This window comes from Nocardia sp. A7, from assembly GCF_046549215.1.
In the GTDB taxonomy this organism is placed as follows: Bacteria; Actinomycetota; Actinomycetes; order Mycobacteriales; family Mycobacteriaceae; genus Nocardia.
Genome location: NZ_JAJPWE010000002.1, coordinates 346,030 through 576,041 on the forward strand (window position 1 = coordinate 346,030; position 230,012 = coordinate 576,041).

Here is a 230,012-nt window from a genome sequence, read left to right on the forward strand (position 1 = left end):
TCGACCGTCACGATGGCGCGCGAGGTCGGGATCACCGTCGCCGACGGGTACTCGGTGCTCGCCCTGTCGATCGGGGTCCATCCCGACGAGCGTGATCCGCGGGTGAACGGTGCCGTGGTGGCCCGGCGCAAGCTGCGCAGGGTGCAGACGGCGTTGGCGCACCGGTGTGGTGAGCAGGTGCTGTCCCTGCTGTCGGTCGACGGCGGCACCCTGCTGATCCCGGCCGATCTGCTGGTCGGCGAGCAGCTCGACGCACTGGTCGAGGCGCTGTCGCGGGCCGCGCACGTCGACATCACCGCCGCCCTGGTGCCCGCCGCCACCGACGAGATCCCCGACGCGGCCCAGCGCGCCCACGAACTCCTCGACATGGTGGAGCGACTCGGTAGCGCCCCCGGCCTGTACCGCTTCGGCGACCTGGCCCTGGAATACCAGCTCACCCGCCCCGGCCCCGGCCGCGCCCGCCTCGGCGAGCTCCTCGCTCCCCTCGACAACCACCCCGAGCTCTACGAAACCCTGCGCGTGCACATCGCCAACAACATGAACCGCCAGCGCACCGCCCGTCTCCTACACATCCACACCAACACCGTTGACTACCGCCTCCGCCGAGTAGCCCAACTCACCGGCCTCGACCCAGCTCAATCCTCAGGCCTGTGGCAACTCCGCTCCTCGATGATCGCCCGCAGCTTCCACACCGGCCCCGCCCCCCGATCGAACGCCGCAACCGAGACCAGAATCCCCCACCACACCTACCCCGCCCTGGACGGCGCCCGCTCGGCCTGACATCTGGCGTCACCGCATCGGCACCGCTACGCAAGAGGGTGCCGATGCGCGTGCCCACGAACGCCGACTACCCAGTCCGCCAAGCGAATGAGCCGGGCTCATCGCAGCGTCGGGCGCACCTCTTTCCTGTCTATGGTTAGATAGACCAAAACTAGGAGGGGTGATGGCTTTCGCATCGGTGGATCAGTTGTGCCAGGCGATCTCGCAGGGTGCTACGCCGAAGTACCTGGCGTTCTGGGGGCACAGTCCACGTCGTGACGCAACGATCGGGTCGAGCTGCCTGAGTCAGTGGTGGCCAGCGGCATTCCGGGTCGACGGGGTGGAATTCGCCAGTGCCGAGCACTACATGATGTGGCGCAAGGCGTTGCTGTTCGGTGACGCGGTCACGGCGGCGAAGGTGCTCGAGGTCGGCCATCCGAGCCAGGCGAAGAAGCTCGGCAGGCAGATCCGGGATTTCGACGAAAACGTATGGGTGGGTGCGCGTTTCGGCATTGTGGTCGCGGGGAGTGTGGCGAAGTTCGGGCAGGACGATGCGCTGCGGAAGTACTTGGTCGGGACAGGTTCGCGTGTGCTTGTCGAGGCCAGTCCGGTCGACCGGATCTGGGGGATCGGGATGGCCGCCGACGATCCCGATGCCACGGATCCTGTGCGCTGGAAGGGGCTCAACCTACTCGGGTTCGCACTGATGCGGGCTCGCGATGAACTGGTTGGTCAGTGATCGGCTCGCAGCTACTTGTCAGAGGGTGTTGTTAGTCTGTGGCGGACGAACGGTTCGGGAGGAATCGGGCGTTGAATTAGGCGAATGCTGTTGTCGGCACTGATGTTTCAGCGCTATGACGGGTTCGTCGGACGGCCGTTGCTTCGAGGTCGGAAAACTGTTTCCGGGGGAGTGGGCGGCCGTTCATGATGGGTTCGGCTTCGAGGCGCGGAGTCGGTATTGCGACGGGGAGAATCTCTGATGTCTGTTGTGGGCAAATACGCCCTGGGTGTGGCCACCATGTCGGCGGTGGCCGCGTTCACCGTGGTGACCGCGGGGCCTGCCGCCGCGGGGGCCAGTGGGGTGGCGATCGCGCAGGCGCCGGGGTACACCGCTGTGTCGCGCGATGGTGGATTCCAGGCCGCGGCCGGGGATCTCTATGGGGCGCTGGCGTTGTCGTCGAGCCGTGCCGTGGTCGCCTCGGCGGTGAATTACGGCAGCTGGGCGGCGGCGAGCCGGGCCGCGCTCGATGAGTGCGGGGTACGGGACTGTCAGGTGGTCGTCGAGTTCCGCAATGCGTGTGGCGCGGTGGCGCAGGGTGCGGACTACCGCTTCGGCTGGGCGTGGGATCACGACCTGGCCGCGGCCGAGCGCGCCGCGGTGGACGTGCTCGGCTTCAGCGCCCCGCCCTTCCCGGATCTGGGTTCGGCGTCGCCGCGTGCGGCGAGCGTCATCCTGTCGGCGTGCACGGCCAGCGTCTGACCGACCCTGAACCGGCAGGGGCACGAATCACTGTGTGCCCCTGCCGTATTCAGCGGCGCAGCACTTTCCTCGCCAGCCAGTTGCCGAAGAACTGCACACCCTGCACACCGACGATGATGATGAGCACCGCCACGATCGTCACCTGCCACTGGAACTGCTGATACCCGTAGACGATCGCGAAATCACCGAGCCCACCACCGCCGACAGTGCCCGCCATCGCGGAGATGTCGACGATCGAGATCACCACGAAGGTGTAGCCGAGGATCAACGGCCCCAACGCTTCCGGAATGAGCAGCGTGAGAATTATCCGCAGCGGTCCCGCACCGACCGCACGCGCGGCCTCGATCACGCCGGGATCGACGGTCACCAGATTCTGCTCCACGATCCGCGCGATCCCGAACGAGGCCGCGACGATCATCACGAACAGCGCCGCCTCGGAGCCGATCGTGGTGCCGACCACCTCCAGCGTGACCGGACCCAACGCGGCCAGCAGAATGATGAACGGAATCGGGCGCACCACATTGACGAACACATTGAGCACGAAATAGATCGGCCCGTTCGCCAGCAGTCCACCCCTGCGGGTGGTGTAGAGCGCGGTCCCGAGCGCCAGCCCGATCACTCCGGCGACCACGAACGTCACGCCGACCAGGTAGATCGTGGTGCCGATCGCCTCGAACAGCGTGGGCCGCAGCTTCTCCCAGTTGGTTTCCATCAGCCCGCCTTCCGCTCCAGGTCGGCGACAACACGATCCAGTGCGGCGTCGGGCCCGTGCAGCGAGAGGGTGATGCTGCCGAATGTCTTGTCCTGCAACGTGCTCACCCCGCCGTAAACGATCTCGAAACGCACGTCGGCGGCCGTCGCGGCGGCCAAGGCGGCGCCGAGCCCACTGCGGTCGTCGATATCGACAGTGACCAACCGTCCGCCGTGCAATTCCCGCAGACGCTCGAGTTCGACCTGATCGGGCCGATTGTGCAGCACGGTCGCCACGAACGACCGAGTGGGCGCGGCTTGCGGAGCGGCGAAAACATCGAAGGTGGACGCCAATTCGACGATCCGTCCCTCGGCGAGCACCGCCACCCGGTCGGCAACCGCCCGGATCACATCCATTTCGTGGGTGATCACCACAATGGTCACCCCGAGTTCGGCATTGATCTTCTTCAGCAGTCGCAACACCTCGCCCGTGGTTTCCGGGTCGAGCGCGGAGGTGGCCTCGTCTGCGAGCAACAGCGAGGGTGAGGTCGCCAGCGCCCTGGCGATACCGACCCGCTGCTTCTGCCCACCGGAGAGCTGATCGGGGTAGGCGCGCGCCTTGTCGGTGAGCCCGACGAAGTCGAGCAGCTCGGCCACGCGGGCCTTGCGCGCGGCCCGCTGCCAGCCCGCCACCTTCAGCGGATACTCGATATTGCCTGCGGCTGTGCGTGATCGGAACAGGTTGAACTGCTGGAACACCATGCCGATATCGCGGCGCAGCGTGCGCACCGCCGACTCCGGCACCCCGGTGATGGGGGTGCCGGAAATCGTGACGGTGCCCGAAGTCGGCGTGTCCAGGGCGTTGATCAGCCGCACCAGCGTGGACTTGCCCGCTCCGGAATAGCCGATGACGCCGAAGATCTCACCCGGTTCGATCCGCAGATCGATACCATCGAGCGCGGTGTGCCGATCGTCGCCGCTACCGAAAATCTTGGTGACGGAACGGAACTCGACCGCAGCGTTCACTTGGCCGTGCGGATGCCCTGCTGCACCCGGTCCAGAATCTGTTCGAGCTCGGGCCCCGGCCGACTCACCGCCACCGCGGTGTCCTTGGTGGCCTCGGCATGCGCGGTGGCCACCGCCGGGTCCTTCCAGATCTCGACCAGCTTCAGATATGTCGGATTCGTCTTGTCCTCGGCGCGGCTGACGATCACGTTGATATACGGCTCGGCGGCCGGATTCTTCGGATCATCCTTGTACAGCGCCGATTTCGGGTCGACTCCCGACCGCTCGAGGAAGGTGTTGTTGATCACCGAGCCATCGACGGAGGGCAGCGACAACGCGGTCTGAGCGGCGTCGACCGGAGTCACCCGCACCTTGGAGGCGCCCTTGTCGATATCGGCGGGTGTCGGCTGGACCGAGTTGCCGGTGATCTTCAGCAACCCCGCCGCCTGCAGCACGAACAGTGCCCGGGCCTGGTTGGTCGGATCGTTGGGTATCGCGATCTCCCCGCCGGCCGGGATATCGGTCAGCGCCTTGTGCTTCTTCGAGTAAAGGCCAAGCGGCACAATGTAAGTCGAGCCGATCGGGGTCAATGTATCCGAACTCGCCACGTTGTACTGGCCGAGGAACTGCAGATGCTGGAACAGATTGAGGTCGATCTGTTTCTGCGACAGCGCCGTATTCGGCTGCTTGTAATCGGAGAAATTGGTGACCTTCAGCGTGATGCCCTGCTCTTTCGCCTTCTGCTCGAAGACCTCGAATGCCTTGTCCTTGTCGGTGGTGCCGATCCGCACCACCGTGCCCGACGCGTCGTCGGAACCGCACGCGGTCAGGGTGAGGGCCGCGGTTGCTATCAGCACCGGGATCGCCAGTGTCCGACGGAATTTCACTTGTACTCCCGAATGACTCGCAGAAAAGGAACTCGGTCATCCAAGTCGTCCCCACCGACCCTCGACAATGGTTTAGCTTGCCGCGAGCGAAACCCTCGCGAATACTGGGACGGCCGTCTAACTTGCGGACAGTGCGGTATTCGACGAACGGTCGGGGCGCGATCAGCGCAGCGGGTGTTCGACCGACAGTCTGCCGCGGCGGGCGAGGTCGCGTCTGGTGATCGGCGGCAGCGTGGCATCGTCGTCCGTGGCCGCGGGGTTGGGGCGTACCAGCAGGGTGACGGTCGCGGCGGGCACGAATCCGCTGCTGGTCATCAGCGCGGCCGAGGCGCTGTTGCGGTCTTCGACATCGGTGACGATATGGCGGGCGCCGCGGGCGAACAGTGCCTCCGAGCACACGTTCACGAGTCGGCGCGCGATGCCGTGGCCTTGCATATCGGGGGCGACCGCGATCCATTCGAGGTATCCCCAGTCGTCGCGATGCTCGAACTCCATCGACCCGAGCACGAATCCGACCACCCGGTCGGAATCCAGGGCCACCCAGCAGGCGTTGTCGGGGCTGTCGAGGTGCTCGGCGACGGCCGTGAGCGACCACGACGTGTACGGCTTGATGGTGGTGTCGAAGACCTGATGGCCGAGGTCGAGGACTTGACGCAGATGTCCCAGGCCCATCGGCACGACTGCGATGGCGGTGTCCATGGCCGCCAGTGTGCCCTACGCGCCCTTGCGAGTCTTGGATGCTGTGGACTTACTCGCGGCTTTGCGCGGTGCGGCTTTCTTGGCCGCGGACTTCTTGGCGGCGGCCTTTTTCGCCGGCTTCGCCGGGGCACCATCGCGGCGACCGCTGGCCTCGAGACTGCGCTGCAACGCGGCAACCAGATCCACCACTTCGGCGTCGGCCTGTTCGGCGGGCTCGGTCTCCGCGGCGGGTTCGATCTTTCCGTTGCCGCTGGCGATCGCCTCGTCGAGCAGTTTCTGCAGTTCGATCTGGTATTCGTCGGTGTATTCGGACGGGTCGAAATCGCCCGACATGGACTCGACCAGTGTTTCCGCCATCTTCAGTTCCTGCGGACGCGGGGCGGGCGCGTCCTCTAGTGACGGGAATTCGACGGCCCGCACCTCGTCGGGCCACAGCAGCGTCTGCAGAACCAGCACGCCGTCGCGCACTCGCAGCGCGGCCAGCCGGGTCTTCTGCCGCAGCGTGAAGTGCACCAGCGCGGTCTTGTCGATCCGTTCCAGCGTCGCCGCCAGCAACTGATAGGCCTTCGGTGTCGTGGAATCGGGTTCGAGGTAGTAGCTCTTCTCGAACAACACCGGGTCGATCTGATCCAACGGCACGAACTCCAGCACCGGAATCTCGTGCTTCTCCGCCGCGGGCAGCTTCGAGAAATCGGCGTCGGTCAACACCACCTGCTCACCGTCGGGCGAGGTATAGGCCTTGTCGATGTCGGCGAACTGCACAGAATTCCCACACACCTGACAGACCCGGTCATATTTGATCCGGCCCCCGTCCTTGGCGTGGACCTGATGGAACCGAATGTCGTGGTCGTCGGTCGCGGTGTAAACCTTGACCGGCACATTGACCAGCCCGAAAGCGATCGAGCCCTTCCAGATCGATCTCATGTTCCCCATCATGGTCGATATGGTGCGCCGGGGCGAGGAAGCGATCTCGAATAGGTGCGGGCCCGTGATCCGGCGGTGCTTGAAATCGTTGCGCCAAGTCGTCGGAAAATGAGTCGCGCCGTCTGGAAATGGTTGATAGACACCTCACGTGACCGATATGTCTGCCGCGACGCTGTTGGTGTTCGCCGGGCTCTGTCTGCTGCTCGCGATGACGCCGGGACCGGATACCTTTCTCGTACTCCGGTACTCCTTGTCCGGCGCGCGCCGCGGCATCGCCGCGGCCGCTGGTTCGGGCCTCGGCTCACTCGCCTGGGCGGGTGCGGTCGCCGTGGGCTTGGCCGCGCTTCTCGCCGCCTATCCGACCGCATTGCAGATCCTGAAGGTTATCGGCGGTATCTACCTGATCTACCTGGGCATCAGTGGGTTCTTACACCGCGACACGATCACGCCTGTCGACGCTGAAACCGGCGAGCGATCGGGGACAAGACTGTGGGCCGCCTTCCGTGACGGCATCGTTTCCTGTCTGCTGAACCCGAAAGTGGGCCTCTTCTTCCTCGCTGTCGTCCCGCAGTTCGCACCGGCGGACTCCTCACCGGCGACTGCGACGCTGATCCTGGGCGCTATCGACGGCGTCGTCGCCTTCGTCTGGCTGCTCGTGGTGTCGGTCGTCGCGGCCGCGGCGGTGCAGTGGCTTCGCCGACCCAGAGTCGGCCGGATCCTCGGCAACCTGAGCTCCGCCGCGCTGACCGCACTCGGAGTCGCCACGCTGTCGGCCCGCACCGGGACCTGACTCGGCGGCCACACCACGCGGCATCCGTGATGCGGCGGTGCTCGGCCTTCGCGCGTCTGATCGAATTGTGCGGTGCGCGCTGACCTGATCATCTGTGGACTCGGCCCGGCGGGGCGGGCCGTCGCTCATCGTGGGTTGGCGGCTGGACGGAAGGTCACGGTGATCGATCCGCGACCGGAGCGGGTGTGGACGCCGACTTACGCGGCGTGGGCTGATGAGTTGCCGGGCTGGATCGATCGGGGCGCGGTGGCGGCGACGGTGGACGGACCGTCGGCCTGGGGAACGCGGGAGCACAGGGTCGAGCGGGTCTATCAAGTTTTCGATACTGCGGGGCTTCAGGCCTCGCTGACACTCGAGGGGGCGACGGTAGTCGCCGATCGGGTGGTCGAGGTGGATGCGCGAGCCGGAGTGGTGCGCACGGCTGGTGGGCAGACCTGGACCGGGCGGGTGGTGGATGCGCGCGGGTTGACGCGGTCACCACGTCGCGCCGAGCAGACCGCCTACGGCGTGATCCTCGCCCGCGACGAGGTCGAGCCGACGTTCTTCATGGACTGGCGGGCCGACAACGGGGCGGATCCGGATCAGACGCCGTCGTTCCTCTATGTCGTCCCTCTCGGCGGTGACACTGTGCTGTTCGAGGAAACGTGCCTCGCCGGTCGACCCGCCCTCACTCCGGATGTGCTGCGGCACAGGCTGGAACACCGGCTGAGTGCGCGGGGAATTCCCATCTCGGGGACCGAACCTGTTGAGCGAGTGCGGTTTCCGGTGGAAGGCGGCAAGCCTGGTCGCGGTCGATTCGGTGCGGCCGGAGGACTGACGCATCCCGCGACCGGCTACAGCGTCGCCGCCGCACTCGCCGCCGCGGACACCGTCGTCGCGGGTGACACGGTGTGGACTCCGCAAGCCCGTGCCGTCGCCGCACTGCGTCGCGCCGGATTGCGAGCGCTCCTCGACTTCCCACCCCGCGATGTCGGTGTCTTCTTCGATGCCTTCTTCCGGTTGCCCGCCCCGCTGCAGCGTTCGTACCTGTCGGGGCACGACGACCTGCGCGGCACCCTGGCCGCGATGCGCGCGCTCTTCGCCGAGCTGCCCCCGGACCTGCGTCGCGGCCTCGTCACCGCTGTCCTCGGCGTCAACCGTTAACGGCTGCGACCCTCGTGCGAACGTCGACACCGTCATCCTGACGCGGATGGGTCAGGGCGGTTGCTGACCGGGCTCGACAGCGGTCCGGCCGAGGCCCGGCGGCACCGCCACGAAGTTGCTACGATCGCCACGCGAACGCGCCGCCCCGCCAACAGGATCGGGCGAGACGAGGCGGGACGGCCGGAACTGTTCCCAGCCCCGCACGTCGACATGCGGTCGCGTCACAGCATGATCAGTTAGGGGTTTCGGTGTTCGAATTCACCAGGCGGCGCAGTCGCTGGGTGCTCGGCGTTTTCGCGGTGCTCGCGGTGGTGCTCGGCGCACTGGGTGCCACGTTGTTCGAGCGGGTGGAGGGCGGCGGATACACCGACCCCGGCAGCGAATCCAGCCGTGCGCTCGAGGTGCTGCGTGAGGAGTTCGGGCAGGCGCCGCCGAACCTGCTGCTGCTGGTCGAAACCGAGTCTTCGGTCGAAGATCCCGAATCGACCGCGGCGGCCACGGCATTGGTCGCCAACCTGCAGGAACGCGACGGTGTCACCGAGGTGATGTCGTACTGGACCACCCACCTGCCCGCGCTGCGCAGCGTCGACGGCAAGCAGGGACTGATCGTCGCGAGTGTGCTCGGCAGCGAACGCGAGATCGACGAACGCGTCACCGCCATTTCCGAGGAGCTGACCGGCGAGCAGGGATCGTTGCAGGTCAGGGCGGGCGGGTTCGCCATGCTCATGCACGAGACCGTGGAGCAGAGCAAAACCGACATCGCCAAGGGCGAGGCCATCGCGTTCCCGCTCACCCTGATCGCGCTGATGTTCGTCTTCGGCGGCCTGGTCGCCGCGAGCCTGCCACTGCTCGTCGCGATCGGCACCGTGGTCACCACCATGGGCGCACTGTGGTTGCTCGCCCTGTTCACCCCGCTGTCGGTCACCGCGACCAATGTGGCGACGCTGCTGGGCCTCGGCCTGGCCATCGACTACAGCCTGCTGATCGTCAACCGCTATCGCGACGAACTCACCGAAGGCCGCACCCCGGCAGGCGCGGTGGCCACCACCCTGCGCACCGCGGGCCGCACCGTCGCGTTCTCCGCGCTCACCGTCGCGGTGGCGCTGGCGGGGTTGCTGTTCTTCCCGCTGCTGGCGATCCGGTCGATGGGCTTCGCGGGCATCGTCGTCGCGGCACTGGCCGCGCTCGTGTCGCTCACCGTGTTGCCCGCCGCGCTGCTGCTGATCGGCACGCGCATCGACAAGGGCCAGCTCGGCTGGTGGTTCCTGCGCGCGCCGCGCCCCGCTCCCGGCGAGGGTGCCTGGCACAAGCTGGCCACCGCGGTGATGCGCAAACCGATCTCGATCGGACTGGCCGTCACCGCACTGCTGCTCCTGCTCGGCGCACCCTTCCTCGGCGTGAAACTCGGTTTCCCGGACGAACGCACCCTGCCCGCATCGATGAACTCGCGGCAGGTCGCCGAGCTCGTCGCCCGCGACTTCGGTGAAAGCGACCAGCACACCCTCGTCGCCGTACTGCCCGAAAGCGCTTACAGCGCAGCGGGACTCGACACCATCGCCCGTGCCATGTCCGACCTGGACGATGTCCGCCGCGTCGACACCGCCACCGGCAGCTACGCCCAGGGCGGACTGCTCGTCGAACCCACCGCGGTCAACGCGCGATTCCGGGTCGAGAAGGCCGTGTACCTGTCGATCGTGCCGACCACCGGCGACAGCGACGCGCTGGCGAGCCTGGTCGAGCAGGTGCGCGCGGTGCGCACACCCAGCGAATTGCTGGTCGGTGGCGTAGCGGCGGCCAACGCCGACTCGGTCGCCGCCATCGAGAACGAACTACCGTGGGCGCTCGGCTTCGTGGTGCTCATGATGCTGATCGTGCTGTTCGCGCTCACCGGCAGTGTGGTGCTGCCGGTGCTGGCGGTGATCCTCAGCGCGCTGAGCCTGACCGCGACCTTCGGTGCGCTGGTGTGGATCTTCCAGGACGGGCACCTGTCCGGGGTGCTCGGCTTCACCGTCACCGGGGAGCTGTCCGCCACCGTCCCGGTGATGCTGTTCGCCGCCGCCTTCGGGCTCGCGATGGACTACCAGGTGTTCCTGCTCTCGCGGATCCGCGAGGAATACGACCGCACCGGCAAGAACGAGACCGCGGTCGCGCTCGGCCTGGAACGAGTCGGGCGCATCGTCACCGCCGCCGCGATCTTGATCTCGCTGGTGTTCCTCGGCTTCCTCGCCTCCGACATCACCTTCATGAAGGCCTTCGGCATCGGCCTGCCACTGGCCGTGATCGTCGACGCCACCCTGGTGCGCGGGTTCCTGCTGCCCGCCGCGATGAAGGTACTCGGCGACGCCAACTGGTACGCACCGGAATTCCTGCACCGCCTGCACGACCGGTGGGGCCTGGACGACAGCGGCGCGGTGCGATCGTCGAAACGTGCAGTGGTGGTGCGTGATCCGCTCGCCGCCAGGCCGGAGGAGATCGTCGTCGTGGATCCACTAGCGCGGGCCGAGGCGGCACGAGCCGAAGCGGCCCGGGCCGAGGCGGAGCGGGGCGAGGACGGTGCCCGGGAGAATTCACGGGCGCAGGAGAGTATCTCGGCCTCGACGGGAAGCCGCGAGACCTCGGACTGACGAAACATCGCAGGGGCGGGCAACGCGCAAACGTGGCCCGCCCCTGCGAGTTCCAGCGGCCGTGCGTGTCAGATGCCGCCGGTGGACAGGAACCCGCCGTCGACCCGCACGCAATCGCCGGTGATCCACGCGGCCTCGTCGGAAACCAGGAACGCGATCAGCCGAGCCACATCCTCGGGCACACCGAGCCGCTTCATCGGGTACACACTCGCGGCGCGCTCCTCGTCGTCGGCGTACAGCGCGTCGGCGAACTTGGTCTTGACCACGCCCGGCGCCACCGCGTTGACGCGGATCTTGGGGCCCAGCTGCCAGGCCAGCTCCTCGGTGAGCCGGATCAGCGCGGCCTTCGACGCGCCGTAGGCCGAGATCACCCCGGACGAGCGGATGCCCGCGACGCTGGCCACGTTCACCACGGCGCCGCCGTGCTCGGCCATCCACGCGCGATAGGCCTGCTGCACGAAGCCGAGCGCCGCCACCACGTTCACATCGAAGATCTTGCTGACCGCACCCAGATCGGCGTCCATCAGCGCGCCGTAGACGGGGTTGATGCCGGTGTTGTTGATCAGGATGTCGAGCGAGCCGTACTCGGTGACGGCCCTGGCGACGGCTTCCGCGCGCGCGTCGGCATCACCGGCGTTGCCTGCGATAAAGCTCACCTGGCCCGGGTGGCCCAGCGCGCGCAGCTCGGTAGCCGCGGCTTCCAGCGGTTCCGGTTTACGGGCGGTGATCAGCACGTTCGCACCCCGGCGCAGGAGTTCGGCGGCGGTCGCGAGACCGATGCCACGACTGGCTCCCGTGACGAGGGCGGTGCGGCCGAGTAGATCGGTAGTCATGCCAAGAGAGTAACCACGCTCACATCGGGCAACGCCGGGTGCGTCCTCCGGCGGCATCGACGGTAAAATAAGTGGTTCTTGCCGATATACCTTTCCCGATTGTCCTACTCTGAGGAGAACTCTGTGATCACGGCGACCGACCTGGAGGTTCGGGCCGGAGTCCGCACCCTGCTCTCGGCCCCTGGGCCGGCGCTGCGGGTGCAGTCCGGCGACCGGATCGGACTGGTCGGTCGCAACGGTGCGGGTAAGACCACCACCCTGCGCATCCTCGCGGGCGAAGGTGAGCCGTACGCCGGAAAGATCACGCGTTCCACCGACATCGGCTACCTGCCGCAGGACCCGAAGGAAGGCGATCTCGATGTGATCGCCAAGGACCGGGTGCTCTCGGCGCGCGGCCTCGACGTGTTGCTGCGCGACATGGAGAAGGCCCAGGTCGAGATGGCCGAGGTGGCCGATGATGCCGCCCGTGACAAGGCGATTCGCCGATACGGGCGCCTCGAGGACCAGTTCTCCTCGCTCGGTGGCTACGTCGCCGAGAGCGAAGCGGCACGCATCTGCAACAGCCTCGGCCTGCCCGACCGCGTCCTCGACCAGCAGTTGCGTACCCTTTCCGGTGGTCAGCGTCGTCGCATCGAGCTGGCCCGCATTCTCTTCTCCGCCTCCGACGGCTCCGGTGGGCGCTCGGATCGCATCCTGCTGCTCGATGAGCCGACCAACCACCTCGACGCCGACTCCATCACCTGGCTGCGCGGGTTCCTGCAGAGCCACGACGGCGGCCTGATCGTGATCAGCCACGATGTGGAACTGCTCGGCGACGTGGTGAACAAGGTGTGGTTCCTCGACGCCGTGCGCGGCGAGCCCGACGTCTACAACATGGGCTGGAAGAAGTACCTCGACGCCCGCGCCACCGACGAGCAGCGTCGCGTGCGCGAGCGCGCCAATGCCGAGAAGAAGGCGGGCGCGCTGCGTCAGCAGGCCGCCAAGCTCGGCGCGAAGGCCACCAAAGCCGCTGCGGCACACCAGATGGTGCGTCGCGCCGAGCGGTTGATCAACGACCTCGACGACGTGCGGGTGAGCGACAAGGTCGCCCGCATCCGGTTCCCCGAGCCCGCGGCCTGCAGCAAGACTCCACTGATGGTGAAGGACCTGACCAAGCTCTACGGTTCGCTGGAGATCTTCACCGGCGTGAACTTCGCCGTCGACAAGGGCAGTCGGGTGGTGGTGCTCGGGCTCAACGGTGCGGGCAAGACGACCATGCTGAAACTGCTCGCCGGTGTCGAGACACCGACCGCCGGTGGCGTCGAACAGGGCCGCGGACTCAAGGTGGGCTACTTCGCCCAGGAGCACGACACCCTCGACGATCAAGCCTCGGTGTGGGAGAACATCCGCCAAGCCTCCCCGGATGCGGGCGAGCAGGAGCTGCGCAGCCTGCTCGGCGCGTTCATGTTCACCGGCCCGCAGCTCGACCAGCCCGCGGGCACGCTGTCCGGCGGTGAGAAGACGCGTCTGGCGCTGGCCGGGCTGGTCTCCTCGGCGGCCAACGTGCTGCTGCTCGACGAGCCGACCAACAACCTCGACCCGGTTTCGCGCGAGCAGGTGCTAGAGGCGCTGCGCACCTACGCGGGCGCCGTGGTGCTGGTAACGCACGATCCCGGCGCGGCCGAGGCGCTCAACCCGGAGCGGGTCATTCTGCTCCCGGACGGCACCGAGGACCACTGGTCGGCGGAGTACGCGGAGCTCATCGATCTCGCCTGACCCGTGTCGGAGCGGAACTCGCCGGGATCGCGTGAGTTTGATCACTGTTTTCGTTGATCACCGAGTGCAGAGTGTCTAGCCTGGAAGAAGTGCTCGGCGACTCGGAGGAAGCCATGAGCGACAGTGCCAGACAGGCCGCTAGGTCGGCCAAGGGTAAATCGACGATCGGCAAGGCAGCCCTGGGCAAGGGCACCCGGGTCACGGGCAAGTCCCGCGACCGGTTGCAGTCCCAGTTGAAGAAGCAGTACGAGGCGGGCGCGTCCATTCGCACCCTGGCCAGGTCCACCGGCCGCTCGTACGGCTTCATCCACAATGTGCTGGTCGAGTCACATGTCGAACTGCGTGGACGCGGCGGCGCCAATCGGCGCAAGAATCCGGCCGACTGAGCGGCGCGCACAGTCGCCGGCCGCTACCAGCCTGCGACGGCTCCGTCGCCGCGGACCAGCAGATTCGCCAGGCTGGCGAACAGCGGCAGTCCCGTCTTGATCTCGAGGTAGGCGAACTGGCCCTGCGGGTTCACTTCGAGGAAGTAGTACTCGCCGTCGCTGCCGAGGCGTAGGTCGACGACGCCGAAGCTGAGCCCGAGCGCGCCCATCAGGGTCGCGAGGGACTTACTGACGGAGGCGGGCAGCCGATCCGGCGCGAACGCGACCGAGGTGTCGAGGCGGGAGTCGATGCGGCCCACGCCCGCTTGGGAGTCGATGCGCACACTCCACTCGACTCCGTCGACCCATACCACCCGCAGATCGCAGCTGGCCGCCACATAGTCCTGGAACGTGGTGGGCGTCGAGCGGATCGACTCGAGCCTGCTCAGGTCGGGCCCGGTGATGATCCTGGTCTCGGAGAACTCACCACGCCCGGTGCCGGTTCGTTTGTACACCACTGGGCCGCACCGGGATTCGATGAAACTACGCGCCTCGTCCGGATCGTTGGTGATCAGCGTTTCCGGGATCGTGAAGCCCGCCCGCTGCGCGGTTTCGAGCTGCACGATCTTGCGCGAAGCGGTGCGTTCGGCGGCTGGGTCGTTGACCCAGTACGCCGGGATCGACCAGAGCATGCCCTGGAGGAACCCGTCGCACTCGGCTTGGCGGAACTCGTCGTCGGCGACGCGCACGCCGGAGGGAACCTGGCACGGGTGCGGCCTGCGCCACCACACCGCGCGCACGTCGTCGAGACCGTGGACATGCGACAGTGCGCGGTTGGTGCCCGCCTTGTCCAGCCGGAAACTACCTGTCTCCCTGGGGAAGTCGCGCAGATCGAGTCGAATCGGGTCGAGCCCGTGGTGTTCTCGCAGGGTGGACGCCAGCGCATCGGCGTGCAGGTCGTCGGTTTCGGAGACGATGAGCACGGCGTCGGTAGCGCCTTCCATGACCGCTGCGCCGCTTCAGTCGAGGCTGTCGCAGTTGATGCCGTCGCGGAAACTGAACGTCGCTCCGGTGACACCACCTCGTTCGGCGATGCGCAGTTTCGTCGCCCAGCTGCGGGTGGCGCGGGCCAGCTGCTCGTCGCCGAGCGACTCCGACGGTTCCGGCGCGAGGGTGATCGGCCTGTCGACGAGCTCGACGCGCATGCGCCGGGTGAAATCGGCGGTCGCGCCGGGGCGGATGTCGACCCGCACCTGCCGTTCCCCCGTGCCAACGCGATCTTCGGTGAGTCGCACGATGTCGCTGCGATCGAAGGTCCAGGTACCACCGTCGACGCGCACCGAGATGTCACGATCGGACTCGGCCACCAGCAGTCCGCGCAAGGCGGGGCCCCGATCTCGGGACGACGCGGTAGCGGGGAGGTGGATGGCGTCGGTCATGGGCACTTGCTCCGATCTTCTCGTCTGCTCGCGATTTGCCAGAACCCCAAAAGGTGCTTCGGATCATAGCGTGAACCCCTGGTCCGCCGAGCGGGTTCGCGAGATTTGCGCAGCGCCGGGCAAACCGCCGAGCGGCGCGTGATCGCCTTGCGGCGAAAGAATTTCGGACAACTCGGATGCGTGAACTTTGTTTGCACCGGCAATCCCACAGCAAACGTCTACGACAGCGGCGCGGCGGGCAGCTCCGGGCGCATGCCGGGAGCTGCCCGCCGCGCCGTGTGCTCGCTACAGGCCGAGCAGTTCGGGATTCTCGGCGAGCCCGCGGAAGTGTTCGGCCGGTTCGGGGACGAGCCTGCGGGTGGTCAGATCCATCGCACCCGCCACGACGGTGATCTCCGCGGAGACGGTGCCGTCGAGCTTGATGATCTGCTGGTGGAAGCGAAAGACCTTCTCGCCTTCCTGCCAGTCGAAGACGCAGGTTACCGTGACCTCGTCGCCGCCGCGCAGCTCGCGCTTGTATTTGATGGTCGACTCGAGTACCACCGCGCCGACGCCGCTGGCGATGAACTTGTCCTGCGAGATGCCCGCGGCACGCATCAGCTCCCACCGGGCGTGCTCGCCGTACTGGTGGTAGACGGCGTGATTGAGATGGCCCTGGGTGTCGAGCTCGTAGCCGCGGACGCGGACCGGTACGGAGAACGTCATACGGTGTACAGCCGCTCGCTTCGGCCGCGTTGTTCCCGATCGGAGTGCAATCTCCGCCACAGTGTGCGGGGGAGTGTATGGCGGATCAGCCGCGGTGCGCGTTGCGTTCGGCCCACCAGGCGGGCGCGTCGACGAAGTGATTGTCGAATTCCTCTTGGGCGGCGACGAATTCGTCGTGGGCCGCCTCGCCGCGGATCAGCCGGTCGAGCAGGCGGAAGTACTCGAAGCGCTGAACGCCCGGCATCAGGGCGATCAGGATGCGCGCGCCGCTGTCGGGGGTGGCGCCGAAGGCGTGCGGCATCTGCCGCGGCACGACCAGCGAGCCACCCGCGCCGACGGTGAGGATGCGGTCCCCGGCCATGACCTGCAGTTCGCCGTCGGCGACGTAGAACAGCTCGTCGGAGCGAGTGTGGAAGTGCGGTGCGGCGCCGTCGGCGCCCTGAGCCATGGTGACTTCGAGGGTGCTGACCGTGCCGTCGCTGGCGTTCGCGTCGACGAGCAGGCGCATCCGCACATTCTCGGTGCCCAGGGTCTCGGCGTCTTCGGGCAGGCAGAGGGCGATGTCGCGGGTGTTCGTCATGGGCATTCCATTCGCCGGTTGATAATTCGTCACCGAACTATATCCCAGCGAATAGAATGGTGTCCATGGATGAACGCGAATCGGACGTCGTCGACGTGATCACGGCGCAGTGGCAGCGGGAGCGACCAGATCTGGAGCTCGAGGCGATGGCGGTGCTCGGCAGGCTCGGCAGACTGATGGTCATCGGCACCGCGCGCATCGAATCCGTCTTCGCCGCACACGGATTGCAGCGCGGTGAGTTCGATGTGCTTGCGGCACTGCGCCGTTCGGGAGCGCCGTTCGAACTCAACCCCTCGGTTCTCGCCGACACGCTGATGCTCTCGCGCGCGGGCATGACCGGCCGCATCGACCGCCTCGAAGCCGCGGGCCTGGTCCGCCGCATCGCCGACCGTGAGGACCGGCGCGCCGTACGGGTCGCGCTCACCGAGGAAGGTCGCGAACTCATCGACACAGTGGTCGTGGCGCACACCGAGAACGAGACGGCGATGCTGTCGGTGCTCGATCCCGCGGATCGGGCCGCCCTGGACCGCATCTCGCGAAAACTGCTCACCGGATGGGCGGACTGACCTCCCGATCCCGATCAGAAAAATGGCTCACCACGACGATCCCGCCGTGCGCAATCAGTCACGATTTGGCGGCCGCGGCAACTCAGGATTCCTTGCGGCGCACCGAAGCTTCGACGAGATCCAGTACGGCGGAAAGGTTTTCGTTGGTGTGGCCTGAGGCGATGCGGGCGATGAGGCCGTCGAGGACGAGGTCGAGGTAGCCGAGCAGGACGTCGGTGGGAACGTCGTCGCGCAGGGCACCCGCGGCCTTACGGCGCTCCAGGCGGGCCAGGGTCGCCGCGGTGAGTTCGGCGGAGCGTTGGGTCCAGCCCGCGCGGAACTCGGGGTCGGTGCGGACTCGGCGCGCGATCTCGAGGCGGGTGCCGAGCCAGTTGAATTCTTCGGGGCGGGCGAGCATGTCGCGCATCACCTGCACAAGGCCCTGGTTGGCCGCGACATCGGCCATGCGCTCGGCGTCGTCCTTGGCCAGGGCGAAGAACAGGGCGTCCTTGTCGCGGAAGTGATGAAAGATGGCACCGCGGGACAGGCCGATGGCTTCTTCCAGGCGGCGCACGGTGGCGCCGTCGTAGCCGTATTCGGCGAAGCAGCGTCGTGCACCGTCGAGGATCTGGCTGCGGCGGGCGGCGAGGTGGTCGTCGCTGACCTTGGGCATGATTCCTCCAGCTAGCGGATACACGGACCCCCGCCCCGGCGAACCGAGACGGGGGCTGTCGCATTATTCATGAGCAAACGAATGCCCTTGTGGCGCAACACCTTACGGTGTCGCGCCACCGGGTCGAACAATCAGCCGCGGATCATGTTGCGCAGCACGTACTGCAGGATGCCGCCGTTGCGGTAGTAGTCGGCCTCACCGGGGGTGTCGATGCGGACGACCGCGTCGAACTCGGTGACCTTGCCGTCTTCGGCGGTGGCGGTGACCTTGACGGTCTTGGGGGTGACACCCTCGTTGAGGGCGGTGATCCCCGCGATGTCGAAGGTCTCGGTGCCGGTCAGGCCCAGCGACGCGGCGGACTGCCCGGCCGGGAACTGCAGCGGCACAACGCCCATGCCGATCAGGTTGGAGCGGTGGATGCGCTCGAACGACTCGGTGATGACGGCCTTCACGCCCAGCAGGCTGGTGCCCTTGGCGGCCCAGTCACGCGAGGAGCCCGAACCGTATTCCTTGCCACCGAGCACGACCAGCGGGATACCCGCGGCCTGGTAGTTCTGCGAGGCGTCGTAGATGAACGCCTGCGGGCCACCATCCTGGGTGAAGTCGCGGGTGTATCCACCCGAGACGTCGTCGAGCAGCTGGTTGCGCAGCCGGATGTTGGCGAAGGTGCCACGGATCATGACCTCGTGGTTACCGCGACGCGAGCCCAGCGAGTTGTAGTCCTTGCGGGCCACACCGTTGGCGTCGAGGTACTGCGCGGCCGGGGTGCCGGGCTTGATCGGGCCCGCCGGGGAGATGTGGTCGGTGGTGACCGAGTCGCCCAGCAGCGCCAGCACGCGAGCGCCGGAGATGTCGGTGACGGGGGAGGGATCCATCGACATGCCGTCGAAGTACGGCGCCTTGCGCACGTAGGTCGACTTCTCGTCCCACGCGAAGGTGTCACCCTCCGGGGTGGACAGACCCTGCCAACGCTTGTCACCGTCGAAGATGGTGGCGTAGGAGTTGCGGAACATGTCCTGGCTGATCGACGACTTGATGGTGTCGTCGATCTCCTGGGCCGAGGGCCAGATGTCCTTCAGGAAGACATCGTTGCCGTCGGAGTCCTGGCCGAGCGCGTCGGTCTCGAAGTCGAAGTCCATCGTGCCCGCGAGCGCGTAGGCGATGACCAGCGGCGGGGAGGCCAGGTAGTTCATCTTCACGTCGGGGGAGATGCGACCCTCGAAGTTGCGGTTACCGGAGAGCACGGCGGTGACCGAGAGGTCGTTGTCGTTGATCGCGGCCGAGATCGCCTCGGGCAGCGGACCGGTGTTACCGATGCAGGTGGTGCAGCCGTAGCCACCGACGAAGAAGCCCAGCTTCTCCAGGTAGGGCCACAGACCGGCCTTCTCGTAGTAATCGGTGACGACCTGCGAACCCGGCGCCATGTTGGTCTTCACCCACGGCTTGGTCGAAAGACCCTTCTCCACCGCGTTGCGGGCGAGCAGGGCGGCGCCGAGCATGACCGACGGGTTGGAGGTGTTGGTGCAGGAGGTGATACCCGCGACGACGACGGCACCGTGATCGAGGACGAACTTGTTGCCGTCCTCGCCGACGACCTCGACCGGCTTGGACGGACGGCCGTTGGCGCCCTTGGCGGCCGAGTGGGCCGGGGCATAGTCGTCGTTGGCACCGTTGGCCGACACGGAGACGGGGTCCGACGCCGGGAAGGTCTCGTCGACGCCCTCGTCGAGCATGGTGAAGTCACCTTCGCCGACGTAGGTCAGGATGTCGGAGCGGAAGGCGGGCTTGGACTCCGACAGCAGGATGCGGTCCTGCGGGCGCTTCGGGCCTGCGATCGAGGGCACCACGGTGCTCAGGTCGAGCTCGAGGTACTCCGAGTAGACCGGCTCGCGCTCGGGGTCGTGCCACATGCCCTGTTCCTTGGCGTACGCCTCGACGAGCGCGAGCTGCTCGTCGCTGCGGCCGGTCAGGCGCAGGTAGTTGATGGTCTCGCCGTCGATCGGGAAGATCGCCGCGGTGGAACCGAATTCGGGGCTCATGTTGCCCAGGGTCGCGCGGTTCGCCAGCGGCACCTCGGTGACGCCCTTGCCGTAGAACTCGACGAACTTGCCGACGACGCCGTGCTTGCGCAGCTGCTCGGTGACGGTGAGCACCACGTCGGTGGCGGTCACGCCGGGCTTGATCTCACCGGTCAGCTTGAAGCCGACCACGCGCGGGATCAGCATGGAGACCGGCTGGCCGAGCATCGCGGCCTCGGCCTCGATGCCGCCGACGCCCCAGCCGAGCACGCCGAGGCCGTTGACCATGGTGGTGTGCGAGTCGGTGCCGACACAGGTGTCGGGGTAGGCCTGGCCGTTGCGGACCATGACGGTGGGGGCCAGGTATTCGATGTTGACCTGGTGGACGATGCCCATGCCGGGGGGGACGACCTTGAAGTCGTCGAAGGCGCCCTGGCCCCAGCGCAGGAACTGGTAACGCTCGCCGTTGCGCTCGTATTCGAGGTCGACGTTGCGCTCCAGCGCGTCGGCGCGGCCGAAGACGTCCAGGATCACCGAGTGGTCGATGACCATGTCAGCGGGGGAGAGCGGGTTCACCTTGCTGGGATCGCCACCGAGGGTGGTGACGGCCTCACGCATGGTGGCCAGGTCGACGATGCAGGGCACGCCGGTGAAGTCCTGCATGATCACGCGCGCGGGGGTGAACTGGATCTCGACGCTCGGCTGCGCCGAGGGGTCCCAGTTCGCGATCTCGCGGATGTGGTCGGCGGTGATGTTCGCGCCGTCCTCGGTGCGCAGCAGGTTTTCTGCCAGCACCTTCAGGGCGTAGGGCAGCTTCTCGGTGCCGGGAACAGCCGAGAGACGGAAGATCTCGTAGGAGTTGCTTCCGACCTCTAGCGTGCCTTTGGCGCCGAAGGTATCAATCTTCGTCACGTCAGCTCCACTCATGTGTGAGGGTGTGCCGCCGGCGGGGCTGTGCCGGCGACTCGCGTCTTCGGAGGGGGTATCCGGCGCCGTGATATGCCGGTTTCCTCGCCGTACGAGCCTAACAGTACGCTTGTCCTATGAAATACGCGGGGGCCGTCGGTGGTGCCGTGTGGACGTAGTACAGCGCCACGTCGCGTACTGTGCCTGACGAGCGAAGTCGGGGAAGACGCAGTGACGCTCACCTTGGCAGTGTTGGACGCCCGTCGCGACACCGGCGATCGTGGCTCGACAGACCGGATGGAAGATGACCACTTTTGCGCCGATGGCGGCCGAACTGCCGCCGAACACCGTGCTGAGCAGCGTCGCGTCCGACCTCGCCGACAATCACGTCGCGGCCCCCAAAGGTCAGGATCAGGAGAAACTGGCGGCGATCGTCGCGCAGGCGCGATCCGAGGGGATCCCGCTCAGCGTCGTCATCGTTCCCGGTAATCCCGGCCACGACTCGAGCCTACGTGACCTGGCCACCGAGGTCGGCGAGAGCACCCACGGCACCGTCGCGGTCTTCAGCGACGACTGGCTCGGCACCTACAGCGACAGCATCAGCCGGGTTCGCCTGGAATGGGCCGAGGACGCGGCCAAGTACAAGGGCAACCATCCCGAAGAGGCCGTGCAGGTCTTCGTCGACCGGCTGGAGCAGCCGGAAGGCGTCTCCTGGAGTGTCATCACCGGTGTGTTGCTCGGCCTGATGGCGCTGGCGATCGCCGGGCTGTATCTGGTGAAGGTCCGCCGCGGGCCCGAGGTCCCGGCCGTCAGTGAGTCGCCGCGCGTCGATGCGGGCTCCACCAACTAACTGGTTTCACTCCAGTCACATTTCCAGACCGACGGTCTGTTTCATGGCGTAGAAAACTGTCTCCTGTCAGGCTAATTCCGAGCAATCGATGAATTGTTGCCGCGCGCCACTGTGGCAGTTGTTTCCTTTGGGAACTATGTGTCGTACGGTTGCGGTGATTGCGAGCGTGAATGCAGTGGTACAGGGGGCATTGGTCGACTCTTGTGGTCGGTGTTTCGGCTGATGTGCCGGTGGCGTATGTCGAGTCGAGATACTCGGAGGTGCCGTGCGCGGTGCGGGCAGGCAGGACGAACCAGGTCTATTACGAATAGCGATCGGTTTGCTGGCGGTGCTGGTGGTACTCGGCACCGCAGGACCGGTCGCGGCGGTACCACCCCCGCCCCCCAATCCGTCCGACGGTGAGATCGCCGGAGCGGGCGCCCAGGTCGACGCGCGGGTCAGCGAGATCGGCCTGTTGATCAATCGCGTCGCCGCGGCCGATCAACAATTACGCGAACTCGACGACGAACTCGCAGGCAAACGCGAAGCGGTCAACCAGGCACTCGTCGACCTGCAGACCGCACGCGACGCCGCCGACACGGCCGCCGCCGCCGTCGCCGACAGTCGGACCCAACTGGCGGACGCGGGCGCGAAAGTCGGTGTGGCACGCCAGGATTTCGATCAGGTCGCCACCCAGGCCTACGTGCGCCCCGCCACCAGTTCGGTCGTCACCTACCTCGCCTCCTCGACCCCCGACGCCGCGATGGATCGCGCGCAGGTGCTCGCCATGGTGTCGAAGAACCAGCGGCAGGTCCTGGACGGGTTGCGGCGCGCCCAGATCGACCAGGCCAACCAGAACTCAGCCGCCCGGCAAGCGAAGGCCGATGCCGATACGGCCGCGGCGGGCGCGGAGCAGAAGCGTGACGCCGCCCAGACCGCGGTGAACATCGCCAAAAACGAGTTCGACACCCAGAGCGTGGCCCGCGAGAATCTGCGCCGCGATCGCAGCGCCGCCCAGTCCGCCCTCGATGTCGCCCGCTCGACCGTCGCCGGGCTACAGAGCCAGCGCGAGATCTTCCTGAACTGGGACGACCAACGCGAAGCCGAGGTGCTCGCCCTGCTGGCCGCCGCCAACGCCGCCGCCTCCCGCGCCGCCGCCGACAAAGCCGCCCGCGACCGCGCCGCCCAGCTCAACGAGGGCCAGCGCCCACACACCGACCTCGAGTCGACCCCGGCCTCCCCGCGCCGAACCGAACCGCGCCCCTCGCGACCCCAGGTCACCGGTTCGGCCGCGATCGAAACAGTGGTCGACCGCGCGATGTCGCAACTCGGCGTCACCTACGCCTGGGGTGGCGGCGACGAGGACGGCCCCACCCTCGGTATCCGCGACGGCGGCACCGGCGACGCCCACGGCGACTTCAACAAGGTCGGCTTCGACTGCTCGGGCCTGATGCTCTACGCCTTCGCCGGCATCGGCGTCTCCCTGCCGCACTACAGCGGCTACCAGTACAACGCGGGCACCCGAGTCGACGTCGACGACCGCGAACGCGGCGACATGCTCTTCTGGGGCCCCGGCGGCAGCGTGCACGTGGCGATGTATCTGGGCAACGGCACGATGATCGAGGCCCCTGAATCCGGGGACATCGTGAAGATTTCCCCGGTCCGCGAAGACGGCATCATGCCGTACGCGGTCCGCATCGTCACCGACTGAGTGCGTATCGCTGCTGGTAGGGGCCGGATCGGTGCAGTGTGCCCCACCTCGGCCGAGTCGCGTGAGCGGCGTCACGAGGATGACGAATCCCCGTCTAGTACTGGCCGGTTGCGGCGCACCGGGCGATTCAATGGAATAGTTGGTGCCGCACGCACAGGACCAAAGCGAAAGCGGGGATGTTGGTGACTTCGACGGAAGGTGTGAGCGGGCCGAAGCTGGCGAAGGACGCCGGTACGGCTGCGCCGAGCACCCTGGAGCGTGACGTCCAGACTCTCGAGAAGGCGATTTACGAGGTCAAGCGGGTTATCGTCGGTCAGGATCGGCTCGTCGAGCGTTTGCTCGTCGCCGTGCTGGCGCGCGGACACGTGCTCCTCGAAGGTGTGCCTGGCGTCGCGAAGACTCTTGCGGTGGAAACCTTCGCCAAGGTCATCGGCGGCTCGTTCTCCCGGGTGCAGTTCACCCCGGACCTCGTGCCAACCGACCTGATCGGTACCCGCATCTACCGGCAGGGCCGCGAGGAATTCGACACCGAGCTCGGCCCGGTCGTCGCGAACTTCGTGCTCGCCGACGAGATCAACCGCGCACCGGCCAAGGTGCAGTCGGCACTGCTCGAGGTGATGGCCGAGCGCAAGCTGTCGATCGGCGGCAAGACCTACCCGATGCCCGATCCGTTCCTGGTCATGGCGACCCAGAACCCGATCGAGAGCGAGGGCGTGTACCCGCTGCCCGAGGCGCAGCGCGACCGCTTCCTGTTCAAGGTGGTCGTGGACTACCCCTCGGTCGAGGAAGAGCGCGAGATCATCTACCGGATGGGTGTGAGCGCGCCCGAGCCGAATCAGATTCTCGACCCCGAAGACATCATTCGCCTGCAGAAGGTGGCCGCCAACGTCTTCGTGCACCACGCGCTCGTCGACTACGTGGTCCGCGTGATCACCGCGACCCGCACGCCCGCCGAATTCGGCATGGACGATGTGGCGAGCTGGATCTCCTACGGCGCGTCCCCGCGCGCGAGCCTCGGCATCATCGCCGCGGCCCGCTCGGTCGCGCTGATCCGTGGTCGTGACTACGTGGTGCCGCAGGACGTCGTCGAGGTGATCCCGGACGTGCTGCGTCACCGCCTGGTGCTGTCGTATGACGCACTGGCCGACGAGGTTTCGCCCGAGGACGTCATCAAGCGTGTGCTGCAGACGGTCGGTCTCCCGCAGGTCGCCCCGCAGGCCAACGGTCAAGCTGCCCAGCAGCAGCCGCCGGTGCCCCAGCCGCCCCAGCCCCAGCCCGCGCCGCAGCCGGTGAACGGGCAGCAGTCCCAGCCCGCCGGCTCCGTCGCGCCCCAGTGAGTGCGCCGGAACCCGTTGTCCGCGTGCCCGTGTCGTCGCACGCGCCGCCGTCGTTCCGCGCCGGTGAACTGACCGATCCGAAGCTGGCCGCCGCGCTCAAGACCCTCGAGTTGACCGTGCGGCGCCGCCTCGACGGTGTGCTGCACGGCGACCACCAGGGTCTGATCCCCGGACCCGGTTCGGAACCGGGGGAGGCGCGGCTGTACCAGCCGGGTGACGATGTGCGACAGATGGACTGGTCGGTCACCGCCCGGACCACCCATCCGCACGTGCGGCAGATGATCGCCGATCGCGAGCTGGAGACCTGGCTCGTCGTCGACCTGTCGTCGAGCCTGGACTTCGGCACCGGCCGGGTACACAAACGCGATCTCGCGATCGCGGCCGCCGCGGCGATCACCCACCTCACCTCCGGCGGCGGCAACCGCATCGGCGCCGTAGTGGCGACCGGTCAGGATCTGGTACGCATCCCCGCCCGCAGCGGGCGCATGCACGCCCAGACCCTGCTGCGCGGCATCGCGACCACCCCGCACGCCCGCGACGGTGTACGCGGTGACCTCAAGGCCGGGATCGAATCGCTGCGCCGCCCGCAACGCAAACGCGGTCTGGCCGTGGTGATCAGCGACTTCCTCGGCGACGTCGACTGGCAGCGTTCGCTTCGCGCGATCTCGGCCCGCCACGACCTCCTCGCCGTTGAGGTGCTCGACCCACTCGACATCGCGCTGCCCGACGGCGGCGACGTGGTGCTGCACGATCCCGAATCGGGCCGCACCCGCGAGTTCAGCGTCACTCCCACGCTGCGCGCCGATTTCGCCGCCGCGGCCGGAGCCCAGCGTGCGCAGGTGGCGCAGGCGCTGCGCAGCTGTGGCGCGCCGGTGCTCACCCTGCAGACCGATCGGGACTGGATCGCCGACGTGGTCCGGTTCGTGTCCACCCGGCGCCACAGCCTCGGCGCCCCGAGCGGGCGGGTGCCTCGCCAGTGAGTATTTCGCATTTCACGGCCGTCGTCTGGCTCGGTTTCCTCGCGGTCGTCGCCCTGCTCGTGCTCGGCTACGTGCTGGTGCAGCGCGCCCGGCACAAGCGGATGCTGCAGTTCGGCAACATGGCGATCCTGGAGCGCGTCGCCCCGTCGCGACCGAGTCCGATGCGCCACGCGCCGATCGCGCTCATCCTGGTCGGCCTTGTGCTGCTGACCATCGCCGCCGCGGGCCCGACCGCCGTGCAGAAGGTGCCGCGTAACCGCGCGACTGTTGTTCTGGTGATGGATGTTTCGCTGTCGATGGAAGCCACCGACGTGGAGCCGGACCGACTGCAGGTCGCGCAGAAGGCGGGCAAGGACTTCGTCGACGGGCTGACGCCGGGCATCAACCTCGGTTTCGTCACCTTCGCGGGCACGGCCTCGGTGATGGTGTCGCCGACGACCAACCGCGAAGCCGTCAAGCACTCGATCGACAACATCAAGCTGGCCGAGCGCACCGCCACCGGCGAGGGCGTCCTCACAGCTCTGCAGTCGATCGATACCCTGGCGGCCGTGCTCGGCGGCGCCGAGACGCCCCCGCCCGCGCGGGTGGTGCTGATGTCGGACGGCAAGCAGACCGTGCCCGACGACAAGGACGTCGACAATCCCCGGCACGGTTTCACCGCCGCGCGCCTGGCCAAGAACAAGGGCATCCCGGTCTCGACGATCTCCTTCGGCACCGAATGGGGCACCGTCGAGATCCCGGATTCCGACGGCAAGGGTTCACAGCGGGTGAAGGTACCCGTCGACAACGACTCGCTGCGCGAGATCGCCGAGCTGTCCGGCGGCGACTTCTACACCGCCTCGTCGCTGGCCGAACTCACCGCGGTCTACGACACCCTCGAGGAACAGATCGGCTACGAGACCACCCGTGGCGATGCGAGCAGGCCGTGGCTGTTGCTCGGCATGCTGGCCATCGCGGCGGGAGTCGTCGTCAGTTTGCTCTATCGTCAACGCCTGCCCTAGCTCCCCACGCCCCGCGTTGTGAGCTGTCGCAACGGCGCGACCCTGACGCGGGGCGCACGAATCGGAACAGATAGGTTGGACCCTATGTCGAACGTCACATCACGATCGGTCCTGGTCACCGGCGGTAACCGCGGTATCGGTCTCGCGGTCGCGCAGCGGCTGCAGGCCGACGGCCACAAGGTCGCCGTCACCCATCGTGGATCAGGGGTGCCCGAGGGTCTGTTCGGTGTGAAATGCGATGTCACCGACAGTGATTCGGTCGATCGTGCGTTCACCGAGGTCGAGGAGCACCAGGGTCCGGTCGAGGTGCTGGTCGCCAACGCGGGCATCACCGACGACACCCTGCTGATGCGCATGACCGAAGAGCAGTTCACGAAGGTCATCGACGCCAACCTGACCGGTGCGTTCCGCTGTGCCAAGCGCGCCAACCGAAATATGCTGCGGGGTCGCTGGGGCCGGATGATCTTCCTCGGTTCCGTGGTCGGCCTGAGCGGTCAGGCCGGGCAGATCAACTACGCCTCCTCCAAAGCCGGCGTCATCGGTATGGCCCGCTCGATCAGCCGTGAGCTGGGTTCGCGCTCGATCACCGCCAACGTGGTCGCGCCCGGTTTCATCGAAACCGACATGACAAAAGATTTGCCCGACGATCTGAAGGACATGGCGAAGAAGTTCATTCCGCTGCAGCGTCTCGGCCAGCCGGAAGACATCGCGGCCGTCGTCAGCTTCCTCGCCTCCGAGGACTCCCGCTATGTCACCGGCGCCGTTATCCCGGTCGACGGCGGCATGGGCATGGGGCATTAACTGTCTTTGCAGGGGGCCACTGATTCGCTGACCGGATCACCATTCAACTGATTTCAGGAGAACCGAAAACTCATGGGCGGACTGCTCGAAGGTAAGACCATCCTGGTCACCGGCATCATCACCGACTCGTCGATCGCGTTCCACGCGGCCGCGATCGCGCAGGAGCAGGGCGCGAGGGTGATCATCACCGGTATCCCCGACCGCCTGCGGCTGATCGACCGCATCGCCAAGCGGCTGCCGCAGGAGGTGCCGCCCGCCATCGGTCTCGACGTGACCAACGAAGACGATCTGGCCGCGCTCACCGAGAAGCTGCGTGAGATCGCGCCCGAGGGCGTCGACGGCGTGCTGCACTCCATCGCGTTCGCGCCGCGTTCGATCATGGGCCCCGGCGCGCTGCCGTTCCTCGAGGGCCCCGGCCCCGATGTCTCCAAGTCGTTCGAGATCTCGGCCTGGAGCTACGCCTCGCTGGCGCGCGCCGTGCTCCCCGTCATGAACGAGGGTGGCTCGATCGTCGGCATGGACTTCGATCCGCGCGTGGCCATGCCGTACTACAACTGGATGGGCGTGTCCAAGGCCGCGCTCGAGTCGGTGAACCGCTACGTGGCGCGCGAGGTGGGCGCCGCCAAGAAGATTCGCTCCAACCTCATCGCCGCCGGCCCGATCAAGACCCTCGCGGCCAAGGCCATCGCGGGTACCGCGACCGACGATGCCAAGCAGCTCGTCCAGCTCGACGAGTACTGGGACGGCGCGTCGCCGATCGGCTGGGACGGCAACGACCCGCGCGCGGTCGGCAAGTCGATCGTGGCGCTGCTCTCGGATTGGCTGCCCGCCACCACCGGTTCGATCATCTACGTCGACGGCGGCGCCAGCCACAACATGTGGTTCCCGGAGAACATGTCGCTGAGCTGATGCCGGACGCCCTGCTGCTGCTGTCCTTCGGTGGCCCCGAAGGCCCCGAGGACGTGCTCCCCTTCCTGGAGAACGTCACTCGGGGCCGCGGGGTGCCTCCAGAACGGCTCGCTGAAGTCGCGCAGCATTACCTGCATTTCGGCGGGGTCTCGCCGATCAACGCGTTGAATCGGCAGCTCATCGCCGCGCTCGAGGCCGACCTCGCCGAGGCCGGAATGGATCTGCCGGTCTATTTCGGCAATCGCAACTGGCATCCCATGGTCGAGGACACCGTCGCGCGGATGACCGCCGACGGTGTGCGATCGGCGCTGGTCTTTCCGACCTCGGCGTGGGGTGGGTATTCCGGTTGTCGCCAGTACCACGAGGACATCAACCGTGCCCGCACGGCCGCCGGTGACGGTGCCCCCGAACTGGTGAAACTGCGCCAGTACTTCGATCATCCGCTGCTGATCGAGTCCTTCGCCGACGCGATCACCGCTGCGGTGCAGCACCTTCCAGCCGATCGCCGCGTCGGCGCGCGCCTGGTGTTCACCGCGCATTCCATCCCCGTCGCCGCCGACATCGCCGCCGGGCCGCCCGCCGACGGTGGCCGCCTCTACAGTCGACAGGTCGCCGAGGCGGCCCGATTGTGTGCCGCGGCAACAGGTTTCGCCGATTACGATGTGGTGTGGCAGTCACGTTCGGGCCCTCCGCAGGTGCCGTGGCTCGAACCCGACATCGTCGACCACCTGGATGTGTTGCACGGCAAGGGAATCGACGCCGTGGTGGTGTGCCCGGTCGGTTTCGTCTCTGATCATCTCGAAGTGATCTGGGACCTCGACAACGAAGCATCGGTCCGCGCCGCCGAACTCGGCATGGCGTTCGCCCGCGTCGCGACCCCCGGCACCGATCCGCGGTTCTCCCGGATGATCGTCGAACTGATCGCCGAACGTGTGAGTGCTGGTCCGGTGCGTGAACTCGGCACGGTACCCGGTTACGGCTGCACCGTCGACGGTGCCCTGTGCGCCCCCGGTTGCTGCGAACCGCCCGCGCGCCCGGTCCGTCGCTGAACACAACCGGATAACCATTCGCCGGTGGTCGCGCACTCGCGGGGTAGCCTTTGCACAGTTGCGCTCGACTGATCGGAGGATTTCCGATGATTTCGACACCGCCGCGCCGCCTCGGCGGGTTCGCCATGGCATTGGTCGCCGCTACGCTCGGTCTGTCCGGGTGTGGCAAGGAATCCGGCTACCAAACCCAGCCCCCACAGCCCACCGAGCCCACGATTTCGCAAGCCTCGGTGCAAGATCTGTGCGGGATCCTCGACGGGCAGAAGGGGACGTGGAAGGCGCTGGGCCCACGGGTCGCGCGGGTGGCGTTCACCGGCGCGGTGAGGCTGTGGACAGTGAACGACACCGTCGCCAATGCCGCCATCTCCTACAACCGCCGCATTGTCGACACCGTCACCATCCGCACCTGCCCGCAGGTTCGCGACGCCACCGTCAAGGCGCTCGACGTCCCGGATTTGAAGGCCGCCCTCGGCGGATTCTGAACTGGCACTTCCCACTCGGCGCCGCTGGTCTACACCGCTGGATTTCGGCCAAGACCCGCCACCCGGTCTAGGTGTCGCGGCGGGCGGCGGCGTGGACCGCGACGAGGCGGGCTTCGCGGATCGTGTTCCACAGCGGGCGCAGCAGGGATTCGTGCGCGCCGATCGCGGTGGCCGAGGTGGGCGAGGAGGCCGGCTCGTGCTGGGCGACGGTGAGGATCGCGGCCACATGATCGGCGGTGTCGAGAATTCGCTTGGCGCGCAACGGAATCGAGTCCGGGTAGGCGTGGCGCGAGTAGGCCGCGAGCTGTGCCTCGATCTGCTCGCGTGGATCGTCGTCGCCGTTGCCGACCGCGGTGGTGTGCAGTTGCATCAGGGCGTCGGCGGCGTCGCGGACCGATTCGCGCATGGTGTATTCGGCCTCACCGAGCGACATGTCGTGCCCGGCGAGGTGGGGAAGGTCGACGCCGTAGACGGTCCACTGCAGCGTGTCGTCGTCGTCCCACTGCGGGATCAGGCCGGTGCCCGGTTCGCCGGGAACACCGAGCAGCAGGCCTTCCTCGGCGTCGATCGCGTCGGCCGCGAAGGCGGAACCGACGGGCAGCCCGCGCACGTCACCCGCCGCGGGCAGGACCAGACGCAGGTGCGTACCGGCCGGGGCCATCGCCTCGCGGATCACCTTGAGCAGTGGCATGGCGCCGGTGCCGGCGTCGCCGCGTGAGGTCCACGGCAGATCCGTGCGTCCGCCGGTCACCGGGTCGCCCGCCGCGATGGTGTGGCGCGGCGCCCAGGCGTGCAGTGCCTCCAGCACGTCGTCGGGCGCGCTGGTACCGGCCAGCCAGGAGCCGGCCCACAACGTCAGCGTGGCACTGGGAGAGCACATAATCATCGAGCATAAAGGTTCGCCCGGCTTCGCGTGCGGGCACTGAGACGCTCGATCATGGCCCACCTGACCTGCTGTGGGTTCAGTCCGGCTCGGTCACGAAGTCGATGAGCCGTTCCACGGCGCCGATGAGCGGGGGTTCCAGATCCCGGAACGAGTCGACCGCATCGTAGACACGGCGCCAGCCCTGCTGCGGTGTTCCCCAGCCCAGCCGCGCGCAGATTCCGGTCTTCCAATCCTCACCGCGGGGGACGGTCGGCCAGGCGTCGATGCCGACTGCGGCGGGCCGCACCGCCTGCCAGACATCGATGTAGGGATGGCCGGTCACCAGCACGTGCGGGCCGAGGCCGGTGGTCAGGTGCGTCTCCTTCGAGCCGGTCACCAGGTGGTCGACGAGCACCCCCACGCGCGCGCCGGGGCCGGGTTCGAATTCGGTGAGCCGGGCGCCGAGATTGTCGAGCCCTTCCAGATGTTCGACGACCACGCCCTCCACCCGCAGGTCGTGGCCCCACACCCGCTCGACGAGTGCCGCGTCGTGCACGCCTTCCACCCAGATCCGGCTGGTACGCGCGACTCGTGCGCGCAGGCCATCGACGCGAGTGGAGCCCGACGCCGACCGTGTCGGCTGCTTCGGCGTGGACGCGGTGGGCTTGGTCAGCGTGACCGGTTTTCCGTCGATCAGGAACGCGGCCTCACGCATCGCGAACAACCGCACCGTCCCGCGCGCATCCTCGAGTTTCACGAACTCGCCGTCGTAACTGCGGTCGAAACCGACTACGGCACCGCAGAATCCGCTCGCCGCGTCCTCCACCACCAGATCGCGTTCGGCACTCACTGTCGGCACCGGCTTCTTCTTGGTCCGATCATGTCCGGAATAAATGTCGCCGTAGCTGTCTCGTGCACTCACGCCCCGAAACTACCGCGCGCAGAAGACAGTGCGCCGCACCGCCGCACCGCGACCGATGATCAGGTGAGGCCCGCCCGTAAACCGGTTATCGAGGCTAGGCTGGCAGTGTGGCCGCAATAGTCTGGCTGATCGCGGGCATCGTTCTCGCGGCGGCGGAAATGCTCACCGGGGATCTGATGCTGCTCACGCTCGGCGTGGCGGCACTGGGCACGGCGGGTGTGAGCGCCGCGACCGAGCTGCCGATCTGGGGCGACGCGTTGGTGTTCGCCGCGATGGCCGGGGTGCTGTTCGTCGGGGTGCGGCCGCTGCTGCGCCGCAAGTTCGGTACTCCGCCGCCCACTCCGACCAATGCCGATGCGCTGCCGGGGAAGTCGGCGCTGGTGCTCGAGCCGGTCGCGGAGTATTCGGGTCAGGTCAAGCTCAATGGTGAGGTCTGGACGGCGCGTCCGCTCGACCCGACCGAAGTGTACGAAGCCGGTGTGACTGTCTATGTGATGAAGATCGATGGCGCTACCGCCGTCGTCTGGAAGGGTCCCTAGCAATGGTTGCCTTGATCGTGGCCGCTGTCCTCGTCCTGCTGGTCGTGGTGGTGGTTTTCAAATCGATCGCGCTCGTTCCGCAGGCCGAGGCGGCGGTGATCGAACGGCTCGGGCGTTATTCGCGCACCGTGTCCGGTCAGCTGACGTTCCTCGTCCCGTTCGCCGATCGCATCCGCGCGAAGGTGGATCTGCGCGAGCGGGTCGTGTCGTTCCCGCCGCAGCCGGTGATCACCCAGGACAACCTCACGCTGCAGATCGACTCGGTGGTGTATTTCCAGGTCACCAGCCCGCAGGCCGCGGTCTACGAGATCAGCAACTACATCGCCGCGGTCGAGCAGCTCACCGTCACCACCCTGCGCAATGTGGTCGGTGGCATGACCCTGGAAGAGACGCTGACCTCGCGCGATCAGATCAACAACCAGCTGCGCGGTGTGCTCGACGAGGCCACCGGTCGTTGGGGCCTTCGGGTGGCCCGAGTGGAGCTCAAGTCCATCGATCCGCCGCCGTCGATCCAGGAATCGATGGAGAAGCAGATGAAGGCCGATCGGGAGAAGCGCGCGACGATCCTCACCGCCGAAGGTAACCGCGAAGCGCAGATCAAGACCGCCGAGGGTGCCAAGCAGGCGGCGATCCTGACCGCAGAGGGTGGCAAACAGTCCTCGATCCTGTCGGCGGAGGGCGAACGCCAGAGCCGCATCCTGCGCGCCCAGGGTGAACGTGCCGCCTCCTACCTGCAGGCGCAGGGCCAGGCGAAGGCGATCGAGAAGGTCTTCGCCGCCATCAAGAACGGCAAGCCGACCCCGGAACTGCTTGCCTACCAGTACATGCAGACGCTCCCGATGGTGGCCAAGGGTGACGCGAACAAGGTGTGGCTGGTGCCTTCCGATTTCGGCAAGGCCCTCGAAGGTTTCGCCCAGAACTTCGCCACCAAGGGCGAGGACGGTGTGTTCCGTTACGAGCCGTCCGTCGATGAGGCGCCGGTGAAGATCGAAGACGATTCCGACGTGGCCGACTGGTTCGAAACCGCCTCGGACCCGAAAATCGCCGAGGCCGTCCGCGCCGCCGAGGCCACCGCCCGCACCCCGGTCGAAGGTTTCGACTCAACGATACCGCGCCCGAAAACCTCTGTGGCCAAGGGCGATCCGGAACTCCCGGCCCCACCCCCCATCGCCCCGCAGGAACAGCCCACCCCTCGCCCCGACGACCCGTACGGTCGCCCCTGGCAGCCGCCCCAACACGGCTGACCATAGCGAATTCGCGCCCAGGTACGGCCCCGACGCAACCACAGCGTCGGGGCCGTTTCCTGTTGCCTGCGCGAATTCAGTGGGGGAGGGGGAGGAGTTCGACGAGGGAGCCTCGGCCGGTGCCGGGCGGGAGGATGGCCAGGGCTTGGGCGGGGATGAGGCCGGCCAGGTGGGGAGTGTGGGCGGGGCCGGTGCTGCGCCAGACGCCGCCGGGGTGTTGTTGGACGCCGACCAGGCGGGTGGCTTCGCCTGCCATGACGCCCGCGTCGGAGAGGCGGCCCCAGAGGGCGGGGCCGGGGGTGCGCAGGGTGAGGGCGTCGACGATGGCGGGGCCGACGGCCAGCAGGGCTGCGACGGCGGCGAAAGGGTTACCGGGCAGGCCGAGGAGGACTCGGCCGTCGGGGAGTTGGGCGACGAGAGTGGAGCCACCGGGGCGGATCGCGATGCGTTCGACGATGATGCGGGCGCCGAGGTCGGCGAGCAGGGTGCGCAGGTGGTCGGCGGCGCCGCGGCCGGTGGCCCCGACCATGACGACCAGGTCGGCGTGGGATTTCAGGGTGAGCCAGGAACGCAGGAGGTCTTTGCTGTCGGCGAGGTGCCAGAGGCCGGTGCTCTCGATGTCGCAGGAGCGCAGGAACTCTGGCATGACGGGGCCGAGCGAGTCGCGGGTTTCGCCGGGGTCGAGCGGGCCGACGGCGCGGATTTCGTCGCCGGTCATCACCACATCGGCACGCAAAGGCCCACGCACGGTGACGGTTTCGGCTTCGGCACTGAGTGCTGCCGAGGCCAGTGCCGCCGAGACCCGGGCACCGGCGCCGGCCAGTTCCGTTCCGCTGCTCCAGTGCTCGCCTTGGCGGCGGGTGTCATCGCGGACGGGCGCGCCGGGCGCCCGCATCACCACCTGCTTGCCGGACACGGTTGTCCGCACGCTGTGTTCGTCGCGCAGGGTGGCCGTGGTGCCCAACGGGGTAGCCGCGCCGGTCGCGATCCGCACTGCTTCGCCGGGCGCCAGCACCACTGAGCAGCCGCGGCCGGCGTAGCTGACCTGCTGGTGCAGGCGCCACCACGGTCCAGGCCCCGCTACCGCGTAGCCGTCCATGGCGGCACTGTCCACGCGCGGCAGGGGAGTGCCCGCGCAGAGCCCGACGGCCAGGGTCGCCCCGACGGCCTCGGCAACGGGGCGCTCACGCACCGCGATCGGCTCGAGGTCCGCGGCTATCTGCGCCCGCACCAGAGCCAGCCCACATTGCACCGCCGGAACTACGCCCACCCGTGCGCTCGTCACCACGTCTCGCCTTCTGCAGGACCCATCACCGACACTGCGACTCATGGTGCGCACCACCGATTGCCTGCGATTTTCTTGGCAGTTGCCTCGCGATGACGTTGTGCTCACGGACGAGCGGGTCCGGTGGTGCGTAGTTCGGCGCTGGGCCGCACTGCGAGCACCTCCGGTCCTCGGTTCACGCTTCGGCGAGCGAATTCGCGAGGTCCGCCGCGCGGTCGGCGATGGCGGTGCCGAGTTCGGCGGTGGTGGCGGTACCGCCCAGATCTGGCGTGAGCACCGTGCCCGCGGCGAGGACATCGCAGACCGCCCGGTCGACGGCGGCGGCCGCGGCGTGCTCGCCGAGGTGGGACAGCAGCATGGCGCCCGCCAGGATCTGGGCGACGGGGTCGGCGATGCCCATGCCCGCGATGTCGGGCGCGCTGCCGTGCACGGCCTCGAACATCGACGGCGCGTCCGCCGCGGGGTTGATGTTGCCCGAGGGCGCGAGGCCGAGTCCGCCGGTGACGGCCGCGGCGAGGTCGGAGAGGATGTCGCCGAACAGGTTCGAGCCGACGATCACGTCGAGGCGGTCGGGGTGCAGCACGATTTCGGCGGCCAACGCATCGACGTGCATCTGCCGCGTCCGCACCGACGGGTATTCGGCGGCGATGCGTTCGAAGACGCTGTCCCAGTACGGCATCGAGTGGATCAGTCCGTTGGACTTCGTCGCCGAACAGAGCTTGCCCGAGCGTTCGGCCGCGCGGTCGAAGGCGTAGCGGATGATCCGTTCGCAGCCGGTGCGGGTGAACACCGACTCCTGCAGCACGAATTCGTCCGGCCTGCCGGGATTGTGGATACCGCCGATCTCGGAGTACTCGCCCTCGGAGTTCTCCCGCACGATGAGAATGTCGAGGTCGTCGGCGGTGCGGTCGCGCAGCGCCGATTCCGTACCGGGCAGCAGCCGCACCGGCCGGAGATTGACGTACTGGCCGAAGGCGCGCCGCAGCGGAATCAGCAAGCCCCACAGCGAAATATGATCGGGCACCCCGGGAAATCCCACGGCGCCCAACAGGATCGCATCGAACTCGGCAAGCCGCGAAGGTCCGTCGGCCGGCATCATCGCACCGGTCCGTAGATAGTTCTCACACGAGTAGTCGAACTCGGTCCAGCTGATTGCCGGCAGGACCCGGTCGAGCACCTTCACCGCCTCGACGGTGACATCGACGCCGATTCCGTCGCCCGGAATGGTCGCGATCCGGTATGTGCGCACGCTGTCTCCCTAAACCTTGACGCCGATGTATTTGGTCTCGAGGAATTCGTCGATCCCGGTGAACCCGCCCTCGCGACCGAGTCCCGATTCCTTCACCCCGCCGAACGGCGCGGCCGGATTGGAGACCACGCCCTGATTCAGGCCGACCATTCCCGTCTCGAGAGCTTCGCAGACGCGCAGTCCACGCCGCAGGTTCTCGGTGAACACGTACGCGACCAGCCCGTAGGGGGTGTCATTGGCCCGGGTGATCGCTTCGTCCTCGGTCTCGAACGTGGCGATCGCGGCAACCGGACCGAAGATCTCGGTGTGGCACAGCTCGGCGTCGTCGGGGACGCCGGTGAGCACGGTCGCCGGGTAGAACGTGCCCGGTCCGTCGACCGCCGTGCCGCCGAGCAGCACCTCGGCACCACGTCGGCGGGCGTCGGCCACGAGCTGCTCGACCTTGGAGACGGCATCGGCGTCGATGAGCGGTCCGACCACAACGCCCGGCTCGGTGCCACGGCCCATCGGCAGCGCGGCCATCCGCGCGGCCAGCCGTTCGGCGAACTCGTCAGCGATGCCGCGCTGCACCAGAATTCGATTCGCGGCCGTGCACGCCTGGCCGATATTGCGCATCTTGGCGGCCAGCGCACCCTCGACCGCTTCGTCGAGATCGGCATCGTCGAACACCAGCAGCGGCGCGTTGCCGCCGAGTTCCATGGAGGTCCGCATGACGGTGCGGGCGCACTGCTCGAGGAGCAGTTTCCCGATCGCGGTCGACCCGGTGAAGGAGAGTTTGCGGGAGCGGGGATCGGCGATGAGCGGTGTCATCAGTGCGCCGGGGTCAGCGGTGGTCACCACGTTGACCACACCGGCAGGCACACCGGCATCGGCCAGGATCGCCGCGAGTGCCAGCATCGAAAGTGGCGTCTGCTCAGCGGGTTTCACGACACAGGTGCACCCGGCGGCCAGCGCGGGCGCGATCTTGCGGGCACCCATCGCCATCGGGAAGTTCCACGGCGTGATGAGCAGGCTCGGCCCCACCGGCTGCTTGGTCACCAGAAACCGCGAACCACCCGTCGGCGCCGGCATGTACCCGCCGTCGAGGCGAACGGCTTCCTCGGCGAACCAGCGGAAGAACTCTGCGGCATAGGCGATTTCGCCACGCGCCTCCGTCAGCGGTTTGCCCATCTCGAGGGTCATGATCAGTGCGAGGCGTTCGGTATCGGCGAGCAGCGCGTGGTGCGCGCGCAGCAAAATGTCGCTGCGGGTGCGTGCCGGGGTGTTCGCCCAGTCCGCCTGGGCAGCCGCGGCGGCGGTGAGCGCGTCGAGTCCGTCGGCCGCGGTCGCGTCCGCCACCGCGCACAACCGCGCGCCGGTCGCGGGATCGAGGACGGGCAGCGCCGCGGGGGAGTCGCGCCATCGACCACCGATGAACAATCCCTTCGGCACGCTGTCGATCGCGGCGCGCTCGGCGGCGCTCAGGTTGTCGAGCGGCTGTTCACTGCTCCCGGACTCGGCTGTGAGGAGCCCTTGTGCCTCGTTCATGCGGTGCCTGCCTCCCGACGCGGTGGATCACCCATTGCTGTGAACCCTGCCGCCATGTTATGCATATTGTCAACAATCCGACAATAGACAATTCTGGGGAGTCCTTGATGACCGAGCTGTCTCCCGTCCTGAAGCAGGCCACGCCCGTCCAGGTCGACCACGGCGCAGGCTGCTACCTCTACGACACCGACGGTCGCCGCTACCTGGATTTCACCGCCGGGATCGGCGTCACGAGCACCGGGCACTGTCATCCCACCGTGGTCGCCGCCGCACAGGCCCAGGTCGGCAAGCTGATCCACGGGCAGTACACGACAGTGATGCATCGGCCGCTGCTGGAACTCACCGAACGCCTCGGCGCGGTCCTGCCCGAAGGACTGGATGCGCTGTTCTTCGCAAATTCCGGCAGCGAGGCGGTGGAGGCGGCGTTGCGCCTGGTCCGGCAAGCCACCGGGCGTCCGAACGTGATCGTCTTCCACGGCGGTTTTCACGGCCGCACCGTGGCCGCCGCGACCATGACCACCTCCGGGACCCGGTTCTCGGCGGGTTTCAGCCCGCTGATGTCGGGTGTGCACGTGGCCCCGTTCCCGACCGCGTTCCGCTACGGCTGGAGCGAGGAGGAAGCCACCGACTTCGCGCTGCGTGAGCTCGACTATCTGTTCGCCACCCTCACCTCGCCCGCGGAGACCGCCGCGTTCATCGTCGAACCGGTACTCGGCGAGGGCGGGTACATCCCCGGCAACACCCGGTTCTTCCAAGGACTGCGCGAGCGTGCCGACCGGCACGGCATCCTGCTGGTCTTCGACGAGATCCAAACCGGCTTCGGCCGGACCGGAAGGTTCTTCGGCCACCAGCACTTCGACGTTCGACCCGACGTGATCACCATCGCCAAGGGGTTGGCCAGCGGCTTCCCGCTGTCGGGCATCGCGGCGTCGCGGGAGTTGATGGCGAAGGCTTGGCCGGGATCCCAGGGCGGGACATACGGCGGAAACGCGGTGGCCTGTGCCGCCGCCGTGGCGACTCTCGAGGTCATCGAGACCGAGGGGTTGGTCGACAATGCCGCCATGCGCGGCACGCAGCTGCTCGTCGGCGTCCGAGGGCTCGCAACCAAGGCGATCGGCGACGTTCGCGGCCTCGGCCTGCTCGTCGGCGCCGAATTCACCACGGCGACAGGTGAACCCGATACTGCGACCGCGACAGCCGCGCAGAAGTCGGCCGTGGACAAGGGGCTGCTGCTGCTCACCTGTGGAGCGCACATGAATGTCGTGCGCATGATCCCGCCGCTGATCGTCACCGCCAGGCAAGTCGAGGACGCCCTGGCCATCTGGTCGGAGGTCCTCGCCGAGCTGTAGTCCGCCCGTGGTCCCGCTCGGGCATCGAGTGGGACCACGCACCGACGCAGCTCCGCGCACCGCACAGGAAGCAGGATCGATGGCCCGCTACATGAGCATCACCCTCACCAAATCCGGCGTCACCTGCCGCGCTCGCCTCCTCGACGACGAAGCCCCGCTCACGTGTGCCGCCCTGTGGGATGCGCTCCCACAGGAGGGCGACGCCTTCCACGCCAAATACGCCCGCAACGAGGTCTACGCCCTGGTGCCTCGCATCACCGCGGCGCCGCATCGTGAAAACCCCACCGTCACACCGATTCCCGGTGACGTCTGCCTCTTCGACTTCGAACCGTGGGAAATCGGCAACCCCGCCTACGGCTACGAACCGGGCTCGGCCGCGCACCACGCCCAGGGCGCCACCGACCTGGCCCTGTTCTATGGCCGCAACAATCTCCTGATCAACGGCGACCTCGGCTGGGTACCCGGCAGCGTCTTCGCCACCATCGAGGAGGGGCTCGCGGACTTGGCGACGGCCTGCAACGCGCTGTGGTTGCGCGGGGTCGAGGGGGAGACCCTGGCATTCGCCCGCGCATGAGATAACGACCTCTTCGACGCCGCCGAATCTCTCGGCGGCGTCGAAACAGGTGTGCGCTCTGACTGCTTCAGGAATTGAGCACGAACTCGGCGTGCCGGGCGACCGCGAGAATCAGGTCGTCGGAGTGCCGTGGTCCGACGATCTGCATGCCCACCGGCATCCCGGCGCGCGTCGTGCCGACGGGAATGCTGATGGCGGGTTGCTGGGTCATGTTGAACGGGTAGGTGAACGGGGTCCAGTCGGGCCAGCCGTTCAGCCCGCTGCCCGGCGGCACGTCGTGTCCGGCCTCGAAGGCGGTGATCGGCATGGTCGGGGTGATCAGGACGTCGTAGGCGGAGTGGAAGTTGCCCATCGTGATGCCGACTTCAGCGGCGACGTGGCGGGCGTCGAGATAGTCGATGGCGCTGACGGATTCACCGCGAGCCCATGCCGCACCCAGACCGGCGTCCACCTTCTCCCTGGACCCGGCGGGGAACTTCGACAGCATCGTCGCCGCACCCGCGGCCCACAGCGTCTCGAAAGCCGCACGCGGATCAGTGAATCCGGGATCGACCGCGTCGATGGTCAGATCGGCCTCGGCCAAACGCGCAACCGCGCCGTCGACGATCTCGGCGACCTCGGGGTCGACCTGCGCGTACCCGAGCGTGGCGGAATAGCCGACCGAGAGCCCGCGCACATCGCGCTGCATCTGACTGCGGAAGGTCGTGAGAGTGGGCGCCAGCGCGGTCGGGTCGCGCGGGTCGGGCAGCGAGAGGATGTCCATCAGCAGCGCCGCGTCCTCGACGGTGCGCGTCATCGGCCCGGCATGCGCGAGCGGCCCGAACGGGCTGGCCGGGAAGAGCGGAATCCGCCCGTGCGTCGGTTTGAACCCGACGATCCCGCAGAACGAGGCCGGAATCCGGATGCTGCCGCCACCGTCGGTCCCGACCGACACCGGTGTCATCCCGCCCGCCACCGCCGCGGCGCTGCCGCCGGACGACCCGCCTGCCGTAGTTGCGGGATCGGCGGGATTGCGGGTGATCCCGGTCAGCGAACTGTCGGTGACACCCTTCCAGGCGATCTCCGGTGTGGTCGTCTTGCCGACGAACACCAACCCGTCCTCGCGCAGCCGCGCGGCGACCGGGCTGTCCACCAACCACGGCCCACCCGCGTCCACACTGGTGGAACCGCGCAGAGTCGGCCACCCCTCGGTCAGGAAGATGTCCTTGATGGATATCGGGACGCCGTCGAGTAACCCGCGCGGATTGCCCGACTGCCAGCGCGCTTCGGAATCCTTGGCCTGCACCAGTGCCCGATCCGGGTCGACCAGGCAGAAGGCATTGAGCGCGCCGTCGCGGGCGGCGATGGCGTCCAAGCAGGCCTGCGTCGCCTCGACGGGGGAGAGCTGCCCGGCCGCGTAGGCCGAAACCAGCTGAACCGCCGTCAGCGCGGTGGGATCGGTGGGGAGATCGGGCTGCGTCATGGCGGGGCTCCTTCAGCCGGGCACGTACCCGAGCGTCTTGTCGACAACGTTGTCCAGCGGCAGACCGGCTGCCCACCTGTCGAAATTGTCGGTGAACGCGCGAACGATCTCGGCGCGCCAGCCGTGGAAATCGCCCGAATTGTGGGGTGTGAGCACCACATTCGGCAGATCCCAGAGCGAATGATCGGCAGGTAGCGGCTCCGGGTCGACCACATCCAGTGCGGCCCCGGCGATCGAGCCGTTGCCGAGTGCGGCGACGAGATCGTCGGTAACCACTAGTTCCCCGCGCCCGACATTGACAAACCTGGCATGCGGTTTCATCGCCGCGAACGCGGCGGCGTCGAACATGTGCCTGGTCTGCGCGGTGAGTGGCGCGATGGCGATCACATAGTCGGCGCCGGGCAGTTCGGCGTGCAGATCGTCGCTGACGGTGCCGAAGTCCGGGTCGCCGGTGCGGGCGCGTCGCCCGACTGCGTGCACCGTCATCCCCGCGGCGCGCAACAGTCGCGCGGTGCTCCGGCCGATAGAGCCGGTCCCGACGATCAACGCGGTCGCCCCGGCTACGCGTTCGGATTCCCGGTGCCGCCACTCGTGTCGCTGCTGCAGGCGGATCGAGCCCGGCAGGTCCTTGGCGAACGAGATGACCTGTCCGAGCACATATTCGGCGATGGCGGCGTCGAAGACATTGCGGGTATTGGTGACCACCACATCGGAGGCGCGCAGCTCCGGGAACATCACCGGATCTACCCCGACGCCGCCCATGTGCAACCAGCGCAAGCGATCAGCGTTGTGCCATGCACCGGGCACCGCGCGGGACTGGAAGTCGTACACGAACAGCACATCGGCGCCGCGTAGCGCGTCGGCGAGCCCGTCGGCCTCGGTGTAGCGCACGTCGGCGCGCTGGGCGACCGGGGCCATGAGGTCGGATTCGGGCACACTGTCACGATGTAAGACGGTGACAATCGGCCCGTTTTCCACATTGACACCGTAAATTCAGATCGTATGATTGTCAACAATCCGATCGTGTTCGGAGGTCTGCCCGGCTGAGCGCGAGAGGGGCCGCAGTGGAGTTCAGCTTCCCGGACATCGACGGGCCGGTAGCCCAACGGGGCATCGGCGTGATCGCGCCGTTCGACCTCGCTCTCGAGCGGGAACTGTGGCGGTGGGCGCCCCTGGAGGTGAGCTTGCACCTGGCCCGCACCCCCTATGAACCCGTGCCGGTATCCCTGGCGATGGCCGAACTGGTGTCCAACCCGCTGCATCTCACGGCGGCCACCCACGACGTGCTGCACGTGGAACCGGAAGTCGTTGCCTACCTGTGTACTTCGGGCAGTTTCATCAACGGCCTCGCCTATGAACGATCCCTGCGGGAAACGATCTGCCTGGCGGGCGCACCGGACGCGGTGACCACCTCCGGTGCCCTGGTGGAAGCGATCAAGCACCTCAACATCACCCGCATGTCGGTGATCACCCCCTACGACGAGATCCTCACCGGCAAACTGCACGACTTTCTCGACGAAGCGGGCTGCGCCACGATCAAGTCCGATCACCTCGGGCTCGGTGGTGGCATCTGGAAGGTCAATTACCGCACCATCGCCGAACGGATACTCGGCGCCGACGATCCTCGCTCGGAGGCGATCTTCGTCAGCTGCACCAACCTGCCGACCTACGACGTGATCGAGCCACTCGAACAGGCACTCGGCAAACCCGTCCTCACCGCCAACCAACTGACCATGTGGGCCTGCCTCGGCCGAATGAAACTGCCGATGATGGGCCCAGGTAAGTGGCTGGTAAATGTCTTCTGAAGGGAGCGAGATGCGCACGCCGACAATCGGATTCATCTACCCCGACCACGCCGCCGAGGACGACTATCCCCGGGCGGCGGCGCTGCTGGATGCCGCACTGCCGGTTGCCCACATCTACGGCACCGACCTGCACGCGATCGCTGAACTGCTCGACCTGGGCAGCCCGGAGAAGCTGAGCCACGGTGCGTCACTGTTGGCTCCCGAGAAGCCAGACGTAGTGATCTGGGCATGTACTTCGGGCAGTTTCGTCTATGGCTCCGAGGGTGCTCGCGGTCAGGTCGAGAGCCTCGCCGAGGCGGCAGGCGTGCCCGCCTCGAGCACGAGTTTCGCGTTCGTCGCAGCGGCGCGCGCACTCGATGTGCGGCGGGTGGCCGTCGTCGCGAGCTATCCCGAGGAGGTGGCGCGGTTGTTCGTCGATTTCCTCGCCGACGCCGACATCGAGGTGGTGTCGATGTCGAGCGCGGGCATCGACACCGCTGCCGAGGTCGGCACCCTCACGCCCGAGCAGGTCATGGCACTGGCCGTCACCAACGACCACGCCGACGCGCAGGCGCTGCTCATCCCCGATACCGCCATGCATACTCTCGAGGTGCTCCCGAGACTCGAAGCCGCGCTCGGCAAGCCGGTGCTCACCGCGAACCAGGTCACCATCTGGGAAGGTCTGCGGTTGGCCGGGGTCACCCCGTTCGCCCCCGAGCTCGGCATGTTGTTCGCGGAAGGGAGTCGAGATGTCGATCATTGATTTCGAACCCGTCAACCAGCAGTCCACCGCGGAGATGATCGCCGGCCGACTGCGCGAGGCGATCATGCGCGGTGCGCTCGCGCCCGGCGCCCAGCTCGGGGAAGCCGACCTGGCAACCAGTTTCGGTGTCTCCCGTGGACCCGTGCGCGAGGCCATGCAGCGCCTCGTCCAGGAGGGTCTGCTGTTCAGCATCCGCAACCGCGGCATCTTCGTCATCGAACTCACCACCGACGACGTCATCGACATCTACCGCGCCCGCACCGCCCTGGAAGGCGGCGCACTCGACCTCATTCTCGACGGCCGCCGCGAGATCGCCTACGCCGCACTGCAACCCAGTGTCACCGCGATGCGACTCGCCGCCGAAGCGGGCGACGCGCCCGGTGTCTCCGACGCCGACCAGGCCTTCCACGAAGCCCTCGTCACCGCCACCGACAGCCCCCGCCTCGTCCGCGCCGCCCGCACCCTGCTCATCGAAACCCGCATGTGCCTCGGTGCGCTCCAAACCGCCTACTCCGACCTGCGTGAACAAGCCCGCGAACACGTAGAACTGCACGAAGCGATCGGCACCGGTTCGCCCGAGCGGGCGCGTGCGTTACTTGTCGAGCACATGGACGACGCGGTGCGCCGGCTGGGTGAGCGCTAGGTCAGCCGGGTCGTCGGCGAAGTCCGCTCGGGGCGGGGCAGGGCAGAATGGGCACGGTAAGGACACCCCGACTCCCAGCAGGAGCTCTCGTGGACAGCGAACAGCGAGTACGCGCGCAGGCTTTCGTCGATCTGCACCGCGAAGGTTGCTTTCTGCTACCGAATGCCTGGGATGCGGGGAGTGCGCGGATTCTGGAGTCGGTGGGATTTCCGGCGATCGCGACCACCAGCGCGGGCGTCGCGTTTTCCTTCGGTCGTCCCGATCACGACTTCTTCACCGAGCACGGTGCGCAGGGTCGGTTGGATCGGCCGACGATGATGCGGCGGGTCCACGAGATCACCAGCGCTGTGCGGGTGCCGGTCAGCGCCGACCTCGAGGAGGGGTACGGACCGGACGCGCAGGAAGTGGCGACCACGATCTCGCTCGCTCTCGACGCCGGTGCGGCGGGCGGCAACATCGAGGATTTCACCGGTGATCGGACCACCCCGCTGTTCGACGAGGTGCATGCCGTGGACCGGGTGCGGGCAGCGCGCGCGGCGGTGGCTGCCAGTGGTGAGCCGTTCGTGCTGGTCGGGCGCACCGACGCGTTGCTGGTCGATGCGGGACTCGACGAAGCGATTCGCCGCGGCAACTCCTACCTCGCCGCCGGCGCCGACTGCGTCTTCGTCCCCGGCGCTGCCGACGCCACCACGATCGCAGCCCTGGTCGAAGCCCTCGACGGCCCGCTCAACGTGGTCATGGGCCTGACCGGTGGTGCGCTGTCGATGGCCGAACTGGCCGACCTCGGCGTCCGCCGTGTCACCGTCGGCGGCAGTATCGCCCGCCTGCTCTATCGGCACCTCCTCGACGCGGCCACCGAGCTCGCCGAGCACGGAACCTTCACCTACGGCAACACTCAACTCACCCAATCGGCCCTCAACCTGCACTTCGCCGACCGCACCTGATGGCCCCACCCACCTGGACGATCGATCACCAGGCCTTCAGGGAGGCATCGCCCGAGTGGCGGAATCCACCATGGCCTGTTGATCTTGATCAGGAGGTGGGTCTGGCGCCGCGGAGGTCGAGGAGCATGCCGAGGTAGCCGAGCTCTTGGCTTTGGGATTGGGCCATGGCCCGGGCGGCTTGTTTGACGGGGCCCGAGGTGAGGAGGGTGTCGGCGGCGCGGGCCATGGTGATTCCGCCTGCGTGGTGGCGATACATCAGTTGCAGGAACAGTGTTTCGGCGTCGGGCGCGCGGGCCGCGGCGAGGGTGTCGAGGTCGGCGAGGGTGGCCATGCCGGGCATGGTGGTCGGCGCGGTGGGCGCGTGCTGGTGGGTTTCCGCCATCCAGGTCATCGGGACGGGCGAGGTCGGGGCGGCGCCGACCAGTTGGGTCCAGCCGAGCAGGGTGCCGATCTCGACTCGCTGGGTGTCGGCGATCTGGTCGGCCAGCCTGCGCACGGTGGGATCGGCGGCGGGGTCGAGGCGCTCGGTGAGGATCAGCGCCTGCTGGTGGTGGGCGGTCATGTCCTGGACGAAACCCAGCTCCGTCGCCATGAGAATGGTTGCGGGAGATGATGTTTCGCTGATCAGCAGTGGGCGGAGCGCCGCGCCGAGGACCAGGAGGAACGCGACGGTGGCGCCCCCGAAAACCACGCGGAGGACCCGATTCACGCTCACGACCCGACCGTGGACTGCTGATCGGCGGGCGGCGCGTACACCTCGTTGTCGAGCTGCAACACCATGAACCCGTTGTCGGAGCAGGTGACGTACAGCTGATCGCCACGCCATTCCGGCGGCGACAGGCACCAGTCCGTAGACAGGTCACCGAACGCGATATCGCCTGCCCGAGAGGTCAGTACCTGCGCCGGATCGAACAGCCCCTCGGCCATCGACCGCAGCGCGGCCGGGGCACTCATCACCGGGATGCCGATGATCGAGGCCAGAGCGTGTGGCGAGTTCCAGATCTCGAGGTTGCGACCCGTGCGGGCAGGCGGATTGAAGTAGGCGATCTCGCGGATCGCGCCGGGATCGCGGACATCGAAGACCCGGATACCGGAGGAGATCCAGCCGCAGGCCAGTGCGGTCGGATTGTCGGGACGGTCGGCGGTGCAGTAGTGCGATTCGTAGGAGAACGCCGAACCGCCCATGGAGGACCCGACATTGGCATCGATGTTCTGGGGCAGGTTGATCTCGAGTTTGATCTTCGCGGTGATCCGGGGCGCGCTGTCGTCGGACACATCGATGAGCTTCACCCCACCGGAACCGCCCTCGTCGACGGTGAACAGGTGCGCCACACCGTCATAGGTCACGGGCACGCTGTGTTGGGTGGCCCAGCCGTCGGTCCAGAACGTTCGGCCCAGATGCGGTACGTGTGGGTTCGGGTCGCGTCGCTGCACCGCGCTCACGTCGAGCACGGTGAATCCGCCCAGCGCGGAGATGTAGAGCCGGTTCCCGTCAGGACTCACGCCGAGCCCGTGTGCCTCGATCCCCGTCAGTCCCTGCCAGATCACCCGCGGATTCGCCGGATCTGTGAGATCGACCGCGCTGAGAAAACCGGGTACCACGCCCGACGCCCAGTACGTGCGACCATCGGGGGAGAAGCCGCCCTCGTGCGTCGTGATCGGCAGTGGCATCAGCAGATTCGAGCCGGTCCCCGGATTGAGCAGACGAGGATGCGCGCAATCGGAGATGTCGTACACCGACAGATATCCGGCGCCGAGGCCCACCGGCACACCTGTCCCGACGAGCAGTTTGCGAGTCGTGTTGACCTTCAACGTCTCCCACGTCCCGGCCAGCATGGCGGGCTCGGCGAGCGTCGCGGTGAGCCGTGGGTTCGCTGGATCGGAGACATCGAGGACCTGCACGCCCTGATGTTCGCTGAGCATGTTCCCGGGGAAGAAGGTGCCCATATAGGCGCAGTGCTCGAAACTGGTGGAGGTGATGCCCGCCCCGCGCCCGGCGTAACCGCCGATCATCGACATATTGCAGCGATAACCCTGCGTGCTGCGTCCACTGTCTCGGTCACCCGCGGGCACATCGCCCTGCAATCCGGTTTCCGGCAGTGAGCCGGGCCCACAGTCGGCGCGCGGCGCCGCCGTTCGTCCCACGTCGAGGAATTCCTGCACCGCGCCGGTCGGGTCGGTGCCGAAATCCGCCGACGCGCCCGATGGCAGGCCGATCGCCACCAGTGCGGTGATCGCGGCCAACGCCACGTACCGCATCAGCCGGTGGACTCCCGGTGAGGTGCCTGCGCTCGGCTCGGCCGACCGGATCAGATGCTCGACGGTCGACGGTGTGTACGGACGTGGTGGCATCGTTGCCCTCCCCAATCAATGATGCTGACAACACAACTGGCTCAGACAGTTGTGCGGTATCACGAATAGTAAGCCGCACGAATGGTTGCCGAGTGGCGTTTCGGGGAACAGGGTGTGGGGCGAGGTCGCGCTTACCTCGGGACATCGCCCGTACGCTGTACGGTTGCTCTGCACGACAAGCACGTCTGTGAAGGCGGGGAGTTTCCGCGATCGGAGAGGACTCGGATCCATGTCGAACGATGTCGTAAGAAGTTCCGGCGACGCACCGCCACCCGGCGGAGCGGTAGCCGGGGGATCGCCGGGTAAGCCCAGGCTCGATCTGCTCATCTTCTGCGCCACCGCGATCGGTGCACTCGCCTTCGTCGCCTGGGGTGTGCTCGATGACGAGAGCCTCGCGTCCGCGGCGAGCACTGCCCAGAAATGGGTCATCACCAATACCGGCTGGTTGTTCGTGCTCACCGCGACAGCGTTCGTGGTCTTCGTGATCTGGCTGGCCGTCAGCCGCTACGGCCGGATCCCGCTGGGCGCCGACGACGAGAAACCCGAATTCCGCACCGTGTCGTGGATCGCGATGATGTTCAGCGCGGGCATGGGCATCGGGCTGATGTTCTGGGGTGTGGCCGAACCGCTGTCGCACTTCGTGAATCCGCCGCCGCACACCGCCGAAGCGGGCACGCCGGCCGCCGCGGAGGTCGCGATGGCCACCACGCTGTTCCACTGGACGTTGCACCCGTGGGCGATCTACGCCGTCGCCGGCCTGGCCATCGCCTACGGTACGTTCCGAAAAGGCCGCTCGCAGCTGATCTCCGCGGTGTTCCGGCCACTGCTCGGCCACCACGCCGACGGCATCGGCGGCCGTGTCATCGACATGATGGCGATCTTCGCGACCCTGTTCGGCTCGGCTGCCTCCCTCGGCCTCGGCGCGCTGCAGATCGGCGCGGGCATGGAGTTCAACGGCTGGATCGACAGCATCGGCAAGATCGGCCTTGTCGCGATCATCGCGGGCCTGTGCGTGGCCTTCGTGCTGTCGGCGGTCTCCGGTGTCGCGCGCGGCATCCAGTGGCTGTCCAACATCAATATGGTGCTGGCCCTGTTCATCGCGGCGTTCGTGTTCATCGCGGGGCCGACGCTGTTCATCCTGAACATGCTGCCGACCTCGCTCGGCGACTACATCGAGAGCCTGCCCACCATGGCCTCGCGCACCGGCGCGGGTGACGAGGCGATGAAGGCGTGGCTGTCGAGTTGGACGATCTTCTACTGGGCCTGGTGGATCTCGTGGACGCCGTTCGTCGGCATGTTCATCGCGCGGATCAGCCGCGGCCGCACCATCCGCCAGTTCGTCACCGGCGTGCTGCTGGTGCCGAGTGTGGTGAGCCTGCTGTGGTTCGCGATCTTCGGCGGCGCGGGCATCGCCGAACAGACCGAAGACGGTGGGCTCACCGAACCCGACGGCTCGGTCGACTCCAACTTCGCGCTGTTCCACCTGCTCGACCAGTACCCGATCGCCTCGGTGACCACGGTGGTCGTGATGATCCTCGTCGCGATCTTCTTCGTCTCCGGCGCCGACGCGGCCTCGATCGTGATGGGCACCCTGTCCGAACGCGGCAGCATCGAACCGTCGAAGTGGGTCGTCATCTTCTGGGGTGCGGCCACCGGTGCCGTCGCCGCGATCATGCTGGTCATCGCCGATTCCGACAATCTCGGGGGTGCGCTCACCGGGCTGCAAGCCCTGACCACCGTGGTATCGCTGCCGTTCCTGGTGGTGATGGTGGCGATGTGCGTGTCGCTGTACAAGGATCTCAGCGACGATCCGCTGATCCTGCGCATGGACCGTGGCGTCGAACTGGTCGAGATCGCTGTCGATCAGGGCACCGAACTGCACGAGGGCGACTTCGCTCTCGTCACGGAGCCATCGCCGGACAAGGTCGACGTCATCGACGATCCCACGATCGCCGATACCGAAGAACGCCGCTAGCCCACAGCGTCGATCCTGGCCTGTGCCGACGACAACTCGGCGCAGGCCAGACGCAGGCGATCACGCAGTGCGTCCGCGGATTCGGCGATCGTGGCCTGGGCGCGGACGTAATCGGCTCGCCCGGTGGGTGTTTCGATACGCACCGGTGCATAGCCGAATTCGGACAGATCATAGGGGCTGGCCCGCATGTCGAGTTCGCGTGCGGTGCAGGCGAGTTCGAAGCAATCGAGGAGCAGGTCCGAGGAGATCAGCGGGGCGAGCTTGAAACCCCACTTGTAGAGATCCATGTTCGCGTGCAGGCACCCGGGCTGTTCGCGCGCCACTTGGTCCGCGCGAGTGAGTGGTTCGACATTGCGCCCCACCGCTTCCGGGGTGAAGAACCGAAACGCGTCGAAGTGCGTGCAGCGCAACGACATCGACTCCACCACTTCGTCGGTGCCTGCCGATCCGAGCCGTAACGGCACCTGCTGATGGCGCACCTCGTCCGTGCGGTAGACCATCGCCCACTCGTGCAGCCCGAAGCACGACAACTGTGCCGGGCGCCGCGCGGTCGCGGTGAGCAGTCCGGACACGAACTCGATGGTGTCGCGCCGCTTGGCCAGGTAGGCCGAGTCGGCTGTGAATACACCCTGCTCGTGCGGAACCTCGTGATACCCCCGCGCACCCTTGTATTCGCCCGCATCACGCAGCCCGATCCCGAACCCTGGGTGCCAGCGGCGCAACTGCGCAGGCTTGTTTCCGTAGTAAGTGAACAAGAAATCCACGACCGGATGGGTGGTTCCCGCCGCCCGGCGTTCGAGATAGGGACCGACCAGGCGATCGAGTCGCTCCCGATGCGCCCGAGCCGCGGACCTCCACTCGACCGCGGGTAATACCCGCAGGTCAAGAGAGTGGACGAGGTCGCCGTGCGTGCTCACCTGACCATTCTCCCGCACCGATTCGCGGTGGCAGATCCGCCCCGGATCACGACGTCCTGGTCCACTCCTGTCGGACGGGCCTCAGTACCTCTTCTTCATCCGCGCAGGGGGTGGGCCTGGAAGAAGTCCCAGATGAGCTGGTTGGTGTCGAGCGAGTTCGTGTTGTCGCCGACCAGTGCGGTCGGATACAGCAGCGATGTGCTTCCCGGCCAGATGTGACCACCCCCGACGATGGTGTAGAGGCGGACCGATCCGTTCGCGGGACACGGGTAGCTGGACACGATGACGTCGACGGCGAGTTGCTGCTGTGCCGGGTCCGATTCGCAGCCGTTGCGGCGGGCCCACGCGGCGGCGTTGTCCGGAATGCTCTGCAGCCCTGGCCCATTGGTGACGGGGCCGTCCTGGCGCGGCTGTCCGGCCGAACCGCTGCCGTCGCTCGAGGGCAACAGCCGGGCTTGGGGGCCGAGGCCGCCGGTGTAGGCGACGATCGGGTCAGCCGTGCCGTGGAACGCGATGACCGGAACGGGTCGGTCCGGGCGGCACCAGGTGAAGTCCTGTAGGCCCGCTACGGCGGCGATGGCCGCGACTCGGTCGGCGAGTTGACACGCGAGTGATGAGGTAGTGAAGGCGCCCATCGACAGACCGGCGACGTAGATCCGCCGCGGGTCCACGCACAGCGTCGATTCCAGGTGCGTGATCAGTTCCGACAGATAGGCGATATCGGTGCTCCCCTCACCGAAATCCCAACGCGGAAAACCGGGTTCGATGAGTTGAGGGGTGACCGTCAGGTAGCCGTGGCGCTGACCGAACTCCGCGAGCCCGCTGCCATACCGTGCGATGGCAGCCGGCTCCAGGTAGCCGTGCAGGTTCAGCACCAGGGCCAGCGGCCGGTCGGCGCCCGGGGGGATGTCCCGGATGTAGTTGCCTGCTTTGCCCGCGGCCGCGAAATCGAGCGTGGCTTCGCCCGGCGGTGGTGTGGGTGCCTCGCAGCCGATGGAGGCGACCGGATCGGCGGGCTGTCCGTAGGCGGCAGCGTCGATCGTGGTGCCCGCGGCGGCGAGGGCGATGGTTGAGGCGACCACACCGAGGACTCGTGACAATCGACTCGGCGATCGGGGGGCGGAGCGAGAAAGAGACAGGAAACCTTCGAGCATGCCGGAAACATTCGCACACGCGTCGACAGCCATGCCTGCTTTCGGCAGACCCGCTCGCTCAGTGGAGTGGAAAATATTTCACTTCTATCTACCGCTGATACAATTTTCTCGCTGATCATCTTGTGAGGTAACACAATTCAATTCCCGCGTCGCACGAATCGGGCGGGTCCTGCCTAGGCTTCATAGCGGGCAAGGTCGCCTTCGACCGTTTGTGAGATGAGGTCTGTGGACCTGGGCTCCGATATCGCACAGCTCGTTTATCGAACCCAGGAAGACCCGTGAAATCGTGTCAGTTACTGATCATTCGACGGGGCCGAGAACCGCAGGATCGCAGCGGGATGTCCCGCAGCTACCCTCTCTCGACCCCTTCATGCGCTGTCCCGCCGATATCGCCACCTACGCACCGGGCTCGCTGATCCGGAGCAGGCGTGTCGAACTGTCACTGTTCGGATCGGTCCGGCAACAGGTCCAAGCCTGGCAGTTGGCCTACCGCAGCAACGACCTGTTCGGCCGGGCGGAGATCGCGATCACCACCGTCGTGCTCCCCGCCGGGGCGGTACCGAATCAGGACCGCCCGCTGTTGTTGTTCCAGTCCGCGATCGACTCGGTGACCGAGCGTTGCGCGCCGTCCTTCGTCCTGCGCCACCATACGCGGGCGCCGGGTTCGATAACCCGCCTCGAATGGCCACTGATCGCGAATGCGCTCCGTCGTGGCTGGGCGGTCAGTATCGCCGATCACGGTGGTTTGAAGGGCAGTTTCGGCGCGCCACGGGAGCCGGGCTATCGCAGCTTGGACGGGGCAAGGGCCGCACTGTCGTTCGCGCCGCTCGGGTTGCATCCGGGAACGTCGATCGCGTTGTGGGGGTACTCGGGTGGTGGCATGGCCAGCGCGTGGGCCGCCGAGATGGCTCCGAGTTACGCGCCCGAGCTGAACCTGGTCGGTGCGGTGCTCGGAGCACCGGTCGGCGATCCCGGTGAGGTGTTCCTTCGCCTGCACGGAAGCCGATTCTCCGGTTTTCCGCTGATGGTCGTGGCGGCATTGCGTCGGCTCTATCCGGACCTCGACGCTGCCCTCGCCGCGGATATCCTGCCCGAGGGGCAGGCAGTGCTGGCAGCCGTCGAGAAGCTACCGCCGATAATCGCGGTGCTGCGGATGTCGGGGCAGAGTTTCGACGACCATCTACGACGCCCGCTCGACGAGATTCTCGCCGAGCCGAAGGTTCGAGCGGTGCTCGATGATCTGCGGTTGGGGTTGTCCGCCCCGGCCTGCCCATTGCTGGTGCTGCAGCCGGTCAACGATCAGGTGATCCATTGCGGCAGTGTGGACGAGCAGGTCCAACGGTACCGGGACGCGGGCACGCACGTCACCTACATACGCGACCGCATGAGTGACCACTTCACCTTGCTGCCGCTGTCGACCCCGCTGAGTCTGGGCTGGTTGTCCGACCGCATCGCTGCCGAGCCCCTCGCGCCACCGAGCACGCGAACCGTGCTGTCGTCGAGCATCTCGGCGTCGAGTCGGCGCGGACTGATCGGTGTTGTCGGTACCGCGCTGGCGGTCGCAACCGGGCGGCCGCTGATCGGTGCGCCGATCGCTGCGGTCAGACGTCACCCCCTGGGGAAGGCCGCTTAGTTTCTGCCCGCTGGTGAGCGACGGTGAAGTCAAAGGTTGCGAGCACTCGCTATCTAAGTTAGCGTGCAGGAAATCTATGACGGAGGTCACATGGACGCTCACCTCTACGACGTGATCATCAGCGGCGGCACGGTATATGACGGGAGTGGCGGCCCCGGCGTTGTGCGCCATGTGGGGATTCGCGACGGTGTCGTCTGTGCCCTCTCCGTGGAACCGCTCGATTCCTCCGCTGCGGGGGAAGTGATCGATGCGACGGGCCAGTGGGTGACGCCCGGCTTCGTGGACGTCCACACGCACTACGACGCCGAGGTTCTCGTCAGCCCCGGACTCACAGAGTCTGTCCGACACGGTGTCACCACCGTCATGCTCGGCAACTGCTCGCTGTCGACCATCTACAGCACTGCCGTCGACATCGCCGATCTGTTTTCGCGCGTGGAGGCGTTGCCGCGAGATCATGTCCTCAAAGCCGTCGATACCGCGAAAACATGGTCGGGGCCGCAGGAGTACATCGACAGCCTCGAGCGTCTACCGTTGGGGCCGAATGTCGCCTTGCTCGTGGGGCATTCCGACTTGCGGGCGCACGTCATGGGACTCGATCGGTCGACCGATCGTCGCCAGAAGCCCACCGATGCGGAATCTCGGGCCATGGCCGAGGCATTGAGCGAAGCCCTGGACGCGGGAATGCTCGGTATGTCGACGATGACCAATCCGTGGGACAAGCTGGATGGTGATCGATATCGTTCGAGGTCGCTCCCGTCGGCCTATGCCAGATGGAGCGAGTTTCGTCGGTTGCACAAGATCCTGCGCGAGCGCGGACGACTGTTGCAGAGCATCCCGAATCTCAACACCAAATACGACATGGTCTTCTTCCTCGGTGCCGCGACAGGTCTCGGACGCAAGTCGTTGAAGGTGTCGTTGTTGGCTGCGGCCGACCCCAAGGCGTCGCCGTGGATCAATCGGATCTTCGGACCGATCGCGGCCATGGTGAACGGCCCGGGCCGAGGCCAGTTCCGATGGCAGCATCTACCCACGCCGTTCGACGTCTACTCCGACGGCATCGATCTGGTGGTGTTCGAAGAGTTCGGCTCCGGCCGGGCGGCACTGCACCTGCGCGACGAGTTGGAGCGCAACGAACTTCTGTCCGACGAAGCGTATCGACGGTGGTTCCGCGCCGACTTCGAAAAGAAGTTCAGCTCACGGGTCTGGCACCGCGACTTCGCGGATGTGCAGATCACCGAATGCCCCGACAGTTCGCTCGTGGGCAAGACGGTCGCCGACATCGCGAAATCTCGCGATATCCACGTCGTGGATGCCTTCCTCGATCTGGTCGTCGAGCACGGACGCGCATTGCGCTGGCACACCACCATCGCCAACTATCGTCCCCGAACCATGGACCGACTGATCAATTCACCCGGAGTAACCGTCGGATTCTCCGACGCGGGCGCGCATCTGCGCAATATGGCGTTCTACAACTTCGGTATCCGGCTGCTCCATCGCGTGAACAGTGCGCGAGGCGAACGGACACCGTTCATGAGCGTGGAGAAGGCGGTACACAAGCTCACCGGTGAGCTCGGGGATTTCTACGGCGTCGACGCCGGGCATCTGCGGCTCGGTGGACGCGCCGATGTGGTGGTCATCGATCCCGCGGGCCTCGACGACGACGTCACCGCCTATCACGAGGAGATCATGCCCGAGTTCGGCGGTCTCAGCCGGATGGTCAACCGAAATGATCGAGCGGTGACTGCGACGCTGATAGCAGGCAAGATCGCCTATCGCCATGGGCAGTTCGCGTCGTGGTTCGGCGTGTCCGAACGTGCCGGTCGATTCCTGCGGGCCAGCGCTGAGGACCCCCTCGCCGCCACGGTGAACGCGTGAGTCGAACCCAGCAGCAACGCCGTACCGAAACCATCCGCAGTCTGATCGACGCCACGATCGAATCGCTGTGCGAAAAAGGTTATGCCGCAACCACGATCAGTGAGATCGTCGCACGGGCCGGACTGTCCTCCGGGGCACTGTTCCGTCATTTTCCCACGCGACTCGACCTGGTGGTGGCAGCGGCAGAAGAGGTCCGTGCTCGGCAGTTCACCGAATTCCGAGCCGGACTGAGCGGGCTCGGCACCGACTCCATCGACCACTGCCTCACACTGCTGCGAGCGGCATGCCGTGCCCCGATCAACGGGGCCTGGTATGAGCTGCTCATCGCCGCCCGCAGCGACCCCGCGCTCCGTGAACGGCTCACGCCGTTCACGATTCAGTACCACGACCAGATCGCCCAGCTGGCGAGGACATTGCCGTTCGCGGCCACCATCGCCGCCGAGCGATTGGATACCGTCATTTTCAGCGTGGTCTATCTCCTCGACGGAGAAGCCCTCGCCGCCGTGGTCCATCCCGACCCCGAGCAAGACGATCTGCGGCTCACGATGATCGCGAATCTGCTCCGAGCCGAGGCTGCGCATCCGAGATTCGTCAGCGCGTGACACGGTGGACGGTGCGAACCGATGGCGCCACGATCGCCGTGTTCGAATACGGGAATCCGGACGCGGAGAACACCGTGCTGCTCGTGCACGGATACCCGGATGATCATTCCCTGTTCCTGCCCATGATCGATGCGCTCGGCGACCGGGTGCGAATCATCGCCTACGACACGCGGGGCGGTGCCGATACCGTGGTCGACGATCCCGATTCCCTCCGCTCGTTCACCCTGTCGCGGCTGACCGAAGATGTGTTCGCTGTGGTGGATTCGATTCCGGCCCCCCGAACTCCGATCCACGTCTTCGCTCACGACTGGGGCTCGGTGCAGATGTGGGAGGCGATGTCGGCACCTCGAGCGGCATCGACGTTCGCTTCGTATACCTCGGTCTCCGGGCCCAGCCTGGATCATCTCCGTCAGGTGGCCAGGACGCGAGCAGTCAAGCTGTCCCGCTGGCCGTCGATGATTTCGCAGTTGGCGCGTTCCTGGTATATCTGGGGCTTCCATGTCCCCGTTCTTTCGCGGCATGTGCCCAGGCTGCTCTCGGCCGCCGGGTACTTCGAAGACGCGCCGCCGCTCTCATCGGAGAATCGGCGACGTGGCATCGCGCTCTATCGCGCGAACGTCGTCGCACGGCTGGTCGGCGGGCCCGCGGCGATCTGCGGTGTCCCCACCACGATCGTGGCCCCACGCGGGGATCGATTCCTGGCCCCCGATCTCAATGACGCTGTGCGCGATTGGGTCAGCGACGTGGAGGTCGTCGCTGTGGATGCAGGACATTGGTGGCCCTACTCCCACCCGGACGAAGCGGCGCAATTGCTGCTGTCGCGCCTATGACGCCTTCTCTCCGCGCACAGTAGTGCCAGCCTCCCACGCGTGCTTCGCTCAGGGAGTACCGGTTTCGTGGGCGTGGGCTACCAGGGCCGACTGCAAATACCACAACCCGTCGACATGAGTGGGGTCCATTCCGGTGATCTGGGCGACGCGCTGGAGCCGGTAGTCCAGGGTGTTCGGGTGAATGTGCAGGGTCTTCGCGGCGCGTCTGCGATTGCGGCTGAAGCGCAGGTATTCCGTCAGCGTCTCGACCAGATCGGGCTGATCGCGCAGGGGAGCCAGAATCGTTGCCAGTTGCTGTCGGCCGGGACCGGGACGGGTGATCTGGTACTCCACCACCAGATCCCGCATGCGATACAGGCCTGCGGGCCGGTGCAACCTTTCGGCGAGGTCGAGCAGTTCGTGGGCTTCCGTTGCCGCGCTGGGGATTTGGTGGGTGGGGGCGTGCACGAGCGCCGCCCGCAGCGGTGTCGCGGTCGCGGCCTGCAGGCGGTTGAAAAGGTCCACCGCGGCGGTGCCGTCGTCGTTGTCCTCGGGGATCAGTACTGTTCCGCCGCCTTCGCTCAGCTGGGCCAGTGGCGAGATGCTCGCGCAGGACGCCAGTTCCTCGTGCAGTCGGCGCAACCACCGACGAGCCTCGATCTGGCTGAGGTCGGCATCGTCGGGCCGTGCGGGTGCGGCGGCCAGCGCGAGCACGGCGTAGGCCGCACCGATCTCGAACCCGCGGCCCCGAGCCCACGCGGGCGTCGGTGACCCGGCCATCAGAGCTGCGCTCAGCGCCCCGGCGGCATCGGTGCGCCCGCTCGCTTCGGCGCGGACGTGACGCAGATAAACACTGGTGAAGATGGTCGTCACTTGTTCGAGGACCTCGGCCACCCGCTGTCCGGCCACTGTGACAGCCCTGCTGTCGGCGCTGGTGGCACGTCGGGTCAGTTGATCGAGCACGAACCGGAAACCGGCGTGGGTGGCTTGTTGCACAGACTCGAGCGGCACACCCTCCGCGGCCCAATCACTGATTCGCGCGCCGAGCTGAGCAGGTGGCTCGTCGAGCGGTCGATCTTGCATCGCGGCGACGAGCAGATCCAGACAACCCTGCACAACCTCGTCGGCTTCCCGCCATGACACCCCGCACGGCAAGACGGTTCGCCGCCTGTCGTCCTGACCACCCCACTGCGCCAGCAACCGCTGGGAAAGGCTGTGATCGTGGCGCAAACGCAGAGCCACGGACAGCCCGGCGATCTGAAGCTCATCTCCGCACGGAACGCTCGTCAGCATCGGTTCCGACCTCCTGTGGCGTGGCCATCGACGTTCCCGCTTGCCGACCCCTGGCGCCGCGAACTATTACAGTGAATACTGTAACTGTCGGTTTACGCTTTGGCCATAGATTTGCCGATCTGCCTGCTCATGGCGACAAACTCTGCTCTTCTCGCACGCTACCGCCCCAGCAGTTTCTGAGACAGTTGGATAGAATCGCTCTCGCTATCGGTGGACGGGAGGTGGGAATGATGGACAGTGGGCAGGAGTATCGGGTCGCGGAGTTGGCTCAGGCCGCTGAGGTTCCGGTGCGCACGGTGCGCTACTACCAGGAGCGAGGTCTGCTCTCGCCGCCGGTGCGGCGCGGTCGGAACGCGTACTACGACGACAGTCATCTGGAGCGGCTGACCTTGATCGGCGATCTGCTCGCTCGCGGTCACAGCCTCGAAGGGATCGCGGACCTGCTTGCCAGCGCCGAGATGGGCGGCGGAGTCTCCGAGCTGCTCGGGTTCGAATCGGCAGCCGCGGCGGCGTGGAGTGACGGTGAGATCGATATTGATCTCACCGAACTGATAGACCGCTTCGGGGACCAGGTCACGCCGGAAATAATGACTGAAGCGATCGCGCTGGGACACCTGCGCGTCGAGGGGGATCGTCTCGTCTACTACAGCGGGCGCCTGCTCGACACGGCCACGGCACTGGTGGCGGCGGGGATTCCGCTGCGTGCGTTGCTCGCGCTGAGCTGGGAACTGGAGGCGGCCTTCGATCGGATGGCCTTCGCTTTCGTGCAGGAGTTCCGCACGCACCTTGTCCAGCCTGTTCTCGATCGGCCATCGCCTGCCCAGTTGCAGCACCTGTCGCGCACCCTGGCCGAGCTGCGACCGGTGGTTCGTCAGGTTGCCGACGAACAACTCGCCCGGGCGATGGATCGCCGGATCCGAATCGACCTGCCGGAAATGTCCCAACAACTCAGCCACGCCGCGGACGCCGTCCCAGCAAGTTCCCCGGCGGACCACCGCCGGGAAACCTCGGAGTCATGAGGACCGCCGACCCGCGGTCGGCGGCGGCGCGCGATCTGCTCGCATCGAGTTTCTAGAACACGTTATAGTTCGACTGGAACACGTTACAGTCGGGCGACGACGCGGTCGGCCACTGCTCGGAAGGTGGTACACGTGCGGGCCTGGGACGATGCAGCTGATGTCGTGGTCGTCGGATACGGCGGTGCGGGGGCGAGCGCGGCGCTGGCGGCGCGGGAGGTCGGCGTCGATGTCTTGGCCATAGACCGGTACCTGGGTGGCGGGGCGACGGCGCTGTCCGGTGGCATCGTGTACGCGGGTGGCGGCACTTCGGTGCAGCGGGACGCGGGGATCGACGACGACGTCGACAACATGCTCGCGTATCTGCGGGCCGAGGTCGGTGACGCGGTGAGCGCTGCGACACTGCGCCGATTCTGCGAAGAGTCGCCGGCGATGATCGACTGGCTGACCGGGCACGGCGTGCCCTTCCAGCCGTCGGTGTGCCCGTACAAGACGTCCTACCCGACCGACGACTACTACCTGTACTTCTCGGGCAGCGAAAACTCCGGCCGCTACCGGGAACTCGCGAAGCCGCGCCAGCGTGGCCACCGCGTCCACGGCCCCGGTGTCTCGGGCAAGGCGCTGTTCGCGCCGCTGGCCGAGTCGGCGGCCCGGCACGGCGTCCGCGTCCGGACCGGCACCAGGGCGACCCGGCTCGTCGTCGAGCACGGGCGCGTGACCGGCATCGAGGCGATCACGATCGATCGCGCGCCCGCGGCAGTGCGCCGCCGATTCGCCGCGCTCGCTCGCATTTCGGCCAAACCTGGTGTGTACCACCAGGGTCTGCGCCAGTCGATGGAAGCGCTGCTGACCAGGATCGAGCGTAGATTCGGGCAGTCGATCCGAATCCAGGCGAAAACCGGAGTCGTGCTCACCACCGGCGGGTTCATCGCGAACGGGGAGATGGTCGCGCGGCACGCGCCGGGATATCCGTGGTCGCAGGGGCTGCCGCTTGGCAGCGCGGGCGACGACGGTAGCGGCATCACCATGGCGCTCGACATCGGCGCGGCGAGCGGCAAGATGGACGCGATGTCGACGTGGCGCTTCATCGCGCCGCCCAGCGCCTTCTTCGGTGCTCTCGCGGTGAATGCCCTCGGCCGGCGCATGATCGACGAGTCTCGCTACGGTGCGGCGCTGGGCGCGGCCATCGCCGCCAGTCCAGGTCACCGCGCATGGCTGCTCGTCGACGCGCAGCTGGAGGCCGAAGCCCGTCGCCAGATCGGCACACAGTCGGTGTGGTTCCAGCGGATGCAGACCGAGCGTCTGCTTCGCGTCGGCCGGTTCTCCGGTAGCACCGTCGAGGAGGTTGCCGCCCGCGCCGGCATCGACCGGTCCGCGCTGCGGGAAACCGTGGACGCACACAATCGAGCGATCGAAGACAATCGACCGGACCCGTTCGGTAAGCCCGACGATCTCCGTCGTCCGCTGCGCACCGGACCGTTCGCCCTGCTGGATATCTCGTTCAAGGCACGCGTCACCTATCCCATGCCGATGCTCACCCTCGGTGGTCTACTGGTGGACGAAGACACCGGCGCGGTCCGCGCGGAGAACGGGGACCTCGTCGCGGGACTCTTCGCCGCGGGGCGCGCGGCGGTCGGTGTCTGTTCGAACTCCTACGTCAGCGGATTGTCACTGGCCGACTGCGTTTTCTCCGGGCGGCGAGCGGGCAAACACAGCGCCCAGCCGCTGCTGCACCGGTGAGAACGAGGGCGAACTTTCACGACAGCAGCGGCAGGATGACATCGTCGACGATTCCGGTGATCGTCGTGTCGGGCAGAGGCGTTCCCTCGGTCAGGAATCGGAACACGACCAACTCTGGGCCGAGGGTGGCCGCCGGTGAGTCCACGGCGTCGGCGCGGATCTCGCCGGCGGCGGCCGCGGCGCGCAACATCGTCCGCATCTCGGCGGCGCGTGGGTCGAAGATCGATGCGTGGAGTGCATCCATCAGCGCGGGGCGTCGATGGGTCTCGCTGAGGACGGCGCGCAGGATGCCGCCGAACGGGCCTGCGAGGCCGGCTGCCATGCCGCGCAGGGTCAGCAGCAGATCGTCGCGGAGGTTTCCGGTATAGGCCGGTCCCTGACGTAACGAAAAACCATGGCGCACAGCGTCGAGCACCATGTCGTCCTTGGTTTTCCACCGTCGATACAGGGGAGCCTTGCCGCAACCGGCTCTGGTCGCGACACCCTCCATCGTGAGGTTGCCGTAGCCCACCTCGGCGAGTTCGCCGAGCACCGCGGCATGGATCGCGCGCAAAAGATCCTCGCCCCGGCGCCGGGTGCGGACTGGCCGCGCGGACTCCACCCGACCAGCCTAACCGCGCCCGGCCTCGTGACCCTCAGGCGTCGACCACCAGCAACGGCCCCCGGGACCGGGACACGCACGGATGGAAGATATCCGCCGAGTCCTTCGCGACCTCGGTGCGATGGTCGGGTTGCCCGGCTTCGACCCGAAGTGCGCAGCTGCCGCACAGTCCGTTCTCGCATGAGCCGGGGGCGGTCGGCAGTGCCACCCGAATGGCGTCGAGCGCGCTGACCTCAGGGGCAACACTGACGGTGCGGCGGGTGCGCGACAGATAGAGGTCGAAGGCGGTCGCCGGTGCGTCGTTGCGCTCGGAGGGCGTGAAACGTTCGAGATGCACTGTGGGTCCGGCACATTCGGACACGGCGCGTAGCAAACTCTCGGGCCCACAGCAGTAGACGGCGACATCGTCGGGCTGTGCGTCGAGCACGGCGGACAGATCGGGGCGCGGGGTCGTGTCCGAGGGCAGGATGCTCACCCGGTTGGCGTAGCGCTGCTCGAGCTCGTCGACGAAGGGCATTTCCGCACGCGATCGGCCGCGATAGATCATCCGCCATGGTCGGTCCTCGGCGGTCAGGCGAGCGATCATAGGGAGGAACGGGGTCACCCCGATGCCGCCCGCGACGAACAGGTACGCGGGCGCCTCGACCAGTGGGAAGTTGTTGCGCGGGAGACTGATTCGCACGGCCTCGCCCACAGTCAGTGCGTGGATCTCGCGCGAGGCGCCCCGTCCGCGGTCTTCGCGAAGGACCGCGATGTCATAGCCGGTCCGGTCGGTGGGGTCGCCGCACAGTGAATACTGCCGGGTCTTGCCCGAGGGCAGGACGAGATCGATGTGTGCCCCGGGTTCCCACGGCGCCGCCTCGCAGGCGATGCGCAGCGCCGTGACGGTGGGTGTGAGCACCGTGACGGCTTCGATCGCGCCGGGCTCGACACGCTGTTCGCGCGCGGGGGCGGGCGTGGCCGCCTTCCGTGCGCGCAGCGCTCGCATGACGAGAGCGAGAATCAGCGTCGACAGCGACACCAGCGGCGTCGGATTGCCCAGCGTGACACCGAAACCCAGGTCGACGAGCGGTGCGAGGACGCCGAGCGCGTACAGCCAGCTCGGCGCGGAACCCGGACGCGCGCGAGCGCGTTCACCCCACGGCGTCCGTCCCCACGGCTTGGCCACCGACAGCCACACCTGAAACCCCAGCACACCGGCCATCGCGGCGCCGGTGGCCGCCAGTGCGACCGCCGGGCCGTCGGCACCCTGCCCGGTGGCCGCCACGGTCTCGTGCATCGCCGAGGAGAGGATGAAGATGCCGATGTAGAGCTGACCGAGGGTGAGGACGAACTTCACACACACCCACCAGTAGTGGAAGTACCCCCACGCCGTGACCGCCGCCAGGATCAGACCCGTGAAGGCGGCGGTATTGGCCGAGTACACCAGGACGGTCTGATCGAGCAGCTCGGCCGCGCCCGCGGTGGCGGCCTTGCGCTCGCCCGGCGGTGAGAGAGCACTGACCGACAGCAGCACGGTCAGGGCGGCCGCCTGACTGAGCCAGCTGACCGACGAGATCACGTGCAGCCACACCAGCAGGTGACGAACACTTCGCGACATGAAGTCCCCTTAAGATACGGTTTCGTATCTTAAGTGTGGAACGGCCGACCCTTCGCGCACATCAGGGCAATCCCTGATTCACACGGGAAAATAGTTGAGCCACCGCGGCGGACAGCACCTTTCGATACGGAGCCGGCTCAGTCGTTGCGCCCGAATTCCTTCCGGTAGTGCTCGGACAGTGCGGGGTAGTAGTCGTCGAAGCTCACGGTGGCTGGGTCGCGGTCGCCTTCGGCGGCGACCAGGCGGTCGAGGTAGTAGTCCCAGCCCGGTCCGACGTTCTCCGCCATGGTGGGGTCGGGCAAGTTCTGGGCGAAGGTCAAGGTGGTGATGCCGCCTTCCTCGGCGAGGTCGAGGCGTAGCTGCCAGTGTTCGGGGTTCTCCCCGTCGTAAGGCATCGACGTGGTGACCCGCAGCCGGTGCGGGGGTTCGCAATCGTCGATCCGGAATCGCTCGGCGGGCATCTCGTCTTCGAAGAGCATCTGGAACTTCACTTCGCCGGACGACGGGTCACCGGTCCAGGTGCCGAGCCAGCGGGCGAGTCGCTGCGGGTCGGTGACGGCGGCCCAGACATCCTCGATCGGTGCGCGAAAGGTTCGGGTCCATTCGCAGTAGATGCCGTCGGTGTGGTCGCGGCGGCGTCCGCTCGCTGTGGGGGTGGTCATGCGGTCTGCTCCTTGTCGGTGCTGGTGGTGGCTCGGCGTTCCCGGGTGGTGCGGCGGACCTCGAGGTCGAGACCGTCGAACGCGTGCTCCGGAATCGGCAGCCGGGTCGGCTGCAGCTGCTCCAGATAGTTGTGCAAGGGGGCCAGCCCCGCGGGGGCCAGCTGATAGTGGCGTTCGCGGCCGTGCGTTTCGGCGCAGACGAGGCCCGCATCGGCGAGGACCCGCAGATGCTTGCTGATCGCCGGCCTACTGATGGGATATTCCGCGGCGAGATCGACGACCCTGGCCGGTGCGTCGGCCAGGCGGCAGAGTAGGTCGCGGCGCACGGGGTCGGCTAATGCCTCGAAAACGTCCACTCACTATTGGTAACCGATTGGTTACCAATAGTCAAGCGTTAACCGCTGGTGATGGCCGACGCAGCGCACGGGTCACCGCCCGACCGACTGGTCGAGTGGTAACCCCTGCGCGTGCGCACCGGCCCGCCACCGCGTGGCGTCGAGCGCGAGATCGGCTGCCGGAGGGCCTATTCGGCGAGGCGGTGGGTGCCGTCGCGGACGGTGCCGACGAACTCCTCGATGAGGTCTTCCAAGGCGACCACGCCGACGGTGTTGCCGCGGCTGTCGACCACCCGTCCCAGGTGACTGCTGGTTCGGCGCAGGCGGGTCAACGCCTCGTACAGCGGGGTGCCGGTGCTCACGGTGGGGAGTGGGCGGATATCGGTGCGGGGGATGACGGTGTCGGGGCCCGCGTTGTCGTCGGCTACCTCGTCGAGGACGTCCTTGATGTGCAGGTAGCCGACCAGGGAGCCGTCGGACGCGGCTACCGGGTAGCGGGAGAATCCGGTTTCCGACACTGCCGCTTCGACCTCGCCGAGGGTGGTCCCGTTGCCGATCAGCGGTACCGATCGGGCCTGGGCCAACGGCACCATGACGTCGCCGACGATCTGGTCGGAGGTGCCGAGGGCCTGGGTGAGCCTGCGGTGTTCCTCCTCATCGAGCAGTCCCTCGGACCGGGATTCGCCGATCATCTCGGCCAGTTCCACTGTCGACACGGTGGCGTCGAGTTCGTCCTTCGGCTCGATCCGCATCATCCGCAGCGTCATGTTCGCGGCGAGGTTGTACAGCGCGATCAGCGGTCGGGCGATCCGCAACCACATCAGGTGGATCGGGACCAGCAGCAGCGCCGAGCGTTCCGGACCGGCGAGCGCGATGTTCTTGGGCACCATCTCGCCGAGCAGGATGTGCAGGATCACCACGATGGTGAGCGCGATCGTGAAACCGACGGGATGCAGCAGCTGATCCGGCAGGCCGAGCAGTTCGAACGGGCGCTCGATCAGGTGCGCGATCGCGGGCTCGCCGACGCGGCCGAGCAGGATCGAGCAGATCGTGATGCCGAGCTGGGCCGCGGCCAGCATAATCGACAGGTTCTCACCTGCCTCGATCACGATTTGCGCCTTCTTCTTCCCTTGGGCGACAAGGGCTTCCAAGCGGTCGCGGCGGGCGGAGATGAGTGCGAACTCGGCGGCGACGAAGAACGCGTTGCCTGCCAGGAGTACGACGGTGAGCAAGAGTCCGAAAAGGTCACCCATGAGTCTGCTCCCGTGCCGAGAGGTTGGCCGAGTCGACGGGGATCAACCGCACCCGGTCGATACGCCGTCCGTCCATCCGTTCCACCCTGGCGATCCAGCCGCCACCGGAACCCCGGGATTCGGGCAGCACCACCTCGTCGGCGGTCACCGGGATGCGGCCGAGTTGGGCCAGCACCAGCCCGCCGAGGGTTTCGTATTCGCCTTCCGGCGCGTCGTAGCCGGTCGCGCGCGACACCTCGTCGATGCGCAGCAGGCCCGAGCAGTCCCAGCCGTCGGAGACCCGGCGGACATCGCGTTCCTCCTCGTCGTGCTCGTCGCGCACGTCGCCGAGGATCTCCTCGATGAGGTCCTCCATGGTCACCATGCCCGCGGTGCCGCCGTATTCGTCGACGACCAGTGCCACCTGCATGCCGTCGGCGCGCACCCGCTCCAGGACCTCGTCGCCGTCCAGGCTCGCGGGCACGATCGGCACCGCGACGGCCAGCGCGCTCAACGGGATCTGCTTGCGCAGCTCGCCCGGGTGGGTGAATGCCTGCTTGACGTGCACCACGCCGAGCGTGTTGTCGAGGTCGCCGTCGACCACCGGGAACCGGGAGTAGCCGGTGCGGGCGGCGGCGGCGATGAGGTCGGCGATGGTGTCGTGGCGGTCGAGCGATTCGACCTTCACGCGCGGTGTCATCAGGTCCTCGGCGCTGCGCTCACCGAATTCGAGCGAGCGGTCCATCACCTGCGCGGTGCGCTGATCCATCGCGCCACGCATAGCGGAGGTGCGCACGAGCGAACCGAGTTCCTGCGGCGAGCGCGCCGATCGCAATTCCTCGGCGGGTTCGATGCCGAGCCTGCGCACGATCCGGTTGGCGGAACCGTTGAGGAAGCGGATGAGCCACTTGAACAGGGCGGAGAACCCGATCATCGGGCCGGAGGTCAGGCGGGCGACCTTCATCGGCTCGGCGATCGCGATGTTCTTCGGTACCAGTTCGCCGTAGATCATCGACAGCGAGGTCGCGATGATCAGGGCCAGCGCCAAGGCGACAGCGTGCGAGACGGTTTCGCTCAGGCCGATGCCGCTCAGCAGCGGATCGAGCAATCTGGCCAGGACGGGTTCGGCGATGTAGCCGGTGATCAGCGTGGTGATCGTGATGCCGAGCTGGGCACCGGAGAGCTGGAACGACAGGGTGTGGTGAGCCTGTTTCACCAGCCGGGACCGGGTGTCACCGTCGCGGGCCGCCGCTTCGACGGTGCTGCGTTCCAATGCGGTGAGGGAGAACTCGGCGGCGACGAACAGTGCCGTTCCGAGGGTGAGGGCGGCGAAGCCGAGCAGGCTGAGCACGGTGATAACGATGGACATCCTCAGCACCACCCGAGTGATGCCGTAGGGAAACCGGAAGGTCGAACGGACGCTGCGAAAAGGAGGACGCCGGGTTTGTCACCCGGCTCCGTAGAGGAGCCCTCCTGTGTGGCGCCCTTGGACGCGGGTGACAACTGGATCCTTTCGAGGCGGGGAAAAGCATGTGCCGTGATCGGCAACTACATAGTAATCCGTGCCCACCCATGATGTGTCAGCGGCGCGGTGCCGGACACGGCGACGGCGGCCGATAGAGGGTTCGATCGGCCGCCGTGCGCGCAGATCACCAGCCGCTCGGCAGCGGCCTTCCCTCGGCGAAGCCGGCGGCGGACTGCACGCCGAGCACGGCCTTGTCGTGGAATTCCGGCAGCGAGCGGGCACCGGCGTAGGTGCAGGAGCTGCGCACGCCCGAGCAGATGTGGTCGATGAGGTCCTCGACGCCGGGGCGCTCGGGGTCAAGACGCATCCGCGAGCTGGAGATGCCCTCTTCGAACAGTGCCTTGCGGGCGCGGTCGAAGGAGCTGTCCGCGGCGGTGCGGGCGGCGACGGCGCGCTTGGACGCCATGCCGAAGCTCTCCTTGTACTTGTTGCCGTCGCGGTCGATGCGCAGGTCGCCGGGGGACTCGTAGGTGCCGGCGAACCACGAACCGATCATCACGTTCGACGCGCCCGCGGCGAGCGCCAGGGCCACGTCGCGGGGGTGCCGCACGCCACCGTCGGCCCACACGTGCACGCCGAGTTCCTTTGCAGCAGTGGCACATTCGGCCACGGCGGAGAACTGCGGGCGACCGACGCCGGTCATCATGCGGGTGGTGCACATGGCGCCGGGGCCGACACCGACCTTGATGATGTTGGCGCCAGCCTCGGCCAGATCGCGGGTGCCTTCGGCGGAGACCACGTTGCCCGCGACCAAGGGCAGGCCGAGGCCGAGATCGGCGACAATGCGCAGGGATTCGAGCATCTTGGTCTGATGGCCGTGCGCGGTGTCGAGCACGAGCACGTCGGCGCCCGCCTCAGCCAGTGCCTTCGCCTTGGCGGCCACATCACCGTTGATGCCGACGGCGGCGGCGACGCGCAGCTTGTTGTCGGCGTCGACGGCCGGGGTGTAGATGCCCGCGCGGACGGTCCCGGTGCGGGTCATCACGCCGGCGAGGGTGCCGTCGGAGTTGGTGAGCACCGCGAGTTGGGCGTGAACCTCGGCGAGGCGGTCGAAGATGTCGCGTGGGGACGCCTCGACGGGCACCTGCACGAAATCGGTGAAGGCGACCTCGCGCAGGCGCGCGAACCGATCGACATCGGCGCAAGCGGCCTCGGTGACCACCCCGACCGGCTTGCCACCCTCGACGACCACCACGGCACCGTGCGCACGCTTGTGCATCAGCGCCATCGCGTCGGACACCGAACGGTCGGGGTCGAGCGTGACGGGGGTGTCGGCGGTGAGTGAGCGGCTCTTGACGAAGCCGATGGTGTCTGCGGCCGCCGGAATGGGCAGGTCCTGGGGGAGTACCACGATGCCGCCGCGACGGGCGACGGTCTCGGCCATCCGCTTGCCCGCGACGGCGGTCATGTTCGCGACCACGAGGGGGATGGTGGTACCGGACCCGTCGACACTGGCCAAGTCCACATCGAACCTGGACGCGACCTCGGTCCGGTTCGGGACCAGGAAGAGGTCGTCGTAGGTCAGGTCGTACGGCGGCTGGGGTCCCGGAAGAAATCGCACTTGATTGATAGTAGCCCTGTGAACTCCGCGGCGTGCAATTCCCCCCGCGAGGATTCAGCTCACCGGCCCGTCGGCAACCGCGCTGGTCCGGCACAGGATCACCGTCGCCACACACATCACCACGACGCAGGCGCCGACGACGACCAACCCCAGACCGCTGGTGCGGAGGTGCTCGTCGAGGGCGGTGAGGCCGAGGAACGCGGCAGCCAGGGGTTCGGCGATGGTCGCCGCGGGCAGCGAGGCCGAGAGCGGGCCCGCCTGGAACGCGCGCTGTTGCAGGTACACGCCGAGCAGTCCGGCGGCCACCAGCGTCCAGGTCTGCCACCCGCCGAGTACCGCGCCGATCCCGTCACCGAACAGGGTGACCACGCGATCGGTGAGTGCGGCGGCCACGCCGAACAGGGCGCCACCGGCTAGACCGAGAGCGAGCGCCTGCCCCGCTCGGCTGGCGATCAGCAGTCCGGTGACGGTCGCGGCCACGATGACGCCGAGCAGAATCGCCAAGGGGGTCAACCACTCTCGGAAGGGTGCTGTGTCCTCGCCCGCGGTCGGATCGCCCACGATCAGGAACAGCGCGAGCGCCGCGACGAGAATCAGCGCGGTCGTGGCGGCGCGTGCGGTGATCCGCTGTCCGTTGAGTCGCGCGGAGAGCGGGAGTGCGAAGACCAGGGCGCTCACCAGAATCGGTTGCACCACCAATACCGCGCCGAATGTCAGTGCGAGAACCTGCATCGCGTAACCACCGGTGTCACCGACGATGCCGGACCACCAGCGTGGGCTGCGGACCAGGCCGCGCAGGAGGGACGAGCCTTCGGGCACTGCCGCGGCCGCCTGTTGCTGCGCTACGGCGCCCAGCGCGATCAACATGGCCGCGATGAGCGCGCACACGACGGTGGCGATCTCATGGTTCGTCACGGGCTCAGTGTGCGGGATGAGGCCCTCATCGGCGCTGATCTACGAACCGAGAGTCGACGTGTTCGGGCACCTGGAGACAGCCGCGTGGCCGAACCGTATTCGGTTCGGCCACGCGATGACTCAGTTTGCCGTGCGGTTGCGGTGTACGGCCGGAGCGGCCGGACGCGCGGCGCGACGACGAGAATTAGTCGGCGTGTCGCCTGTGCGGGCGTGTCCACCGGCGCGAGTGCGCGGCTCGTGTGCCGGACGCTCGCGGCGCGGCGCACCACCACGGCCCGCCTCGACGGCCGGAGCGCCACCGGAACGCGGACGACGGGTCCGCCCGCCACCGGTCGCGGACCGGGTCGGCTGCGCGGGGGCGACCGGGGCCGCCAGTGCGATCCCGCTCGGCTTGCGGGCACCGGTGATGTCCACCAGGTTCTGGCCGCCGGGGCGCACGTCGACACCGTCGGTCCGTACGCCCGCCTTGCGGGTCATCGCGGTGACGTCCTTGCGCTCCTCGTCGGTGACGAGGGTGACCACGACACCGTCCTCACCGGCGCGCGCGGTGCGGCCCGCACGGTGCAGGTAGGCCTTGTGCTCGGCGGGCGGGTCGAAGTGCACGACCAGCGAGACGCCGTCGATGTGGATGCCGCGCGCGGCGACGTCGGTGGTGACCAGCACCGGCACCGACCCGTCGGCGAAGGACGCCAGGGTGCGGACACGGTTGTTCTGTGCCTTGCCGCCGTGCAGCGAGCCCGCGTCGACACCGGCGCCGCGCAGCTGCTTGGCCAGGCGGTCGGCGCCGTGCTTGGTGCGCACGAACATGATGGTCAGGCCGTCGCGAGCCGCGATCTCGGTGGCCACGGTGCGCTTGATGTTCTTGTCGCGCACGTAGAGCAGGTGGTGGGTCATGGTGCTCACCGAGGCCTCGGCGGGCGCGGTCGAGTGGGTCACCGGGTTGTGCATGTAGCGCTTGACCAGCTTGTCCACGTCACCGTCGAGGGTGGCCGAGAACAGCAGGCGCTGCCCCTGCTTGGGGGTGCGGTCGAGCAGGCGGGTGACCTGGGGCAGGAAGCCCATGTCGGCCATGTGGTCGGCCTCGTCGAGGGCGGTGATCGTCACGTCCGACAGGTCGGCGTTGCGCTGCTTGATCAGGTCGTCGAGGCGACCCGGGGTCGCGATGAGCAGGTCGACGCCGCGTGCGAGGCGATCGGCCTGACGCTTGATCGGCGCACCACCGACGACGGAGGCGACGCGCAGGCCCAGCGAGCGGGCGGCGTCTTCGAGTGCCTTCTCGATCTGCGTCGCGAGTTCGCGGGTCGGCACCAGCACGAGGCCGCGCGGGCGACCCGGCTTGGACGGCGAGCCCTGGGCCAGGCGGGTCAGCATCGGCAGGCCGAAGGCCAGGGTCTTGCCCGAGCCGGTCGGGCCGCGACCGAGTACGTCACGGCCGGCGAGGGCGTCGCCGATGGTGGCGGCCTGGATGGGGAAGGGCTTGTCGATGCCCGCGTTGCGCAGGGTCTGCACCAGTTCGACGGGCAGGCCCAGTTCGATGAAGGTCGGTTCGTTGGGCACGGCAGAGTTGGTCAAGGTGGCCTTTCGTTGGGCTGCGAATCGCGCCGAACGATGATCGGCGCCGATTACCCGAACACGCGCTTCGGCGTGAGCGGGGTGCGGCCCAGCAGGAAGGACCGGTCTCCCAGGATAGGCGTGTTCTGCCTCAGGTGGGTAAACAGGCTGGTCAGGTGAGCGATTGTGGCAACGTCTGTGTTCCTCGCGAAACAGGCAGCGACATCGCGGTCGCCGCGCCGGTGACGCGGGGAGCGGCAGCGACGGATCGCCAGGTCAGCCGTGGAAGAGTCGGCGGAGTTCCTGCAGCCACGGCACCGCGACAGCGAGTGTCGGCACGACCAGAATCGCGGCCGACCCGAGGTAGGCGGCGGTGGCGACTCTCACGTCTCCGGTGCGGCCCGCGAGCCGTTGGATGCGGATCAGGGTGCTCGGTCCGCCCGCGGCGAGCGCGCCCTGCGGTGCGGTGGATTTGGCACAGGCGATCAGTGCGCGGGCCAGCGGCTTGGGGCCGGTGACCTTCACCGCGGAGTCGTCGGCGAGCAGCTCGATCAGCAGTTTCACCTGGCCGAGCGCGGCCTTGCTGCGGACCACCCGGGGAAATGCCTCGTGCACGGCGGTGAACGCCTCGAGTACCAGGTCGTGGCGGGCGCGCAGGTGCGAGCGCTCGTGGCTCACGATGGCGGTGACCTCGGAGTCGTCGAGGCTGGTGAGCGTGCCTTCGCTGATCACCACCCGCTGGCGCAAGCCGGGCAGGCAGTAGGCGATGGGCTCGGTGGCAGCCAGCACGCGGATGTCGGCGGCGCGACGGACCGGGCCGCTCTGATCGAGCAGGTCGACCAGCATGCGGTGGCGGGAGCGGCGGCGGCGGGTGTGCACACCGACGCGCACGATCGAGAACATCAGACGGGCGCCGACCATCAGGGTCAGGGCGAAGACCAGCACGTACAGCGACCACAGCGGCAGACCGAGCGCGTCGATCTCCTGGGTGGGCGAAGTGGTCGGCCTACCGTCGGGGCCGGGAACGAGCAGCAGACTGGCGATGGCCAGTCCGGAGCCGAACGCGCTGAGTACGGCGGCGAGTGCGATCGCCTGCCACAACACCAGTGCCGCGCGCGGGCTGCGGTGCACCCACGTAGCGCGACTGAGCAGCGCTGGTACCGGCCCTGCGAGAAGCAGGGCAAGACCGGCGAAGAGTGCCGCGGTTGCGTTCATCGACTCTGCTCACTGCGTTGTGGGGCGAGGTGGCGCTCACCTCGTTGTGAGAGCCGCCAGGGAGTCTAGCCGCTGTTTTCGTCGGATTCGAGCTTGGCGAGCGCCTCGCGCAGGGCGTCCGCTTCGTCCTTGCCGACCTGCTCCACGAAGTGCACCAGCGCCGCAGCGCGGCTACCTGCGGCGTCGGCCTGTTGCAAGGCGTCGACCATCAGGCTCGCGACCAGTTCGTCGCGGCTGTGAACCGGTGCGTAGCGATGCGCGCGATCGTCGCGTCGCTGTACCACCAGATCCTTTTTCGCCAGTCGTTGGAGCACCGTCATCACTGTCGTGTACGCGAGCTCGCGCCGCGCGGCCAGTGCTTCGTGGACCTGCCGCACCGTGAGTGGCTCATCGGCCGACCACAACTGGTCCATGACCGCTTTTTCGAGTTCGCCGAGACCTGCCATCCCACCGATTTTACGGCCTCAACGACAAACATGCGTACTACAGTTTGTCGTAACGAGGTATTTGCTGTGTGTCATTCGTCATAGTCGGCCGCGCCGCGCACGTGCCTGGTCCCGATCGGGACGATCATCGGCCGGCCCGACACCGGATCGGTGAGCACCGTGGCCTCGAGGCCGAACACCTGCGCGAGCAGTTCCGCGGTGACGATGTCGGCCGGTCGACCTCGTTCGACGATCTTGCCCTCGCGCATGACGACGAGTTCGTCGCTGTAGCGGATCGCGAGGTTGAGATCGTGTAGCACCATCACGACCGTGCGCCCGAATTCGGCGTGCAGGCGGTCGACGAGGTCGAGCACCTCCAGGGAGTGCGCGAGGTCGAGGTAGGTGGTCGGCTCGTCGAGGAGCAGGATGTCGGTGCCCTGGGCCAGCGCCATGGAGATCCAGGCGCGCTGACGTTGGCCGCCGGAGAGTTCGTCGAGGGCGCGGTCGGCCAGGTCGGCGATGCCGGTCTGGGCCAGCGCGGCGGCGACCTCGGTCTCGTCGTCGGCCGACCACTGCCGCAACCAGGACTGATGCGGGTGACGTCCGCGCGCGACCAGGTCGGCGACGGTGAGACCCTCGGGCGCGACGGGCGTTTGCGGCAGCATGCCGATCACCTTGGCCACGTCCTTGGTCTTCATCGACGAGATGGCTTTGCCGTCGAGGACGACCTGTCCCTCGCGGGGGCGCAGCAGCCTGCCGAGCGACTTCAACAGGGTCGACTTGCCGCAGCCGTTGGGTCCGATGACGGTGGTGACCACGCCGGGGGTGATGTCGAGGCTGAGCTCGTCGACGATCACCCGGTCGCCGTAGCCGAGCGAAACCGCGTCGGCGGCGAGGCGGTGCACGGAGCTGGTCATGAGAGGGTGGCCTTCCGATTCATGCGGACGAGCAGGTAGAGCAGGAACGGTCCACCGAGCGCCGCGGTGACGATACCGACCGGCAGATCAACGGGCAGCAGCGTGCGCGAGATGATGTCGGCGCCCGCGACCAGGGCGGCACCGGTCAGCGTCGAGGCGATCAGGGGTTCGCCGGGCGTGCGCAGTGCCATCCGCGCGATCTGCGGTGCGGCCAGCGCGACGAACCCGACCGGTCCGACGGCCGCAGTCGCCACCGAGGCCGCCACCACCGATGCCCCGATGAGCAGCGCCTGCTGCGACTGGATCCGCACCCCGAGCACCCGGGTCGATTCCTCGCCGAGACGCAGTGCGGCCAGGGTCCGCGCGGACACCAGCGACACCACGGTCACCACCGCCAGCGCGATCACGGCGGGCACGACCCGAGTCATGTCGGCGGCATTGAGCGAACCGTTCAGCCAGACCTGGGCCCGCACGGCATCGGTGAGGCTGGCCCGGGTGAGCAGCCAGCTGATCACCGACATGAGTACCGCGTTCACGCCGATACCGATCAGGACGAGCCGGAACCCGGTGACACCGCGTTCCCCGCCGCGCCCGCGTCCCCAAGCCAGGAGATAGATGACAACAGCGGTGAGCAGGCCACCGGTCAACGCCGCCAGCGGAGCGCCGACGGTCGCGATCAGCCCCGTTGTCGCGCCACCGCTGCCGACCAGCACCGCGACCGCGCCCACACTCGCGCCGGTGGTGATGCCGAGAACGTCCGGTCCGGCCAGCGGGTTGTGCAGGATCGACTGCATCAGCGCGCCGGAAAGCCCGAGCGCGGCGCCGACCACCACGGCCGTGAGCGCTCGCGGCAGCCGTGATTCGATGATGATGAAGCGTTGCGAGCGGGTGCCACCGCCACCGAGCACATCGAGCACGCGGCCGAGCGGGATGTGCGTGTCGCCGACGGCGATATCGAGGCAGAACAGCACGAACACCGCGACAGCCAGCGCCAGCACGGCGCCGAGCAGCACCGGCCGCAGCACCAACGACACCGGTCCGACCCGCAACGCGGGACGCACCTTCCGTAGTGCGGCGTCCGCCCGATCAGCGCCCGCGGGATCGGCGACCAGGATCGCCCGGCTCGGGTCCGCCGAATCGGTGGCCGTGTTCGGCTGAATCTCGCTCACAGTGACACCAACTTCTTACGACGCACCAGCGCGATGAAGAACGGCGCGCCGACGGCGGCCAACATCACTCCGACTTGCAGTTCGCCCGGCGGCGCGATGACCCGCCCGGCGACATCGGCCACCAGCAACAGCAATCCGCCCAGCAGCGCGGAGTAGGGGATCAGCCACCGATTGTCCGGTCCGGTGATCACGCGCGCGATGTGCGGCACCACCAACCCGAGGAACGCGATCGGCCCGACCGCGGCGGTGGCGGCGCCGCTGAGCAGCACCACCGCGACCAATCCGAACGCGCGCGCCCGCCCGACGTCGACGCCGAGGCCACGCGCCACCTCGTCACCCAGGCTCAGCAGATTCAGTCCCGGCGCCGCCGCGACCGCCATCGCCATCCCGAGCACCAGGAACGGCAGCACCTGCCAGAACACCCCGGCTTCGCGACCGTTCACGGTGCCGACCACCCAGAACCGATAGGTGTCGAGCGCCGCGTTGTCGAGCACGATCACCGCGTTGGTCATCGCCTGCAGGAACGCGGTGACCGCCGCGCCTGCCAGAATCAGGCTCAGCGGGCTCGCCTTACCTCCGCCGATCGAGGACACCCCGAACACGATCACGCCCGCGATCGCCGACCCGGCGAAGGCGAACCAGATGTACTGCGCGGGCGCGGTGAATCCGAACGCGAAGATGCTCAGCGCTGCCAGAAACCCCGCTCCGGCATTGAGTCCCAACAATCCCGCATCAGCGAGCGGATTGCGGGTATACCCCTGGATGAGCGCGCCCGCGACGCCCAACGCCATCCCGGCGATCAGGGCCAATGCGGTGCGCGGCAGACGTAGCTCACGCACGATTTCCTCGGCGGTGGAGCGGGCCGGGCATCGGAACGGGCCGCCGTCGCAGCCGAGAGCGTGTGTGACGGCGTCGAACACCGTGGTGGGTGCGAGCGAGCGGGTGCCGATGGCGATGCTGGCGACCACTGCCACGGTGAGCAGGACAACGAGCAGAAGAAGCCCGGTCAGCCGACGACGTCTGACGGTGGCAGGGTGGATCACGGCGACGAACTTCTCCTGCCTCGAAACCGGACACGACTTGTGAAGTCTGGTAAGCCTAACCTATGTTCCGAGACATCATCGTCACGGGAACCAACCGTTCGAGGAGGTTCGATGTCCGAGCCCGTCACCACCGCCATGGTCCGCACCACCGCCGCGTTCGATCGCGCCTGTGCCCGCTTGCAAGCGCTGCAACCCGAGCATCCGCGCGTGTATGCCGTCGCGGCGATGAGCGGACAGGGCAAACGGCGATGGTGGCATGTCCCGAACGGCCTCTCCGAGGGGCGCGTCGAGCTGATGTACCGGCGCCACGCCGCGGAGATGATCAACGACGAGATCGCCGCCGAAGTGGTCGCCACCGCGCTCATCCACGCCGTCGCCGGCCGGGTCACGGCACTGTTCGTCATGGATGCGCAGGCCTGGGATCCCGGTCGCGACAACCTGTGGATCCACCACGACAACGACGGCGGTATCGACTGGGCAGGCTTGTCCGACACCACGATTCGCGTGGTCGACTGTGACCCGGAACCCGGCGCGGTCGCGTTCCCCTGCGAAGCCGCCATGGCGGTCTGGCTCGCCCAGCGCTGCGCCTCCTCGCTGATCCCGTTGCAGTCGGTCCTCACCCGCTGCTCCGGTCTGCCCGCTCGCCGCTTCTGGACCCTGGTTGGTGAATCCATCATCGGCGCAGCGACTTACGTCCCCGACTTGGCGCGCGCCGACGTGTCCGCGGGCGCGCGCCGTGGCCAACTCCTGCTCGGCGCCTTCGAGGAACGCGGTCTCCCGGTTCGTCGCAGCAGTTGCCTGCAGCGCTGACGAGTACGAGGCTGTCAGTCCCCGTGGCGTTGGCTGCGCCAGATGCGGGCCGGAATTCCGCTGACCAGATCCTGGCGCCGCAGCACTTGGATCCGCCACGGGTCGAGGCGAAGTACCTGGAAGGCGGGGTCGTCGGGGCCCCGCCAGAACTGCCCGGGGTCGTAGCCCGCGCCGGGCGGACTGCCGTGCCGATACAGGTCCCACACGTGCGCTCGCTCGCCGGGATCATCGGTCCATGCGGCGATCGTGTCGATGGCGACGGTGTTCTGCGCCGGGCTCCAATAGGAGAACGTCACGTGCGGGTTACCCGCGATGTGGGCGGCCTTGACCGGCGTGCGATAGGTCCCGAGCCAACCGACCGGGTGCCCGGCGTCGGTTTCCCAGACCGGAATCAGGACGCGCGACCGTGGCCTGCCCAGGTTGTCGACGGTGGTCATGGTCGCGTAGTTGACGGCGCCGACGATGGCGTCGAAATCGGGCTCGAGATCGGCGAAGGCGCGAACGTGGGCGCGCGTGCGGTTGCTCACTGCTGCTCCTCGAAGCCGTCACGCCCGTCGGTGGCGAGGTAGTGGCGGACGTGGTCGGTCACCGAGGGGTCGGGGCTGTTGTTCACGGTGTCAGTCATGGGTTCACCGTGCACCGATGGCCTTCGGACGGACTCAGGATCGACTTCGGGCCTGCTCGGTGTGCAGCGTTCGGGGGTCGACAGTCCGGCCCGCGTCGAGTTCGGTGATGAACCGGTCGGCGCCGATGTCGGCGATGACGCGTGCCTCGATGCGGTCGACATCCCCACGTTCGGCCTCGGGCAGCGGAGCGCCGGTGGATCGGCGGAGGGCGTCGGCGGCTCCGAGCAGTCGGGCGGCGTGTGCGGAATACCCTGCGAGCGAACGGGATCCGGCGAGACCCTCCAGCGCGAGAGCATGCGCTCTCGGGTCGCCGGTGTGCAGGGCGGAGTCGAGTCCGCGCAGGTGCCGCTGTTCGGCTTCGTCGGCGTCACCGGCGAGTTCGGCGGTGAAGCCGAGTTCGGCGAGGATCAGCGCGGCGCCGAAATGCGACCCGGCCCGCAGATGCCAGTCCAGCCAGGTGCCCAGATACTCGCGGGCCGCGGCCAGGTCGCCGCGGCGCCGGGCAACCAGGCCGAGCCCGAGTACCGCGGATTCCTCGCCGACGAGGTGTCCCTGATCGACCGCCACCAGACGGGCCCGCTCGTGCAGTTCGGCGCTGCGGTCGAGCTCGCCGCGCAGCAGGGCGATCCGGCCGAGCGAGGTGAGCCGCTCGCCGACTTCGGTCCACAGGCCGAGTTCTTCGGCGGTGGCCAACGAGCTCCGGTGATGGTCGCGGGCGGCATCGAGGTCGCCGGTCACCTCGGCATGGCTGCCGAGCAGGAATCCCGCGATGGCCTGACCCCAGCGGTCGCCCAGTCGCGTGAACAGGTCCATGCTGCGCCCCGCGTGTTCGCGCAACCCAGCCAGATCGCCGCGGCCGAACGCGTCACGCGCCAGTGATACCGACGCTGCCGCGACTCCCCAGTCGTCGCCGTGGTCAGCGAACGCACTCCGCAGCTCGCCCGCGCTGTCCATCCCTTGCTGGGCAGCGAATCCGCTGTGGACGTGCGCGAGGTACCACCGGGCGCGCAGCTCCGCTGGTGAATCCTGTGCTGCGACAGCCTGCAACCCGTCGGGGGCCGGTGCCGGTCGTTCCGTTGATCGCGTGTCAGGTGTGCGGCCTGCACCGAGTTCGAGGGCGCCGCGCCACAGCAGGGCGACCCGGCGTGCGCCCGGTTCGGTCTCGCCTGGCACGGACAGCGCGATACCGAGGGAGCGGATGCCCTCGACCAGCCGCCCGCGCATCACCCAATACCAGGCGAGCGCGTTGACCAGCCGGAGGGCTTCATCGGGTCTGGCCGCGGCGCGGGCAGTGTCGAGTGCCCGGCGCAGGTCTGCCGACTCGGCATCGAGCCTGGCCAGCCAGCGTCGCTGGTCAGCGGTGCGCAGGTGCTGGTCGGCCCGTGCGGCGAAATCGACGTAGTAGTCGAGATGCCGCAGCCGGGTAGCGGACTCCTCACCGCTCTCGCGCAGCCGGTCGACACCGTAGGCGGCAACCGATTTCAGCAGCCGATAGCGCGGGCGGATATCGGTGGCGGGCGTGATGATCAGCGAGCGATCGACCAAGCGAGCCAGCAGCTCCGCGACGTCGGTACCGTCGATATCGCCACCCGCGCAGACGATTTCGGCCGACTCCAGTGTGCTGCCGTCGGCGTGGGCCGAGAGCCGCCGCAGCACCGCGCGTTCGCGATCGTCGAGCAGTTCCCAGCTCCAATCGATCACCGCTCGCAGGGTGCGCTGCCGATCCGGTGCGTCCCGATAACCGGACGACAGCAGGGTGAAGCGGTCCTCGATCCGTTCGGCGAGGGTGTGCACGCCGAGTGCGCGGACCCGGGTCGCCGCCAGTTCCAGGGCCAGCGGTAGGCCGTCGAGACGGGTGACGATGGTGGCGATCGCGGCGTTATTGTCGTCGGTGACGGTGAAGCCGGGTGCGCTCGAGCGTGCGCGCTCGACGAAAAGTTCTGCGGCAGGCGATATTTCCGCTGCCGCCAGGTCGCCAGGGGCGGGAACGGCCAACGGTGCCACGTGCCAGATGTATTCGCCCGCGATGTTCAGCGGCACCTGACTGGTGACGAGTACTCGGAGGTCGGGAGCGGCGGCCAGCAGCCGTGACACGAGAATGGCGGCGGCGTCGGCGACGTGCTCACCGTTGTCCAGCACGAGCAGCAGTTGCTTGCCGCGCACCGCGTCGGCGAGGTGAGCGAGCTGAGTTCCGTTGTCGGGCACGGGAAATGTGCTCGAACCCGCGGAATCGTCGCGGACATCGAAGGCCGCCGCCACGACCTCCGTGAGCGTCGTCAACGCACTGTCCGGATCGTCGCCGAGGCACAGCCCGGCGAGCTCGACGAACAAGACGCCGTCACGCGCGGATTGCTCGGTCGCAGTGGCCAACGCGAGACGGGTCTTGCCGACTCCACCCGGCCCGGTGAGGGTTACCAGTCGTTCGGCCCGGATCAGCGCGTCGATCGCGGCGAGATCGGCTTCGCGCCCGATGAGCGAGGTCACGGGCACCGGCAGTGCGGGACGCGGTGTCACGGGGGCCGCGGGTGCGGGCCGAACCGGTACACCGAGGGACGGATCCTGTTCCAGCACAGCGTGATGCAGGGCAGCGAGCTCAGGGCTCGGGTCGAGGCCGAGTTCCTCGGCGAGATGTTCGCGCAGGCGCCGATAGGAATCCAGGGCTTCGCCGTGTCGCCCCGAGCGGTACAGCGCCAGCATGTGCGCCGCGCGCAGCCGTTCGCGCAGCGGATGCAGTGCGGTGAGCTCACCGAGTTCGTCGGCGACCTGATCGTGTTCGCCGAGGGTGATCCTCGCCTGCGCGAGTTCCTCGACGGCAGTGAGTCGCTGTTCCTCCAGCCGCAGCACCGGGATCCGCGCGAAGTCGTGATCGGCGAGGTCGGCCAGTACCGCTCCGCGCCACAACGCGAGTGCGTCAGCGAGAAGCCTTGCCCGAGAGGCAGTGTCGTCGGCGGCGCGCGCTTGATGTAGCAACTGCCGGAACAATTGGGAGTCCACCGCGGTCCCGGTGACATCGAGGAGGTAGCCGGGGGAGCGCGACACCAGCAACTCCCGCCCGCCCGCTTCGGCGTCGCCGAGGACCCGGCGCAGTTGCGAGGCGCGGGTCTGCAACGAACCCGCCGGGTTGGCCGGCAACGCCGTACCCCACAGCTCCTCGACAAGCCGGTCGGCGGGCACGATCCGACCCGGTTCTACCAACAGCGCGCCGAGCAGAACCCGCACCTTGAGTTCTGGAACCCGGACGGCTTGTCCATCGTCGGTCCAGACCGCCAACGGACCGAGCACTCCGAAACGCATGTCACCCACCCTAAACGGCCCGGGTGCGGGTTCCGCGATGCGCGGCGTCGGGGCCACCGGCCGGTGAAGTCGCGCCCCGAACACGGTGTCGCGGCGACGGCCGCCCTGGGCCGTCTGGAGTCGACCCGAAGGGTTCCCGAAGTGCGGCCCGGCACTGTCGGTCCCAGTTCGCATCGTCTTCGAAGGGAAACTCCTGATGTCCGCGTTCACCGATATCCCAGAACGGGCAGATACCCGCCAATGGCTGGGACTTGCGGTCCTGCTCCTGCCGACGGTGCTGCTGTTCCTCAGCATGACCGTGCTGTTCCTTGCCACCCCCTATATCGCGACCGACCTGTCGCCGAGTAGCGGCCAGCTGCTGTGGATCAACGACATCTACGGGTTCGTGATGGCGGGATTCCTTGTCACCATGGGCACTCTCGGCGACCGGCTCGGCAGGCGCAGGCTGCTGCTGGCCGGCGCCGCGCTGTTCGGCATCGCCTCGGTTCTCGCCGCGTTCGCTCCCGGCCCCGATCTGCTGATCGCGGCGCGTGCGCTGATGGGTCTCGGCGCGGCCGCCGTCATGCCCGCCACGTTGTCGCTGATCACCACGATGTTCCGCGACGACCGGCAGCGCGCCACCGCCATCGGGCTGTGGGCGGCATCGGTGTCGGCCGGTGTGGCACTGGGCCCACTGCTCGGCGGGCTGCTGCTCGACTCGCTGTGGTGGGGTGCGTCCATGCTGATCGGCGTGCCGGTGATGGCGCTCGTCGTGCTCGCGGTGCCGGTGCTGATTCCGGAATATCGTGCGCCCGAGGCGGGTCGGCTCGACCCGATCAGCGTCGCCCTGTCGCTGGCCGCGTTGCTGCCGTTCGTCTACGGCGTGAAGAAGCTGGCCGAGACCGGGTTCGCCGTCGAGCCGGTGCTCGCCGTGCTGGCCGGTGTGGTGTTCGCGGTGGTCTTCGTTCGCAGGCAGCTGCGGCTGTCGGACCCGCTGCTCGATGTGCGCCTGTTCACGAACCGGATCTTCAGCGGCTCGCTCGGGGTGTACATGCTCGCGGCCATTGCACTGGGCGGGGTGTATCTGCTGTTCACCCAGTACCTGCAGCTGGTCGCCGCGCAGTCGCCGCTGCAGGCCGGATTGTGGATCCTGCCCGCCGCGATCGCACTGGTCATCGTCTCCACCGTGACCCCCGCTATCGCCCGGCGTGTCCGTCCCGCGTATGTGATCGCCGCGGGCCTGGCGCTGTCGACCATCGGCTATCTGGCACTCACGCAGGTCGAGAGTGTGGCGGGGTTGCCGCTGCTCATCGTCGGCTTCTACATCCTGTACCCGGGCATCGCCCCGGCCATGGCGCTGATCCCGGGCCTGGTCATCGGCGCGGCACCCGCGGAGAAGGCGGGCGCGGCGTCGGCGGTGGACAGCACCGCCAGCGACCTGGGTGTGGCCCTGGGGGTCGCGCTGCTCGGCAGTATGGGAGCGGCGGTCTACCGCGCCGGAATGTCGGGTGAGGCGGGCGCTGCCGCGGAAACCCTGCCCGGCGCACTGAGTTCGGCCGAGTCCCTACCCGCCGAGGTAGCCGAGTCCGTCGTAGCCGCAGGTCGCGAGGCATTCACCAACGGCCTCAACGCCGCGGCATGGACTGCCGCGGTGCTCTCCGCGGCGGGTGCGGTGCTGGCGGTGGCGCTGCTGCGCCGGATCCCGGCCGGTGCCATTGCCGTTCCGAAAACCGAAGAGGGAGTAGATGTCTCGGTGGGCGACGGTGTCGCCGAGCGTGGCACCGTTCCCGCCTGACCTCTTGCGGAATTCCCGCACCAGCGATCCGCAGCGCCTACCGGTGCTGCGGATCGCTGGCACCGCGCTGGGACAAGTAGCGAAGATGCCGGTCGGCCAGTTGTGGCGCCTGCGCAGCGCTGAATTCCTTTCCGACGGGAGGGAATACCGTGACGTCCAGCGTGCGGCCCGCCGTGTCGGGCGAGTCGTAGACCGACACCTCGACGATGAACGGGGTGGGTTGATCGGTGCTCCTCGATAGTGCGGCGGAAGTTGCTGGGCGCCCATAACACGCACCACCGACGCGGCCTCGGCTGGTGTGGCGCGATCCTCGATGGCCGTTTCGATCGCCTGCGACCAGCTGTCACGCTCGGCCTGATCGGGCCCTTGCGCATAGAGCGGACATCCGGTCAGCAGGACTGCCGTCATCAACACAATGGACGGCACGGTGAAGCGCAGAGCGTTGATCCTGCCAGCCGTCAAGGTGTGCCCAGGTCGCCGAGGAAGGACGATTCAGTCGCCAGGGGCGGTGCGGCCGGTGACGATCATGAGCAGTTCGGCCGCCGTGCCGCTCACCGTCGTTCCCGCACCGGCCGTCCAGCCGGTGTCGGTCGCGACGAGGGCGTACCCGGTGAGTCGAGTCCGCGCGTGAAACGGTGCCTCCCTCGTCCATACCCGCTCCAGCGACAGCTGCGCCGCCGCCGTCGGCATCAGCCGCTCGATGCCGAGCGGGACGGCGATGTCCTGCCCGTGGACCAGCAGATCCATCAGCCGGTCGGTCGGTGTGGTGCCGATCGGGATGGCTCTGGAGTCGATCGTGGCGTGCAGTTCGGCGAGCAACTCGGCGGTCGATGTGCGATCGGCGTGCCGGACGGCGGTGTCGTGGATGAGACGGTCGGTATTGCCGCGAGCGCGGATCAGGTTCACCACCAAGGACACGATCGTGACGCGGGTGGCCAGTACGAGATGGGCCACGACGTCGCGAACACGCCACCCCACGCACAGCGTCTCGGTGTCCCACGCCGATTCTGGCAGCTCGCGCAGCAATTCGACCAGGGTGGCGCGCTCCTCGGCCACCGCCTGCCAGATCGTGTCGTTCATCGTGTCGGGTCCGGTCATCGTCGAGTCTCCTTCGCGTGGGTGTCCTCGGTACCGTAAGAGTTCCACCGAGGTGGAGGTGCCAGCGAAAGTGACTCACATCACATATTTGACGATCGGCGAGCTCGCCACCCGGACCGGCGTCGCGGTGCGAACGGTCCGGTTCTACTGCGACGCGGGTCTCTTGGACGCCGCCCGCTCGCCCACCGGCCATCGAGTGTTCGAACCCGATGCGGTCGATCGACTCACGCTGTTGCGCCGGTTGCGTTCCTTCGGCATCGGACTCACGGCGATCGAAGACGTGCTGGACGGCACCCGGTCGATCGCGGAGGTGATCGCCGCCGAACGGGTCGCCGTCGACGACGAACTCGACGCACTGAACCGTCGCCGGGCACTACTGCGCGCCGTCGAATCCGCGGCACCCGACAGGCAGGGTGAACACCTGAATCTGCTTGCCGCCGTAGTCGATCCGCGCGCCGCCCACGACGTGCTCGTCGCGTTCTGGCGCCGCCAACTCGCGCCGCTACCGACCTCGGCCATCGACGGCTTCCTCGGCATGAACGTCCCCGAACTGACCACCGATGCCCACCCCGAACATCTCATCGCCTACGCGGAACTGATTGCGGCCGTATCGAACCCGGACATCGCCACCGCCATGTACGACACCATCCGCCACCGCGGTACCCCTGGAATCCGCGACGAACGCCGCCTACTGTTCGACGTCGCCGATGCCTGCGTGGCCGTTGCGCCCCTCGTCGCCGCGGGCCGCCCACCCCACCCCGGCGCGGAACTCGACCACTACGTCGGCATCCACGCCGCCGCCCGCGGCCGCCGCGACACCCCGACCTTGCGCCGCCAACTCCTCACCGACGCCGCGGGCGCAGACCACCGTGTCCGCCGATACTGGCACCTGACAACAACTCTCACCGGCGAACCCGCCACCTCCGGCGCAACCCAACTCTGGCTTTTCGACGCCCTGACCACCTCGGTTCATGGTGCAAGGGAAGTGCGGTAGATGAAACGGGTGGGGAGGCCGTTCTCGCCCTCCCCACCCGCGGTATTCACTACTCAGGGAACAACTTCGACGATGTCGCCCGGTTCCAGCCATTCGTAGTGCGCCTTCGCGCCTTCGGGGGTCAAGCGGATGCAACCGTGGGACTGCTCCTCGGTGGGCCCGATGTGGTACGCGATGTCACCGTTGAAGAAGACCGCGTACTCCATGGGTGCGTTGTGCAAGGTGCTCCAGTGGAACGGCTTCTTGAACGCCACCTTGAACACTCCGGGGGGCGTTTCGTAGCCGGGACGGCCGTGCGACATCGGGCTGGGCCCGAAGGTGACCTTGCCGTTGTCCATCAACCACGCGTTATTGGTCGACAGTTGCAGGCACGCACGCGCTTTCTCGCTGCACGGGGCCACCACGGGCTCCGGCGGCGGTGCGGGAATGATGGCGGGCGCACCGGGCACATCGGGCCCGCCGGGCCACAGCGGTTCGGCCTGGACGGGTGCTGTGACCGCGGCCCCGACCACGGCCGCACACATCGCCGCCTGCACGGCCCACCGGGGAATACGACTACTACTCACGAAATCTTGCCTCTCTCGCCGCGCCCACCCCTGGTCGTCGTACGCCCAGATCATGAGCTTTCACCATCGACACAAGCCTCGAAACATAGAGATACAGCGATCATGGAGTATTGCGATCGCGTTGAGCAAGCTCAGGGGTGGGCTACCGGCGCGTCACGTGTCGAAGCGTGCCGCGACTGCCCGATATCGCCGAGACGGGCGCTGGAGTCCAGTGACGCTCCCGCTCCCGCTTGACTACTTAGGTAAGCCTGACCTACTCTGAACTCGGCGTACGGATGAGCCGGTGGTCCCGAGGGCTGCGGTCGACTCCGCCATCCTGCCGCGGCGGGCTCCGTTTTCGAGACGGAGCCCGCCGCTACGTCTTACCGGCTGCGGTGTACCGATTCGGATGGTGTAAACCGGACGGTATGAGCAATCTGTCAATGGCCGACCTCACCCCCGAGTTGATGAACAAGGCCAGCGTGGGCACCTTCACCGACCTCATCGGCCTGCGCTTCACCGAGGTCACCCCCGACCGGGTGCGCGGCGAATGGGACGTCCGTCCCCAGCTGTTCCAGCCCGCGGGTATCCAGAACGGCGGCGTGTACTGCACCGTCATCGAAACTCTCGCCAGCGTCGGCGCCGGCGTCTGGTTCGGTGAGCGCGGCCAGGTGGTCGGCGTCAACAACAACACCGACTTCCTCCGCGCCGTCCGCGAAGGCCTGCTCACCGCCGAGGCCACCCCCATCCACCGCGGCCGCAGCCAGCAACTCTGGGTCGTCGTGATCGCCGACGCGGAAGGCCGCACCGTCGCCCGCGGCCAGGTCCGCCTCCAGAACCTCGCCGCCTGATACCACCGCGCAGGCGAGGTTCGACGAGGCTAAGGGTCACGCCGGGATTCCCCGTCGGTGACGCATTCCCTGACAGGGCGGAATTCCCCGTCAGTCGACCGTAGTGAACCGCCAACCGCCGCGACCGAGCACATCGACGACCAGTGCGCCGATGTTCCACGCGTCGTCGTCACCGCGGTGATGTGTGCCTTCGAGGGGGATGTCGGCGATCTCGAGGGCGCGGTCCATGCCTGGTCGGCGGCGCAGGTCGTAGGACTCGGCGAAGACCTGTTTGGCATTGGTGTGCGTGGGGCCGAACGGATACTCCACGCCGGTTGCCGCGCACTGAGTGCGGAACTGTTTGCGGTCGTAGTCGCCCCAACTCGCCCACGGGCGCTCGCCCGCCGCGAACTCGTTCGCCAGCAGGCGGCACCCCTCGCCGAAGTCGACTCCCTGGTCGACCTGCTCCTGGGTGAGGGTGGTGAGTTCGGTGCAGAAATCGCTCACCGTGGACCGGGTCGGGCGCACGATGATCCCGTGCTTGCTCACCCTGGTTCGGGCGGCGAGATCGACAACGGTGACGCCGATCTCGATGATCTCGTTGGTCTGCCCCGCAGGCGGGTCGCCGACCCAGCAGGTGGCTTCCACGTCGACCACATTGAGCAGGCCGGTCCATTCGGTCATGGGCCGACAGTACGGGTCGATTGTCGGTGAGCTCCAGCGATATTCGCAGGCGACGGCGCCCGCGAATCCGCATCGATCCGCTATAGCAGCGCGCTACGCCGCCGTTGCTCGAGTGTTTCCTATCGACGCGATCGGGCTCTTCGTTAACATCTCGTTAACCGGTTCCGGGTCGTCCCCGGTCGCGGTGCCGGCGGTCGCCACGGGTGCGCGGGACGTGCCAGAATATCGCTCACCGACCACGACCCGCCGAGGAGAGAACGAATGCGCCTGTCGCCGCATGAGCAGGAACGCTTGCTGCTGAGTTATGCGGCCGAGTTGGCGCGCCGCAGGCAGGCGCGGGGGCTGAAGCTGAACCATCCCGAGTCGATCGCGTTGATCACCGATCATGTGCTCGAAGGCGCGCGGGACGGGCGGACCGTGGCAGAGCTGATGTCGTCGGGGCGGTCGGTGCTCACCCGTGAGGATGTGATGGACGGGGTGCCCGAGATGATTCACGACGTGCAGGTCGAGGCGACGTTTCCCGACGGAACCAAGCTCGTCACCGTGCACCACCCGATCGGATAGGCGCGACCCATGATTCCCGGTGAATATCTCTGTGCCGAGGGCACGATCGAACTGAACGCGGGCGCGGTGCGCGTCGAGCTGGATGTGGTCAATACCGGTGACCGCCCGGTGCAGGTCGGCAGCCACGTGCACTTCCCGCAATCCAACGCCGCACTGGAGTTCGACCGCGAGGCCGCGTACGGGCACCGGCTCGATATTCCGGCAGGCACCGCCGTTCGTTTCGAACCCGGTCTGCCACAGCGGATCTCGCTGGTTCCGCTCGGTGGCACCCGCGAGGTCCACGGCATCAGCATGAACCCGCCGGGGCGGCTGGATGCCGACAATTCACCGCGACGTCCGGAAGAGAGTCGATGACCGAACTGAGCCGCGCCCGCTACGCCGAACTGTTCGGTCCGACCACCGGCGACCGAATTCGCCTGGCCGACACCGATCTGTTCATCGAGATCACCGAAGATCGCAGTGGCGGACCGGGACTCGCCGGTGAGGAAGCGGTGTTCGGCGGCGGCAAGGTACTGCGCGAGTCGATGGGTCAGTCGCGGGCCACCCGCGCCGACGGCGCCCCTGACACCGTGATCACCGGCGTCGTCATCGTCGACCACTGGGGCATCATCAAGGCCGACGTCGGCATCCGCGACGGCCGCATCTGCGGCATCGGCAAGGCAGGCAATCCCGACACCATGTCGGGTGTGCACCGGGATCTGGTGGTCGGTCCATCGACCGAGATCATCGCGGGTAACGGCCGCATTCTCACGGCCGGCGCCATCGACTGCCACGTCCACTTCATCTGCCCGCAGCTGATGGACGAGGCACTCGGCGGCGGCATCACCACCCTCATCGGCGGTGGCACCGGCCCGGCCGAGGGTTCCAAGGCCACCACCGTCACCCCTGGTTCCTGGCATCTGGCGCGGATGCTGGAAGCCCTCGACCACTGGCCGATGAACATCGTGCTGCTCGGCAAGGGCAACACGGTCAGCCAGGAATCGATGTGGGAGCAATTGCGCGGCGGCGCATCGGGTTTCAAGCTGCACGAGGACTGGGGCTCCACCCCGGCCGCGATCGATGCCTGCCTCACCGTCGCCGACGCGGCGGGCGTGCAGGTGGCCCTGCACTCGGACACCCTGAACGAGGCAGGCTTCGTCGAGGACACCCTCGCCGCCATCGCGGGCCGCGGCATCCACGCCTACCACACCGAGGGTGCGGGCGGCGGCCACGCACCCGACATCATCACTGTCGCTTCACATCTCAACGTGCTGCCCAGTTCCACCAACCCCACCCGGCCGCACACCGTCAACACCCTCGACGAGCACCTCGACATGCTCATGGTCTGCCACCACCTGAGCCCGTCGATCCCCGAAGACCTGGCCTTCGCCGAATCGCGGATCCGCCCGTCCACCATCGCCGCCGAAGACCTCCTGCACGACCTGGGCGCCATCTCCATGATCGGCTCGGACTCCCAGGCGATGGGGCGCATCGGTGAAGTGGTGATGCGCACCTGGCAGACCGCGCACGTGATGAAACGCCGCCGTGGTGCCCTGCCCGGCGACGGCGCGGCCGACAACGCCCGGGTGCAGCGCTACATCGCGAAATACACCATCTGCCCGGCGGTTTCGCACGGACTCGACGACGAGATCGGGTCGGTCGAGGTCGGTAAACTCGCCGACCTGGTGCTGTGGGAGCCCGCGTTCTTCGGTGTCCGCCCGCACGCGGTCCTCAAGGGCGGCATGATCGCCTGGGCCGCGATGGGCGACGCCAACGCCTCCATCCCGACCCCCCAGCCGGTCCTCCCGCGCCCGATGTTCGGCGCCGCCGCCCCCGCCGCCGCGGCCACCTCGCTGCACTTCGTCTCCGAACAGGCCATCGACGACGGCCTCGCGAACCGCTTGAACGTGCGCCGAAAGCTGGTGCCGGTCAAGAACGCGCGCCGGGTCACCAAGGCCGACATGCCACACAACGACGCCATGCCCCGCATCGAAGTGGACCCCGACACCTTCACCGTCCGCATCGACGGCGAGGTCTGGGCCGAGGAACCGGCGACCGAACTCCCGATGGCCCAGCGCTACTTCCTGTTCTGAACCGGCTCGACGCGCAAGCCGGTGCTCGGTGGCAGACTGCGACTATGACGACCAACGATTGGGCCGATGTCGACAGCTATATCGTCAACACCCTCGTGGGCGAGGAGGGCGTACCCGCACTCGCCGCCAACGCCGACGCGGGCTTGCCCGCCATCGACGTCTCCCCACCCCAGGGCAAACTGCTGAACCTGTTGGCCCGCACCGCGAAGGCGCGCCGGGTGCTCGAGATCGGCACCCTCGGCGGCTACAGCACCGAATGGCTGGCGCGCGCGGTCGGCGACGGCGGCCTCGTCGTCACCCTCGAATTCGAACCACGCCACGCCAAGGTCGCGCGCGAGAACCTCGACCGCGCCGGCGTGGGGGAGCGGGTCGAGATCCTCGTCGGCGCTGCCCTCGACACGCTGCCCGGCGTCGCCGAGGATCTGACCGAACCGTTCGACCTCGTCTTCATCGATGCCGACAAGGTCAACAACTCCAACTACGTGCAGTGGGCGCTGCGCCTGACCCACCCGGGTTCGGTGATCATCGTCGACAACGTGGTGCGCGCGGGCGCGGTGGCCGACGAGCAGACCGAGGACCCGAACGCCCGAGCCAGCCGCGATCTGATCGAACTGCTCGCCGCCGAACCGAGCATCGACGCCACCGTCGTCCAAACAGTCGGCGCCAAAGGTTGGGACGGATTCGCCTACGCAGTGGTGAACGGTCCGAATTCCTGATCTTCATCGCCCGGCAATGCGGACAGCCATTGCCGGGCGTGCGGGATTCATCGCGGGGTTGTTCGCTGCCGCTAGCGTGGGAGTGTTCGACTTCAGGGAGCCGCCATCATGGAATTCCGTCATCTCGTCTCGTTCGTCACGCTCGCCGAGGAGCTACATTTCGGCCGTGCGGCGCAGCGCTTGCACCTGACCCAGCCGAGCCTGAGCGCCCAGTTGCAGAAGCTGGAGAAGTCGCTGGAGGTGCAGCTGGTCGCGCGCACGTCGCACGAGGTGCGCCTGACCCCGGCTGGCCGGGAGTTCGAACTGCAGGCCCGCCAGATCATCGCCCAGCTCGACCGGGCGGCCGAGGCGGCGAGGGCGACCGCCGCCGGTCGCGCGGGCAGCCTGAACATCGGCTACAACCTGCCTGCCAGCAAACACATCCTGCCCGACGCGCTGGCCCAGCTCACCGACCGCCACCCCGGCGTCTCGGTGTCGTTGTGGGAGAAGCGAACCGGGCCGCAACTGGCCGCCCTGGCCGACGGATCCCTCGATCTGGCCATGGTGTACGGCCACCCCAGCACCGCCGATTTCCGGTATCGCCGCCTGCTGCACCGGATTCCGCTGGTCGCGGTGGTGGGCCGCCAGCATCGCTGGGCGCATCGTTCGCACGTGCCGTTCGCCGAACTGCGCGATCAGGACTGCGTGCTGTTCGCCCGCGATCAGTGCCCGGCGATGTACGACACGATCCTGCGATCGGCCGCGCAGACCCGGATCTCGCTCAACATCACCCACATCGCCGACGACCCGGGTGCTACCGCCCACATTGTCTCGGTGCGCCCGGTGGTCGGGTTCGCTTCGCTGCCACGGGCGGTGTCGGCGGGTATGGGCTCCTCCGACACCGAACCGGTGGCGGTGAAACTGGTCGATCCGGTTCCGACGCTGGATCTGCACGTGGTGTGGCGGGCCGACGAACAGAATCCGGCGGTGGCGATGTTTCTGGAGTGCCTCGCGTCCACGGCACCTGCCCTGGCCGACGACCAGGTTCTGACGGCCTGAGGTCGTCGTTCATTTCAATCCCGACCGCACGAACGCATTGACGATGTGGCGTTGCAGCACCAGATACAGCAGCAGCACCGGCAGGCAGGCGAGCCCGGCCAGCGCCATCATCGGCCCCCACTGATCGCCTTCGGTGCCCATGAAACTGCGCAGCCCGAGCTGGAGCACCGCATTGGACTGCCGCAGCACGACCGCGGGCCAGAAGTATTCGTTCCATGCGTTGATGAACAGCAGGATGCCGAGCGCGGCGAGGGCGGGCCGCAGATTCGGTACCACCACCGTCCACAGGATTGACCACGACGAGCGTCCGTCGATCTTCGCGGCGGCGATGAGCTCTTTCGGGAACGCCGACATGTGCTGGCGCAACAGCAGCACCGCCAGCGCCGAGCACAGCGTCGGCAGCACGACGCCGATCAGGGTGTTGATCAGGCCGAGCTGGTTGAGCAGGATGTAGTTGGGCAGCATCGTCACCTGGAACGGCACCAGCCACACCCCGACGAACGCCAGATACAGCAGGTTCTGCAGCGGGAACGTGTAGATGGCGAACGCGTAGGACGCCAGCAACGCGATGAGCAGCTGCCCGGCCGCCGAGAGCACCGCGACGAAGAACGTGTTCGCGATCAGCCCGGCGATGTCGACCTTCTGCGCCGCGTCGAGGTAGTTGGCCGTCGACAGCGGCCACGGGATCGGTGAGAGCGAGGTGACGTCTTCGGGTCGGCGCAGCGATGTCGCGAACAGCCAGTAGATCGGGAACACGCACACCAGCGCCGTCGCCGCGAGCAGCAGATGGCTGCCGAGCCCGCGCAGTCGTTCAATCATCATGGACGGCAACCTTTTCCGAGATCCAGACCAACAGTGCGGCCACCAGGCCGAAACCGACGAACAGCAGCACACCGGCCGCGGCGCTCAGTCCGGCGTCGAAACTGTGGAAGGCGTAGTCCCAGAGCAGGTAGTAGATATTGGTGGTCGCCTGCGCGGGGCCGCCCTGGGTCATCGAGTCGATGAGCGGGAAAGTCAGTGTGGGACTGAGCAACACGGTTGTGAGAACCAGGAACAACACGGTGGGTGAGAGCAGTGGCAGCGTGATCCAGCGCCGGATCTGACCGGGCGAGGCGCCGTCGACTCTGGCCGCTTCGTCGTAATCGCCGCTGATGCCGGCCAGACCCGCCCACACCACGAGCACCGCGAATCCGATCAGGTGCCAGGCGGTGATCGCGATGATCACGCCCTGCGCCGTCTCGGTCTCGTACACCCAGTTGCGGTCGGAACCGGTCACCTGGGCGAGGAAGCCCGTGCCCGGATGCAGCAACCAGCGCCACACCGCCGCCGCCGCGACCGGCGCGACCAGGAACGGCGCGAACACCAGTGCCTGATAGACCGTGCGCGCCCGACCGGTGACCCGCCTGCTCGCCATCGCGATGACGACCGGCAGCACCACCGTGAACGGCAACAGACCCAGAATCAGCGTCCCGGTGCGGCCGAGGGCGCCCCAGAACGCCGGCAGATCCAGCAGCCGTTCGTAATTCGCGGACCCGACCGGTGTCATCGGCGCGGTCGGCAGCAGATTCCACGAATAGGTGGACAGTTGCAAGGCCTGTACCAGCGGTTGATAGGTCCACACCACCAGCAGGAACAGCGCCGGACTCAGGTACAGGTACGGCGCGACGAACCGTGCCACGCGGCGGCGGGTGAGGCGCCGGCGCACCGGCTTCGCCGCGACCGGGGGTATCGGCGGAGCCGGTGCATCGATGACGAACATCTACCGCACCGCCGCCCGGGCGGCGACGATCGCGGCGATCTGGTCGAGCATCTCCTGCTCCGGCCGGTCGTAGACCTTGTCGGCGGGAGCGGCGTCGATCGCGGTGGCCAGCACCGTCGACTCGAGCACGTCGATGCGGCTGAACCCGAAACCCACGAACCCGCGGTGTCTGCCCGCCGGTGCCATCGCGTCCACCCGATACGCCATCGCGGGACCGATCCAGACCGGAATCCCGGCCAGCGCCGAGGCACCGGTGAGATGGTTGTGTCCGCACAGAATCATCCGGACATCGGTGCCCGCCACGACCTCGGCCAGCTGTTCGGCGTCCTTGAGCCGGAGGAAGTCGAGGGTCGCCAGCGGGGAGCGCAGCGGCGGATGGTGCACCACCAGCACGGTGCCGTGCGGGGCCGGGGTGCGCAGCAGTTCTGCCAGCCAAGCCAGTTGCTCGGGCTCGAGCTTGCCGTCGTGCTGGTGCGGAGTAGTGCTGTCCAGCACGATGATGCGCACCCCCGCGATCTCGACGACCTGGTCGTGCGGGAGAGCCGGGTCCACGGTGTCGCGGCCGAGCAATTCGATGCCGAAGGCGGTGCGCTCGTCGTGATTGCCCATGGCGTACACGATTTCGGCGCCGAGGTCGGCCGCGACCGGCTCCACGGCGGCCCGCAATCGCCGGTAGGCCTCGGGTGATCCGTTGTCGCTGAGATCACCGGAGAAGATCAGCACGTCGATACGCCGCCCGAATTCCCGCAGCCGGGCGAGCACCGTGGTGAGGTTGGCCGCGGTGTCGACGCCGTGGAGCAGTTCGCCCTCGGCCCGCAGGTGCGTGTCGGTGATCTGGACGATCGTGAGCTCGCTCATGACTTCGGCATGAGCTCGGTGCCCGCGGTGCGGGCGGCGGTGAGCGTCGACTGCGGGTCGGCGCCCTGGAACACGACGGCTTCGACGGCGTCCATCATGCCGTCACGCATCTGCAGATAGTTGTTGCCCGGCATGGAAACCCACGGCTCCATGTTCGCCAGCTGCGCGACATTCGGGCGCAGCAGCGGGTTCTGATCGGCCCAGTCCTTCAGGCCGCCCGCTTCCTCGAGCAGGCCGGTCCGCAGCGGCAGGTAGCCGATGTTCTGCGCGATCTTCTTGTAGGAATCCTCACTGGTGAGGTGCTTGATCAGCTCCCACGAGGCGCGTTGCTTGGCGGGATCGTTGGACAGGATGTGCAGGCCCGCACCGGAATTCGTCGGCACGGGCGCTTTGGTGCCGAAACCGGGCATCGGCGCCGAACGCAGGTCCCACTTGCCCTTGGACCCGGTGACGAAAATGCTCTGCAGCGCGCTGGTTTCGAGCATCATGCCGATCTCGCCGCGGCCGAACGCCTCATAACCCTGCTTCTGATTGAGCTTGGGCATGCTGCCGGTGTTCACCAGGTTCTGCGCCATCTTGGTGACCTCGACGGCCGGTGCGTCAGCGTAGGTGAGGCTGTTGCGATCCTCGGAGATCACCCGGCCGCCGTTGGAACGCACCAGCGACTGGAAACACCAGTCCTTGGCGGTCTTGGTCAGGCAGTCGATGTAGACGCCGCCCTTACCGGTGCGGTCGGCGATCGCCTTCGCGGCGGTGGTGACCTCGTCCCACGTGGTGGGCGGCTTGGCGGGATCGAGTCCGGCCTCGGTGAACAGCGAGGCGTTCAAGTACAGGACGGGCGTGGAGAAGACGAACGGAACGCCGTAGGTGTGCCCGTTCCAGTCGTCGAGGGTGCGGGCGCGCGGGGCGTAGGCATGGCGGGCGCCGTCGAAGTTCTGCTTCACTGCCTGCGTGCCGACCAGCTGGTCCAGCGGCTTGGCCTTGAGCTGGTTGATGGTGAAGTCCAGGTCGGAGAAACCGAGCTGGGCGACATCGGGCGGGGTGCCCGCCACCATCTGGTTCTGGATGCTGGAGACGGTGTCGGTGGCCGGGTTTGGGCTGTTGCCCTGCGGCTTCTGCGCGGTGACCTTGATATTGGGGTGCTTGGCGCTGAAGTCGGCGATCAAGGCGTTGAAAGTGTCGGTCCAGGCGCCGGCCACACCGTAGCTGTAGGACTCGAAGACGATCGAAACCTGTTGGTCGGCAGTCAGTTCGGGGATCTGTGCGGTGGAGGTGGAGTCGGTGGTCCCGGTGGTGCCGAGGCCGCAGCCGGTGAGGGCGAGGGCAGTGGTGAGCGCCACGCCCAGGGCGGGCAGTGTGCGTTTCATGGTGGTTCTCCTCATCGAGGTGGGGCCGAAATCAGGGGACGGGAATCGCTGCCGCATCGGCAACGCGTTCCGAATGTTGCGGGGAGGCTTGCCATGTCAGCCGCAGGCCGGTATCGGGGTCGAACAGGTGGATGTCGGCGGGGTCCACGCGGCAGGCGATGTCCTCGCCCGCCCGGACACCGGCGGGACGCGCCACGCGCACACAGAGACCGGACTCGAGGTGCACGAGTTCCTCGCTACCGAGGTTCTCGACCATCCGCACCCGGCCCCGGACATCGGTCGAGGTGTCGTCGATGCGCAGGCGTTCGGGGCGGATTCCGGCGACGACGGCGGTGGCGTCGCCGGAATCCTCGGCGATGTCCAGTGCGGCATCGATGCCGTCGGCCATCACCTTCAGGTGGCCGTCGCTCGCGGTGACGACGGCGGGAAACAGGTTCATCGGGGGCGAGCCCAGGAAGCCGGCGACGAAGGTCGAGCGCGGGTGGTCGTAGAGCTCCTCCGGGGTGCCGCACTGTTCGATGCGGCCTTCGTTGAGCAGCGCGATGCGCGTCGCCATCGTCATCGCTTCGACCTGATCGTGCGTCACGTAGAGGAACGTCGCACCGAGCCGCTGATGCAGCGAGATCAGTTCCGCCCGGGTCGCGCTGCGCAGTTTCGCGTCGAGGTTTGACAGCGGCTCGTCCATCAGAAACGCACCGGGATCACGAACCATGGCTCGCGCCAAGGCAACTCGCTGGCGTTGTCCACCGGACAGCGCGACCGGCCGCCGCTCGAGCAGCGCCGAGATCTCGAGCGTCGCCGACACCTCGGCAACCCGCTGCGCGATCTCCGCCCGCGGTCGACGCCGGGCCCGCAGCGGAAACCCGATGTTCTTCGCCACCGAAAGATGCGGATACAGCGCATAGCTCTGGAACACCATCGCTAGATCCCGCCGCTGCGGCGCCGCGTCCGTCACATCGACGTCGCCGACAAGAATCCGCCCCGCGCTCGGCTCCTCCAGTCCCGCGATCATCCGCAACAGCGTGGATTTGCCGCAGCCACTCGGCCCCAGCAACACCATGAACTCACCATCGGCGATATCGAGACTGACCTCGCGCACCGCGTACTCGGCATCGAACTTCTTCGACACCGCTTCGATCTGCAGTCGTGCCATGCCCCCAGTGTCGAACCCGCGAACGTCCACCCGCCGTGGCGATAGTGAACGTCGATCGGCCCAATCATCTCGGCACTGTCGACACGCGAACAACGCTGTCTGCGGTCGGGCAGGCGCCGAGTGGAACCTGTGCCGTCAGGAACTCAGTGCAGGCGAACGGGGAGTTCGAGTAGTCCTCGGATGAGGGTGCTGGTTTGCCAGTGGAGGTCGGCGGTGGGGGACAGGGTCAGGTGGGGGAAGCGGTGTAGGAGTTGGGTGAAGGCGATTTCGGCTTCGAGCCGGGCGAGGGGTGCGCCGACGCAGAAGTGGATGCCGTGGCCGAAGGCGAGGTGGCCCGTGGCGGGGGTGTCGGTGGCGAGGGTGTCCGGGTCGGGGAAGCGGCTGGGTCACGGTTGGCCGCGGTCAGTGCTACGTAGACGATTTCGCCTTCGGGAATCTCGGTGTCGCCCATGGTGATCGGTTCTGCGGTGTAGCGGACGGTGGCCATGTCGACGGGGCCGTCGAAGCGCAGGAATTCCTCGATCGCGGCGGGCACGCCGGCCGGGTCGGCCCGCAGAGCCCGCCACTGTTCGGGGTTGCGGAGCAGGGCGAGGACGCCGTTGCCGATGAGGTTCACCGTGGTTTTGTCCAGGCCTGGAAGTCATCGCGATCGTCGAACGGAACACCGAGTAACTCGCAGATCACCGTCACCGGAAGGGGTTCGGCGAAATCGCTCATCAGATCGACCTCGTCGCGGTCGCTCATCGCATCGAGCAGTGACTCGGTGATCTGTTCGATCCGTGGGCGCAGCAACGCGACTCGGCGGCTGGTGAAGGCCTTGTTCACGAGCTTGCGCAGGCGGGTGTGGACGGGCGGGTCGGTGCCGAGCATGTGGCTCAGGAGCGCGATGATATTCGGGTCCGTCGCCGCTGTCCCACGCTTGCGCCGGGCGCGGTACGCATCGACGTTGCCGACCTCGGCTCGGATCACCTTGTAGCGAAGGCGAATTCGCGATGCCGGACCGACTTCATGTGGTGTGTGGCGAGGTGCTCGACTCGACCGATGACAGGAAACCACGCAGCAGCTCGGTGACGGCCTGTGGTTGTTCGAGGGAACTCGAATGGCCGCACGCGGGGATCGTGTGCAGCCGCGCGTGGGGGATGAGCGAGGCGATGTGGCGGGCATGCGGGGGCGGGGTGGCCGCGTCGTCGGCACCGACGATGATCTGGGTGGGGACGGTGATCGACGGGAGTTCGTCGTCGACGGCGTCGCGTTCGGTGACACCGCGGACGGCGTCGCGCAGACCGGCGCGGTCGACCCCGGCCACGCGACGCGTCCACTCGCGCACGACCGCCTTGCCGGTGTCGGAAGCCCGGAAGGAGGGCCCGAACATGTGAACGGCCACCCGGCCGGCGATGGGGCGGATGCCGAACCAGCGCAGCGCCCATGCGAGACGGTGGTATTCGTCGATTTTGGTGGGGTCCTCGGCGTGCGCGCTGGTATCGAGAAGGGTGAGCGACCGCAGGAGTTCGCCGTGCCTGGCGCCGAGTCGTTGGCCGACGAAGCCGCCCATGGACAGCCCGACCCAGTGCACGGGGCCGACATCGAGAGCGCGGATCACCCCGACCGCGTCGGCGGTGAGGGTGTCCATGTCATAGCCGTCGCCGGTGGGCGGGGTATTGCCCTGACCGCGCCAGTCCAGGGTGACGCACCGGTAATCGCGTTGCAGGGACTCGAGCTGGGCCCGAAACATCCAGCCGCCGAACATCAATCCGTGGCCGAAGACCACCGTGGCGGCGTCGGGTTTGCCCGCGGGGGTGCCGGTGTCGGTGCAGGCGATCGAAACGCCGTCGACATGCATGATCGTCATGAGGTCACACGCTCTCGGTGCTCAGGACGCGGCGAGACGAACGTTGCGCATAGTCACCAGCGCTGTGGCACAAAGGGTTTCGCCGGATTCGTCCACCGAGAACACGTCGGCGGCGGCGATCGTGAGCAGTGAACCGGGCTTGATCACCCGGCCGCGAGCAACCACGTTCGCGCCCTTGGCGGGCGCGAGGATCTTCACCGTGTAGTCGATGGTCATGTTCACCCAGCCCGCGGGCAGCAGGGTGCCCGCCGCCGAACCGGCGGCGAAATCGGCGAGCGAGCCGAGCACACCACCCTGGAAATAGCCGTCGTGCTGGGTCAGTTCGAGGCGGCGGGGTTGCACGATCTCGACATCGCCCGGCTCGACCCGGCTGAAATGAAAACCCAGGTGGGCGGCGGCGGGCATGGACAGCACCGCCGCGGGAACCAGTTGGGCGAAATCGGGATTGGGTGCCTGTGCGGTCATCGGCTCAGTCCTCTGCTCGGCAGCGGTGGACCGTCACTGCGGTCATGCGGCGAATCCTGCCCGCTGACGCGACGCGTGAACACCCCGATCGCGGAAATTTCGCCTGCTGTTGGGAGTCTGGAAAGAGTGCGGCCGGGCGAGTGCCGTCACGGCGCATCGCCCGACCGAGAGCTCAGCGAGCTCCGGCGCGCAGGACGACTTTGGCGTTGCGGCCGGGAGTTTCGGCCGCCACGGCGGCCTCGGCGGCTCGGTCGAGGGGGAAATCGGCCTGGACATCGAGGCGTACGGTGCCTGCGGCGGCGAGGGTGACGAGTTCGGTGATCAACCGGACATAATCGGCGCGGCCGATCTCCGAACCACGCTGCTGGCCCCAGAACCCCTTCACCACAGCCTGTTTGAAGATGACGGCGCCGGTGTCGATGATCAGCGGTTTGCCCGACAGCGCGCCGAAGGAGATCAGCTCACCGCGCGGGGCGAGCAACGCCATCAACTCGCCCGCGGCGGGGCCGCTGACCTGGTCGACGGCCCGCACGATCGGTTCGCCGCCGGTGATGTCGGCGCCCGCGGCGAGCCAGCCCACCGATTCGGTGTCGAGCACGGGACCGTAATCGAGCGCTTCGAGCGCCTGCACCGAGGACTGACCGCGGACCAGGCTCAGCACCCGCACGCCGCGTTCCTTCGCGAACAAGTTGAGCAGGCGACCGACCGCACCGTTGGCGGCATTCACCACGATCCACTGACCGGCGTGTACCCGCAGATCGTCGAGCAGCATGAGCGCGCTGAGCGGCATGGCGAGCAGTTGGCAGGCGGTCTCGTCGGAGACCGAATCCGGCATCGGCACCGCTTGCTCGGCGCGGGCGACGAAGGAATCCGCCCAGGCCCCACGCACGCCCGCGATCGCCACCCGTTGTCCGACCTGGAGTGTGTCGACACCCGGGCCGACCGCGTCGACGACACCGACGGCTTCGGTTCCGGGGATCGCGGGCAGCGGCGGCCGGTAGCCGTATACACCGCGGATGATCGCCAGATCGTGGTTGTGGATCGGCGACAGCGACGTCGCGATCCGCACCTCGCCCGCCCCTGGTTCCGGGGTCGGCACCTGCTGTGCGGTGAGCACGTCCTTCGGTTCGCCGAATTCGTCGATGACAACTGCCTGCATGTCCGCCTCCGTGCTGGTTGCGAGTGACTGCCGAGCATGACCGCGTTCCATTGTGGCACCGCGGGGGTCCCGGGTTGATCAGGAGGCCGCGCGCCACAAGTCGTGCCCGTCGAGGGCGACGTGCGAGGGCACTGTCGCCGAGTGGCGGCGGCGCCCACTCGTCTGTCAATACGCCGCAGGGTTGATTGTCGGGTACCCGGGTAAGACGTGGAAGTAGCCCGTGCGGTGGACGAATATGGCCCGGTGGCCTGCGTAGTCTCAATTCATGGCTGAAATGCTCGGAACTCGCTCGCCCGCAGCGCAATCCGGGGGACGGATCGGCGAGGTCGACATCCTGCGAGGGTTCGCCCTGTTCGGAATTCTGATCACCAATGTTGTGGTGGCGACCTCGCTGTGGTCGGTGATCGGCACGCGCGAGGCCCCGGTGCTGCGCTTCGACGGCACCGTCGACCTGGTGGTGCGCGCCACGGTCGACGCGCTGTTCACCGGGCGCTTCTACCTGCTCTTCGCGTTCCTGTTCGGGTACTCGTTCACCCTGCAGATCGCGGCGGCGCAGCGTGCGGGGGTCTCGCCGGTACGGCGGTTGCTCCGCCGGTGCGCCGCGCTGATGGCGATCGGGCTCGTGCACGTCTACCTGCTGTGGATCGGCGACATTCTCACCCTGTACGCGTTCCTGTGCCTGACGCTCATCGCGCTGCGCAGATTGCGCCCGCGAACAGCTGTGATCACCGGTGTTGTGCTGTACTCGACCTGGTCGGTATGGAGTTTCCTGCCGGTGCCGGGTGGCTACGGAGTTCTCGCCTTCGGTGAGTTCGTCGACCTGCCCGCGATATCCGCCGACTACACCGCGGACTTCGCCTCGACCTTCGCCGCGCAGACCGCCCTCGCGCCGGTCTTCCTGCTGCTGATCTGGTTCGGCCAGGGCGTGCCGAGCCTGGCGATGTTTTTGATCGGCATGGCGGCGGGCAAACGCAACCTGTTCGCGAACCCGGATGCGCTGCGCCGCTTGTCCTTTCGCGCGCTGGCGCTAGGCTTCGGCTTCGGCCTACCGATCTCGGCGATGACCTTCGCCGAGTCGATGAAGTGGTGGCATGCGCCCTCGGTGGTCCACGGCCTGCAAACGCTGGTGAACCCGGCCATGACGTTCGCCTACGTCGCCGCGATCCTGCTGGCCGCGCAATCCGTCCGCCTCGGCCGCGCCACCGCCCTGCTCGCCCCCGCGGGCCGCATGGCCGCCACCAACTACATCGGCCAGTCGATCGTCCTGATGCTGGTCTACACCGGCTACGGCCTCGCCCTGGCCGACACCCTCCCACCCCTGGCTGTCATCGGCATCGCCCTGCTCACCTTCGCCGCCCAGCTCGCACTCAGCGCCTGGTGGTTGCGCGGTCACCGCTACGGCCCGGTGGAGTGGGTGCTCCGCGCGGCGACCTACCTGACCATCCCGGCGTGGCGGCGTCCGGCCGAAGAGCGCACGTCATAGGTACCGAATCGACGCGAGTCGGCCTGTCAGTGCGGCGGGCGGTGGAATTCGGCTCGCCAGCGGTGCAGGCCCGAGGTGTCGGGACGGGGGAGGGTTTCCACCCGGATCTGGTTCAGATCGGCAGTGGTGAAGGAGTCTATGTCGGCGCGGGTGAGGGGCCAGGGAGGGCCGGTGGTGGCGGGGGTGGTGCTGATGTCGGCGATGACGAGCAGGGTCGCGTTGGGGGCCACGAGGTTTCGGATGTTGGTGACGGCGGCGGTGCGAACGTCCAGGGGTAGCGATTGGACGGTGATCGATTCGATGACCAAGTCGTAGGCGTGAACCCAGGTCGGTGGTGGGTTCAGCAGGTCGGCGACCCGGTAGGTGACCGGGGACTGCGGGAACCGGGCCCGGGCGCCGCGGATCGCGGAGGGGGAGACGTCGAAGGCCGTGGTTCGAATGCCCTGGGAAGCAACGAATTCGGCGTCGGTGCCGTAGCCGCAGCCGATCACCAGACCCCGTGTCCCCTGGGGTAGAGATCGGGTGCGGAGCCAGTCGACAAGCAGGGGATTGGGAACGTCTCGATCCCACGGAATCACCGAGGTCCCCGCCGCGGCCTCGGCGTAGAGCGGTTCGAACCACCCGGTCGGATCGTTCGCGGCCAGTGCCTGCGCGGCGAGGCGACGATCGGCGGGCGGCTGCACGTCGGTCATGAGTCCAGTCTTCACCACCGACGGTCACCGTGTTGCCCGACATTCGGCGACTCGCCCACCGGTCATCGATCTGGTCGATTGATCACTAGGTCATGGCGGCGGAATATCGCGCCGAATTGCCACCACCAGAGCCTGATGATCTTGAAGTATCGGGGTCTGCGTATCACTCGGACGACGTCGGTCGCGGCGGGGAATCTGCAGTTCGCCGGGCGGCCCGCGCGGCGAAACCGTCGCAGAGCGCTTCGAGGCCGAGGAACAGGAGCTCCTCGGAGGTGAGGTCGCTCACGCCGGCGCCTTCGAGGTCGGCCAGCGCGGGCGGCACCGGGAAGGAGGGTGTGCCCTCGAGGAGGTCTCGCAGACCGTTGGCGTCGTCGGTGGCGGTGCGTTTCTCGGCCAGTAGCGCGCCACCGACCACCGGCAAGCTGGCGCCGGAGATGTAGTTCCAGACGGAGAATCCCATGGTGGTGGCCTCGCGGGTCGTCACGCCGAGTTCGCGCAGGCCTTCCACCAGCCAGGCCAGGCTCGTCAGACCCTGCGGGCCGAAGCTGTAGCGGGGGACCGCGAAGGTGAGCAGCACCCATGGATGCTGCTGGTAGAGCTGCCAATCGATCTCCGCGGCGATGCGCACCCTGTCGCGCCACGTCCACCCGTGACCGGCCGGGTCGGGGTAGGGGTGCCGGGCGGCGATCTCGTCGGTCATGTCGGCGATGAGTTCGTCCTTGTTCGCCACGTGCCGATACAGCGACATGGTGCCCACCTCGAGGCGGTCGGCGATGCGACGCATCGACACCGCGTCGAGCCCGTCGGCGTCGGCGAGGGTGATCGCGGCGTCGACGATGGCGGTGCGGGTGAGCTTCGTCTCGGTCATCCCATGACTCGCTGTCGTAATACAACCTTCATGCGTACACTGTACCCATCGCACGCGTACGGTGTACGCAAACCTTGGAAGGACGTTCGGACAATGACGAAGCTGGAACCGGCGGTGCCCACCGCAGTCGCCGGTGGACGCCGCGCATGGCTCGGACTCGGCGTGCTGCTGCTGCCGGTGCTGCTGGTGTCGATGGACATCTCGGTGCTCTTCCTTGCCATGCCGACGCTGACGGCCGACCTGGATCCCACTGCCTCGCAACAACTCTGGATCTTGGACATCTACGGGTTCATGCTGGCGGGCCTGCTCATCACCATGGGTAACCTCGGCGACCGGATCGGTCGACGCAACATCCTGCTCGTCGGCGCCGCCATCTTCGGCGTCGCGTCGGTGCTCGCCGCGTTCGCGCCCAGCGCGCCGATCCTCATCGCGGCCCGCGTACTGATGGGCATCGGCGGTGCGACACTGCTGCCGTCGAGCCTGGCCCTGATCTCCACGCTGTTCCCCAGCGCCCGCGAACGGGCCACCGCGATCGGCATCTGGACCGCGTTCTTCGCTGGCGGCTCGGCGGTCGGGCCGATCATCGGCGGCGTCCTGCTGCACCACTTCTGGTGGGGCTCGGTGTTCCTGATCAACATTCCGGTGCTGGCGATTCTGCTGATCTTCGGGCCGATCCTGCTGCCCGAGCACCGCTCCGCCGCTCTCGGTCCGATCGACCTCCCCAGCGTGGCGCTGTCGATCGGCGGCATTCTGCCGTTGATCTACGGGATCAAACACATCGCCGCCGAGGGCCTGGACGCGGTGTCGCTGGTGATCGCAGTCCTCGGCGTCGTGCTACTCGTGCTGTTCGTGCGCAGGCAACGTCATCTCGCGCAACCGCTGCTCGACCTGTCGTTGTTCACCAGGCCGCTGTTCCGGGTGGCCATCGGGGCGAGCATGGCGGGCATGATGTCGCTTGCTGCGATGAGCTACCTGACCAGCATCTACCTACAGTCGGTGACCGGCCGTGACCCGCTGGCCGCCGCGCTGCTCGGCATTCCGATGGCGATCGCGGTGTTCGTGTGCTCGATGAGCGGCGCGCGACTCGGGCAGCGGCTCGGTACGCGGGCGACGTTCACGCTCGCGCTGATGCTGTCGGCCATCGGCAACCTGATGCTGCTGGGTGTGGGAGTCGACGGCGGCCTCGGCTGGTACGTGGCAGGCTCGGTGATCGCCGGTGTCGGATACGGCTTCTCGTTCACCCTGGTCTCGGATGTCGCGGTGTCGGCCGTGCCCGCCGAGCGGGCGGGTTCGGCGGTCGGGATCTCCGAAACCAGCTTCGAACTCGGTAACGCGCTCGGTCTCGCCCTGCTCGGCTCGGTGGCCGCGCTGGTGTTCCGCTCCGGCGGCGACTTCGGCGAAACACTGGGCGACACCCTGCTGCAATCCGCCGGCGACGACGGCCTGATCCACGCGGCCCGCGAATCCTTCGTCAGCGGTATGCATCTCGCGACCACGGGCGGCGCCCTGCTGCTGATCGCGATGGCCGTGCTGGCCTGGCGCTCGGCCCGCACCACCCGCTGAGCGACTTCCAGGTCGGTTGCATAGGATCGTCGGATGCGAAACGAGGGTGCGACGGGACTGGCGACATTGCTCGCCCTGGCCGATTCGCGCCTGCCCATCGGTGGGCACGTGCATTCCGGCGGTGTCGAGGAAGCGGTGTCGTCGGGACTGTTGCGCGACAGCGCCGGCGTGGAGCTGTATCTGCGGCGCCGGGTCGCCACCTCGGGACTGGTGACCGCTTCGCTCGCCGCGGCGGTGTGCGGCGGGACGCTCGATCCCGAACGTGCTGAACGCGAAGCCGACGCCCGGACACCATCACCGGCCGCGCGTGCGGCCTCGCGCGCGCAGGGCCGCGGTCTGCTGCGGTTGGCGAAACAGCTGTGGCCGCACCATGATTGGGCTGCGGCGGGGCCGCGTCCGCACCTGTCGACGGTGTTCGGCATGGTCGGTGCCGCCAGTGGTGCGAGCGCCGCGCAGCTGGCGGGCGTCGTCGTCTACACCACGCTCACCGGCGCTGCCACGGCCGCGCAGCGACTGCTCGCCCTCGATCCCGCCGCCATCGCCGCGAGCACCATGCGCCTGGCGCCGCTGTGCGACCGGATCGCCGCCGAGGCGGCCGTCGGACTCGCCGCGACGTCCGATCCACTGCAGGACGCACTCGCCGAACGTCACCTCCACCGCGACATGCCGTTGTTCGCGTCCTGACCCGAAGATCCTGAGAAGAAGGAGCCCCCATGCCTCCCCATCTGATCGATGGTGAACCGCACGACCACAGCCACGACCGGCCCAAGCGCGACCGCACGGCCGGAGAAGCGCTGCGCATCGGCATCGGTGGCCCGGTCGGCTCCGGCAAGACCGCGCTGGTCGCGGCCCTGTGCAGGCAACTGCGCGAGGAACTGTCGCTGGCGGTACTGACCAACGACATCTACACCACCGAGGACGCGGACTTCCTGCGCCGCCACGCCGTGCTGCCCGACGAGCGCATCACCGCCGTGCAGACCGGAGGCTGCCCGCACACCGCCATCCGCGACGACATCACCGCCAACCTCGACGCCATCGACGACCTCGTCGCGGCCAACCCGCCCCTGGACCTGATCCTGGTGGAGTCCGGCGGCGACAACCTCACCGCCACTTTCTCCTCCGGCCTGATCGACGTACAGATCTTCGTCGTCGACGTGGCAGGCGGGGACAAGGTGCCGCGCAAGGGCGGCCCCGGCGTCACGTTCTCCGACCTGCTCGTGGTGAACAAGACCGACCTCGCTCCGCTGGTCGGCGCCGATCTCGCCGTGATGGCGGGCGATGCCGCCAAGGTTCGCGACGGCCGCCCCACCGTGCTGGTCTCGCTGACCGACGACCCGGCCGCCACCCCGGTTCTGGCGTGGGTGCGCGAACAACTGCGGGTCGCCGCCGATCAGGACGCGGCCACCGGCGTTGCGCACTGAACTGAGCATCGTCGCCGCACCGGGCAGACTGCCCCGCATCGACGCGGTCGGCGGCCTGGCCGGGCGGCACACCGGCATCGACACTGTGCACCTGATCGGCACCGCGGCCACTCCGCTCGGCGGGGACGAACTCGACATCACCATCGTCGTGCGCCCCGGCGCGCGGCTGGTGATTCGTTCGGTGGCGGCCACGATCGCGCTGCCCGCCGCGCACACGCTGGTGTCGAACGCGCACTGGCGCTTCGACATCGGCGAAGGCGCCGAACTGGATTTCGATCCGGAACCCACGATCGTGGCAGGCGGCGCACACCATCATGTGGTGACCACGGTGCAGGTGGCGCCCGATGCGCGGCTGCGGCTGCGCGAGCGGGTGCAGTTGGGCCGCAGCGGCGAAGACGGTGGCGGGTGGCGCGGTGATCTGCTCGCCGACCTCGGCGCGGTGCCGTTGCTCCGGCATCGGCTAGAGCTCGGAGTCGGCTCGTCGACCGACGATCGACTCACCGCACCGCGGGCGCTCGACAGCGAACTGGTCTACCCGGATGACCGCCCTGCCTGGTCGGGCGGTGTCGACGAGGTTCGGTTGCCGCTGGCCGCGGGAGGCTCGCTCGCCACCCGCACGAGTAGCCGACTCCACGCACTCGCGATTGCCCATGGGTAGCTGAGGAATTGGCGATGGGAGCCGGGCAGCGAACGCCCGACTCCCACCACTGGGAATTCGATCAAGCGTTGACGAGCTCGGCTGCCGTCTCGGCTGCCTCGGGAGTGGTGCCACGCGGCGGCGCGAGGAAACCGCTCGCCGCACCCACCGCCGCACCGATGCCCGCACCGACGATCGTGACGGGGATCGACACGGCCATGTACGCGGCCATGCCGCCAAGGATCGGGCCCGCGACCAAGCCGACCGGAAACAACGGGAGACCGGCGACGAGCCCGGCCAACGCACCGCCCGTGCTGGCCATCATCGCGAACGGGATCGCCACGGTGGAACCGACCGCCGCGCCCCTGGCCGCCGAACCCAGGGTCTCGGAGGCGATCCGGTCCGAGCGGCTGCGCTCGAGCCCGACCGAGTCGAGGAACGTCGCCAGGTTGGCCTCGGTGTTGGCCGCGGCGTCGTTGATCTGGATGGAGGTGTCCACCGGCACGAAGTCCGGTACCGGAACCTGCTGGTCACCGAAGCGGAACTGACCCGGCGGCGGCAGGATCGGCGGCACCGGCGCGACCGCGGTCGGTGCGTGCAGCGGTCCCACCGGGGACAGGTAATCCATTTCCGGCCCCGTCCGCGACCACTGCAGCGAGCTGCGGGTGTTCGCGGGCATCGCCTGGCCCACGTAAGGGGTGGCGTTGGGCGCCACCGCGTCGAACTCCGGTCCGGCCTGATGTTCGGGCTGGGTCACCGCCGCCTGCGCGGGATCGGCATTCGCGGTGCCCGTGCCGATCAGGGCCATGACCAGGGGTACCGCTCCGGCAGCGACGACCGAACCTACCTTCTGTCGCTGCAGGTTCGGCGCCCTGTGTTTACCCGTCGCCATAGATCACCTTTCATCCGGGGGATTGGTCACACATATGACCTCCGACATTCGGACCGGTGCTCGACTCGGATGGGTCCGAAACGTCGGCAACCCGCAATATCGGTCTGCGGAAAGGTAACCGGCGACGAAAAGGCCGGGTGGTTCGACGGAACCACCCGGCCTTTGCGTTGCGCTGTGTCAGCCGATCTTGCGCTGCTCCGCGGTGACCGGCTTCGCGGGGGCCGGCGGCGCGCCCACGTCGGCCGCGAGTTCCTTGGCCTCGGCCTGATCGGCGTTGACCTCCTCGATCGCGAGCCGCGCGAAGATCCACTGCTCGGTCGCCGCCATCTGACCGCGGTTACGGCCGAGGAAGGACACGAACCAGCCGATCACGGTGACGATGCGGCTGCGGTAACCGACCAGGTAGTACAGGTGCAGTGCCAGCCAGGCGAGCCACGCCAGGAATCCGCTGAACTCGAGCTTGCCGATCTGGCAGACCGCGTCGAACCGCGAGATCGTGGCCATCGAGCCCTTGTTGAAGTACTTGAACGGCTTGCGTTCCTCGGGGGTCTGCCCCTGCAGCCCGGCCTTGATCGCCTTGGCCGCGTAGGTCGAACCCTGGATGGCGCCCTGGGCCTGCCCCGGCACGCCGGGCACCGACATCAGGTCGCCGACCACGAACACGTTCGGATGACCCTTGACAGTGAGGTCGGGCTCCACGATGACACGCCCCGCCCGGTCCACCTCGGTGCCGTCGGACCGCTGGGCGATCATCTTGCCCAGCGGGCTGGCCTGCACGCCCGCCGACCAGACCTTGCACACGGCTTCGATCCGGCGGGTGGTGCCGTCGGCGTCCTTGACGATCACGCCGTGCGCGTCGACATCGGTGACCATGGCGTTGAGCTGGATCTCCACGCCCATCTTCTCGAGCCGCTTGGCCGCCTTGGCGCCCAGCTTGGGGCCCATCGGGCCGAGCACCGCGCCCGCGCCTTCCAGCAGGATCACGCGCGCGTCGCGGGGATCGATGGTGCGGAAGGTGCCGTCCAGGGTGCGGTCGGCGAGTTCGGCGATCTGCCCGGCCAACTCCACGCCGGTCGGGCCCGCGCCGACGACGATGAACGTCATCAACCGATCGCGCTCTTCCTGCGTGGTCGCCAACTCGGCCTGCTCGAACGAGCCGAGGATGCGCGCGCGCAGTTCCAGGGCATCGTCGATGGTCTTCATGCCCGGGGCGTAGGTGGCGAAGTGGTCGTTGCCGAAGTACGACTGCTGGGCGCCGGTGGCGACGATCAGGCTGTCGTAGCCGGTCTCGGTATCGCGGTTGAGTAGTCGCGAGGTGACCTTCTTGTTCGCCAGGTCCACATCGATCACGTCACCGAGCAGCACCTGCGCGTTCTTCTGCTTGCGCAGCACCAGGCGCGTGGCCGGGGCGATCTCACCGGTGGAGAGGATGCCCGTCGCCACCTGGTACAGCAGCGGCTGGAACAGGTGGGTCGACGTCTTGGAGATGAGCGTGACGTCGACATCGGCTCTGCGCAGATGCCGGGTACCGAACAAACCGCCGAACCCGGAACCGATCACCACTACGTGGTGCCGCTTCCCGACAGACTCAGTGCTCATCGTCGCGCTCCTCGACAGACTGGGGCGGACCCCGCGGTGGTGGTGACAGGGTTAACCGTAGTCGGCTCCGGTTGTGACGTCGCAACAAGAACCCGATCGCGGCGTGTGATGCGGTGCCTCATCGAACGACAAGATCGACAATACGGGATGCGCCGACTCAGCGACCGGCGAGAAGAAGCTGGGCAACGCGGGTGTCGGTCTCGGCGCCCTCGGTGTAGCCGCCCGCGCCGCCGAGCGCGTTCATGATCGACAGCGTGTACCGCTCGTCGGCGCCCGCGACGCCGACCGAGTTGACCACCCAGCCGTCGGCCTCGGCCGACCAGCCGTTCTTCAGGCCCGGCCGCATCGACGCACCCGCGCCCCACACACCCCAGTGCTGGTTGGAGTCGACCGAGCGCATCCGGCCGAGCAGGTAGGCGAGATCGTCGGGGTGCATGGTGTCGAGGATGGTGTTCATCAGCCGGTCCAGGTCGGCGGCGGTGCACTTCTGGAACGACCAGTCCGGGAACAGTGCGCTCGTGGTCGGCTGCGGAATCAGGCTGACCATGCCATAGGCGCGGAACGCGTTGTTGTAGGCCATCCGGTCGAAGCCGATGTACTTCTGCCACAGGACGTCGGTGGCGTGGTCGTTGGACGTGGCCAGCATCGCTTCGATGTTGAAGCGGTCGTCGGGAGACAGGGCGATGGCGCCGGCGCGGGCCCGGTTGAGCAGGTCGGCGGCGATGGCCAGCTTGATCGTGGACGCGGTCCACACCTGGTTCTCGGCGTGCTGGTTGGCGTGGACACCGCCGGTTCTGCGATCACGCACCACGTAGCCGAGAACACCGGGGCGACCGGCGAGGTAGGCGTCGACCTTCGCGATCCGGGAGCTCATATCGGCGTCGAATCCGGGCACGGAGACCTGGGTCAACGCGGGTGGTGCGGCATGGGCCGGACCGACGAGAACAGGGACGCCCGGAGTGAGGGCGGCCGCGGCGGCGAGCAAGCAGGCAGTTGCTGCGACTCGGGAAATGACACGGGTGGAGGGGAAACGGTCACGCACGATGGACCACACTCGCACACCGAAGCTCGCAATGCACTACTTCGCCGCAATCCGCGCGTCCGGCGCGAGCACCTGTCGTCGCGCACGGGTATCGTCGCGCAGGGTTGTTGTGGCGCAGCGGAATTGCGCTCAGTGATGCGCGGCGTGCGGGGTGGCGATCGTGCAACCGTTGAGGCGATGGCAATGCTCGAACGCTTCGCCGTGCCGATCCAGCGGCCAGGAATGCAGTACCTGATCAGGCCCGTAGCGCCGGGAATTGATCAGCTCCCAGCGCGCGCCTGCTCGGCGGACGATGAAGCCGCCACCGGGAACCAGGGGAAACACCTGCGCGATCATGAAACGAAACCAGCCTTTCGCCCGCGGCCGTACTGTCCCACCCGAAAGGCAACGATCCCACGACCGGCGTCGGGGGTGCCGCAGGCGTGGCCGGGACGCGTTGGGGTGTGGCGTATTTCACTAGCCCGGTCCAGTGGTGGTGGCGGGGCCGCGTGATTGCGGGTCGGTCGCTGGGCGTATAAACAACGGATGCCGTTGCACCTCCATCGCGCCGAACGCGCCGACGCGCTGGCGGATGGACTGGGACGTGTGCTCGCGGCGGTGCCTGCCGATCCTTTCGTCACGGAAGTGGTCGCGGTTCCGGCCAAAGGGGTGGAGCGCTGGTTGGCGCAGAGGTTGTCGGGTGTGTTGGGGGTAGCGGATGCCGGTCGTGGCCCGGTCGGCGACGGGGTAGCCGCGAATATCGCGTTTCCCGCGCCCGCCGCGCTGGTGGCCGAGGTGCTGGCCGGTGCGAGCGGGATCGCGCCCGCCGACGATCCGTGGTCCGGTCAACGATTGGTGTGGACGCTGCTGCGGGTGATCGACGAGGTCGCCGACCAACCGTGGGCGGCGGTCCTGGCTCGACATCTCGGCCTGCCAGGGACGGACCACCGACTCGGCAGGCGCTACTCCACGGCCGCCCACCTCGCGGCGCTGTTCGACTCCTATGCCGCGCAACGCCCGCAGGTGCTGCTCGACTGGGCCGCGGGCGCGGACACCGACGGTGCGGGCGGGCCGGTACCCGACGACCTCGCGTGGCAACCGAGGTTGTGGCGCGCGCTGCGCACCGCGGTCGGCGCCCCGAGTCCCGCCGAACGGCTGGCCGACGCCTGCGCTCACCTGCGCGCCGAGCCCACCTCGGTCGACCTGCCCGAGCGAGTCTCCCTCTTCGGCCTCACCCGGCTACCCGCCGACCAACTGGCCGTCATCACCGCGCTCGGCGCCCACCGCGATGTCCACCTCTGGCTGGCGCACCCGAGCCCGGCCATGTGGACCGCGCTCAGCGATGCGCGGGCGGATGACGGCGACAGCGTCGAGGCGAACAACTCCGCGTCGGCGCTCACCGACGGCGCCGCCAACGAGGCAGCCGTTCGTCCGCGCGTCCGAGACGACACTGCGGATCTGGTTTCCCACCCCTTGCTGTCGGGGCTCGGCCGGGATGTGCGGGAATTGCAGCAACGCCTGAAAAAGCTGCTGGACAACGATACTCACCTTCCCGCTGAGATCGCCCCGCACTCGCTGCTCGGTGTCGTACAGGCTGCGGTGCGCGAGGACCGAGTCCCCGAAATCGGCGCGGCGCCGGACGGGAGTGTCGAGGTGCACGCCTGTCACGGCCCGGCGCGGCAGGTGGAGGTGCTGCGAGATCTGCTGCTGACCACGTTCGCGGCGGATCCGACGCTAGAGCCGCGCGATGTGCTGATCATGTGCCCGGACGTGGAGGCGTTCGCGCCGTTGGTGCGGGCGGCGTTCGGGCAGCGCGGCACCGGCGTCGACCTGCCGACCGAGGGCGAACATCCGGCGCATCAGTTGCGGGTGCGGCTCGCCGATCGTGGGCGGGCGGTGACCAACCCGATGCTGGCGGTGGTGATCGAGCTGCTCGAGCTGGCCGACGGTCGCGTCACGGTGACACAGGTGCTCGATCTGGCGGCGAGCGAAACCGTGCGCCGCCGGTGCGGTTTCGATGACGACGACATCGAACGGTTGCGCGAGTGGGCGGCCGAGTCGGGTGCGCGGTGGGGGATCGGGCAGCGACAACGCGAGGCGTTCGGGCTCGCCGATTTCGCCCAGAACACCCTCAATGCGGCGGTGGACCGCATCCTGCTCGGCGTCACCGCCGACGAATCCGGGGACGACTGGCTCGATCTGGCGCTGCCGCTCGACGATGTCGACTCCAATGACGTCGACCTCGCAGGCCGCTTCGCCGAGTTCATCGACCGCCTCGCGGTCTGCCTGCGTGACCTGCGCGGCCCGCGTCCCGCCGACGACTGGACCACGGTGCTGCTGCGGGCCGTCGAACTGCTCACTGATGTACCCGACGCGCAGTCGTGGATCCGTACCGAAGCGCGCCGCGAGATCGTCGCCGCCACCGAACACGCGGGCGCTACCCCGCTGCGTCTGGCCGACGTGTCGGTCCTGCTGACCAGCCGCCTGGCCGGTGGCCCCGGCCGCGCCAACTTCCGCACCGGCGAACTCACCGTGTGCACCCTCGTGCCGATGCGTTCGGTGCCGCACCGCGTGGTGGTACTGCTCGGCCTCGACGACGACGTCTTCCCCCGTCCCGGCAGTGTCGACGGCGACGACCTGCTGGCCCGCGACCCGCTGGTGGGCGAACGCGATGCGCGCAGCGAAGACCGCCAACTTCTCCTTGATGCCATCATGGCGGCCGGGGACACGCTGCACGTGCTGCACACCGGCGCCGACCCGGTGACCGGCGCCGCCCGCCCGCCTGCCGTCCCGGTCGCCGAGCTGCTGGACGTGCTCGCCACGCATGTGGGACAGGCCGCGATGGACGCTGTCCATATCCGTCACCCGCTGCAGGCCTTCGACCGCCGCAACTTCGCCCCCGAGAACCCTCGCAGCTTCGACACCGTCGCCCTGGCCGGTGCGCGCGCCGCCGCCCGCCCGTCACGGCCGCGCCCGCCGCTGCTCACCGCGCCGCTGCCGCCCGCGCCCGTCGCGGATGTCGCGCTGGCGGAACTGATCTCGTTCGCCGAGCACCCGGTGCGTGCCTTCCTGTGGCAGCGCCTCGGCCTGCGGGTGCCCGAAGAGTCCGAGGACATCGCCGATCAGCTTCCGATCGAACTCGACGGCCTGGCGAAATGGGATCTCGGCGAACGGATGCTGACCGCGCGCCTCACCGGCGCCGATCCCGCAGCCCTGCGTGCCGCCGAATGGCGTCGAGGAACGTTGCCTCCCTTCGGTTTCGGGACGAAAGTGCTCGACGAAGTGGAGGGCACGGTCGACACTCTCGTGCGCACCGCACTGCCCGACTACGAGGCACCGCCACGCGCCGTCGACATCGCCATCGACCTCGGCAACGGCCGCACCCTCGCGGGCACCGTGCCCGAGGTCCGCGGCGAGACGCTGGTGCGCACCACCTATTCTCGGCTGGCGCCGAAACACCGGCTCGCGTCCTGGGTTTCGCTGCTCGCCTTGGCCGCTACCGAAGACCGCTCCTGGCAGGCGATCAGCACCGGACGAGGTCAATTCCGCAGCAGGCCGGTGGCCAGGTCGGTCATCACGGCACCGGAAGCGCCTGCCGCACTGGCGATCCTGCGTGATCTGGTCCGCCTGCGCGACGAAGGATTGTGCGAACCACTGCCCTGCGCGCCGACCGCCACCGCCGCCTACGCCGAGCGCCGCTTCCGCGGTGACAGCGTCGCCGACGCCCTGCTCGCCGCCGAACACGCCTTCGACGGTGGCCCCAACGGTCCCGACAAATTCGGCGACCACACCGACCGCTACCTGCGCTACGTCTGGGGTCGCGCACCCCGATTCGCCGGTCTCGCCACCGAATCCAACCGACCCGGTGACCCGGAGAGCACTCACTTCGGTGCCCTCGCGCGCCGCTGGTGGGCGCCGCTGCTCGCCGCCGAAAGTCAGGGACAGCCGTGACGGGCACCGTGTCGGCGCCGACCGCCTTCGACGCCACCGGGCCGCTGCCGCAGGGCACCACCGTGCTCGAGGCCAGTGCGGGCACCGGCAAGACACACGCCATCGTCGGGCTCGCTGTCCGCTATGTCGCCGAGGCGGGCATCGCGATCACCGAATTGCTCCTCGTCACATTCAGCCGCGCCGCCACCCAGGAACTGCGTGAACGCACCAGGGACCGTTTCGTCACGGTGGCGACCGCGCTCGCCGAGCCCGATACCGCACGCCACCATCAGGACGAACTCGTCCGGGCGATGGCCGACACCGACCCGGCGACCGTGCGCTTGCGCAGGCACCGATTGCTCACGGCCCTGGCCGATTTCGATGCGGGCACCATCGCCACGACCCATTCGTTCTGTCAGCGGATGCTCGACGAACTCGGCCTGGCCGGTGAACACGATCCGGGTGCCCGGCTGGTCGAATCGGTGGACGAACTCGTCGCCACCGTCGCCGACGACCTGTATCTGGCCCGCTACGCCCGCGACCGCGCCCCGTTCACGCTGCGCGACGCCCACACGCTGGCGCTGGCGGCGGTCCACGACCGGCACGCCGATCTCGCGCCGCGCACCGACGGCGCGGCGGGCGAGCGCGTGGCCTACGCGAGCGCGGTCCGCGCGGAAACCGAGCGTCGCAAACGCCGTGCGGGACTGCGTGATTTCGACGATCTGCTTGTCCTGTTGCACGACGTGCTGGCCGACGCCGAACACGGCCCGCGCGCCCGCGCCCGGATCCGGCAGCGGTACCGGGTCGCGCTGGTCGACGAGTTCCAGGACACTGATCCGCTGCAGTGGGACATCCTGCGCCTCGCCTTCCATCAGCACGCCACCCTCGTGCTGGTCGGCGACCCGAAACAGGCCATCTACGCCTTCCGCGGCGCCGAGGTGCTCAGCTATCTCGACGCCGTGGCGCTGGCGGATCGACGCAGCGAACTCACCCGCAACTGGCGCAGCGACGCCGGACTGCTGCGCGCCATCGACCACCTCTGTGGCGGTGCGGAACTGGGTCACCCCGAGATCAGCGTGTACCCGGTCACGCCGACGCGGCCGACGACCCGCCTGCACGGTGACCCCGAGGTGATCACCGCGTTGCGGCTGCGGGTGCTGCCGCGGACCGGCGCAGGCCCGCGCAATCGATCGGGGTTCCCGTCGGTGGGCAGGCAACGGGCCAAGGTCGCCGACGATCTGGCCGCCGATATCGTCACCCTGCTCGAATCCGGCACCACCATCGACGCCAAACCCCTACGCGGCGGCGATCATTCGCTCAGCGAGGTCGGCGACGGTCGGGTGCGCAGGCCGATCGGACCCGGTGATATCGCCGTGCTGGTCCGCACCCGTTCCCAAATCGACGTGGTGCGAACGGCTTTGGACCGTGTCGGGGTCGCCTCGGTACTCGCGGGCGGCACCAGCGTCTTCGCGACCGTGGCCGCCACCGACTGGCTGTGGGTGTTGCGTGCGCTGGAGCAACCGCATCGCGGTGACCGGGTGCGGCTGGCCGCGTGCACCCCGATCCTGGGCGTGACCGCCGCCGAAATCGACTCGGGTGGTGCCGATCTCGTCGGCCGTGTCTCCACTCGATTGCGTGACGCGGCGCGCTTGTTCACGCGCGCCGGATTCGCCGCCGTGTTCGACAAGCTCGCCACCGAAACCGACCTCGCGCCGCGCCTGCTCGCGGTGAACAACGGCGAACGCGAACTCACCGACCTGCGCCATATCGCGCAGCTGCTCGACGAGGTCGCTCTCGCGGAGGGTTTGGGTCTGACCGCGCTCACCCGCTGGCTCGCCGACAGTGTGCGCGAGCCGGAGGCAGGCAGTGTCAGCGGTCGCAGCCGCAGGCTCGATCGCGACGCGGCAGCGGTGCAGATCGCCACCGTGCATGCCAGCAAGGGCCTCGAATTCCCGATCGTCTACCTCCCCTTCACCTGGGACAGCGCCAAGAACCCGTATCCGGCGACGCTGCTGTTCCACGACGACAACGGCACCAGGGTCCTCGATATCGGCGGCAAGGAGGCTCCCGGGTACGGCGAACGCCAATTGCGTTGCGAGGCGGAGGAATCCGGGGAAGAGCTACGTCTGCTCTATGTGGCGCTGACCCGGGCGATGTGTCAGGCCGTCGTGTGGTGGGCGCCCGCGGTGACCACCGGCGCCGCGCCGCTGCACCGGATGATGCTGGGTCGGCGGCCTGGTTCGGCGCAGGTACCGCGCCGGGCGGAGATTCCCGCTGACACCGCCGCGGCACAACGGATTTCCGAGTGGGCGGCGCCCGCCTCGGAGGTGATCTCGGTGACGATGGTCGACCGGCCCGAGGACGTGCCGCCCCGCCGGGTGCGCACCGAGCTGCCGACCGGTGAGCTGGCGGTCGCGGGGTTCACCCGCGCGCTCGACCAGCAGTGGCGGCGCACGTCGTATTCGGCGCTCACCGCGGGCGCGCACGACGCGCCGGGCGTCAGTGATGAGGAACCCGAGGACGGTCCAGGCCCGGACGACGAGCCGACCGAGGCGCCTCTCGATGCCCTGACCGGCAGCACGGCCGCCCCGTCGTTGATGAACGAGCTGCCCTACGGTGCCGAGTTCGGCACACTGGTCCACGGCGTTCTCGAAACGGTCGATACCTCGGTGTCCGACCTCGCCGCCGAGGTCGGACAGCGCTGTGTCGAGGCGGTCGAGCACACGATGGCCGAGCTCGATGTCGATCTGCTCTCCGCCGCGTTGCTCGAAGTTCTGCGTACCCCAGCCGATTTCGGTTCCCTGGCCGCGATCGCCACCCGCGACCGGCTCAACGAACTGGAATTCGAGCTGCCGCTCGGTGGCGGTGATACCCCCGGTACCCGGTCGGCCGGGATGCACGACATAGCCACACTGCTGCGCACCCACCTGCCGGCCGACGACGATCTGGTCGGGTACGCCGATCATGTTGCCGCACTGCCCGATACGGTGCTGCGCGGCTATCTCACCGGCAGCATCGACGCCGTCCTGCGGGTGCCCGACGAGACCGGCGAGCTGCGCTATCTCATCGTCGACTACAAGACCAACCGGCTCGGCACCGGCGACCTCACCGTGGAGCACTACCGCCGCGACCACATGGTCGCGGAGATGATCCGTTCGCACTATCCGCTGCAAGCCTTGCTGTATGCCGTCGCGCTGCACCGTTATCTGCGCTGGCGGCTGCCCGGTTACGACCCCGCCCGCCACCTCGGTGGTGCCAGGTACCTGTTCGTCCGAGGCATGATCGGTGCGTCGACACCACCGGGGCACGGCGTCTTCGACTGGCATCCGTCCGCGGAACTCGTGGTCGCGCTGTCGGAGCTGCTCGCGGGGCACCGATGAGGTGGGCGGCCGGAGCGTCGGGTCGTTCGGCGGCCGGGCGATCGGTGCCGTCAACGGAGAGGCACCGATCATGACGTCGATTCAGGTGGCACAGCGGGGGACTGGGCTGCTGCGGGTGTTCAACGAAGCAGGCGTCCTGTCCGCCGCGGATGTGCACGTGGCGGTGCGGTTGGGGCGGTTGGGGCGCGAGGACAGTGAGGATGTGTTGTTCGCGGCCGCGTTGGCCGTGCGCGCGGTGCGCTCGGGATCGGTGTGTCTCGAGCTGGCGCGGATGCGGGAGATCGGCATCGATGCCGACGAAACCCGCGACAGCGCAGCGGGAATCGACCCGGCGACCCTGCCGTGGCCCGAGACCGATCGGGTGCTGGCGGCCTTGCGTCGCAGTCCGCTGATCTGCGGTGGACAGTCCGGTTCGCTGCGCCCGCTGCGGATCGTCGAAGCCGACGCCGAGGGTGGCGCGCTGCTCTACCTCGACCGGTACTACCAGCAGGAACAAACCCTGCGACGAGTACTCACCGAGCGCAGCACCGACCACCCCGTCATCGATACCGAACTCGTTCGCGCACAATTGGATCGGCTCTTCGCCGACCCGCTCGGCGACGGCCCCGACCGGCAACGCCTCGCGGCCGCCCTCGCCGCGACCCACTGGACCACCGTCGTCGCGGGTGGCCCCGGCACCGGCAAAACCCACACCATCGCCCGCATCCTGGCGCTGCTCACCGCCCACCGCGGCGCCTCGCCGAAGTTGCCCGCCCTGCGCATCGCGCTGGCCGCCCCCACCGGCAAAGCCGCTGCCCGCCTGCAGGAAGCGGTGCGCGAACAAGCCGCCGCCCTCGGCCTGCCCGAACTCACCGCCTCGACCCTGCACCGACTCCTCGGCTGGCAACGCGGCCGCACCACCCGCTTCCGCCACCACGAACACAACCGCCTGCCCTACGACGTCGTCGTGGTCGACGAGACCTCGATGGTGTCGCTGACGATGATGAGCCACCTGTTCTCCGCCCTGCGCCCCGACACCCGACTGGTCCTCGTCGGCGACCCCGACCAGCTGGCCTCGGTCGACGCGGGCGCTGTGCTGGCCGACCTCGTCGCCGGGCCGGTCAGCGGCGCGCCCAACCCGGCGCTGCGCGAGGTGCTCGGCCCCGATGTGGATGGCTCGTGGGCGAGTCCGGCCATCGCCCCTGGCGACGAAGCAGGCTCGGAGATCCCCGGTGTGGCGGCGATACAGGCCCTCACGGCGCTCGAGCAGCGGCGTTTGCAGGGCGGGATCGTCCGGTTGACCAGGGGCAGGCGATTCGGCGGGCACATCGCCGACCTGGCGGTCGCTGTCCGCGCGGGTGATGCCGACGCGGCACTGGCGATTCTGCGCGCGGGCGGCGACGACGTGTCGCTGTGCGCCCCGGACGAGACCCGTGCGGTCCGGGCTGACGTGACGACCGCCGCCCTCGCGGTCACGGCCGCGGCCGAGGCGGGCGATGCGATCGGCGCACTGACCGCGCTGGAATCACACCGTCTGCTCTGCGCCCATCGCCAAGGCCCGTTCGGCGTGGAACGCTGGGACCGGATGGCAGCCGAGTGGGCCGCCGCCGGTGGCGCGGGACCCGAAGGGCCGCAATCGGTCTGGTACCCAGGCCAGCCGTTGCTGGTCACCGCCAACGACCACGAAGCCCGCATCTACAACGGTGACACCGGCGTCATCATCCGCCGTCCCGACGGCTCGCTGCGCGCCGCACTGCAGCGCGGCAGCGAGCCCTACCTGGTCCACCCGACTCAATTCCCCGCCGTGGTCACGGTTTTCGCCATGACCATCCACCGCAGCCAGGGCAGCCAGTACGACACGGTGTCGGTCGTTCTGCCCGAACCCGAATCCACTTTGCTCACCAGGGAACTGCTTTACACGGCCATCACGCGGGCCCGCTCGCACGTCCGCATCATCGGCACCGAGGACTCCATCCGCGCCGCGATCGGACGTCGCGTCCTGCGGGCCAGCGGTCTGTCGAGAACTGTTGCGCCACAGGGATAGTGCGAATCGCGTGCCGTGGGCGCCACAGTCAGCGAGCTGCGCTGCGGGACCAGTTCCATGACCACCAGTCATCATCGTCCAAGTCTTCGCGGACGGCGTCTTCGATTTCCGCGCGGAGGTACGAATCACCCAGGCCGTCCAGGGCGGGGAGGATGTCGGGGGAGAGGCCGCTCAGGTAGTGCGCGTCCAGGCGCTTGCTGGTGTGCCAGCGGTCGATATTGCGTTCGGCGACAAGGTGTTCCGGGTTGACCACGGCGAGGGCGATGAGGGTGGCCAGCGCTGTCCCGATCGCGGCGCGCGGTACCCAGGTCCAGCGCAGTCGCGCGATGGAGATCAGCACGAGGACGTAGACGAGGCCGACCCAGAGCTCGCACATCGTCACCAGTAGCCGCAGCACGGTGAACCCGTAGGCCTGCTGGTAGGTCCACATCCGGCCGAGCGCCGAACAGACGATGACCAGCGCCAGCACACTCACCGCGCTCAACAGAATGCGCAACGATCGGCGATCGGCCGCGGTTTCCCGCGCCGACCAGTGCAGTACCGCCAGGATCACGGCCAGCGTCAGAATGCTCACCGCCGACAACTGCCAGAATCCGCTGCGCGCGTACTCGGCATAGGTCAGGCCCGCGGTGCGCTGCACGTAATCGTCGCCGCCGAACAGTGCCACGAACTGCGCGCCGACGAACACCGCGAACAACACGGTCAAGGTGCCGACCGGCAGCATCCACTCGCTCCGTGACCACAGCCGACCCGGCCGAACCGAATCCGCCGCGCGCGACGGCGGCCCTGCGAGCAGATACAGCGCCCCCAGCACCCCCAGCGCAACGACCACGAACAAGAAGAGCCACAGCCAGGCCGCCGGCCCGTCCACGGTCGGCACGAGCCCGGTCAACAACCCCGCGAAGGTCGCATCCGCCCCACCGAGCAGCGGCACGAACACCACCAGCAATGCCGCTGTCGCCGCCACCGATACTCCGTACCGCCGGACACTCGCTGTCCCCACGGACCGCGACTCGCGCACGCTCGACAACGCCCACGGCACGGCCCCGAACGTCGCCAACGGCACCGCGAACACATCGTGCACGATTCCGCGCACACTGCGCCGCCCCAACACCGCCAACGACCCGGCGACACACGCCGCGATCACACACAGCACGAACAGCCACCCCGCCGCCCGAACCGTCCCCACGCCGAGCAGCACGATCGCCGCTGCCGCCCACCAGGCCCGATCACCGATCGAAACGGATCGGGGGGAAACCTCACCCGACGATGTCGCGGTCGGCGCAGCGGAATCCGACGAGCGCTCCGGTGATGTACCTCGGGACCGGGCACGGTAGTCGACCGCGCAGAGAGCTCCGGTGATGGCGGTCCCCGCGATGAGCCAGCCGATGCCGGAACGGTCCACCGGGATCACCGTCGCACCGACGATGCCGGCCAGGGCGGCGGCGGGGAGGACACCAGGTGGGCGGGCCACGTGCTGCCAGCGTTTGGGGGCAGGCGGTAAGGGCGGTGGCATCGGGGCTAGCGGCATCGAGCTCGCGGACGGCTTGGAACTCGCCGATGGCACGCGCGGCCACGCTGCGGCTTGCGGGTCCGCGGTGGCCTGCTCGGCAGCGCTCTCACGACTCGCGGCGAGCAATGTCGCAAAGGGCACCGAGCCATCCGAGTTCGGCGTGGCAGGCGGTGTATCCAGGTTGCTCTGCGGCGTAGCGGATTTGGTGAGCGCCGGCGACTGAGTCCCGGGATCTGTCGCACCGCCGCCCACCTTCGTATCGCCCACGGCCGCGGTGGAGTCGCCGGCGTCGGACCCGATGTTCGTTGCCGCCTCGCTCGTTGGGTCGGCAGTGGCCTGTGCGGTGGTGTTCTCGGTAGCGACCTGTTCAGGCGTCGGTGCGTCGGGTATCGGCTTGTCGGACATGGGTTTCCCCTCCTGGAGGTGTGCGAAGGCATCCCGGCACCGAAGGGCCGGGAGAGTGGAATGGGATGTCGGTGTCAGTCCGTGGGGAGGACGACGCGAATGCGGGAGCCGGGGTCGGCGACGGCGATGGTGCCGCCGTGCAGGTCGATCACCCAGCGGGCGATGGCGAGGCCGAGGCCGGTGCCGCCGCCGTCGGTGCGTACCCCGCGGGTGAAGCGGTCGAAGACGGTGGCCCGCTCGGCTTCGGGGATGCCGGGGCCGTCGTCCTGGATCTCGAGCACTGTGCCCTCGGGACGGCTCGACGCCGAGACGCGGACCTCGCCACCGGACGGGCCGTGCCTGGCGGCGTTGTCGAGGAGGTTGAACAGCACCTGGTGCAGCCGGGCGCGGTCGGCGAACACGCATCCGTCGGCAGGGTCGATCGAGGTGGTGAACCGGACCCCACGGCCGAGCGCGGCGGTCATCACCTCGGCTTCGGCGATCGCCTCGGCCAACAGTGGTGCCAGCGGCAGGCGTTCGCGATCCAGTGTGAACGCGCCCGCTTCGATGCTGGACAGGTCGAGCAGTTCGGACACGAGCAGACCGAGGCGCTCGGTCTGGGCCAGCGCGGTGCGCAGCGTCGCCGGATCGGGTTCGCTCACCCCGTCGACCAGGTTTTCCAGCACGGCGTGCAGCGCGGTCACCGGCGTGCGCAGTTCGTGGGACACATTGGCGATGAGGTCGCGACGTTGCCGGTCGGCGGCGGCGAGGTCGGCGGCCATCTGATTGAACGCGGTCGCGAGCTGCCCCACTTCGTCACGCGAGGAGGCTCGCACGCGAAAGCTGTAGTCGCCCTGCGCCATCTGCCGTGCCGCCGCGGTCATCTGACGCAGCGGACGGGTGATCCCGTGTGCGAGGAACTGGGAGGTGAGCAACGCGATCCCGAACGCGGCCACCGTGGTTCGTGGCGGCAACCAGCCGATCTGCAATCGGAAGTATCCGAACGCGACACCGCCCGAACACAACATCAACACGGCCAGCTTGAGCTTGATCGAGCGCAATCGGTCCAGCGGCCGTGGCAGCACATCGGCGATGCGATCCATCAATGCTACGGCGCGCTCTGTCATCGCGCGTCCAGGGCGTACCCGACACCGTGCACGGTGCGGATGAGATCGGCACCGAGCTTGCGCCGCAACGCTTTCACATGCGAATCCACCGCGCGCGTCCCCGCCGCGTCGGACCAGTCCCAGATGTCTTCGAGCAGCCGCTCCCTGGCCAGCACCGCCCGCGGACGTTGCGCGAGCCGGGTCAGCAGGTCGAATTCCAGTGGGGTGAGCCGTGCTTCGGTGTCACCGCGCCATACCCGCCGCTCGGCGAGATCTATCCGCAGATCTCCGACGACGATGCTGGTGTCGCCGCGCTCGGCGGCCCGGTCCACGCGCCGCAACAGGGCGTGCACGCGGGCGGCGAGCACCCGCATCGAGAACGGCTTGGTGAGATAGTCGTCGGCGCCGACACCGAGCCCGATGAGCTGGTCGGTCTCGTCGGTACGCGCGGTGAGCATCAGCACCGGCACAGGGCGTTCGGCTTGAATGCGACGGCACACCTCCAGACCGTCGAACCCCGGCAACATGACGTCGAGCACGACCAGATCGGGTTCTCCCGCGAGGGCCGCCGCCACCGCGGCGGGCCCGTCGTGTGCCAGGTCGACGGTGAACCCTTCGGCCCGCAACCGGGCTGCCACGGATTCGGCGATCGTCACCTCGTCATCGACCACCAGGATCCGGCGTGCCGCCTGTCCTGTCCCGCCCCCACTGAGTTCCATGGTGCGACCCTAGCGAGCGGGTGTGGAGGGTTGCGTCGCCAAATGTGGAGATCCTGTGTGGAGTACACTCGCGGCGTGCACGAGTGCTTCCGTTCCACCCCGCCCCCCGCTTCCTGAGCGAGGTGCCCCGCCGCGCCTGAAGAGGCGCGCACCGGCCGATCAGGCCGCTCGTGGTTTCGGCATGTAGTCCAGCACCTCGCTTCTCGCGACCCCCTCACCTTCTGTCGCAGGAGCACACCCATGTCTTTTTCGCTGTCCACCCGCATGGGCACCGCTGATCTCGTCATCGCCGGAATCCTCTGGGGGACCGGCGGCCTACTCGGCACCCTCGTCCAACGCTCGACCCAGCTCTCGCCGGTGGCGGTCGCCGCCGTGCGCCTGGCCGTCGGCGGATCACTGCTGGTCGGACTGTGCGTCCTCACCCGCAGAGCGATCCCGCGCGGCGCGCCCGCCTGGCGGCGCATCGGCGCGGTCGCCGTTTTGGCGCCGGTGTTCCAGGGCTGCTATTTCGGCGCGGTCGCCCTGTCCTCGGTGAGCCTGGCGACGCTGATCACCATCGGTATGTCCCCGGTCATCGTCGCCGTGATCGAACACCTCGTCGGCAGGCGGGCCCTCGACCGCACCCGTGCGCGCGGCATCGCCCTCGCGCTCATCGGCCTCGCGCTGCTCGTCGGCGCCCCCGGCGCGGGCGGGTCGCGGGTTCTCGTCGGCGCGGCGCTGGCAATGGCCGCGGCCGGCGCCTTCGCCGTACTCACGGTGATCGCCGCAGTCCCGGTCCGCGGCCTCGATCCCGTCACCAGCACCGGGATCGGGTTCACCGCGGGCGCGCTTCTCCTCGCAGTCCCGGCGACCGTCACCACCACCACGATCGACACGACCACGAACGGCGTGCTGGGAGTTCTCGCCCTCGGACTGTTCCCGACGGCCATCGCCTACACGCTCTATTTCCGTGGCCTCACCGCAGCGGGTGCGGGCACCGGAGCACTGTTGGCGTTGCTCGAACCGCTCACCGGGACCCTGCTGGCGGTGCTGCTGCTGGACGAGCGACTCGGCGTCGCGGGCTGGGCCGGTGCGGCGCTGCTCTCGATCGCCCTGGTCACGGCAGGTCGCGCCACCGAGGGACCCGAGGCGCTACGGGTCAGGGAACAGGCCGGGTAGTTCCATCGCGTAGGCGAGATCGTCGCGAGTGCCCAGGGTGACCAGCAGGACCCGGATCATGGTCACCCTGGCCTCGGACGCCAGCGCCGGATCGGGATCGCTGCCCGGCTCACTGTCCGCGGTGAGCCGGTAGACGACGTACTCGCACACGTGCAGCGCCGCGTCCAGGTCGAGCGGTGCGGGCACCGGCCGGCCGAGTTCGTCGAACGTCTTGCGCACCAGATCGCGGATGTCGTCGAGCGCGCGTTCGCGGTAGGCCGAGACGACCGAGCGGGGATCGTGCAGTTCGGCGAACAGCGGCCGCAGCATCGGACCGTGGCCGCGCGCCCAGTCCACATACGCGTCGATCAGCCGGATACCCAGCTGTACCGGCTCGTCGGTGCCGGCGAGCGCTTCGCGGATCCCGCCGACGAGGCCGTCGTTGGACGCGTCGAGCACCGCGTGCAGCGGCTCGGACGCATTGCCGAAATAACGGTAGAAAGTGGGTCTGGCCAGCCCGGCCTCTTCGATGATCTGGGCGACACTCATCCCGCGCGACCCGTTGCGCGCGAACACCGCGGCAGTCGCCTCGACGATCCGCGCGCGGACCTCCTCGGCCTGCTCCTGTGTCTGCGGCGGGCGCCCACGACGCACCGCGGTCGATTCCTCGGTCATCGCACCTCCCTCACCGCCGGTCATCGCGCACTGAAAGCTTGACACGAACCAGGGCGCTGGCATTAATCTAACACTAGTGTTCAGTAAATAACCTGAACGTGCGCGACTCATCCGCGTGACCCATCTGTTGAGGAGAAGGGCCGACAATGACGACAGCCCCCGAGCTGACCGCCGAACCAACCGCGCTGCCCGCCGCGCTGGTCAAGCCCCTGTTCGAGCGCGGAGTCGCCGGTGGCGCGCCGTCGGTCGAGATCTTCGCCCCGGCCACCGGGCACAAGATCGGTGACCTGCCGCAGTCCTCGGTAGCCGATATCGACCGCGCCTTCGCGGTAGCCCGGCACGCACAGCGCGACTGGGCGAAGATCCCGGTGAAGCAGCGCGCCGAGATCGTGCGCCGCTTCCACGACATCGTGCTCGCCGAGCAGGACACCATCCTCGACATCGTGCAGACCGAGACCGGCAAGTCCCGGCCGCACGCCTTCGACGAGATCGCCGACGTCGCGCTGAACGCGCGCTACTACGCCACCGTCGCACCCAAACTGCTCGCCGATCGCAAGCCGCGCGGCGTGCTGCCGGTGCTCACCTCGGTCGAGGTGCGCAACCGGCCCAAGGGTGTCGTCGCGGTCATCTCGCCGTGGAACTACCCCCTCGCCCTGGCGGCCTCCGACGCGTTGCCCGCCCTGCTCGCGGGCAACGCGGTCGTCGCGCGCCCCGACAACCAGACCGCGCTCACCGCACTGTGGGCCATCGACGCCGCCGAGCGCGCGGGGCTGCCGCGCGGTCTGTGGCAGGCCGTGCTCGGCCGCGGTCGCGAGATCGGTGGCGAGGTGATCGCGCGCGCCGACTACGTCGACTACACCGGTTCGAGCGCTACCGGCCGGACCATCGCCCAGCAGGCCGGTGAGCGCCTCATCGGGTACTCCCTCGAGCTCGGTGGCAAGAACCCGCTGCTCGTGCTGGCCGACGCCGATGTCTCCAAGGCCGCGAAACTGGCTGTGCGCGCGTGCTTCTCGTCGGCAGGCCAGCTGTGCGAGTCGATGGAACGCATCTACGTCGATGCCTCGGTCTACGACCAGTTCGTCGCGGAATTCGTGGGCAATGTCAAGAACATGTCGCTCGGCGGCGAGCTCGACTACAGCAGGGACATGGGGTCGCTGACCTTCCCGCGCCAGCTCGAGACCGTTTCCACCCACGTCGACGACGCCGTCGCCAAGGGCGCCAAGGTGCTCGCCGGTGGTCGCGCTCGTCCCGATCTCGGCCCGTACTTCTACGAGCCCACCGTGCTCGCCGATGTGGCGCCCGGCATGACGGTCTACCGCGAGGAGACCTTCGGCCCGGTCGTCTCGGTGTACAAGGTCGACTCCGACGACGCCGCCGTCGAGGCCGCCAACGACACCGCCTACGGCCTCAACGCCAGCGTGTGGAGCCGGGACGTGAACCGCGGCAAGGAGATCGCCGCCCGGATCAACGCCGGTTCGGTCAACGTGAACGAGGGTTTCAGCGCGGCCTGGGGCAGCGTCGACGCGCCGTCCGGCGGTCTCGGCATCTCCGGCCAGGGTCGTCGCCACGGTCCGGAAGGCCTGCTGAAGTACATCGACACCCAGACCATCGCGGTCCAGCGGTTGCTGCCGATCGCGCCGCTGCCCGGCATGTCCGAGCAGATGTGGGCCAAGACGATGACGGTGGTTTTCGGTGTCATGAAGACGCTGCGCCAGAAGTAGCCGAACACGAGCAGGGTAGGTAGCGCACATGAAGTTGGAAACGGTCGCGGGCAAGCGGGTACTGATCACCGGCGCAGCCATGGGTCTGGGCAAGCTGTTCGCGGAGAAGGCGGTGGCCGAGGGCGCCGACGCGGTGGTGCTGTGGGATATCAACGAGTTGGCGCTGCGTGAGACGGCGGCGCAGCTGACCGCCGCGGGCGGCAAGGTGCATCACTACGCGGTGGACGTGTCGTCGCAGGACTCGATCCGTGAGGCGGGCGAGGCGGTGCGCAAGGAGGTCGGCGGCATCGACATCCTCGTGAACAACGCGGGCATCGTGCGCGGCAACACCTACTTCTGGGAAACCGAGAACCGCGCCGACATCGACAAGACGATGGCGATCAACTCGCTGGCGCCGATGTACGTCACGTTGGAGTTCCTGCCGGGCATGGTCGCCGGTGCCGGCCAGGCGCGCGTGCTCAATATCGCGTCGTCGGCCGCGCTGGTCGCCAACCCGCGCATGGCTGTGTACGCGGGGTCGAAGTGGGCGGCGCTGGGTTGGTCGGACTCGGTGCGTCTCGAGCTCGAGCAGGCGGGGCACGACCACGTGAAGGTCACCACGGTCTGCCCGACCTACATCAACACCGGCATGTTCGACGGTGCGAAGGGCATTCTGTTCACGCCGATGCTCGAGCAGCACGAGGTCGTCGACACGTCGTGGTCGGAGATGAAGGACGGCGGCGCGCTGGTGGTGATGCCGTGGACCTCACGGATGAACCGGGCACTGACCGGCCTGCTGCCGATCAAGGTTCGCGACCTGTACCTGAACGCGGTGGGCGTGTACCACTCGATGGATCAGTTCACCGGCCGTAAGTAGCTCCGGGGCGCCCTCGTCGACCGGTCGTGGACGCGATCGTTCGCCGGGGGCGCCGTCGTGTCGGCAGTTCGATCAGCCGGGATCCCGGGTGCCGAGAACAACGGTGGCGTAGAGCTCCTCGGACTCCGCCACTCGGGGTAGGAGACCGTGGGCGGTGAGCACCGCGCACGCGGTATCGATCTGCCCCGCCCCGGTTTCCACCAGCACGGTGCCGCCCGGCGCCAGCCACGCGGCCGCCCCCTCGGCGACCCGCCGGAACACGTCGAGCCCGTCCTGCCCACCGTCCAGTGCGGTGAGCGGCTCGTGCTCGCGCGCCTCGGGTGGTAGGTCCGCGACGCGGGCACTGGGCACATACGGCGTGTTCGCGAGCAAGATGTCGATACGCCCGCGCAGGTCGACCGGCAGCGCGTCGAACAGGTCACCGCCGAACACCGGTGCGCACAGCGGCGCCAGATTCTCGCGCGCGCAGGCGACGGCGACGGGGTCGATATCAGCGGCCACCAGCTCGACGTCGCACCCCCGCGCGGTGAGCTCGGCCGCCGCACTCAGCCCGAGGGCGCCACAGCCACAACACAGGTCGACCACGCAGGCCCGCGTCGTGCCCGGCGCGACACCGTCGACTGCCTGGTCCACCAGGAAAGCGGTGCGCTGACGTGGCACGAAAACCCCCGGACGCACCCCGACCCGCAGGCCACGGAATTCCACCCAGCCGAGCAGGTATTCGAGCGGCGTCCCCGATACCCGTCGGCCGACCAGCGCGTCCAGCCGCCGCGGATCGCCTGCCGCCGCCTCGATCAACAGGGTGGCCTCGTCCTCGGCGAACACACATCCTGCCCGTCGCAACGTGACAACCACTTCGGGAAAACCGGAACCACTCACGCGCTGATTGTTCCCGACCGCGCAATCGAATTATCCTCGGCGGTGCGACGACTCAGCGTGAACTGGCCAGTTCGAAGGTGCGGGTCGCGTCGAGGTAGATCCCGCGCTGGGCATTGCGGGCGGGCGGTGGCAACTGGGAGACCAGCTGTTCGAGCGAGGTCATCGCACCGACCACCGTCGTTCCCGCGACGATGAAGTCGGCGACCGCGCGCCGAATGTGGTTCGGGGAGGTCACCACCACCGCGCTGGTCGCACCGAGATCACGCAGCAGTCGCGTGCTGAACAGTGCGTTCTGCACGGTCGATCCGGCCCGATCCTCCACATGGATCCGATCACCCGGCAGCCCACGCCCGACCAGCCAGCGCCGCATCGCCTCGGCCTCGGAGATGCCGTTCTGCGGATTGCCGCCGGTCACGATCACCGGGGAGAACGGCGCGGCGATCGCCTGCAGCCACGCCGCGGTGAGCCGGTTCTCCAGCTCCGGTCGCAGTGCGCCGTCGGGCAACAGGCCGTAGCCGAGGACCACGATGCCGGTCTGCGGACCGACGAGTGCGGGCAGCGGGTTGGGCAGGGTGGCGGCGGCCGCGGTCACCGCGTGCAGCACGTGGTTGGTACCCGCCGCCTTGCCGGGGTCGATCCCACCGAGCCGAGTCAGGGCGTCGCCGACGGCGGCCGGGTCGCCCGCGTAGTGCGACCAGATCGCCTGCAGCGCGAGCGCATCGGCATCCTGCGGATCGGCGGCGATGAGGGCGCGCAGGTCGGCACGCCCCGCGGCGTCGTCACCGTCGGTGAAATGCCGCTGTGCCGAGTTGTAGAGCGCGGTCACATCCGCTTCCGCGGCGGCGGGGCCGACGGTGGTGCTCGTGAGGGCGGCGGTCGCCAGCACAGCGGCGGCCAGGTGTTTCCAGTGCCTCGAGATCTTCACGACAACTCGTATCCCTTCGGCGCGAACGGTTCGGTACGTGCTGGCAGAGCAGAGCTGCCGAAACCCTACGACCGCTCGTTCGGGCTCCGGTGGACCCCGACCAGCTTGCGCGCGTCGCGGCCCGGCGACAGGCCCTCGGCCCGGCGGCGGATAAGGTGACTCACCGTGGATACCGCTTCGCTGACCGGCAAGGAACTCGCCGCCGCCATCAACGCCGACTCGAAACAGCGCACGGCCGCGCTCACCGCCGCGGGCACCGCGCCGACGCTGGCGCTGATCGTCGCCAACGACGACCCGGCCAGCACCTGGTACGTGAACTCCCTGCGCAAGGCCGCCGAGCGACTCGGAATCGCCTGCGAGCGCATCGATCTCGGCGCCGACGCGAGTGCCGAGACGATTCGTGCCGAGTTGAGCGCGCGCAGCGCCGACCCCGCCACCGACGCGATCATGCTGCAGACCCCACTGCCCGCGGGCGTGAACCTCGACGACGTGAGTTCGGCGATCGCCGCGACCAAGGACGTCGACGGCGTCAGTCCGCTGTCGCTGGGTCTGCTCGCCTCCGGTCTCGACGGTTTCGTCCCCGCCACCTCCGAAGCGGTCGTCGAGTTGCTGAAGCATCACCGCATCGCGCTGCAGGGCCGCCTCGTCACGGTGGTCGGGCGCTCCAATATCGTCGGCAAGCCGCTCGCCCAGCTGCTGCTCGCCGAGAACGCGACCGTCACCGTCGCGCACTCGCGCACGGCCGACCTGGCCGCGGTCACCACCCCCGCCGATATCGTGGTCGCCGCGGCGGGCCGGATCGGCCTGGTCACCGGCAAGCACATCGGTGACGGTGCGGTCGTGATCGACGTGGGCACCAACGAAGCCGAAGACGGCGGCATCGTCGGCGATGTCGACGCGGCATCGGTCATCGGCAAGGCGGCGGCGTTGAGCCCGGTCCCCGGTGGTGTCGGCCCGGTGACCACTGCGCTACTCATGCGCCATGTGGTCGTCGCGGCCGAAAAAGCCCGCGCCTGAACACCTTTCGCGATCCAGTCGTGCGGCCGCCCAGCTGGTGATGCCGCCGTTCTCGATGCGACCGAGGGGCCTTGTTCGGGTCAACGCGAGCACGCCGACGCCATCGGGGTGCGGGTCTAGCGGGGTGCCGCCCCGAACGAGGTGATCAGCGTCTTGTTGCCGACCTCGGCGGTGCCGACCAGCTGCGGTGTGTAGGTGCTCGGCGCCGAATCCGGCCGGAACGCGGTGATCTTGACCAGGTACTGACCGGCGAAGGCGCCCGGGGTGATCTCGACACAGTGGGTGGTCCCGACCGGAGTGGAGTCGATCCCGGCCTGGATGGCAGCCGCCGAGGGCACCACGGCATCGGGTGCCACGAGGGTTCGTGCCTGATCACCGGACCGCGCAACGTAATAGGCGTGCTGGAAGGCCAGGATCGCCGCGATGCCGGACTCGTTGCCGCCCGCGCCGTTGCCCCGCACCATGGTGCCGAGCTGTTCGGTGGGGCACGCGGCCGTCACCGGACTCACCGAGCTCGGCACGAGCGGGGTGCTCGAGGCCGTGGATGCCGGTGCGGGCCCACGCAATTGGACGTAGGTGCCGCCGAGTAGCACGGCACCGGCCACCGAAGCGACCAGCGGGGCGACCCAGCGGGGCACGCGCCGATGCTTGGACCGGTCGATCATCCGCGCGAAGACCGCGTCGTCACCGTTGTAGTCGGGGGCGGGGCGCGACGGATCGCTTGCCGCATCGCGAGGGCCGGGTGTGGAGTGCGCCGAAAGGGAGTCCGTATCGCGATGATCGGGCGCGAGGCGCGGCGGGTAGACGTCCTGGTTGCGGTCGTCCGCTGCGAAGGTGACCGGCGCGAAGCGTGGCGGGAAGGTGTCTGCGCCGCCGAAGAAGTCCGGCGTGGGGCGCGAGGGCGGGGTGTGCGCACCTCGGTCCTCGGAGGCGTGGCGCGAACGCCGGGTCGCCGCGGTGTCGTTGCGCGGTCTCGAATGCTCGAGAGCCCCCCATGCGGGGGGTGGGGAGATGATCGGCAGCTCATCGGTGTCGGGCCCGTTGTCCTCGATCGAGAGCGCGATGTTCGCGAGGCCGTGGTGCGCGGCGGGATCAAACTTTCCGCCGACCACCGGGAGCCGATCGGTGACGGTAGCGTCCGCTGACAGGACCCCGTCGTACTCGAACTCTCGAATTCCGGCCGTGGGAACGACCGGAATGCCCGCCGGTGTCGTCGGCCCGCCTTCGATGCGATGACGCGCACCGCTGACCGGCTGCTCGCTCAGTCGACGGGGCCGTGGCGCGCTGAGGTCGCGCGAGCGCCGAATCGGGGTGACAGCCGCCAGCGGTGCACCGGCCGATCCCGGGTCGTGCTGTCGAGACCCGATCGGTCTGTGCGCTTCCGGTCGATCCATCGCCCCACCTTCATCAGGCTCGTCGCCGTCAGGGTATGTCCCGCAACGATTTCGTTACGGGCACGATACTGCCCTGACGGCGCGTTCGCCGAATGCCACGAGGGAAATGTTTACCAGTGGATGTACACCTGATCGCCGATGCCGACATTTTCGTAGTACCAGGCGGCGTCGTCGGGTGCGAGGTTGATGCAGCCGTGGCTCACGTTGGCGTTGCCCTGGGAGTCCACCGACCACGGTGCGGAGTGGACCATGACACCACCCCAGGTCAGGCGCACCGCGTATTCACCGTCGATGATGTAGCCCTCGGGATCGTTCAGGGGGATGCCGATGGTGCGCGAGTCGAACACCACCGAGCGGTCCTTCTCCAAGACGCTGAAGGTGCCGGTGGGCGTCTCGAAACCGGGCTTGCCCATCGACGCGGGCATCACGCGCACCTCTCCGTTCAGGTGCACGGTGAACGTGTGGTTCGACAGGTCGGCTTCGGCGTAGGTGCCACCGCCGTACTGGGTGCGCTGGCCGCCCATCAGGTCCGCGGACGCGACTCCCGACCAGGAGGCGGCAAGTAGAGCCGCCATGATCGCGACGAACAGGAAACGAAATGCGCTCCTCATAAACGCCACCCCTTCACTCACTCGTAGGCGGAATCCAAGTCTAGGCCGACATGATCAACTCGACCTATCGAAGTGGTAACGGCCACCGGGTCCCACGGTGTGTCGTCTTGCTTTCGCGCAGGTCGCGCCCCTGATCAAACGTTTTCACTTCGAGACCGGTGATGCTGTGCGCCCCGGTTGCGGCAGTGGGGCCGGTTCGGCGGTGTGGGCGGCCTCGAATCGGGCTCTGGCGGCGGTGATCTCCGCATGGTGTTCGACCACCCAGGCGCCCATCGCCTGGCTGATCCGCCCCAGGTCCGACCCGAGCGCGGTGATGCCGTACTCCACCCGCGGCGGCATCGTGGGGAAGACCTCGCGCCGGACCAGGCCGTCACGTTCCAGGTCGCGCAGCGTTCGGGTGAGCACCTTCTGGGTGATGCCGTCCAGGCGTCTGCGCAATTCGTTGAAACGCACCGGCTCGCCCGCCTCCCGCAGGCTGCCGAGCACCAGCAGGACCCATTTGTCGGCGAGTACCGACAGCAGTTGACGTGCGGGGCAGTCGCGCAGGAACGCTTCGACCGAACTCTGCTCACCGACGGTATCCATGAGGTACCACGGTATCCGAAAGGTACCTACTACCGCTGGGAAACTACTCGGCGCAGACTCGACGGTTATGTGGCAGATGATGCAGAGATCATTCGGCGGACCGGACGTCTTCGAGCGTGCGGAGGTGCCGCGGCCGACGCCGGGTCCGGGGGAGGTGTTGGTGCGGGTCGTGGCGACCAGCGTCAACGCCGCGGACTGGAAGGTACGCAGTGGGCTGATCCGGCAACTGGGTGAGCCGCCGCTCGTGCTCGGGCTCGATGTGTCCGGGGTCGTCGCCGCGGTGGGTGTCGAGGCGACGCGCTTCGCGCCGGGAGACGCGGTGTACGGCATGGTGTTCGGTGGGGCCAACGCGGAATACGTGGTGGCGCAGGAGAATCGATTGGCTCGCGTCCCCGCCTCGATCGACCCGGTGCACGCGGCCGCGCTTCCGGTGGCCGGGGTCACCGCCTGGCAGGCACTGTCTTCGGTGCGTCCCGGCGAGCGAGTCCTCGTGCACGCGGCGGCCGGTGGAGTCGGGCATCTGGCGGTGCAGATCGCGGCGTGGCGCGGCGCTCGGATCGCCGCCACCGCGCGGACCGGCAACCACGCCTTCCTCCGCGCACTCGGCGTCACCGTCCCGATCGATTACCGGACCACCGACTTCACCACCGCGGTGCGCGAGGTCGATCTGGTGGTGGATCTGATCGGCGGCGACTACACGGATCGATCATTGACCGTCCTGAGTGCCACCGGCCAGGTGGTGGCGGCCGAAGGCCCGGCGACACACCCGGATTCGCGTGTGCGCCGACTCTACGTCGACCCGACGACGGCCGCCCTCGACGAGCTCGCGGCGGCGATCGACCAGGGCGCGCTGACCGTCGATATCGCGGAAATCCTGCCGATCACCGAACTCGCCGCCGCGCATCGGCGCAGCGAATCCGGGCGGGTGCGCGGCAAGATCGTGCTCACCGCGGACCGCTGACTCAGCCGCGCACGGCGTGCAGCACGTCGCCGTGCAGTGCGTCGGCGCGGGCCGCGATGGTGTCCACGCGCAGCAGGGTGGCGGCGAACGAGTCGCCGAGGTCGGCGGGCAGGGAGCCGACATTGATCTCGATATTGAGCTGCGAGCTCATCGCCGCGGCGCGGGCGGCGTCGGCGGCGGCACCGATATCGGTGACCACGTTCGGGTTGCCGATCGGCAGCAGTTCGGCGGCCAGCGAGAGGATTTCGTCGGCCTCGTCGACCACGGCGGCGGGCACGCGGGCGGCTTCGACCAGCGCCGTGTTGATCGCCGCGGTGCGGGCGGCGAGCTCGGCGTCGGTGTCCTTTGGCAGCTTGTAGGCCGCGCCGACGGCAGTGAACGCGGCCGCGTCGGCATCGGCGAGGTCGAGGGATCTGGCCAGCGCGGCATCGGCGGCCACGATGATCTGGTCGATCACCGGCCGGTTCTGCGCGTCCTTGGCGCGGGTGGTGTAGCGCGCCACCATCGCCACCAGCGCGGCAGCCTGGGCGGCGTGCAGCGCGGCCACGGCGCCGCCACCGGGAGCGGGTACCTTCGCGGCCAGCTCCGACAGGTAGTGCTCCAAGGTCACCGAACCGAAGGAGGTGGCGATCTGCTGCGGCGACACGGTGGGCTGCGACACGACGGGGTGGCCTTTCGATGCGGCGAGAAGTGCGTGGAATCAGTCTCAACGCTACCGCGTGCCCGGGCACGCACCCCGCTCGACCAGCACCTGTGCCGACAGACCGACCGGTCGGGGTGCGCGGGTCGCCCGAGGCTATGTTGGGTGCATGCGGATCGGATTGAGCATCAACTACACCGACGGTTTCAAGGAGACGGCGGCCGAAGTCGCCGACCTGGAACGCGCCGGCCTCGACATCGTCTTCGTGCCGGAGGCGTACTCGTTCGACGCGGTGAGCGCGCTGGGATTCCTGGCCGCCCGCACCGAGCGGGTGCAGCTGGCATCGGGCATCCTGCAGCTCTACACCCGGACCCCCAGCCTCACCGCGATGACCGCGGCGGGCCTCGACTACGTCTCCGACGGCCGTTTCATCCTCGGCATCGGCGCCTCCGGCCCGCAGGTCATCGAGGGCTTCCACGGTGTGCCCTACGACGCCCCGATCGGACGCACCCGCGAACTCCTGGAGATCTGCCGCAAGGTGTGGCGGCGCGAGAAGCTCAACTACCAGGGCAAGTACTACCAGATCCCGCTGCCCGCCGAGCGCGGCACCGGCCTCGGCAAAGAGCTCAAGCTGATCAATCACCCTGTTCGTGAAGACATTCCGGTGCTGCTGGCGGCGCTCGGACCGAAGAACGTCGAGCTGGCCGCCGAGGTCGCCAACGGCTGGCAGCCGATCTTCTTCCTGCCGGAGAAGGCGAACGACGTGTGGGGCGACGCGCTCGCCGCGGGCAAGGCCAAGCGTGATCCCGCGCTGGGCGAGCTCGACATCTTCGCAGGCCCGGCACTTGCCATCGGTGAGAACGTGACCGGGCTGCTCGAGTTCGTGAAGCCGCACCTGGCGCTCTACATCGGCGGCATGGGCGCCAAGGGCAAGAACTTCTATCACACCCTCGCCACCAAGTACGGCTACGGCGAGGCCGCCGACCGCATCCAGGAGCTGTACCTGGCCGGTGACAAGCAGGCCGCCAACCAGGCCGTGCCCGACGAGCTGGTGCGCGACGTGTCGCTGATCGGCCCGGAGAGCTTCGTCAAGGAGCGCATCGCGGCGATGGCCGAGGCGGGCGTCACCACGCTCAACGTCACGCCGATCGCCGAGGACGCCGCCGGTCGCGTCAAGCTGATCGAGCAGCTGCGCGCACTCTGCTGACACCCACCGACGACAAACGCGCCGCCGCCCGGAGAATTCTCCGGACGACGGCGCGTTCGCGCGCTGTCAGGACGTGAACGACGCCAACGCGGCCTCCAGGGTGGTGTGCATGGCGAACACCTGGTCCAGGCTCGTCATCTTCAGCTGACGACTGGTGGCGGGTCCGTCGGCCACGACCGCGATCGAGGTGGTCTCGCCTGCCCGCTGATGCGCGGCGACCAATGTCGCCATGCCCGCCGACGCCAGGAACCCGACCGCGGTCAGGTCGATCACCAGCGTCGCCGGTTTCTCGGCCAGGATGGCCTCGATGGTGGCATCGAGCGCGGGTGCGGTCGCCAGGTCGACCTCGCCGGTCACCGTCAGCACCGTGACGCCGTCGTGTACCGCCGTCGTGGTGGTCATCGTGTCCGTGAGTGGATACGCGTCTCCGGAAGAGTTGGTCACTGCTCAACAACACACAACTTCGCCCGAATACGCAAGCCACAGCCTCGTGCGGTCGGTATTTCGGCTGGTGTGCGGTGGTGCGCAGGGTAAGGGGTGGTGTTATTCGGATCTGGTCGTACTGTGAGGGCGTGAACATCGATGTGACGCCTTTACCGGGAATCGGCGTGTGCAAGGACTTTCCGCTGGCGGAGGCGCGCCGCCGGATCGGCGTGATCGAACACCGCGACGGCTCCGTAGACCTGGTCGTCTCGCGAGCGGGCGACTACGACTCGACCACGTCGATTCCCTTGTCCGACACCGAGATCGGCGTGCTGGCCGGATTACTCGGCGCACCGCAGGTGGTGCAGAAGACCCGCGAGACCCACAGTGCGGGGGAGCTGTCGACCAGGCAGTTCGCGATCGACCGCGGCAGCCCGTTCGACGGTCGCCCGTTGCGCGACACCGAAATGCGCACCCGGACCAAGGCCTCGGTCGTCGCGGTGGTGCGAGCGGGCGAGGTGACTCCGTCACCGGGAACGGACTTCACCTTCATCCCCGGTGATCTGGTTGTCGTGATCGGTACCGACGAGGGCCTCGACGCGGCGGGACGGCTGCTCGAAGCAGGCTGACAAATCTATGCGGTTGGTAAAGGGCAGGTAAGGTATCCCTAGCTGAGGTTAGGTGATCCCATGAATGTAGAAGTGACATCCCTGCCGGGAATCGGTGTCCGCAAAGAGTTTTCACTGTCGAAGGTCGACCGCCGGATCGGAATCGTCGACCACCGCGACGGCGGTACCGACCTGATTTTCACCAAGGTGGGCGATCCGGATTCGACCGTTCAGATTCCACTGTCGGCGGTAGAGGCCCGCACGTTGGCGAGTCTGCTCGGCGCACCACAGTTGGTCGCGCAATTGCGTGAGGAACATCGCGACCTCGACGGCGTGAGCACGCGGTCGTTGCTGATTCCGCCGAACTCGCCGTATGCGTCACGACTTCTCGGCGACACCGAACTGCGGACCAGGACCCGCGCCTCGATCGTGGCGGTCCTGCGGGCGGGCCAGGTGCTGGCATCGCCCGGGCCGGAGTTCGTGTTCGCCGCCGGCGACATGGTCGTCGTGGTCGGCACGAACGCCGGGCTCGACGCCGCCGCTTCGATCCTCACCGACGGCTGAGCCGGTGCAAGTGAGTGGAACCGCGCTGGCCTTGATCCAGCTGGGGGCTGTGTTCTTCGGGTTGGGTGTGCTCGGGCGGATCGCGGCCCGCATCGGCCTCTCACCCATCCCGCTCTACCTGCTCGGCGGGTTGGTCTTCGGCACGGGCGGCCTGATCGAACTGCACGAGGTGGACGATTTCATCCACATCGCCAGCGAGATCGGCGTCGTGCTGCTGCTGTTGTTGCTCGGCTTGGAGTACACCGCCGGTGAGCTGGTCACCGGCATGCGCAAATCCTGGCCCGCGGGTCTGCTCGACCTGGTGCTCAACGCGACACCCGGTGTGATCGTGGCGCTCATGCTCGGCCTCGGACCGACGGGCGCGATCGCGATGGCGGGCGTCACCTACATCTCCTCCTCCGGGATCGTCGCCAAGGTGCTCAACGACCTCGGCCGACTGGGCAACCGGGAGACGCCGACGATCCTGTCGATCCTGGTGTTCGAGGACCTGGCGATGGCGGTGTACCTGCCGGTGCTCACCGCGGTACTGGCCGGTGTCGGATTCGTGGCGGGGATGACGACGGTCGGTATCGCGCTGGTCGCGGTGACGTTGGTGCTCATCGTCGCCTTGCGCTACGGCAGGTTCGTCTCGGCGATCGTGGCGAGTGAGGATCGCGAGATCTTCCTGCTCAAGCTGCTCGGTTCGGCACTGCTGGTGGCCGGTATCGCCTCGGCGGTGCAGGTGTCGGCGGCGGTCGGCGCGTTCCTGCTCGGCATCGCGATCTCCGACTCCACCGCGCACGACGCCACCAAGATCCTCGAACCGCTGCGCGATCTGTTCGCGGCGATGTTCTTCGTGCTGTTCGGTTTGAGCACCGATCCGGCGAGCATTCCGCCGGTGCTTGGCTGGGCGGTGCTGCTCGCGGTGGTCACGACGGCCACCAAGATCGCCACGGGCTGGTGGGCGGCCAAACGCGCCGGCGCCTCACAGCTGGGCCGGGCCCGCGCGGGTACCGCCCTGATCGCGCGCGGCGAATTCTCGATCGTCATCGCGGGACTCGCGGTGGCCGCGGGTGCGGTGCCCGACGAATTCGCCGCTCTGGCCACCACCTATGTGCTCCTGATGGCCATCATCGGCCCGATCGGTGCCCGCATCGTGGAACCGGTCATGCGGGCGACGGTCGGTCGCAAGCAGCGTGTGCAGGTCGACCCGCTCGCGGAATGACGACCCGGACGATTCTCATGCGATGTGCCGGGTGACGATCCGGTGCAGTAGGCGGGCGGCGGTGCGGGCGGTGCGGTTGTCGATGTCGAGACGGGGATTCAGCTCGGCGACATCGACAACTGCGAGTTTGCCGCTGCCAGTGGCCCGGTCGCAGACGGACTGGATCGTGGACAACGCAACACCGTATGCCGCGGGAGCGCTCACGCCGGGAGCGACAGACGCGGGTAGGACATCAAGGTCGATGGTCAGATACAGCAGGTCGATCCCGGACAGGAAATCGTCGACGAAGCCGGCGACCCGGGTCGGCTCGCAGTCGTCGTCGAGCAGATAGCGCACACCGAGTCGGTCCGCGGTGTCGAACAGGATCCGGGTGTTGCTGGGCTGGCTGATCCCGATCACCGCGTACCGGACGTCGTCGTCGGTCTCGAGGATCTGCCGGAACGGGGTGCCGGAGCTGGGGACGGGATCGGGGCGTAGGTCGAAATGCGCGTCGAGATTGAGGATTCCGATGATGCTGCCGGGAGTGCGGCGGGTGGCACCGGCCAGCCCGAGGTAGGTGCCGTAGGCGAGTTCGTGGCCACCGCCGAGAACGACCGGGAAGGCATCGTCGTCCAGCAGCGCGGACACCGTCTCGCCCAGTCGCCGCTGACCGTCCGCCAATCGGTCGTCGGTGACGGCGATCGTGCCCGCGTCGAACGCTCGCAGTGCGGTGTCGAGCGCCATCGGTGCCAGCGCACCCCGCAGCGCGTCCGGCCCCGCGGCTGCCCCGAGGCGGCCCTTGTTCCGGCGCACCCCTTCCTCGCACGCGAAACCGACGAACACGCACACCCCGGTACCCTTGCCCGGCTCGTACGGCGTGACGGCCTGATGCCAGCGCAGCTGCTGCGGCGTCGTGCCGTCGACACGGCCGGTCCATGCGGATTCGGAAGTCATTGCACCACAACTCGATTCGGAACGACGAGCACGCCTTCGCGCCACACCTGAGCGACCAGGGGAACCCCGGGGCGATAGGCGAGATGCAGGTGGGAGGGGGCGTCCAGCGCGATGACATCGGCCCGTGAACCGGGGGAGAGGGAACCGATATCGGTGCGCCGCAACGCCTTCGCGCCACCCGCGGTCGCCGCCCAGACCGCTTCCTCGGGTGACATGCGCATCTCCCGCACGGCCAGGGCGATACAGAACGGCAGGCTCGTCGTATAGCTGGTGCCCGGATTGCAGTCCGCGCCGAGCGCGACGGTGACCCCCGCGTCCAGCAGCGCCCTGGCGTCGGGATAGCTGTTTCGCGTACAGAAGTCGGCGCCGGGCAGCAGGGTGGCCACCGTATCGCTGTCGGCGAGCGCCTCGATATCGGCACGGTTCACGTGCGACACATGATCCACCGACGCCGCACCGAGCTCGACGGCCAGGCGCACTCCTGGTCCCTGATGCAGCTGACTGCCGTGTACCCGAGGTACCAGCCCGTGCGCGATTCCCGCAGTCAACACGGCATGCGCCTGGTCACGGTCGAAAGCGCCCTGCTCACAGAACACATCGATCCACCGGGCGTACGGTGCGCACCGCGGAATCATCTCCTCGCACACCATCGTCACGTAGTCGTCGGCGCGTCCGACGTATTCGGGGGGCGGCACATGCGCGGCGAGCAGGGTCACCTCGTCGGTGCAGCGTGCCGCGATCTGGACGCTGCGCAGTTCGTCGGCCACGGTCTGCCCGTAACCGCTCTTGCATTCGACCGTGGTGCTGCCCGCCCGCAGCGACTCGGCCAGCAGCCTTCGCATGTTCGCCGCGAGCTGCTCGTCGCTCGCTGCCCTCGTCGCCTCGATCGTGGTGCGGATACCACCCGCCGCGTAGGGCCGCCCCGCCATCCTGGCCGCGAACTCCTCAGCCCGATCGCCCGCGAACACCAGATGCGAATGCGACTCGACGAATCCCGGCAGCACCGCGCGCCCGTCGAGATCGAACCCGATGTCGGCGGCCGGTGCGCCGGTAGTGTCACCGACCCACACCACCCGCCCGTCGTCGATGACGAGGGCGGCGTCGTGCCGGATCCCCAGCGGGCCGTGGCCCAGCGCGGGGTCGTTGGTGACCAGGGTGCCGATCTCGCTCAGCACAGTGGTGGGCACGTGAAGTCCTCCTGGCTGCGGGTGTCGAGCATGGTCCCCTACTGTAGGCATATACCTGTATAGACAAGAACGGCACGAGTGGATCATTCTGTCACCGCTCGACAGTGTTGTCTATACAGGTCCGCACAGGGCTGATCGAAGGAGAAGCATCATGAGTATCGACTCGGCGCGGACCGTGCCGGTTACCGTCGGCACGGGTCCGGTCTCGCCGCGGGAAGTGGTGCGCGTGGCAAGGGAGGGTGCCCCGGTCGTGGTGTCGGAGGAGGCACTCGCTGCCATCGGGGCGAGTCGGGCGCGGATCGAGGCGCTGGCCGCCGAGCCGAGGCCGGTCTACGGGGTGTCGACCGGATTCGGTGCGCTCGCCGTTCGCCATATTCCGCGGGAATCACGCAAGCAGTTGCAGCGCAGTCTGATTCGTTCACACGCTGCCGGGTCGGGCGTCGAAGTTGAGCGAGAGGTGGTGCGCGCGTTGATGTTGCTGCGCCTGTCGACGCTGGCCACCGGTCGGACGGGGGTGCGTCCGGTCGTCGCGCAGACCTACGCCGCGCTGCTGTCGGCGGGGATCACCCCGGTGGTCTACGAGTACGGCAGTCTCGGCTGTTCCGGTGATCTCGCACCGCTGTCGCACGTCGCGCTGGCCGTGATGGGTGAAGGGACTGTGCGAAATGCGCACGGCGACTTGATGTTCGCGGCCCAGGCCATGGCCGCCGCCGGGATCGTCGCGGTCGAGCTCGCGGAGAAGGAAGGCCTCGCGCTCATCAACGGCACCGACGGCATGCTCGGTATGCTGGTGCTCGCCTGTCACGACCTGCGCGCGCTGCTGCGCCTGGCCGATGTGACCGCGTCGATGAGTGTGGAGGGCCTGCTCGGCACCGACAAGGTGTTCGCCGCGGATCTGCAGGCGCTGCGCCCGCAACCGGGCCAGGCGATCGCGGCCGCCAATATGGTTCGCGTGCTGGCGGATTCGCCGATCGTGGCCAGCCACGCCACCGATGACTGCGCTGTCGTCCAGGACGCCTACTCGTTGCGCTGCGCACCCCAGGTCGCCGGCGCCGCCCGCGACACCCTCGATCATGCCGAGCGCATCGCGGGCTTCGAATTGGCCAGTGCCGTGGACAATCCCGTCGTCACCCTCGACGGCCGCGTCGAGTCCAACGGCAACTTCCACGGTGCGCCGGTCGCCTATGTGCTGGACTTTCTGGCCATCGTGATCGCCGATGTCGCCTCGATGAGCGAACGCCGCACCGACCGCTTCCTCGACAAGGCCCGCAACCACGGCCTGCCCCCGTTCCTGGCCGACGACCCCGGCGTCGACAGCGGCCACATGATCGCCCAGTACACCCAGGCCGCCATCGTCTCCGACCTCAAACGCCTGGCCGCGCCCGCTTCGGTCGACTCGATCCCGTCCTCGGCCATGCAGGAAGACCATGTCTCGATGGGCTGGTCCGCCGCCCGCAAACTCCGCCGCGCCGTGGACTGCCTGACCAGGGTCCTGGCCATCGAAGCCCTCACGGCTGCCCGCGGCCTCGACCTGCGCGCACCGCTCGTTCCGGCTCCCGCGACCGCCGCGGTGGTGAGCGCGCTGCGCGCCGAAGTCCCCGGTCCGGGGCCGGACCGCTACCTCGCCCCGGAAATCGAAGCGGCCGTCCGTCTGGCGGCATCGGGCGCACTACTGGCCGCCGCCGAATCGGTGACCGGCTCCCTCGGCTGAGGGCGAGACTGCCGTCCGGGTGGATCGCTGTGCCGGTGCCTGCGCGTGGCCCGCTACCTCGCACCCGCGATCGAGGCGGCGGTCCGTCCGGTCGGTGGCGCCGGCTACGCCCGCAACCGCTCTGCCGGTTCGACAGCGGTGAGCCCCCGCAGTGACTCGGGCAACGGGCTCTGATGCAGCACGCCAAGGCGCTGGGTGGCGCGGGTGAGGGCGACGTAGAGCTCGGCGGCACCGCGCGGTCCGTCGGCCAGAATCCGCTGCGGATCCACCACGAGCACCGCGTCGAACTCGAGGCCTTTCGTCTCCGCCGCGGGCACCGTTCCGGGTACGCCCGGCGGGCCGATCACGATGCTCGTCCCTTCGCGGCCCGCCTCGTTTCGCACGAATTCCTCGATCGCAGCGGGCAATTCGTCGGCGCTGAGCCGGCGGGACCAGGGCACGACACCGCAGGACCGCACCGAATCCGGCGGTCGGACATCGGGTGCGAACTCGGCGAGCACGTCGGCGGCGACCGCCATGATCTCCGCCGGGGTGCGGTAGTTCACGGTCAGGGAACGATAGATCCAGCGGCCGGGGACATAGGGCTCCATCATCGTGGCCCAGGAGATCGCGCCCGCCGCGGACCGCCGCTGCGCGAGGTCGCCGACGATCGTGAACGACCGGCTCGGGCAGCGGCGCATCAGCACCCGCCAGTCCATCTCCGACAGTTCCTGGGCCTCGTCGACCACCACGTGTCCGTAGGTCCAATCACGGTCGGCCGCAGCACGTTCGGCGAGTTCGCGGGTGTCGCGTTCCAGGAAGCGCTCGGCCAGGTCTTCCCCGTAGAGCATGTCCTGGGCGAGAAGGTGGTCCTCGTCGTCCATCAGGTCCTCGCGACTGATCAGCGTGTCCAACACACCCGCCGCGTACTCGGCCTCGGCCTTGCGTTCTCGTTCGGCGGAGTCGTCGGCGGCCTTGTCGCGGCCGAGCAGGTCGACCAGTTCGTCGAGCAGCGGCACGTCCGACACCGTCCACGCGCCACCGTCGGCCCGCCGCAACACCGCGTCCGCGCCCGCCGCCCGCAACCGCTCGGGTGACGAATACAGCTGCGACAGCACTGTTTCCGGCTGCAGAATCGGCCAGCACTGATCGATCGCCGCGGTGAACTCGGCATGGTCGGCGAGCTCGCGGACCAGATCGGCCCGCAGTTGTTCCCACGCCTCGGTGTCCTCGCGAGTCAGCCAGCCCTCGCCGATCCGGGCGATCGCGCGTTCGGTGAGGACGTAGGTGATGATCTCGATGAACACCGCGCGCGCCTCGTTGTGCGGGCGCCCGCTCTCCCGCGCTTCCTGCCTGGCCCACTCCGCGGTGGCGGCGTCGATGCGCACCGTCACATCGGTCAGCGCGATGGTCAGCGGCGCCTCGGGCAGGCGCTGCCGGTCCGCGATCGTCGCCGCGAGGACATCCAGCATTTGCAGCGAACCCTTGAGCCGTGCGGCCTCCGGTGCGTCCTGCGCCCTCGCGTGCAGACCGGGCACGAGATCGGCGGTGGTGGCGAACACGACATTCGTCTCGCCGAGGGAGGGCAGCACGTGGGCGATGTGGTTGAGGAAGGCCGGGTTGGGCCCGACCACGAGCACGCCTTGGCGCTCCATCCGCCGCCGCTGGGTGTAGAGCAGGTACGCGACGCGGTGCAGCGCCACCACGGTCTTGCCGGTGCCGGGCCCGCCCTCGATCACGGTCACGCCGGGGTGCTCCAGGCGGATGATCTCGTCCTGTTCGGCCTGGATCGTCGCGACGATATCGCGCATCCCGTCCCCCCGCGGCGCGTCGACGGCGGCGAGCAGCGCGGCATCGGCCCCGCCCTCGCTCCCGTCCGGACGGCCGAGCACCTCGTCGGTGAAATCGACCACCCGACGTCCCCTGGTATGGAACTGACGACGCCTGCGCATGCCCTCCGGGTTGGCCGCGGTGGCGACATAGAACGCGCGCGCCGCAGGAGCCCGCCAATCCACCAGCAGCTGTTCGAGGTCGTTCGACTCGTCGAACAGCCCGATCCGGCCGATGTAGGAACGCTCACCCGACACCGCGTCGAGACGACCGAAGCACAGCCCGTTGTCGGCCACGTCGAGGCGTTGGACTTCCTTGCCCAGCGCCCGCACCTCGTTGTCGCGCTCCATGGGGGAGTCGCCCTTGGCGCGCAGCGCCGCGCTGTAGCGGCCCTTCACCCGTGCCCGCTCGGCATCGAGCCGCGCGTAGAGCCCGGCGACATAGCTTCGCTCGGACGCGCGTTCCTCTTCGTACCCGTGCGCTGACATAGGCCCCTAACTGTACTTTTTCCGGTGCGACCGGATGATTGTGCAGCACCCCCGGGGCCTTGCCGCAAGTCCCCACATGCGCTATATATTGAAAGTGGAAAGAGCCCCGGCACCGCCGGGGCTCTCGTCTATTCCGGGCCTGTCAGCCTTCTCGCATAGGAATGCGCACACCACGTTCGCGAGCCACATCGGCCGCATGCTGGTAACCCGCGTCGACATGGCGCATCACACCGGTGCCCGGGTCATTGGTCAGCACCCGCTCCAGCTTCCGCGCGGCGAGGTCGGTGCCGTCGGCGATACACACCTGACCCGCGTGGATCGACCGGCCCATCCCCACCCCACCGCCGTGATGGATCGACACCCAGCTCGCCCCGGACGCGGTGTTGAGCAGCGCGTTGAGCAGCGGCCAGTCCGCGATCGCGTCGGAACCGTCGGCCATCGCCTCGGTCTCGCGGTAAGGGGAGGCCACCGAGCCGGAGTCGAGGTGGTCGCGGCCGATGGCCAGGGGAGCCGACAGCTCACCCGAGGCGACCATCTCGTTGAATTTCAGGCCGGCCAGGTGCCGTTCGCCGTAGCCGAGCCAGCAGATCCGCGCGGGCAGCCCTTCGAACTTCACCTTCTCGCCCGCCATGGTGATCCAGCGGCGCAGGTGTTCGTTGTCGGGGAACAGTTCCAGGATCGCGCGGTCGGTGGCGGCGATATCGGCCGGGTCACCGGAGAGCGCGGCCCAGCGGAACGGCCCGAGACCCTCTTCGAACAGCGGACGGATGTAGGCGGGAACGAAGCCGGGAAACGCGAAAGCCCTTTCGTAGCCGCCTTTTCGGGCCTCGTCGCGAATCGAGTTCCCGTAGTCGAACACCTCGGCGCCCGCGTCCATGAAGCCGACCATCGCCGCGACATGCTCTGCCATGGACGCCTGCGCCTCGGTCGTGAACCAGGCCGGGTCCTTCTCGGCGAGGGTGTGCCAGTCTTCGAGTGCGACCCCGATCGGCAAGTAGGACAACGGATCGTGCGCCGAAGTCTGATCGGTGACGATATCCATCGGCGCGCCCATGGCCAGCAGTTCGGGGAACACCTCGGCCGCATTGCCGACCAGACCGATCGAGAGCGGCCTGCGCTCGTCGCGTGCGGCAATAGCGAGATCCAGTGCTGCCCGCAAGGTTTCGGCCTTCGTGTCGAGGTAGCCGTGCGCGATCCGCCGATCGATCCGCGCCGGATCGCAGTCCACGCACAGTGCGACACCGTCGTTCATCGTCACCGCGAGCGGCTGCGCACCACCCATCCCGCCGAGCCCCGCCGTGAGTGTGATCGTGCCTGCGAGCGTGCCGCCGAACCGCTTGCGCGCCACCGCGCCGAAGGTCTCATAGGTGCCCTGCAGGATGCCCTGGCTGCCGATGTAGATCCACGACCCGGCCGTCATCTGCCCGTACATCATCAGCCCCAACTGCTCGAGCTTGCGGAACTCGTCCCACGTTGCCCAGTCGCCGACGAGATTCGAATTCGCCAGCAGCACGCGAGGCGCCCACTCGTTGGTGCGGAAGACTCCGACCGGCTTGCCCGACTGCACCAGCAAGGTCTCGTCGGCGGCGAGGGTCTCCAGGGTTCGCACGATCGCGTCGAAGGCCGCCCAACTGCGCACGGCCCGCCCGGTTCCGCCGTAGACGACCAGGTCGTCGGGTCGTTCGGCGACCTCGGGATCGAGGTTGTTCATCAGCATCCGTAGCGCGCCCTCCTGCTGCCATCCGAGGGTGCGCAGCTCGGTGCCACGCGGAGCGTACACGGGACGTGGGCCGGGAACCGGCGGTGTCGCGTCGTTCATGGAGCCAGTATATTCCTGTATATACAAGTAACAGCGGCGTTCGCGCGCAACGTATTCTCTCTGGGCGAGGCGAGGAGATATTCGGTGGTGGCGATCGAGGTAGTCGATGCGGAGCTGGCCGCGCTCTACGGTGAGTTGGGCAGTGGGTTCGCGGCGTATGAACGGGTCAAGCAGCTGATCATGGCGCAGATCAAAGCCGGGCGGTGGACCGCGGGGGAGCAGATCCCGTCGGAGAATCAGTTCGTCGCCGCGCTCGGCCTGTCCCGGATGACGATCAATCGCGCCCTGCGTGACCTGACCGCCGACGGCGCGCTCACCCGGGTGATGGGCGTCGGCACCTTCGTCGCGGCCAGCAAGGCCACCTCACCATTGTTCGAAGTCCGCAACATCGCCGACGAGATCGCAGGCCGCGGGCACCGTCATCGCACCGAGGTGGTGTTCGTGCGGGCGGAGGCACCCGGTGATCAGGAGCTCGCGAATGCCATGGGTGGCGAGGTGTTCCACTCGCTGCTGGTGCACTTCGAGGACGGCGTGCCGATCCAGCTCGAGGATCGCTACGTCAACCCGGCGCACGCGCCCGACTACCTCGCCCAGGACTTCACCGCCGTCACCCCGAACATCTATCTCAGCGAGGTCGCGCCGCTGCTGCGCGGCGAGCACGTCGTCGAGGCGGTGCGGGCGGCGGGCGAAGAGTGCGCGCTGCTCGGCATCGACTCCGACGAGCCGTGCCTGCTGATCCGGCGCCGCACCTGGTCGTCGGGTGGGTTGGTCAGCGTGGCACGGCTCGTGCATCCGGGTTCACGAAATCGCTTGGAGGGCAGTTTCGGTAGCGAACCGAGCTGACGCAGCCCGTTCAAACAATGTGGCGGTCGGCTTGAAATCGCTGTGGCCGCAGGACAATCATGCGATGACAATCCGATCAGGGAGATGGTCGAACGGTTCTGTGCCGCGCTCGATCGCTCTTCGGAATTGTTATCCGATCTGAATATTAAAGAGGAACAGCAAACCTATAGCTAACTAAAAAAGAGTTCTTGAACTGGGGGTATGTCAAATCGACGGATCGAGCTCGATTTAGAGTTATCACTGTTTCGTGACGAAGTGGGCGGTATGCCCGACCGGGGCTGTACGTTTGGGACTCGATAGTTTCGCTGGGTTCCATTCAGGTAACGGAGAGGGCGGAAATGGCTACAGTCACGCAGCCGTCGGGGCCGCGCACCATGATCTCTCGACGGGATTTCTCCGCAGCGAAAACAGCGATGGCGCCGTCGAGTCTGGTGACTCTCGGGTTGATCTTGCTGATTCCGGTCCTCATTACCGCCGGGCCGATCCTGGCCTCGGCGCTGATCGCTCGATATCAGGGTGTCGGCTGGTCCGGCGGGGTGATCTTCGGGGCGATCGGGTTCGTTGTCGGCATGTCGGTACTGGCCTCGGCGTGGGCGTTCCGCTTGGCCTGGCGGCGCGGATCCGCCGCGGCCGCGCAGCACCCGTTCGGTTCTTCTCGCGCGCGGTAGGAGGTCGAAAAATGCAGACGCACCGACAGCCGGCGAAGCCGCTCATCGACCCACCACCGCTCGGCGCTGCCGACGAATGCCGCCGCCTGCGGATCGTCGCCCGGATCGAAGCGCCCGACCTGTGGGATGCGACCGCCGCGCGCCTGCTCGACTGCGCGCGCCGGCGCTGGCAGGGCAGGTCCGATATCGCCGACCACCCGGCCCTGCGTCGCTGGTCGCAGATCCAGGATTCCCAGCAACGACCCCAACAGCCTTGTCTGCGCACACTTTTCGCCGCCTTCTCCTCGGGATCACTGGTCTGCGGTGATCCCTGCGCCGACCTGGCCGCCGCGATCATGTTGCTGTCGAGCTGCCCCGCCGAAGCGGTTCGGCAGGCCGACCCACGCAACGACCAACTCACGGTGCGCTTCTCGGTGTACGCCTACCGTGAGGACGATCTGCCACTGGCGGAGGACTTGATCACCACCGCCGTTCGGGCCTGCGGGACTCTGCTGGCTCGGCGCTCCACGATCATGCACCCCCCGGCCCGCACCACGGCTCCGCTCGTCGAGCATCCGACGCCGGCCCTGCTGGTCCTCGGCAGTACCGCTGCCCGCTGACCGGTCGCCGCCCTTTTCACTTTGCGCGAACTCTTCGAGCAGTCAGGAGGGCTGCCCGGCGGTGCGCAGGCCCTGCTGTCCGCGGTGGAGACGGATGATCGTTACTGACCGTAGCGAAATCAGCAGTGCAACAGCATGTTTCGATGTGACGCTGAGCGTATCGCCGCAGCGTGCAGCCTGCTTCGGCTCGCGGTAACGCGCTACGGATTGTATGGTTCAGACGGGGGTGTTGCCCGTCACCGGAGCTGTTGACGATGTGACAGTTCTTGTCACTTTGCTCCAAATGCCTTGTTTACCAACAACATCGACGTTTTCGAATTCGACCAGACAACGTCTGATCTGCCCGTGCATCGCCGGATGGGCTCGAGCCGCAGCACTTGGGCAACTGGCGAACCGCCATGCAATCCCATGGATTCATCCTTGGCGCCGACCGCGACGAAGCGAAAGACGCTGTAGCACAGGCAATTACGTCGTGCACTCGTAGCCGTACACGACTGTGGTCGTTGCGCGCAGCACCTGCCTAATTCGTAATCGGTTGTGGCAAAACATAACTCAGCGTTTCAAACTTGGAAGATGTTGGAATGCTTGACATCTCGAGGTTCCTACAGAAAACTACCCGTCGGTAGCCAGCGAACGGAATGCTCGACCCGTCGGCTGCGAGAGGTCCCTCCCTGCGACTGCCCCACCGGAATCTTCAGTACCCCCGTGTCCGCCAGTCGCCGGTGATCTTCTCGCCCGTCGTGACCACATCGAAGGAGCTCAGCGCTATGGATGATCTCGCGCTACCCGCAGTGCAGCACTCGGGTGACCAGCATGCGGGCGACCACGTGGTGGTCCTGCCCAGACCGGCCGGACCGGTCGAGCAACTGGCACTGGTCACCGCACGGCTGCGGGAACTGCTCATCACCGGCGAAGACTTCGACGCGATCTACACCCACATCCTGGCCGCCCCCGGCAAACGTGTCAGAGCACGGCTCGTCCTGGCCTGCGCCGGTCTGCTCCCCGACGCCGCCGACGCCGCGGCGCCGCTGCGCGACGCCGTCGACCTGGCCTGCGCGATGGAGATGCTGCACGAATCCTCGCTGGTCCACGACGACATCTGCGACGGCTCACTGTTGCGCCGCGACGCACCGTCGGTGCCGGCGGCGTTCGGTGTCCGTACCAGTGCCCGCGCCGGATTTCACCTGGCAGGCGCCTCGATGCAGGTCGTCGCCCGGGTGCTCACCGACAATCCCGAACTCTTCGCGCGGGCCGGCGCCGACCCCGGCATCACCTACGCGGATCGGCTGTCCGACCTGTCCTACGGCCAGCTCATCGAGACGCTACCGCCCTCGATCGACGAGGTCGCACTGCGCCGCCACTACGAACTCGTCGCCGCGGCCAAGACCGGCACGCTGTTCCGGCTGTCGTGTTCCTACGGCGGCACCGCGGGCGGGATCGATCTCGATCGGCTACGCGCGCTGATGGAGTACGCCGACCAACTCGCGCTCGCGTTCCAGATCATGGACGACGTCCGCGACATCGAGGGCGGACCGGGCCTGGGCAAGGACGCAGGCGGAGATCTCGAACGCCGGGTGCCGACCTGGCCGGTCATCGAATGGCTCGGCACCCGGCCCGGGGCCCGCGAAATGTGGCTGGACGCGGAGATTTCCAGCACGACCCTGCAAGAAGACCTGGTCGACAGCGGCGCCACCAAAGCCGCTCGCCTGGTCGCGATGGACGCCACCGAGAAGGCCACCCGAGCACTGGATGTCTTCCCACCTTCCCTCGCGCGCGACGACCTGCGCGAACTCCTCCAGCAGGTGATATCCCGATGAGCACAGCCCGACTTCCCCTCCTGATCCGCGGCCTGCGAAACCTGCGTCGCGCACCCGATCTGGCCGCGTTGCGGGCCGCGCGATCGCCGCAGGAACTGGCCGCACTGGCCCTGATCCCCGCGGGCCGCAACCTGGGCATCGCCGTTGGCCTGCTGCCCGTGCCCCTGCGCGCCGAAGCCACCGCCGCGCTGCTCGCGTGTCGTGTGCTCGACGCTTTCGAAGACCTCAGCGACCGGGCGGTAGCCAGCGGCGCGGTGCTCGCGGCAGCCGACTATCTCAACAGCACGAGCGAGACCGCACCGCCGTCGCTGCCCGCGCTCGCGGGCCGGATCCGCGACAGCGAAGCCGTCGACCGGGTGCTCGCCGAGCGCATCGATGACATCAGGGCATTGCTCACGGCGTTGCCCACGCAGGGTCGCGAGCGGGTGGGCCACGTGCTCACCGACGTCGGCCGGGTCATGGCCCGCAATATCGACGCACCGCTGACCCGCGTCGCCTACAGCGAGGGCGTGCTCGGCCGGATCACCCACTACGCGTGTGCCCTGGTCGCCGAAGATGTGTTGCCCGAAGCCGACCTGCGCGAACTGACCGGCTGTGTCGCCGTGATCGCCCAGTCGGCCAACGACCTGCGCGACAACGAACTCGCGATCTACGGCGCCGCCGACCGTGCGGAACTCACGCGCATGGTGATGCTGCGTCAGCTCACCCCCGCTCTCGGCGGTTTCGCGCTGTTGGCCAAGCTCGGTCCCGGCACGCCGAGCGTGGGCGCGCGGGCGGCGATGGCGTACATGACGATCACGACCTCGGCGTTCCTGTGCGGTGCCGTCGACGCGTCACCGCCGTTCCGGCGCCCGGTCGCCGCGGCCACGCTGGCCGCCGTCTCGCCGGTGTACTGGACCAGGATGCTCGAGCGGGTGCGGCGCAGTGGCGACGCCGCGATCCATCAGATGCTCGATGCCTCACCGGATTTCACCACCGGTTCGGCCTCGGCCTCGCGGGTGCTCGGCGCGGGCGACCTCGCCTCGACGGAAACCTCGTTGATGCCGCTGATCGTCGACACCACCTTCGCGCTGGTGCACACGCTGCCCGAAGCCCGCTTGACCGGCGAACTCGCCGACTCGGCGATCCGCACCATGATGATCGCCGATCACCTGGCTTTCGGTGCCATGGAGCGGGTGCCGACCCACGAACCCGACGCGATCCGGGCGCTGGCCACCCGGTTGCAACTCGCAGCCCTCGACAACAGCAGTCATCAGTAGTCGAGGAACACCTCCTCGATGATCGTCACTACTAGCGAAGGAGCTCTCCCATGAGCACCGGAACGCCCGTCGCGCCTACCGAGAAACCGCCGTTCAGTCGGCGCGTGTTCAAGCTCGAGCACGCAGCCAACGTCGGCCCCCTGCTGCACATCGCGTTGTGGATCGGCATGACAGCGGCCGCGCTGTTCGTGCCGGGCACCTCGACCTGGTACCTCGCGGTGCCGCTGATCATCGTGCTCGCGCTGCTGAACCTCTCGCTCACCATCGGCGTGATGCACATGCACACCCATCGGCCGCTGTTCGTGTCGAAGTTCCCCAATCGCGTGGTCGACATCCTGTGCTGCCTGCCCGGCAACCTGACCGCGGCCGAGATGCGCGAGGTGCACGTCCTCAACCATCACCGGTTCAACGACGGCCCCGGCGACGTCACCGCGACGACCGGGCTGGACAAGGGCATCGGCGCCCTCTGGTACTGGGTCCGCTACGGCATGATCGTCAAGATCCATACGGTGCGGACGATTTTCGCCGCGAACCCGGCGCCTCGCCGTCGCAAGACGCGCCACCAGTTCCTCTTCGACCTGGCCGTGTACGTGCTCGTGATCGGGTCTGTCTGGTACGTCGCCGGTTTCGAGAAGTTCGTGCTCTTCTACTGGGTGCCGTTCCTCCTCACCCAGGTCAACGCCGGCTACTTCGCCTGGCTGAGCCACGCCCCGGCGCGCGGATTCACCGATGAGCCGAGCACCTCGATGAACAACGCGGGCAACATCCTCAACTTCTTGATCTTCAACCAGGGCTACCACAGCGTGCACCACCGCTACCCCGGCATCCACTGGAGCCAGATCCCCGACAAGCTCGACTACATGCGTGACGTGAACCCCGGCGTCATCGTGCCGTATTGGATGGTGGCACAGTCGGGTTGGCGTCTGGTCGTGCCGGGCGGCTTCCTCAACGAGGGCTACGGCACCAAGTGGAAGGCGCGCCTGGAGACGCGTCTGGAAGCGGGCACCGTCCGTTCGCGCTACCTGCCGTGGTTCGCATGGATCTGATGTCGCCGCAACAGGTTCGGGGCGTGGTGAAAACACCCTCGCGGCTCGTTCCGTTCCTGTTCTCCTTCGCCGTCTACGGTGTCGCCGGCATCACGGTGCCGTTGATGCTGCTGTTCGCCGGCGGTTGGTGGTTGCCGAAGACGGTCGACAAGGGACCGCACCTGTCCGCGGTCCCCGCGATCGCGATCGACCTCGTGCTGCTCGCGCTGTTCGCGCTGCAGCACTCGGGCATGGCCCGGCCCTCGTTCAAGGTGTTCATCACCCGCTGGGTGCCCGAGGCGCTCGAGCGGACCGTCTACATCATCGGCGTCTGCCTGGTGATGTGGGTGATCATGCTGGCGTGGCAGCCGGTGCCGCAGGTGCTGTGGTCGGCCGACGGTGCGCTCGGGGTGATGCTCGACACCGGGTTCTGGATCGGTTTCGTGCTGGTCTACGCGGCTACCCTGCTGCTGAACCACTTCCACCTGCTCGGCATCAGTCAGGCCTACCGCCAGTACGTGATCCAGGTGCCGGATGCGACGGTCGACCGCCTGCAGGTGAACGGCGTCTACAAGCTGGTTCGGCATCCGCTGATGACCGGCCTGCTCGTGTCGTTCTGGTTCGCCAGCGAGTTCACCGTCGGGCACCTGGTGTGGGCGCTCGGGCTGACCGGGTACATTCTGCTCGGCACCTACCTGGAGGAGCGTGATCTCATCGCCCGTTTCGGTGCGTCCTATCGCGGGTACGCCGCCCAGGTGCCCGCGTTCTTCCCGTCCGTGCGTGCCGTTTTCGGCCGATCGTCTCGGTAACCGGCACGGTCGGGTCGAGTCTGGAGAGGAATCGTCGTGAACAGTCCCGTTCGAGAACGCACTGAACACCACTCCACCGCGACCGGCCCGGTCCGTGGTGTGGGCAGAGCCCACGCCAAGGCGATCCTGCTGGGTGAGCACACCGTGGTGCACGGGACGCCCGCCATCGCGTTTCCGCTGCCGACCCTGTCGGTGCGGGCGGTCGCGCGGCCCGGCACGCCGGGTACGGTCTTCGAGGTTCCCGAAGGTCATTTCGGGTTCGTGGCGGGCGATCCGAACGCCGTGGCGAACGCGTTGTCCGGGCCGCGTGTCGCGGTCGAGGAGGCGTTGCGGCGCTGGGGGCTGATCGGGCACGTCGCCGACGTGGTGGTGGAATGCGATATTCCGCTCGCTCGTGGGCTCGGATCGAGTGCGGCCTGCGCAGGCGCGGCGGTGCGCGCGGTCGCTGATCTGCACGGCCGGACCGTCGACGCCGCCACGCTCTACGAACTCGTGCAGTGCGGTGAACAGGTCGCGCACGGCAGGGCCAGCGGCATCGATGCGAGCGCGGTGCTTGCCGACGGCCCGATCCGATTCCACGAAGGAACGGCCACCGCACTCGATATCGGTCTCGATGCCGCCCTGGTGATCGCCGATACCGGGGTGCCAGGCTCGACGCAGCACGCGGTCGCCGGGGTGCGCCGCACCCTCGACCGAGATCCGCGGGCCGCGCGGCGGGTACTGGTCAGGGCGGGTGAGCTGATCAGCGCTGCGGTGGTGGATCTTTCGGCCGGTCATGCCGAATCTCTCGGTCGGTCGTTGCTCGACTTCCAGGATCTGCTGTCCGAACTCGGGGTCAGCACACCCCACATCGACGCACTCGTCGCCGCGGCGCTCGACGCGGGCGCGTACGGCGCGAAACTCACCGGCGCGGGCCTCGGCGGCTGCGTCCTCGCGCTCACCGAGACCGGGGACGCGCGCACGGTCAGCGCCGCCTTGCGTCGCGCCGGTGCGGTACAGACCTGGACGGTCCCCACCCGCAGCCTGGGTTCCGGCGCGCAGTCCCTATCCGCCTCGACCTCGGAACACGGTGCCGATCAATGACTTTCACTTCCTCATCACCCGCGGGCACGGTCGGTGCCGCTCCGACAAGCGGGGAGCCTACCGCGTCGAGCGGGTCGGTCGCGGTCGGTCGTTCCGGTGAGGCCGTCTCGGTCGCGTATCCGAACATCGCGCTGGTGAAGTACTGGGGCAAGCGAGACGAAGAACTGTTCCTGCCCGTCACGGGCAGCCTCTCGATGACCCTCGACATCTTTGCGACGACCACGACGGTGCGAGTGATCGAGGGACCGGCCGACATCGTCGAGTTCAACGGCGTCGCGGCGAACGGTGCCGCGCTGGCCCGGATCGCAACGTTTTTGGATCTGGTGCGCGCCAAGGCCGGTCGTGGCGAGCGGGCGATGGTGGTGACGTCCAATGCCGGGCCGACCGGCGCTGGTCTGGCCTCCTCGGCGAGCGGGTTCGCGGCCCTGGCCACCGCCGCCGCGGCCGCCTACGAGCTCGATCTGGACCCTCGTGCCCTGTCGCGCCTGGCCCGGCGTGGCTCCGGTTCGGCCTCGCGCTCCATCTTCGGCGGTTTCGTGGTGTGGCATGCGGGGGAGGGCGACGGTGTTGCGGGAGACGAGAGTTCGTACGCGGAGCCGATCGGCGGCGACGAACTGGACCCCGCCTTGGTGGTCGCCGTGGTGAACCAGGGTGCGAAGGCGGTGTCGAGCCGCGTCGCCATGCGCCAGACCGTCGCCACGTCACCGTTCTATCGTCCGTGGGCGGAATCGTCGGTGCGTGATCTGGCCGAGATGCGCGACGCCGTTGCCCGGCAGAACCTTCCCGCGATCGGGGAGATCGCCGAGCGCAACGCCCTCGGCATGCACGCCACCATGCTCACCGCCCGCCCCGGAATCCGCTACCTGTCACCGCATTCCCTCGCCATCCTCGACGCGGTACTCGCCCTGCGCGCCGAGGGGGTCATGGCGTACGCCACGATCGACGCCGGGCCGAACGTCAAAGTCCTGTGCTCGCGCACCGACGCACCGCACGTCAACGCCACCCTGGATGGCCTCGGAGATTTCGTCACCACACGGACCGCGCACATCGGCCCCGGCGCATCTCTGACGACATCGGGCGTCTCGTCGGTGATCTCGGGCGTGACGCCGACTACCCTCGGTGCGACTCTCGCGGCGGGTGAGGATCGATGATCAGTTGTCGCGCGCCGGGCAAGCTCTTCATTGCCGGTGAATACGCCGTGGTCGAACCGGGACACCTCGCGGTGCTCACGGCGGTCGACCGCTACGCGACCGCCACGGTCACGGCGTCGGATTCCGGCGAAGGTATCACCCTGTCCTCGGATCTGGACGGTGGCGTCACGTTGTCCTGCGTGCGTCACGGTGACGAATTGGTCCCTGCTTCCGATGGTGTTGTGCCAGCGGCGTTTTCGTACGTTTTCGCGGCGGTTTCGGTAGTTCACCGGCTGCTCGTGGAACGTGCGATCCCCGTATCCTCCTTCCGCCTGAGCGTCACCGCCGATCTCGGCGACGCCGACGGTCGCAAGTTCGGCCTGGGTTCCAGCGCGGCCGTCACAGTGGCGACCGTCGCCGCCCTCGGACAGCACTTCGCCCTCGGGCTCGATCGCATGGACCGTTACCGGCTGGCCATGCTCGCCACGATCGCGGTCAACCCCCGCGCGTCGGGCGGCGATGTCGCCGTGAGCACCTGGGGTGGCTGGCTCGCCTACCGGTCCCCGGACCGCGCGCAGGTGGCGGCCTCGCTCGCTCGCGACGGCGTCGAGGCCACCCTGCGCGCACCGTGGCCAGGCCTGTCGGTGCGTCCGTTGCCCACACCTTCCGAGCTCACTGTGCAGGTCGGCTGGACCGGAAACCCCGCCTCCACACCGGCGCTGGTCGCAGGCCTCGACGGTGATCGCACCACCTTCCTGACACACAGCGACAACTGCGTCGAACGACTCGTCGCCGCCATCGAGATCGACGACTCCCACGCCATGCGAGTCGAAATCGACAGTGCGCGAATGCTACTCGCCGACCTCGACGTGACCTCCGGACTCGGCATCATGACGCCTCGTCTGCACGCGCTGTGTGTGGCGGGCGCTGCGGTGGGGGCCGCTGCGAAACCCTCCGGCGCGGGCGGTGGTGACTGCGGTATCGCCCTCATCGAACGCACCCGCCCCGCCGCGATCGCCGAACTCACCGGCCGCTGGATCAGCGCCGGAATCCGCCCGCTTCCCCTGCGGACCCACCCAGCCGAAGGGGACCGACGATGATCGCCGATCGCAAGGACGACCACGTTCGCCACGCGGTGAACCACCAACGCCAGACCACCGGGGTCAGCGACTTCGACTCGGTCACCTTCGTCCACCACGCCCTCGCCGGCATCGACGCCGCGGATGTCTGCCTGGCCGTCGATGTCGCCGGAAAACAGTGGGACACACCGCTCTACGTCAACGCGATGACCGGTGGCAGCACCAAGACCGGCGAGATCAACCGCCAACTCGCCATCGCCGCCCGCGAGACCGGCATCCCCATCGCCTCCGGTTCGATGAGCGCCTACTTCCGTGATCCGTCGGTGGCGGGCACCTATCGTGTTCTGCGGCAGGAGAATCCGCACGGATTCGTGATGGCCAATGTCAACGCGAACGCGACCGTCGACCAGGTGCGCAGTGCTGTGGACCTCCTCGAAGCCGACGCGTTGCAGATCCACCTCAACGCCGTGCAGGAAGTGGTCATGCCCGAGGGCGACCGCTCGTTCGGGGCGTGGCCGCGCCGGATCGAGGAGATCGTCGCCGCTACCGCCGTGCCCGTGTTCGTCAAAGAAGTCGGGTTCGGCCTGAGCAGGCAGACCGTCACCTGGTTGCGGGACGCGGGCGTGGCCGTGGCCGACGTGGGCGGTCGCGGCGGCACCAATTTCGCTCGCATCGAGAACGATCGGCGCGCAGGCGGCGACTTCGCCTTCATCGAGAGCTGGGGCCAGTCCACCCCGAACTGCCTGCTCGACTGCGCCGACATCCCCGGTATCGACATCGCCGCCTCCGGTGGCATCCGCTCGCCACTGGATATCGCGCGCGCACTCGCGTTGGGCGCCAACGCCACCGGTGTCGCGGGGGCGTTCCTGGAAACCCTCGTCAGCCAGGACACCGCCGCCCTGGTCACGAAGATCGGGACCTGGCTCGACCAACTGCGCACCATCCTCACCGTGCTGGGCGCCCGCACGCCGGCGGACCTGGCCGGGGCCGACCTGCTCATCACCGGGGATGTCGCGACTTTTTGCCGGCTGCGCGGCATCGACACCGCAGCACTTGCCCACCGGAGCCCCTGGTGGCGCGAATCGGAGACATCGAGAAGGAGTCACCCATGAATGACGTGTCGTACGCGGCGGTGCCGCTGCAGTGGGTGGGACCTGTGCGCATCACCGGAAACGTCGTCGACGATGCCGTCGAGGTCCCCCTCGCCACCTACGAAACCCCGTTATGGCCCTCGGTCGGCCGCGGCGCGCGGATCAGCACCCTGGCCGAGAAGGGCATCGTCGCGACCCTGATCGACGAGCGGATGACCCGCTCGATCCTGCTGGAAGCCGACGACGCCTACACCGCGTACACCACGGTCCAGCAGTTGGAAGGTCGCATGGCCGAGCTCCAGGAGGTGGTCGCGGGCAGCAGTCGTTTCGCCCGGCTCATCGGCCTGCACCACCAGATCGCCGGGAACCTGCTGTTCCTGCGCTTCGAATTCAGCACCGGCGACGCGTCCGGCCACAACATGGCCACCCTCGCCAGTGACCATCTGATGGATCACATCCTGTCGACCATGCCCGGGGTCCGCTACGGCTCGATCTCGGGCAACTACTGCACCGACAAGAAGGCCACCGCCGTCAACGGCATTCTGGGTCGCGGCAAGAACGTGATCACCGAGCTGCTCATCCCACGCGAGGTGGTCGCCCAGCGGTTGCACACCACCGCGGCGCAGGTTGTGCAGCTCAATATCCGCAAGAACCTGATCGGCACCCTGCTCGCAGGCGGAATCCGTTCCGCCAACGCGCATTACGCCAACATGTTGCTGGCGTACTACCTGGCCACCGGCCAGGACGCCGCCAATATCGTCGAAGGATCCCAGGGCATCACCCACGCCGAGGATCGCGACGGCGACCTCTACTTCTCGTGCACCTTGCCCAACCTGATCGTCGGCACGGTCGGCAACGGTAAGCACGCGAGCTTCGTCGACGAGAACCTGGAACGCCTCGGCTGCCGCGAAGACCGGCAGCCCGGCGAGAACGCCCGGCGCCTCGCGGTGATCGGGGCGGCCACCGTGCTGTGCGGGGAGCTGTCGCTGATGGCGGCCCAGACCAACCGCGGTGAATTGATGCGTGCCCATAACCGATTCGAGCGATCCACCACGAGCAACGGAAGCACACGATGACAACTACGCCGGTCGGTATCCACGACCTTTCGTTCGCCACCACCCACTACGCCCTCGATCACGCCGTGCTCGCCGAGCGACTCGGCGTGGATCGCGACAAGTTCTACCTCGGCATCGGCCAGGAGAAGATGAGCGTCGCCGCCGCCGATGAGGACATCGTCACCATCGCCGCGGCCGCCGCCCAGCCGATCCTGCAGCGGCACGGCACCGACAACATCCGCACCGTGCTGCTGGCCACCGAGACCGGTGTCGACCAGTCCAAAGCCGCCGCGCTGTACCTGCATTCGCTGATCGGACTGCCCAACGCCGCCCGCGTCGTCGAGCTCAAGCAGGCTTGCTACGGCGGCACCGCCGGACTGCAGTTCGCGGCGGGCCTGATCGCGCGCGACCCGTCGCAGCGCGTGCTGGTGATCGCCGCCGACATCGCGAAGTACGAACTCGACACCCCGGGTGAGCCGACCCAGGGCGCCGCCGCCGTCGCGATGCTCGTCACCGCGGATCCGGCGATCCTGGCGTTGGACCCGATATCGGGCCTCTACAGCGCCGACATCATGGACTTCTGGCGCCCGAACTACCGCACCGAAGCCATCGTCGACGGCAAGACCTCGGTCAACGCCTACCAGAAGGCCGCTCAGGAAGCGTGGAGCGACTACCGCCGCCAGGGTGGGCGCGAACTCGGTGAGTTCGCCGCGTTCTGCTACCACCAGCCCTTCACCAAGATGGCCTACAAGGCGCACCGCCACCTGCTCGAAAGCCAGGGCCACACCGCCGACGCCGCCGCGATCGAAGCCGCGATCGGCGCGACGACCACCTACAACCGCACGGTCGGCAACAGCTACACCGCCTCGCTCTACCTGGGCCTCGCCTCGCTGCTCGACCATGCGGCCGACCTCACCGACAAGGCCGTCGCCATGATCAGCTACGGGTCGGGCAGTGTCGCCGAATTCTTCAGTGGCACCGTGCAGCCCGGCTACCGCGAGCACCTGCGCTCAGCAGCGAACCTGGCCGCCATCAGCACCCGGGAACCGCTCGGCTACGAGCGCTACCGGGAACTGCACGAAGCCGCCTCGCCCAGCGACGGCGCCTACCACGCCATGGCCGAGGAAACTCGCCGCCCCTTCCGGTTGGCCGCCGTCTCCGGCCACAAACGCATCTACGAATCCCGCTGAGGTCACCGCATGAGCAGTAACGACACCCGCCACGTACGGGTCATGATCGTGGGCAGCGGCCTGTCCGGCCTCGGTGCCGCCATCCGGCTGAGCCAGCGCGGCATGTCCGACTTCGTGGTCATCGAACGTGGCCCCGATGTCGGGGGCACCTGGCGCGACAACACCTATCCCGGTGCGGGCTGCGATGTGCCCTCGCACCTGTACTCGTATTCGTTCGCGCTCAATCCCGACTGGTCCCGCTCGTTCTCGCCGCAAGCGGAGATCGAGCAGTACATGCGGACCGTGTCCGAACGGTACGGCGTCCGCGACAAGCACCTCTTCGATTGTGCGATGACCGCGACCCGCTGGAACGCCGCCGACGGCCGGTGGGAGATCGAGACCAGCAAGGGCGCCTTCACCGCCGATTTCGTCGTCTCGGCGGCAGGCGTGCTCGCCGAGCCGAATCTCCCTGATATCAAAGGCATCTCGAGTTTCGAAGGCGAGCTCTTCCACTCCGCGCGCTGGAACCACGATGCCACGCTGACCGGCAAGAAGGTCGCCGTCATCGGCACCGGATCCTCGGCGGTGCAGATCGTGCCGTCGATCGCGCCCGACGTGGAGCACCTCGACGTCTACCAGCGCACCGCCACCTGGGTGATGCCACAGGTCTCGCGACCGTACCTGGGGCTGGAACGTTTCGCCTTCAAGCGAATCCCCGGTCTGCAGCGACTGATGCGCGCGCTGCTCTATCTGCAGCGTGAAATGTTCGTGGTCACCCAGGTGAAGTACCCACGGACCGGCATCGTGCTGGAAGCCGTCGGCCGGGCCAAGATGCGCCTCGAGATCCGGGACCCGGAGCTACGGCGAAAGATGGTGCCCGAGCACCGTATCGGCTGCAAGCGCATGCTCGTGTCGAACAAGTTCTACGGTGCGCTCGATCGCGACAATGTCGACGTCGTCACCGACGGCATCGCCGAGGTGCGCCCCGGTTCGATCGTGTCCGAGGACGGCACGGAACGGGAGGTGGATGCCATCGTGCTGGCCACCGGGTTCCATGTCGCCGATTCACCGACCTTCAACCTGTACACCGGGCGCGACGGCCGGACGTTGTCGGAGGCCGCCGACGTCGAGGGTTTCCAGATGTACAAGGGCACCACCGTCGCCAATTTCCCGAACATGTTCTTCATGCTCGGCGCCAACTCCGGGTTGAACTACACGTCGCTGATCTACATCATCGAATCCCAGATCAACTACCTCGTCGACGCGATCGAGACGATGGAGCAGCAGAACCTGCGCTCGTTCGAGGTGAAGGTGGACGCCCAGGTCGCGTACAACCAGAAGCTGCAGCCGAAGCTGGCCCGCGCCGTGTGGGCCGACGGCGGGTGCACCAGTTGGTTCCTCGACAAGCACGGCAACAACTCGGCGCTGTGGCCGGACTTCAGCTTCAGATACCGGCGGCTGGTCCGGAAATTCGATATCGAGGCCTACGAGACCACCCCGAATACGCCGTGACCGCGGCGCCCCACACCCGCGTCGCGATCATCGGCGCGGGTTTCGCCGGGCTGGGTGTGGCGATTCGGTTGCGCGGGCAGGGCATCGACGACTTCGTCGTCTTCGAGCGGGCAGGCGATCTCGGTGGTACCTGGCGCGACAACACCTACCCGGGAGCGGGCTGCGATGTGCCCTCGCAGCTGTATTCGTATTCGTTCGCCCGCAATCCGCACTGGACGCATTCCTTCTCGACACAGCCACAGATTCAGCAGTACGTGCACGACGTGGTCGACCGCCACGGCGTGCGCGAGGCGATCGTCTTCGACTGCGAGGTGACCGGCGCGCGCTGGAACGACGACATCGCGCGCTGGGAGATCCAGACCGGCCGAGGCGCCTACACCGCCGACATCCTGGTGTCGGCAGGCGGTCCGCTGAGCGCTCCACGCCTGCCGGACATCAAGGGCATCAACACCTTTCATGGCCCGGTCTTCCATTCTGCCCGCTGGGATCACGAATTCGACCGCGCGGGCAAGCGGGTCGCCGTCATCGGCACCGGCGCTTCCGCGATCCAGATCGTGCCGTCCATCGCGGGCGAGGTCGGCCGACTCGACCTCTACCAGCGCAGTGCGCCGTGGGTACTTCCGCGCATGGGCCGCAGGTACTCCCGGCTGGAGCGCCGCTACTACCGCCATGTTCCCGGTGCGCAGTGGTTGGCCCGCGCGGGCGTGTACTGGGCGCGCGAGTCCATGGTGCTGTGGCAGGCCAAGTACCCACCGCTGGCCGACTTCTTCTCGTTCTGTGCGCGAGTGAAGCTGTGGTGGGTGATCCGTGATCGCGAGCTGCGCCGCAAGGTGACGCCCGACCATCGCCTCGGGTGCAAACGCATGCTGATCTCGAACGTCTATTACCCGGCGTTGGCCCGCGACAATGTCGAGGTCGTTGTCGACGGCATCGCCGAGATCCGCGAACGGTCGATCGTCGCCGAGGACGGCACCGAGCGCGAGGTGGACGCCATCGTGTTGGCGACCGGCTTCCGGATCGATGATTCGCCCACCTTCGATCTGATCAGCGGGCGCGACGGGCGCACGCTGGCGGAGGTGTTCGGTGCCGGGGGTCTACGCGGATACAAGGGTACGACCGTCGCCGACTTCCCGAATCTGTTCCTGATGATCGGCCCGAACTCCGTCCTGAGCTACACCTCGGCGATCTTCACCATCGAAGCCCAGATCAACTACCTCATCGATGCGATCACCACCATGGACGCCCGTGGCCTGCGCACGGTCGAGGTCCGCGAGCACGCGCAGACCACCTACAACCGCGATCTGCAGAAGAAGTTCGACCGCACCGTCTGGACCGCGGGCGACTGCACCAGCTGGTTCGTCGACGAGAACGGCCACAACGCCACCCTGTGGCCGGACTTCAGCTTCCGGTTCCGTCGGATGCTGAAGACCTTCGACGTCGAGGCCTACGAGACCACCCGGTCAGAATGAGTTCTGCCGCGAGCTGACCGTCGGCGGCCGCGAGGACGCGCGCAGCGGGTTCGCGGTGGGGAATGTGATCGAGGGCAGGGTCACCCACATGCGAACCCGGGTGCCGTTCTCGTCGTGGTCGAAGGTGAGGTCCTCGGTGAGCACCCGCATCATCTCGACACCGCGACCGCGATAGCCGGGATCGGTCGGCGTGGGGATCCAGTCGCCGTTGTCGATGATGTCGAGGACCACCCGGTCGCCGTCGCAGCGGGCCGTGAGGTGCACGCGACCCGGTTCGGAGTCGCGATAGGCGTGTTCGACGCTGTTGCTGCAGGCCTCGTTGGCGGCCGCGACGAGGTCGGCGGCCAGGTCGTGCGGGACCGCGGCGGTGGCGAACCAGCGGTAGAGGCCGCGGCGCACACCTGCCAATTCCGCTGCGGCAGCGGGGAAGTCGAGACGCAACGGCTCAGGGGGCTGACGGTAGACGACCATGGCGACGTCGTCGTCGTAACCGGCGGGCGGGCACAGCCGTGACAGCACCGCGTCGGCGACATCGCGGGGGAGCGCGGCACCGGTTTCGCTCAGCACATCGGCGATCTTGACGAAGCCCTCGGCGATGTCGTACCCGCGCTGCTCGACGAGCCCATCGGTGAACAACACCAGGGTGGCGCCCGGCGGGAGCGCTGTGGTGGCCTCCGGCCTGCGCGGGGTATCGAAGGTGGCAAGGGGAACCGCGCGCCCACCCTCGAGGATCCGGCCGGGACCGCCGGGCGGTGCGAGGACCGGCGGCATGTGGCCCGCGTTCGAGTACCGCATCATTCCGCGCTCGGGATCGAGCACGGCCGCGCACACGGTGGTACACATGGCGCCCGGAATCCGCGAGGCCACGGCGTCGAGTTCGGCGAGCAACTGCGCAGGTCCGGCTCCACGCAGCAGCAAAGCCCTTGCCGCGGTACGCAATTGGCCCATCACCACGGCGGCGGACAGACCACGGCCGACACAGTCGCCGACAACCACGCCGATCGTGCCGTCGCGCAACGGCACCACGTCGTACCAGTCGCCACCGATCTCCAGCGGCGGCAAGGCGGGCTCGTAGTGCACCGAGAACCTGGGTGGCAGTTCGATCGGTCCGAGCATCGCCCGCTGCAGCGTGAGCGAGGTGGCGCGCGCCTGATCGAAGTTGCGGGCGCGCTGCAGTGCCACGCTGAGATGGCCGACGAGCAGGGAATACAGCGCCCAATCGGCGGCGCTGACCGCGCGCGGTGCGCCGAAGCGCACCCACAGTGCCGCGTCGCCGGTCTCGCCGAGCGGTGCCACTACCGCATCGACTCCACCTTCGTCACCGGTGATGGCCGAGAGCCCGCGGGCGGTCTGTCTGCGCGAGCGGTCGAGCAGCGCCTGCGTGTCGTCGTCGAGCACGACCGGGCCGTCCGCGCGCGGGCCGCTCTGCCGCATCGGCGCGGCGGTGAATTGTGGTGCGGTGCCGTCGGTGACGGGCTCTGCCGCCTTACTCGTCGGCGTCACCCCGCAGGAGTAGACGTCGGGTCGTCCGGTCCGGCTCGGCCAGATCGCGACCAGGGCGGTCTCGGCGCCCATGGTCCGGCGCAGTTCGTCGAGTCCGACCGCGAGGACCTCCACCATGCTGGTGGCCGCGCCGACGGCGGTCGCCAGGCGCGAGGCGGCCTGGTCGCGGGCCTGTGCGTCGTGTTCGGCGGTCACATCGCGCACGGTGCCGACGAAGATCCGTTCGTCGTTCTCTTGGCGCACCAGTGAGCTCGCGCTCACCGCCAGCCACCGTTCCCGGCCGTCGCGGTGCCGCACCGGCATCACGAATCGTGCTGCCTCCGTACCGATCTGGGGGTATCCGACACGATCGGCCAGTGCCCACGGATGCGGGAGCGGGAACGGCACCTCGTTGGCGCCGTACCCGGTGAGCACCCCGAACGCGGAGTTCACCTCGACGATGGTGCCGTGCTCGTCGGCGACGAAGAACCCGTCCTGCAGCGATTCCACCAGCGCGGTGCGAAAAGCATCGCGGCCTTCGAGATCCTCTGCGCGGGAACGCTGTTGCTCGTAGCGGCGGGTGCCGTCGAGGTAACCGCGGGTGGCGATGTCGAGGGCCGCCATGGTTTGGAGCAGGAATTCCAGTGCCACCTCGGCGCGGCGCGGATCGGCCTGCGTGTCGGCGTCCTCGGCGACGGAGCGGAAGTGATGCTCGGTCAGGTCGAGCAGGCTGATGTCCTCCACGAGGGCTCGCCGACCGAGGTCGTAGCCCTCGGAGAGCCCGGCCTGGCCTGGCGCGGCGACGTGGCGGCGCATTGCCGCCGAATAGTCGTCCAGAAATGCGACCAGGACAGCGCTCATCGGCAACCTCTCATCAGCCGGGTCCGCGGGATCTGCTCGCGCGCACCGGCGCGGTGTCGCGGCCTCATGGGCAGGGTCCACGGAAACGCGCCGCGAGTACCAGCGCGTCGTCGGTGTCCTTCGCATCGCGCGCGAGCAGGTCGCCCGCGATGGCGGTGGCGGGTTTGGCCAGATCGAGCGATTCCGGGCCGACCGCCACGATCCCGTCGGTGGCCATCAGCAACAGATCGCCGGGGCGGATCGGCAGGGTCTGCGGCTGCAGGTGCGAGGGCAGCCGATAGCCGACGATGCCGCCGGTGAGCAGCATCGTCGCCCGCAGTTCCGGACCGGCCGGACCGAGGGTGAGCAGGCGCGAATCGACATTGCCCACGCCCAGCCACTGCAGCGTCTCGCCCGGCTCGATCAACGCCAAAGATACTGCGGCACCGCGCGTTTCGACCATCGACCGATGACAGAGCACCATCAGCACGTCCAGCGGTTCCCCGCAGTTCTCGGTGAGGATGGTCATCGCGCGATCGGCCGCCTCGGCCGCGGGCGCACCGTGCCCGAGCCCGTCGAGCACCCCGAACAGCACGCCGGCGCCGGTGTCGAGCACGAGCGCGCGGTCACCGGAGACGTCCTGGCCGGGCAGTGCCCGACCGGCCGTCGACCACTCCATGCGCCCGATGATCCCGTCCTCATGCAACGTCGGGTACCCACTTCCACATCTCGATCAACGTCCCGCGACCCGGGGCGGAATCGATGGTGAGGCGGTCCATCAGCCTGCGCGCGCCGGGCAGCCCGAGGCCGAGTCCGCGGCCCGTGGAGTAGCCGTCTTCCAGCGCCCGGGGAATGTCACGAATGCCGGGGCCCTGGTCCTCGGCTTGGATGACGAGCGCGCGGCGACCCTCGCGCAAGTCGATGAGCAACCTGATCTCGCCGCTGCCCGCGTAACTGGTGATGTTGCGGGCGATCTCGGAGATGGCGGTGGAGATCATGGTGCGGTCGGTGAGGGTGAAACCGAGGTCACCGGCCAACTCGCTACCGGCCTGCCGGGCGGTGACGATGTCCTCGGACACCTTGACGGCGATCGCCACCTGCTCAGCGGCCACTGTCGCGACCGTCTCGTCGTCGCGGATGCCGATTCAGCCAGGACAGGCCTTCCTCGAGATCCAGCGCGGTGTGCATGTCTTCGAAGGTCAGTCCCAGTTGAACCATGGCGAAGGCGACTTCGGGTTGCAGCCCGACGATCACGGTTTCCGCGCCGCGCAACTGGGTCATGTGCGCGATGGTGCGCAGGGATCGTGCGGCGAAGGAGTCCATCACGTCGATGGCGGTGACATCGACGATGATGCCGGTCGCGCGGTAGCGACTGACCTGCTTCATCAGGTCGTCCTGTAACCGCTCGGTGTCGGCATCGGTCAACGCCGACTGCACGGACGCGATCAGGTACGTGCCCTGCTTGAGAATAGGTACCGGCATGGTGGCTTGGTCAGCGCCCGTCCCGCTCGCTCAAGCGCTCGGTGACTCGGGAGACCTCGTACCCGAGTAGACGCTCAGCCTCTTCGATACCGCCCTGCAGGTCGCCGACGGCATTCATCTTGGACAGATCGAGGCCGATGGTCACCAGGGTCAGCGCGATCTCCGAGGACAGGCCGGTGATGATCACGCTGGCGCCCATCAGACCCGACGCGTCGACGGTCTGCACGAGGTGGTTGGCCACCACGGAGTCGATCGCGGGCACACCGGTGATGTCGATGACGACCACCTTGGCGCGATTGGCGCGGATGGCACGCAGCAACTGCTCGGTGAGCTGGCGGGCGCGCTGGGAGTCGAGCACACCGATGATCGGCAGGATGAGCAGCTGCTCGCGGACCTGCAACACCGGGGTGGACAGCTCGCGGATGGCCTCTTGCTGGCGGCTGATGACGCGCTCGCGTTCCTGCACGAACGACACGGCCACGGTGTTGGCGATGCGGTTGGCGGCAGGTTCGTAGGCGTCGAGCACGCGGTTGAGCAGCTCGAAGTTGGACTGGTACTTCTCGAAGAGACTGCGGGCCAGCACGTCGCGCAGCAGCAGCACGATGCCGATGACCTCGTCGGTCTCGACGCCTCGCGGAATGATGCGCTCGGACAGGTCGCGGGCGTAGGCCTGCAGTGCCTCGACGCTACCGGTGACGAGCACCTCGACGTAGTTGTCGTACATCGACGTCGCCTCGGAGAAGATCTCCTCCGGGGTCATCGCGGTCAGCAGTTCGGCTTCGGTGATACGCCGTGCCCACTCTTCCCGCAGCCCGGTGCGGTTCTGCCGCAGGTGCTCGACCAGCTGCGGGAGCAGATTGTCGAGCGGCTGCGCCGGCAGCGAATCCGCCGAAAGACTCGTGGACACCTCGGACATGGAAACCCCTGCCCCTTTCGACGACGGACGTTCTCGGTGCGCACAGTGCGCGATGTGCCTGAGCCTACTCATACCCCCATTGCCGTGCTGCCCAAACGTGGCGCTGTCGGCTATTCCGGGGCGAACCCGCGTTCCAACGCCCGCAGCGCCTGGTCCAGGTAGGTGGTCAGATCGGTATCGCCGCGTTCGAGCCAAGCATCGAAGGCGGCCCGCGCGGCGGCCAGGGTGGTACGTCCGACGGCCAGCGGAACAAGGTCGCTCGAGGTGGCGCCGAGGCGGCTCGCGGCGAACTCGCCGACGGCACGCTCCCACGCGTCGTAGTGCGCGCCCGCGCCCGCCGAGAGCGCGGGAACGCCGGAGACCAGCAGCATTCTGGTGCGCAATTCGGGAATGTCCTCGGCGCGATATCTGTTGGCCGCCACCACAATGCGGCGGACCGCCGCCATCATCGGTTCGTCGGGGGGGACGGCGGCGAACGCGGCGCGCAGGTCGTCGACCTCGTTGTCGAACTGGTGCCACAGCACCTCGGCCTTGGTGGGGAAGTAGCGGAAGAAGGTGCGTTCGCTGACGCCGGCCTCGGCGGCGATGCGTTCCACGGTGACGTCGTCGAATCCGTGTTCGGCGAACAGTCTCATCGCGATCACCTCGAGTTCGCGGCGCGTGGTGCGCGGCGGACGCCCGCGGTGCCCCGGTTGCTTCGGAGTCGACGTAGGTGCGCGCGAAGGCGGGGCGGACATGGATACAGGATAGAGACGGGCATTCGACCTGCACGAGCTATTGATTATGTCAGTGACTGACGTTAATGTTTGGCCCATGTTCGTGGCGCACCTCACATCGCCCGAGGCAGGTGTGCGCGCCGCCGCGGGGGTGATCCTGGTCATCCCGCTCGGCGCGACCGAGCAGCACGGCCCGCATCTGCCGCTGTCGACCGACAGCGACATCGCGTCCGCGGTGTGCGGCCGGGTCGCGGCCGAGCGTGCCGACGTGCTCATCGCCCCTGCCGTTCCCTACGGCGCCAGCGGCGAGCACGCGGGATTCGCGGGCACCCTCTCGATCGGCCAGGCGGCGCTGGAACTTCTCGTCGTCGAACTGTGCCGCTCCGCGACGGACACCTTTTCGCGGATCGTGCTGGTCAACGGGCACGGCGGCAATGTGGAAGCACTGCGCCGCGCGGTCGCCTTGTTGCGGTCGGAGTCGCGCGAGGTGCGCTTGTTCTCGCCCGGTTACGGCGGCGACCCACACGCCGGGCGCACCGAAACCTCGATCCAGCTCGCACTGCGCCCCGACCTGGTACGCACCGAACTGGCCGAACCGGGGGACCGCCGCCCGCTGACCGAACTGCTGCCGCTGCTGCGCGCGGGTGGCGTGCGCGCCTGTAGCCCCAACGGAATCCTGGGCGACCCCACCGGATCGAGCGCCGACGAAGGCGCCGGCCTGTTGCGGGTCGCCACTACCGCATTGCTGGAAGACCTGCGCCGATGGTGGCCGCAGGATCATGAGGAAGGACCCCGATGAATCCCTGGTTCGAGACCGTTGCCGAGGCGCAGCGGCGCGCCCGCAAGCGCCTGCCGAAGTCGGTGTACGGCGCGCTGATCGCCGGTTCGGAACGCGGACAGACCATCGAAGACAACCAGACCGCGTTCACCGAACTCGGTTTCGCCCCGCACTGCGCGGGCCCGATCGGCGAACGCGACCAATCGACCACGGTGCTCGGTCAGCAGATCTCCATGCCGGTGCTGATCTCGCCGACCGGTGTGCAGGCGGTGCACCCCGACGGTGAGGTCGCCGTCGCGCGCGCCGCGGCGGCGCGCGGAATCGCCATGGGGCTCAGCTCTTTCGCGAGCAAGCCCGTCGAAGAGGTTATCGCCGCCAATCCGTCGACCCTGTTCCAGCTGTACTGGTGCGGCAACAAGGATCAGATCCTCGAGCGGATGGCCAGGGCGAAGAAGGCCGGGGCGGTAGGCCTGATCCTCACCCTGGACTGGTCGTTCTCGCACGGGCGCGACTGGGGCAGCCCGGTGATCCCGGAATCGCTGAACCTGCGCACGATGATGAAATTCGCGCCGCAGACCCTCGCGCGCCCGCGCTGGCTCGCGACCTACCTGCGTTCGGGTGCCATCCCCGACCTCACCGCGCCCAACATGGCGGTCGGCGGCGGCGCGGCACCCGGGTTCTTCGGCGCCTACGGCGAATGGATGCAGACCCCGGCACCGGACTGGGACGATGTCGCCTGGATCTGCGCGCAGTGGGACGGCCCGGTGCTGCTCAAGGGCGTGATGCGGGTCGACGACGCGCTGCGCGCCGTCGACGCGGGCGTTGCCGGTATCTCGGTGTCCAACCACGGCGGCAACAATCTCGACGGCACCCCCGCCGCCATCCGCGCACTGCCGGTGCTCGCCGACGCGGTCGGCGACCAGATCGAGGTGCTCCTCGACGGTGGCATCCGGCGCGGCAGCGATGTCGTGAAGGCCGTGGCGCTCGGCGCCCGCGCGGTCCTGATCGGGCGCGCGTCCCTGTGGGGTCTGGCGGCCAATGGTCAGGCAGGCGTCGAGAATGTTCTCGACATCCTGCGTGGCGGAATCGATTCCGCGCTACTGGGTCTGCGCAAGACCTCGATCAACGATTTGACCCGCGACGACATCGTGATCCCCGCCGGTTTCGAGCGGGCGCTGGGCGTGCATTCGGGTCAAAAGGATTCGGGCAAACAGGATTTCACGAACAACGCAGCGGTGGTCAGCGGCGCCGCGGCTGGATAGTATCGGCGGTTGGTCAGCACCGCCTGAGGGGGAGTTCGTGAGTGTGGTTTCGAAAATCGATGGTTCGCGTAGCCGAACAATGATGTCGCGCAGCGTGTCCTACACGCTGCCCGCCGTGGTGGCGGTGGCCCTGGTCTCGGCCGGCTGTGGCACCGCCACCCCGAAACCCGCACCGCGCGCCGCGTCGACCACCCTCACGACCACCTCGAAGCCTCCGACGACGACATCGCGGGTGAGCACGACGACCGCCGCCGCCGCGAAACCGGCGGCGGTCGGCGTCTGCGTGGACAAGACCACCAACGTTCGCGTGGTCGACGATCAGTGCGACACCACCGACACCAGGTACTCGCGCTTCTGGTACCAGCACACCGACACCTTCGTGTACCCGGCGATCGGTGTCGCCGTCGCCATCGCCGCAGGCAGTTTTCTACGCCCGACCAGCGGCGACGTCTTCGACCGCGGTGTCCCGACGGACGGCGGCACGGTCACCCGCGGTGGCCTCGGCAAGGCCCGCCCCGACTCCTCCGGCGGCAGCTCGGGTTCGTAGGGCCGGACCCGCCCGGCGCGTTGTGGCCCGTTCGGCCGTGTCTCACGACAGTTCGGCCGCGACTTCCTCGATGACGCGCGGCCCGTCGTATTCCCGTGCGGCGCTGCGGTGGTGGTCGACGAGGGTGTCGTAGATCTCGGCGAGGGCGGCGAGCTGGTCGCGATCGAGCACATCGATCATGTGTCTGCGCACGCTGCGCACATGTGCGGGCGCGGCCGTGGTGAGCAGTTGGCCACCGGTCGTGGTCAGTCTGGCCACGGTGCGGCGCTGGTCGTGCGGCATCGTCTCGCGCGAGACCAGGCCACGTTTCTGCATGCGGGTGATCTGGTGCGAGAGTCGGCTCTGCGACCATTCGAGCGCACCGGCCAGATCGGCGAAGGTGAGCCGCTGACCTGGTGCGTCGGCCAGGTAGACCAGGACGGAATATTCGACGTAGCTCAGGTTGGCATCCCGGCCCGCGTCACGCCCGATCGCCGCGGCGATCAGGTCGCGGGTCCGGACATAGCCCAGCCAGGCACGCATTTCGACATCATCGAGCCACTGTGGATCTGTCACGATCGAGCTCCAGATTCTGAAGGTGCAGGCTTCGGATTGAACGGTGCATCCCCGCCACCGCCCGGAGAATGGTTAGCACCGTTTGTGTTGAACGTGCAACCTCGACAAATATTCAGCTAGCTGTTTTCCTGGCAGGACCAGGAAGATAGGGTTGCCTAACCAGAGGCTCAGTGTGCAGGAGTCGATAGGCTGCGGATTGCTTTGTGACCAGCCCTGCCTGGTGCTCCGCAGTGTTGCGGTGCCCGCCCTGCCCGAAGGAGTGCGATCCGTGACCGCGCCGGAGTTCCGCTATTCCGATCTGCTTCCGATCGGCGCCGACGAGACGCCCTACCGCCTGCTCACCAGCGAGGGGGTCAGCACCTTCGAGCACAACGGGCGCACCTTCTTGCAGGTCGAGCCCGAGGCGCTGCGGCTGCTGACCGAGACGGCGATCCACGACATCAGCCACTACCTGCGCCCCGCGCACCTGCGGCAGCTGCGCAAGATCATCGACGACCCCGAGTCCTCGGGCAACGACCGCTTCGTCGCGCTCGACCTGCTCAAGAACCTCAACATCTCCGCCGGTGGCGTGCTGCCGATGTGCCAGGACACCGGCACCGCGATCGTGATGGGCAAGAAGAGCGAGGGCGTGCTCACCGGTGTCGACGATGCCGAATGGCTCAGCCGCGGCATCTTCGACGCCTACACCAAGCTGAACCTGCGCTACTCCCAGCTCGCCCCGATCACCATGTGGGACGAGAAGAACACCGGCTCCAACCTGCCCGCCCAGATCGAGCTGTACTCGACCGAGGGCGACGCCGACAACCCGGTGTACAAGTTCCTGTTCATGGCCAAGGGCGGCGGTTCGGCCAACAAGTCGTTCCTGTACCAGGAGACCAAGGCCGTCCTGAATCCCGAGCGCATGCTCGAGTTCCTCGACGAGAAGATCCGCTCGCTCGGCACCGCGGCCTGCCCGCCGTACCACCTCGCCGTGGTCATCGGCGGCACCAGCGCCGAATTCGCCTTGAAGACAGCGAAATACGCCTCCGCGCACTACCTCGACAACCTGCCGACCGAGGGCTCGATCACCGGTCACGCGTTCCGCGATGTCGAGCTCGAAGAAGAGGTGTTCCAGCTCACTCGTGAGTTCGGCATCGGCGCGCAGTTCGGTGGCAAGTACTTCTGCCACGACGTGCGCGTGGTCCGCCTGCCCCGGCACGGCGCGTCCTGCCCCGTCGCGATCGCGGTCTCCTGCTCGGCCGACCGCCAGGCGTTGGCCAAGATCACCAAGGACGGCATCTTCCTGGAGCAGCTGGAAACCGAACCGGCCCAGTACCTGCCGGAGCAGACGTCCGATATCCTCGGTGGCGACGTCGTGCAGATCGATCTCAACCGTCCGATGGACGAGATCCGCGCCGAACTGTCGAAATACCCGGTGAAGACCCGTCTTTCGCTGACCGGTCCCTTGGTCGTGGCCCGCGATATCGCCCACGCCAAGATCAAGGAACGCCTCGACGCGGGCGAGCCGATGCCGCAGTACCTGCGCGACATGGCCGTCTACTACGCGGGGCCCGCGAAGACCCCCGAGGGTTACGCCTCGGGCTCCTTCGGTCCCACCACCGCGGGACGCATGGACTCCTACGTCGACCAGTTCCAGGCAGCGGGCGGCTCGATGGTCATGCTCGCCAAGGGCAACCGCTCGGCCCAGGTCACCAAGGCGTGCAACGAACACGGTGGCTTCTACCTCGGTTCCATCGGCGGTCCCGCCGCCCGTCTGGCCCTGGACTGCATCAAGAACGTCGAGGTCCTCGAGTACGCCGAACTCGGCATGGAAGCCGTCTGGAAGATCGACGTCGAAGACTTCCCCGCCTTCATCGTCGTCGACGACAAGGGCAACGACTTCTTCGCCGAAACCTCCAAGCCCATCGCCCTGCGCGTGCGCACCCGTTCCACGGAACGCGTGTAGCCATCCCGCTTCGATGCCCCGGTTTCCGCTTCGGCGGGTGCCGGGGTTTTCGTCTGTTTTCGCGGACCCGGCGGCGGCTGTCACCTCGGTGTACTGTGACGCACGGCATACGGCGTACATGGCCTGACAGGGGTGTTGATTGGCGAGCGGTGGAGTTCCCAGGGGGCGGGCGACGCGCAGCGCGAAGTTGGGTCAGTTCGCTGCCGGTCAGGCCATGCGGGAAGTCGGGCGGCGGCTGTCGATGGTGGGGCGCACCGACGAGGCGCGGGAGGTCCTCGCCGAGCGATCGGCGATGATGAAGGCACAGCAGATCGTCGCGGTGCTGGGAAGCATGAAGGGCTCGGCGATGAAGCTGGGGCAGATGGGCTCGGTGCTCGATCTCGACTTCGTTCCCGAAGCGCACCGTGAACAGTTCCGCGCCCAGCTCGCGGCCCTGCAGGATCGGGCGCCCGCGATGCCGTTCGCGACGATGCGGCAGGTGGTCGAGGACGACCTCGGCCCGCTGGCGCGGACCTTCGCCGAGTTCGGTGAAACGTCGATCGCGGCGGCTTCGATCGGCCAGGTGCACCGGGCACGACTGCACGACGGGCGCGTCGTCGCGGTCAAGGTGAAGTATCCCGGGGTCGAGCGTGCCGTCCATGCCGATATCAGCAATCTCGAGTTTCTCGCCAAAATGGGCAGAACGGTACTGCCGAGCATGGCCGATACCGGTGTACTCGAGGAGATCGCCAGCAATCTGCGCAGCGAACTCGACTACGAGCGGGAAGCCCGCACCCAGCATCGGGTCGCGCAGCGCTATCGCGGCCATCCCTTCATCACTGTGCCCGACAGCATCGAGGAATTCTGCACACACAATGTGCTGGTCACGGAATTCGTTGACGGACATCCGTTTTCGCACATGCAAACGCTGCCCGCCGCCGAGCGGGACCGGCTCGGCGAGCTGATCTACCGCTTCTATATCGCCGGTCTGTTCGCCGACAACGAGTTCTGCGGCGATCCACATCCGGGCAATGTGCTGCTGGCCGCTGACGGCAGGTTGGCCTTCGTCGACTTCGGTCTCTACAAGGAAATGGACCCGGCGCACGTCGAATTCGAACGTGACGTCCTACGGGCGGCCGCGGAGGGCCGGGGCGAGGATCTGTTCGCGGCGTGGGTGGGACGCGGGATCATCGACCCCGATTCCGCTGTCACCGTGGAGGAGAGTCTCGCCTACGTCTGGGCGGCCACCGGCTGGCATCTGCTCGACGAGGAGGTCACCATCACCCCCGAATTGGCCACCGGCGCACTGCTCCTCGCCGTCGACCCGCGCGCGTCGGACTTCCAGGGCATGCACAAACAGATGCTGCCACCGGAGCACGTGTTCTCCCGCCGCGCCGACCTGTTCACCTTCGCCACCCTGGGCCAACTGCGCGCCACCGCCAACTGGCACCAACTCGCCCGCGAATGGCTCTACGGCGAGCCACCGCAGACCGAGATCGGTCGGGTGATCGAGCGGTGGCGCCGTGGTCTGGGTGATCAGCCCGGTCGATAGAATCCGCCTATGACAACTGTGCTGGGCCACGTGGCCGACCGGATCCTGGTGACGATGACGGTCGCCGCCGCCGTGACCGGCCTCGGGATCGGCATCGCCGACGCCCAGCCCGAACCGCGCGAACAGGTCCAATCGGCCGCGGGCACCGAGGGCCTCGACCCACCCCTCGCCCTCGCCTACACGCTCGCCGAGCAGCAGGCGCACGCCGAGGATGTGCCGCTGTCCATCACGTCCGGTCACCGCACGTACGAGCAGCAGGAATGGCTGTGGCAAGACGGCCTCGCCACCTACGGCAGCCCCGACGAGGCCCGCCGCTGGGTGCTGCCGCCGGCGGAATCCACCCATGTCTCCGGGCACGCCGTCGACGTCGGCCCGCAGGTGGGGGCGCAGTGGCTCGAGGCCAACGGGAACCGGTGGGGGCTGTGCCGGACTTTCGACAATGAATGGTGGCACTTCGAGTTGGCCACCGCGCCCGGCACCCCGTGCCCGCCCCGGGTGCCGGACGCGAGCCAGCGCTAGAGCTCGATCGGTCAGCGGAGTTCGGCGAAGAATGTTCGGATGTCGGCGACGTGTGCGGCGGGTTCTTCCATCGCGACGAAATGGTTGCCCGGATTTCCCGACGGCCAGTGGGTGATCTTGTTGCCGTGATCGGCGATCTTGCGCATGAGCGGTGAACCGCCACCGTAGACGCCGGTCGGCACCAAATTCTGGTCGGTGGGCCAGCCGAAAACGCCGTCACGCAGTCCGTCGTACATCGGCCAGGAGGAGGTGCCGGTGGTCTGGGTGAACCAGTACAGGGCGATGTTGGTGAGCAGGTGGTCGCGGTCGATCACGTCTTCGGCGAGGTCGGCCATATAGGTGAACTCCTGGAACTTCTGCATCATCCACGCCAGCAGCGCGACCGGTGAATCGTTCCAGCCCAGCGCGAATGTCTGCGGCGCCGCGCGCAACAGGGTGTGGTGGTCGACGCCGCCGGTCATCCACTGCTGCATCTCGGCCCACTGCGCGCGGTCCTCGGCCGACATCGCTGGCACGTCGGCCTCGGTCGGCATGCCGATCCCGCCGTCGAGATGCACGCCGATCACGTGTTCCGGTGCGGCCGATGCCAGTTCCGGCGCGACATAGGCGCCGAGGTCGCCACCCTGGGTGCCGTAACGGTCATAGCCGAGTTGGTCCATGAGGACGGCCCACATCTCGGCGACCCGCGCCGTGGTCATTCCGGGTTCGCGCGGTGCCGCCGAGAAGGCGAAGCCGGGGACGGACGGGACCACGACGTCGAAAGCGAGCGCGGGATCGAGGCCGTGGGCGCGCGGGTCGGTGAGCGGGCCGATGGTGCGGGTGAATTCGACGAACGAGTTGGGCCAGCCGTGCGTCAGCAGCAGCGGCACCGCATCGGGCTCGGGGGAGCGGACGTGCACGAAATGTACATCGAGGCCGTCGATCTCGGTGACGAACTGGGGAAAGGCATTGAGCGCCGATTCCTGTGCGCGCCAATCGAAATCGTTCGCCCAGTACTGCGCCAGCTCGCGCAGGTACGCGGTGGGAACACCGCGTTCCCAGCCCTCGCCCGGGAGTTGCGCCGCCCAGCGCGCCCTGGTCAGCCGATCGCGCAGATCATCGAGGTCGGCCTGGGGGATGTCGATGCGGAACGGGCGAATGGTGGTCATCGGGACTCCTCGTTGTCGGTGTAATTCCGACGCTATCGGCCATCTAGGACAGTTCCGGTCCTAGATATGCGCGAGAATCGAGAACATGACCGACACCGCCGCCCGACTGCTCCGATTACTGTCTCTGCTGCAGATGCCACGTGAGTGGCCGGGCAGCGAACTGGCCGACCGGCTCGGCGTCACCGACCGCACCGTGCGACGCGATATCGACCGGTTGCGCGAGCTGGGCTATCCGGTGGTCGCCGCGATGGGCGCGGCAGGCGGATACCGGCTCACCGCGGGCTCGGCGCTACCACCGTTGATCCTCGACGCGGACGAGGCGGTAGCCGTGGCGGTCGGGTTGAGAGTCGCCGCGGGACAGGCGGTCGCGGGCATCGAGGACGCCTCCGTGCGAGCCCTGACCAAACTCGAACAGGTCCTGCCCGCGAAGCTGCGCAGGCGGGTGCGCGTGGTCGGGTCGGCGGTCACGGTCCGGGCGGGCGATGGGCCCGCCGTCGACCCGGAGGTCCTCACCATCCTCGCCGCCGCCGTCACCAACCGTGAACGCCTGCGCTTCACCTACCGCGACGCCACCGGCACCGAATCCCGCCGCCACACCGAACCCGCGGGCGTCGCCGCCGCGGGTCGCCGCTGGTACCTCGTCGCCTACGACCTCGACCGCGACGCCTGGCGTAGCTTCCGAGCCGACCGCATCGAAACCCCCGACCCCACCGGCGCCCGCATCACCACCCGCGACCTACCCGCCGCCGACCCGGCGGACTACGTCGCAGGCCGCCGAACAGACTGGGCCACACCCGAATACCACGTCGACGTCACCATCGACGCCCCACACGGCCGGATCGCAGGCCGCCTCGGCGAAGAACCGGGCACCCTGCGCGCCGACTCCGACACCACCTGCCGCCTGACCGCCACCCGCGACGACGACCCCACCTGGCTCGCCGTACAACTGATAGGGCTTGGTGTGCCTTTCCGTGTCCATGATTCGCCGGAATTGACCGCGCAGTTGCGCGCCCTCGCGGTCCGCATCCTGGACGCATCGGCCGATTGAGCTGCTCGCCGAGACGTACGGGGTTCTCCGCGCAGGCCTGGTCCGTCGGCAGCGCCTCGTAGGCGAGCCATGCGCCTACGAGGCGGTACCTGACCAGAACGGCCCTGTGTCCGATCGCGCGAAATCATCGCATTGCGGCGGAAGCGGGCGGGTCAGGGGCGGGCGGCGATGGCTTCGACCTCGAACAGGACATCCGGCGTCGCGAGGCTCGCAACGCCGACGAGAGTTTGGGTAGGCGGGGTCGTACCCCAATTCGCCTGTACCGCACCAGCGATGGGTCCGAGCTTACTGACGTCGTGGTTCACCACATAGGTCCTGAGTTGGACGACGTGGGCGAGGGTGAGGCCGTGGGCTGCCAAGGCGGTGCTGATGTTGCGGAAGGTTTGGTTCACCTGCTCGGTGAAGTCGGGGGAGACGACCGCGCCGTCCGGGCGGGAGCCGTACTGTCCTGAGACGAGGACCAGTTCCGTACCCGCGGGGACGACGGCAGTGTGACTGTAGCCGAAGGGGGTCGGGTCGTGCAGGCCGTCGGGGTTGACGAGGGTGTGGGACGCGTGGTCGGTGTTTGTCATGTCGATGAACCTGCCAGGAATACACGACATCCTGTGTCGTGTATTCCTGGCATAGTTTTCGTATGCGAGCTGACCGGCTGGTCTCCCTGGTGTTGCTGTTGCGGCGGCACGGTCGGTTGTCGGCGGACACCCTCGCGCGCGAGCTGGAGGTATCCACCCGCACGGTGCTGCGCGACATCGAGGCATTGTCCACGGCCGGTGTTCCCGTCTACGCCGAACGTGGCAGACACGGCGGGTTCGCGCTGTTGCCGGGGTTCCGGACCGAGCTCACCGGGCTGAATCACGATGAGGCGCTCGCCTTGCTGATCGCCGGATCACGGCGTGGCGCACAGGCCTTCGGCCTGGGGTCCGCGCTCGCCTCGGCCATGCTCAAAGTGGTCGACGCGCTGCCGGAAAGCTATCGGGACACCGCGCACGATGCGGCCGAGCGATTGCTCATCGACCCGGAGACCGACCTGCTGTCCCGTCGGCTGGTCGACGAGGAACTGTCCGACACGGTCGTGACCGAAGTCCGGCGCGCGGTCCTCGCCGGACACAAGCTGCGCATCCACTACGCCGCGGTGGACGAGAGCCCCCACTGGCGCACGGTGGACCCGATCGGCCTGGTCACCGCCCGGGGTCAGGGCTACCTGCTCGCCACGAGATCCGGCGAGGATCGCACCTATCGCCTGTCGCGGGTCGTGGCCGCCGAGGAACTCGACGAACCCGCACAGCGACCGGAACGGGTCGATCTGGACCAGGCCTGGCAAGAACGCAGCACGCGGTTTCGAGCCGGTGGCGAGCAGGTCACGGTCGCGGCGCGGGTGAATCCGGCTCGGCGCGAGGAACTGGCGGGCACCGCGCTGGCCCTACGCGTCGAGGAATCGGACGTGGCGGGATGGCTGCGGCTGGAGGTTACCTTCCAGGATCCGAGACACGCCGAATGGGCAATGTGGCAGCTCGGCACGAACGCGGAAGTCTTCGCCCCGCAGTGGCTGCGCGACTCGCTGTACGACCGTGCCGCCGCGATCGCGGCCCGCTACGAATTGCCATCCGAACACTGAGCGATCGCGCCTTGTGGAGGTCCTTCCGGCCTGCGGCGGTGGGCGAGGGCCGCCCGCTGTTCAGCCCACCGATGCCGGTTCGCCGGGCATACCTTCCAGCGTCAATCCGCCCTCGATCGTGTTCGGCACGCGGCGCCGGTTGGGGGAGCCCAGCGCCGTGCTGAGGTCGCCTCCGTCGTGCTCGGCGAGGAGTTCGCCGCTGTCCCAGACGAGAAGCGTTGCGCTGACAGTGTTTTCGGCGGTGGAGTGGGCCAGGTCGTAATGCGCGCAGCCGGGGACGTGGGCATAGGTGATCCACAGGTCGTAGCCGGTCATGAACAGGTCGAGATCGAATTGCACACTGAGGCTGAGCAATTCGCTGCGGCCGTTGTCGTCGACGCCGGCGAACGCTTCGTCGAGGGCCAGCAGGCGCGGAGCTTGCGGGTCGGCGGAGTCGAGCATCACGTGGGCGGCCGCGAAGAGCGGCAGGTGCAGCGAGACGGATTGTTCGCCGCCGGAGAGCGCACTGTGCCGGGCGACGGTGAGTTTGTCCTCGGTGCCGTCGCCGGAGATGAGTGTGAAGGAGAAGACGCGCCAGGTGCGGTAGTCGAGGGTGGCGGCGAGGATTTCGGGGTAGGAACGCTCAGGGTGGGCGGTGCGGGCGGCGCGGATCTCGGCGGCGAAGTGGGCGCGCACCGAGCCGAGGTCTTCCGGGCTCAGCGCGGTGGTGTCGCGGTCGAGGAGTTTGCACATCGAGCGCGCGGACTCCGACAGGCCGTCGGCGAGGATCCAGTGCACGCCGATGGTGTTGCCCGACGACATCCGGCGCTGCTTCATCTCCGCGCCCATGCGGGAGATGAGTTCGCGCGCGTCGGTGGTGCGTTCGTGAATCTGCTGAGCCAGGCCGGTCAGCAAGGCGTCTTCGAGGATGCGGCGTTCGGCGTCGGTGAGCAGTAGCTCCTGGTCGCGGCGGGCGGCGTCGATGCGGGCCGCGAAGTCGGCGAGGGCGGCTTGGCCGTTCTCGTCGTGGACGGCGACGACGGTGAGCCCGTCGGCGGCGTCCCAGTTCAGGCGGTAGTCGCGGCCGGACGCGGTGAGCGCGGCGTCGAACTCCTGGAGCGCGCTGGTGACCGCGGAGCGGGTGGACTTGCGCCCCGCCTCGGTGGCACGGACCTGGCTGGTGGCGGTGTCGAGGTCGGCGAACAGAGCAGCCACCTCATCGGGCAGCACCACCGGATCGGCTTCCGGGCCCGTGGCGACGATGCGGTATTGCAGTTGCTCCGGGGTGGACCACGCGGCATCGCTACTGGGCCAACGGTGTTCGACCGAGGCGCCGAGCAAGCTCAGCAGGTCGGGTCGGGCGTACGGGGCCAGCGAACGGACCTCGGCGAGCACCTCGGACAGTGCGGTGGCGAGCGCTTCGTTGGCGGTGCGATAGGCGGCCTCGGCATCGCCGACCGCTTCGATCGCGGCATTGGCGGCCTTGCGCGCGGCCCGCTGTTCGGCCTTGGCCGCCTCGATGGCGCCGCGCGCGAGGTCAAGGTCGCGGTCGATGTCCGCGGCACTGGCGCCCAGCGCTTCTCGCAGAGTTTCGAGCTTGCGTTGCTGCTCGGAACAGCCGAGCCGGGCGGCCTCGGCCTCTTCGGCGAACGCCTCGGCCAGTGCTCGTGCCTCGTCGTGCCGGTCGGCGCCCTCGCGTTCGCGTTCGCGTTCCCGCTCGTGTTCGGCGCGCAGGCGCAGCAGACCGGTTCCGGTGTTCTCGAAGTGGCGGATCGAGGCGGCCAGCGCGTCGAGTTCGCGTGGCTCGCGTGGGGTTCGGTGCGCCTGGGCTGCAGCGCGCACTTTCTTGTCCGCCGCGGCGACTTCGGCGACGGCTTGGTCGAGCTCGCGCTCGGCCTGTGTCGCCGCTTCCACTCGTGAGCGCATCAGCCCCGCGGTCTCGGCGACGGCACGCAAGGCAGCGGTCACCGCCGACGGGCGAGGCAGTGCCTTGGCCGCAGCGGACAAGGTGGCCAATTCCGCGGTGGCGGAGGTGTCTTCGGCCCGCGCGGTCTCGTGCTCGGCGGCGACGGCCTCGATCGAGGCTTCGATCTCGGCGAGCCGGGACTCGCGCCTGCGAGCTCGCGCGGTGGTCCCGATGAACTCGGCTTCGGGCTTGTGATGGTGCCCGACGAGGACGCCCTGCCGGAAGGATCCGGCGAGGCCGACCACGACCCGTGGCGCGTCGGCATCCGGCTCTGCGTGCAGAGGCTGTGTGGAGGCATCACGCAGGGCGACAGAGGCCAGCACGGCGGTCACGGTCTCGGTGGGAACCGTGAGGTCGGTCGAATCCTCTTCGACGACAAGGACATCGGCGAGAGTGCGGCCTGGCGGACGCTGATCCACCGGTAAGGGGAGGAGGAAGTGGTCGGAGTCGACGTCGGCGGGCAGAGTCGGGCCGCAGATCCAGCTGTCGAGTAGACCGCTGGACTGGAGTGCGGCTTCGACACCGGCCGCGTCCTGCGGGGACACCGAGTCGGCGAACCGCACCAGCTGCCACAGTGGCCCACCCGAAAGACCTTCGCGCACACCGGTTCTCGTCGGATGCGTTGGGGGAGCATCGTCGCGCTGTGCGGCGATCTGGGTGCGTTCGGCGACCAGGGCGTCGCGGCGCGCGGCAGCGGCGGTGGCTCGGGAGCGCGCCTCCTGGCGTCGGGTGCGGATCTGCTCCTGTAGTGGTTCGCACCACTCGGCCAAAACCTCGGACGCGGACGGAATGTCCGCCACGCCAGCACCGGCCATGGCATCGTCGAGCGCCGCGAACAAGCCGATCCTGTCCTGTCCGTCTGGATTCACGTCCGAGCGCCCACCTCGCGCCACCGGTTCGGCGACGGCCCCGAAGATCTCGCTGTGCGCGTTCCACCAGGTACGCAAGGCGGCGGCGGATTCGCTGCGGGCAAGGGCGACCGCGGCTTCGGCGTGGGCGACTTCCGCGGCGGCCGAGTCGCGCAGTTCGATGGTGCGTTCGGCGAGGCGTTCGGACCGGGTGCGGTCGGCGGTGGCGGTTTCCCACTTGCCCAACGCTTGTCGCACCGCACGGACGTCGGCGTCGCGTTCCTCCGCGTGGCCGCGGACCGCCGCGGTGAACTGGTCGCCGCGGCCCTCCGCACTCGGCGGTGTCCATTCGATACCCGCTTCTTCGGCGGCGGCGCGGACAGTGTCTTCGCCGCGGACGAGGGCGGCGGCCGCGGTACGCACCGCTTCGGTGGCGCGGGTGGCTTCCTCGACACGGCGTTGCAGTGTGTGCGAGGCTTCGGCGGCCTTGTCGCGGTGGGCGGCGGCGGAGGTTTCGAGCCGGCGGACGGCGTCGGCGAGGTCGTCGAGTTGCTGTTTGCCCTCGTAAGCGCTGGAGCGCTGCAGGTTCTCGCGGTCGGCGATGGCCTGTTCGTAGGCCTGGTCGGCGTTGTCGGCCCTGGTCTCGGCTTCGGTACGGTCGGTGTCGCGGCGGGTGCGCAGGGCTGTCGCGGCGAAGAGCGCGGTGGCGGCGTTGGTCACGGCATCGAGGCGGGTGCGCAGTTGATCGACATCGGTTTTCGCCTGTACCGCAAGGTATTTGCGGTAGACCTCGACGAAACGTCGGGTGGCGGTGTCGGCCTGGACGAGACCGTCCAGGGTGCGGCCGACCTCCTCCATATCGCTGAACGAGCGGGCCGCGTCGAGGATCAACTGCTCGTCGAGGGGGCGGAGGCCGTCGGTGAGTGCCTGCGAAAGTCCGCGTGGGTCCAGGTTCTTGGCGAGCTGGGGCCTGCGCAGGGTGAGGATCAGGTTGATCAGTTGGTCGTAGCGCTGCACGCCGAGCCCGAACATGCGCGCGTCGATCGCCGCGCGGTATTCGACGGGTCGGTCGACGATGGCGTCGCTGCCGATCTGCTCGGCCAGCTGTTTGCGGGTCAGTGGGCGGTCGTCGGGGCCGATGAGGGAGAAGTCGACCCCGGCGCGGCCGTCGGCGACGAAATACCAGCGGGTCACCTTGTCCGAGGAGCGGGTCGCGCGCATGCCGATCCCGACGGTGACGGTCTCGGGATCGTCCCAGCCCCCGCGCGCGAACTCCATCCATACATACGAGTAGGCCGATTCCTGCTTGCGGTACAGCAGGTTCGACTTCATGGTGCGTTCTTCACCGGCGAACGGGTTCAGCCTGCGTGGTTCGATCCGGCCGTCCAGCACGAACGGGAACAGCACTTCCAGGGCCTTGGTCTTGCCGGAACCATTGGGTCCGCGCAGCACCAGACGACCGTCGGCGAAACTGAATTCCTGGTCGCGGTAGTCCCAGAGGTTGACGATGCCCGCCCGGGTCGGGACGAACCGCACTCCGCCGTGAATGAGTGACATGCTCAGCTTCCTCCCGCTGGGGTGCTGCCGTCGGTGTCGGCGGCGGTGACGAACAATTCCTCGGCCTTGCGCACTCGCACGGTGACCACCGCGCCCCGATATCTGGCCAACGCGGGCAGGACCAGCAGCCCGTCCTCGACCGGCCGGATCAGCCGCAATTTGGTGAGCAGCGCGAGTACCTCGGTGGTGAGCCCGCCGACATCGGCCTGCCATTGCGCGGCGAAGGTCGCGCCGTATCGGTCGGTGAGCGCCGTGACGGTGGTGCGCACCCAGGCGTCGTCGAGGAACGGGTAGGTGACCGTTTCGGCGTCCTCGACTTCGTCGATGAAATCTGTTGCCGCCGTGCTGGTTTCCCTGTCATCGGCCAGCGGGGCGAACACGCCCGCCGTGGGAATGGACGTATCGAGGTGGTCGAGCAGCGCGTCATCCGGGGTCAGCGCACCCGGACGCTGGGAGATCGGATTGTCGAGATCGAGGACCGCGTCGGCGATCTCACCGATCAGCAGCAGCGCCACCTGTGCCAACGTGCCGGTGCCGGGGAAGCGGGTGTCGGAGAGCCGACCCGAGGTGTCGATCAACGCCACGCCTTCGGCTCGGCGTTCGGCGCGCAAGCCCGTGCAGTATTCGACCTCGCCGACCAGGCGGTCCTGGCCGAGCAGCGCGCGCTCGGCCGAGGACAGCTCATCGACATAAACGACCGGGCGCTCCACCAGTGCCCGGCGAACCCGGCGAGCCTGATCGGCCTGCGCCTGCTCGGTGTCTTCGGCGAGCAGACCACGCACGCTGTGCAGATGTTGCAGCGCCCGCGGGGGCCGGAACAGGGCGAACACCACCGGCCGGTCGATGTCGTAGAGCGCCTCGCCCGCCTCCGGATCGCTGGCCCAGCCGCCTGCGTCACCGTCGGCCAGTGTCAGCGCACCCCGCGCGCCCAACCAGCCGACGGCATCGACGAAGGCGTCGCGATCGGCGGCCCGCTCGGTCGACAGGTCGAGGCCCTCGATCCGGCTGGCGTAATCGGCCACATGTTCGGCCAATTCGGACAGGGTGATCTGGTCGCCCGCCCGGCCCAGCGCGGCCAGCGCCAGCGACAGATACGCGTAGCGGCGGCGGTCGAAAACGCGGTCGTTCACACTGCGGGCAGGCCGGGCGTCATCGAGTCGGTCGTGCACCGGGTAGAGCCGGGCCGTGGTCTCGGTGACCTCGAGTCGGTAACCGAACAGTTCGGCGAGGTCCTCGCGCAATTCCGTCGCCCACCGCCGGATCAGCGGCAACGCGATCCGGTCCGGGTAAACGCGGGTCACCAGGTGATTGGCCAACATCACCCGGGCCGCACGCTGATAGCTGTCGAGCGCGAGCGCGTCGATCCGCTGCCGCCTCATCGCGCACCTGCGCGTCGCGTCGAATCGCGCACTTCCAGCCGGCGGTTGTTCAGGTGGAGCAGCCCCGCCGCGGTGCGGATCACGGTCGACCCATCGCACGGGCGCACCGTCAAGGTGACACCGTTATCGGAACCTGTTGTGCCATCGACTTTTCCGCTCACGGGTACCCAGGCTGTCGAGGCCGCGTCGAGCAGGCGGAGCAGCACCTCGGTCTCGCGCTGATCCAGCTCCCGCTCGTGCACATTGCCCTTCGACAAGGAGGCGGCGGCCGCGGCGCGTTCGCGCTGCGCCGCCAGTTGGGCCTCGCGCAGCCGCCGAACACCCGCGTCGTTGCGCGAGATCCGGGCGGGTGCGCCCGCTGTGGGTGCCCGCCCGGTCTCGGCGAGCGTGCGGGATATCTCCAAAGGGGGCGCGTCCCACCAGGATCGGCTGGTCGGGATCAGTTCCGCATCGGGATGTTCGAGCGACAGGTGGCGTGGTTTGCCCAGCCCGAACACCGCGTCGTAGAGCGCGTGCGCGCTGCCGGTGGTGGGGGTGGCGACGAACCATCCGGCGAGGTGGCGCAAGGCCGATTCGCGGCTGATACCACCGCGGCGGGTCTCGGTGACCCGCCGTAACAGCGACAGCACCGCCGCGATCGCGCTCATCGTCGCCTCACGCAGCCGATCGGCCTCACACGTTTCCGAGGATTCGGCGCCCGCGGCGACGAACCAGGTGCGCAGTCCGTCCCAGCGCGAACGCCAATCCGCTTCGCGTTCATCCAAACTCAACAGCACCCGCTCGTCGCACCCGGCCGCGCGAGCGATCAACTGCTCGACCCCGGTCTCGGAGACCTCGCCGATCGCCGCCGCCAGCCGCGGCGCGAACCGGGCCAGATCCATACTGAACTCCCGCATGTGCGCGAGCAACGCGTCCTTGTGTGCCAGAAAGGATTCCGGGGTGATCTCGGTGGTGCGCACCAGATCGCCCAGCGACAGGTAGAAATGCGCGGCCCGCGCGGCCATGTCGGTGAGCGCGGCGTCGAGCCTGCGCAAGGTGGTGTAGACCCGCTCGCCATCACCGTCACGGTTGGCGGCGGCCAGCGTGCGCAGGTCGGCCAGCAACTCGGGCAGCACCAGCCGCGACAGCGACGCGTCCTCCATCCGGGCCGCGAGCACCCCGGCCACCGCCCGGTAGGCCTGGAAACCGGCCTGCGCGAACTGGTAGACGTAGTGCCGATTGCGGTACTCGGCCAGGGTGGCCGCACGTGTGCCGTCGTAGCTGCGTTCCAGCACACCCCAGCGATGCAGCTGCTCGAGCAGCGGACCGATCTCGACCGCGGGCAGTGGGACACCCGCGGCCGCCTCGATCCGAGCGCCCGACTCGGCCCGCGAAATCCACTCGGCGACGTCGTCGGCGTGCAACAACACCACGTAGGCCCCGCGCGCGCTGTCGAAGGCGCGCAGTACCCGCAGGTAGTCGGCGCGCTTCTCGGCGGTCGCGAAGGAGAACAACCGCAGACGCTCGTCCCACAGGGCGGGGACGGCGCTGGGCAGGCCGTCGGCGGAGTCGGTCACCGTAGACAGGTTAGTGGTGGCCTCCGGCTGCTCCGCCGGACCCGTCCCCGATCGGCGTGGCACCGCCGTGCGAGCTCACCCGACATTGAGCGATCGCAGCTGGTCGAGGAACGATTGGGTGCGCTGATCTCCTGGGTAGCGTTCGATGATCTCCCTGGCCGCCTCGCCCGCGATCCACGCCAGCGAGGGCAGCGACTTGCGACCGGCGGAGAACGCCGCGACACCCTCCTCGACCGCGCGCTCGAGATCGCGATCGCGCACGGCCACGACGGCCAGGGTCAGCCGCGCCTCCGAGACCCGCATGGGATTGCGGACCGAACCGTCCGGCCGGGTCGAATCGCTGATCACCTGCTGGGCGTAGCGCTCGGCCAGTCGATCCTGGCCCGCCACCCGGCAGCAGTCCATCGCGTAGAAGTCGAACTTCGTGGCATCGACGACGAAGTGATTGTCCAGATCGGCCGGATGACCCATCCGCGACAGGATCGCCCTGCCCTCGTCGAGCGCGGTCTGCACATTGCGGCGATCGCCGAGCCGGGCCCAGCCCTTGGCGCGCTGCGCCGCCAGCTGCACCCCGACGCTCATCGAGGTGGTGCCCGCCATCGCCTTCTCCGAGACATCGATCGCGCCACGAAAGTTGCCCTGCGTCAACGCGAACCACGCCGACATCTCCGCGGCCCACCCGACGATCTCGGCGTTGCCCGCCTCGCGGCCCAGTGAATCGGCCGCTCGCCGAGTGGCTTCGGCGCCCCCTCGGCGACCGAGATCGTAGTCGACGCAACCGACCAGCAACGCGACCCAGCCTGCCAGCACGAGTATCTCCCGATGCTGACTCAGGGTGAGTCTGCCGTCGAGCAGTGAGGTGATCCGGCGCAGCCACGCGGTCCCCTCGGTGTGCAGTGCGTGCGGGTCGGCGTAGGCGTACTCGCAGCACAACCTTTCGGCGGTGATCCGCACCGCGTCCAGGGTGGCGCTGTTGACGTCGGACATTCTGAGTCGTCCGATGAACTCCAATGTGTCCATACCGGTTGCCGATAACAGCTCGTCATCACGGTTGGGACGGGACTTCGGGAAGAACGCGGCGGTGACGGTGTCGAACGCGGCCGCGATGATCGGCGCGTAGAACTCGTCAGGTCGTGATTCCCCAGATTCCCAGCGGCGCCAGTTGCGCAGCAAGGTACTGTCCGTCGGCAGGTTGTGGGAGGACTTGGCACGCATCGCGCGAACAGCATCGCCTTGCGACCACCCCCTCGCGTCACGTTCCGAGCGCATCCGAACAGCCCAGACGGGTCGATCATCAGTTGCGGTCACGGCGGTAGTATTCCACCAGTTAACGTTCGGCGTCCCGGATAGGGCATCTAGATGTCATCGTATTGACATCTGCTGCCGGAGGCCGAGATTGTTCATGATGTAAGCAGGCACTCGGTTCGACAACCGGATGCCGGCTTTGCAGGAGAGCTTGCAGGGCAACGCAGTACCCCCGCGCGGCGCGCACCGCGTGGCGCGGGGGGATCGGTACACAACAGGTCCGACAACAGAACAGCGATCCCAATCCAACGGAGGTTCGGGTGGAAGCGTTGATCTATGGATACTTGCGGGACGATCTGGCCGATGGCCAGAGCGACCAATTGGAGGATGCGCTACGCAGCCTCGCACGGACCGCGGGCATGTGTTTCGCCGCGACGTTCCACGAAGCACCCGCGGGTGACGGTACGGCGTTCGCCGAACTCACCCAGGAACTGAAGCGGGCCGACGCCCACCACGTGGTGGTGCCGTCACTCGATCACCTTGCCGGCCAGACGATTCCGCGTGACATGCTGATCGCGAAGCTGGCGCACGAGGCGGCCGCTCAGGTGCTGACCCTGGAGCGATAGCCATGGCATCCGACGCCTGCACCGATCCACCATCTCGGTAGCGGCCGCACCGGCGGCCAGACAGGCCGCCAGTGCGAGCAGTCGCTGGTCACCGAAGACCGGGTACACCTGCCAGTGCAGCAGATACGCGAACAAGGAGCTGTCGGCCACCGCCACCGCCACCACGGCGACGACGGCGGGCACGCGCAGCGCGGGCAGCCAGATCAAGATCAGAATGCCTGCTATGACAAGGCGTTCCCGCTCGGTGACGCCGAAATATCCGGGCACACAGGCCAGCAGCACGGCGCTGACGATCAGCCGCTGCCGGACTGTCGTCGCCTTCGCCGCTGCCCAGCCGAGCACGAAGTACCAACTGGTCAGCGGTGAGAACGCGATATCGCGTGCGGGATAGAGCCCGAACGCGTGCCAGCGCAGGATCAGGGTGAGGCCGAGCAGGCCGAGCGCGAACCAGAACGGCGCCCGCCGTTCCCACCCGTCGATCCGAGGGATCCGGATCAGCAGCGCGCAGACCACCGTGCAGTACACGAGCACTTCCAGGAACCACAGATGTCCGGCGGTGTCGTTGCGTGGTCCGAGGATCTTGTTGAGCAGCAACACGTTGTACCAGCCGTAATAGCCAGGTTGCCAGATCATCGTGATCAGGACCCACAGCGCGGTCGGCACCGCGATCATCGCCACGGACCGCCCGGTGAGCTGGAGTCGCCGGGCGCGTGGGGCCGAATTCACCGCGAACCGCGCGAAGTTGTAACCGGCCACGGCGAGTAGCACGTGCGCCGCGCCCCACACTTCGAACAGTTGGATGTGCGAGCCGAGGATGAGCACGATGCCGATCGCGCGCAACGCAGTCGAGGCATCGAGGGCACGGCCGAAGCGGGTGCGGGCGCGTGGAGATCGTCCCAGGTCGGCGATCGAGCGTTGCGGCCAGTCGGTCGGCAGCGTGCCGAGCACGCGTTCCAGGCGGGCCGCCACTGTGACGTAACTCAGGGAATTGCCACCCAGGTCCGCGAAACTGTGTGCGGGCGAGATCGTCTCGAGCGACAGGCCGAGCGCGTCGGCGTAGATCGCGCCGACATCGTCGCCAGGGCGCGCCGGGGTGGTCGCGAGCGTGCGCACCGCCGGATAGTCGATCTTGCCGGTGGCCAGCCGCGGCAGTTCATCGACGACGGCCACGCTGATCGCGGTGGCGGGCAGCCCCGACACCTCGGCGATCAGAGGTGTCGCCGCACCTCGCACGCGATGCGAGGTCGCGGCCGCTGCCGACCGGGGGTGGATCGCCGCGATCAGCCGGTCGCCGTCGTCGGTGCAGGCTGCGACGAAACCGGCTGCGAACAGCTCTGATTCGACACGGCCCAGATCGATGCGCAGACCGAACAGTTTGGCGAAGCGACTGCGCCTGCCGACGACCTGGAACAGCCCAGCGGCGGTTCGCCGGGCCAGATCACCGGTGCGCAGCGCGTCGACGGTGCGGCCGAGTGCCAGGTCGGCGGGGCTGGTCGCGTAGCCGAGCATCACGTTCGGTCCGTGGTAGACGAGTTCCTCGCCGCCGTCGACCGGTGTCAACGTGAATTGCCCGCCGGGAACGGGGATTCCGATGCAGTCGGGGTGCTCGGCCGCCGATTCCGGTGGGAGATAGGCCATTCGGGCGGTGGCCTCGGTCTGGCCGTACATCACGAAGAACCGCCAGCCCGCGGCCGCGCCGAGCTGCGCGTACGTGCGCACCCTGGCCGGTTCGAGTCGGCCGCCTGCCTGGGTCACGTACCGCAGATCGGGCAGTGACATCCGCGCGAAGCCGATCCGGTCGAGGAGGTCGACGGTGTAGGGCACCGCGGCGAACGAGGTGGCCCGGTGCTCGCGGAATTCGTCCCAGAATTCGGGCTCGAGCACGGACCGCTCGGTGAGCAGCAAGCTCGCACCGCGCAACAGATGACTGTGGATCACCGAGAGCCCGTAGCAGTAGAACAGCGGCAGGGTGGTCGCCGCGCGGTCGTCCGGGCCGATGTCGAGGTACTCGGCGATGGACTCGGCGTTGGCGGTCAGGTTGTGCGCGGACAGCCGCACCAGCTTCGGCGACCCGGTCGATCCGGAGGTGCTGAGCAGCAGCGCCAGGTCCGGGTGGAGCCGGTGCGCCGAGTGTTCGCGGTTCACGACGACGCGACCACGGTCGATGATCACGTCCGGGTCGTAGGTTGCGGTCAGTTCACTGGTGAGCTCGCCGGTCAGCAACACCGCGCATCCCGCGTCGAGCGCACCGAGGTAGGCGACGAGGGAGTCTATGTCGTTGCCCGCGGTGAGCGCCACGAGCCGCCGGACAGGTCCGAGGTCGGCCGAGAACTGCGCGACACGGTCGGCGAGCTGGGCATAGGTCACGGGCGTCATGGACCGGGGCTCGTGCTGGTGCAGCACCGCGACACGGTCGTCGAAACCACGCAGATGGGCGACGATCGGTAACTGCGGCACGCGAAAAAGTCTAGGTGGCGTGCCGTCGGAGGATTGGAGAAGCCCGCCCGGCGAACTCCCGGTGAACGAAGGTCAGAGGCCGAAGCTGCCCGGTCCGCGCCTGCGCAGGTACTTCTCGAACTCCGCCGCGATGGCGTCGCCGTCGATCTTGGACATGGTCTCGTTGAGGTCGATCGCCGCGTCACCGCGTTCCTCGAGCGAGCGCACGTACTCGCTGATCTCCTCGTCGCCGAGCGTCATCTCGTTGACCGCCGCCTCCCACTCCTCGGCCTGTTTCGGCAGCTCACCGAGCGGAACCTCGATATCGAGGACGTCTTCGACCCGGTGCAGCAGCGCGATCGTCGCCTTCGGGTTCGGTGGCTGCGACACGTAGTGCGGAACCGCGGCCCAGAACGACACCGCGGGCACACCGGCCTTCACGCACTGGTCCTGCAACACACCGGTGATCCCGGTCGGACCCTCGTACCTGGTCTGTTCGAGATTGAAACGCTCGGCCGCCTCGGGACTGTAGGCCGAACCGGTCACCGGCACCGGCCGGGTGTGCGGAGTATCGGCCAGCAGCGCTCCGAGGATGACGACGGTCTCCACACCGAGTTGCTCGATGAATTCGAGCAGGTCGTCGCAGAAACTGCGCCATTTCATGTTCGGTTCGATGCCACGCAGCAGCACCACATCGCGGTCACTGCCGGGCGGGGAACACACCGACAGCATCGTCGAGGGCCACTGGATCTCCCTGGTCACCCCGTCGACCTGACGCACCGTCGGCCGATTCACCTGGTAGTCGTAGTAGTCCTCGGAATCGAGTTCGGCCAGCGGCTCGGCATCCCAGATCAATTCCAGATGTTCGATGGCGCCACTGGCGGCATCGCCTGCGTCGTTCCAGCCCTCGAACGCGGCAACCATGACGGGATTGCGCAACGTCGGCAGTTCCGTCTCGGGGGTCTCACTGGCATCCACCCGGTCAGCCTAGTGTCTTGTGCGAATTGTTTTGCGATGACCGGCGCTCTTGCGTGTTCGTCGTGGTGGGTGTGGTGGAGGCCACTCGATTCACCCACAGTGGTCTTGTTCGTCGGAGGGGCCCTCTAGTCTTGAATCATGTCTGCGTCCTTGCCCACCGGGTTCGATACCACGCTCCTCGACACGCTCCGGCGGCGTGTTGTCATCGGCGACGGCGCGATGGGCACGATGTTGCAGGCCGCGGACCTGTCGCTCGACGACTTCCGCGGCCTCGAGGGGTGCAACGAGATCCTCAACGACACCCGCCCTGATGTGCTCGCCGAGATCCACCGCGCCTACTTCGCCGCGGGCGCGGATGCGGTGGAGACCAACACCTTCGGCTGCAATCTGCCCAACCTCGCCGACTACGACATCCAGGACCGGATCCGCGATCTGTCCGAGCGCGGCACCCGCATCGCCCGCGATGTCGCCGACGAGATGGGACCCTCGGCCGACGGTACTCCGCGTTATGTTCTCGGCTCGATGGGTCCCGGCACCAAGCTGCCGACCCTGGGACACGCGCCGTTCGTCTCGCTGCGCGATGCCTACACCGAAGCCGCGCTCGGCATGCTCGACGGCGGCGCCGACGCGATCCTCATCGAGACCTGCCAGGACCTGCTGCAGGTCAAGGCCGCGATCACCGGTAGCCGCCGGGCGATGATCGCCGCGGGTCGCCGGATTCCGATCATCACCCACGTCACCGTGGAGACCACCGGCACCATGCTGGTCGGCAGCGAGATCGGTGCCGCGCTGACCGCGCTGGAACCCCTCGGCATCGACATGATCGGTCTGAACTGCGCGACCGGTCCCGCGGAGATGAGCGAGCATCTGCGGCACCTGTCGCGGCACGCGAACATTCCGGTGTCGGTGATGCCGAACGCGGGTCTGCCGGTGCTCGGTGCCAACGGCGCCGAATACCCGCTCACCCCCGAAGAGCTCGCTGTCGCCATGAGCGGGTTCGTTTCCGAGTTCGGGCTCTCGCTCGTCGGTGGTTGCTGTGGCACCACCCCGGAGCACATCCGTCAGGTCGCCGAGGCGGTGCGCGAGGTCGAGAAGACGCTGCCCCCGGTCGACGACCGTCGCCACCCCGAGCACGAGCCCGCCGTGTCGAGCATGTACACCTCGGTGCCGTTCGAGCAGGACGCGTCGATCATGATGATCGGTGAGCGCACGAATGCCAACGGCTCCAAGGCTTTCCGCGACGCGATGCTGGCCGCGGACTGGCAGCGGTGCCTCGAGATCGCCAAGGACCAGACCCGCGACGGCGCGCACATGCTCGACCTGTGCGTCGACTACGTGGGCCGCGACGGCGCCGACGACATGAACGAGCTGGCCTCACGACTGGCCACGGCCTCGACGTTGCCGATCATGCTCGACTCCACCGAAGTGCCGGTGTTGCAGGCGGGTCTGCAGCATCTGGGTGGTCGGTGCGCGGTGAACTCGGTGAACTACGAGGACGGCGCGGGCCCGGATTCGCGGTTCCAGCAGATCATGCGACTGGTGTCCGAGCACGGTGCCGCGGTCGTCGCGTTGACCATCGACGAAGAGGGCCAGGCGCGCACCGCCGATCACAAGGTCGCGATCGCGGAACGGCTCATCGACGACATCACCGGCAATTGGGGTCTGGCCGAGTCCGACATCATCATCGACACCCTGACCTTCACCCTTGGCACCGGGCAGGAGGAGTCGCGCAAGGATGGTGAGGAGACGATCAAGGCCATCCGCGAACTCAAGCGCCGCCGCCCGCAGGTGCAGACCACCCTGGGTCTGTCGAATATCTCCTTCGGTCTGAACCCGGCCGCCCGGCAGGTGCTGAACTCGGTGTTCATGCACGAATGTGTGCAAGCGGGACTGGACTCCGCGATCGTGCACGCGTCGAAGATCCTGCCGATGAGCCGGATCCCCGAGGAACACCAGCAGGTCGCCCTTGATCTGATCTATGACCGCCGCACCGAGGACTACGACCCGCTGCAGACGCTGATGGCCCTGTTCGAGGGTGTCTCGACGGCGTCGTCGCGGGCCTCGCGCGCCGAGGAGATGGCTTTGCTGCCGCTGTTCGAGCGGCTCGAGCGGCGCATCGTCGACGGTGAACGCAACGGTCTCGGTGACGATCTCGATGAGGCGATGCAGACGGTGCCGCCGCTGCAGATCATCAACGAGACCCTGCTGTCCGGGATGAAGACCGTCGGTGAGCTGTTCGGTTCGGGGCAGATGCAGTTGCCGTTCGTGCTGCAGTCGGCCGAGGTGATGAAAACCGCGGTCGCGCACCTGGAACCGCACATGGAAGCCACCGACGACGCCGGTAAGGGCCGGATCGTGCTGGCCACGGTGAAGGGCGATGTCCACGACATCGGCAAGAACCTGGTCGACATCATCTTGTCCAACAACGGCTACGAGGTCGTGAACCTGGGCATCAAGCAGCCGATCGCGACCATCCTCGACGCCGCGCAGGACAAGAAGGCCGACGTGATCGGCATGTCCGGGCTGCTGGTGAAGTCGACGGTGGTGATGAAGGAGAACCTCGGCGAACTCAACGCCAAGGGTGTGGCCGAGCAGTTCCCGGTGCTGCTCGGTGGTGCGGCGCTGACCCGGTCCTATGTGGAGAACGATCTGACCGCGGTCTACGACGGGGACGTGTACTACGCCCGTGACGCGTTCGAGGGTCTGCGGTTGATGGACGAGATCATGACCGTCAAGCGTGGTGGTGGCCTGGATCCCGACAGCCCCGCGGCGATCGCGGCCAAGGAGAAGGCCGCCGAGCGCAAGGCCCGGCACGAGCGGTCCAAGCGGATCGCCGACGAGCGCAAGGCCGCCGAGGCGCCGATCGTGGTGCCCGAACGCTCCGATGTCGCCGCGGATCTGCCCGTGCCGACCCCGCCGTTCTGGGGCACCCGGATCATCAAGGGCCTGCCGCTGGCGGAATACTCGGGTCTGCTCGACGAGCGGGCACTGTTCTTGGGCCAGTGGGGTCTGCGCGGGCAGCGCAAGGGTGAAGGCCCGACCTATGAGGATCTGGTGGAGACCGAGGGCCGCCCGCGGCTGCGGGCCTGGCTCGATCGCCTGGCCACCGAGGGCGTGCTCCAGCACGCCGCCCTGGTCTACGGGTACTTCCCCGCGGTGTCGGAAGGTGACGAGGTCATCGTGTTGACCGAGCCGAATCCTGATGCACCGGAACGGTATCGGTTCACCTTCCCGCGTCAGCAGCGTGATCGGTTCCTGTGCATCTCGGACTTCATCCGTTCGCGGGCGAAGGCCCGCGAGACCGGGCAGGTCGATGTGTTGCCGTTCCAGTTGGTGACGATGGGCCAGCCGATCGCCGACTTCGCGAACACGTTGTTCGCCGCCGACAACTACCGCGACTACCTCGAGGTGCACGGTATCGGCGTGCAGCTCACCGAGGCGCTGGCCGAGTACTGGCACCGCAGGGTGCGCGAGGAACTGACCGTCGACGGCAAGTCCGTCGCCGCGGAGGATCCGGCCGATGTGGCTGACTACTTCAAGCTCGGTTACCGGGGCGCGCGCTACTCGTTCGGTTACGGCGCCTGCCCTGACCTGGAAGATCGCGCCAAGCTGGTCGACCTGCTCGACGCGGGCCGGGTCGGGGTGACGTTGTCGGAGGAGCTGCAGTTGCACCCCGAACAGTCCACGGACGCGTTCGTCCTGCTGCATCCGGAAGCGAAATACTTCAACGCCTGACAGACTTCAGGCACACAGGCACGACGTGGCAGATCGGATCGGTCCCGCGGACCGGTCCGATTGTCCGTGTCGCGCATGTGAATCTGGTCACGATGCGGCGCTGCGGCCATGGGTCGCGCTGTTCCGCAACAGGATCGAAGTAGTTCAGCACGTAGGATTTTCGGAAGTTTCATCCCGCTGTGGCGCGGAGGGCGAGACGACTCAGCGGTAAGCAGGAGGGGCACACGATGGCATCGGATCGGTTGATCGCAGGACGTTATCGACTCACCGACCCGATCGGCGCGGGCGCGATGGGAGTCGTGTGGCGCGCCACCGACGTTCGGTTGCGACGCACCGTCGCCGTGAAACAGGTGCTGCTCGCGCCGGGGCTCACGGGAACGCAGGCCCTCGAAGGGAAGCGCCGTGCGATGCGCGAGGGCCGGATCGCCGCGCGCCTGCACCACCCCAATGCCATCACCGTCTTCGATGTGGCCGAAGAGGACGGCCAGCCCTGGCTGGTCATGGAATACATGAACGCGCCGAGTCTCGCGGTGAAGCTGGCGGGCGGGGTGACACTGCCGCCGATCGAGGTGGCCGGGATCGGCGCCCAGGCCGCCGCGGCGCTGTCGGCCGCACACGACGCCGGGATCATGCACCGTGATGTGAAACCGGCCAACCTGCTCGTCGGCGACGACGGCACGGTCAAACTCACCGACTTCGGCATCTCGCACGCGACCGGGGACGTCACCGTCACCGCCACCGGGTTCCTCGCGGGCACCCCCGCGTATCTGGCACCCGAGATCGCGCGTGGCGACAGTCCGAAGCCCGCCGCTGACGTGTTCGCCCTCGGCTCGACGCTCTACGCCGCCTCCGAGGGCGCGCCGCCGTTCGGTGAGGGCGACAACCCCCTGGCTGTGCTGCACGCCGTCGCGCGCGGTGTGGTGCCCGAGCCGAAGAACGCGGGCCCGCTCGCTCCGGTCCTCATGTGGCTGCTGACCGCGTCCGCCGATGACCGGCCGACGATGGCGCAGGCCCGTAAGGCACTGGAAGACGTTGCGGCAGGACGGGTTCCGGTACTGCCTTCCTCGGCGACGAAGATCCTGCCGATGAGCGAGGCGGCCACCACACTGATCCCGCAGACCGGTGTGCCCGCGAACGGGGGACCGGCGGGGAAGTCCGGTGCGGCCGCGCTGTTGGGCAGTGGCTGGGCGATGGCGAAGGCAGCTCGCTCGGCGATCTCGGGCCGAAACGCGAGCGGCGGTGCCACCGGCACACCGCAGACCTCGGGCGCGCAGGCACCGTCGGGCTCAGACGGGCAGACACCTTCCGGGGTCGGACCGACACCTGCGGCCGGTGCCGACCGAGCGGAAAACCGCGAGGTCGGACATCAGGCGGGCGGCGCGGTCGACCAGCAGGCGGGCAGCCGGTCCGACGGCGCGCTCGGTCAGCCGGGTGGCGCGGTCGGCCAGGCGGCGGCAGGCGATCCCGGTCTCGTTCGCCCCCGCGACAGCACGTCATCGAACTCGAACGCTGTCGAACGCGCCGGCGTCGAGGCGGACACCCGGGCGCGAGCGGCCGCCGGGCCGACCGGGGCCTCCGGCCTGCACCCCGCCTTCACCGCCGCGCCATCGCGCACCGACCGGATGAACAACAACCGTGCGGTTCTCCTGCTGGCGGCCGCGGTCGCCGCCTTCACGGTCGTGCTCGTGGTGCTGGTGGTCACTCGCGACCGTGGCGACTCCGATCAGCAGGCTCAGACCCCGGCATCGCCGGTCACCGTCACGACCATGGTCGACGGCCAGGTGAGCACCGTCGTCATCGTGCCCGAGCAGGAGACGATCACCGTGTCGGCCCCGCCCGCGGCCCTCCCCGGCGCCACCACCACCGGTGCTGCGCCGACCAGCACCTCGGCCAAACCCACCCCAACCACCGCGAATCCGACCACCACGACACCCGCGGGCCCGCCTACCCCGGAGCGGATCAACCAGTTCGTCGCCGGGTACTACGGGATGCTGCCCGGCAATATCGGTGGGGCCTGGGCGCAGCTCGCGCCCGGCTACCAGGCGCAGACCGGCGGGTTCGGGCAGTACTCGTCGTTCTGGTCGTCGGTGCGGTCGGTGACTGTCGGCTCGATCACCCCCAGCGGGCCCAACCGCGCGGTCGTCACCCTCACCTATCAGCTCACCAATGGCACCGTGACCTCGGAGAACCGGTGGATCCAGGTCTCCGGCGACGCGGGCAACCTGCAGATCGCCGGATCGGGCGTCTGAGGCGGACCCGTTACCCTGAACGGGGTCCGGCGACTGCCGGTCACTACCGCGATGTGTGACGAGAACGAGGCGAGTAACAGGTGAGCGCGCGACCGGCCGCGGTGCTGTGGGACATGGACGGCACGCTCCTGGACTCGGAGAAGCTGTGGGACATAGCGGTTCGTGAACTGGCCCGCGAACACGGCCGCGAGTTGACCGACGAGGTCCGCCACGCCCTGATCGGCGCCTCGGGCCCGAACGCGCTGCGCATGCTGTTCGACGGCATCGGGGTGGTGCCGACGCCCGCGACGATCGCCGAGGCGGGGGAGTTCCTCGAACGCCGGGTCACCGAGTTGATGCTCGGCCCGATCCCGTGGCGTCCCGGTGCCAAGGACGCCCTGGCGATGGTGCGCGAGGCGGGCCTGAAGTGTGCGCTGGTGACCAACACCAAGCGCTCACTCACCGAATACGGCCTCGACACCCTCGGCCGCGACTTCTTCGACACGTCGGTCTGCGGTGACGAAGTACCGCACGGAAAGCCCGATCCGGCCATCTACCGCCGCGCCGCCGACCTGCTCGGGGTCCACCCGAACGAGTGTGTCGCGATCGAGGATTCGCCGACCGGATCCCTGGCAGCGCAGGGCGCTGGCTGCGGTCTGCTGGTGATTCCGTGCGAGATCGCGGTTCCCGAGGCACCCGGACGGGTATTCCGCGAGTCGCTGATCGGATTGTCGGTCGACGATCTGCAGGCCGCACTCGACGCTCGTATCTGAATCATTCGGCGGCGGCGCGTGATAGAGCGTAATAGTCTACCGTGATAGTCCCGACATTCAGGTTGCATTTGCGAAAACTGTTGCCGCACAGTTGATTCCGCACGATTGTGATCTTCCCGGGATATGCCCGATTTGTCGAAACACGGGCGCTCATCCGAATATTCCCGCAAACTGGGTAGATGACGGGCACGCGGGGGCTTGACGAAATCGTCGATATCGCACGGTATCCACTCACCGATCTCGGAGGTTCGGGCAGGCAGGCGGCGATCGAGGCCGCCCGCGCCGAGCTGGCCGAGGACGGCTGCACGGTCCTGCGCGAGTTCATCCGGCCCCAGCTGCTGGAAACGCTGCGCGCCGAGGGTGAGTCGATCGCCCCGCATGCCCACTACCAGGTGGAGCGGGTCAATGCCTACAACATTCCGCTCGACGCCGATCTGCCCGCCGACCACCCGGCGCGGATCGTGCTCGACCGCGGCAACGCCTTCGTCGCCCGCGACCGCATTCCCGCCGAGGCGCTGATCCACCGCCTCTACACCGATCCGGTGTTCCAGCGGTTCGTCGCCGACTGTTTCGAACTCGACGATCTGCACGAATTCGCCGACCCGCTGGCGGGTTTGTGCCTGAACGTGGTCGAGCCGGGGATGTCGCATCCGTGGCACTTCGACACCAACGAATTCACCGTCAGCATGCTCACGCGCAAGCCCGAGGCCGGCGGTGTGTTCGAGTACTGCCCCAATATTCGCGACCCGCACGCCGAGCACCTCGACGATGTGCGCGCCGTCCTCACCGGCGACGGCACCCGGTTCATCCGCGCGCTGGAACTGCGCCCCGGCGACCTGCAGCTGTTCAAGGGGCGCTTCTCCCTGCATCGCGTCACCGAGGTAGCCGGTGCGGCACAACGACATTCGGCGATCTTCGCCTACACGGACCGTCCAGGGGTGATCGGCACGGTCGAACGCACCAGGCAGTTGTTCGGCCGTGTCCTGCCCGACCATGTGGCCGCCGCGGCCGACGCCGTCCGAGGTGACCGACTGCTCGACTGAGAGGAACCGCCCATGTCCGTTCCGTTGCACACCACCGGCAAAGCATCCTTCGACGACATCTACGAAAGCCCAGATCCGCGTGCGTATTTCGACCGGATGAACGATCTGGACTACCGGATCCCGGAATTGGCAAAGCCGCACTTCGCCGAACAGCTGCGTCAGCTGCGAGCCGCACGGCCGGGCCGGATCCCGACGGTTCTCGACCTCGGCTGTTCCTACGGGGTGAACGCGGCCCTGCTGCGCAGCGACACCACCGTCGACGAATTGGCCCGGCACTACCGCGATCACGCCGACACCGACAAGGTCGGGCTGATCGCGGCGGACCGGGAGCGGTTGCGTGGCGATCTCATGCCCGACGTACGCTTCATCGGGATGGACGCCGCACGCCCGGCGCTGACCTACGCCCACGCCGCCGGACTCCTGCACGACTACGTGCACGCCGACCTCGAGGCCACCGAGCCCACCGAGGCGCAGCGCCGTGTGCTCGCCTCCGCCGATCTGGTGATCTCCACCGGATGTGTCGGCTACATCACCGAGAAAACCCTGTCCAGGGTCGCCCAAGCAGATCCGCGCAAGCGACCGTGGATGGCCCATTTCGTGTTGCGGATGTTCGATTTCGGTCCCATCGCCGAGGAACTGGCCGCGCTCGGCTATCGCAGCGAGCAGCGTCCCGGTATGTTCCAGCAGCGGAGGTTCGCCTCGGCACAGGAACGCCAACAGGTGCTGGATGCCTTGGCGGCCAAGGGAATCGACACCACCGATCACGAAGCAGAAGGCTGGCTCTACGCCAACCTGTTCCTGTCCCGCCCGCATCCCATCGAAACCTGAGGACTCGGATTTGAACCAACCCACGTTCGCCGCCGAAGACACGCTGCCCCGGGTACCGCTGCCGACACTGGACGACAGTTGCGCGCGGTTCCTGCAGTGGTGTCAGCCATTGCTCGGCGCGGAGGAATACGCCACCACCGAGGGCGCGGTAGCCGAGCTGCTGCGCCCCGGTGGGGCGGGGCGCGCCCTGCATGCCGCGCTGGCCGAGTACGACGCCACCCCCGGCGTCGACAGCTGGCTCGACGAATTCTGGCCGTCACGGTATCTGGGCCGTCGGGACCGGATCGCGATCAACGCCAACTTCGTGTTCCTGTTCCGCGACGACACCCCCCTCGCATCGTCGACACCTGTCGGGCAGACCGAGCGGGCCGCCGCGATCATCGGGGCGGCAGTCGATTACAAGCTGGCGCTGGACGCGGAGAAGATTCCGCCGGTGACCCAGCGCGGGCAGGCGCTGTCGATGTGGCAGAACGAGTACCTGTTCTCCGAGACCCGGATTCCGGGCGAGATCCAGGACAGCGTGCGCAAGCCCTACAGTCCGGAATGGCCGGGCCCCTCGGACGCACGGCATATCGCGGTCTTCTACCGCGGCAACATCTTCCGGATGGATGTCATCGGCCCCGACGGCGCGCCGTACGCGTTCGACGATGTAGTCGACGGGTTGCGCGCGGTGATCAAGGGCGGCACCAAGCCCGCCGCCACCGACACCTCGGTCGGGCATCTCACCACGAAAGCCCGCGCGCTGTGGGCGCGCAGCCGGGAGGCGCTGCGTGCCGAGCCCGCCAACGTCGAGGCGTTCGATGCCGTCGAGACGGCACTGTTCGCGGTGTGCCTGGAGGACTTCGCGCCCCGCGACGAACTGCACGCCTGCGATCAACTGCTCCACGGCGACAGCGGCAACCGCTACTTCGACAAGTCGGTGTCGTTCATCGTCTTCGCCGACGGCCAGGCCGGCATCAATGTCGAGCACTGCGGACTCGACGGCACCACCGTGCTGTCGTTCGTCGACGCGCTGCTCGAACGCAGTGCCCAGGACCACGCGGCGACCAGCGGGGCGCAATCGCAGGGCCTGCCCTCGGTGGAACCGATCGAGTTCGTGCTCGACTCGGCCGCCCGCGCCGATATCGCCGCGGCGGGTGCCGACTTCGCCCGCTTCGCCGCCGACACGGCCACCTCGCTGGTGTCGTTCGACGACTTCGGCACCGGCGAGGCCAAGAAGCTGGGCATCTCACCCGATGCCTTCGCTCAGCTCAGCTACCAGCTCGCCCACCGGCGCAGCAAGGGGCTGACCGGCGCGACCTACGAGTCCATCGCCACCCGGCAGTACCGCGGCGGTCGTACCGAGGCCATGCGGGTGGTGACCCCGGAGATGGTGGCGTTCGTCGACGCGATGGTCTCGCCGGAGGTCCCCGAGTCGACCAAGCTGGTCGCCGCGCGCACCGCCGCGTACGCCCATGTCGCCCGCGCGAAGGAATGCCAGGCCGGGCAGGCACCCGAGCAACACCTGTGGGAACTGGAGTGGATCCAGCGCCGTCGCGGCGAACAGCTCGGCGTCGCCGATGAGCGGATCGCGCTGTTCGACAGCCCCGGCTGGACGGTCATGCGCGACGACTACCTGTCGACGAGCTCGGCACCGTCGAAGTACATCCGCTACTTCGGCTTCGGTTCGACCAGCCCGCGCTGCATCGGCATCGCCTACGTGCTGTTGCCGGATCGCTGGAACATCTATCTGGCCACCCCGAAGTCGGTGTCCGATCAGATGTACGCCTTCGCCGACCACCTGCGCACGGCCGTAGCCGACCTGCGCGAACTGCTCGCCGAACCGGCGTGATCGTTTCCCGGCGTGCCGCACCGCGCGGTGCGCCGGGAAAACCGCTGGGTCGGGTATGAAACAATCTCTACTCGTGAAGAACTTCGAATCCCTGTTCGCCGAGCTGACCGAGCGTGCCCAGACCCGTCCCGAGGGTTCTGGCACCGTGGCCGCGCTGGACGCAGGCGTTCATTTCCAGGGCAAGAAGGTCCTGGAGGAGGCCGGGGAGATCTGGCTGGCCGCCGAGCACGAGAGCGATGAAGCGCTCGCCGAGGAGATCTCCCAGCTGCTGTACTGGGTCCAGGTGATGATGCTGGGTCGTGGGCTGAAGCTCGAGGACGTGTACCGACATCTGTGACGGCTGATCCGTCCTGATCGACACTCCTCGCCACTTCCCCCGAAAGGACCCCATCCCATGTTGCGCGTCGCCGTTCCCAACAAAGGCTCGCTCTCGGAATCCGCCACCTCCATCCTGGGCGAGGCCGGATACCGCAAGCGGACCGATTCCCGTGATCTCACCGTCCTCGATCTCACGAATCAGGTCGAATTCTTCTTCTTGCGTCCCAAGGACATCGCCATCTACGTCGGCTCCGGTGAGCTCGACCTCGGCATCACCGGCCGCGACCTGGCCCTGGACTCCGGTTCCCCGGTCAGCGAGCGGCTCTCGCTCGGTTTCGGCCGCTCCAGCTTCCGCTACGCGGCTCCCGCCGGCGAGGACTGGAAGGTCGAGGATCTGGCGGGCAAGCGCATCGCCACCTCCTACCCGAACCTGGTCCGCGCCGACCTCGCCCGCTTCGGTATCGAAGCCGAGGTGATCCGCCTCGACGGCGCGGTCGAGATCTCGATCCAGCTCGGTGTCGCCGACGCCATCGCCGACGTCGTCGGCTCGGGCCGCACCCTGCGTCAGCACAACCTGGTCGCGTTCGGGGAGTCCCTGTGCGACTCCGAAGGCGTCCTCATCGAACGCACCGGTTCCGACCGCGACGACCGCGCCCGCAACCAACTCATCAACCGCATCCAGGGCGTCGTCTTCGCCCAGCAGTACCTGATGCTCGATTACGACTGCCCCAAGTCCCTGTTCGATCAGGCCGTCGCCATCACCCCCGGTCTGGAATCACCGACCGTCTCCCCGCTGACCGACCCCGACTGGGTCGCCGTCCGCGCCCTCGTCCCGCGCAAACAGGGCAACGAACTGATGGACCAGCTGGCCGACCTCGGCGCCAAGGCCATCCTCGCCACCGACATCCGCTCCTGCCGAGCCTTCTGAGATGAAGGGCGGGCCCAATCCAGGGCCCGCCCTTCACCGCATGCCGATCGGGGGGTGCGTGCCTATTCGCCCACCCCCCGACGGTCCAGCTACTGCGCGGAGAGACTTTCGAGCGCCTCACGTACGAAGCACAGGGGGCAGTGCGGGTCGAACGGTGCTGTCGGCATGCCGCCGATGACGGGCTGGGCGACGGCCGGCGCTACTGCTGAGCTCGCCGAGGCGACGGCCGGAAAGGTTCCCATCGCCAGCGCGATACCGGCGGCGGCGACGGTCCTGGACAAGCTGCGGTTCATTATTGCTCCTCACCATGCGGGATTCGCTGTTGGTTCTCGACCTGCATTCTACGAGGGCGAAGTGCTCCCACAAGACCCCGAACCTCGGGGCTTGCTTGTGCGCCAACGGTATCCGCGGGCACGGAGGTACGCCTGATCGTCGTCTACGTTCGCGGATGAGTGACAGAGCGGACCGACTGGAGAGGCGGATGGCCTCAGGAATCAGCCCGGCTGCTCGCGGTCGCCTCGGCCTTGATGCGTTCGAACTGCTCGCCCATCCGCGCGGCCAGGGCGGTCGCGGCCGACAGGGGGCGGACCATCACCGTCAACTCGTCGATCTTGCCGTTCTCGTCGAGGTGGACGAAGTCGCACCCGGTGAGTTGCTTGCCGTCCACGGTGGCCTCGAACACCAGGGCGTGATCGCGCCCTTCGCCGATCTCGCGCACATAGTGGAAGTCTTCGAACACCCGGATCACCGCGCGCAAGATGGCCGCGGTGATGGCCTTGCCGGGATAGGGCTGGAAGGCGACGGGGCTGGTGAAGACCACATTCTCGGCCAGCAATGCCTCGATGGCCGCGTCGTCACGTGCTTCGACCGCCGTGCGGAAAGGATGCATGGGTCAGCTCACCTCATATTCAACGAGTTGCATAGGGTGTCCGCAGCTTAGCCCGGACAGCCCGCGCCGATGTGCTGATGCGAGCAGTTCGGTGCGACGGTGCCGCCTCACACGTCCTCGGGGAGGCGTTCTGTCACCAGGTCGACAGGAATCGGGGCCTGGACGGGCCAACCCGGGTAGGGCGGCGGCGTGCCGCCGTACTCGGGGCACAGGGGTTTGAAGTCGCAGAACTTGCACATCGAGTTGCGAGTCGGCGGGAAGTCTCCGGTCTTGCCCGCGTCGATGATGGCGTGCCAGAGAGCGGTGAGGATGCGCTGGAAGCGGTCCAGCCCCTCGCGCTCGGGGGTGTAGGTGAGAATGTTCTTGTCGGCCAAGTAGATCAGGCGTAGTTGGGCCGGGACGATGTCGCGGGTGCGCAGGATCATCAGGGCGTAGAACTTGAGCTGGAACAGTGCGCGCGCCTCGTGCATGGGCCCGGGCGAGCGGCCGGTCTTGTAGTCGACCACCCGCAGTAAACCGTTGGGCGCCACGTCGATCCGGTCGACGAAACCGCGCAGCGGAATATCGCCGTCGAGGTCGACCTCGACCCGTTCCTCCAGCGCGTGTGGCTCGAAGCGTCGCGGGTCCTCGAGCTCGTAGTAGCTCGTGACCAGCTTTCGCACCTCGTCGAACAGCGCCTCCGGCCCATCCTCGGCGACGAGCTCGTCCACCCCGTCCCGCTCCGTGCGCACCCGCTCCCACGCCTCGGGAATCAACTCCGCGGCCCGCTGCGGCTGACGCTCGGCCGCGGGCAACCCGAAAAGATCTTCGAGGACCGCGTGCACCACGGTCCCGCGCACCGCGGCGCGCGACGGCGGTTCGGGCACCCGATCGATCGCCCGCAACCGGTACTTCAACGGGCACTGCTTGAAATCGCTTGCCCGCGAAGGCGACAACGCCGGACGCGACCGATGCACCGGGGTAGGGGCTCGGCCCTCAGCGACGGACACCGACCGGTTCGAGACCGGTGCGTCGGCGGTGTCATCGGTCACGGGCACGGACAACGGCACTGACATAGTCGGAGGTTAACGGCAGCCACCGACACCGATTGTTCGCCTCACCCTGTTCTGGTCGGTGCCGTCGAACCTGGCAGGCTGGTCACTCCAACGGAGAACGGAGATACATTGACGGCCAGACGAACGGGCCCATTCGCTGTCGGGGACCGCGTGCAGCTGACCGACGGCAAAGGTCGCCTCTTCACGGTGGTGTTGGAGGAGGGTAAGGAATTCCATACCCATCGCGGCGGCATCAAGCACGACGACCTCATCGGCAACGACGAGGGCACCGTGGTGAAGTCGGTCAACGGCACCCCGTATCTGGCCCTTCGCCCGCTGCTCACCGACTACGTGCTGTCGATGCCCCGCGGTGCCGCCGTGATCTACCCCAAGGACGCTGCCCAGATCGTGCACGAGGGGGACGTGTTCCCCGGTGCCAGGGTCCTGGAAGCCGGTGCCGGTTCGGGTGCGCTGACCTGCTCGCTGCTGCGCGCGGTCGGCCCCGAGGGTGAGGTGATCTCCTACGAGATCCGTGACGACCACGCCGAACACGCTGTCCGCAATGTGGAGACCTTCTTCGGCGAACGCCCGCCGAACTGGTCCATCACCATCGCCGATGTGGCCGAGTACGAGGGCCCGCAGGTCGACCGCGTCGTGCTCGACATGCTCGCGCCGTGGGACGCGCTGCCCGCGGTGTCGAAGGCGCTGGTTCCCGGTGGTGTGCTGGTGGTCTACGTCGCCACCGTCACCCAGCTGTCCAAGGTGGTCGAGGCGCTGCGTGAGCAGGAATGCTGGACCGAACCCCGCTCGTGGGAGTCGATGGTGCGTGGCTGGCACGTCGTCGGCCTGGCCGTGCGCCCCGAGCACCGGATGCAGGGCCACACCGCGTTCCTGGTGAGCGCGCGGCGCCTGGCCGAGGGCACCGTCACGCCCAAGCCGCAGCGGCGTCCGTCCAAGGGCTGATCACACCCGGGTGAGCAGGCGGGCGGCGAGCAATGCCGCCGCACCGCCTGCGAACCAGGTCCAACCGTCCGGGGTGAGCCCCCCGCGAGTGGCTTGCAGGATCGCGAGCCCGGCCGCGATCACAGCGAGCACGACAGCGGCCGAGCGGGCCCCGCGCACCGCGGCAACCGGTCCGTCCCACCAGCGCAGGGGAGTGTTCTCCAAGCCGCGCAGCGCGAGGAACAGGACGCCGGTGAGTGTGGTGGTCGCGAGCAGCTGAACGGCCGTGAGCAGCCAGAACCCGGGTTCGCCCGGCGCGGTTCGGTCTACTCCCACCAGGTGGCTGAGCACGAGCACGGTGAGCAGCGCGGGCATGTGCCACAGATACAGCGTCATGGCGCCGGTGTTGCCGATAACCGTCAACCACCAGACCCGCGGGCGCGCGGCAACGCGGCCCAGCCAGGGCGCCACCGCGATGGCGGCACAGCACAGCATCACCGCGTGCCCGGCCAGCAGCAGCGACGGCGGCGCCAGATTCGACAATCGCTGACCGGGCACGGTGACCAGGCTCGCCTCGTACGGGCCGATCAGCACCAGCCCCACGTCGGCGACGAGGACCACACAGGCCAGCACCGCCGCGGTCCGCCGGGTCAGCAGCGCGCGCAGATACCCGATCCCGAGTACCGCCGGCACCAGCCAGACGAGAAAATTCAGATAGCCGAGCGCAGCAGGTCCACCGGTGAGCCGCACCGCGTCGACGACCGCCGTGACACCCACGATCATCGCTACCGCGACGAACAACCGACGACGACTGGTGACATACGTCGCGAGCAACGGCACACACGCCAGCACCGCCAGATACATCCCGAGAAACCACAGCAGCTGCACACTCGTCACCGCGAGCGGACGATGCCAGCCCGGCGCGAGCACGAAGTCGGCCACGACCACCAGCGCCGCCGAGGCGGCCACGAAATATCCGAGCGGTCGCACCAGCCGCTGGGTACGCCGGAAAAGCCAAGCGCCCCACGATGTCCCGGGCCCGATGCCACGCGCACCCGCGGCCACCCCGGCGAAGAAGAACAGCGGAAGCACCTGCAGCACCCAGGTGAGCGGCTGCAGCGCCGGCAGGTCGGCCAGCACATTGCCGAAGCGCACCTCGGTGCCCGATACCGACACGGTCAGCATCAGGCAGTGGCCGACGACAACGATTACCAGCGACGCGATGCGCAGCAGATCGAGGAACCGGTCACGATCGGCCGGGGTGTTCGCGGCAACCGTCGCGACACTGGGAACAACGCTCATGGCACAGACGATCGCAGAATTCGCGCCACACACCCAGCGCGGAACTACCCGCCCACCGGGTGGAACTACTCGAGCGTGGGGAGGCGAACCATCCTGGGCCGTGTCAACGCGGTGATCTTGATGGCCTACGTGCCTCGTAGGGCGGCTTCACCGCCTCGGTGGTACTTGCGGATCGTTCGGGTGGTGCCGATCCGTCAGGCGGGCGTGCAGGGAGCCTGTGCGAAGCCGAGCAGCAGACAGCCGCTGGTGTTCGAGAGCTTCCAGGTGCCGCCGTCCTGCTCCCAGGTCATCGGGAACGAGGGCGCGGTGCCGTGCGGAGAGGTGATCGTCACATCGGCGGTGGCAGTGTTGCCGCTGGTGGCGACGTTGTCGACGGCGAAGGTCAGGGTGTAACCGGCGAGCATGCCGTTCATCTGATCGATGTTGGACTTGCGCGCATCGCCGCCGACGATCAGTTTCGCCTTGTCGTCGGTGGATACCGCCGGATCGGCGAACTTGATGAGCGTCGCCTTCAGGGAATCGGCGGTGGGGGCGGCGGCGTTGTCACCGGAAGGTGCCGGAGTTGCCGAAACGCTGGACGGAGCGGCCGCGATACTGGTACTGCTCGTGGTGGCAGTCGTCGAGGAATCGTCGGAGCCGCAGCCGGTCAGTCCGACGGTGACGGCGAGCGCCGCGGCGGCGGTGGCGACGGTGACACGGATCGTGCGGGGAGGAAGGTGCATGCTTGCAGCGAACCTTTCGACTCGGTGGGCGAGTGCCCCGTACGGGGTGTTAGGGGAGCCTAACAGGTGCAAATATGTGGTTGATGTCGTACCGACCGTACAAGATGTGATCACGACGAAACCATGTCGGAAAGCGAGAACGGACCGCGCCCGGTAGCGTTGATAGACCGGGACTGGGAGGAGCAGCATCATGAGCCCCAACGAGAATTCGGATTCGGCGGCCTGGCGAGAGCTCGAGGCGGTACGTGCCGAGGCGGCTGCTCTTCGCAGACAACTCGCCGATTCGCCGGATCGCGCACGCGAATTGGAAGCCAGGATCGATTCGCTGACCATCCGCAACGGCAAGTTGATGGACACGCTCAAAGAGGCGCGCCAGCAACTGATCGCGCTGCGTGAGGAAGTCGATCGCCTGGGCCAGCCGCCCAGCGGCTACGGCATCGTGATCGGAGTCTACGAGGACCAAACGGTCGACGTCTTCACCTCCGGCCGCAAGATGCGGCTCACCTGCTCGCCCAATATCGACGCCGACGCACTGGAATACGGCCAGACGGTGCGCCTCAACGAGGCACTCACCGTCGTCGAGGCCGGAAATTTCGACGCCATCGGCGAAATCGGCACGCTGCGTGAGATTCTCGACGACGGCAGGCGCGCCCTCGTGGTCGGCCACGCCGACGAAGAGCGGGTGGTGTGGCTGTCGGGTCCGCTGTCCAAGATCGCCGAATACGACGACATGGCAGACCCCGATTCGCCGATTCGCAAACTGCGTCCCGGTGATTCGCTGCTGGTCGACAGCAAGGCGGGCTTCGCGTTCGAGCGGGTCCCCAAGGCCGAGGTCGAAGACCTTGTGCTGGAAGAGGTTCCCGATGTCGACTACACCGACATCGGTGGCCTCGGCCGCCAGATCGAACAGATCCGCGATGCGGTGGAACTGCCGTTCCTGCACAAGGACCTGTTCCGCGAGTACGCACTTCGCCCACCCAAGGGTGTGCTGCTCTACGGTCCGCCCGGATGCGGTAAGACGCTGATCGCCAAGGCGGTGGCCAACTCCCTCGCCAAGAAGATCGCCGAGTCACGTGGTCAGGATGCCAAGGAAGCCAAGTCGTTCTTCCTCAACATCAAGGGCCCCGAGCTGCTCAACAAGTTCGTCGGTGAGACCGAGCGCCACATCCGGATCATCTTCCAGCGGGCGCGCGAGAAGGCGTCCGAGGGCACCCCGGTGATCGTGTTCTTCGACGAGATGGACTCGATCTTCCGCACCCGTGGCTCGGGTGTCTCCTCCGATGTGGAGACCACCGTTGTACCGCAGCTGCTTTCGGAGATCGACGGAGTGGAGGGGCTCGAGAACGTCATCGTGATCGGCGCGTCCAACCGCGAGGACATGATCGACCCCGCGATCCTGCGGCCGGGCCGCCTCGATGTGAAGATCAAGATCGAGCGCCCCGACGCGGAGTCGGCGCAGGACATCTTCTCGAAGTACCTCACCGAGACGCTGCCGCTGCACGAGAGCGATCTGCGCGAGTTCGACGGCGACAAGCAGGCGTGCGTCGAGGCGATGATCGAGAAGGTCGTCGAGCGGATGTACGCCGAGAGCGACGACAACCGGTTCCTGGAGGTCACCTACGCCAACGGTGACAAGGAAGTCCTGTACTTCAAGGACTTCAACTCCGGCGCGATGATCCAGAACATCGTTGACCGGGCGAAGAAGTACGCGATCAAGTCGGTGCTCGACACGGGTAACCCGGGTCTGCGGATCCAGCACCTGTTCGACTCGATCGTCGACGAGTTCGCCGAGAACGAGGACCTGCCCAACACCACCAATCCCGATGACTGGGCCCGGATCTCGGGCAAGAAGGGCGAGCGGATCGTCTACATCCGCACGCTCGTCACGGGCAAGAACGCCTCGGCCAGCCGGGCGATCGACACCGAGTCGAATACGGGTCAGTACCTGTAGTCACGATCTACGAAGGCCGCGTCCCGGCGGGGGCGCGGCCTTCGCGGTTCCGTTCACCTTTTTTCCTCGAAAACGCTGCGCGAAACTATGTGAATAGGGCACGCTTCACTTGTACGTTTCACCTGATGAGGACCCTACGAGGAGCGTTGACATGGCCGGTTCCGCCGCTGAATTGCTTACCGAAATCATCCTGCAGACCATCCAGAACCTGTTCAGCTCGATCAGCGCGGGCTGATCGAACCAGCCGTAACGCCGAGGGCCGCGTCTCCCAGCCGGGAGACGCGGCCCTCGGCCGTTGATCAGCCCTGCGTGATGGTCACGGCGTTGAACACCACGTCGGCCACGGGGGTGCCGTCGGCGCCACCGCCCGCGACTCCGGCCTTCGCGACCTTGGCGAGCGCGTCCATGCCCGCGGTGATGGTGCCGAAGGGCGTGTAGTTCGGCGGCAGCTGGGTGTCGGCGTAGACCAGGAAGAACTGGCTACCGTTGGTGCCGGGGCCCGCGTTGGCCATCGCGACGGTGCCCGCCGGGTAGACCGCGCCCGCGAGGTTCTCGTCGCCGAACTTGTAACCGGGGCCGCCCATGCCGGTCGCGGTGGGGTCACCGCACTGGAGCACGAAGATGCCCTGGGTGGTGAGCCGGTGGCAGCGGGTGTGGTCGAAGTAGCCCTCGCTCGCCAGGAAGGCGAACGAGTTCACCGTGCGCGGGGCCGCCGCGGCGTCGAGCGCGATCGAGACTGTGCCGCAGGTGGTTTCGAGGGTGGCGGTGTGGCTCGCGGCGGTGTCGACGGTGAGCGCGGGCTCGGTCGGCCACTGCTTGCCGTTGGGCTGTCCGGGCGCGGCGGGCGTGCAGCCGGGGATCACTGCCTGCTGCTTCGGCGCGGTCTGCGCGGCGGGCGCGAATGCGACCAGGGCGGCTGCGGCGATGCCGACGCCGAAGAGCGCGCGAAGGACGGGACGGTCGGGCGAAATGCTGGTCACCTTGGCGGGATCTCCTCGAAACGGGTGCTGCCGGACGATGTACCGCGCATCCTGCCAGCCGCACCGGTCCGTGTGGGGAGAGACCACAGGATCCGGTGCTGCTCGTCGTGTAATGGAGTCGGCTACCGCGCCCGCAGTCGCCACAAAGTGGTGGTTTCCGCGGTGCGGGCGGCGGCGAGTGGGTCGTCGCGATCGGTGGCGCGCGGGTGGCGGGGACGGGTGGTGATTTTGCCCATGGTGTAAAGCCCCGCCGCGTCGAGCAGGCGCGGGATGTGGTCGGCGGTGCGCAGGCCGAGCAGTTCGGCCAGGTCGGAGAGCACCAGCCAGCCCTCACCGCGCGGGGTGAGGTGTGCGCGCAGGTCACGGGCGAACCCGGTGAGCATCGACTGATCCTGGTCGTAGACACCACGTTCCAGGTCGGAGGTGGGGACGCCGGGCAGCCACGGCGGGTTGCACACCACGAGATCGGCGCGGCCGGGCGGATAGAGGGCGGGGCCGGTCACGGCGATCGACCGGCCGTAGCCGAGGCGTTCGGCATTGTCCTTCGCGCAGCGCAGGGCCCGTGGATTGATATCGGTGGCGACGATCTCCGGGACACCGCGCTTGGCGAGCAGAACGGCCAGCACACCGGTGCCGGTGCCGAGATCGAACGCGGTGCGCACCTCGGGATCGAGTGGCGCGTCGGCGACGAGATCGACGTATTCGCTCCGGGTGGGGGAGAACACGCCGTAGCTGGGGTACACGCGCGTACCGAGTGCGGGCACCTCGACGCCCTGTTCCTGCCACCGGTAGGCGCTCAGGACGCCGAGCAGTTCGGTGAACGCGACCACCCGCGGGGCGTTCGCCCGACCGTAGGCCGCCTCGCACGCTGCCCGGACGTCGGGCGCTCGACGCAGATCGAGGTCGTTGTTCGCGTCGAGTTCGATCAGCAGGCTGCCGAGAATGCTCGCGCGCGTGCGCCGGGTGACCCGCTCGTGTTCGTAGAGCGCGCCGAGACCACTCCCGGCGGGCGTCTGCCCGCTACGTTTCCGGTCGGCGCGACGGCCGAGCGCCGACAGCAGTTGGCGGCCGTTGTTGTAGTCGCCCCGCCACAGCAGCGCTTCGCCTGCCTTGATGCGGCGGTAGGCGTGATCGGCCGAAAGGCTGTCGTCGGCCGTGGTGACGGTTCGCGGCGCGGGCGCGCCGTTCTCCGAGTGCCAGGCAGCGGTGTGGCTGCCGTGGTCTCGGGTCCATGTGATGGTGGACAGCGGTATCTCCTGGTGATGGGCAGTGGTCCATTCTGCCGTACCGGTGCGCGACGGCGCAGGTCAGGGGTCAGCACGTTCGGGTGATCGGTCTCGGCGATGCAGGACCCGGCGGAAGACAGCCGTGCGGTTGCCGGGCTCGGGTACCGGCGGTGGCTGATCCAGCGGTGGGACCGGGCGTCGTCGTCGAGTCAGGAACGGCGGATGCGTCGGTAGGTCGGGGTAGCGGTGGCCGCGGCGGCGAGTTCGGTGGCCAGCCAGGCGATGTCGGTGTCGCCGAGGGCGCCCAGGGTCAGGCGCAGGTGGTCGGTGGCAGGGCGCTCGCCCGCTTCGAACGGGCCGCCGGGCGCGGCCTTGATCCCCGCCGCGGCGAGGCTGATCATGGCGGCGTTCTCGTCGGAGACCGGGAGCCAGAGGTTGATGCCGTCGCCCGCGGCCACGGCGACGTCGTGGCGGGCGAGCGCACGGCGCAGCACGGTGGCGCGCCTGCGGTACTCCAAGCGCGCACCCGCCACGGTGGCGCGGGCATCGGCGTCGTGGAGCATCGTCAACAGGACGCGCTGCAGCAGTCGACTTGACCAGCCGGGTCCGAGCATCCGGCGTTCGACCACCGGATCGAGCAGTGCCGCGGGCCCACCGGCGACGGCCAGACGCAGGTCGGCTCCGTGGGACTTGGAGTAGGAGCGGATGTAGACCCCGCGATCGGGGAAGCGCGCGGCCAGCGATCGCAGCGGTGTTGTCGCGATGCCGGCGGAGTGGTCGTCCTCGATGATCAGCGCTGGATGCGGGTCGAGCAGAGCGGCCAGTTCGCGCACTCTGGCGGCGCCGAGCGAAGCGCCGGTCGGGTTGTTGGCGCGGGGCTGCAGGATCACTGCCCGCGGCGCCGGTCCGTCGAAAGCCCGGGCGAATTCCTCAGGGCGGAAACCGGATTCGTCGAGTCGAACCGGGATCGGCCGGGCACCGAGGCGGGCCAGTAGGTCGAGGAACGGCGGAAAGCACGGGTCCTCCACGATCACCGGATCACCGAAGCGCACGTGTGCGGCGAGGAGTCGGTCCACCGCGTCGAGGGCGCCGTCGAGGACGGTGAGCCGTTCGCACGGCCACGGCCAGTCGGCGCGCAGGATTTCGGCGAGGTCGGGCAGCACCGCCTCGCCCAGGTAGTGCGCGGAGAGATCACCCGGCGCGGTATCACGGGACAGTGCGTTCAGCGCGGCCGCGAGATCGGGCAGGAGCGCGGGGTCGGGGGTGCCGCGGGACAGATCGACGCGAAAAGCGTTGTCGGAGTGCGAATGCAGACGCTGATACCGGCCGATCGGTGCTTGCTGCTGCTCCCCGACGAAAGTGCCCGCCCGCCCACGTGCGGTGATCGCGCCGGTCGCGGCCAGCGCACGCCACGCCTGGCTGACGGTCGCGGGGGAGACCCGCAGTTCGCGGGCGACCTCACGCACGGTGGGTAGCCGGGTACCGGGTGTCAGTGCGCCGGAACGGATTCGGCGCCCGATGGCGGCGGCGATTCCGGCAGCGGTTCGTTCGTCGAGGTCCCCGGCGAAGTCCGCGGGAAGTGCGGTCGGCGAGGCTTCGGTCATGGGCCCATTCTGCGGGGTCGTGCGCGGCCGATCCGAGGGCGTCGCCAAGGTTTACGGCATTGAAACTGTTTCCGCACTCTTGTAACACAACGGAATCAGTTGTAGGTGCAGTATAACAAAGCATGGGAATCGTTAGAGCGGCGCTCGTTCAGACCACCTGGGCCGGCGACAAAGAATCAATGATCAAGGTTCACGAGGACTACGCACGGGAGGCGGCGGCGCAGGGCGCGCAGGTGATCTGTTTCCAGGAGTTGTTCTACGGCCCGTATTTCTGCCAGCGACAAGACGCCAAGTTCTACGAGTACGCCGAATCGGTGCCCGGCCCGACGACGGAACGGTTCGCGGCATTGGCCGCCGAGCTGAACATGGTGATGGTGCTGCCGGTGTACGAGCGCGAGATGGACGGGCTGCTCTACAACACGGCGGCGGTGATCGATGCCGATGGCTCCTACCTGGGCAAATACCGCAAACACCACATCCCGCAGGTGACCGGGTTCTGGGAGAAGTTCTACTTCCGGCCGGGCAATCTGGGCTGGCCGGTATTCGATACGGCGGTCGGCAAGGTGGGCGTCTATATCTGTTACGACCGCCATTTCCCGGAGGGCTGGCGGGCGCTCGGCCTCGCGGGCGCGGAAATCGTGTTCAATCCGTCGGCGACGTCGAGGGGGCTTTCCAGTTATCTGTGGAAACTCGAGCAGCCCGCCTCCGCGGTGGCCAACGAGTATTACATCGGCGCGATCAACCGGGTCGGTATCGAGAGCGAATACGGCGACGACGACTTCTACGGTACGAGCTATTTCGTCGACCCCGAGGGCAAGTTCGTCGGCGAGGTCGCCTCCGATACCTCGCCGGAATTGGTTGTTCGTGATCTTGATATGGATCTGATCAAGATCGTTCGCGAGCGCTGGGCGTTCTATCGTGACCGCCGTCCTGATGCCTACGCAACGTTGGTGAACCCCTGATGCGCACCTTCATCCACGGCGGGACGGTGGTGAGCGCCACCGGGTCCCAGCTACTCGACGTGCTGATCGATGACGAGACTATTGTCGCTGTCCTGCAACCGGGTTCGACCGCGATCGGTGCCGATCTGGCGGCCGACGCCGACACGGTGATCGACGCGACCGGCAAGTATGTGATCCCCGGCGGCGTCGACGGCCACACGCACATGCAGTTGCCGTTCGGCGGCACCGAGGCCAGTGACACCTTCGAAACCGGTACCAGGGCCGCGGCCTGGGGCGGCACCACCACGATCGTCGACTTCGCCGTGCAGAAGCCGGGCCAGCGGGTGCAGGACACCCTCGCCGAATGGCATGGCAAGGCCGCCGGGCAGTGCGCGATCGACTACGGGTTCCACCAGATCATCGGCGAGGTCAACGACGAATCCCTGAAAGGGATGAGCGAACTCGTCAGCGAAGGCGTGACGAGCTTCAAGCTGTTCATGGCCTATCCGGGTGTCTTCTACTCCGACGACGGCCAGATCCTGCGCGCCATGCAGTCCGCGGGTGATCTCGGCGCGTTGATGATGATGCACGCGGAGAACGGCATCGCCATCGATGTCCTGGTCGAACAGGCCATCGCACGCGGCGACACCTCGCCCTACTTCCACGGCACGAGCCGTCCGTGGCAGATGGAAGAGGAGGCCACCCATCGCGCGATCATGTTGGCGCAGTTGACCGGTGCGCCCCTGTATGTGGTGCACGTGTCGGCCAAGCAGGCGATGGAACAGATCGCCACGGCGCGCGGCAACGGCCAGAACGTCTTCGCCGAGACCTGCCCGCAGTACCTGTACCTTTCGCTCGAAGAACAGCTCGGCGCACCGGGTTTCGAGGGCGCCAAGTGGGTCTGCTCGACGCCGCTGCGCTCGCGCGCCGAGGGGCATCAGGACGAGCTGTGGCGCTTCATCCGCACCGGTGATGTCACCGCGGTCAGCACCGACCACTGCCCGTTCTGCATGAAAGACCAGAAAGAGCTCGGCGTCGGCGATTTCAGCAAGATCCCCAACGGGATCGGCGGTGTCGAGCACCGGATGGATCTGCTGTTCCAGGGCGTCAAGGACGGGCGGATCTCCCTCGAACGGTGGGTGGAGGTGTGCTGCACCACCCCGGCCCGGATGTTCGGCATGTACCCGCGCAAAGGCGTGATCAGTCCGGGGGCCGATGCCGATGTCGTGATCTATGACCCCAACGGGCACACCAGCATCGGGCTCGGAAAAGCCCATCACATGAACATGGATCACTCCGCCTGGGAGGGCTTCGAGATCGACGGACACGTCGACACGGTCCTGTCGCGCGGCAAGGTGATCGTCGATGACGGTGCCTATCACGGTCGCGCCGGGCACGGCCGGTTCATCCGGCGCGGCCTCGCGCAGAACCTCCTGTAGGACCCCGACTTTTCGAAACGGAGAGTACCCATGGACATCGGTGTGGTCCTGCAGTGCACACCACCTGCCTCGCGGGTGATCGAACTGGCCAGAGTGGCCGAGACCCATGGGTTCTCGCATGTGTGGACCTTCGACTCGCACCTGCTCTGGCAGGAGCCCTACGTGATCTACAGCCAGATCCTGGCCGCCACCCGCAAGGTGATCGTCGGTCCGATGGTCACCAATCCGGCCACCCGGGACCAGACGGTGACCGCGTCCACCTTCGCCACGCTCAACGAGATGTTCGGCAACCGCACGGTCTGCGGTATCGGTCGCGGCGACTCGGCGATCCGTACCCTCGGCGGCAAGCCGACAACCCTGGCCACCCTGCGTGCGTCGGTCGAAGTGATCAGGGAACTCGCCAACGGCCGCAGCGCCCGGATCGGCGACACCGAGGTGCGTTTTCCGTGGGCCGCCGATTCGCGACTCGAGGTGTGGGTGGCCGGGTACGGGCCCAAGGCGCTCGAACTCACCGGGCAGGTCGCCGACGGGTTCATCCTGCAGCTCGCCGATCCCGACATCACCGCCTGGACCATCGCCAAGGTGCGTGCGGCGGCCGAGGCGGCCGGGCGTGATCCGCTGTCGGTGCAGATCTGTGTCGCCGCGCCTGCCTACGTCACCGACGGATCGGCCGACGCGCTGGCACATGCCCGCGACCAGTGCCGGTGGTTCGGCGGCATGGTCGGCAACCACGTGGCCGACATCGTCACGAAATACGGTGCGGGCGGCGATGTTCCGGCAGCGCTCACCGACTACATCGCGGGCAGACAGGGCTACGACTACAACCAGCACGGGCGGGCCGGCAACACACACGCCGATTTCGTGCCCGATGAGATCGTCGACCGGTTCTGCCTGATCGGGACACCCGACGAACAACTCGCCCGCCTGTGGGAGCTCGAGCAGCTCGGCGTCGACCAGTTCGCGGTGTACCTGCAGCACGACGCCAAGACGGCCACCCTCGACGCATACGGCGAGCAGATTCTGCCGCGCCTGCATCAGCCGGTCACCGCGACCAAGGAGGCGCAGCACTCATGACCATCGATCTCGCGATGCTGTGGGCGGCGTACACGATCGGCGTCGTCGGGCTGGGTTTCGCCGCCGCGCTCGCCGGGCACCGGCGGGTGCAGCGCCGGGCAGGAGAGCGGCGGTGACCACGGCGACCATCGATCCGGCCACCGCCGTCGTCCCACCGAAGATCCGAGCGTCGACCCCGGCGCGCACCCGGATGCTGCGCGCGGCCTACGGGGTCGGCGCGTTCGTCCTCGTGGCGGTGATCTGGGAGCTGGTGAAGGTGCTGGTGCCCGCCGACGGCGTGAGTATCGGCGGTACCCGAGTGCTCCCGCGAACCAGCGATGGCGCACTCCCGCATGTCTGGGCCGTGTTCACCGTGCTCGGTGAACCGGACGGCAAGGGCACCGTCGGCGAAACACTTTTGCGCACAGCGATGTTCACGCTGGGACTGTCGTTGCTCGCGCTACTGCTCGGCGCCGCGGTCGGCGTGGCACTTGCCGTCGCGATGCAGCGGTTCGGCTGGCTGGAACGCGGGTTGCTGCCGTATGTGGTTCTCTCCCAGACGGTTCCACTCATCGCGCTGGCCCCGCTGGTGGCGGCGTGGGGCGGCAAACTGTCCATCGGCGGTGAGCCGTGGCGGCCGTGGATGAGCATCGTGGTGATCGCGGCCTACCTGGCGTTCTTCCCGATCGCCGTCGGGATGCTGCGCGGATTGCAGTCACCGTCGGCGGCCTCGGTCGAACTGATGCGCAGTTGCTCGGCCGGTTGGTGGGCGACGTTGACGCGCTTGCGCTTTCCCGCCGCGGTCCCGTCCTTGATTCCCGCGCTGCGCCTGGCCGCCGCGGCGGCGGTGATCGGTGCGGTCGTGGCCGAGATCTCGACCGGCACCGCGGGCGGGATCGGACGACAGATCATCGTGTTCTCCCAGCAGGCCACCGGTGACTCGGCGCGGCTCTACGCTGCCGTTTTCGCCGCCGCACTGCTCGGCGTCGTCCTCACCGCGCTGGTCGGCCTGGTGGAGCTGGCGTTGCGGCGCTACAGCCACCCGCCGGGCACGGGCGCTTCGAGCGAGGGCTGATGAGCGCCGCCGAGACACTCTCCACGACAACGCTTCAGGAAGAAGTACTGATGACTACCACGGTCACTGAACCCGACAGTCCGGTGTCGCCGGTCTCGGCCGCGGTGGAGCTGAGCCACCTGGGCAAGGTCTTCGCCGCCGGTGCGGTGACGGCTCTGTCCGATGTTTCCCTCACCGTCGCGGCAGGCGAATTCGTCTCGCTCATCGGACCTTCCGGCTGTGGCAAGTCCACCCTGCTGCGGATCATCGCCGACCTCGAGACGCCGAGCAGCGGCACCGTCACCGTGCACGGTAAGCCCGCGCGGCAGGCCCGGATCGACCAGGACTACGGCATCGCGTTCCAGCAGGCCGGGCTGCTCGAATGGCGCACTGTCGCAGCCAATGTCGAGCTGCCACTCGAGTTGCACAAGGTGTCGAAGACCCAGCGCAGGGCACGCAGCGCCGAACTGCTCGCCATGGCCGGGCTCAGCGAGTTCGCCGACCGATATCCGGCCCAACTGTCCGGCGGTATGCAACAACGCGTCGCCATCGCCCGCGCGCTGGCCCGCAAGCCCTCGCTGCTGCTGATGGACGAACCGTTCGGTGCGCTCGACGAGATGACCCGAGAACGCATGCAGGGCGAGTTGCTGCGGATCGCGGGGGAGACCGGTGCCGCCGTCGTGTTCGTCACCCACTCGATTCCCGAAGCGGTGTACCTGTCGGACCGGGTGGTGGTGCTCTCCGCGCGACCCGGCCGGATCAGCGACATCGTGTCGACCGGTGGCTGGGATCGCCAGTCGGGCAACGATGTTCGGGCGTCGACCGAGTTCTTCGGCGCCGTGGCCGCCGTGCGGGCGGCACTGCGTGGCGAACCCGACGACACGGCCGTGGCCGGACGGGAGCTGTGATGAAGACCTGGCTGCCGCCCCTGCTGGTCGGTGTCGTCGTGCTCGCGCTCTGGCAGGTGCTCACCGTGGTGGCGGGCGTGCCCTCGTTCCTGCTGCCCGCGCCGAGCGCGATCGCCGCCCAGTTCGGTGCGAACGCGGGCCGGATCCTGGACGCCTCCCTCGCCACCGGTACGAACGCGCTGATCGGGTTCGTCGCCGGGACGGTGCTCGGCCTGGCCGCCGCCGTGCTCGCGGTGCGATTCACCCTGATCGACGGGCTGCTCACCCCGCTGGCCGCGGCGGCCGCGGCAGTGCCGATCGTGGCGCTGGCACCGCTGCTGAACTCGATGTACTCGACGACCACTGAGACACCGCGACGTCTCGTCGTCACGATTGTCGTGTTCTTCCCGGTCTTCGTGAGCACCGCGCGCGGATTGCGTCAGGTGCCCAAGGTGCAGGCCGACCTGATGACCTCCTACGCCGCGTCGGGCTGGCAGATCACCCGCACCGTGCGCCTGCCCGCCGCGCTGCCGCACCTGTTCACGGGCCTGCGGATCGCCGCACCCGGCGCGGTCATCGCGGCCGTCATCGCCGAGTACTTCGGCGGCCTGCAGAACGGGCTCGGCAGCCGGATCACCTCCGCCGCGGCCAATACCGCCTATCCGCGGGCCTGGGCCTACGTCGTCGGTGCGATGTGCGTGGGCCTCGTCTTCCTGGCAGCAGTGTTGCTGCTCGAACAACTCACCCGCCGACCCCGAACCCCACTGCTGTCCACGATCCGATGAGGGAGATCCATCCATGAGCACAACCGCACTCCGGTTGGCCGGCGCGGTGGCCGCGGCCGCCGTGGCCGCCGCCGCGCTGACCGGCTGTAGTACCACCGACAGTGGCTCTGAGACCACCGCCGACGGCCTCACCAAGGTGACCTTGCAGCTGCAATGGTTCAAGCAGGGGCAGTTCGCGGGCTACCTGGCCGCGGTGGACCAGGGCTTCTACAAGGAGCAGGGCCTGTCGGTCGAGATCCTCGACGGGGGCACCGACATCGTGCCGCAGACGGTGCTCGCCCAGGGCCAGGCCGACTACGCGGTCGCGTGGGTGCCCAAGGCCCTCGCCTCGCGCGAGGCAGGCGCCGGGATCACCGAGATCGCGCAGATCTTCCAGAAGTCGGGCACTATGCAGGTCTCGTTCAAGGCCGACAACATCGCCGGACCCGCCGCGCTGCGCGGCAAAACGGTCGGAAACTGGGGCTACGGCAACGAATTCGAGCTCTTCGCCGGCATGACCAAGGCGGGCATCGACCCGGCGAAGGACGTGAAACTGGTCCAGCAGCAGTTCGACATGAACGCCTTCCTCGCCAAGGACATCGCCGCCGCCCAGGCCATGTCCTACAACGAGTACGCGCAGCTGCTCGAAACGAAGAACCCGGCTACCGGAAAGCTCTACACGGCAGACGATTTCAGCACCATCGACTGGAACGCCGAGGGCGTGGCCATGCTGCAGGACGCGCTGTGGGCCAACACCGAGAAGCTGCAGGACAGCGAATACCAGGACCAGACGGTCAAGTTCCTGGCTGCCTCGCTCGAGGGCTGGGCGTTCTGCCGTGACAATCTCGACAAGTGCCGCGACATCACGGTGGCCGCCGGCGCGACTCTCGGTGCGGGACACCAGCAATGGCAGATCAACGAGGTGAACAAGCTGATCTGGCCCTCGCCCGCGGGGATCGGCGCCATCGACAAGACCGCGTGGGATCGCACGGTGTCGATCGCCAAGAGCACCAAGAACGCCGAGGGCGCGACGGTGCTCACCAAGGACCCGGGTGCCGACGCCTACACCAGCGAGTACGTCACGAAGGCTCTCGATCAGTTGAAGGCCGCCGGCGTGGACGTGACGGGCGCGAGTTACCAGCCCACGCAGGTCGTGCCGACCGAGGGCGGTAAGTAGCGCGTCCGACCCCCGGCGGCCCATCGGAGTGCCGATGGGCCGCCGGGGCAGTGCTCAGCGCGGCGTGAGTCCGATGACCACCCCGCCCTGCTGCCAGGTCTGGTAGATGTCGGCCTTGGACGGTTCACCGTCGGGCAGGTAGCCGATGCCGTTGAACTTCGCGTTCTGTTTGTTGTCGCGCGCGATCACCGCGAACAGGTCGATGACGTCCTTCTCCTCGGTATACACAGTGGCGGTGAAGGATTCGGGGGAGCGCCCGCGCGAGAGCGTCATCTGGCCGTCGCCCTGCAGGTTCTTCACCCAGGGACGCAGTGCGGTACCGATCAGCAGGGTGTCATCGTGTTTTGTGTAGGCCACCGGGACGTCGTAGACCGCACCGGATCTGCGGCCGACGACATGCAGGGTCGCCAGCCGCTTGCCGACGATGCCGGACAGGACCGGCACCTTCAACAGGCTGCGGACCACGGAATTGACCCTGGCCTGATTGGCACGGATCGGCTCGGGGCCGCTGGTTGTCGGTGTGCCGTACGGGTTTTCCGAACGCACGCTATCGCTCATCGTCCCAGTATGGGATGCGCGGCCGCTGCCCGCACCGCAGGTGCCCTACGCTGCGATGATGACATCTGGGCAGACCGAGATCTGGCACAACCCGCGCTGCACGAAGAGCCGCACCGCCACCGCGCGTCTGGACGCGGCAGGCGTGGACTACACCGTGCGCCGCTACCTCGATGATCCGCCGACGGTCGCGGAACTGCGGGCGGTGCTGGCGCGGCTCGGCGCCCAGCCGTGGGACATCACCCGCACCGGCGAGCAGATCGCCAAGGACCTCGCCATGGCGGAATGGGGCCGCACCGAGGCTGATCGGGAGCGGTGGTTGAGTGCCTTGGCCGAGAACCCGAAGCTGATTCAGCGGCCGATCGTGCTCACCGCCGACGGCGGTGCGGTGGTGGCCCGCGACGAGCAATCGCTGCGCGCGCTCGACGGATCGTCGTGATCGCCCGGAGGTGACCTGATCAGTGGTCGTCGTCTCCGGCGAGCAGGCCGTCCAGGATGACCCGTGTATCCGGAACGAAAGGCCACGCCGGATCACGCAGGTGCGCACGCAGTTCGGCGTCGGTCCACCACCAGCCGTCCGTGATCTCGGACGGCTGGTGGACGATCGGACCGTCGTAGCGGTACTCGTAACCGAACAGGTGACAGCGCAGCGCGCGGCCCGCCCAGTCGCCGTCCCAGGACGCGGTGGCGCGCAACGGAAGTACGGTGCCGACGGGAACGGCGATGCCGAGTTCCTCACGGAGTTCCCGGATCGCGGTGTCGGACGGATTCTCACCGGCGTCGACCACGCCGCCCGCGAGGCAGTCGTGCATGCCCGCGAAAACGAGTTTGCTGTCGGTGCGCCGATGGACGTACACGCGCGTTCCGTCCGCCGACCGCACGAGGACGCCCGCGCTCGCGTGCCACAGCCCCTCGCGGTAGACGGTGCCGCGAGGGGCCTCGCCGATCACCAGCCCCTCGGCGTCGTAGACGGCGAGCAGTTCGTCCTCCGGATTCGCAGACACCGCCCGAGGGTAACCGCCGGGCAGCGCTGATCACCGCTTCCGGCGCTGGGGCTTCACCCCCGGTCGGGGTGCGGCGGCGCGGGCCGCGGTCGCGACCGCGGCCCGCGCCGCGGCGGTTTCGGCGTCGAGCGTTCGGCGGATCAGGTACTGCTGGCCGCAGGTCCAGAGCGCGTTGGTGGCGAAATAGGTGAGCACGACGACCGGCAGGATCGCGCCGCCGATGAGCGCACCCGCCGGGAACACCCACAGCGACAGGTTCCGCATGATCGCCGCCGTGCTGTTGTCCGCGACCGGCGGGGTCAGCCGCGCCGTGAAATGCGTGGCGAGGGCGGCGATCAGCACCAGCGGGACGGCGAGGACGGCCACCGCGACGAACACCTCGCCCGCGCCGGACAGGGTCGCCGACAGTGGTGCGCCGAACAATCCGGCGTCGAGGAACGCGCGGACCTCGGGTGCGCCGAACAGGTAGTTCGCGGTGGCGCTGTTGACGTCGACCGGCAGTGGGTGGTCTGTGGAAGTGAACGGGCCGACCGCGTAGGTGCCGGTGCGGTCGAACGAGCGCAGCACGTGGAACAGGCCGAGGAAGACCAGTCCCTGGGCGATGAGCGGAACGAACCCGGCGAACATGCGCACGCCGTGCTCGCGATGCAGCAGCCGGATCTTCTCGGCCTGGGCGCGCGGGTCGTCGCGATGGGTGCGGCGGATGGTGTCCATCTGTGGTTGTAGCGAGCGCAGGATCTTTTGGGACCTGGCTTGTCGTAGTGCGGTGCGCACGAGCAGCGCGCGGACGGTGACGACCAGGGCGACGACGGCGAGCAGCCACGCGAGACCGCTGGCCGGGCCGAGTGGGACGGCGAAGAGTTGGTGCCAGCACCACAGGACCGCGGACACGGGGTAGTACACGAAATCGAGCATGACGGGACGACCTGTCCGTGAAGCGTGCGCGAACGCACGAAAAGGGGAGTGGGATCACGAAATCCGACAGGCGGCGCCGATGGCGCGGCACCTGTCAGTGGTGATCGATCCCCGGAGCTCGTGGACGTGGACGACCGGCAGCATCCGGATTGCTCTGTCGCAGAAAGGATCCGCGCAGTCGGCGCTGCGCCGACCGCGGTGGACCCGCACACGCGACCCGAACGGGCAGCCGGCTGCGACCGGTGACCGCGACCAGCGCGCACACCATCGCGGCGGCGACAGCGCCGAACGCGAGCATGCGGGTGGCCTCACCGCCGGGCGTGGAAATGAGCACGAAGGCGGGCAGCACGCACGCGAGAACCGCGTACGCCATCACCATCGCCCGTGCCTGCACGACACCGAGCATACCGGTGCCCGCCGCACTCTCTGCGCGTCGAAAGAGTGGCTCGGGTAATGTGGAGACGTAAGTACGGCCGAACGCGACACTAAGTGTTACTTTGAGTAACACATATGTAGATGGAACGCGATGTCACGGTCAATTTCACCGCGGGTATCCTTGGCCCTGTGACTGCACCATCCGCGCATGCCGATCAGACCGCAGGTGACGGCCGCGCCACCCGCTGGCACGGCCACAAAGAGCGTCGTCGCGCGGAGATGATCGACGCCGCGGTCGAGGTGATCGAGGAACACGGTCTCGAGATCTCGGTGCAGCTGATCGCCGAACATCTGGCGCTGCCGCGACCTGTGGTCTACCGCCACGTCGGTGGCCGGGCAGAACTCGACGCGCTGGCGCGGCGGCGGATCCTGGAACTGCTGCTCGCGGAGTTGCTGCCCGCCCTGCAGCCCGATGGCACGCTCAAGGACGCGGTGCGTGGCGCCATCAGTACCTATCTCGGCTGGATCGAACGCCACCCGAACCTGCACCGCTTCCTCGGCGACGCCGCCCCACAGGGCGCACCGAGCCTCAGCGGTGCCGGACGTGCTGTCAGTGGTCAGTTGGCCGATATCTTCGCGGCCAGCCTGGCCCGTTTCGGCATCGAACCCGCGCGCGGGCGGCCGATGGCCTTCGGCATCGTCGGCCTCGTCGACGGTGTGGTGGCGAGTTGGCGTGCAGAGTCGGAGCCGGTGCTCACCACCGAGCAGGTGCAGGGCATTCTGACCGAGTCGGTGCTGTCGCTGTTCGAGGGCAATGCCCGCAGTCTCGGTGTTCCGCTGCAACGGGATTCACTCGTGTCCGACCTGCTCATCGCGCCGGACGCGGCCCCGCCGCCCAGTGAGCGACTGCGCTGACTCACCCGGCCAGCACACGATAGGTCCGATTCCACAGCCACTCGACGGGCCCGCGCTCGAAACGGCACAGCCACAGGTGCGCGAACGCGATGATCGCCGCGGCGACGAACAGATAGATCGCCACGGTGAACGGCACCCGTGCCGAATCCGAGACCCGCGCCGCGAGCCCGAAACCCCAGCCGTAGCAGAGTATTCCGGCGATCAGGTTCTGCAGGATGTAGCAGCTGAGCGCGGTACGGCCGACTTCGCTCAGGCGTGCGCCCGCGAACCCGAGGTGGGGCCTGCGCAGGTAGAACTCGGCGACCGCGGCCAGGATGGCGAGGGCGACGAACGGTGCCGTCCCGTAGCGCGTCAACAGGATGTAGTCGCCGCCGCCGATGATGCCCACCGCCAGGTCCAGCGGCGCGGCGACCGCGAACCCGATCACCATGAGCCGCCGTCGAATTCGCGCTCCTTCGGGCCGGAAGACGCCCGCCCGGAACAACCGCGCGCCGACCAGGAACAGGGCGATCGACATCGGGAACACGAAGATCGTCTCGAGTCGGAACATCAGCGCATTGTCGAGCCGGAACAGCACCAGATCCCAAAAGGAGCCGTCCGCATAGGGATTCGGGTCGAGCGGTGTCGAAGCGGCGCTCTCCCGCGCCGGTGCGAAGGCGAGGGCGGCGGCGATCAGCGTCAACATCGTCACGTGGACTGAGGCCGCGATGATCAGCCAACGGCGTTGTGCGCGTTCACTTGTCGCGAGCACATAGGCGACGACGAGGCCGGTCAGCGCGTAACCCATCAGGACGTCGAACTCGGCGACGAACAGGAAGTTCAGTAAACCGTCGAGCAGGAGCAGCCCCGCGCGATAGGGGTATCTGCCCGGCCACGGCCGGGCACCTCGCTGTGCCGAACCCTGCTGGATGGCCAGTCCGATCCCGAACATCACCGTCAGCAGGCCGAGGAATTTTCCCTGTGCGATCTGCTGGAGCACCCGTTCGGACCACATCCAGGCGTTCTCGGGGGTAGCGCCGAGCTGGTCGAGGTAGCCGATCATCCCCGCCGCGCTGGTGAAGATCCAGATATTGGTACCGAGGGTGCCCAGGATCGCGATGCCGCGCAGCACGTCCAAGGCGATCATGCGAGCGGCCCGGGGCGCGGCAGGTGCCGCGGTGGCGGGTGTGACGGCGTCGGTCATGCACTGAGTATCGGCGCGCGCCCCCGCCCAGCGGATCGCTCGCGAGAACGATTCCAGGTCCCCCACTCGGGGGATGTTACTGGCCTCCAGCGGCCTCGCTGGGCAGAGATGCGGGTGCGGGTCCGACGCGTCGCCTAGGCTCGACAGCATGCAGCGCATCATCGGAATCGAGGTCGAATACGGCATCTCGACCCCCACGGAGCCGACGGCCAACCCGATCCTCACCTCCACACAGGCCGTTCTCGCCTACGCCGCCGCCGCGGGCGTGCCGAGAGCCAAGCGGACCCGCTGGGACTACGAGGTGGAATCCCCGCTGCGTGACGCGCGTGGTTTCGACCTGAGCCGGATGAGTGGGCCCGCCCCGGTCATCGACGCCGACGAGGTCGGCGCGGCCAACATGATCCTCACCAACGGCGCCCGGCTCTACGTCGACCACGCCCACCCCGAGTACTCCGCGCCCGAGGTCGTCGACCCGCTCGACGCGGTCATCTGGGACAAAGCGGGCGAGCGGGTGATGGAAGCGGCCGCGCGGCATGCCTCGAGTGTGCCGGGAGCGCCCCGGCTGCAGCTGTACAAGAACAATGTCGACGGCAAGGGCGCTTCCTACGGCACCCACGAGAACTACCTGATGAGCCGCGACACCCCGTTCAGCCACATCATCGCGGGACTCACCCCGTTCTTCGTCTCCCGCCAGGTGATCTGCGGCGCGGGCCGGGTCGGCATCGGCCAGTCCGGTGACCACGCCGGATTCCAGCTGTCCCAGCGCGCCGACTACATCGAGGTCGAGGTCGGCCTCGAGACCACGCTCAAGCGCGGCATCATCAACACCCGCGACGAACCGCACGCCGACGCCGACAAATACCGGCGACTGCACGTGATCATCGGCGACGCCAACCTCGCCGAGATGTCGACCTACCTCAAGGTCGGCACCACCGCACTGGTGCTCGACATGATCGAGGGCGGCGAGGACCTCTCGGAGTTCCAGCTCGCCCGCCCGGTCACCGCCGTGCACCAGATCAGCCACGACCCCACGCTGCGCGCCACCGTCGCACTCGCGGACGGCCGCGAGCTGACCGGCCTTGCGCTGCAACGGCTTTACCACGAGCGGGCCGCCAAGTTCGTCCACCGCCAAGGCAACGACGACCCGCGCGTGCTCGACATCCTCGACAACTGGGCGATGGTCCTCGACCTGCTCGAGCGCGACCCGATGGAGGCCGCGCACCTGCTCGACTGGCCCGCCAAACTGCGCCTGCTCGAAGGCATGCGCAGTCGTGAGGGCCTGGGCTGGGCCGCGCCCAAACTGCACCTGATGGACCTGCAGTACTCCGATGTGCGCCTGGACAAAGGCCTCTACAACCGGCTGGTCGCGCGTGGGTCGATGAAGCGGCTCGTCAGCGAACAGCAGGTGCTCGACGCGATGACCAACCCGCCCACCGACACCCGCGCCTACTTCCGCGGTGAATGCCTGCGCCGCTTCGGCGCCGATATCGCCGCCGCCAGTTGGGATTCGGTGATCTTCGATCTGGGTGGTGATTCGCTGGTTCGGATCCCGACGCTGGAACCGCGCCGGGGCACGAAAGCGCACGTCGGCAAGCTGCTCGACGCCTCGCGCACGGCCGCGGAACTGGTCGAACAGCTCACCCACTGACGCGACGAAGGGGTCGACTGCGCGACAATCCGATCGCTATCGACCACCTTGTCGGATCCGCTCGGTAGGGTTGTGGGACACACACGATCATCGTGATGAGGAAGAGGAGGTCGGCTGCCATGGCACAAGAGCAGACCAAGCGCGCCGGGGGTGGCGACGAGGACGAGGGCCCCGAGGGCGTAGACGCGGCAGGGCAGGAACGCCGCGAGAAGCTGGCGGAGGAAACCGACGACTTGCTCGATGAGATCGATGACGTGCTCGAAGAGAACGCCGAGGACTTCGTGCGGGCGTATGTGCAGAAGGGCGGCCAGTGACCCCAGGTGACCCCTTGCGCCTCCACGCGGGGCGGGTTCTCTCCTCGTTCACCGAACATCTCCGCATGCACGCACCGGACCTGTTGCCCGCCAACAGGTTTCCGGTCTCGGATCTGACCGCGACGAAGGACCTGGCGCCGCACGGCACCACCATCGTCGCGGTCACCTACCGTGGCGGCGTGCTGATCGCGGGCGACCGCAGGGCCACCATGGGCAACCTGCTGGCCAGCCGCGATACCGAGAAGGTGTACATCACCGACACCTTCTCGGCCGCGGGCATCGCGGGCACCGCGGGCATCGCGATCGAGATGGTGCGGCTGTTCGCCGTGGAGCTGGAGTACTACGAGAAGATCGAAGGCGTGCCGCTCACCTTCGACGGTAAGGCCAACAAGCTGTCGAAGATGGTGCGCGACAACCTGCCCGCGGCCATGCAGGGCCTGGCCGCGATCCCGCTGCTGGTCGGTTTCGACGATCAGATCCTCGACCTCGACCGGTCCGGCCGCATCGTGTCCTACGACGTGGTCGGCGGACGCAGCGAGGAGCGGTTCGGCTACACCGCCGTCGGATCCGGTTCGACATTCGCGAAGTCGTCGCTGAAAAAGCTCTACCAGCGCGGCATCGACCAGGACCGGGCCTTGCGGATCGCGGTGGAATCGCTGTTCGACGCCGCCGACGACGACACCGCCACCGGTGGTCCCGACATGCTGCGCGGGATCTACCCGACAGCGGTGGTGATCGGTGCCGAGGGTGCGGAGGAGATCGGTGAGAATCGTCTCGCCGAGATCGCTCGCGGTGTGATCGCCGACCGGGAAGCCGCGGAAGAAGGGGGCGCCGTCCTATGACGCTGCCGTATTACGCCTCGGCCGAGCAGATCATGCGCGACAAGACCGAGCTCGCCCGCAAGGGCATCGGTCGCGGTCGCAGTGTGATCGTGCTGGTCTACGCCGACGGTGTGCTGTTCGTCGCCGAGAACCCCTCGGCGACGCTGCACAAGGTCAGCGAGCTCTACGACCGCGTCGGGTTCGCCGCGGTCGGCAAGTACAACGAGTTCGAGGCACTGCGCCGCGGCGGCATCCTGCAGGCCGACCTCAAGGGTTACCAGTACGACCGGCGCGATGTCACCGGGCGTGGGCTGGCCAACCTGTACGCGCAGACCCTCGGATCGATCTTCACCGACCAGCTCAAGCCCTACGAGGTGGAGATCTGCGTCGCCGAGGTCGGTTATCCGGAACAGTCACCGACTTCGGTGCTGTACCGGATCACCTTCGACGGTTCCATCGTCGACGAACGCGAGTACGTCGTCATGGGTGGCACCACCGAGCCGATCCTGACCCAGCTCAAGGCGGCCTACAAGCCGGGGCTGTCGCTCGATGACGCGTTGAAGGTGGCGATCGGCGCCTTGGTGGCCGGTCAGCCGGAGGCCGACAAGGACAAGCGTTCGCTCGGTGAGGCGTCCCTGGAGGTGGCCACGCTCGAGCAGCAACGGCCTCGCCGGGCGTTCCGCAGGCTGCAGGGACCCGCTCTGGAGACGGCGTTGGCCGCGTCGAAGCCGAAAGCGGTGAAAGAGGCGAAGCTGCCCGAACCCGACGACGGCGCGGGGGAATAACCCGCCGTCACGATCATGATCGGGCCTGTGAACCACCGTGGTTCACAGGCCTGATCTCGTCGTGTGCGCGGAGGTCGTTCGCTGTACGAATCGTTGTGAACACGTATGCGAATGGGATGTCAGGAGCGCCGCGCGGGTACTGGTCATGGCTGTACTGTCGAAAGGGTGCAGCGACGAATCATGGGGATCGAGACCGAGTTCGGTGTGACATGCACCTTCCACGGTCACCGTCGGCTGTCCCCCGACGAGGTAGCCCGGTACTTGTTCCGCCGGGTCGTGTCCTGGGGCCGTAGCTCCAATGTCTTCCTTCGCAACGGTGCCAGGTTGTACCTCGACGTCGGATCGCATCCCGAGTACGCCACCGCCGAATGCGACAGCCTGGTGCAGTTGGTCACCCACGACCGGGCAGGCGAGCGGGTGCTGGAAGACCTGCTCATAGACGCCGAACAGCGCCTCGCCGAAGAAGGTATCGGCGGCGACATCTACCTGTTCAAGAACAACACCGACTCCGCGGGCAACTCCTATGGCTGCCACGAGAACTTCCTCGTGGTGCGCGCCGGCGAGTTCTCCCGGATCTCCGATGTGCTGCTCCCGTTCCTGGTCACCCGCCAGCTCATCTGCGGGGCGGGCAAGGTGCTGCAGACGCCGAAGGCCGCCACGTTCTGCCTGTCGCAGCGGGCCGAGCACATCTGGGAGGGCGTCTCCTCGGCGACCACTCGCTCGCGCCCGATCATCAACACCCGCGACGAGCCGCACGCCGACGCCGAGAAGTACCGGCGCCTGCACGTGATCGTCGGTGACTCCAACATGGCCGAACCGAGCACCATGCTCAAGGTGGGCACGGCGTCGCTGGTGCTGGA

Annotated in this window: 208 protein-coding genes and 2 pseudogenes (2 of these 210 only partly in view); 108 read left to right on the forward strand and 102 right to left on the reverse strand. The window is 67.9% G+C overall.

From position 1 onward, the window contains the following. From ACLJPD_RS13035 to ACLJPD_RS13045, 3 genes are all read left to right on the forward strand, one after another. Positions 1-780, forward strand: the 3' portion of a protein-coding gene (locus ACLJPD_RS13035; protein ID WP_410872304.1) for a PucR family transcriptional regulator. 498 nt of this gene lie to the left of the window's left edge; 780 of the gene's 1,278 nt are visible here — the last part of the coding sequence; its start codon lies beyond the left edge, outside the window; the stop codon is at positions 778-780. A gap of 163 nt (positions 781-943) precedes the next feature. Further along, positions 944-1,498 carry an NADAR family protein gene (locus ACLJPD_RS13040; RefSeq protein WP_410872306.1) on the forward strand — a complete coding sequence of 185 codons (555 nt, stop codon included), beginning with the start codon at positions 944-946 and terminating at the stop codon, positions 1,496-1,498. 240 nt (positions 1,499-1,738) lie between these two features. Continuing rightward, the gene (locus tag ACLJPD_RS13045) at positions 1,739-2,239 is read left to right on the forward strand and encodes a DUF4189 domain-containing protein (protein ID WP_410872307.1); all 501 of its coding nucleotides are present in this window, start codon (positions 1,739-1,741) and stop codon (positions 2,237-2,239) included. A gap of 49 nt (positions 2,240-2,288) precedes the next feature. On the opposite strand, the gene ACLJPD_RS13050 is transcribed toward ACLJPD_RS13045, so the two are convergent. From ACLJPD_RS13050 to ACLJPD_RS13070, 5 genes are all read right to left on the reverse strand, one after another. Then, positions 2,289-2,951, reverse strand: a complete 663-nt coding sequence (locus tag ACLJPD_RS13050) for a methionine ABC transporter permease (protein ID WP_410872308.1) — start codon at positions 2,949-2,951, stop codon at positions 2,289-2,291. Beyond that, a complete protein-coding gene (locus ACLJPD_RS13055) occupies positions 2,951-3,955 on the reverse strand; it encodes a methionine ABC transporter ATP-binding protein (RefSeq protein WP_410872309.1) in 1,005 nt (334 codons plus the stop codon). Before ACLJPD_RS13055 ends, ACLJPD_RS13050 begins: the two co-directional genes overlap by 1 nt. Further along, positions 3,952-4,821: a MetQ/NlpA family ABC transporter substrate-binding protein gene (locus ACLJPD_RS13060; RefSeq protein ID WP_410872310.1), complete on the reverse strand. Its 870-nt coding sequence runs from the start codon at positions 4,819-4,821 to the stop codon at positions 3,952-3,954. Before ACLJPD_RS13060 ends, ACLJPD_RS13055 begins: the two co-directional genes overlap by 4 nt. Positions 4,822-4,983: 162 nt before the next feature. Continuing rightward, positions 4,984-5,520: a GNAT family N-acetyltransferase gene (locus ACLJPD_RS13065; RefSeq protein WP_410872311.1), complete on the reverse strand. Its 537-nt coding sequence runs from the start codon at positions 5,518-5,520 to the stop codon at positions 4,984-4,986. 15 nt (positions 5,521-5,535) lie between these two features. After that, complete coding sequence (locus ACLJPD_RS13070) at positions 5,536-6,444, reverse strand: Ku protein (protein WP_410872312.1); 909 nt, start codon at positions 6,442-6,444, stop codon at positions 5,536-5,538. A 157-nt stretch (positions 6,445-6,601) separates the two neighbouring features. On the opposite strand from ACLJPD_RS13070, the gene ACLJPD_RS13075 reads away from it, so the two are divergent. From ACLJPD_RS13075 to ACLJPD_RS13085, 3 genes are all read left to right on the forward strand, one after another. Beyond that, entirely contained in the window at positions 6,602-7,234 is a 633-nt protein-coding gene (locus ACLJPD_RS13075; protein WP_410873398.1) for a LysE family translocator, read from the forward strand. A gap of 72 nt (positions 7,235-7,306) precedes the next feature. Next, on the forward strand, positions 7,307-8,377 hold the full coding sequence (locus ACLJPD_RS13080) for a lycopene cyclase family protein (protein WP_410872313.1): 1,071 nt from the start codon (positions 7,307-7,309) through the stop codon (positions 8,375-8,377). Positions 8,378-8,625: 248 nt separating this feature from the next. Then, entirely contained in the window at positions 8,626-11,001 is a 2,376-nt protein-coding gene (locus tag ACLJPD_RS13085) for an MMPL family transporter (protein WP_410872314.1), read from the forward strand. 68 nt (positions 11,002-11,069) lie between these two features. On the opposite strand, the gene ACLJPD_RS13090 is transcribed toward ACLJPD_RS13085, so the two are convergent. After that, positions 11,070-11,834, reverse strand: coding sequence for an SDR family oxidoreductase (locus ACLJPD_RS13090; RefSeq protein ID WP_410872315.1), 765 nt, complete (start codon positions 11,832-11,834; stop codon positions 11,070-11,072). A gap of 123 nt (positions 11,835-11,957) precedes the next feature. Between ACLJPD_RS13090 and ACLJPD_RS13095 the strand changes: the two genes are divergently transcribed. Both ACLJPD_RS13095 and ACLJPD_RS13100 read left to right on the forward strand, forming a co-directional pair. Continuing rightward, on the forward strand, positions 11,958-13,589 hold the full coding sequence (locus ACLJPD_RS13095) for an ABC-F family ATP-binding cassette domain-containing protein (RefSeq protein WP_410872317.1): 1,632 nt from the start codon (positions 11,958-11,960) through the stop codon (positions 13,587-13,589). Between the two features lie 113 nt (positions 13,590-13,702). Beyond that, positions 13,703-13,975 (forward strand): helix-turn-helix domain-containing protein, encoded by a 273-nt coding sequence (locus ACLJPD_RS13100; RefSeq protein WP_266290315.1) that lies wholly within the window; start codon positions 13,703-13,705, stop codon positions 13,973-13,975. Between the two features lie 23 nt (positions 13,976-13,998). On the opposite strand, the gene ACLJPD_RS13105 is transcribed toward ACLJPD_RS13100, so the two are convergent. The 4 genes from ACLJPD_RS13105 to ACLJPD_RS13120 all read right to left on the reverse strand — a co-directional run bounded on the left by ACLJPD_RS13105 (position 13,999) and on the right by ACLJPD_RS13120 (position 16,678). Next, positions 13,999-14,958: an MvdC/MvdD family ATP grasp protein gene (locus tag ACLJPD_RS13105; protein ID WP_410872319.1), complete on the reverse strand. Its 960-nt coding sequence runs from the start codon at positions 14,956-14,958 to the stop codon at positions 13,999-14,001. Positions 14,959-14,973: 15 nt separating this feature from the next. Further along, the gene (locus ACLJPD_RS13110) at positions 14,974-15,393 is read right to left on the reverse strand and encodes a hypothetical protein (protein ID WP_410872321.1); all 420 of its coding nucleotides are present in this window, start codon (positions 15,391-15,393) and stop codon (positions 14,974-14,976) included. Between the two features lie 285 nt (positions 15,394-15,678). Next, positions 15,679-16,098, reverse strand: a complete 420-nt coding sequence (locus ACLJPD_RS13115; RefSeq protein ID WP_410872322.1) for an acyl-CoA thioesterase — start codon at positions 16,096-16,098, stop codon at positions 15,679-15,681. 85 nt (positions 16,099-16,183) lie between these two features. Continuing rightward, positions 16,184-16,678, reverse strand: a complete 495-nt coding sequence (locus ACLJPD_RS13120; protein WP_410872324.1) for a cupin domain-containing protein — start codon at positions 16,676-16,678, stop codon at positions 16,184-16,186. Positions 16,679-16,743: 65 nt separating this feature from the next. Here ACLJPD_RS13120 and ACLJPD_RS13125 point away from each other — a divergent pair, with 65 nt between their 5' ends. Then, a complete protein-coding gene (locus tag ACLJPD_RS13125) occupies positions 16,744-17,244 on the forward strand; it encodes a MarR family winged helix-turn-helix transcriptional regulator (protein WP_410872326.1) in 501 nt (166 codons plus the stop codon). Positions 17,245-17,326: 82 nt separating this feature from the next. Here ACLJPD_RS13125 and ACLJPD_RS13130 read toward each other — a convergent pair whose 3' ends face one another. Beyond that, complete coding sequence (locus ACLJPD_RS13130) at positions 17,327-17,896, reverse strand: TetR/AcrR family transcriptional regulator (RefSeq protein WP_266290299.1); 570 nt, start codon at positions 17,894-17,896, stop codon at positions 17,327-17,329. 131 nt (positions 17,897-18,027) lie between these two features. Beyond that, entirely contained in the window at positions 18,028-20,826 is a 2,799-nt protein-coding gene (acnA, locus tag ACLJPD_RS13135; RefSeq protein ID WP_410872327.1) for an aconitate hydratase AcnA, read from the reverse strand. A 298-nt stretch (positions 20,827-21,124) separates the two neighbouring features. Here acnA and ACLJPD_RS13140 point away from each other — a divergent pair, with 298 nt between their 5' ends. From ACLJPD_RS13140 to ACLJPD_RS13180, 9 genes are all read left to right on the forward strand, one after another. Next, on the forward strand, positions 21,125-21,670 hold the full coding sequence (locus ACLJPD_RS13140; protein ID WP_410872329.1) for a DUF6676 family protein: 546 nt from the start codon (positions 21,125-21,127) through the stop codon (positions 21,668-21,670). A gap of 265 nt (positions 21,671-21,935) precedes the next feature. Continuing rightward, a complete protein-coding gene (locus tag ACLJPD_RS13145) occupies positions 21,936-23,360 on the forward strand; it encodes an NlpC/P60 family protein (RefSeq protein WP_410872331.1) in 1,425 nt (474 codons plus the stop codon). Positions 23,361-23,536: 176 nt separating this feature from the next. Then, positions 23,537-24,697, forward strand: a complete 1,161-nt coding sequence (locus ACLJPD_RS13150; protein WP_410872333.1) for an AAA family ATPase — start codon at positions 23,537-23,539, stop codon at positions 24,695-24,697. Between the two features lie 23 nt (positions 24,698-24,720). Continuing rightward, positions 24,721-25,677, forward strand: a complete 957-nt coding sequence (locus ACLJPD_RS13155; RefSeq protein ID WP_410872335.1) for a DUF58 domain-containing protein — start codon at positions 24,721-24,723, stop codon at positions 25,675-25,677. Continuing rightward, positions 25,674-26,678, forward strand: coding sequence for a VWA domain-containing protein (locus ACLJPD_RS13160; protein ID WP_410872337.1), 1,005 nt, complete (start codon positions 25,674-25,676; stop codon positions 26,676-26,678). Before ACLJPD_RS13155 ends, ACLJPD_RS13160 begins: the two co-directional genes overlap by 4 nt. Before the next feature lie 84 nt (positions 26,679-26,762). Next, the gene (gene fabG1 / locus ACLJPD_RS13165) at positions 26,763-27,479 is read left to right on the forward strand and encodes a 3-oxoacyl-ACP reductase FabG1 (RefSeq protein ID WP_301901290.1); all 717 of its coding nucleotides are present in this window, start codon (positions 26,763-26,765) and stop codon (positions 27,477-27,479) included. Between the two features lie 72 nt (positions 27,480-27,551). Then, on the forward strand, positions 27,552-28,388 hold the full coding sequence (inhA, locus tag ACLJPD_RS13170) for an NADH-dependent enoyl-ACP reductase InhA (protein WP_410872339.1): 837 nt from the start codon (positions 27,552-27,554) through the stop codon (positions 28,386-28,388). After that, entirely contained in the window at positions 28,388-29,437 is a 1,050-nt protein-coding gene (locus ACLJPD_RS13175) for a ferrochelatase (protein WP_410872341.1), read from the forward strand. The genes inhA and ACLJPD_RS13175 overlap by 1 nt, the downstream gene beginning before the upstream one ends. A gap of 86 nt (positions 29,438-29,523) precedes the next feature. Continuing rightward, positions 29,524-29,919 carry a hypothetical protein gene (locus ACLJPD_RS13180; RefSeq protein ID WP_410872343.1) on the forward strand — a complete coding sequence of 132 codons (396 nt, stop codon included), beginning with the start codon at positions 29,524-29,526 and terminating at the stop codon, positions 29,917-29,919. Between the two features lie 67 nt (positions 29,920-29,986). Here ACLJPD_RS13180 and ACLJPD_RS13185 read toward each other — a convergent pair whose 3' ends face one another. Together ACLJPD_RS13185 and ACLJPD_RS13190 are read right to left on the reverse strand one after the other, a co-directional pair. Next, a complete protein-coding gene (locus ACLJPD_RS13185) occupies positions 29,987-30,799 on the reverse strand; it encodes a hypothetical protein (RefSeq protein WP_410872345.1) in 813 nt (270 codons plus the stop codon). Positions 30,800-30,881: 82 nt separating this feature from the next. Then, on the reverse strand, positions 30,882-31,706 hold the full coding sequence (locus ACLJPD_RS13190) for a DUF3097 domain-containing protein (RefSeq protein WP_410872347.1): 825 nt from the start codon (positions 31,704-31,706) through the stop codon (positions 30,882-30,884). A gap of 107 nt (positions 31,707-31,813) precedes the next feature. Between ACLJPD_RS13190 and ACLJPD_RS13195 the strand changes: the two genes are divergently transcribed. Both ACLJPD_RS13195 and ACLJPD_RS13200 read left to right on the forward strand, forming a co-directional pair. Beyond that, the gene (locus tag ACLJPD_RS13195) at positions 31,814-32,245 is read left to right on the forward strand and encodes an NfeD family protein (protein WP_410872349.1); all 432 of its coding nucleotides are present in this window, start codon (positions 31,814-31,816) and stop codon (positions 32,243-32,245) included. Positions 32,246-32,247: 2 nt separating this feature from the next. Beyond that, positions 32,248-33,489, forward strand: coding sequence for an SPFH domain-containing protein (locus ACLJPD_RS13200; RefSeq protein WP_410872351.1), 1,242 nt, complete (start codon positions 32,248-32,250; stop codon positions 33,487-33,489). A gap of 76 nt (positions 33,490-33,565) precedes the next feature. On the opposite strand, the gene ACLJPD_RS13205 is transcribed toward ACLJPD_RS13200, so the two are convergent. The 3 genes from ACLJPD_RS13205 to ACLJPD_RS13215 all read right to left on the reverse strand — a co-directional run bounded on the left by ACLJPD_RS13205 (position 33,566) and on the right by ACLJPD_RS13215 (position 37,550). Continuing rightward, positions 33,566-34,774, reverse strand: coding sequence for a molybdopterin-binding protein (locus tag ACLJPD_RS13205; protein WP_410872353.1), 1,209 nt, complete (start codon positions 34,772-34,774; stop codon positions 33,566-33,568). 175 nt (positions 34,775-34,949) lie between these two features. After that, positions 34,950-36,023 (reverse strand): tartrate dehydrogenase, encoded by a 1,074-nt coding sequence (locus ACLJPD_RS13210; protein ID WP_410872355.1) that lies wholly within the window; start codon positions 36,021-36,023, stop codon positions 34,950-34,952. Between the two features lie 9 nt (positions 36,024-36,032). After that, positions 36,033-37,550 (reverse strand): NAD-dependent succinate-semialdehyde dehydrogenase, encoded by a 1,518-nt coding sequence (locus ACLJPD_RS13215; protein WP_410872357.1) that lies wholly within the window; start codon positions 37,548-37,550, stop codon positions 36,033-36,035. A gap of 107 nt (positions 37,551-37,657) precedes the next feature. Here ACLJPD_RS13215 and ACLJPD_RS13220 point away from each other — a divergent pair, with 107 nt between their 5' ends. Continuing rightward, positions 37,658-38,899 (forward strand): aspartate aminotransferase family protein, encoded by a 1,242-nt coding sequence (locus tag ACLJPD_RS13220; protein WP_410872359.1) that lies wholly within the window; start codon positions 37,658-37,660, stop codon positions 38,897-38,899. Between the two features lie 79 nt (positions 38,900-38,978). Next, complete coding sequence (locus tag ACLJPD_RS13225) at positions 38,979-39,473, forward strand: DUF3830 family protein (protein WP_410872360.1); 495 nt, start codon at positions 38,979-38,981, stop codon at positions 39,471-39,473. Between the two features lie 67 nt (positions 39,474-39,540). On the opposite strand, the gene ACLJPD_RS13230 is transcribed toward ACLJPD_RS13225, so the two are convergent. Continuing rightward, a complete protein-coding gene (locus tag ACLJPD_RS13230; RefSeq protein WP_410872361.1) occupies positions 39,541-40,935 on the reverse strand; it encodes an amidase in 1,395 nt (464 codons plus the stop codon). A gap of 12 nt (positions 40,936-40,947) precedes the next feature. Then, the gene (locus tag ACLJPD_RS13235) at positions 40,948-41,913 is read right to left on the reverse strand and encodes a D-2-hydroxyacid dehydrogenase (RefSeq protein WP_410872362.1); all 966 of its coding nucleotides are present in this window, start codon (positions 41,911-41,913) and stop codon (positions 40,948-40,950) included. Positions 41,914-41,999: 86 nt separating this feature from the next. On the opposite strand from ACLJPD_RS13235, the gene ACLJPD_RS13240 reads away from it, so the two are divergent. From ACLJPD_RS13240 to ACLJPD_RS13255, 4 genes are all read left to right on the forward strand, one after another. Further along, on the forward strand, positions 42,000-42,740 hold the full coding sequence (locus ACLJPD_RS13240; RefSeq protein WP_379325394.1) for an Asp/Glu/hydantoin racemase: 741 nt from the start codon (positions 42,000-42,002) through the stop codon (positions 42,738-42,740). Positions 42,741-42,750: 10 nt separating this feature from the next. Then, positions 42,751-43,482 carry a maleate cis-trans isomerase gene (locus tag ACLJPD_RS13245; RefSeq protein ID WP_410872364.1) on the forward strand — a complete coding sequence of 244 codons (732 nt, stop codon included), beginning with the start codon at positions 42,751-42,753 and terminating at the stop codon, positions 43,480-43,482. Next, complete coding sequence (locus ACLJPD_RS13250; protein WP_410872366.1) at positions 43,469-44,125, forward strand: GntR family transcriptional regulator; 657 nt, start codon at positions 43,469-43,471, stop codon at positions 44,123-44,125. The genes ACLJPD_RS13245 and ACLJPD_RS13250 overlap by 14 nt, the downstream gene beginning before the upstream one ends. Before the next feature lie 89 nt (positions 44,126-44,214). After that, positions 44,215-45,069, forward strand: a complete 855-nt coding sequence (locus ACLJPD_RS13255) for an isocitrate lyase/phosphoenolpyruvate mutase family protein (RefSeq protein ID WP_410872367.1) — start codon at positions 44,215-44,217, stop codon at positions 45,067-45,069. Positions 45,070-45,157: 88 nt separating this feature from the next. Here ACLJPD_RS13255 and ACLJPD_RS13260 read toward each other — a convergent pair whose 3' ends face one another. Beyond that, a complete protein-coding gene (locus tag ACLJPD_RS13260) occupies positions 45,158-45,784 on the reverse strand; it encodes a DUF305 domain-containing protein (RefSeq protein WP_410872369.1) in 627 nt (208 codons plus the stop codon). Next, positions 45,781-47,328: an LVIVD repeat-containing protein gene (locus tag ACLJPD_RS13265; protein ID WP_410873399.1), complete on the reverse strand. Its 1,548-nt coding sequence runs from the start codon at positions 47,326-47,328 to the stop codon at positions 45,781-45,783. Before ACLJPD_RS13265 ends, ACLJPD_RS13260 begins: the two co-directional genes overlap by 4 nt. A gap of 322 nt (positions 47,329-47,650) precedes the next feature. Here ACLJPD_RS13265 and ACLJPD_RS13270 point away from each other — a divergent pair, with 322 nt between their 5' ends. After that, on the forward strand, positions 47,651-49,396 hold the full coding sequence (locus tag ACLJPD_RS13270; RefSeq protein WP_410872371.1) for a BCCT family transporter: 1,746 nt from the start codon (positions 47,651-47,653) through the stop codon (positions 49,394-49,396). Here the strand turns inward: ACLJPD_RS13270 and ACLJPD_RS13275 are convergent. Both ACLJPD_RS13275 and ACLJPD_RS13280 read right to left on the reverse strand, forming a co-directional pair. After that, a complete protein-coding gene (locus ACLJPD_RS13275) occupies positions 49,393-50,313 on the reverse strand; it encodes a 3-methyladenine DNA glycosylase (protein WP_410872373.1) in 921 nt (306 codons plus the stop codon). The genes ACLJPD_RS13270 and ACLJPD_RS13275 overlap by 4 nt on opposite strands. A 95-nt stretch (positions 50,314-50,408) precedes the next feature. Then, on the reverse strand, positions 50,409-51,395 hold the full coding sequence (locus tag ACLJPD_RS13280) for an alpha/beta hydrolase family esterase (protein ID WP_410872375.1): 987 nt from the start codon (positions 51,393-51,395) through the stop codon (positions 50,409-50,411). A 442-nt stretch (positions 51,396-51,837) separates the two neighbouring features. On the opposite strand from ACLJPD_RS13280, the gene ACLJPD_RS13285 reads away from it, so the two are divergent. The 4 genes from ACLJPD_RS13285 to ACLJPD_RS13300 all read left to right on the forward strand — a co-directional run bounded on the left by ACLJPD_RS13285 (position 51,838) and on the right by ACLJPD_RS13300 (position 56,407). Beyond that, complete coding sequence (locus ACLJPD_RS13285; protein ID WP_410872377.1) at positions 51,838-53,100, forward strand: lipase family protein; 1,263 nt, start codon at positions 51,838-51,840, stop codon at positions 53,098-53,100. 90 nt (positions 53,101-53,190) lie between these two features. Then, entirely contained in the window at positions 53,191-54,975 is a 1,785-nt protein-coding gene (locus ACLJPD_RS13290; RefSeq protein ID WP_410872379.1) for an N-acyl-D-amino-acid deacylase family protein, read from the forward strand. Next, positions 54,972-55,577, forward strand: a complete 606-nt coding sequence (locus ACLJPD_RS13295) for a TetR/AcrR family transcriptional regulator (RefSeq protein ID WP_410872381.1) — start codon at positions 54,972-54,974, stop codon at positions 55,575-55,577. Before ACLJPD_RS13290 ends, ACLJPD_RS13295 begins: the two co-directional genes overlap by 4 nt. Positions 55,578-55,588: 11 nt before the next feature. After that, positions 55,589-56,407 carry an alpha/beta fold hydrolase gene (locus ACLJPD_RS13300; RefSeq protein ID WP_410872383.1) on the forward strand — a complete coding sequence of 273 codons (819 nt, stop codon included), beginning with the start codon at positions 55,589-55,591 and terminating at the stop codon, positions 56,405-56,407. Positions 56,408-56,455: 48 nt separating this feature from the next. Here the strand turns inward: ACLJPD_RS13300 and ACLJPD_RS13305 are convergent, their stop codons facing one another. Further along, on the reverse strand, positions 56,456-57,679 hold the full coding sequence (locus ACLJPD_RS13305) for a PucR family transcriptional regulator (RefSeq protein ID WP_410872385.1): 1,224 nt from the start codon (positions 57,677-57,679) through the stop codon (positions 56,456-56,458). A 230-nt stretch (positions 57,680-57,909) separates the two neighbouring features. On the opposite strand from ACLJPD_RS13305, the gene ACLJPD_RS13310 reads away from it, so the two are divergent. Together ACLJPD_RS13310 and ACLJPD_RS13315 are read left to right on the forward strand one after the other, a co-directional pair. Beyond that, positions 57,910-58,698, forward strand: coding sequence for a MerR family transcriptional regulator (locus ACLJPD_RS13310; RefSeq protein WP_410873400.1), 789 nt, complete (start codon positions 57,910-57,912; stop codon positions 58,696-58,698). Between the two features lie 132 nt (positions 58,699-58,830). Next, a complete protein-coding gene (locus ACLJPD_RS13315) occupies positions 58,831-60,435 on the forward strand; it encodes an FAD-binding protein (protein WP_410872387.1) in 1,605 nt (534 codons plus the stop codon). A gap of 16 nt (positions 60,436-60,451) precedes the next feature. Here the strand turns inward: ACLJPD_RS13315 and ACLJPD_RS13320 are convergent, their stop codons facing one another. The 14 genes from ACLJPD_RS13320 to ACLJPD_RS13385 all read right to left on the reverse strand — a co-directional run bounded on the left by ACLJPD_RS13320 (position 60,452) and on the right by ACLJPD_RS13385 (position 75,186). Continuing rightward, positions 60,452-61,036 (reverse strand): TetR/AcrR family transcriptional regulator, encoded by a 585-nt coding sequence (locus ACLJPD_RS13320; RefSeq protein ID WP_410872388.1) that lies wholly within the window; start codon positions 61,034-61,036, stop codon positions 60,452-60,454. 34 nt (positions 61,037-61,070) lie between these two features. After that, positions 61,071-62,636, reverse strand: coding sequence for a PDR/VanB family oxidoreductase (locus ACLJPD_RS13325; RefSeq protein WP_410872390.1), 1,566 nt, complete (start codon positions 62,634-62,636; stop codon positions 61,071-61,073). A 137-nt stretch (positions 62,637-62,773) separates the two neighbouring features. Next, a complete protein-coding gene (locus tag ACLJPD_RS13330) occupies positions 62,774-63,298 on the reverse strand; it encodes an SRPBCC family protein (protein ID WP_410872391.1) in 525 nt (174 codons plus the stop codon). Then, the gene (locus ACLJPD_RS13335) at positions 63,295-63,654 is read right to left on the reverse strand and encodes an ArsR/SmtB family transcription factor (protein ID WP_410872392.1); all 360 of its coding nucleotides are present in this window, start codon (positions 63,652-63,654) and stop codon (positions 63,295-63,297) included. Before ACLJPD_RS13335 ends, ACLJPD_RS13330 begins: the two co-directional genes overlap by 4 nt. 167 nt (positions 63,655-63,821) lie before the next feature. Beyond that, positions 63,822-64,886 (reverse strand): hemolysin family protein, encoded by a 1,065-nt coding sequence (locus ACLJPD_RS13340; RefSeq protein WP_410872393.1) that lies wholly within the window; start codon positions 64,884-64,886, stop codon positions 63,822-63,824. Further along, positions 64,879-66,234, reverse strand: coding sequence for a hemolysin family protein (locus tag ACLJPD_RS13345; RefSeq protein ID WP_410872394.1), 1,356 nt, complete (start codon positions 66,232-66,234; stop codon positions 64,879-64,881). The genes ACLJPD_RS13340 and ACLJPD_RS13345 overlap by 8 nt, the downstream gene beginning before the upstream one ends. Before the next feature lie 280 nt (positions 66,235-66,514). Next, positions 66,515-67,951 carry a GuaB1 family IMP dehydrogenase-related protein gene (locus ACLJPD_RS13350; RefSeq protein ID WP_410872395.1) on the reverse strand — a complete coding sequence of 479 codons (1,437 nt, stop codon included), beginning with the start codon at positions 67,949-67,951 and terminating at the stop codon, positions 66,515-66,517. Positions 67,952-68,005: 54 nt separating this feature from the next. After that, entirely contained in the window at positions 68,006-68,866 is an 861-nt protein-coding gene (locus ACLJPD_RS13355; RefSeq protein WP_410872396.1) for a DMT family transporter, read from the reverse strand. Positions 68,867-68,986: 120 nt separating this feature from the next. Continuing rightward, a complete protein-coding gene (locus tag ACLJPD_RS13360; protein ID WP_410872397.1) occupies positions 68,987-70,438 on the reverse strand; it encodes a DEAD/DEAH box helicase in 1,452 nt (483 codons plus the stop codon). A gap of 255 nt (positions 70,439-70,693) precedes the next feature. After that, on the reverse strand, positions 70,694-71,632 hold the full coding sequence (locus tag ACLJPD_RS13365; RefSeq protein WP_410872398.1) for a M56 family metallopeptidase: 939 nt from the start codon (positions 71,630-71,632) through the stop codon (positions 70,694-70,696). Between the two features lie 65 nt (positions 71,633-71,697). Beyond that, positions 71,698-72,087 (reverse strand): BlaI/MecI/CopY family transcriptional regulator, encoded by a 390-nt coding sequence (locus ACLJPD_RS13370; RefSeq protein ID WP_279537543.1) that lies wholly within the window; start codon positions 72,085-72,087, stop codon positions 71,698-71,700. A 62-nt stretch (positions 72,088-72,149) separates the two neighbouring features. After that, positions 72,150-72,974 (reverse strand): ABC transporter ATP-binding protein, encoded by an 825-nt coding sequence (locus ACLJPD_RS13375; protein WP_410872399.1) that lies wholly within the window; start codon positions 72,972-72,974, stop codon positions 72,150-72,152. Then, positions 72,971-74,086: a FecCD family ABC transporter permease gene (locus ACLJPD_RS13380; RefSeq protein ID WP_410873401.1), complete on the reverse strand. Its 1,116-nt coding sequence runs from the start codon at positions 74,084-74,086 to the stop codon at positions 72,971-72,973. Before ACLJPD_RS13380 ends, ACLJPD_RS13375 begins: the two co-directional genes overlap by 4 nt. A 53-nt stretch (positions 74,087-74,139) precedes the next feature. Next, positions 74,140-75,186 (reverse strand): FecCD family ABC transporter permease, encoded by a 1,047-nt coding sequence (locus tag ACLJPD_RS13385; protein WP_410872400.1) that lies wholly within the window; start codon positions 75,184-75,186, stop codon positions 74,140-74,142. Between the two features lie 111 nt (positions 75,187-75,297). Between ACLJPD_RS13385 and ACLJPD_RS13390 the strand changes: the two genes are divergently transcribed. After that, entirely contained in the window at positions 75,298-75,996 is a 699-nt protein-coding gene (locus ACLJPD_RS13390) for a hypothetical protein (RefSeq protein ID WP_410872401.1), read from the forward strand. Between the two features lie 14 nt (positions 75,997-76,010). On the opposite strand, the gene ACLJPD_RS13395 is transcribed toward ACLJPD_RS13390, so the two are convergent. Continuing rightward, on the reverse strand, positions 76,011-76,523 hold the full coding sequence (locus tag ACLJPD_RS13395) for a pyridoxamine 5'-phosphate oxidase family protein (protein ID WP_410872402.1): 513 nt from the start codon (positions 76,521-76,523) through the stop codon (positions 76,011-76,013). 132 nt (positions 76,524-76,655) lie between these two features. Continuing rightward, positions 76,656-79,916: a BTAD domain-containing putative transcriptional regulator gene (locus ACLJPD_RS13400; RefSeq protein WP_410872403.1), complete on the reverse strand. Its 3,261-nt coding sequence runs from the start codon at positions 79,914-79,916 to the stop codon at positions 76,656-76,658. A 196-nt stretch (positions 79,917-80,112) separates the two neighbouring features. Here ACLJPD_RS13400 and ACLJPD_RS13405 point away from each other — a divergent pair, with 196 nt between their 5' ends. Further along, entirely contained in the window at positions 80,113-81,690 is a 1,578-nt protein-coding gene (locus ACLJPD_RS13405; protein WP_410872404.1) for an MFS transporter, read from the forward strand. Between the two features lie 492 nt (positions 81,691-82,182). Here the strand turns inward: ACLJPD_RS13405 and ACLJPD_RS13410 are convergent, their stop codons facing one another. After that, on the reverse strand, positions 82,183-82,788 hold the full coding sequence (locus tag ACLJPD_RS13410) for a maleylpyruvate isomerase family mycothiol-dependent enzyme (RefSeq protein WP_410872405.1): 606 nt from the start codon (positions 82,786-82,788) through the stop codon (positions 82,183-82,185). Between the two features lie 70 nt (positions 82,789-82,858). Between ACLJPD_RS13410 and ACLJPD_RS13415 the strand changes: the two genes are divergently transcribed. Further along, the gene (locus ACLJPD_RS13415; RefSeq protein WP_410872406.1) at positions 82,859-83,782 is read left to right on the forward strand and encodes a MerR family transcriptional regulator; all 924 of its coding nucleotides are present in this window, start codon (positions 82,859-82,861) and stop codon (positions 83,780-83,782) included. 53 nt (positions 83,783-83,835) lie between these two features. Here ACLJPD_RS13415 and ACLJPD_RS13420 read toward each other — a convergent pair whose 3' ends face one another. Continuing rightward, positions 83,836-84,348: a L,D-transpeptidase gene (locus ACLJPD_RS13420; RefSeq protein ID WP_410872407.1), complete on the reverse strand. Its 513-nt coding sequence runs from the start codon at positions 84,346-84,348 to the stop codon at positions 83,836-83,838. 407 nt (positions 84,349-84,755) lie between these two features. Between ACLJPD_RS13420 and ACLJPD_RS13425 the strand changes: the two genes are divergently transcribed. After that, positions 84,756-85,178, forward strand: a complete 423-nt coding sequence (locus tag ACLJPD_RS13425) for a PaaI family thioesterase (RefSeq protein ID WP_410872408.1) — start codon at positions 84,756-84,758, stop codon at positions 85,176-85,178. Positions 85,179-85,268: 90 nt separating this feature from the next. On the opposite strand, the gene ACLJPD_RS13430 is transcribed toward ACLJPD_RS13425, so the two are convergent. Then, complete coding sequence (locus ACLJPD_RS13430) at positions 85,269-85,841, reverse strand: exonuclease domain-containing protein (RefSeq protein WP_410872409.1); 573 nt, start codon at positions 85,839-85,841, stop codon at positions 85,269-85,271. A gap of 261 nt (positions 85,842-86,102) precedes the next feature. On the opposite strand from ACLJPD_RS13430, the gene ACLJPD_RS13435 reads away from it, so the two are divergent. The 5 genes from ACLJPD_RS13435 to ACLJPD_RS13455 all read left to right on the forward strand — a co-directional run bounded on the left by ACLJPD_RS13435 (position 86,103) and on the right by ACLJPD_RS13455 (position 90,231). After that, the gene (locus ACLJPD_RS13435) at positions 86,103-86,405 is read left to right on the forward strand and encodes an urease subunit gamma (protein ID WP_379230827.1); all 303 of its coding nucleotides are present in this window, start codon (positions 86,103-86,105) and stop codon (positions 86,403-86,405) included. Positions 86,406-86,414: 9 nt separating this feature from the next. Next, on the forward strand, positions 86,415-86,759 hold the full coding sequence (locus tag ACLJPD_RS13440) for an urease subunit beta (protein WP_410872410.1): 345 nt from the start codon (positions 86,415-86,417) through the stop codon (positions 86,757-86,759). After that, entirely contained in the window at positions 86,756-88,477 is a 1,722-nt protein-coding gene (locus tag ACLJPD_RS13445) for an urease subunit alpha (RefSeq protein WP_410872411.1), read from the forward strand. The genes ACLJPD_RS13440 and ACLJPD_RS13445 overlap by 4 nt, the downstream gene beginning before the upstream one ends. A gap of 44 nt (positions 88,478-88,521) precedes the next feature. After that, positions 88,522-89,193 (forward strand): O-methyltransferase, encoded by a 672-nt coding sequence (locus tag ACLJPD_RS13450; RefSeq protein WP_410872412.1) that lies wholly within the window; start codon positions 88,522-88,524, stop codon positions 89,191-89,193. A 108-nt stretch (positions 89,194-89,301) separates the two neighbouring features. Next, positions 89,302-90,231: a LysR family transcriptional regulator gene (locus tag ACLJPD_RS13455; RefSeq protein ID WP_410872413.1), complete on the forward strand. Its 930-nt coding sequence runs from the start codon at positions 89,302-89,304 to the stop codon at positions 90,229-90,231. Between the two features lie 9 nt (positions 90,232-90,240). Here the strand turns inward: ACLJPD_RS13455 and ACLJPD_RS13460 are convergent, their stop codons facing one another. The 10 genes and pseudogenes from ACLJPD_RS13460 to ACLJPD_RS13505 form a co-directional block, all read right to left on the reverse strand. Then, entirely contained in the window at positions 90,241-91,053 is an 813-nt protein-coding gene (locus tag ACLJPD_RS13460; protein WP_410872414.1) for a carbohydrate ABC transporter permease, read from the reverse strand. Beyond that, positions 91,043-91,990, reverse strand: coding sequence for a carbohydrate ABC transporter permease (locus tag ACLJPD_RS13465; protein ID WP_410872415.1), 948 nt, complete (start codon positions 91,988-91,990; stop codon positions 91,043-91,045). Before ACLJPD_RS13465 ends, ACLJPD_RS13460 begins: the two co-directional genes overlap by 11 nt. Then, complete coding sequence (locus tag ACLJPD_RS13470; protein WP_410872416.1) at positions 91,991-92,848, reverse strand: metallophosphoesterase; 858 nt, start codon at positions 92,846-92,848, stop codon at positions 91,991-91,993. Next, positions 92,845-94,215, reverse strand: a complete 1,371-nt coding sequence (locus ACLJPD_RS13475) for an ABC transporter substrate-binding protein (protein WP_410872417.1) — start codon at positions 94,213-94,215, stop codon at positions 92,845-92,847. The genes ACLJPD_RS13470 and ACLJPD_RS13475 overlap by 4 nt, the downstream gene beginning before the upstream one ends. A gap of 31 nt (positions 94,216-94,246) precedes the next feature. Beyond that, on the reverse strand, positions 94,247-95,368 hold the full coding sequence (locus tag ACLJPD_RS13480) for an ABC transporter ATP-binding protein (protein WP_410872418.1): 1,122 nt from the start codon (positions 95,366-95,368) through the stop codon (positions 94,247-94,249). A gap of 143 nt (positions 95,369-95,511) precedes the next feature. Further along, positions 95,512-95,855 (reverse strand): annotated as a pseudogene (locus tag ACLJPD_RS13485) (cytochrome P450). Between the two features lie 125 nt (positions 95,856-95,980). After that, positions 95,981-96,337, reverse strand: coding sequence for a hypothetical protein (locus tag ACLJPD_RS13490; protein ID WP_410872419.1), 357 nt, complete (start codon positions 96,335-96,337; stop codon positions 95,981-95,983). 37 nt (positions 96,338-96,374) lie between these two features. After that, positions 96,375-97,217: an alpha/beta fold hydrolase gene (locus ACLJPD_RS13495; RefSeq protein ID WP_410872420.1), complete on the reverse strand. Its 843-nt coding sequence runs from the start codon at positions 97,215-97,217 to the stop codon at positions 96,375-96,377. A 21-nt stretch (positions 97,218-97,238) separates the two neighbouring features. Beyond that, complete coding sequence (locus ACLJPD_RS13500; RefSeq protein ID WP_410872421.1) at positions 97,239-97,682, reverse strand: PaaI family thioesterase; 444 nt, start codon at positions 97,680-97,682, stop codon at positions 97,239-97,241. Positions 97,683-97,854: 172 nt separating this feature from the next. Beyond that, entirely contained in the window at positions 97,855-98,841 is a 987-nt protein-coding gene (locus tag ACLJPD_RS13505) for a zinc-binding dehydrogenase (RefSeq protein ID WP_410872422.1), read from the reverse strand. 265 nt (positions 98,842-99,106) lie between these two features. On the opposite strand from ACLJPD_RS13505, the gene ACLJPD_RS13510 reads away from it, so the two are divergent. Then, entirely contained in the window at positions 99,107-100,324 is a 1,218-nt protein-coding gene (locus tag ACLJPD_RS13510) for a DUF418 domain-containing protein (protein WP_410872423.1), read from the forward strand. Positions 100,325-100,350: 26 nt separating this feature from the next. Here ACLJPD_RS13510 and ACLJPD_RS13515 read toward each other — a convergent pair whose 3' ends face one another. Next, positions 100,351-101,016: a class I SAM-dependent methyltransferase gene (locus ACLJPD_RS13515; protein ID WP_410872424.1), complete on the reverse strand. Its 666-nt coding sequence runs from the start codon at positions 101,014-101,016 to the stop codon at positions 100,351-100,353. A 163-nt stretch (positions 101,017-101,179) separates the two neighbouring features. Beyond that, positions 101,180-101,884 (reverse strand): TetR/AcrR family transcriptional regulator, encoded by a 705-nt coding sequence (locus ACLJPD_RS13520; protein WP_410872425.1) that lies wholly within the window; start codon positions 101,882-101,884, stop codon positions 101,180-101,182. Positions 101,885-101,977: 93 nt separating this feature from the next. Here ACLJPD_RS13520 and ACLJPD_RS13525 point away from each other — a divergent pair, with 93 nt between their 5' ends. The 4 genes from ACLJPD_RS13525 to ACLJPD_RS13540 are packed head-to-tail and all read left to right on the forward strand — an operon-like array spanning position 101,978 to position 105,526. Beyond that, positions 101,978-103,447, forward strand: a complete 1,470-nt coding sequence (locus ACLJPD_RS13525) for an MFS transporter (RefSeq protein WP_410872426.1) — start codon at positions 101,978-101,980, stop codon at positions 103,445-103,447. Between the two features lie 33 nt (positions 103,448-103,480). Further along, the gene (locus ACLJPD_RS13530; RefSeq protein WP_410872427.1) at positions 103,481-104,131 is read left to right on the forward strand and encodes an urease accessory protein UreF; all 651 of its coding nucleotides are present in this window, start codon (positions 103,481-103,483) and stop codon (positions 104,129-104,131) included. A 29-nt stretch (positions 104,132-104,160) separates the two neighbouring features. Beyond that, positions 104,161-104,868 (forward strand): urease accessory protein UreG, encoded by a 708-nt coding sequence (ureG, locus tag ACLJPD_RS13535; RefSeq protein WP_410872428.1) that lies wholly within the window; start codon positions 104,161-104,163, stop codon positions 104,866-104,868. Next, positions 104,858-105,526, forward strand: a complete 669-nt coding sequence (locus ACLJPD_RS13540; protein WP_410872429.1) for an urease accessory protein UreD — start codon at positions 104,858-104,860, stop codon at positions 105,524-105,526. Before ureG ends, ACLJPD_RS13540 begins: the two co-directional genes overlap by 11 nt. Positions 105,527-105,587: 61 nt before the next feature. Here the strand turns inward: ACLJPD_RS13540 and ACLJPD_RS13545 are convergent, their stop codons facing one another. The 4 genes from ACLJPD_RS13545 to ACLJPD_RS13560 form a co-directional block, all read right to left on the reverse strand. Beyond that, a complete protein-coding gene (locus tag ACLJPD_RS13545) occupies positions 105,588-106,397 on the reverse strand; it encodes a hypothetical protein (RefSeq protein WP_410872430.1) in 810 nt (269 codons plus the stop codon). Between the two features lie 177 nt (positions 106,398-106,574). Then, positions 106,575-107,996: an NAD(P)/FAD-dependent oxidoreductase gene (locus ACLJPD_RS13550; protein ID WP_410872431.1), complete on the reverse strand. Its 1,422-nt coding sequence runs from the start codon at positions 107,994-107,996 to the stop codon at positions 106,575-106,577. Between the two features lie 157 nt (positions 107,997-108,153). Beyond that, complete coding sequence (locus ACLJPD_RS13555) at positions 108,154-109,050, reverse strand: tat pathway signal sequence (protein WP_410873402.1); 897 nt, start codon at positions 109,048-109,050, stop codon at positions 108,154-108,156. 117 nt (positions 109,051-109,167) lie between these two features. Continuing rightward, positions 109,168-109,374 carry a hypothetical protein gene (locus tag ACLJPD_RS13560; protein WP_410872432.1) on the reverse strand — a complete coding sequence of 69 codons (207 nt, stop codon included), beginning with the start codon at positions 109,372-109,374 and terminating at the stop codon, positions 109,168-109,170. A 189-nt stretch (positions 109,375-109,563) separates the two neighbouring features. Between ACLJPD_RS13560 and recC the strand changes: the two genes are divergently transcribed. From recC to recD, 3 genes are all read left to right on the forward strand, one after another. Then, the gene (gene recC / locus ACLJPD_RS13565) at positions 109,564-112,968 is read left to right on the forward strand and encodes an exodeoxyribonuclease V subunit gamma (RefSeq protein WP_410872433.1); all 3,405 of its coding nucleotides are present in this window, start codon (positions 109,564-109,566) and stop codon (positions 112,966-112,968) included. Further along, on the forward strand, positions 112,965-116,327 hold the full coding sequence (locus tag ACLJPD_RS13570) for a UvrD-helicase domain-containing protein (protein WP_410872434.1): 3,363 nt from the start codon (positions 112,965-112,967) through the stop codon (positions 116,325-116,327). The genes recC and ACLJPD_RS13570 overlap by 4 nt, the downstream gene beginning before the upstream one ends. Before the next feature lie 70 nt (positions 116,328-116,397). Next, entirely contained in the window at positions 116,398-118,350 is a 1,953-nt protein-coding gene (gene recD / locus ACLJPD_RS13575) for an exodeoxyribonuclease V subunit alpha (protein ID WP_410872435.1), read from the forward strand. A 28-nt stretch (positions 118,351-118,378) separates the two neighbouring features. Here the strand turns inward: recD and ACLJPD_RS13580 are convergent, their stop codons facing one another. From ACLJPD_RS13580 to ACLJPD_RS13590, 3 genes are all read right to left on the reverse strand, one after another. Beyond that, positions 118,379-120,268: a DUF4153 domain-containing protein gene (locus tag ACLJPD_RS13580; RefSeq protein WP_410872436.1), complete on the reverse strand. Its 1,890-nt coding sequence runs from the start codon at positions 120,266-120,268 to the stop codon at positions 118,379-118,381. Positions 120,269-120,342: 74 nt separating this feature from the next. Further along, positions 120,343-121,350, reverse strand: coding sequence for an ATP-binding protein (locus tag ACLJPD_RS13585; RefSeq protein ID WP_410873403.1), 1,008 nt, complete (start codon positions 121,348-121,350; stop codon positions 120,343-120,345). A gap of 20 nt (positions 121,351-121,370) precedes the next feature. Beyond that, positions 121,371-122,072 (reverse strand): response regulator, encoded by a 702-nt coding sequence (locus tag ACLJPD_RS13590; protein WP_410872437.1) that lies wholly within the window; start codon positions 122,070-122,072, stop codon positions 121,371-121,373. 240 nt (positions 122,073-122,312) lie between these two features. Between ACLJPD_RS13590 and ACLJPD_RS13595 the strand changes: the two genes are divergently transcribed. Then, a complete protein-coding gene (locus tag ACLJPD_RS13595; protein ID WP_410872438.1) occupies positions 122,313-123,230 on the forward strand; it encodes a DMT family transporter in 918 nt (305 codons plus the stop codon). Here ACLJPD_RS13595 and ACLJPD_RS13600 read toward each other — a convergent pair. Further along, positions 123,204-123,884, reverse strand: a complete 681-nt coding sequence (locus ACLJPD_RS13600; protein WP_410872439.1) for a TetR/AcrR family transcriptional regulator — start codon at positions 123,882-123,884, stop codon at positions 123,204-123,206. The two genes, ACLJPD_RS13595 and ACLJPD_RS13600, sit on opposite strands and share 27 nt — an antisense overlap. 146 nt (positions 123,885-124,030) lie before the next feature. Here ACLJPD_RS13600 and ACLJPD_RS13605 point away from each other — a divergent pair, with 146 nt between their 5' ends. Both ACLJPD_RS13605 and ACLJPD_RS13610 read left to right on the forward strand, forming a co-directional pair. After that, positions 124,031-125,605 (forward strand): succinic semialdehyde dehydrogenase, encoded by a 1,575-nt coding sequence (locus ACLJPD_RS13605; RefSeq protein WP_410872440.1) that lies wholly within the window; start codon positions 124,031-124,033, stop codon positions 125,603-125,605. A 28-nt stretch (positions 125,606-125,633) separates the two neighbouring features. Then, a complete protein-coding gene (locus ACLJPD_RS13610) occupies positions 125,634-126,461 on the forward strand; it encodes an SDR family NAD(P)-dependent oxidoreductase (RefSeq protein WP_410872441.1) in 828 nt (275 codons plus the stop codon). Between the two features lie 72 nt (positions 126,462-126,533). On the opposite strand, the gene ACLJPD_RS13615 is transcribed toward ACLJPD_RS13610, so the two are convergent. Beyond that, on the reverse strand, positions 126,534-127,340 hold the full coding sequence (locus tag ACLJPD_RS13615) for a putative protein N(5)-glutamine methyltransferase (RefSeq protein WP_410872442.1): 807 nt from the start codon (positions 127,338-127,340) through the stop codon (positions 126,534-126,536). 52 nt (positions 127,341-127,392) lie between these two features. After that, on the reverse strand, positions 127,393-128,265 hold the full coding sequence (locus ACLJPD_RS13620) for a YdcF family protein (protein ID WP_410872443.1): 873 nt from the start codon (positions 128,263-128,265) through the stop codon (positions 127,393-127,395). 165 nt (positions 128,266-128,430) lie between these two features. Between ACLJPD_RS13620 and ACLJPD_RS13625 the strand changes: the two genes are divergently transcribed. Next, entirely contained in the window at positions 128,431-129,282 is an 852-nt protein-coding gene (locus ACLJPD_RS13625) for a bifunctional 5,10-methylenetetrahydrofolate dehydrogenase/5,10-methenyltetrahydrofolate cyclohydrolase (RefSeq protein WP_410872444.1), read from the forward strand. Between the two features lie 116 nt (positions 129,283-129,398). Here ACLJPD_RS13625 and ACLJPD_RS13630 read toward each other — a convergent pair whose 3' ends face one another. From ACLJPD_RS13630 to ACLJPD_RS13640, 3 genes and pseudogenes are all read right to left on the reverse strand, one after another. Beyond that, the gene (locus ACLJPD_RS13630) at positions 129,399-130,676 is read right to left on the reverse strand and encodes a hypothetical protein (RefSeq protein ID WP_410872445.1); all 1,278 of its coding nucleotides are present in this window, start codon (positions 130,674-130,676) and stop codon (positions 129,399-129,401) included. Positions 130,677-130,786: 110 nt separating this feature from the next. Continuing rightward, positions 130,787-131,170, reverse strand: a pseudogene (locus ACLJPD_RS13635) (L,D-transpeptidase); the annotation flags it as partial. 261 nt (positions 131,171-131,431) lie between these two features. Then, complete coding sequence (locus ACLJPD_RS13640) at positions 131,432-131,872, reverse strand: winged helix-turn-helix transcriptional regulator (protein ID WP_410872446.1); 441 nt, start codon at positions 131,870-131,872, stop codon at positions 131,432-131,434. Between the two features lie 76 nt (positions 131,873-131,948). Here ACLJPD_RS13640 and ACLJPD_RS13645 point away from each other — a divergent pair, with 76 nt between their 5' ends. After that, on the forward strand, positions 131,949-132,833 hold the full coding sequence (locus ACLJPD_RS13645) for an NADP-dependent oxidoreductase (protein WP_410872447.1): 885 nt from the start codon (positions 131,949-131,951) through the stop codon (positions 132,831-132,833). 1 nt (position 132,834) lies between these two features. On the opposite strand, the gene ACLJPD_RS13650 is transcribed toward ACLJPD_RS13645, so the two are convergent. Continuing rightward, positions 132,835-133,494, reverse strand: a complete 660-nt coding sequence (locus ACLJPD_RS13650; RefSeq protein ID WP_410872448.1) for a cyclodeaminase/cyclohydrolase family protein — start codon at positions 133,492-133,494, stop codon at positions 132,835-132,837. Between the two features lie 148 nt (positions 133,495-133,642). On the opposite strand from ACLJPD_RS13650, the gene ACLJPD_RS13655 reads away from it, so the two are divergent. Then, the gene (locus ACLJPD_RS13655; protein ID WP_410872449.1) at positions 133,643-134,680 is read left to right on the forward strand and encodes an LLM class F420-dependent oxidoreductase; all 1,038 of its coding nucleotides are present in this window, start codon (positions 133,643-133,645) and stop codon (positions 134,678-134,680) included. A 66-nt stretch (positions 134,681-134,746) separates the two neighbouring features. Here the strand turns inward: ACLJPD_RS13655 and ACLJPD_RS13660 are convergent, their stop codons facing one another. After that, the gene (locus ACLJPD_RS13660; protein ID WP_410872450.1) at positions 134,747-135,082 is read right to left on the reverse strand and encodes an STAS domain-containing protein; all 336 of its coding nucleotides are present in this window, start codon (positions 135,080-135,082) and stop codon (positions 134,747-134,749) included. Positions 135,083-135,252: 170 nt separating this feature from the next. Between ACLJPD_RS13660 and ACLJPD_RS13665 the strand changes: the two genes are divergently transcribed. The 3 genes from ACLJPD_RS13665 to ACLJPD_RS13675 are packed head-to-tail and all read left to right on the forward strand — an operon-like array spanning position 135,253 to position 137,479. Further along, a complete protein-coding gene (locus tag ACLJPD_RS13665; protein ID WP_410872451.1) occupies positions 135,253-135,732 on the forward strand; it encodes a cation:proton antiporter regulatory subunit in 480 nt (159 codons plus the stop codon). 60 nt (positions 135,733-135,792) lie between these two features. Further along, positions 135,793-136,275: a cation:proton antiporter regulatory subunit gene (locus tag ACLJPD_RS13670; protein WP_410872452.1), complete on the forward strand. Its 483-nt coding sequence runs from the start codon at positions 135,793-135,795 to the stop codon at positions 136,273-136,275. 10 nt (positions 136,276-136,285) lie between these two features. Next, positions 136,286-137,479 carry a cation:proton antiporter gene (locus ACLJPD_RS13675; protein ID WP_410873404.1) on the forward strand — a complete coding sequence of 398 codons (1,194 nt, stop codon included), beginning with the start codon at positions 136,286-136,288 and terminating at the stop codon, positions 137,477-137,479. 15 nt (positions 137,480-137,494) lie between these two features. On the opposite strand, the gene hutG is transcribed toward ACLJPD_RS13675, so the two are convergent. Beyond that, a complete protein-coding gene (hutG, locus tag ACLJPD_RS13680; RefSeq protein WP_410872453.1) occupies positions 137,495-138,412 on the reverse strand; it encodes a formimidoylglutamase in 918 nt (305 codons plus the stop codon). Next, positions 138,409-139,599, reverse strand: coding sequence for an imidazolonepropionase (hutI, locus tag ACLJPD_RS13685; RefSeq protein ID WP_410872454.1), 1,191 nt, complete (start codon positions 139,597-139,599; stop codon positions 138,409-138,411). Before hutI ends, hutG begins: the two co-directional genes overlap by 4 nt. A 151-nt stretch (positions 139,600-139,750) precedes the next feature. Here hutI and hutH point away from each other — a divergent pair, with 151 nt between their 5' ends. Next, positions 139,751-141,310 (forward strand): histidine ammonia-lyase, encoded by a 1,560-nt coding sequence (gene hutH / locus ACLJPD_RS13690; protein ID WP_410872455.1) that lies wholly within the window; start codon positions 139,751-139,753, stop codon positions 141,308-141,310. Between the two features lie 104 nt (positions 141,311-141,414). Here hutH and helR read toward each other — a convergent pair whose 3' ends face one another. Both helR and hutU read right to left on the reverse strand, forming a co-directional pair. Then, positions 141,415-143,607, reverse strand: a complete 2,193-nt coding sequence (gene helR / locus ACLJPD_RS13695; protein ID WP_410872456.1) for an RNA polymerase recycling motor ATPase HelR — start codon at positions 143,605-143,607, stop codon at positions 141,415-141,417. Positions 143,608-143,749: 142 nt separating this feature from the next. After that, positions 143,750-145,426, reverse strand: coding sequence for a urocanate hydratase (gene hutU, locus ACLJPD_RS13700; protein WP_410872457.1), 1,677 nt, complete (start codon positions 145,424-145,426; stop codon positions 143,750-143,752). Between the two features lie 87 nt (positions 145,427-145,513). Between hutU and hutC the strand changes: the two genes are divergently transcribed. The 15 genes from hutC (at position 145,514) to ACLJPD_RS13775 (ending at position 162,034) form a co-directional block, all read left to right on the forward strand. Continuing rightward, positions 145,514-146,269, forward strand: coding sequence for a histidine utilization repressor (gene hutC / locus ACLJPD_RS13705; protein WP_410872458.1), 756 nt, complete (start codon positions 145,514-145,516; stop codon positions 146,267-146,269). A gap of 338 nt (positions 146,270-146,607) precedes the next feature. Next, positions 146,608-146,937 (forward strand): hypothetical protein, encoded by a 330-nt coding sequence (locus ACLJPD_RS13710; protein ID WP_410872459.1) that lies wholly within the window; start codon positions 146,608-146,610, stop codon positions 146,935-146,937. Positions 146,938-146,948: 11 nt separating this feature from the next. Next, the gene (locus ACLJPD_RS13715; RefSeq protein WP_410872460.1) at positions 146,949-147,536 is read left to right on the forward strand and encodes a hypothetical protein; all 588 of its coding nucleotides are present in this window, start codon (positions 146,949-146,951) and stop codon (positions 147,534-147,536) included. A gap of 767 nt (positions 147,537-148,303) precedes the next feature. Then, positions 148,304-149,353, forward strand: coding sequence for a polyprenyl synthetase family protein (locus tag ACLJPD_RS13720; protein WP_410872461.1), 1,050 nt, complete (start codon positions 148,304-148,306; stop codon positions 149,351-149,353). Next, positions 149,350-150,612 carry a hypothetical protein gene (locus tag ACLJPD_RS13725; RefSeq protein ID WP_410872462.1) on the forward strand — a complete coding sequence of 421 codons (1,263 nt, stop codon included), beginning with the start codon at positions 149,350-149,352 and terminating at the stop codon, positions 150,610-150,612. Before ACLJPD_RS13720 ends, ACLJPD_RS13725 begins: the two co-directional genes overlap by 4 nt. A 50-nt stretch (positions 150,613-150,662) precedes the next feature. Then, positions 150,663-151,658 carry a fatty acid desaturase gene (locus ACLJPD_RS13730; RefSeq protein ID WP_410872463.1) on the forward strand — a complete coding sequence of 332 codons (996 nt, stop codon included), beginning with the start codon at positions 150,663-150,665 and terminating at the stop codon, positions 151,656-151,658. Continuing rightward, a complete protein-coding gene (locus tag ACLJPD_RS13735; protein WP_410872464.1) occupies positions 151,649-152,446 on the forward strand; it encodes a methyltransferase family protein in 798 nt (265 codons plus the stop codon). The genes ACLJPD_RS13730 and ACLJPD_RS13735 overlap by 10 nt, the downstream gene beginning before the upstream one ends. A 36-nt stretch (positions 152,447-152,482) precedes the next feature. Next, a complete protein-coding gene (gene mvk / locus ACLJPD_RS13740) occupies positions 152,483-153,529 on the forward strand; it encodes a mevalonate kinase (protein ID WP_410872465.1) in 1,047 nt (348 codons plus the stop codon). Next, entirely contained in the window at positions 153,526-154,680 is a 1,155-nt protein-coding gene (gene mvaD, locus ACLJPD_RS13745) for a diphosphomevalonate decarboxylase (protein WP_410872466.1), read from the forward strand. The genes mvk and mvaD overlap by 4 nt, the downstream gene beginning before the upstream one ends. Next, complete coding sequence (locus ACLJPD_RS13750; RefSeq protein ID WP_410872467.1) at positions 154,677-155,759, forward strand: phosphomevalonate kinase; 1,083 nt, start codon at positions 154,677-154,679, stop codon at positions 155,757-155,759. The genes mvaD and ACLJPD_RS13750 overlap by 4 nt, the downstream gene beginning before the upstream one ends. After that, positions 155,756-156,850, forward strand: coding sequence for a type 2 isopentenyl-diphosphate Delta-isomerase (gene fni, locus ACLJPD_RS13755; protein ID WP_410872468.1), 1,095 nt, complete (start codon positions 155,756-155,758; stop codon positions 156,848-156,850). Before ACLJPD_RS13750 ends, fni begins: the two co-directional genes overlap by 4 nt. Continuing rightward, positions 156,847-157,905: a hydroxymethylglutaryl-CoA reductase gene (locus tag ACLJPD_RS13760; protein WP_410872469.1), complete on the forward strand. Its 1,059-nt coding sequence runs from the start codon at positions 156,847-156,849 to the stop codon at positions 157,903-157,905. The genes fni and ACLJPD_RS13760 overlap by 4 nt, the downstream gene beginning before the upstream one ends. Beyond that, positions 157,902-159,074: a hydroxymethylglutaryl-CoA synthase gene (locus tag ACLJPD_RS13765; protein ID WP_410872470.1), complete on the forward strand. Its 1,173-nt coding sequence runs from the start codon at positions 157,902-157,904 to the stop codon at positions 159,072-159,074. Before ACLJPD_RS13760 ends, ACLJPD_RS13765 begins: the two co-directional genes overlap by 4 nt. A 9-nt stretch (positions 159,075-159,083) precedes the next feature. After that, positions 159,084-160,565 carry a flavin-containing monooxygenase gene (locus tag ACLJPD_RS13770; RefSeq protein WP_410872471.1) on the forward strand — a complete coding sequence of 494 codons (1,482 nt, stop codon included), beginning with the start codon at positions 159,084-159,086 and terminating at the stop codon, positions 160,563-160,565. Beyond that, positions 160,562-162,034, forward strand: a complete 1,473-nt coding sequence (locus ACLJPD_RS13775; protein ID WP_410872472.1) for a flavin-containing monooxygenase — start codon at positions 160,562-160,564, stop codon at positions 162,032-162,034. The genes ACLJPD_RS13770 and ACLJPD_RS13775 overlap by 4 nt, the downstream gene beginning before the upstream one ends. Here the strand turns inward: ACLJPD_RS13775 and ACLJPD_RS13780 are convergent. The 6 genes from ACLJPD_RS13780 to mftR all read right to left on the reverse strand — a co-directional run bounded on the left by ACLJPD_RS13780 (position 162,026) and on the right by mftR (position 167,491). Then, on the reverse strand, positions 162,026-164,377 hold the full coding sequence (locus ACLJPD_RS13780; protein WP_410872473.1) for a SpoIIE family protein phosphatase: 2,352 nt from the start codon (positions 164,375-164,377) through the stop codon (positions 162,026-162,028). The two genes, ACLJPD_RS13775 and ACLJPD_RS13780, sit on opposite strands and share 9 nt — an antisense overlap. A 64-nt stretch (positions 164,378-164,441) precedes the next feature. Next, positions 164,442-165,035, reverse strand: a complete 594-nt coding sequence (locus tag ACLJPD_RS13785) for a SpoIIE family protein phosphatase (RefSeq protein ID WP_410872474.1) — start codon at positions 165,033-165,035, stop codon at positions 164,442-164,444. A 19-nt stretch (positions 165,036-165,054) separates the two neighbouring features. Further along, entirely contained in the window at positions 165,055-165,468 is a 414-nt protein-coding gene (locus ACLJPD_RS13790; protein WP_056809992.1) for an ATP-binding protein, read from the reverse strand. Further along, entirely contained in the window at positions 165,458-165,838 is a 381-nt protein-coding gene (locus ACLJPD_RS13795) for an STAS domain-containing protein (RefSeq protein WP_056809990.1), read from the reverse strand. The genes ACLJPD_RS13790 and ACLJPD_RS13795 overlap by 11 nt, the downstream gene beginning before the upstream one ends. 10 nt (positions 165,839-165,848) lie before the next feature. Beyond that, complete coding sequence (locus ACLJPD_RS13800; protein ID WP_056809988.1) at positions 165,849-166,754, reverse strand: STAS domain-containing protein; 906 nt, start codon at positions 166,752-166,754, stop codon at positions 165,849-165,851. 110 nt (positions 166,755-166,864) lie between these two features. Further along, positions 166,865-167,491, reverse strand: a complete 627-nt coding sequence (mftR, locus tag ACLJPD_RS13805) for a mycofactocin system transcriptional regulator (protein ID WP_410872475.1) — start codon at positions 167,489-167,491, stop codon at positions 166,865-166,867. Positions 167,492-167,567: 76 nt separating this feature from the next. On the opposite strand from mftR, the gene mftE reads away from it, so the two are divergent. The 3 genes from mftE to ACLJPD_RS13820 all read left to right on the forward strand — a co-directional run bounded on the left by mftE (position 167,568) and on the right by ACLJPD_RS13820 (position 170,057). Further along, positions 167,568-168,269, forward strand: coding sequence for a mycofactocin biosynthesis peptidyl-dipeptidase MftE (gene mftE, locus ACLJPD_RS13810; protein ID WP_410872476.1), 702 nt, complete (start codon positions 167,568-167,570; stop codon positions 168,267-168,269). After that, positions 168,266-169,510: a pre-mycofactocin synthase MftD gene (mftD, locus tag ACLJPD_RS13815; protein ID WP_410872477.1), complete on the forward strand. Its 1,245-nt coding sequence runs from the start codon at positions 168,266-168,268 to the stop codon at positions 169,508-169,510. Before mftE ends, mftD begins: the two co-directional genes overlap by 4 nt. A gap of 82 nt (positions 169,511-169,592) precedes the next feature. After that, a complete protein-coding gene (locus tag ACLJPD_RS13820) occupies positions 169,593-170,057 on the forward strand; it encodes a hypothetical protein (RefSeq protein WP_410872478.1) in 465 nt (154 codons plus the stop codon). A gap of 42 nt (positions 170,058-170,099) precedes the next feature. Here the strand turns inward: ACLJPD_RS13820 and ACLJPD_RS13825 are convergent, their stop codons facing one another. Continuing rightward, positions 170,100-170,612, reverse strand: a complete 513-nt coding sequence (locus ACLJPD_RS13825) for a MarR family winged helix-turn-helix transcriptional regulator (RefSeq protein WP_410872479.1) — start codon at positions 170,610-170,612, stop codon at positions 170,100-170,102. Between the two features lie 268 nt (positions 170,613-170,880). Here ACLJPD_RS13825 and ACLJPD_RS13830 point away from each other — a divergent pair, with 268 nt between their 5' ends. From ACLJPD_RS13830 to ACLJPD_RS13840, 3 genes are all read left to right on the forward strand, one after another. Then, on the forward strand, positions 170,881-172,557 hold the full coding sequence (locus ACLJPD_RS13830; protein ID WP_410872480.1) for a fumarate hydratase: 1,677 nt from the start codon (positions 170,881-170,883) through the stop codon (positions 172,555-172,557). Between the two features lie 187 nt (positions 172,558-172,744). Continuing rightward, a complete protein-coding gene (locus ACLJPD_RS13835) occupies positions 172,745-174,088 on the forward strand; it encodes an ABC1 kinase family protein (RefSeq protein WP_410872481.1) in 1,344 nt (447 codons plus the stop codon). 9 nt (positions 174,089-174,097) lie between these two features. Continuing rightward, positions 174,098-174,607 carry a M15 family metallopeptidase gene (locus tag ACLJPD_RS13840; RefSeq protein ID WP_410872482.1) on the forward strand — a complete coding sequence of 170 codons (510 nt, stop codon included), beginning with the start codon at positions 174,098-174,100 and terminating at the stop codon, positions 174,605-174,607. Positions 174,608-174,618: 11 nt separating this feature from the next. Here ACLJPD_RS13840 and ACLJPD_RS13845 read toward each other — a convergent pair whose 3' ends face one another. Beyond that, the gene (locus ACLJPD_RS13845) at positions 174,619-175,755 is read right to left on the reverse strand and encodes an epoxide hydrolase family protein (RefSeq protein ID WP_410872483.1); all 1,137 of its coding nucleotides are present in this window, start codon (positions 175,753-175,755) and stop codon (positions 174,619-174,621) included. Between the two features lie 85 nt (positions 175,756-175,840). Here ACLJPD_RS13845 and ACLJPD_RS13850 point away from each other — a divergent pair, with 85 nt between their 5' ends. Beyond that, positions 175,841-176,803: a helix-turn-helix transcriptional regulator gene (locus ACLJPD_RS13850; protein WP_410872484.1), complete on the forward strand. Its 963-nt coding sequence runs from the start codon at positions 175,841-175,843 to the stop codon at positions 176,801-176,803. Between the two features lie 152 nt (positions 176,804-176,955). On the opposite strand, the gene ACLJPD_RS13855 is transcribed toward ACLJPD_RS13850, so the two are convergent. Continuing rightward, positions 176,956-177,375, reverse strand: coding sequence for a RidA family protein (locus tag ACLJPD_RS13855; RefSeq protein ID WP_410872485.1), 420 nt, complete (start codon positions 177,373-177,375; stop codon positions 176,956-176,958). Positions 177,376-177,437: 62 nt separating this feature from the next. Between ACLJPD_RS13855 and ACLJPD_RS13860 the strand changes: the two genes are divergently transcribed. Next, positions 177,438-178,418, forward strand: a complete 981-nt coding sequence (locus tag ACLJPD_RS13860; protein ID WP_410872486.1) for a helix-turn-helix transcriptional regulator — start codon at positions 177,438-177,440, stop codon at positions 178,416-178,418. A 60-nt stretch (positions 178,419-178,478) separates the two neighbouring features. Here ACLJPD_RS13860 and ACLJPD_RS13865 read toward each other — a convergent pair whose 3' ends face one another. The 4 genes from ACLJPD_RS13865 to ACLJPD_RS13880 all read right to left on the reverse strand — a co-directional run bounded on the left by ACLJPD_RS13865 (position 178,479) and on the right by ACLJPD_RS13880 (position 186,918). Next, on the reverse strand, positions 178,479-182,768 hold the full coding sequence (locus ACLJPD_RS13865; protein WP_410872487.1) for a TIGR02680 family protein: 4,290 nt from the start codon (positions 182,766-182,768) through the stop codon (positions 178,479-178,481). 2 nt (positions 182,769-182,770) lie between these two features. Next, entirely contained in the window at positions 182,771-184,147 is a 1,377-nt protein-coding gene (locus ACLJPD_RS13870; protein ID WP_410872488.1) for a TIGR02678 family protein, read from the reverse strand. Further along, positions 184,144-185,646: a TIGR02677 family protein gene (locus ACLJPD_RS13875; RefSeq protein WP_410873405.1), complete on the reverse strand. Its 1,503-nt coding sequence runs from the start codon at positions 185,644-185,646 to the stop codon at positions 184,144-184,146. Before ACLJPD_RS13875 ends, ACLJPD_RS13870 begins: the two co-directional genes overlap by 4 nt. A gap of 132 nt (positions 185,647-185,778) precedes the next feature. After that, complete coding sequence (locus ACLJPD_RS13880) at positions 185,779-186,918, reverse strand: XRE family transcriptional regulator (protein WP_410872489.1); 1,140 nt, start codon at positions 186,916-186,918, stop codon at positions 185,779-185,781. A 350-nt stretch (positions 186,919-187,268) separates the two neighbouring features. On the opposite strand from ACLJPD_RS13880, the gene ACLJPD_RS13885 reads away from it, so the two are divergent. Then, entirely contained in the window at positions 187,269-187,574 is a 306-nt protein-coding gene (locus ACLJPD_RS13885) for a hypothetical protein (protein WP_410872490.1), read from the forward strand. On the opposite strand, the gene ACLJPD_RS13890 is transcribed toward ACLJPD_RS13885, so the two are convergent. Both ACLJPD_RS13890 and ACLJPD_RS13895 read right to left on the reverse strand, forming a co-directional pair. Then, entirely contained in the window at positions 187,476-190,031 is a 2,556-nt protein-coding gene (locus ACLJPD_RS13890; RefSeq protein ID WP_410872491.1) for an AMP-binding protein, read from the reverse strand. The two genes, ACLJPD_RS13885 and ACLJPD_RS13890, sit on opposite strands and share 99 nt — an antisense overlap. Before the next feature lie 72 nt (positions 190,032-190,103). Beyond that, a complete protein-coding gene (locus ACLJPD_RS13895) occupies positions 190,104-190,934 on the reverse strand; it encodes a PAC2 family protein (RefSeq protein ID WP_266295485.1) in 831 nt (276 codons plus the stop codon). Positions 190,935-191,126: 192 nt separating this feature from the next. Here ACLJPD_RS13895 and metH point away from each other — a divergent pair, with 192 nt between their 5' ends. The 8 genes from metH (at position 191,127) to hisG (ending at position 202,672) form a co-directional block, all read left to right on the forward strand. Further along, positions 191,127-194,723, forward strand: coding sequence for a methionine synthase (metH, locus tag ACLJPD_RS13900; protein ID WP_410872492.1), 3,597 nt, complete (start codon positions 191,127-191,129; stop codon positions 194,721-194,723). A gap of 227 nt (positions 194,724-194,950) precedes the next feature. After that, complete coding sequence (locus ACLJPD_RS13905; protein WP_410872493.1) at positions 194,951-196,972, forward strand: protein kinase domain-containing protein; 2,022 nt, start codon at positions 194,951-194,953, stop codon at positions 196,970-196,972. Positions 196,973-197,052: 80 nt separating this feature from the next. Next, a complete protein-coding gene (locus tag ACLJPD_RS13910) occupies positions 197,053-197,724 on the forward strand; it encodes an HAD family hydrolase (protein WP_410872494.1) in 672 nt (223 codons plus the stop codon). A 179-nt stretch (positions 197,725-197,903) separates the two neighbouring features. Next, entirely contained in the window at positions 197,904-198,767 is an 864-nt protein-coding gene (locus tag ACLJPD_RS13915) for an arpA protein (protein WP_410872495.1), read from the forward strand. Between the two features lie 12 nt (positions 198,768-198,779). Beyond that, complete coding sequence (locus ACLJPD_RS13920) at positions 198,780-199,595, forward strand: class I SAM-dependent methyltransferase (RefSeq protein WP_410872496.1); 816 nt, start codon at positions 198,780-198,782, stop codon at positions 199,593-199,595. 10 nt (positions 199,596-199,605) lie between these two features. Then, entirely contained in the window at positions 199,606-201,426 is a 1,821-nt protein-coding gene (locus ACLJPD_RS13925; protein WP_410872497.1) for a choline/carnitine O-acyltransferase, read from the forward strand. Positions 201,427-201,481: 55 nt separating this feature from the next. Then, positions 201,482-201,763, forward strand: coding sequence for a phosphoribosyl-ATP diphosphatase (locus tag ACLJPD_RS13930; RefSeq protein WP_174562637.1), 282 nt, complete (start codon positions 201,482-201,484; stop codon positions 201,761-201,763). A 57-nt stretch (positions 201,764-201,820) separates the two neighbouring features. Beyond that, positions 201,821-202,672, forward strand: a complete 852-nt coding sequence (hisG, locus tag ACLJPD_RS13935) for an ATP phosphoribosyltransferase (RefSeq protein WP_410872498.1) — start codon at positions 201,821-201,823, stop codon at positions 202,670-202,672. A gap of 89 nt (positions 202,673-202,761) precedes the next feature. Here the strand turns inward: hisG and ACLJPD_RS13940 are convergent, their stop codons facing one another. From ACLJPD_RS13940 to ACLJPD_RS13950, 3 genes are all read right to left on the reverse strand, one after another. Further along, on the reverse strand, positions 202,762-202,965 hold the full coding sequence (locus ACLJPD_RS13940) for a hypothetical protein (RefSeq protein ID WP_410872499.1): 204 nt from the start codon (positions 202,963-202,965) through the stop codon (positions 202,762-202,764). 194 nt (positions 202,966-203,159) lie between these two features. Then, positions 203,160-203,561 (reverse strand): nuclear transport factor 2 family protein, encoded by a 402-nt coding sequence (locus ACLJPD_RS13945; RefSeq protein ID WP_410872500.1) that lies wholly within the window; start codon positions 203,559-203,561, stop codon positions 203,160-203,162. Positions 203,562-203,668: 107 nt separating this feature from the next. Further along, the gene (locus tag ACLJPD_RS13950) at positions 203,669-204,616 is read right to left on the reverse strand and encodes a RecB family exonuclease (protein ID WP_410872501.1); all 948 of its coding nucleotides are present in this window, start codon (positions 204,614-204,616) and stop codon (positions 203,669-203,671) included. Positions 204,617-204,724: 108 nt separating this feature from the next. Here ACLJPD_RS13950 and ACLJPD_RS13955 point away from each other — a divergent pair, with 108 nt between their 5' ends. Beyond that, the gene (locus ACLJPD_RS13955) at positions 204,725-205,558 is read left to right on the forward strand and encodes a tRNA (adenine-N1)-methyltransferase (protein WP_410872502.1); all 834 of its coding nucleotides are present in this window, start codon (positions 204,725-204,727) and stop codon (positions 205,556-205,558) included. On the opposite strand, the gene ACLJPD_RS13960 is transcribed toward ACLJPD_RS13955, so the two are convergent. Further along, on the reverse strand, positions 205,559-206,839 hold the full coding sequence (locus tag ACLJPD_RS13960) for an acyltransferase family protein (protein WP_410872503.1): 1,281 nt from the start codon (positions 206,837-206,839) through the stop codon (positions 205,559-205,561). A gap of 194 nt (positions 206,840-207,033) precedes the next feature. Continuing rightward, positions 207,034-207,561, reverse strand: a complete 528-nt coding sequence (locus ACLJPD_RS13965; protein ID WP_410872504.1) for a hypothetical protein — start codon at positions 207,559-207,561, stop codon at positions 207,034-207,036. A 190-nt stretch (positions 207,562-207,751) separates the two neighbouring features. On the opposite strand from ACLJPD_RS13965, the gene arc reads away from it, so the two are divergent. Next, on the forward strand, positions 207,752-209,512 hold the full coding sequence (gene arc, locus ACLJPD_RS13970; protein WP_410872505.1) for a proteasome ATPase: 1,761 nt from the start codon (positions 207,752-207,754) through the stop codon (positions 209,510-209,512). Positions 209,513-209,811: 299 nt separating this feature from the next. On the opposite strand, the gene ACLJPD_RS13975 is transcribed toward arc, so the two are convergent. The 3 genes from ACLJPD_RS13975 to ACLJPD_RS13985 form a co-directional block, all read right to left on the reverse strand. Next, the gene (locus ACLJPD_RS13975) at positions 209,812-210,492 is read right to left on the reverse strand and encodes a peptidylprolyl isomerase (protein WP_410872506.1); all 681 of its coding nucleotides are present in this window, start codon (positions 210,490-210,492) and stop codon (positions 209,812-209,814) included. A 122-nt stretch (positions 210,493-210,614) separates the two neighbouring features. Beyond that, a complete protein-coding gene (locus ACLJPD_RS13980) occupies positions 210,615-211,322 on the reverse strand; it encodes a methyltransferase (RefSeq protein WP_410872507.1) in 708 nt (235 codons plus the stop codon). Between the two features lie 605 nt (positions 211,323-211,927). Further along, on the reverse strand, positions 211,928-213,322 hold the full coding sequence (locus tag ACLJPD_RS13985) for an aminotransferase class I/II-fold pyridoxal phosphate-dependent enzyme (RefSeq protein WP_410872508.1): 1,395 nt from the start codon (positions 213,320-213,322) through the stop codon (positions 211,928-211,930). 122 nt (positions 213,323-213,444) lie between these two features. On the opposite strand from ACLJPD_RS13985, the gene ACLJPD_RS13990 reads away from it, so the two are divergent. The 7 genes from ACLJPD_RS13990 (at position 213,445) to ACLJPD_RS14020 (ending at position 220,637) form a co-directional block, all read left to right on the forward strand. Further along, entirely contained in the window at positions 213,445-214,284 is an 840-nt protein-coding gene (locus ACLJPD_RS13990) for a nitrilase-related carbon-nitrogen hydrolase (RefSeq protein WP_410872509.1), read from the forward strand. After that, complete coding sequence (hydA, locus tag ACLJPD_RS13995; protein WP_410872510.1) at positions 214,284-215,702, forward strand: dihydropyrimidinase; 1,419 nt, start codon at positions 214,284-214,286, stop codon at positions 215,700-215,702. The genes ACLJPD_RS13990 and hydA overlap by 1 nt, the downstream gene beginning before the upstream one ends. Before the next feature lie 30 nt (positions 215,703-215,732). Then, positions 215,733-216,776, forward strand: a complete 1,044-nt coding sequence (locus ACLJPD_RS14000) for a TIGR03842 family LLM class F420-dependent oxidoreductase (protein WP_410872511.1) — start codon at positions 215,733-215,735, stop codon at positions 216,774-216,776. Positions 216,777-216,888: 112 nt separating this feature from the next. Further along, positions 216,889-217,830, forward strand: a complete 942-nt coding sequence (locus ACLJPD_RS14005) for an ABC transporter permease (protein WP_410872512.1) — start codon at positions 216,889-216,891, stop codon at positions 217,828-217,830. 50 nt (positions 217,831-217,880) lie between these two features. Then, positions 217,881-218,717 (forward strand): ABC transporter ATP-binding protein, encoded by an 837-nt coding sequence (locus tag ACLJPD_RS14010; RefSeq protein ID WP_410872513.1) that lies wholly within the window; start codon positions 217,881-217,883, stop codon positions 218,715-218,717. After that, a complete protein-coding gene (locus ACLJPD_RS14015; protein WP_410872514.1) occupies positions 218,717-219,481 on the forward strand; it encodes an ABC transporter permease in 765 nt (254 codons plus the stop codon). Before ACLJPD_RS14010 ends, ACLJPD_RS14015 begins: the two co-directional genes overlap by 1 nt. A 13-nt stretch (positions 219,482-219,494) precedes the next feature. After that, positions 219,495-220,637 (forward strand): ABC transporter substrate-binding protein, encoded by a 1,143-nt coding sequence (locus tag ACLJPD_RS14020; RefSeq protein ID WP_410872515.1) that lies wholly within the window; start codon positions 219,495-219,497, stop codon positions 220,635-220,637. 54 nt (positions 220,638-220,691) lie between these two features. Here the strand turns inward: ACLJPD_RS14020 and ACLJPD_RS14025 are convergent, their stop codons facing one another. Beyond that, positions 220,692-221,195, reverse strand: a complete 504-nt coding sequence (locus ACLJPD_RS14025) for a hypothetical protein (protein WP_410872516.1) — start codon at positions 221,193-221,195, stop codon at positions 220,692-220,694. Positions 221,196-221,253: 58 nt separating this feature from the next. Here ACLJPD_RS14025 and ACLJPD_RS14030 point away from each other — a divergent pair, with 58 nt between their 5' ends. After that, on the forward strand, positions 221,254-221,631 hold the full coding sequence (locus tag ACLJPD_RS14030; RefSeq protein WP_410872517.1) for an arsenate reductase family protein: 378 nt from the start codon (positions 221,254-221,256) through the stop codon (positions 221,629-221,631). A gap of 19 nt (positions 221,632-221,650) precedes the next feature. Here ACLJPD_RS14030 and ACLJPD_RS14035 read toward each other — a convergent pair whose 3' ends face one another. The 3 genes from ACLJPD_RS14035 to ACLJPD_RS14045 form a co-directional block, all read right to left on the reverse strand. Further along, positions 221,651-222,196, reverse strand: coding sequence for an NUDIX hydrolase (locus ACLJPD_RS14035; protein WP_410872518.1), 546 nt, complete (start codon positions 222,194-222,196; stop codon positions 221,651-221,653). Positions 222,197-222,226: 30 nt separating this feature from the next. Then, positions 222,227-223,111 (reverse strand): membrane protein insertase YidC, encoded by an 885-nt coding sequence (yidC, locus tag ACLJPD_RS14040; protein ID WP_410872519.1) that lies wholly within the window; start codon positions 223,109-223,111, stop codon positions 222,227-222,229. A gap of 94 nt (positions 223,112-223,205) precedes the next feature. Further along, positions 223,206-223,505 carry a DUF6412 domain-containing protein gene (locus ACLJPD_RS14045; protein ID WP_301901024.1) on the reverse strand — a complete coding sequence of 100 codons (300 nt, stop codon included), beginning with the start codon at positions 223,503-223,505 and terminating at the stop codon, positions 223,206-223,208. A 170-nt stretch (positions 223,506-223,675) separates the two neighbouring features. Here ACLJPD_RS14045 and ACLJPD_RS14050 point away from each other — a divergent pair, with 170 nt between their 5' ends. Beyond that, entirely contained in the window at positions 223,676-224,401 is a 726-nt protein-coding gene (locus tag ACLJPD_RS14050; RefSeq protein WP_410872520.1) for a TetR/AcrR family transcriptional regulator, read from the forward strand. Position 224,402: 1 nt separating this feature from the next. Here the strand turns inward: ACLJPD_RS14050 and ACLJPD_RS14055 are convergent, their stop codons facing one another. After that, positions 224,403-225,584 (reverse strand): DUF418 domain-containing protein, encoded by a 1,182-nt coding sequence (locus ACLJPD_RS14055; protein WP_410872521.1) that lies wholly within the window; start codon positions 225,582-225,584, stop codon positions 224,403-224,405. 148 nt (positions 225,585-225,732) lie between these two features. On the opposite strand from ACLJPD_RS14055, the gene dop reads away from it, so the two are divergent. The 5 genes from dop to pafA form a co-directional block, all read left to right on the forward strand. Continuing rightward, entirely contained in the window at positions 225,733-227,232 is a 1,500-nt protein-coding gene (dop, locus tag ACLJPD_RS14060) for a depupylase/deamidase Dop (protein ID WP_410872522.1), read from the forward strand. A gap of 119 nt (positions 227,233-227,351) precedes the next feature. Further along, positions 227,352-227,546, forward strand: coding sequence for a ubiquitin-like protein Pup (locus ACLJPD_RS14065; RefSeq protein WP_019047503.1), 195 nt, complete (start codon positions 227,352-227,354; stop codon positions 227,544-227,546). 65 nt (positions 227,547-227,611) lie between these two features. After that, positions 227,612-228,388 carry a proteasome subunit beta gene (gene prcB, locus ACLJPD_RS14070; protein ID WP_410872523.1) on the forward strand — a complete coding sequence of 259 codons (777 nt, stop codon included), beginning with the start codon at positions 227,612-227,614 and terminating at the stop codon, positions 228,386-228,388. Continuing rightward, entirely contained in the window at positions 228,385-229,152 is a 768-nt protein-coding gene (gene prcA / locus ACLJPD_RS14075; RefSeq protein WP_410872524.1) for a proteasome subunit alpha, read from the forward strand. The genes prcB and prcA overlap by 4 nt, the downstream gene beginning before the upstream one ends. Before the next feature lie 165 nt (positions 229,153-229,317). Continuing rightward, a protein-coding gene (gene pafA / locus ACLJPD_RS14080; protein ID WP_410872525.1) for a Pup--protein ligase crosses the window boundary here: on the forward strand, positions 229,318-230,012 show its 5' portion. Its footprint extends 664 nt past the window's final position; only the first 695 of its 1,359 coding nucleotides appear in the window; its start codon is at positions 229,318-229,320; its stop codon lies off the right edge, out of view.

Coding starts and splice junctions, on each gene's coding strand:
- ACLJPD_RS13040 (WP_410872306.1), top strand. CDS start 944: ATGGCTTTCGCATCGGTGGATCAGTTGTGCCAGGCGATCTCGCAGGGT.
- ACLJPD_RS13045 (WP_410872307.1), top strand. CDS start 1,739: ATGTCTGTTGTGGGCAAATACGCCCTGGGTGTGGCCACCATGTCGGCG.
- ACLJPD_RS13050 (WP_410872308.1), bottom strand. CDS start 2,951: ATGGAAACCAACTGGGAGAAGCTGCGGCCCACGCTGTTCGAGGCGATC.
- ACLJPD_RS13065 (WP_410872311.1), bottom strand. CDS start 5,520: ATGGACACCGCCATCGCAGTCGTGCCGATGGGCCTGGGACATCTGCGT.
- ACLJPD_RS13070 (WP_410872312.1), bottom strand. CDS start 6,444: ATGAGATCGATCTGGAAGGGCTCGATCGCTTTCGGGCTGGTCAATGTG.
- ACLJPD_RS13075 (WP_410873398.1), top strand. CDS start 6,602: ATGTCTGCCGCGACGCTGTTGGTGTTCGCCGGGCTCTGTCTGCTGCTC.
- ACLJPD_RS13090 (WP_410872315.1), bottom strand. CDS start 11,834: ATGACTACCGATCTACTCGGCCGCACCGCCCTCGTCACGGGAGCCAGT.
- ACLJPD_RS13100 (WP_266290315.1), top strand. CDS start 13,703: ATGAGCGACAGTGCCAGACAGGCCGCTAGGTCGGCCAAGGGTAAATCG.
- ACLJPD_RS13105 (WP_410872319.1), bottom strand. CDS start 14,958: ATGGAAGGCGCTACCGACGCCGTGCTCATCGTCTCCGAAACCGACGAC.
- ACLJPD_RS13110 (WP_410872321.1), bottom strand. CDS start 15,393: ATGACCGACGCCATCCACCTCCCCGCTACCGCGTCGTCCCGAGATCGG.
- ACLJPD_RS13115 (WP_410872322.1), bottom strand. CDS start 16,098: ATGACGTTCTCCGTACCGGTCCGCGTCCGCGGCTACGAGCTCGACACC.
- ACLJPD_RS13120 (WP_410872324.1), bottom strand. CDS start 16,678: ATGACGAACACCCGCGACATCGCCCTCTGCCTGCCCGAAGACGCCGAG.
- ACLJPD_RS13125 (WP_410872326.1), top strand. CDS start 16,744: ATGGATGAACGCGAATCGGACGTCGTCGACGTGATCACGGCGCAGTGG.
- ACLJPD_RS13130 (WP_266290299.1), bottom strand. CDS start 17,896: ATGCCCAAGGTCAGCGACGACCACCTCGCCGCCCGCCGCAGCCAGATC.
- ACLJPD_RS13140 (WP_410872329.1), top strand. CDS start 21,125: ATGACCACTTTTGCGCCGATGGCGGCCGAACTGCCGCCGAACACCGTG.
- ACLJPD_RS13150 (WP_410872333.1), top strand. CDS start 23,537: ATGTTGGTGACTTCGACGGAAGGTGTGAGCGGGCCGAAGCTGGCGAAG.
- fabG1 (WP_301901290.1), top strand. CDS start 26,763: ATGTCGAACGTCACATCACGATCGGTCCTGGTCACCGGCGGTAACCGC.
- inhA (WP_410872339.1), top strand. CDS start 27,552: ATGGGCGGACTGCTCGAAGGTAAGACCATCCTGGTCACCGGCATCATC.
- ACLJPD_RS13175 (WP_410872341.1), top strand. CDS start 28,388: ATGCCGGACGCCCTGCTGCTGCTGTCCTTCGGTGGCCCCGAAGGCCCC.
- ACLJPD_RS13180 (WP_410872343.1), top strand. CDS start 29,524: ATGATTTCGACACCGCCGCGCCGCCTCGGCGGGTTCGCCATGGCATTG.
- ACLJPD_RS13185 (WP_410872345.1), bottom strand. CDS start 30,799: ATGTGCTCTCCCAGTGCCACGCTGACGTTGTGGGCCGGCTCCTGGCTG.
- ACLJPD_RS13200 (WP_410872351.1), top strand. CDS start 32,248: ATGGTTGCCTTGATCGTGGCCGCTGTCCTCGTCCTGCTGGTCGTGGTG.
- ACLJPD_RS13215 (WP_410872357.1), bottom strand. CDS start 37,550: ATGAACGAGGCACAAGGGCTCCTCACAGCCGAGTCCGGGAGCAGTGAA.
- ACLJPD_RS13220 (WP_410872359.1), top strand. CDS start 37,658: ATGACCGAGCTGTCTCCCGTCCTGAAGCAGGCCACGCCCGTCCAGGTC.
- ACLJPD_RS13225 (WP_410872360.1), top strand. CDS start 38,979: ATGGCCCGCTACATGAGCATCACCCTCACCAAATCCGGCGTCACCTGC.
- ACLJPD_RS13230 (WP_410872361.1), bottom strand. CDS start 40,935: ATGACGCAGCCCGATCTCCCCACCGATCCCACCGCGCTGACGGCGGTT.
- ACLJPD_RS13245 (WP_410872364.1), top strand. CDS start 42,751: ATGCGCACGCCGACAATCGGATTCATCTACCCCGACCACGCCGCCGAG.
- ACLJPD_RS13250 (WP_410872366.1), top strand. CDS start 43,469: ATGTCGATCATTGATTTCGAACCCGTCAACCAGCAGTCCACCGCGGAG.
- ACLJPD_RS13265 (WP_410873399.1), bottom strand. CDS start 47,328: ATGCGGTACGTGGCGTTGGCCGCGATCACCGCACTGGTGGCGATCGGC.
- ACLJPD_RS13270 (WP_410872371.1), top strand. CDS start 47,651: ATGTCGAACGATGTCGTAAGAAGTTCCGGCGACGCACCGCCACCCGGC.
- ACLJPD_RS13285 (WP_410872377.1), top strand. CDS start 51,838: ATGCGCTGTCCCGCCGATATCGCCACCTACGCACCGGGCTCGCTGATC.
- ACLJPD_RS13290 (WP_410872379.1), top strand. CDS start 53,191: ATGGACGCTCACCTCTACGACGTGATCATCAGCGGCGGCACGGTATAT.
- ACLJPD_RS13305 (WP_410872385.1), bottom strand. CDS start 57,679: ATGCTGACGAGCGTTCCGTGCGGAGATGAGCTTCAGATCGCCGGGCTG.
- ACLJPD_RS13310 (WP_410873400.1), top strand. CDS start 57,910: ATGGACAGTGGGCAGGAGTATCGGGTCGCGGAGTTGGCTCAGGCCGCT.
- ACLJPD_RS13325 (WP_410872390.1), bottom strand. CDS start 62,636: ATGTCGCGAAGTGTTCGTCACCTGCTGGTGTGGCTGCACGTGATCTCG.
- ACLJPD_RS13330 (WP_410872391.1), bottom strand. CDS start 63,298: ATGACCACCCCCACAGCGAGCGGACGCCGCCGCGACCACACCGACGGC.
- ACLJPD_RS13340 (WP_410872393.1), bottom strand. CDS start 64,886: ATGGGTGACCTTTTCGGACTCTTGCTCACCGTCGTACTCCTGGCAGGC.
- ACLJPD_RS13345 (WP_410872394.1), bottom strand. CDS start 66,234: ATGTCCATCGTTATCACCGTGCTCAGCCTGCTCGGCTTCGCCGCCCTC.
- ACLJPD_RS13365 (WP_410872398.1), bottom strand. CDS start 71,632: ATGAACGCAACCGCGGCACTCTTCGCCGGTCTTGCCCTGCTTCTCGCA.
- ACLJPD_RS13375 (WP_410872399.1), bottom strand. CDS start 72,974: ATGACCAGCTCCGTGCACCGCCTCGCCGCCGACGCGGTTTCGCTCGGC.
- ACLJPD_RS13390 (WP_410872401.1), top strand. CDS start 75,298: ATGTCCGAGCCCGTCACCACCGCCATGGTCCGCACCACCGCCGCGTTC.
- ACLJPD_RS13400 (WP_410872403.1), bottom strand. CDS start 79,916: ATGCGTTTCGGAGTGCTCGGTCCGTTGGCGGTCTGGACCGACGATGGA.
- ACLJPD_RS13405 (WP_410872404.1), top strand. CDS start 80,113: ATGTCCGCGTTCACCGATATCCCAGAACGGGCAGATACCCGCCAATGG.
- ACLJPD_RS13410 (WP_410872405.1), bottom strand. CDS start 82,788: ATGACCGGACCCGACACGATGAACGACACGATCTGGCAGGCGGTGGCC.
- ACLJPD_RS13425 (WP_410872408.1), top strand. CDS start 84,756: ATGAGCAATCTGTCAATGGCCGACCTCACCCCCGAGTTGATGAACAAG.
- ACLJPD_RS13430 (WP_410872409.1), bottom strand. CDS start 85,841: ATGACCGAATGGACCGGCCTGCTCAATGTGGTCGACGTGGAAGCCACC.
- ACLJPD_RS13435 (WP_379230827.1), top strand. CDS start 86,103: ATGCGCCTGTCGCCGCATGAGCAGGAACGCTTGCTGCTGAGTTATGCG.
- ACLJPD_RS13440 (WP_410872410.1), top strand. CDS start 86,415: ATGATTCCCGGTGAATATCTCTGTGCCGAGGGCACGATCGAACTGAAC.
- ACLJPD_RS13445 (WP_410872411.1), top strand. CDS start 86,756: ATGACCGAACTGAGCCGCGCCCGCTACGCCGAACTGTTCGGTCCGACC.
- ACLJPD_RS13450 (WP_410872412.1), top strand. CDS start 88,522: ATGACGACCAACGATTGGGCCGATGTCGACAGCTATATCGTCAACACC.
- ACLJPD_RS13455 (WP_410872413.1), top strand. CDS start 89,302: ATGGAATTCCGTCATCTCGTCTCGTTCGTCACGCTCGCCGAGGAGCTA.
- ACLJPD_RS13460 (WP_410872414.1), bottom strand. CDS start 91,053: ATGATGATTGAACGACTGCGCGGGCTCGGCAGCCATCTGCTGCTCGCG.
- ACLJPD_RS13465 (WP_410872415.1), bottom strand. CDS start 91,990: ATGTTCGTCATCGATGCACCGGCTCCGCCGATACCCCCGGTCGCGGCG.
- ACLJPD_RS13470 (WP_410872416.1), bottom strand. CDS start 92,848: ATGAGCGAGCTCACGATCGTCCAGATCACCGACACGCACCTGCGGGCC.
- ACLJPD_RS13475 (WP_410872417.1), bottom strand. CDS start 94,215: ATGAAACGCACACTGCCCGCCCTGGGCGTGGCGCTCACCACTGCCCTC.
- ACLJPD_RS13480 (WP_410872418.1), bottom strand. CDS start 95,368: ATGGCACGACTGCAGATCGAAGCGGTGTCGAAGAAGTTCGATGCCGAG.
- ACLJPD_RS13495 (WP_410872420.1), bottom strand. CDS start 97,217: ATGACGATCATGCATGTCGACGGCGTTTCGATCGCCTGCACCGACACC.
- ACLJPD_RS13500 (WP_410872421.1), bottom strand. CDS start 97,682: ATGACCGCACAGGCACCCAATCCCGATTTCGCCCAACTGGTTCCCGCG.
- ACLJPD_RS13505 (WP_410872422.1), bottom strand. CDS start 98,841: ATGCAGGCAGTTGTCATCGACGAATTCGGCGAACCGAAGGACGTGCTC.
- ACLJPD_RS13510 (WP_410872423.1), top strand. CDS start 99,107: ATGGCTGAAATGCTCGGAACTCGCTCGCCCGCAGCGCAATCCGGGGGA.
- ACLJPD_RS13515 (WP_410872424.1), bottom strand. CDS start 101,016: ATGACCGACGTGCAGCCGCCCGCCGATCGTCGCCTCGCCGCGCAGGCA.
- ACLJPD_RS13520 (WP_410872425.1), bottom strand. CDS start 101,884: ATGACCGAGACGAAGCTCACCCGCACCGCCATCGTCGACGCCGCGATC.
- ACLJPD_RS13525 (WP_410872426.1), top strand. CDS start 101,978: ATGACGAAGCTGGAACCGGCGGTGCCCACCGCAGTCGCCGGTGGACGC.
- ACLJPD_RS13530 (WP_410872427.1), top strand. CDS start 103,481: ATGCGAAACGAGGGTGCGACGGGACTGGCGACATTGCTCGCCCTGGCC.
- ureG (WP_410872428.1), top strand. CDS start 104,161: ATGCCTCCCCATCTGATCGATGGTGAACCGCACGACCACAGCCACGAC.
- ACLJPD_RS13545 (WP_410872430.1), bottom strand. CDS start 106,397: ATGGCGACGGGTAAACACAGGGCGCCGAACCTGCAGCGACAGAAGGTA.
- ACLJPD_RS13550 (WP_410872431.1), bottom strand. CDS start 107,996: ATGAGCACTGAGTCTGTCGGGAAGCGGCACCACGTAGTGGTGATCGGT.
- ACLJPD_RS13560 (WP_410872432.1), bottom strand. CDS start 109,374: ATGATCGCGCAGGTGTTTCCCCTGGTTCCCGGTGGCGGCTTCATCGTC.
- recC (WP_410872433.1), top strand. CDS start 109,564: ATGCCGTTGCACCTCCATCGCGCCGAACGCGCCGACGCGCTGGCGGAT.
- recD (WP_410872435.1), top strand. CDS start 116,398: ATGACGTCGATTCAGGTGGCACAGCGGGGGACTGGGCTGCTGCGGGTG.
- ACLJPD_RS13580 (WP_410872436.1), bottom strand. CDS start 120,268: ATGTCCGACAAGCCGATACCCGACGCACCGACGCCTGAACAGGTCGCT.
- ACLJPD_RS13585 (WP_410873403.1), bottom strand. CDS start 121,350: ATGGATCGCATCGCCGATGTGCTGCCACGGCCGCTGGACCGATTGCGC.
- ACLJPD_RS13590 (WP_410872437.1), bottom strand. CDS start 122,072: ATGGAACTCAGTGGGGGCGGGACAGGACAGGCGGCACGCCGGATCCTG.
- ACLJPD_RS13595 (WP_410872438.1), top strand. CDS start 122,313: ATGTCTTTTTCGCTGTCCACCCGCATGGGCACCGCTGATCTCGTCATC.
- ACLJPD_RS13600 (WP_410872439.1), bottom strand. CDS start 123,884: ATGACCGAGGAATCGACCGCGGTGCGTCGTGGGCGCCCGCCGCAGACA.
- ACLJPD_RS13605 (WP_410872440.1), top strand. CDS start 124,031: ATGACGACAGCCCCCGAGCTGACCGCCGAACCAACCGCGCTGCCCGCC.
- ACLJPD_RS13610 (WP_410872441.1), top strand. CDS start 125,634: ATGAAGTTGGAAACGGTCGCGGGCAAGCGGGTACTGATCACCGGCGCA.
- ACLJPD_RS13630 (WP_410872445.1), bottom strand. CDS start 130,676: ATGGATCGACCGGAAGCGCACAGACCGATCGGGTCTCGACAGCACGAC.
- ACLJPD_RS13640 (WP_410872446.1), bottom strand. CDS start 131,872: ATGGATACCGTCGGTGAGCAGAGTTCGGTCGAAGCGTTCCTGCGCGAC.
- ACLJPD_RS13645 (WP_410872447.1), top strand. CDS start 131,949: ATGATGCAGAGATCATTCGGCGGACCGGACGTCTTCGAGCGTGCGGAG.
- ACLJPD_RS13655 (WP_410872449.1), top strand. CDS start 133,643: ATGCGGATCGGATTGAGCATCAACTACACCGACGGTTTCAAGGAGACG.
- ACLJPD_RS13660 (WP_410872450.1), bottom strand. CDS start 135,082: ATGACCACCACGACGGCGGTACACGACGGCGTCACGGTGCTGACGGTG.
- ACLJPD_RS13670 (WP_410872452.1), top strand. CDS start 135,793: ATGAATGTAGAAGTGACATCCCTGCCGGGAATCGGTGTCCGCAAAGAG.
- hutG (WP_410872453.1), bottom strand. CDS start 138,412: ATGACTTCCGAATCCGCATGGACCGGCCGTGTCGACGGCACGACGCCG.
- hutH (WP_410872455.1), top strand. CDS start 139,751: ATGAGTATCGACTCGGCGCGGACCGTGCCGGTTACCGTCGGCACGGGT.
- helR (WP_410872456.1), bottom strand. CDS start 143,607: ATGTCAGCGCACGGGTACGAAGAGGAACGCGCGTCCGAGCGAAGCTAT.
- hutU (WP_410872457.1), bottom strand. CDS start 145,426: ATGAACGACGCGACACCGCCGGTTCCCGGCCCACGTCCCGTGTACGCT.
- ACLJPD_RS13710 (WP_410872459.1), top strand. CDS start 146,608: ATGGCTACAGTCACGCAGCCGTCGGGGCCGCGCACCATGATCTCTCGA.
- ACLJPD_RS13715 (WP_410872460.1), top strand. CDS start 146,949: ATGCAGACGCACCGACAGCCGGCGAAGCCGCTCATCGACCCACCACCG.
- ACLJPD_RS13720 (WP_410872461.1), top strand. CDS start 148,304: ATGGATGATCTCGCGCTACCCGCAGTGCAGCACTCGGGTGACCAGCAT.
- ACLJPD_RS13725 (WP_410872462.1), top strand. CDS start 149,350: ATGAGCACAGCCCGACTTCCCCTCCTGATCCGCGGCCTGCGAAACCTG.
- ACLJPD_RS13730 (WP_410872463.1), top strand. CDS start 150,663: ATGAGCACCGGAACGCCCGTCGCGCCTACCGAGAAACCGCCGTTCAGT.
- ACLJPD_RS13735 (WP_410872464.1), top strand. CDS start 151,649: ATGGATCTGATGTCGCCGCAACAGGTTCGGGGCGTGGTGAAAACACCC.
- mvaD (WP_410872466.1), top strand. CDS start 153,526: ATGACTTTCACTTCCTCATCACCCGCGGGCACGGTCGGTGCCGCTCCG.
- ACLJPD_RS13750 (WP_410872467.1), top strand. CDS start 154,677: ATGATCAGTTGTCGCGCGCCGGGCAAGCTCTTCATTGCCGGTGAATAC.
- fni (WP_410872468.1), top strand. CDS start 155,756: ATGATCGCCGATCGCAAGGACGACCACGTTCGCCACGCGGTGAACCAC.
- ACLJPD_RS13760 (WP_410872469.1), top strand. CDS start 156,847: ATGAATGACGTGTCGTACGCGGCGGTGCCGCTGCAGTGGGTGGGACCT.
- ACLJPD_RS13765 (WP_410872470.1), top strand. CDS start 157,902: ATGACAACTACGCCGGTCGGTATCCACGACCTTTCGTTCGCCACCACC.
- ACLJPD_RS13770 (WP_410872471.1), top strand. CDS start 159,084: ATGAGCAGTAACGACACCCGCCACGTACGGGTCATGATCGTGGGCAGC.
- ACLJPD_RS13780 (WP_410872473.1), bottom strand. CDS start 164,377: ATGAGCGCTGTCCTGGTCGCATTTCTGGACGACTATTCGGCGGCAATG.
- ACLJPD_RS13785 (WP_410872474.1), bottom strand. CDS start 165,035: ATGGAGTGGTCGACGGCCGGTCGGGCACTGCCCGGCCAGGACGTCTCC.
- ACLJPD_RS13795 (WP_056809990.1), bottom strand. CDS start 165,838: ATGCCGGTACCTATTCTCAAGCAGGGCACGTACCTGATCGCGTCCGTG.
- ACLJPD_RS13800 (WP_056809988.1), bottom strand. CDS start 166,754: ATGTCCGAGGTGTCCACGAGTCTTTCGGCGGATTCGCTGCCGGCGCAG.
- mftR (WP_410872475.1), bottom strand. CDS start 167,491: ATGTCCGCCCCGCCTTCGCGCGCACCTACGTCGACTCCGAAGCAACCG.
- mftE (WP_410872476.1), top strand. CDS start 167,568: ATGTTCGTGGCGCACCTCACATCGCCCGAGGCAGGTGTGCGCGCCGCC.
- mftD (WP_410872477.1), top strand. CDS start 168,266: ATGAATCCCTGGTTCGAGACCGTTGCCGAGGCGCAGCGGCGCGCCCGC.
- ACLJPD_RS13820 (WP_410872478.1), top strand. CDS start 169,593: ATGTCGCGCAGCGTGTCCTACACGCTGCCCGCCGTGGTGGCGGTGGCC.
- ACLJPD_RS13840 (WP_410872482.1), top strand. CDS start 174,098: ATGACAACTGTGCTGGGCCACGTGGCCGACCGGATCCTGGTGACGATG.
- ACLJPD_RS13845 (WP_410872483.1), bottom strand. CDS start 175,755: ATGACCACCATTCGCCCGTTCCGCATCGACATCCCCCAGGCCGACCTC.
- ACLJPD_RS13850 (WP_410872484.1), top strand. CDS start 175,841: ATGACCGACACCGCCGCCCGACTGCTCCGATTACTGTCTCTGCTGCAG.
- ACLJPD_RS13855 (WP_410872485.1), bottom strand. CDS start 177,375: ATGACAAACACCGACCACGCGTCCCACACCCTCGTCAACCCCGACGGC.
- ACLJPD_RS13860 (WP_410872486.1), top strand. CDS start 177,438: ATGCGAGCTGACCGGCTGGTCTCCCTGGTGTTGCTGTTGCGGCGGCAC.
- ACLJPD_RS13865 (WP_410872487.1), bottom strand. CDS start 182,768: ATGTCACTCATTCACGGCGGAGTGCGGTTCGTCCCGACCCGGGCGGGC.
- ACLJPD_RS13870 (WP_410872488.1), bottom strand. CDS start 184,147: ATGAGGCGGCAGCGGATCGACGCGCTCGCGCTCGACAGCTATCAGCGT.
- ACLJPD_RS13880 (WP_410872489.1), bottom strand. CDS start 186,918: ATGCGTGCCAAGTCCTCCCACAACCTGCCGACGGACAGTACCTTGCTG.
- ACLJPD_RS13895 (WP_266295485.1), bottom strand. CDS start 190,934: ATGGTTGCCGCGTTCGAGGGCTGGAACGACGCAGGCGATGCCGCCAGT.
- metH (WP_410872492.1), top strand. CDS start 191,127: ATGTCTGCGTCCTTGCCCACCGGGTTCGATACCACGCTCCTCGACACG.
- ACLJPD_RS13905 (WP_410872493.1), top strand. CDS start 194,951: ATGGCATCGGATCGGTTGATCGCAGGACGTTATCGACTCACCGACCCG.
- ACLJPD_RS13915 (WP_410872495.1), top strand. CDS start 197,904: ATGACGGGCACGCGGGGGCTTGACGAAATCGTCGATATCGCACGGTAT.
- ACLJPD_RS13920 (WP_410872496.1), top strand. CDS start 198,780: ATGTCCGTTCCGTTGCACACCACCGGCAAAGCATCCTTCGACGACATC.
- ACLJPD_RS13930 (WP_174562637.1), top strand. CDS start 201,482: ATGAAACAATCTCTACTCGTGAAGAACTTCGAATCCCTGTTCGCCGAG.
- hisG (WP_410872498.1), top strand. CDS start 201,821: ATGTTGCGCGTCGCCGTTCCCAACAAAGGCTCGCTCTCGGAATCCGCC.
- ACLJPD_RS13940 (WP_410872499.1), bottom strand. CDS start 202,965: ATGAACCGCAGCTTGTCCAGGACCGTCGCCGCCGCCGGTATCGCGCTG.
- ACLJPD_RS13945 (WP_410872500.1), bottom strand. CDS start 203,561: ATGCATCCTTTCCGCACGGCGGTCGAAGCACGTGACGACGCGGCCATC.
- ACLJPD_RS13950 (WP_410872501.1), bottom strand. CDS start 204,616: ATGTCAGTGCCGTTGTCCGTGCCCGTGACCGATGACACCGCCGACGCA.
- ACLJPD_RS13960 (WP_410872503.1), bottom strand. CDS start 206,839: ATGAGCGTTGTTCCCAGTGTCGCGACGGTTGCCGCGAACACCCCGGCC.
- ACLJPD_RS13965 (WP_410872504.1), bottom strand. CDS start 207,561: ATGCACCTTCCTCCCCGCACGATCCGTGTCACCGTCGCCACCGCCGCC.
- arc (WP_410872505.1), top strand. CDS start 207,752: ATGAGCCCCAACGAGAATTCGGATTCGGCGGCCTGGCGAGAGCTCGAG.
- ACLJPD_RS13985 (WP_410872508.1), bottom strand. CDS start 213,322: ATGACCGAAGCCTCGCCGACCGCACTTCCCGCGGACTTCGCCGGGGAC.
- ACLJPD_RS13990 (WP_410872509.1), top strand. CDS start 213,445: ATGGGAATCGTTAGAGCGGCGCTCGTTCAGACCACCTGGGCCGGCGAC.
- hydA (WP_410872510.1), top strand. CDS start 214,284: ATGCGCACCTTCATCCACGGCGGGACGGTGGTGAGCGCCACCGGGTCC.
- ACLJPD_RS14000 (WP_410872511.1), top strand. CDS start 215,733: ATGGACATCGGTGTGGTCCTGCAGTGCACACCACCTGCCTCGCGGGTG.
- ACLJPD_RS14010 (WP_410872513.1), top strand. CDS start 217,881: ATGACTACCACGGTCACTGAACCCGACAGTCCGGTGTCGCCGGTCTCG.
- ACLJPD_RS14015 (WP_410872514.1), top strand. CDS start 218,717: ATGAAGACCTGGCTGCCGCCCCTGCTGGTCGGTGTCGTCGTGCTCGCG.
- ACLJPD_RS14020 (WP_410872515.1), top strand. CDS start 219,495: ATGAGCACAACCGCACTCCGGTTGGCCGGCGCGGTGGCCGCGGCCGCC.
- ACLJPD_RS14025 (WP_410872516.1), bottom strand. CDS start 221,195: ATGAGCGATAGCGTGCGTTCGGAAAACCCGTACGGCACACCGACAACC.
- ACLJPD_RS14030 (WP_410872517.1), top strand. CDS start 221,254: ATGACATCTGGGCAGACCGAGATCTGGCACAACCCGCGCTGCACGAAG.
- yidC (WP_410872519.1), bottom strand. CDS start 223,111: ATGCTCGATTTCGTGTACTACCCCGTGTCCGCGGTCCTGTGGTGCTGG.
- ACLJPD_RS14055 (WP_410872521.1), bottom strand. CDS start 225,584: ATGACCGACGCCGTCACACCCGCCACCGCGGCACCTGCCGCGCCCCGG.
- dop (WP_410872522.1), top strand. CDS start 225,733: ATGCAGCGCATCATCGGAATCGAGGTCGAATACGGCATCTCGACCCCC.
- ACLJPD_RS14065 (WP_019047503.1), top strand. CDS start 227,352: ATGGCACAAGAGCAGACCAAGCGCGCCGGGGGTGGCGACGAGGACGAG.
- prcB (WP_410872523.1), top strand. CDS start 227,612: ATGCACGCACCGGACCTGTTGCCCGCCAACAGGTTTCCGGTCTCGGAT.
- prcA (WP_410872524.1), top strand. CDS start 228,385: ATGACGCTGCCGTATTACGCCTCGGCCGAGCAGATCATGCGCGACAAG.